204 protein-coding genes and 1 riboswitch (2 of these 205 only partly in view) are annotated in these 229,560 nt (G+C 56.1%); of the genes, 104 read left to right on the forward strand and 100 right to left on the reverse strand.

Translation table 11 applies throughout. The features are described from left to right. The 8 genes from hypA to ACQYWX_RS00535 all read right to left on the reverse strand — a co-directional run. Positions 1–322: the 5' portion of a hydrogenase maturation nickel metallochaperone HypA gene (hypA, locus tag ACQYWX_RS00500; RefSeq protein ID WP_431687517.1), read on the reverse strand. It extends 20 nt beyond the left edge of the window; the window shows 322 of its 342 coding nt (coding positions 1–322); its start codon is at positions 320–322; its stop codon lies off the left edge, out of view. Next, a complete protein-coding gene (locus tag ACQYWX_RS00505; RefSeq protein WP_431687518.1) occupies positions 315–794 on the reverse strand; it encodes a hydrogenase maturation protease in 480 nt (159 codons plus the stop codon). The genes hypA and ACQYWX_RS00505 overlap by 8 nt, the downstream gene beginning before the upstream one ends. An 18-nt stretch (positions 795–812) precedes the next feature. After that, complete coding sequence (locus ACQYWX_RS00510) at positions 813–2,285, reverse strand: Ni/Fe hydrogenase subunit alpha (RefSeq protein ID WP_431687519.1); 1,473 nt, start codon at positions 2,283–2,285, stop codon at positions 813–815. Between the two features lie 11 nt (positions 2,286–2,296). Then, a complete protein-coding gene (locus ACQYWX_RS00515; RefSeq protein WP_216735318.1) occupies positions 2,297–2,860 on the reverse strand; it encodes an NADP oxidoreductase in 564 nt (187 codons plus the stop codon). Beyond that, positions 2,857–3,615 carry a 2Fe-2S iron-sulfur cluster-binding protein gene (locus ACQYWX_RS00520; RefSeq protein ID WP_431687520.1) on the reverse strand — a complete coding sequence of 253 codons (759 nt, stop codon included), beginning with the start codon at positions 3,613–3,615 and terminating at the stop codon, positions 2,857–2,859. The genes ACQYWX_RS00515 and ACQYWX_RS00520 overlap by 4 nt, the downstream gene beginning before the upstream one ends. Beyond that, the gene (locus ACQYWX_RS00525) at positions 3,612–5,447 is read right to left on the reverse strand and encodes an NAD(P)H-dependent oxidoreductase subunit E (protein WP_431687521.1); all 1,836 of its coding nucleotides are present in this window, start codon (positions 5,445–5,447) and stop codon (positions 3,612–3,614) included. Before ACQYWX_RS00525 ends, ACQYWX_RS00520 begins: the two co-directional genes overlap by 4 nt. Positions 5,448–5,594: 147 nt before the next feature. Further along, a complete protein-coding gene (locus tag ACQYWX_RS00530; RefSeq protein WP_431687522.1) occupies positions 5,595–6,272 on the reverse strand; it encodes an SIR2 family NAD-dependent protein deacylase in 678 nt (225 codons plus the stop codon). 138 nt (positions 6,273–6,410) lie between these two features. Continuing rightward, positions 6,411–6,953, reverse strand: a complete 543-nt coding sequence (locus ACQYWX_RS00535) for a glutathione peroxidase (protein ID WP_279500499.1) — start codon at positions 6,951–6,953, stop codon at positions 6,411–6,413. A gap of 209 nt (positions 6,954–7,162) precedes the next feature. On the opposite strand from ACQYWX_RS00535, the gene ACQYWX_RS00540 reads away from it, so the two are divergent. The 4 genes from ACQYWX_RS00540 to ACQYWX_RS00555 all read left to right on the forward strand — a co-directional run bounded on the left by ACQYWX_RS00540 (position 7,163) and on the right by ACQYWX_RS00555 (position 12,034). Next, on the forward strand, positions 7,163–7,933 hold the full coding sequence (locus tag ACQYWX_RS00540; RefSeq protein ID WP_431687523.1) for a glutathione S-transferase N-terminal domain-containing protein: 771 nt from the start codon (positions 7,163–7,165) through the stop codon (positions 7,931–7,933). Between the two features lie 318 nt (positions 7,934–8,251). After that, the gene (locus tag ACQYWX_RS00545; protein WP_216735324.1) at positions 8,252–9,265 is read left to right on the forward strand and encodes a hypothetical protein; all 1,014 of its coding nucleotides are present in this window, start codon (positions 8,252–8,254) and stop codon (positions 9,263–9,265) included. 103 nt (positions 9,266–9,368) lie between these two features. After that, entirely contained in the window at positions 9,369–10,253 is an 885-nt protein-coding gene (locus ACQYWX_RS00550) for a Tll0287-like domain-containing protein (protein WP_216735325.1), read from the forward strand. A 347-nt stretch (positions 10,254–10,600) separates the two neighbouring features. Further along, the gene (locus tag ACQYWX_RS00555; RefSeq protein WP_216735326.1) at positions 10,601–12,034 is read left to right on the forward strand and encodes a serine/threonine-protein kinase; all 1,434 of its coding nucleotides are present in this window, start codon (positions 10,601–10,603) and stop codon (positions 12,032–12,034) included. Positions 12,035–12,087: 53 nt separating this feature from the next. On the opposite strand, the gene ACQYWX_RS00560 is transcribed toward ACQYWX_RS00555, so the two are convergent. Continuing rightward, the gene (locus tag ACQYWX_RS00560) at positions 12,088–13,452 is read right to left on the reverse strand and encodes a substrate-binding domain-containing protein (RefSeq protein WP_431687524.1); all 1,365 of its coding nucleotides are present in this window, start codon (positions 13,450–13,452) and stop codon (positions 12,088–12,090) included. A 286-nt stretch (positions 13,453–13,738) separates the two neighbouring features. Here ACQYWX_RS00560 and ACQYWX_RS00565 point away from each other — a divergent pair, with 286 nt between their 5' ends. The 3 genes from ACQYWX_RS00565 to ACQYWX_RS00575 all read left to right on the forward strand — a co-directional run bounded on the left by ACQYWX_RS00565 (position 13,739) and on the right by ACQYWX_RS00575 (position 19,093). Further along, positions 13,739–14,494 (forward strand): DUF1566 domain-containing protein, encoded by a 756-nt coding sequence (locus tag ACQYWX_RS00565; protein WP_431687525.1) that lies wholly within the window; start codon positions 13,739–13,741, stop codon positions 14,492–14,494. A gap of 93 nt (positions 14,495–14,587) precedes the next feature. Beyond that, positions 14,588–15,592, forward strand: a complete 1,005-nt coding sequence (locus ACQYWX_RS00570) for a serine/threonine protein kinase (RefSeq protein WP_431687526.1) — start codon at positions 14,588–14,590, stop codon at positions 15,590–15,592. A 270-nt stretch (positions 15,593–15,862) separates the two neighbouring features. Continuing rightward, the gene (locus tag ACQYWX_RS00575) at positions 15,863–19,093 is read left to right on the forward strand and encodes a DUF2339 domain-containing protein (protein WP_431687527.1); all 3,231 of its coding nucleotides are present in this window, start codon (positions 15,863–15,865) and stop codon (positions 19,091–19,093) included. A gap of 3 nt (positions 19,094–19,096) precedes the next feature. Here ACQYWX_RS00575 and ACQYWX_RS00580 read toward each other — a convergent pair whose 3' ends face one another. Continuing rightward, on the reverse strand, positions 19,097–19,957 hold the full coding sequence (locus ACQYWX_RS00580) for a dienelactone hydrolase family protein (protein WP_216735331.1): 861 nt from the start codon (positions 19,955–19,957) through the stop codon (positions 19,097–19,099). Positions 19,958–20,138: 181 nt separating this feature from the next. Here ACQYWX_RS00580 and ACQYWX_RS00585 point away from each other — a divergent pair, with 181 nt between their 5' ends. The 4 genes from ACQYWX_RS00585 (at position 20,139) to ACQYWX_RS00600 (ending at position 25,944) form a co-directional block, all read left to right on the forward strand. Beyond that, positions 20,139–22,055, forward strand: coding sequence for a PhoX family protein (locus tag ACQYWX_RS00585; RefSeq protein ID WP_431687528.1), 1,917 nt, complete (start codon positions 20,139–20,141; stop codon positions 22,053–22,055). Between the two features lie 175 nt (positions 22,056–22,230). Continuing rightward, a complete protein-coding gene (locus tag ACQYWX_RS00590; protein WP_431687529.1) occupies positions 22,231–23,190 on the forward strand; it encodes a fatty acid desaturase family protein in 960 nt (319 codons plus the stop codon). 273 nt (positions 23,191–23,463) lie between these two features. Further along, positions 23,464–25,083: an endonuclease gene (locus ACQYWX_RS00595; RefSeq protein WP_431687530.1), complete on the forward strand. Its 1,620-nt coding sequence runs from the start codon at positions 23,464–23,466 to the stop codon at positions 25,081–25,083. Positions 25,084–25,251: 168 nt separating this feature from the next. Continuing rightward, positions 25,252–25,944 (forward strand): DUF2461 domain-containing protein, encoded by a 693-nt coding sequence (locus ACQYWX_RS00600; RefSeq protein WP_216735335.1) that lies wholly within the window; start codon positions 25,252–25,254, stop codon positions 25,942–25,944. Between the two features lie 20 nt (positions 25,945–25,964). Here ACQYWX_RS00600 and ACQYWX_RS00605 read toward each other — a convergent pair whose 3' ends face one another. Both ACQYWX_RS00605 and ACQYWX_RS00610 read right to left on the reverse strand, forming a co-directional pair. Then, positions 25,965–26,756, reverse strand: coding sequence for an SDR family oxidoreductase (locus ACQYWX_RS00605; protein WP_431687531.1), 792 nt, complete (start codon positions 26,754–26,756; stop codon positions 25,965–25,967). Positions 26,757–26,794: 38 nt separating this feature from the next. Next, a complete protein-coding gene (locus ACQYWX_RS00610) occupies positions 26,795–27,418 on the reverse strand; it encodes a LysE family translocator (RefSeq protein ID WP_431687532.1) in 624 nt (207 codons plus the stop codon). A 136-nt stretch (positions 27,419–27,554) separates the two neighbouring features. Between ACQYWX_RS00610 and ACQYWX_RS00615 the strand changes: the two genes are divergently transcribed. Further along, a complete protein-coding gene (locus tag ACQYWX_RS00615; protein ID WP_216735338.1) occupies positions 27,555–28,295 on the forward strand; it encodes a DUF6901 family protein in 741 nt (246 codons plus the stop codon). Here ACQYWX_RS00615 and ACQYWX_RS00620 read toward each other — a convergent pair. Then, positions 28,292–28,852 (reverse strand): RNA 2'-phosphotransferase, encoded by a 561-nt coding sequence (locus ACQYWX_RS00620; protein ID WP_431687533.1) that lies wholly within the window; start codon positions 28,850–28,852, stop codon positions 28,292–28,294. The genes ACQYWX_RS00615 and ACQYWX_RS00620 overlap by 4 nt on opposite strands. 19 nt (positions 28,853–28,871) lie before the next feature. Beyond that, a complete protein-coding gene (locus ACQYWX_RS00625; protein ID WP_216735340.1) occupies positions 28,872–29,600 on the reverse strand; it encodes a pyridoxine 5'-phosphate synthase in 729 nt (242 codons plus the stop codon). 178 nt (positions 29,601–29,778) lie between these two features. Between ACQYWX_RS00625 and ACQYWX_RS00630 the strand changes: the two genes are divergently transcribed. The 3 genes from ACQYWX_RS00630 to ACQYWX_RS00640 all read left to right on the forward strand — a co-directional run bounded on the left by ACQYWX_RS00630 (position 29,779) and on the right by ACQYWX_RS00640 (position 35,254). After that, positions 29,779–31,542 carry a hypothetical protein gene (locus ACQYWX_RS00630; protein ID WP_431687534.1) on the forward strand — a complete coding sequence of 588 codons (1,764 nt, stop codon included), beginning with the start codon at positions 29,779–29,781 and terminating at the stop codon, positions 31,540–31,542. Between the two features lie 18 nt (positions 31,543–31,560). Next, positions 31,561–33,333, forward strand: a complete 1,773-nt coding sequence (locus ACQYWX_RS00635; RefSeq protein WP_216735343.1) for a hypothetical protein — start codon at positions 31,561–31,563, stop codon at positions 33,331–33,333. A gap of 148 nt (positions 33,334–33,481) precedes the next feature. Next, the gene (locus tag ACQYWX_RS00640) at positions 33,482–35,254 is read left to right on the forward strand and encodes a DUF4153 domain-containing protein (protein ID WP_431687535.1); all 1,773 of its coding nucleotides are present in this window, start codon (positions 33,482–33,484) and stop codon (positions 35,252–35,254) included. Between the two features lie 70 nt (positions 35,255–35,324). Here the strand turns inward: ACQYWX_RS00640 and ACQYWX_RS00645 are convergent, their stop codons facing one another. Then, positions 35,325–35,765: a hypothetical protein gene (locus ACQYWX_RS00645; protein WP_431687536.1), complete on the reverse strand. Its 441-nt coding sequence runs from the start codon at positions 35,763–35,765 to the stop codon at positions 35,325–35,327. A gap of 2 nt (positions 35,766–35,767) precedes the next feature. After that, the gene (locus tag ACQYWX_RS00650; RefSeq protein ID WP_431687537.1) at positions 35,768–36,196 is read right to left on the reverse strand and encodes a hypothetical protein; all 429 of its coding nucleotides are present in this window, start codon (positions 36,194–36,196) and stop codon (positions 35,768–35,770) included. Between the two features lie 319 nt (positions 36,197–36,515). Here ACQYWX_RS00650 and ACQYWX_RS00655 point away from each other — a divergent pair, with 319 nt between their 5' ends. The 9 genes from ACQYWX_RS00655 (at position 36,516) to ACQYWX_RS00695 (ending at position 45,914) form a co-directional block, all read left to right on the forward strand. Beyond that, positions 36,516–36,881, forward strand: a complete 366-nt coding sequence (locus ACQYWX_RS00655) for a hypothetical protein (RefSeq protein WP_431687538.1) — start codon at positions 36,516–36,518, stop codon at positions 36,879–36,881. Between the two features lie 12 nt (positions 36,882–36,893). Beyond that, a complete protein-coding gene (locus ACQYWX_RS00660; RefSeq protein ID WP_431687539.1) occupies positions 36,894–38,720 on the forward strand; it encodes a DUF4105 domain-containing protein in 1,827 nt (608 codons plus the stop codon). 82 nt (positions 38,721–38,802) lie between these two features. Continuing rightward, positions 38,803–38,909: riboswitch (TPP riboswitch) on the forward strand. A gap of 109 nt (positions 38,910–39,018) precedes the next feature. Beyond that, positions 39,019–40,935: a phosphomethylpyrimidine synthase ThiC gene (gene thiC, locus ACQYWX_RS00665; protein WP_431687540.1), complete on the forward strand. Its 1,917-nt coding sequence runs from the start codon at positions 39,019–39,021 to the stop codon at positions 40,933–40,935. Further along, positions 40,925–41,989, forward strand: coding sequence for a glycine oxidase ThiO (thiO, locus tag ACQYWX_RS00670; RefSeq protein WP_431687541.1), 1,065 nt, complete (start codon positions 40,925–40,927; stop codon positions 41,987–41,989). The genes thiC and thiO overlap by 11 nt, the downstream gene beginning before the upstream one ends. Then, on the forward strand, positions 41,979–42,188 hold the full coding sequence (gene thiS / locus ACQYWX_RS00675) for a sulfur carrier protein ThiS (protein WP_431687542.1): 210 nt from the start codon (positions 41,979–41,981) through the stop codon (positions 42,186–42,188). Before thiO ends, thiS begins: the two co-directional genes overlap by 11 nt. Before the next feature lie 47 nt (positions 42,189–42,235). Further along, positions 42,236–43,027, forward strand: a complete 792-nt coding sequence (locus tag ACQYWX_RS00680) for a thiazole synthase (protein WP_431687543.1) — start codon at positions 42,236–42,238, stop codon at positions 43,025–43,027. Positions 43,028–43,078: 51 nt separating this feature from the next. Beyond that, positions 43,079–44,542: a thiamine phosphate synthase gene (gene thiE, locus ACQYWX_RS00685; protein WP_431687544.1), complete on the forward strand. Its 1,464-nt coding sequence runs from the start codon at positions 43,079–43,081 to the stop codon at positions 44,540–44,542. A gap of 67 nt (positions 44,543–44,609) precedes the next feature. Continuing rightward, positions 44,610–45,017 carry a DUF1330 domain-containing protein gene (locus ACQYWX_RS00690; RefSeq protein ID WP_216735353.1) on the forward strand — a complete coding sequence of 136 codons (408 nt, stop codon included), beginning with the start codon at positions 44,610–44,612 and terminating at the stop codon, positions 45,015–45,017. 99 nt (positions 45,018–45,116) lie between these two features. Then, positions 45,117–45,914, forward strand: a complete 798-nt coding sequence (locus ACQYWX_RS00695; protein ID WP_431687545.1) for a substrate-binding periplasmic protein — start codon at positions 45,117–45,119, stop codon at positions 45,912–45,914. Between the two features lie 40 nt (positions 45,915–45,954). Here ACQYWX_RS00695 and ACQYWX_RS00700 read toward each other — a convergent pair whose 3' ends face one another. The 4 genes from ACQYWX_RS00700 to ACQYWX_RS00715 form a co-directional block, all read right to left on the reverse strand. Beyond that, positions 45,955–47,760, reverse strand: a complete 1,806-nt coding sequence (locus ACQYWX_RS00700) for an ABC transporter ATP-binding protein (RefSeq protein ID WP_279500446.1) — start codon at positions 47,758–47,760, stop codon at positions 45,955–45,957. 197 nt (positions 47,761–47,957) lie between these two features. Next, positions 47,958–48,632: a hypothetical protein gene (locus ACQYWX_RS00705; protein ID WP_216735356.1), complete on the reverse strand. Its 675-nt coding sequence runs from the start codon at positions 48,630–48,632 to the stop codon at positions 47,958–47,960. Positions 48,633–48,792: 160 nt separating this feature from the next. Further along, on the reverse strand, positions 48,793–50,049 hold the full coding sequence (locus ACQYWX_RS00710) for an endonuclease/exonuclease/phosphatase family protein (RefSeq protein ID WP_431687546.1): 1,257 nt from the start codon (positions 50,047–50,049) through the stop codon (positions 48,793–48,795). A gap of 267 nt (positions 50,050–50,316) precedes the next feature. Further along, the gene (locus tag ACQYWX_RS00715; protein ID WP_216735358.1) at positions 50,317–50,739 is read right to left on the reverse strand and encodes a DUF4399 domain-containing protein; all 423 of its coding nucleotides are present in this window, start codon (positions 50,737–50,739) and stop codon (positions 50,317–50,319) included. A 275-nt stretch (positions 50,740–51,014) separates the two neighbouring features. On the opposite strand from ACQYWX_RS00715, the gene ACQYWX_RS00720 reads away from it, so the two are divergent. Continuing rightward, positions 51,015–51,671 (forward strand): DUF2959 domain-containing protein, encoded by a 657-nt coding sequence (locus tag ACQYWX_RS00720; protein WP_431687547.1) that lies wholly within the window; start codon positions 51,015–51,017, stop codon positions 51,669–51,671. 125 nt (positions 51,672–51,796) lie between these two features. On the opposite strand, the gene ACQYWX_RS00725 is transcribed toward ACQYWX_RS00720, so the two are convergent. After that, positions 51,797–52,129: a hypothetical protein gene (locus tag ACQYWX_RS00725; protein WP_431687548.1), complete on the reverse strand. Its 333-nt coding sequence runs from the start codon at positions 52,127–52,129 to the stop codon at positions 51,797–51,799. Between the two features lie 323 nt (positions 52,130–52,452). Between ACQYWX_RS00725 and ACQYWX_RS00730 the strand changes: the two genes are divergently transcribed. Next, positions 52,453–52,926 carry an acyl-CoA thioesterase gene (locus ACQYWX_RS00730; protein WP_279500436.1) on the forward strand — a complete coding sequence of 158 codons (474 nt, stop codon included), beginning with the start codon at positions 52,453–52,455 and terminating at the stop codon, positions 52,924–52,926. A 19-nt stretch (positions 52,927–52,945) separates the two neighbouring features. Here ACQYWX_RS00730 and ACQYWX_RS00735 read toward each other — a convergent pair whose 3' ends face one another. The 4 genes from ACQYWX_RS00735 to ACQYWX_RS00750 all read right to left on the reverse strand — a co-directional run bounded on the left by ACQYWX_RS00735 (position 52,946) and on the right by ACQYWX_RS00750 (position 56,255). Then, positions 52,946–53,362 carry a CBS domain-containing protein gene (locus tag ACQYWX_RS00735; protein ID WP_127967898.1) on the reverse strand — a complete coding sequence of 139 codons (417 nt, stop codon included), beginning with the start codon at positions 53,360–53,362 and terminating at the stop codon, positions 52,946–52,948. Between the two features lie 25 nt (positions 53,363–53,387). After that, positions 53,388–54,830 carry a dihydrolipoyl dehydrogenase gene (locus ACQYWX_RS00740; RefSeq protein WP_431687549.1) on the reverse strand — a complete coding sequence of 481 codons (1,443 nt, stop codon included), beginning with the start codon at positions 54,828–54,830 and terminating at the stop codon, positions 53,388–53,390. Positions 54,831–54,913: 83 nt separating this feature from the next. Further along, positions 54,914–55,648: a glutathione peroxidase gene (locus ACQYWX_RS00745; protein WP_279500432.1), complete on the reverse strand. Its 735-nt coding sequence runs from the start codon at positions 55,646–55,648 to the stop codon at positions 54,914–54,916. A gap of 334 nt (positions 55,649–55,982) precedes the next feature. Next, positions 55,983–56,255, reverse strand: coding sequence for an RNA recognition motif domain-containing protein (locus ACQYWX_RS00750; protein ID WP_011394151.1), 273 nt, complete (start codon positions 56,253–56,255; stop codon positions 55,983–55,985). Positions 56,256–56,919: 664 nt separating this feature from the next. Between ACQYWX_RS00750 and ACQYWX_RS00755 the strand changes: the two genes are divergently transcribed. Both ACQYWX_RS00755 and recQ read left to right on the forward strand, forming a co-directional pair. Beyond that, positions 56,920–59,064, forward strand: coding sequence for a ricin-type beta-trefoil lectin domain protein (locus tag ACQYWX_RS00755; RefSeq protein WP_431687550.1), 2,145 nt, complete (start codon positions 56,920–56,922; stop codon positions 59,062–59,064). A gap of 166 nt (positions 59,065–59,230) precedes the next feature. Then, positions 59,231–61,042, forward strand: a complete 1,812-nt coding sequence (gene recQ, locus ACQYWX_RS00760; RefSeq protein WP_431687551.1) for a DNA helicase RecQ — start codon at positions 59,231–59,233, stop codon at positions 61,040–61,042. Positions 61,043–61,047: 5 nt separating this feature from the next. Here the strand turns inward: recQ and ACQYWX_RS00765 are convergent, their stop codons facing one another. Genes ACQYWX_RS00765 through osmF form a run of 4 tightly spaced genes read right to left on the reverse strand, consistent with a single transcriptional unit; the run spans position 61,048 to position 64,953 of the window. Beyond that, complete coding sequence (locus tag ACQYWX_RS00765; RefSeq protein ID WP_431687552.1) at positions 61,048–61,782, reverse strand: ABC transporter permease; 735 nt, start codon at positions 61,780–61,782, stop codon at positions 61,048–61,050. Next, the gene (locus ACQYWX_RS00770; RefSeq protein WP_431687553.1) at positions 61,782–62,849 is read right to left on the reverse strand and encodes an ABC transporter ATP-binding protein; all 1,068 of its coding nucleotides are present in this window, start codon (positions 62,847–62,849) and stop codon (positions 61,782–61,784) included. Before ACQYWX_RS00770 ends, ACQYWX_RS00765 begins: the two co-directional genes overlap by 1 nt. Then, a complete protein-coding gene (locus tag ACQYWX_RS00775) occupies positions 62,846–63,979 on the reverse strand; it encodes an ABC transporter permease (protein ID WP_431687554.1) in 1,134 nt (377 codons plus the stop codon). Before ACQYWX_RS00775 ends, ACQYWX_RS00770 begins: the two co-directional genes overlap by 4 nt. Before the next feature lie 50 nt (positions 63,980–64,029). Beyond that, the gene (gene osmF / locus ACQYWX_RS00780) at positions 64,030–64,953 is read right to left on the reverse strand and encodes a glycine betaine ABC transporter substrate-binding protein OsmF (protein ID WP_431687555.1); all 924 of its coding nucleotides are present in this window, start codon (positions 64,951–64,953) and stop codon (positions 64,030–64,032) included. Between the two features lie 486 nt (positions 64,954–65,439). Between osmF and ACQYWX_RS00785 the strand changes: the two genes are divergently transcribed. The 5 genes from ACQYWX_RS00785 to ACQYWX_RS00805 all read left to right on the forward strand — a co-directional run bounded on the left by ACQYWX_RS00785 (position 65,440) and on the right by ACQYWX_RS00805 (position 67,872). Beyond that, positions 65,440–65,676 (forward strand): hypothetical protein, encoded by a 237-nt coding sequence (locus tag ACQYWX_RS00785; protein WP_431687556.1) that lies wholly within the window; start codon positions 65,440–65,442, stop codon positions 65,674–65,676. A 321-nt stretch (positions 65,677–65,997) separates the two neighbouring features. Next, on the forward strand, positions 65,998–66,342 hold the full coding sequence (locus tag ACQYWX_RS00790) for a hypothetical protein (RefSeq protein WP_431687557.1): 345 nt from the start codon (positions 65,998–66,000) through the stop codon (positions 66,340–66,342). A gap of 71 nt (positions 66,343–66,413) precedes the next feature. Continuing rightward, complete coding sequence (locus tag ACQYWX_RS00795) at positions 66,414–67,151, forward strand: PLDc N-terminal domain-containing protein (RefSeq protein WP_431687558.1); 738 nt, start codon at positions 66,414–66,416, stop codon at positions 67,149–67,151. Positions 67,152–67,153: 2 nt separating this feature from the next. Further along, positions 67,154–67,540 (forward strand): 1-deoxy-D-xylulose-5-phosphate synthase, encoded by a 387-nt coding sequence (locus tag ACQYWX_RS00800; protein WP_431687559.1) that lies wholly within the window; start codon positions 67,154–67,156, stop codon positions 67,538–67,540. Next, on the forward strand, positions 67,537–67,872 hold the full coding sequence (locus ACQYWX_RS00805) for a hypothetical protein (RefSeq protein WP_431687560.1): 336 nt from the start codon (positions 67,537–67,539) through the stop codon (positions 67,870–67,872). Before ACQYWX_RS00800 ends, ACQYWX_RS00805 begins: the two co-directional genes overlap by 4 nt. 68 nt (positions 67,873–67,940) lie before the next feature. Here ACQYWX_RS00805 and rtcA read toward each other — a convergent pair whose 3' ends face one another. From rtcA to ACQYWX_RS00830, 5 genes are all read right to left on the reverse strand, one after another. Then, positions 67,941–68,942: an RNA 3'-terminal phosphate cyclase gene (gene rtcA, locus ACQYWX_RS00810; RefSeq protein WP_431687561.1), complete on the reverse strand. Its 1,002-nt coding sequence runs from the start codon at positions 68,940–68,942 to the stop codon at positions 67,941–67,943. 49 nt (positions 68,943–68,991) lie between these two features. Next, positions 68,992–70,230: an RtcB family protein gene (locus tag ACQYWX_RS00815; protein ID WP_431687562.1), complete on the reverse strand. Its 1,239-nt coding sequence runs from the start codon at positions 70,228–70,230 to the stop codon at positions 68,992–68,994. A gap of 202 nt (positions 70,231–70,432) precedes the next feature. After that, a complete protein-coding gene (rtcR, locus tag ACQYWX_RS00820) occupies positions 70,433–72,022 on the reverse strand; it encodes an RNA repair transcriptional activator RtcR (protein ID WP_431687563.1) in 1,590 nt (529 codons plus the stop codon). A 176-nt stretch (positions 72,023–72,198) separates the two neighbouring features. Then, entirely contained in the window at positions 72,199–73,563 is a 1,365-nt protein-coding gene (locus ACQYWX_RS00825; RefSeq protein WP_431687564.1) for an alanine/glycine:cation symporter family protein, read from the reverse strand. Positions 73,564–73,789: 226 nt separating this feature from the next. Further along, positions 73,790–75,040: a D-amino acid dehydrogenase gene (locus tag ACQYWX_RS00830; protein ID WP_431687565.1), complete on the reverse strand. Its 1,251-nt coding sequence runs from the start codon at positions 75,038–75,040 to the stop codon at positions 73,790–73,792. A 582-nt stretch (positions 75,041–75,622) separates the two neighbouring features. Between ACQYWX_RS00830 and ACQYWX_RS00835 the strand changes: the two genes are divergently transcribed. The 4 genes from ACQYWX_RS00835 to ACQYWX_RS00850 all read left to right on the forward strand — a co-directional run bounded on the left by ACQYWX_RS00835 (position 75,623) and on the right by ACQYWX_RS00850 (position 79,125). Continuing rightward, positions 75,623–76,378, forward strand: coding sequence for a nucleotidyltransferase domain-containing protein (locus tag ACQYWX_RS00835; RefSeq protein WP_431687566.1), 756 nt, complete (start codon positions 75,623–75,625; stop codon positions 76,376–76,378). A 146-nt stretch (positions 76,379–76,524) separates the two neighbouring features. After that, positions 76,525–77,448 carry a GGDEF domain-containing protein gene (locus tag ACQYWX_RS00840; protein ID WP_431687567.1) on the forward strand — a complete coding sequence of 308 codons (924 nt, stop codon included), beginning with the start codon at positions 76,525–76,527 and terminating at the stop codon, positions 77,446–77,448. Between the two features lie 133 nt (positions 77,449–77,581). Continuing rightward, complete coding sequence (locus tag ACQYWX_RS00845; protein WP_431687568.1) at positions 77,582–78,220, forward strand: hypothetical protein; 639 nt, start codon at positions 77,582–77,584, stop codon at positions 78,218–78,220. A 107-nt stretch (positions 78,221–78,327) separates the two neighbouring features. After that, entirely contained in the window at positions 78,328–79,125 is a 798-nt protein-coding gene (locus ACQYWX_RS00850; RefSeq protein WP_216735381.1) for a carbon-nitrogen hydrolase family protein, read from the forward strand. A 2-nt stretch (positions 79,126–79,127) separates the two neighbouring features. On the opposite strand, the gene ACQYWX_RS00855 is transcribed toward ACQYWX_RS00850, so the two are convergent. Beyond that, positions 79,128–80,780 (reverse strand): ricin-type beta-trefoil lectin domain protein, encoded by a 1,653-nt coding sequence (locus ACQYWX_RS00855; protein ID WP_431687569.1) that lies wholly within the window; start codon positions 80,778–80,780, stop codon positions 79,128–79,130. A 370-nt stretch (positions 80,781–81,150) separates the two neighbouring features. On the opposite strand from ACQYWX_RS00855, the gene ACQYWX_RS00860 reads away from it, so the two are divergent. Then, a complete protein-coding gene (locus ACQYWX_RS00860; RefSeq protein ID WP_216735383.1) occupies positions 81,151–81,432 on the forward strand; it encodes a hypothetical protein in 282 nt (93 codons plus the stop codon). Positions 81,433–81,547: 115 nt separating this feature from the next. Here ACQYWX_RS00860 and ACQYWX_RS00865 read toward each other — a convergent pair whose 3' ends face one another. The 5 genes from ACQYWX_RS00865 to ACQYWX_RS00885 form a co-directional block, all read right to left on the reverse strand. Next, positions 81,548–82,300 (reverse strand): helix-turn-helix domain-containing protein, encoded by a 753-nt coding sequence (locus tag ACQYWX_RS00865; RefSeq protein WP_431687570.1) that lies wholly within the window; start codon positions 82,298–82,300, stop codon positions 81,548–81,550. Positions 82,301–82,443: 143 nt separating this feature from the next. Beyond that, positions 82,444–83,604, reverse strand: coding sequence for a DUF1513 domain-containing protein (locus tag ACQYWX_RS00870; RefSeq protein WP_431687571.1), 1,161 nt, complete (start codon positions 83,602–83,604; stop codon positions 82,444–82,446). Between the two features lies 1 nt (position 83,605). Beyond that, positions 83,606–84,718 (reverse strand): imelysin family protein, encoded by a 1,113-nt coding sequence (locus tag ACQYWX_RS00875; protein WP_431687572.1) that lies wholly within the window; start codon positions 84,716–84,718, stop codon positions 83,606–83,608. A gap of 12 nt (positions 84,719–84,730) precedes the next feature. Further along, positions 84,731–86,155, reverse strand: a complete 1,425-nt coding sequence (locus ACQYWX_RS00880) for a di-heme oxidoredictase family protein (RefSeq protein WP_431687573.1) — start codon at positions 86,153–86,155, stop codon at positions 84,731–84,733. A gap of 189 nt (positions 86,156–86,344) precedes the next feature. Further along, the gene (locus ACQYWX_RS00885; RefSeq protein ID WP_216735388.1) at positions 86,345–87,724 is read right to left on the reverse strand and encodes an imelysin family protein; all 1,380 of its coding nucleotides are present in this window, start codon (positions 87,722–87,724) and stop codon (positions 86,345–86,347) included. 224 nt (positions 87,725–87,948) lie between these two features. Between ACQYWX_RS00885 and ACQYWX_RS00890 the strand changes: the two genes are divergently transcribed. After that, positions 87,949–88,581, forward strand: a complete 633-nt coding sequence (locus ACQYWX_RS00890) for a flavin reductase family protein (protein ID WP_431687574.1) — start codon at positions 87,949–87,951, stop codon at positions 88,579–88,581. Positions 88,582–88,597: 16 nt separating this feature from the next. On the opposite strand, the gene ACQYWX_RS00895 is transcribed toward ACQYWX_RS00890, so the two are convergent. The 5 genes from ACQYWX_RS00895 to ACQYWX_RS00915 form a co-directional block, all read right to left on the reverse strand. After that, positions 88,598–89,176, reverse strand: a complete 579-nt coding sequence (locus ACQYWX_RS00895) for an AAA family ATPase (RefSeq protein WP_127967926.1) — start codon at positions 89,174–89,176, stop codon at positions 88,598–88,600. Positions 89,177–89,226: 50 nt separating this feature from the next. After that, positions 89,227–89,568, reverse strand: coding sequence for a ParD-like family protein (locus tag ACQYWX_RS00900; RefSeq protein WP_431687575.1), 342 nt, complete (start codon positions 89,566–89,568; stop codon positions 89,227–89,229). 102 nt (positions 89,569–89,670) lie between these two features. Continuing rightward, positions 89,671–90,033: a translation initiation factor Sui1 gene (locus tag ACQYWX_RS00905; RefSeq protein ID WP_216735391.1), complete on the reverse strand. Its 363-nt coding sequence runs from the start codon at positions 90,031–90,033 to the stop codon at positions 89,671–89,673. Between the two features lie 44 nt (positions 90,034–90,077). Then, positions 90,078–91,094: a YheT family hydrolase gene (locus ACQYWX_RS00910; RefSeq protein WP_216735392.1), complete on the reverse strand. Its 1,017-nt coding sequence runs from the start codon at positions 91,092–91,094 to the stop codon at positions 90,078–90,080. A 91-nt stretch (positions 91,095–91,185) separates the two neighbouring features. Then, the gene (locus ACQYWX_RS00915; RefSeq protein WP_127967930.1) at positions 91,186–92,613 is read right to left on the reverse strand and encodes a PLP-dependent aminotransferase family protein; all 1,428 of its coding nucleotides are present in this window, start codon (positions 92,611–92,613) and stop codon (positions 91,186–91,188) included. A gap of 199 nt (positions 92,614–92,812) precedes the next feature. Between ACQYWX_RS00915 and ACQYWX_RS00920 the strand changes: the two genes are divergently transcribed. The 6 genes from ACQYWX_RS00920 (at position 92,813) to ACQYWX_RS00945 (ending at position 96,060) form a co-directional block, all read left to right on the forward strand. Continuing rightward, a complete protein-coding gene (locus ACQYWX_RS00920; RefSeq protein WP_216735393.1) occupies positions 92,813–93,040 on the forward strand; it encodes a DUF1127 domain-containing protein in 228 nt (75 codons plus the stop codon). A 195-nt stretch (positions 93,041–93,235) separates the two neighbouring features. Then, positions 93,236–93,850, forward strand: a complete 615-nt coding sequence (locus tag ACQYWX_RS00925) for a LysE family translocator (RefSeq protein WP_216735394.1) — start codon at positions 93,236–93,238, stop codon at positions 93,848–93,850. 130 nt (positions 93,851–93,980) lie between these two features. Further along, a complete protein-coding gene (locus ACQYWX_RS00930; protein WP_216735395.1) occupies positions 93,981–94,301 on the forward strand; it encodes a hypothetical protein in 321 nt (106 codons plus the stop codon). 39 nt (positions 94,302–94,340) lie between these two features. Next, positions 94,341–95,078 (forward strand): helix-turn-helix transcriptional regulator, encoded by a 738-nt coding sequence (locus ACQYWX_RS00935; RefSeq protein WP_216735396.1) that lies wholly within the window; start codon positions 94,341–94,343, stop codon positions 95,076–95,078. Continuing rightward, a complete protein-coding gene (locus tag ACQYWX_RS00940; RefSeq protein WP_127967935.1) occupies positions 95,071–95,487 on the forward strand; it encodes a hypothetical protein in 417 nt (138 codons plus the stop codon). The genes ACQYWX_RS00935 and ACQYWX_RS00940 overlap by 8 nt, the downstream gene beginning before the upstream one ends. Before the next feature lie 3 nt (positions 95,488–95,490). After that, positions 95,491–96,060 carry a class I SAM-dependent methyltransferase gene (locus tag ACQYWX_RS00945; RefSeq protein ID WP_431687576.1) on the forward strand — a complete coding sequence of 190 codons (570 nt, stop codon included), beginning with the start codon at positions 95,491–95,493 and terminating at the stop codon, positions 96,058–96,060. Here ACQYWX_RS00945 and ACQYWX_RS00950 read toward each other — a convergent pair. The 3 genes from ACQYWX_RS00950 to ACQYWX_RS00960 form a co-directional block, all read right to left on the reverse strand. After that, positions 96,040–97,485, reverse strand: a complete 1,446-nt coding sequence (locus tag ACQYWX_RS00950) for an LruC domain-containing protein (RefSeq protein WP_431687577.1) — start codon at positions 97,483–97,485, stop codon at positions 96,040–96,042. The genes ACQYWX_RS00945 and ACQYWX_RS00950 overlap by 21 nt on opposite strands. Then, complete coding sequence (locus tag ACQYWX_RS00955) at positions 97,482–97,922, reverse strand: hypothetical protein (protein WP_216735399.1); 441 nt, start codon at positions 97,920–97,922, stop codon at positions 97,482–97,484. The genes ACQYWX_RS00950 and ACQYWX_RS00955 overlap by 4 nt, the downstream gene beginning before the upstream one ends. Positions 97,923–98,068: 146 nt before the next feature. Continuing rightward, complete coding sequence (locus tag ACQYWX_RS00960) at positions 98,069–99,490, reverse strand: DUF6880 family protein (RefSeq protein ID WP_216735400.1); 1,422 nt, start codon at positions 99,488–99,490, stop codon at positions 98,069–98,071. A 123-nt stretch (positions 99,491–99,613) separates the two neighbouring features. On the opposite strand from ACQYWX_RS00960, the gene ACQYWX_RS00965 reads away from it, so the two are divergent. Then, positions 99,614–100,189, forward strand: coding sequence for a DUF924 family protein (locus ACQYWX_RS00965; RefSeq protein WP_216735401.1), 576 nt, complete (start codon positions 99,614–99,616; stop codon positions 100,187–100,189). A gap of 18 nt (positions 100,190–100,207) precedes the next feature. On the opposite strand, the gene ACQYWX_RS00970 is transcribed toward ACQYWX_RS00965, so the two are convergent. Then, complete coding sequence (locus tag ACQYWX_RS00970; protein WP_431687578.1) at positions 100,208–101,890, reverse strand: alpha-glucosidase; 1,683 nt, start codon at positions 101,888–101,890, stop codon at positions 100,208–100,210. 328 nt (positions 101,891–102,218) lie between these two features. Here ACQYWX_RS00970 and ACQYWX_RS00975 point away from each other — a divergent pair, with 328 nt between their 5' ends. The 8 genes from ACQYWX_RS00975 (at position 102,219) to hspQ (ending at position 109,894) form a co-directional block, all read left to right on the forward strand. Next, positions 102,219–102,626 (forward strand): glyoxalase superfamily protein, encoded by a 408-nt coding sequence (locus ACQYWX_RS00975; RefSeq protein ID WP_431687579.1) that lies wholly within the window; start codon positions 102,219–102,221, stop codon positions 102,624–102,626. A gap of 116 nt (positions 102,627–102,742) precedes the next feature. Further along, entirely contained in the window at positions 102,743–104,020 is a 1,278-nt protein-coding gene (locus tag ACQYWX_RS00980; RefSeq protein WP_216735404.1) for an ABC transporter substrate-binding protein, read from the forward strand. Between the two features lie 59 nt (positions 104,021–104,079). Next, positions 104,080–104,997: a carbohydrate ABC transporter permease gene (locus ACQYWX_RS00985; protein WP_127974392.1), complete on the forward strand. Its 918-nt coding sequence runs from the start codon at positions 104,080–104,082 to the stop codon at positions 104,995–104,997. A 1-nt stretch (position 104,998) separates the two neighbouring features. After that, positions 104,999–105,844, forward strand: coding sequence for a carbohydrate ABC transporter permease (locus ACQYWX_RS00990; protein ID WP_216735405.1), 846 nt, complete (start codon positions 104,999–105,001; stop codon positions 105,842–105,844). Between the two features lie 54 nt (positions 105,845–105,898). Further along, the gene (locus tag ACQYWX_RS00995) at positions 105,899–107,521 is read left to right on the forward strand and encodes an alpha-glucosidase (protein ID WP_431687580.1); all 1,623 of its coding nucleotides are present in this window, start codon (positions 105,899–105,901) and stop codon (positions 107,519–107,521) included. A 73-nt stretch (positions 107,522–107,594) separates the two neighbouring features. Continuing rightward, entirely contained in the window at positions 107,595–108,623 is a 1,029-nt protein-coding gene (locus tag ACQYWX_RS01000; protein WP_431687581.1) for an ABC transporter ATP-binding protein, read from the forward strand. A gap of 39 nt (positions 108,624–108,662) precedes the next feature. Next, positions 108,663–109,505 (forward strand): helix-turn-helix domain-containing protein, encoded by an 843-nt coding sequence (locus ACQYWX_RS01005; protein WP_431687582.1) that lies wholly within the window; start codon positions 108,663–108,665, stop codon positions 109,503–109,505. Between the two features lie 77 nt (positions 109,506–109,582). Next, positions 109,583–109,894, forward strand: coding sequence for a heat shock protein HspQ (gene hspQ / locus ACQYWX_RS01010; RefSeq protein ID WP_127967948.1), 312 nt, complete (start codon positions 109,583–109,585; stop codon positions 109,892–109,894). Here hspQ and ACQYWX_RS01015 read toward each other — a convergent pair. The 3 genes from ACQYWX_RS01015 to efpL all read right to left on the reverse strand — a co-directional run bounded on the left by ACQYWX_RS01015 (position 109,891) and on the right by efpL (position 113,293). Then, positions 109,891–111,417 (reverse strand): ATP-binding protein, encoded by a 1,527-nt coding sequence (locus ACQYWX_RS01015; RefSeq protein WP_431687583.1) that lies wholly within the window; start codon positions 111,415–111,417, stop codon positions 109,891–109,893. The two genes, hspQ and ACQYWX_RS01015, sit on opposite strands and share 4 nt — an antisense overlap. Before the next feature lie 29 nt (positions 111,418–111,446). Then, positions 111,447–112,610, reverse strand: coding sequence for an ABC transporter substrate-binding protein (locus ACQYWX_RS01020; protein WP_431687584.1), 1,164 nt, complete (start codon positions 112,608–112,610; stop codon positions 111,447–111,449). A gap of 113 nt (positions 112,611–112,723) precedes the next feature. After that, entirely contained in the window at positions 112,724–113,293 is a 570-nt protein-coding gene (gene efpL, locus ACQYWX_RS01025) for an elongation factor P-like protein EfpL (protein ID WP_127967951.1), read from the reverse strand. Positions 113,294–113,430: 137 nt separating this feature from the next. On the opposite strand from efpL, the gene ACQYWX_RS01030 reads away from it, so the two are divergent. The 3 genes from ACQYWX_RS01030 to ACQYWX_RS01040 are packed head-to-tail and all read left to right on the forward strand — an operon-like array spanning position 113,431 to position 115,842. Further along, positions 113,431–115,275 (forward strand): carbamoyltransferase family protein, encoded by a 1,845-nt coding sequence (locus ACQYWX_RS01030; RefSeq protein WP_431687585.1) that lies wholly within the window; start codon positions 113,431–113,433, stop codon positions 115,273–115,275. Continuing rightward, positions 115,268–115,690, forward strand: coding sequence for an SxtJ family membrane protein (locus ACQYWX_RS01035; RefSeq protein ID WP_431687586.1), 423 nt, complete (start codon positions 115,268–115,270; stop codon positions 115,688–115,690). The genes ACQYWX_RS01030 and ACQYWX_RS01035 overlap by 8 nt, the downstream gene beginning before the upstream one ends. Next, the gene (locus ACQYWX_RS01040; RefSeq protein ID WP_216735413.1) at positions 115,690–115,842 is read left to right on the forward strand and encodes a DUF5989 family protein; all 153 of its coding nucleotides are present in this window, start codon (positions 115,690–115,692) and stop codon (positions 115,840–115,842) included. The genes ACQYWX_RS01035 and ACQYWX_RS01040 overlap by 1 nt, the downstream gene beginning before the upstream one ends. Positions 115,843–115,885: 43 nt before the next feature. Here the strand turns inward: ACQYWX_RS01040 and ACQYWX_RS01045 are convergent, their stop codons facing one another. After that, positions 115,886–116,725 carry a pirin family protein gene (locus ACQYWX_RS01045; RefSeq protein WP_216735414.1) on the reverse strand — a complete coding sequence of 280 codons (840 nt, stop codon included), beginning with the start codon at positions 116,723–116,725 and terminating at the stop codon, positions 115,886–115,888. Positions 116,726–116,856: 131 nt separating this feature from the next. On the opposite strand from ACQYWX_RS01045, the gene ACQYWX_RS01050 reads away from it, so the two are divergent. Further along, the gene (locus ACQYWX_RS01050; RefSeq protein WP_216735415.1) at positions 116,857–117,753 is read left to right on the forward strand and encodes a LysR family transcriptional regulator; all 897 of its coding nucleotides are present in this window, start codon (positions 116,857–116,859) and stop codon (positions 117,751–117,753) included. A gap of 59 nt (positions 117,754–117,812) precedes the next feature. Next, complete coding sequence (locus ACQYWX_RS01055; RefSeq protein ID WP_431687587.1) at positions 117,813–119,270, forward strand: aminoacyl-histidine dipeptidase; 1,458 nt, start codon at positions 117,813–117,815, stop codon at positions 119,268–119,270. A 90-nt stretch (positions 119,271–119,360) separates the two neighbouring features. Here the strand turns inward: ACQYWX_RS01055 and ACQYWX_RS01060 are convergent, their stop codons facing one another. Further along, positions 119,361–119,807, reverse strand: coding sequence for a CBS domain-containing protein (locus ACQYWX_RS01060; protein ID WP_011394211.1), 447 nt, complete (start codon positions 119,805–119,807; stop codon positions 119,361–119,363). 254 nt (positions 119,808–120,061) lie between these two features. On the opposite strand from ACQYWX_RS01060, the gene ACQYWX_RS01065 reads away from it, so the two are divergent. Then, positions 120,062–120,598 carry an outer membrane beta-barrel protein gene (locus ACQYWX_RS01065; protein ID WP_431687588.1) on the forward strand — a complete coding sequence of 179 codons (537 nt, stop codon included), beginning with the start codon at positions 120,062–120,064 and terminating at the stop codon, positions 120,596–120,598. An 18-nt stretch (positions 120,599–120,616) separates the two neighbouring features. On the opposite strand, the gene recD is transcribed toward ACQYWX_RS01065, so the two are convergent. From recD to recC, 3 genes are read right to left on the reverse strand one after another with little or no spacing between them, the layout of a single operon-like run. Then, on the reverse strand, positions 120,617–122,554 hold the full coding sequence (gene recD / locus ACQYWX_RS01070; RefSeq protein ID WP_431687589.1) for an exodeoxyribonuclease V subunit alpha: 1,938 nt from the start codon (positions 122,552–122,554) through the stop codon (positions 120,617–120,619). Further along, the gene (gene recB, locus ACQYWX_RS01075) at positions 122,551–126,096 is read right to left on the reverse strand and encodes an exodeoxyribonuclease V subunit beta (RefSeq protein WP_431687590.1); all 3,546 of its coding nucleotides are present in this window, start codon (positions 126,094–126,096) and stop codon (positions 122,551–122,553) included. Before recB ends, recD begins: the two co-directional genes overlap by 4 nt. Then, positions 126,093–129,314, reverse strand: a complete 3,222-nt coding sequence (gene recC / locus ACQYWX_RS01080; protein WP_431687591.1) for an exodeoxyribonuclease V subunit gamma — start codon at positions 129,312–129,314, stop codon at positions 126,093–126,095. The genes recB and recC overlap by 4 nt, the downstream gene beginning before the upstream one ends. Before the next feature lie 470 nt (positions 129,315–129,784). On the opposite strand from recC, the gene ACQYWX_RS01085 reads away from it, so the two are divergent. The 7 genes from ACQYWX_RS01085 to ACQYWX_RS01115 all read left to right on the forward strand — a co-directional run bounded on the left by ACQYWX_RS01085 (position 129,785) and on the right by ACQYWX_RS01115 (position 139,493). Continuing rightward, positions 129,785–132,766 carry a M14 family zinc carboxypeptidase gene (locus tag ACQYWX_RS01085; protein WP_431687592.1) on the forward strand — a complete coding sequence of 994 codons (2,982 nt, stop codon included), beginning with the start codon at positions 129,785–129,787 and terminating at the stop codon, positions 132,764–132,766. 446 nt (positions 132,767–133,212) lie between these two features. Then, positions 133,213–134,076 (forward strand): outer membrane protein OmpK, encoded by an 864-nt coding sequence (locus tag ACQYWX_RS01090; protein WP_431687593.1) that lies wholly within the window; start codon positions 133,213–133,215, stop codon positions 134,074–134,076. A 128-nt stretch (positions 134,077–134,204) separates the two neighbouring features. Further along, a complete protein-coding gene (locus tag ACQYWX_RS01095) occupies positions 134,205–134,693 on the forward strand; it encodes a GNAT family N-acetyltransferase (protein WP_216735423.1) in 489 nt (162 codons plus the stop codon). 108 nt (positions 134,694–134,801) lie between these two features. Then, a complete protein-coding gene (locus ACQYWX_RS01100; RefSeq protein WP_216735424.1) occupies positions 134,802–135,452 on the forward strand; it encodes a GTP-binding protein in 651 nt (216 codons plus the stop codon). Between the two features lie 24 nt (positions 135,453–135,476). Continuing rightward, positions 135,477–136,664, forward strand: a complete 1,188-nt coding sequence (locus tag ACQYWX_RS01105; RefSeq protein WP_431687594.1) for a sensor histidine kinase — start codon at positions 135,477–135,479, stop codon at positions 136,662–136,664. A 7-nt stretch (positions 136,665–136,671) separates the two neighbouring features. Next, positions 136,672–138,909: an ATPase, T2SS/T4P/T4SS family gene (locus ACQYWX_RS01110; protein ID WP_431687595.1), complete on the forward strand. Its 2,238-nt coding sequence runs from the start codon at positions 136,672–136,674 to the stop codon at positions 138,907–138,909. A gap of 122 nt (positions 138,910–139,031) precedes the next feature. Continuing rightward, a complete protein-coding gene (locus ACQYWX_RS01115) occupies positions 139,032–139,493 on the forward strand; it encodes a hypothetical protein (RefSeq protein ID WP_431687596.1) in 462 nt (153 codons plus the stop codon). Positions 139,494–139,650: 157 nt separating this feature from the next. Here the strand turns inward: ACQYWX_RS01115 and ACQYWX_RS01120 are convergent, their stop codons facing one another. From ACQYWX_RS01120 to ACQYWX_RS01140, 5 genes are all read right to left on the reverse strand, one after another. Further along, positions 139,651–140,241: a hypothetical protein gene (locus ACQYWX_RS01120; protein WP_431687597.1), complete on the reverse strand. Its 591-nt coding sequence runs from the start codon at positions 140,239–140,241 to the stop codon at positions 139,651–139,653. A gap of 195 nt (positions 140,242–140,436) precedes the next feature. Next, on the reverse strand, positions 140,437–140,769 hold the full coding sequence (locus ACQYWX_RS01125) for a hypothetical protein (RefSeq protein WP_216735429.1): 333 nt from the start codon (positions 140,767–140,769) through the stop codon (positions 140,437–140,439). A gap of 112 nt (positions 140,770–140,881) precedes the next feature. After that, a complete protein-coding gene (locus ACQYWX_RS01130; RefSeq protein ID WP_431687598.1) occupies positions 140,882–142,018 on the reverse strand; it encodes an ABC transporter permease in 1,137 nt (378 codons plus the stop codon). Continuing rightward, on the reverse strand, positions 142,012–142,941 hold the full coding sequence (locus ACQYWX_RS01135) for an ABC transporter ATP-binding protein (protein WP_431687599.1): 930 nt from the start codon (positions 142,939–142,941) through the stop codon (positions 142,012–142,014). Before ACQYWX_RS01135 ends, ACQYWX_RS01130 begins: the two co-directional genes overlap by 7 nt. Continuing rightward, positions 142,934–143,902, reverse strand: a complete 969-nt coding sequence (locus ACQYWX_RS01140; RefSeq protein WP_431687600.1) for an HlyD family secretion protein — start codon at positions 143,900–143,902, stop codon at positions 142,934–142,936. Before ACQYWX_RS01140 ends, ACQYWX_RS01135 begins: the two co-directional genes overlap by 8 nt. 250 nt (positions 143,903–144,152) lie before the next feature. Here ACQYWX_RS01140 and ACQYWX_RS01145 point away from each other — a divergent pair, with 250 nt between their 5' ends. The 4 genes from ACQYWX_RS01145 (at position 144,153) to ACQYWX_RS01160 (ending at position 148,241) form a co-directional block, all read left to right on the forward strand. Further along, positions 144,153–144,596: a hypothetical protein gene (locus ACQYWX_RS01145; RefSeq protein WP_431687601.1), complete on the forward strand. Its 444-nt coding sequence runs from the start codon at positions 144,153–144,155 to the stop codon at positions 144,594–144,596. Between the two features lie 72 nt (positions 144,597–144,668). Continuing rightward, positions 144,669–145,709, forward strand: a complete 1,041-nt coding sequence (gene selD / locus ACQYWX_RS01150; RefSeq protein WP_431687602.1) for a selenide, water dikinase SelD — start codon at positions 144,669–144,671, stop codon at positions 145,707–145,709. Further along, complete coding sequence (gene mnmH, locus ACQYWX_RS01155) at positions 145,710–146,849, forward strand: tRNA 2-selenouridine(34) synthase MnmH (RefSeq protein WP_431687603.1); 1,140 nt, start codon at positions 145,710–145,712, stop codon at positions 146,847–146,849. Positions 146,850–146,891: 42 nt separating this feature from the next. Further along, positions 146,892–148,241 carry an esterase/lipase family protein gene (locus ACQYWX_RS01160; RefSeq protein WP_431687604.1) on the forward strand — a complete coding sequence of 450 codons (1,350 nt, stop codon included), beginning with the start codon at positions 146,892–146,894 and terminating at the stop codon, positions 148,239–148,241. 1 nt (position 148,242) lies between these two features. Here the strand turns inward: ACQYWX_RS01160 and ACQYWX_RS01165 are convergent, their stop codons facing one another. Continuing rightward, positions 148,243–148,869: a YopT-type cysteine protease domain-containing protein gene (locus ACQYWX_RS01165; protein WP_431687605.1), complete on the reverse strand. Its 627-nt coding sequence runs from the start codon at positions 148,867–148,869 to the stop codon at positions 148,243–148,245. Between the two features lie 208 nt (positions 148,870–149,077). Between ACQYWX_RS01165 and ACQYWX_RS01170 the strand changes: the two genes are divergently transcribed. Next, positions 149,078–149,458 carry a hypothetical protein gene (locus tag ACQYWX_RS01170; RefSeq protein WP_431687606.1) on the forward strand — a complete coding sequence of 127 codons (381 nt, stop codon included), beginning with the start codon at positions 149,078–149,080 and terminating at the stop codon, positions 149,456–149,458. A gap of 37 nt (positions 149,459–149,495) precedes the next feature. Here the strand turns inward: ACQYWX_RS01170 and ACQYWX_RS01175 are convergent, their stop codons facing one another. Beyond that, positions 149,496–150,314 (reverse strand): DUF1186 domain-containing protein, encoded by an 819-nt coding sequence (locus ACQYWX_RS01175; RefSeq protein WP_216735440.1) that lies wholly within the window; start codon positions 150,312–150,314, stop codon positions 149,496–149,498. Between the two features lie 122 nt (positions 150,315–150,436). Then, the gene (locus tag ACQYWX_RS01180; protein WP_431687607.1) at positions 150,437–150,850 is read right to left on the reverse strand and encodes a hypothetical protein; all 414 of its coding nucleotides are present in this window, start codon (positions 150,848–150,850) and stop codon (positions 150,437–150,439) included. A 19-nt stretch (positions 150,851–150,869) separates the two neighbouring features. On the opposite strand from ACQYWX_RS01180, the gene ACQYWX_RS01185 reads away from it, so the two are divergent. After that, the gene (locus ACQYWX_RS01185) at positions 150,870–151,247 is read left to right on the forward strand and encodes a hypothetical protein (RefSeq protein WP_431687608.1); all 378 of its coding nucleotides are present in this window, start codon (positions 150,870–150,872) and stop codon (positions 151,245–151,247) included. Between the two features lie 73 nt (positions 151,248–151,320). Here the strand turns inward: ACQYWX_RS01185 and ACQYWX_RS01190 are convergent, their stop codons facing one another. From ACQYWX_RS01190 to ACQYWX_RS01215, 6 genes are all read right to left on the reverse strand, one after another. Continuing rightward, positions 151,321–151,896 (reverse strand): YceI family protein, encoded by a 576-nt coding sequence (locus tag ACQYWX_RS01190; protein WP_216735443.1) that lies wholly within the window; start codon positions 151,894–151,896, stop codon positions 151,321–151,323. Positions 151,897–152,349: 453 nt separating this feature from the next. Next, positions 152,350–152,871 carry a DUF6843 domain-containing protein gene (locus tag ACQYWX_RS01195; RefSeq protein WP_431687609.1) on the reverse strand — a complete coding sequence of 174 codons (522 nt, stop codon included), beginning with the start codon at positions 152,869–152,871 and terminating at the stop codon, positions 152,350–152,352. Next, complete coding sequence (locus tag ACQYWX_RS01200; RefSeq protein WP_431687610.1) at positions 152,868–153,701, reverse strand: hypothetical protein; 834 nt, start codon at positions 153,699–153,701, stop codon at positions 152,868–152,870. The genes ACQYWX_RS01195 and ACQYWX_RS01200 overlap by 4 nt, the downstream gene beginning before the upstream one ends. Before the next feature lie 233 nt (positions 153,702–153,934). Next, complete coding sequence (pulA, locus tag ACQYWX_RS01205) at positions 153,935–157,513, reverse strand: pullulanase-type alpha-1,6-glucosidase (protein ID WP_431687611.1); 3,579 nt, start codon at positions 157,511–157,513, stop codon at positions 153,935–153,937. 321 nt (positions 157,514–157,834) lie between these two features. After that, a complete protein-coding gene (locus tag ACQYWX_RS01210; protein ID WP_431687612.1) occupies positions 157,835–159,094 on the reverse strand; it encodes an ABC transporter substrate-binding protein in 1,260 nt (419 codons plus the stop codon). A gap of 517 nt (positions 159,095–159,611) precedes the next feature. After that, complete coding sequence (locus tag ACQYWX_RS01215) at positions 159,612–160,199, reverse strand: cysteine hydrolase family protein (protein WP_431687613.1); 588 nt, start codon at positions 160,197–160,199, stop codon at positions 159,612–159,614. Positions 160,200–160,354: 155 nt separating this feature from the next. Here ACQYWX_RS01215 and ACQYWX_RS01220 point away from each other — a divergent pair, with 155 nt between their 5' ends. Both ACQYWX_RS01220 and ACQYWX_RS01225 read left to right on the forward strand, forming a co-directional pair. After that, entirely contained in the window at positions 160,355–161,344 is a 990-nt protein-coding gene (locus ACQYWX_RS01220) for a GlxA family transcriptional regulator (RefSeq protein ID WP_431687614.1), read from the forward strand. Between the two features lie 86 nt (positions 161,345–161,430). Further along, positions 161,431–162,987 (forward strand): methyl-accepting chemotaxis protein, encoded by a 1,557-nt coding sequence (locus ACQYWX_RS01225; protein ID WP_216735449.1) that lies wholly within the window; start codon positions 161,431–161,433, stop codon positions 162,985–162,987. Here ACQYWX_RS01225 and ACQYWX_RS01230 read toward each other — a convergent pair. Next, positions 162,977–164,401, reverse strand: coding sequence for an HDOD domain-containing protein (locus ACQYWX_RS01230; protein ID WP_279500293.1), 1,425 nt, complete (start codon positions 164,399–164,401; stop codon positions 162,977–162,979). The genes ACQYWX_RS01225 and ACQYWX_RS01230 overlap by 11 nt on opposite strands. Positions 164,402–164,517: 116 nt before the next feature. Then, a complete protein-coding gene (locus ACQYWX_RS01235; RefSeq protein ID WP_431687615.1) occupies positions 164,518–165,420 on the reverse strand; it encodes an SDR family oxidoreductase in 903 nt (300 codons plus the stop codon). Positions 165,421–165,551: 131 nt separating this feature from the next. Here ACQYWX_RS01235 and ACQYWX_RS01240 point away from each other — a divergent pair, with 131 nt between their 5' ends. The 8 genes from ACQYWX_RS01240 to ACQYWX_RS01275 all read left to right on the forward strand — a co-directional run bounded on the left by ACQYWX_RS01240 (position 165,552) and on the right by ACQYWX_RS01275 (position 174,506). Continuing rightward, positions 165,552–166,478: a DMT family transporter gene (locus ACQYWX_RS01240; RefSeq protein WP_431687616.1), complete on the forward strand. Its 927-nt coding sequence runs from the start codon at positions 165,552–165,554 to the stop codon at positions 166,476–166,478. Between the two features lie 162 nt (positions 166,479–166,640). Next, complete coding sequence (locus ACQYWX_RS01245) at positions 166,641–167,396, forward strand: RDD family protein (RefSeq protein ID WP_216735453.1); 756 nt, start codon at positions 166,641–166,643, stop codon at positions 167,394–167,396. Continuing rightward, the gene (locus ACQYWX_RS01250) at positions 167,393–168,358 is read left to right on the forward strand and encodes a stage II sporulation protein M (protein WP_216735454.1); all 966 of its coding nucleotides are present in this window, start codon (positions 167,393–167,395) and stop codon (positions 168,356–168,358) included. Before ACQYWX_RS01245 ends, ACQYWX_RS01250 begins: the two co-directional genes overlap by 4 nt. Next, positions 168,345–169,931, forward strand: coding sequence for a DUF4129 domain-containing protein (locus ACQYWX_RS01255; RefSeq protein WP_216735455.1), 1,587 nt, complete (start codon positions 168,345–168,347; stop codon positions 169,929–169,931). The genes ACQYWX_RS01250 and ACQYWX_RS01255 overlap by 14 nt, the downstream gene beginning before the upstream one ends. Then, complete coding sequence (locus ACQYWX_RS01260; RefSeq protein ID WP_279500285.1) at positions 169,918–171,150, forward strand: DUF4350 domain-containing protein; 1,233 nt, start codon at positions 169,918–169,920, stop codon at positions 171,148–171,150. Before ACQYWX_RS01255 ends, ACQYWX_RS01260 begins: the two co-directional genes overlap by 14 nt. Continuing rightward, entirely contained in the window at positions 171,147–172,130 is a 984-nt protein-coding gene (locus ACQYWX_RS01265; RefSeq protein ID WP_216735457.1) for an AAA family ATPase, read from the forward strand. The genes ACQYWX_RS01260 and ACQYWX_RS01265 overlap by 4 nt, the downstream gene beginning before the upstream one ends. Next, the gene (locus ACQYWX_RS01270; protein ID WP_431687617.1) at positions 172,127–173,500 is read left to right on the forward strand and encodes a DUF58 domain-containing protein; all 1,374 of its coding nucleotides are present in this window, start codon (positions 172,127–172,129) and stop codon (positions 173,498–173,500) included. Before ACQYWX_RS01265 ends, ACQYWX_RS01270 begins: the two co-directional genes overlap by 4 nt. A 229-nt stretch (positions 173,501–173,729) precedes the next feature. Continuing rightward, complete coding sequence (locus ACQYWX_RS01275) at positions 173,730–174,506, forward strand: BPSS1780 family membrane protein (protein WP_431687618.1); 777 nt, start codon at positions 173,730–173,732, stop codon at positions 174,504–174,506. A gap of 15 nt (positions 174,507–174,521) precedes the next feature. Here the strand turns inward: ACQYWX_RS01275 and ACQYWX_RS01280 are convergent, their stop codons facing one another. The 4 genes from ACQYWX_RS01280 to ACQYWX_RS01295 all read right to left on the reverse strand — a co-directional run bounded on the left by ACQYWX_RS01280 (position 174,522) and on the right by ACQYWX_RS01295 (position 179,488). Further along, the gene (locus ACQYWX_RS01280; RefSeq protein ID WP_279500279.1) at positions 174,522–175,409 is read right to left on the reverse strand and encodes a hypothetical protein; all 888 of its coding nucleotides are present in this window, start codon (positions 175,407–175,409) and stop codon (positions 174,522–174,524) included. Between the two features lie 87 nt (positions 175,410–175,496). Then, the gene (locus tag ACQYWX_RS01285; protein WP_431687619.1) at positions 175,497–177,239 is read right to left on the reverse strand and encodes a sugar phosphorylase; all 1,743 of its coding nucleotides are present in this window, start codon (positions 177,237–177,239) and stop codon (positions 175,497–175,499) included. 115 nt (positions 177,240–177,354) lie between these two features. Then, the gene (locus ACQYWX_RS01290; protein WP_216735462.1) at positions 177,355–178,581 is read right to left on the reverse strand and encodes a glycosyl transferase; all 1,227 of its coding nucleotides are present in this window, start codon (positions 178,579–178,581) and stop codon (positions 177,355–177,357) included. Between the two features lie 70 nt (positions 178,582–178,651). Continuing rightward, entirely contained in the window at positions 178,652–179,488 is an 837-nt protein-coding gene (locus tag ACQYWX_RS01295; protein ID WP_431687620.1) for an HAD-IIB family hydrolase, read from the reverse strand. A 577-nt stretch (positions 179,489–180,065) separates the two neighbouring features. On the opposite strand from ACQYWX_RS01295, the gene ACQYWX_RS01300 reads away from it, so the two are divergent. Together ACQYWX_RS01300 and ACQYWX_RS01305 are read left to right on the forward strand one after the other, a co-directional pair. Beyond that, the gene (locus ACQYWX_RS01300) at positions 180,066–181,310 is read left to right on the forward strand and encodes an HD-GYP domain-containing protein (protein ID WP_431687621.1); all 1,245 of its coding nucleotides are present in this window, start codon (positions 180,066–180,068) and stop codon (positions 181,308–181,310) included. Between the two features lie 11 nt (positions 181,311–181,321). Continuing rightward, positions 181,322–182,611 (forward strand): putative bifunctional diguanylate cyclase/phosphodiesterase, encoded by a 1,290-nt coding sequence (locus ACQYWX_RS01305; RefSeq protein WP_431687622.1) that lies wholly within the window; start codon positions 181,322–181,324, stop codon positions 182,609–182,611. Positions 182,612–182,640: 29 nt separating this feature from the next. On the opposite strand, the gene gap is transcribed toward ACQYWX_RS01305, so the two are convergent. The 6 genes from gap to ACQYWX_RS01335 all read right to left on the reverse strand — a co-directional run bounded on the left by gap (position 182,641) and on the right by ACQYWX_RS01335 (position 189,019). Continuing rightward, complete coding sequence (gene gap, locus ACQYWX_RS01310; RefSeq protein WP_431687623.1) at positions 182,641–183,639, reverse strand: type I glyceraldehyde-3-phosphate dehydrogenase; 999 nt, start codon at positions 183,637–183,639, stop codon at positions 182,641–182,643. Positions 183,640–183,813: 174 nt separating this feature from the next. Then, positions 183,814–186,039: an NHL repeat-containing protein gene (locus tag ACQYWX_RS01315; RefSeq protein WP_431687624.1), complete on the reverse strand. Its 2,226-nt coding sequence runs from the start codon at positions 186,037–186,039 to the stop codon at positions 183,814–183,816. A 68-nt stretch (positions 186,040–186,107) separates the two neighbouring features. Beyond that, the gene (locus ACQYWX_RS01320; protein WP_431687625.1) at positions 186,108–186,875 is read right to left on the reverse strand and encodes a substrate-binding periplasmic protein; all 768 of its coding nucleotides are present in this window, start codon (positions 186,873–186,875) and stop codon (positions 186,108–186,110) included. Positions 186,876–187,104: 229 nt separating this feature from the next. Continuing rightward, positions 187,105–187,821, reverse strand: coding sequence for an FKBP-type peptidyl-prolyl cis-trans isomerase (locus tag ACQYWX_RS01325; RefSeq protein ID WP_127968006.1), 717 nt, complete (start codon positions 187,819–187,821; stop codon positions 187,105–187,107). 126 nt (positions 187,822–187,947) lie between these two features. Continuing rightward, the gene (locus ACQYWX_RS01330) at positions 187,948–188,451 is read right to left on the reverse strand and encodes a DUF4124 domain-containing protein (protein WP_241566945.1); all 504 of its coding nucleotides are present in this window, start codon (positions 188,449–188,451) and stop codon (positions 187,948–187,950) included. Positions 188,452–188,455: 4 nt separating this feature from the next. Beyond that, complete coding sequence (locus ACQYWX_RS01335; RefSeq protein ID WP_431687626.1) at positions 188,456–189,019, reverse strand: TIGR02444 family protein; 564 nt, start codon at positions 189,017–189,019, stop codon at positions 188,456–188,458. A gap of 48 nt (positions 189,020–189,067) precedes the next feature. Here ACQYWX_RS01335 and ACQYWX_RS01340 point away from each other — a divergent pair, with 48 nt between their 5' ends. Beyond that, on the forward strand, positions 189,068–190,978 hold the full coding sequence (locus ACQYWX_RS01340) for an ATP-binding cassette domain-containing protein (protein WP_431687627.1): 1,911 nt from the start codon (positions 189,068–189,070) through the stop codon (positions 190,976–190,978). 112 nt (positions 190,979–191,090) lie between these two features. After that, on the forward strand, positions 191,091–192,197 hold the full coding sequence (locus ACQYWX_RS01345; RefSeq protein WP_216735471.1) for a branched-chain amino acid ABC transporter substrate-binding protein: 1,107 nt from the start codon (positions 191,091–191,093) through the stop codon (positions 192,195–192,197). A gap of 126 nt (positions 192,198–192,323) precedes the next feature. On the opposite strand, the gene ppx is transcribed toward ACQYWX_RS01345, so the two are convergent. After that, positions 192,324–193,871 (reverse strand): exopolyphosphatase, encoded by a 1,548-nt coding sequence (ppx, locus tag ACQYWX_RS01350; RefSeq protein ID WP_431687628.1) that lies wholly within the window; start codon positions 193,869–193,871, stop codon positions 192,324–192,326. A 281-nt stretch (positions 193,872–194,152) separates the two neighbouring features. On the opposite strand from ppx, the gene trxA reads away from it, so the two are divergent. From trxA to ACQYWX_RS01370, 4 genes are all read left to right on the forward strand, one after another. Then, a complete protein-coding gene (gene trxA, locus ACQYWX_RS01355; RefSeq protein ID WP_011394274.1) occupies positions 194,153–194,479 on the forward strand; it encodes a thioredoxin TrxA in 327 nt (108 codons plus the stop codon). A 202-nt stretch (positions 194,480–194,681) separates the two neighbouring features. Further along, positions 194,682–195,944 (forward strand): transcription termination factor Rho, encoded by a 1,263-nt coding sequence (gene rho / locus ACQYWX_RS01360; RefSeq protein ID WP_011394275.1) that lies wholly within the window; start codon positions 194,682–194,684, stop codon positions 195,942–195,944. Between the two features lie 127 nt (positions 195,945–196,071). Continuing rightward, entirely contained in the window at positions 196,072–197,544 is a 1,473-nt protein-coding gene (ubiD, locus tag ACQYWX_RS01365) for a 4-hydroxy-3-polyprenylbenzoate decarboxylase (protein WP_431687629.1), read from the forward strand. Beyond that, positions 197,513–198,556 carry a CDP-6-deoxy-delta-3,4-glucoseen reductase gene (locus ACQYWX_RS01370; RefSeq protein WP_431687630.1) on the forward strand — a complete coding sequence of 348 codons (1,044 nt, stop codon included), beginning with the start codon at positions 197,513–197,515 and terminating at the stop codon, positions 198,554–198,556. Before ubiD ends, ACQYWX_RS01370 begins: the two co-directional genes overlap by 32 nt. A 20-nt stretch (positions 198,557–198,576) precedes the next feature. Here ACQYWX_RS01370 and ACQYWX_RS01375 read toward each other — a convergent pair whose 3' ends face one another. The 6 genes from ACQYWX_RS01375 to ACQYWX_RS01400 form a co-directional block, all read right to left on the reverse strand. After that, on the reverse strand, positions 198,577–199,827 hold the full coding sequence (locus ACQYWX_RS01375) for a heme biosynthesis HemY N-terminal domain-containing protein (protein ID WP_279500256.1): 1,251 nt from the start codon (positions 199,825–199,827) through the stop codon (positions 198,577–198,579). Continuing rightward, the gene (locus ACQYWX_RS01380; RefSeq protein ID WP_431687631.1) at positions 199,824–201,221 is read right to left on the reverse strand and encodes a uroporphyrinogen-III C-methyltransferase; all 1,398 of its coding nucleotides are present in this window, start codon (positions 201,219–201,221) and stop codon (positions 199,824–199,826) included. Before ACQYWX_RS01380 ends, ACQYWX_RS01375 begins: the two co-directional genes overlap by 4 nt. Positions 201,222–201,295: 74 nt before the next feature. Continuing rightward, entirely contained in the window at positions 201,296–202,078 is a 783-nt protein-coding gene (locus ACQYWX_RS01385; protein ID WP_216735476.1) for a uroporphyrinogen-III synthase, read from the reverse strand. Further along, positions 202,062–202,997, reverse strand: a complete 936-nt coding sequence (gene hemC, locus ACQYWX_RS01390) for a hydroxymethylbilane synthase (protein WP_431687632.1) — start codon at positions 202,995–202,997, stop codon at positions 202,062–202,064. Before hemC ends, ACQYWX_RS01385 begins: the two co-directional genes overlap by 17 nt. Positions 202,998–203,117: 120 nt before the next feature. After that, on the reverse strand, positions 203,118–203,855 hold the full coding sequence (locus tag ACQYWX_RS01395) for a LytR/AlgR family response regulator transcription factor (protein ID WP_431687633.1): 738 nt from the start codon (positions 203,853–203,855) through the stop codon (positions 203,118–203,120). Positions 203,856–203,902: 47 nt separating this feature from the next. After that, entirely contained in the window at positions 203,903–204,955 is a 1,053-nt protein-coding gene (locus tag ACQYWX_RS01400) for a sensor histidine kinase (protein WP_431687634.1), read from the reverse strand. A gap of 172 nt (positions 204,956–205,127) precedes the next feature. On the opposite strand from ACQYWX_RS01400, the gene argH reads away from it, so the two are divergent. From argH to ACQYWX_RS01450, 10 genes are all read left to right on the forward strand, one after another. Next, positions 205,128–206,534 carry an argininosuccinate lyase gene (argH, locus tag ACQYWX_RS01405; RefSeq protein ID WP_431687635.1) on the forward strand — a complete coding sequence of 469 codons (1,407 nt, stop codon included), beginning with the start codon at positions 205,128–205,130 and terminating at the stop codon, positions 206,532–206,534. 122 nt (positions 206,535–206,656) lie between these two features. Beyond that, positions 206,657–209,572, forward strand: coding sequence for a class I adenylate cyclase (locus ACQYWX_RS01410; RefSeq protein WP_431687636.1), 2,916 nt, complete (start codon positions 206,657–206,659; stop codon positions 209,570–209,572). Positions 209,573–209,764: 192 nt separating this feature from the next. Then, on the forward strand, positions 209,765–209,863 hold the full coding sequence (locus ACQYWX_RS01415; protein ID WP_431689490.1) for a lipoprotein: 99 nt from the start codon (positions 209,765–209,767) through the stop codon (positions 209,861–209,863). A gap of 76 nt (positions 209,864–209,939) precedes the next feature. Further along, the gene (gene lysA, locus ACQYWX_RS01420) at positions 209,940–211,211 is read left to right on the forward strand and encodes a diaminopimelate decarboxylase (protein WP_431687637.1); all 1,272 of its coding nucleotides are present in this window, start codon (positions 209,940–209,942) and stop codon (positions 211,209–211,211) included. 12 nt (positions 211,212–211,223) lie between these two features. Further along, entirely contained in the window at positions 211,224–212,054 is an 831-nt protein-coding gene (gene dapF, locus ACQYWX_RS01425) for a diaminopimelate epimerase (protein ID WP_431687638.1), read from the forward strand. 119 nt (positions 212,055–212,173) lie between these two features. Beyond that, positions 212,174–212,905, forward strand: coding sequence for a DUF484 family protein (locus ACQYWX_RS01430; RefSeq protein WP_216735484.1), 732 nt, complete (start codon positions 212,174–212,176; stop codon positions 212,903–212,905). Between the two features lie 36 nt (positions 212,906–212,941). Then, positions 212,942–213,847: a tyrosine recombinase XerC gene (gene xerC, locus ACQYWX_RS01435; protein WP_431687639.1), complete on the forward strand. Its 906-nt coding sequence runs from the start codon at positions 212,942–212,944 to the stop codon at positions 213,845–213,847. A 225-nt stretch (positions 213,848–214,072) separates the two neighbouring features. Beyond that, complete coding sequence (locus ACQYWX_RS01440) at positions 214,073–215,818, forward strand: diguanylate cyclase (RefSeq protein ID WP_431687640.1); 1,746 nt, start codon at positions 214,073–214,075, stop codon at positions 215,816–215,818. Between the two features lie 222 nt (positions 215,819–216,040). Beyond that, a complete protein-coding gene (locus ACQYWX_RS01445) occupies positions 216,041–217,081 on the forward strand; it encodes a response regulator (protein WP_431687641.1) in 1,041 nt (346 codons plus the stop codon). 153 nt (positions 217,082–217,234) lie between these two features. After that, entirely contained in the window at positions 217,235–217,858 is a 624-nt protein-coding gene (locus ACQYWX_RS01450) for a response regulator transcription factor (RefSeq protein WP_011394293.1), read from the forward strand. 292 nt (positions 217,859–218,150) lie between these two features. On the opposite strand, the gene ACQYWX_RS01455 is transcribed toward ACQYWX_RS01450, so the two are convergent. Next, complete coding sequence (locus tag ACQYWX_RS01455) at positions 218,151–220,151, reverse strand: ATP-binding response regulator (protein WP_216735488.1); 2,001 nt, start codon at positions 220,149–220,151, stop codon at positions 218,151–218,153. 331 nt (positions 220,152–220,482) lie between these two features. Continuing rightward, positions 220,483–220,716 carry a DUF2789 domain-containing protein gene (locus ACQYWX_RS01460; protein WP_279500229.1) on the reverse strand — a complete coding sequence of 78 codons (234 nt, stop codon included), beginning with the start codon at positions 220,714–220,716 and terminating at the stop codon, positions 220,483–220,485. 263 nt (positions 220,717–220,979) lie between these two features. Between ACQYWX_RS01460 and ACQYWX_RS01465 the strand changes: the two genes are divergently transcribed. Together ACQYWX_RS01465 and ACQYWX_RS01470 are read left to right on the forward strand one after the other, a co-directional pair. Continuing rightward, the gene (locus ACQYWX_RS01465) at positions 220,980–223,520 is read left to right on the forward strand and encodes an ATP-binding protein (protein ID WP_431687642.1); all 2,541 of its coding nucleotides are present in this window, start codon (positions 220,980–220,982) and stop codon (positions 223,518–223,520) included. Between the two features lie 174 nt (positions 223,521–223,694). Continuing rightward, positions 223,695–224,060 carry a hypothetical protein gene (locus tag ACQYWX_RS01470; RefSeq protein ID WP_216735491.1) on the forward strand — a complete coding sequence of 122 codons (366 nt, stop codon included), beginning with the start codon at positions 223,695–223,697 and terminating at the stop codon, positions 224,058–224,060. Positions 224,061–224,089: 29 nt separating this feature from the next. On the opposite strand, the gene ACQYWX_RS01475 is transcribed toward ACQYWX_RS01470, so the two are convergent. The 5 genes from ACQYWX_RS01475 to ACQYWX_RS01495 form a co-directional block, all read right to left on the reverse strand. Beyond that, positions 224,090–224,329, reverse strand: a complete 240-nt coding sequence (locus ACQYWX_RS01475) for a CPXCG motif-containing cysteine-rich protein (protein ID WP_279500221.1) — start codon at positions 224,327–224,329, stop codon at positions 224,090–224,092. Between the two features lie 32 nt (positions 224,330–224,361). Next, positions 224,362–225,153 carry a hypothetical protein gene (locus tag ACQYWX_RS01480; RefSeq protein ID WP_431687643.1) on the reverse strand — a complete coding sequence of 264 codons (792 nt, stop codon included), beginning with the start codon at positions 225,151–225,153 and terminating at the stop codon, positions 224,362–224,364. Between the two features lie 68 nt (positions 225,154–225,221). Beyond that, the gene (locus ACQYWX_RS01485) at positions 225,222–225,515 is read right to left on the reverse strand and encodes a DUF2470 domain-containing protein (RefSeq protein ID WP_127968028.1); all 294 of its coding nucleotides are present in this window, start codon (positions 225,513–225,515) and stop codon (positions 225,222–225,224) included. Positions 225,516–225,618: 103 nt separating this feature from the next. Then, entirely contained in the window at positions 225,619–226,170 is a 552-nt protein-coding gene (locus ACQYWX_RS01490) for an alpha/beta fold hydrolase (protein ID WP_431687644.1), read from the reverse strand. 52 nt (positions 226,171–226,222) lie between these two features. After that, positions 226,223–226,780 carry a thioredoxin family protein gene (locus ACQYWX_RS01495; protein ID WP_431687645.1) on the reverse strand — a complete coding sequence of 186 codons (558 nt, stop codon included), beginning with the start codon at positions 226,778–226,780 and terminating at the stop codon, positions 226,223–226,225. 99 nt (positions 226,781–226,879) lie between these two features. Between ACQYWX_RS01495 and ACQYWX_RS01500 the strand changes: the two genes are divergently transcribed. After that, positions 226,880–227,473, forward strand: coding sequence for a hypothetical protein (locus tag ACQYWX_RS01500; protein ID WP_431687646.1), 594 nt, complete (start codon positions 226,880–226,882; stop codon positions 227,471–227,473). Between the two features lie 25 nt (positions 227,474–227,498). Here ACQYWX_RS01500 and ACQYWX_RS01505 read toward each other — a convergent pair whose 3' ends face one another. The 3 genes from ACQYWX_RS01505 to ACQYWX_RS01515 form a co-directional block, all read right to left on the reverse strand. Beyond that, the gene (locus ACQYWX_RS01505; RefSeq protein WP_431687647.1) at positions 227,499–227,945 is read right to left on the reverse strand and encodes a hypothetical protein; all 447 of its coding nucleotides are present in this window, start codon (positions 227,943–227,945) and stop codon (positions 227,499–227,501) included. Between the two features lie 11 nt (positions 227,946–227,956). After that, on the reverse strand, positions 227,957–228,622 hold the full coding sequence (locus ACQYWX_RS01510) for a GntR family transcriptional regulator (protein ID WP_431687648.1): 666 nt from the start codon (positions 228,620–228,622) through the stop codon (positions 227,957–227,959). A gap of 477 nt (positions 228,623–229,099) precedes the next feature. Beyond that, a protein-coding gene (locus ACQYWX_RS01515) for a Leu/Phe/Val dehydrogenase (protein WP_431687649.1) crosses the window boundary here: on the reverse strand, positions 229,100–229,560 show its end. 574 nt of this gene lie beyond the right edge of the window; 461 of the gene's 1,035 nt are visible here — the last part of the coding sequence; its start codon lies off the right edge, out of view — the gene reads right to left on this strand; it ends in the stop codon at positions 229,100–229,102.

A 229,560-nucleotide genomic window follows, 5' to 3' on the forward strand; every position in this document is an offset into this window, starting at 1 on the left:
GCACGCGCACTTCCATGCCGGCGGTGACTTGTACGCCAAACTTCCCGCAATGAGCGCAGGGATCGTAGAGTTGGTGGAGTGGGGTGGCCTGATGGCAGTGCGGGCATTGGCCTGCGCCGGGTATGGAGAGGTATTCCAGTGTGGCGTTTTCAACAACCGTGCCTTTGGCGACGGCGCTGAAGCAGAAGTCCATGGCGCTGGTCTCGACGTGCGACAGTTCGCCGATTTCCAGCACGATTTTGACGACCCGTTGAAAGCTTTCCTTTGCCGCGCTGTCCTCAATCAGTTGCACGACGTTCTCCATGATCGACAACTCATGCATAACCGCGATGTTTCTCTCTGCTCTGCAACCAGCTCGCCAGATAGTCGAAAGCCTGATTGAGGTTGTGTTGCGCTTCTGGCGACAGCGCTTCTTCGAAGCGATCGAAAGCATACCCGCGAATGCCCATCAGGAAGGCTTCCGTGTCGGCGCTAAACAAGGTGCGGGACAAGGTCACTACTGCTTGCGGCGACAACACATGGCTGCTCATGGGGCACTCGTCGTCGGCTTCTATTTGCTGAAGAAAAAAAGGTTTGCCGCCGCGCAGGCTGGCGTCGATAAAGACGACCTGCTGATAACGACTTAGTTCCAAAGCGTCTTCCACCGTGAGCTGGTAGTTGGTTTCCACCGTCACGCCAGCAAGATTAAGTTCCGCAATGCGGTCCGCGCAGGCGGGTCCGAGTCCGTCGTCCTGACGGCCAGGATTGCCGTAACCAATCACCAGGGTGGATAAATTGATGTCCTTGGTCATCATTGTTGGGATCCTTTGAACTCAGTCCGGGGGAATGCCCTGTCCCATATGCTGGCTGTTGCTGTGAACGAGCGTTCCGTCAGCATCGAACAGCTCCACGGTCAGGGGCATTTGCCCCAGAGCGTGGGTGGCGCAGGACAGGCAGGGATCATAGGCGCGTACGGCGACTTCCACGTGGTTCAGCATGCCCTCCGTGATGCGCTTCTTACCGCTCAGATATTTTTTCGCTACATCCGTAACGGCCCGGTTCATGCCGTTGTTGTTGTGAGTAGTGGAAACAATCAGGTTGCAGTAAGTGATCTGATCGTTTTTGTCGACTTTGTAGTGGTGGAATAAAGAGCCGCGCGGCGCTTCGATAACGCCGACGCCTTCTTCCCGGCGTTCTCCAGTGACTCGGAGATCGGCGCCTTGCAGGTCCGGGTCCAGCAGCAGCTCGTGAATCTTCTCCACGCAGTGCAGCACTTCGATCATCCGCGCCCAGTGATAGGCCAGACTCATATGGTTGGGCTTATTGTGGGTCAACGCCCTGAATTCTTTATGCTCGGCGTTCGCCAGGGGCGTATCGATAAAGGCGACATTATTCAGGCGGGACAAGGGGCCGACGCGATACCAGCCATCCAGCGCGCCGCGACTTTTTATGAAGGGAAATTTCATGTACGACCAGGGCCGCACTTCCTCCATGATGTAGTCATTAAAGTCCTGATAATCCACGTGATCGAAGATGATATTGCCGGCGGCGTCAGTGGCGCGCAGGCCGCCGTGATATAGGTCCAGCGCGCCGTCTTCGCGCACCAGGGACAAATGACTGGAGTTAGAGTTGGCGAACTGCTCCACCTGAGACAGGTGTTCAAGCGTGTAACCCTTGGCGATGTCCACCGCGCCTTTGGCCCAGACTTTCATCTGCTCAATGTCCTGCAACAACAGATCTCTTTCCTGCAGAGACAGATTTTTATTGATGCCGCCGGGTATTGCGCCGGTGCCGTGAATTTTCTTGCCGGCGGTATGCAGAATCACCTCTTGGCCGTATTTGCGCATCAGCACGCCCTGTTTGGCCAGATCGGGAAACTCTTTGATGACGTTGAAGATATTACGCTTGCCGCGAGGCGCGTCGAAACCAAATAACAGATCCGGCGAACTCAGGTGAAAGAAATGCAGCACGTTGCTTTGCATCACCTGACCGTAGTGCATCAAACGACGCATTTTCTCCGCTGTCGGCGGCAGTACGTCGGCGCCGACGATCACATCCATCGCCTTGGCGGCGGCGATGTGGTGGCTGACCGGGCAGATGCCGCAGAGACGCTGTACAATCACCGGCGCCTCCCATAACAGGCGTCCGCGAATGAAACGCTCAAAACCGCGAAACTCCACAATATGCAGGCGGGCCTCCGCCACATTGTTATCGTCATCCAGGTGAATGGTGACCTTGCCGTGACCTTCCACGCGGGTGACAGGTTCTATTTCCACAATGCGGGTTTTGGGCTTATCAATATTCATCAGCGCCAGTCCTAATCGTATTTGATCATGTGGTATTCCTGTGGCGCCGGCTCGCCTTTGATCAGCGCCGCCAATGTGGCCCAAAGCACTTCTCCAGTCGGCGGGCAGCCGGGAATCTGGTAGTCGATTTTGACCACTTCCGCGCAGGTGTATACCTTGTCCAGCAACAGCGGCAGCGCTGCGTCATTGGGAATCTGATTGTTGGGGTTATATACCTTGGCGCTGCTGGAATAGGCTTCTTCCAGGCACTCCCGTAATGGGTCTTCCGAATGCATAATGGCGTTACGCATCACCGGCAGGCCGCCCATGATGGCGCATTGCCCCACCGCCACCAGTACGTCGCAGTGCTTGCGGAACTCCTGCAGGGTGTGGACGTTTTCTTCATTGCAGCAGCCGCCTTCGATCACGCCGATATCGCAGCGGCGGGAAAAGGTTTTGAAATCGGTCAGCGGGGAACGGTCAAATTCCGCAAGCTCCATCAATTCCAGGATGTGCTCGTCCATGTCCAATAAGGACATATGGCACCCGAAACAGCCCGCCAGAGAAACCGTGGCGATGCGCTTTTTACGTTTCATGACTGTTCCTCGGACGGATCGATCTGATGCACGGCGATACGGTTTTTATGGCGGGCTTCAATTTTCCAACCGATGGGCTGGTTGTCGAACTGGCGTTGGCCTATCGGGGCGAAAAATCCCTCTCTTTTACGGATGATGCAGCCGACCGGACAGACCTCCAGAGACATGGCGTAGTCGTCAATGGAGGCGTTGCTGGCGGCTAGGTTCTCCGCATTGACGCCAATCCGCTTATGAATGCCGCGCCCCACATATTCAAAGATATTCTTGCCGTCCACATCCCGGGAGGCGCGAATACAGCGCCCGCATAAGATGCAGCGGTTGGTGTCCAGGGCGATATCCGGGTGGGAGGCGTCCACCGGGCGCACCGGTTGCAGATAGGGATACAGGCTGTCCTGGGAAATGCCCAGGCGATAAGCCATGGCCTGTAGCTCGCAGCGACCGCTGGCCTCGCAGATCGGACACAGATGATTGCCTTCGTGAAACAGCATGCGCACCAGATCGCGACGATAACCCTGGACTTGCGACGTATCGTTTTCCACCACGACGCCAGGTTCCGCAGGCTGTGTGCAGGCGGCGGCAGTGCGACCGTTGACCTTTACCGTACAGACGCGACAACTGCCTTGCGGAACCAGTCCTTCCACGTCGCACAGACGGGGAATGTAAACGCCGGCGTCGTCGCAGGCGTCCATGATGGTCTGGCCGGGCTTGGCGACGACGGTTTCTCCATCTACGGTGAATTCGAACTCTGTGCTCATTCCTTGTCTCCATAAGCCGGGTCATAGATGAGCGAGCGCCGCTTGGCGATGATTCTGGCCTCGTCCAGCGCCTTTTGAATATTGAAACCCGCCTGCATGCCGTCAGGTCGTTCCTTCACCATGGCGGAGTATACCAGGGGGAAATATTCCATGGTGGAGAGAATGGGGTTAGGGGAGGTGTGCCCGAGTCCACATCTGCTGGTGGCGATGATGGTGTCGCTCAGGTTGCGCAGATAATCGAGATCCTCCGGTTCGCCCTCTCCGTGCATGATTTTTTCCAGACCCTTTTTCAGGAAAACGTTGCCCACGCGACAAGGCGTACAGTAGCCGCAGCTTTCCTCGATGAAAAAGTCCATGTAGTAGGCGGCGGCTTCAAGAATGTTGCGGGAGCTGTTGAAGCAGACAATGGCGCCGGCGGAGGCGAGATCTTCAAAACACAGGCGGCGGTGAAATTCGGTGCGTCCTACTATCTGTCCGCTGGCGCCGCCGACTACGATAGCGGCGGCGTCTTGGGCTCCGGCCTGCTCCAGAATCTCTGCGAGAGTGACGCCAAAGGCGACTTCATAGATGCCGGGACGCGCGCAGTCTCCGCTGACGCTGAGCAATTTGGTTCCGGAACTGCCTGTGGTTCCCATGCCGCGAAACCAGGTTGCGCCCTGCGCCATGATGCGTGGAACGCAGCTCAGGGTTTCCACATTATTGACCACGGTGGGATAGCCCAGATACCCCGATTGCACGGGAAACGGCGGGCGATTTTTGGGTTCGCCGCGCTTGCCTTCGCAGGAGCTGATCAGAGAGCTTTCTTCCCCGCAAATATACGCGCCGGCGCCCATCTGAATCCGAATATCGAAAGTAAAATCCTTTCGTCCGAGAATGCCCGAGCCCAGTAAATTCTGTTCCCGGCGACGTTGCAGTGTTTCTTCCAGGTAGGCGCGCAGATAGCGGTATTCGCCGCGCAGATAGAGAATGCCGTGGCGGGCCCCTACCGCGTAGGCGGCGATCGTCATTCCCGCGAACAGCAAATCAGGTTTTTCGGTCAGCAACACGCGATCCTTGAACGTGCCGGGTTCGCCTTCATCCGCGTTACAGATGACATAACGTTCTTCGGCGGGGGGCGCCGCCGCCAGCCGCCATTTTCTGCCAGTAGGAAACCCGGCGCCGCCGCGTCCGCGCAGTAGCGACTCTTCGACGTGGGCGATCACCTCTTGCGGCGATAACTGCAAAGCGGCGTGCAGACCCTGTTCTGGATCGGCGTCGGTCAAAAGGACCGGCCCGGGCTGGCGAATATTATTGCGCACCATGGCCTGAACCAAAGGGTGGCTGTTAGCGCCATCGCCGGTCTTGCCGATCAGCGTTTGCGGGTCTTTGGTCTTGCGCAGAGTTCGCAGAATACTTTTGACTTTGGCTGGCGTCAGACGGGTGACGACCACATCGTTGATCAATGCCGCAGGGGCCTGATCGCACATGCCGATGCAGGGCGTGAACTCCAGGGAAAATGCGCCATCGGCGCTGGTTTCGCCCGGCTGGATTCCGAGAGCGCCGGAAAACGCCTCGGCCACCGCCTGCGCGCCGGCATGACGGTCAATGATGTCATCGCACAAGCGAATCGTGATATCGCCTTTGCGTTTGTCGGAAAAAAAGGCATAGAAACTGACGACGCCTTCCACTTCAACCCGATAGGTTCCGGTAAGCGAGGCGATCAGCGACATCGCCTCGCCATCGATGCAGCGCAGCTTATCCTGCACCTGCCACAGGATGTCCATCATCCGGCGCGGATCGTTGTCATAGTCGGCGCAGGCTTGCTTGATGAGAGTTGCGTTATCGTTATCCATGCTTCGTCCCGTCGGCGCGTGCGAGATTTCCCGATTGGGTTGATGACGCTGAACGGCGAACGCAGGTCGCAACGCCGCCCAGCGTATTCCATAGTATCGTCAGTCAGGGAAGGTATTTTGACGTGCGTCTGTTTTTCCCTGAAAAATCTATAGCTTAAGAGATGCGATCCATTCAGGCACACCGGCGCAGGCGGTTTTACGGATAATCGTGGCGCCTTTGACTTTCACATCTTCGCCGGGATCGATCACCGTTATTGGACAACTGGGCGGCGCGGCGTACGCCAATCCTGCGGCGGGATAGACCTGCAGAGAGGTGCCCACCACCAATAGAACGTCCGCCGTGGCGACGATATCCGCAGCGGCCTCCAGCATCGGAACCATTTCTCCGAACCAGACCACATGCGGTCGCATTTGTTTGCCTTGAGGACATAGATCGCCCAGCGCAATATCCCGGTCATCCAGATCAACCAGATAACGTTCATCGACACTGCTGCGCGCTTTCATGATTTCACCGTGTAGGTGGACGACGTTGCTGGACCCTGCGCGCTCGTGCAAGTCGTCGATGTTTTGCGTAATGATGGTGACGCGATGTTGCGATTCCAGCGCGGCGAGGGCCATGTGCGCGGCATTGGGCTGGGCTTCCCGGGCCTGTTGGCGACGGGTGTTGTAAAACTCCAGCACCAATTGCGGATCGCGTTCCCAACCGCCGGGGGACGCCAGATCATGTACGCTGTATTGTTTCCATAGTCCGCCCACGTCCCGGAACGTAGGCAGGCCGCTTTCGGCGCTTATGCCAGCGCCGCTGAGCACGACGATATGAGCCACGAACTTTCCTCAGAGTATGATTAGCTGTGCATTCGCCGGCATGTACGCCGGCCCGAACAGGACCGCTGACGTTAAGCGACCCAACAAGGCTAAACATAGCCCGGCGCGGCGCCGGGGTAAAGCTCGGACGAATCGGGCTTAGAGAACGCTCTCCACGGCGGCGATGAAGTCCGGGTCTTCCGGCGTAGTGCGGCTGGGAAATGCGGCGACAACGCGACCTTCTTTGTCTACCACATATTTATGAAAGTTCCATTGCGGAGGCTTCCCGGTCTGCTCCGCCAGATTACGGAACAAGGGATGCGCGTTGGGTCCTTTGACGGGGTGGGCGTCTGTCATGGTGAAGGTAACGCCGTAATTAACGAAACACACTGCCGCAGTTTTTCCTGCATCGCTGTCTTCCTGATTAAAGTCGTCCGAGGGCATGCCGATGACTTCCAGGCCTTGTTCCCGATAGCGCTTATACATCGCCTCCAGCCCTTTGAACTGAGGGGTAAAACCGCAGTAGCTCGCCGTATTAACGATCACCAGCGGCTTGCCGGCGAAGCGTTCGCATAAATTGATGGATTGACTGGAGTGCAGCTTTTTGACGTCGCCGTCCAGCAAGGCGGGACAGGCCGCCAGCGCTGACGCGCTTTGACACAGTAAAAGGCTTAGTAACGCTGTTTTGATGAATCTGGGCATGACCGTTTTCCTTGTTAGTCAGTACTGACTGATTGTGCGGCAGGGCGCTGGCGAAAGTCTATGATGATCGAGTGCGCGTGGAGTAGCCGTCCTCAATAAATACGGAGCCGGTCTTACTATAGATTGCGAGTTGTTTGCTCGCGCCACTTGAACCGGTGAAAAAAGCCGGCCTAGAATAATTGACCTTTGGTCATTATGAGGCGTTAGCCATGTTCAACTCCCACAATTTTGATGTGCTTGGCTCCACGTTGGCGTCCACCCTGCGACGTTGGCGGGGCACGATGGGTAGCCGCAAAACGGCGCAACCCGAGAAAGCGCCAGAACTGTTTGATCGCGAAGGCTGTCCGCATTGCCGTCTGGTGCGGGAAGCGCTGACGGAGTTGAACCTCGACGCCATGATTTATCCGGTTCCGCAAGGCGGCGTGAGGCATCGTCAGCGTTTGCAGGAACTTTCCGGTGGCGACGCGGTCCCATTTCTGTACGATCCAAATACGAATGAAAAAATCGCGGGCGCGCAGGCTATCGTTACTTACCTGTTTCGTCAGTACCGCGCCAAACAGCCGCCTGCGGCGTTGAGGGAATCCTTCATTAATTTGACAGGCTCCAGGCTGGCGACATTGGTGCGTGGAGGGAAAGGCCTGAAGGCGGAGCCCTCCAATGCGCCGAAGAAACCGTTGGCGCTGTACAGTTTTGAATCCAGTCCCTTCTCGCGGCTGGTGCGCGAACGCTTATGCGAATTGGAAATACCCTATCTTCTCGTCAACCTGAGTAAACAACAGTTGGCGGACTTGGGGCCGGCGGTGCAACGGCTGCATTTGGGCGAATACAAACCTTTGCCGGGAAGTAAAAGAGAGGCTTTTCTCAAGGAACATGGACGCGTACAGGCGCCGTTTCTGGTGGACCCGAATCGCGGTGAAGGCGCAGGGCTGTTTGAATCCGCGGAAATTCTCAAGTATCTGAACGCCGCCTACGCTGTCTGAGCCTGCGGATTATGCTGATAATTACTTGAAAGCATTCATATTCCCGCCGCGCTATACTGTCGCTCCTTAACCTATCGCGCGTCCCTGTAACTTGGTGAACGCGCGCCGCGTGTTCTATCAGGGAGAGTCCTTTCTTTGGGAGTGGGTGAAATGAGGAGGGCGTTTCGCAACAAACTCTCATGACTATACAAAATAGGCATTGAAGCCAACGCGGGCAATTGCCATGATTAGCAGCTCGGCCTGCGCCGCTTATCGCGGTCGGATGCGCCAATTATGGAATCTCGAACAACTATCTGGATGAATGTGCTAGGGCTAGAAATGAAAAATAAGTTGTCTGCGAAGGACTTGTGCTTCTCTATACCGCGTAATCTGCTGCTGGTGGGGGCGGTTGCTCTCAGCGGTTGTAACATGTCTTCAATCAAACCCTCGACGGACTCCGGCGCCAAGACGGAAGACAAGCAGTACGCCACTCCCTCTACTACTGAAACGACAAATGCGACCACTTCGCAAGAAGCGGCGACGTCAACCACGCCAGGTATGACGGACGCAACCTCGGAAGCGGGATCTGCGACGATGGAAAGCGCCGATGGCGCTGATCAGACAAACGCTGGCAAGACGACGCAGAAGACCACATCGACTGCAAAACAGAAAGCCAATACGCCCGCCGCTAAAAAGACCGTAAAGGAAAAAACGGCGACCAAGAAAACCGCCAGCTCCTCAAACGGCGCTTCTGCGAAAAAGAAAGAAGCGGAGAAGTCGCAAACCAAGCCGGCGGCGACTAAAGAAAGCGTAAAGAAAGACACTGCGAAAAAAGAGACAGCGGATACCAGCGCAGAGACAAAACCTGTCGTTGAGACCGCTATGCTGTCGCAACCAAAAGAAACATCAGGACTACAGATTACCGGTAGCATGCTGCCCTATGATTTCGGCGGCTGGATGCTGGAGAAGGATTGGGATAGCGCGCACATCGGCGTATGTCGACTGCGTTCGGAGCGTCATCCGATATTCGACGGCTATGAAAATTCCAACGTATGGATTGAGGTGTTGGCCAAGGAGATCAACGTATACACCAGATCGAACCTTGACCTGACCTATCCCGGCGTCGGCCTGCAATTAGCGGAACAAACCGTTCTGGACTTTAATGAAGTGTTTCAGGAGACAAACGCGCGGATAAAAGGAGACCATAGCCGCGCGCTGCAAAACGCCAACAAACTGACGGTTAAATTAGGTTTCTGGCCAAGCTGGCCGCAAACCCAAACCCAGCAGGCGGTGATACCGGCGACGGTGTTGAAGCAGGCGATACCGGTTTTTCTCAACTGCAAAAACCTGTAATCACGCATTAGACACGGAACGAATGGCGGCGGCGTCAAAGGTAATTGTTACGACCGCCCAGCCGAACGAAAAAAGTAAATCATAGCTGAAGGATGTTTCGGGGATGACCTTAAGACTTAAATTTAACCTTGTATTGGGTTTGGCTTCTTGCGCCGGCATCGCTCTGGCGGCCTTTCTGGTTTATGAACTGTTGCAGAAAAACGCGCGGGAAGAGGTGCTCGACAGCGCCCGAATCATGATGCAGAGCGCGTTCGCCGTACGCGGTTACACCGTTGATGAAGTGCGTCCATTGTTGGCGTTGCAGCAGAAGCGCCAGTTTTTACCGCAGACCGTGCCGGCTTATGCGGCGCACCGCTATATTGGCAAGCTGCAGAAGGAATATCCTGAATACAGCTACCGGGAAGCCACGCTGAATCCAACCAATCCAGCGGACCGCGCTTCAGATTGGGAAGCGGACATTATCAACCATTTCCGCAACAACGATGGCGCGCCGGAACTGGTCGGCACCCGGGAAACGCCGACAGGTCCCTCTCTCTATATGAGCCGCCCAATCAAGATCACTGACCCGAAATGTCTGGCCTGTCACAGCACCCCCAGCGCGGCGCCGCAGACCATGATCGACATGTACGGCAGCTCTAACGGTTTCGGTTGGAAGCAGGATGAAGTGGTCGGCGCCCAGATCGTATCGGTGCCTATGTCGCTGCCGCTGCAACGGGCGGATGAAACCTTCAAACTGTTTATCGGCTTGCTGGTAGGCGTTTTCCTGGTGATTGCGGTGCTGCTCAACGTCATGCTGGACTTCGTGGTTATCCGTCCGGTCAAGAAATTGTCCGATAAAGCTAACGAAGTCAGTCTGGGCGCGTTGGAAGCGGAGGAAATGCCGGTGAAAGGCAACGATGAGATTTCCTCTCTGACTCAGTCCTTTAACCGTATGCATCGTAGTTTGGCTAACGCTGTCAGATTGTTGGACGAAACTGGCGAGCCTTGAGTATAAAGTAGCCAGCTCAGGCGAGACGTCGATGCGCCCGTCGACCATGTCGGGTGCGTCTGCATTACAACCTTTTAAGTGGCCGCTATGGCGATGACGTGAAGGTTCGCGCTATATTGGCCGCATTGTAAGTCAAGTCCGGGACCTCTTCTCAAACTTACAAAAATCAACGAATTGGTTTGTATGGTTCAAGTAAGCGTAGAGTAAGCTTACCTATACTGAAGGACTTTTGGGGATACGCCGCACTGCTCTGTGCGCAGGCGGGTTAAATCGGATGTTACACGGAAGACGGCTGTCGGCGCCCGCTTAGCGGCGTGGCGGTTTGCTTTGCTCAGTACGTAAGAACTATGTCGACGAAACCACCATTTGACGTAATCGGAAAATATAGCGTTGAGTCCACCATCGGCCAGGGCGCAATGGGCGTGGTGTACAAAGGCCATGACCCGGACATTGATCGCCCGGTCGCTATCAAGATGCTGCACGCCCACCTGATGGTGGACCAGACTGACGGAGGCCTGCTGGCCCGTTTCCGTCAGGAAGCCCAGGCGGCGGCCCGCTGTCTGCACACTAATATCGTTACCGTCTTTGATTTCGGCGTCTTCAAGAACTCGCCCTATATGGTGATGGAGTTCGTCGACGGCATCGATCTGCGTTCTTTCCTGCGGGAAAACATGCAGCTTTCCGTACGTCAGATTGGCGACTTGGTCATTCAGGTGCTGGAAGCTCTGGATTACGCTCACCTGAAAGGGGTGGTGCACCGCGACGTTAAACCCGCCAATATTCTTTTGCTGGAATCCGGTCATGTGAAAGTGACGGATTTCGGCGTCGCAAAACTGGATACCTCCGAGCTGACCAATGTCGGCGACGTGATCGGCACGCCCAGTTACATGTCCCCGGAAGCGCTGCGCGGCGACCGGGTTGACGGACGTAGCGACCTGTTTTCCGCCGGCATCGTCTTACTGGAATTGATCGCCGGTAAACGTCCGCAAAAGGGCGGTTTGCCCTGGACGGAGAAAGAAATTCTGCAATTCATCGCCGACAGCCCCACACTGCCAGTGCAATTGGATCGCGCCTTCTCTGGTCTATTGGCGAAGGCGTTGACCGCAGAGCCGAAAGACCGTTATGAAACCGGACAGGAATTCGCCATCGCCTTGAAGACGCTGCTGGCGCCTAATCAGGTGTATGTGCCGGATCTCAACGATCTCGCCGCGACGGTGATTCAAAGCAAGGTTACTTTCGCTGGTCGTCAGACAGATCAACCTTCCACCTACAGCTCCGCGTCAAGTTCCCAGATCGCGCTGTCGCCGGAAGTGTCTCTGATATTGAGCCAGACGCTGGCGCCGTTCCTTGGGCCGGTGGCGCACCATATGATTCGCAATGCCGCCGCATCCTCGACGACCCTGCAGGAGATGATCGAGAAACTTTCCCGTCATATTCCCAATGAAGTCGAGCGGCGTAATTTCCTCAATACGTTGAATCGCACGGGGATTCGCTCCATGCCCAGCGAAACCACTGGCAGTGGCGCATCGCGCATCACCACCATTGGTACGCGTTCGTCTATCAGGCCAGGACAGTCTGGCCCGTTGACGTTAAGTGGAGAAACTTTGCAGAAGCTAACCCAGTTATTGGCGCATCATGTCGGCCCACTGGCTTCGCGGCTGGTGCGTAAATCGGTGAAAAGCTCATCGGATATGGAAACGCTGTTCAAGGACTTGGCCAACAGCATTCCAGATGAATCGGAACGCACCCAGTTTATCTCCAAGGCGCGTAAGTCGATCTAAAAAGAATCTAAAAGGGCAGGATCGCCGCTAGGGAACCCAGCGGCGATTGGCTATTACTTCGCGTCTTTGCGCACCCAGACTTCCACTCGTCCGTTACGACTTGCTCCATGCTCGCCGCCGCTGGCGCCGACAGACATGTACTGGCCATAGCCGGTTACCGCCTTGACCTCTGCGCCGCGCTCTTTCAATGCACGGTTGACTGCATTGGCGCGCAGCTCGGACACCATTTGCGAGCGTAGCTCATCTCCGCTTTTGTCTGCGAAACCAATCAGCATGAGATCCGTTGACGAGCGACCGCTTTCGCGTAAGTACTCCAACAAACGCTCCAGATCGCGTTGGGCTTTGTTATCAAGCTTGCTGCGTCCGGCGGCGAAGCGGAAGTTCACCGTCAGGCGATTGTAATTGCGGGTTAGCTGGCGGAAAGATTCCGGGACGCTGTTATCCAGTTTGGGATCGACTTCCACAATATTCTGAGAAACAAAGCCGCTGTCCGCGACAATGTCCTGGCCCATGGCGGAGTGTGTGAAGTGGATAAACCCGTCAATGGCGGCTTTATCCGGGCGCCCGCTGGTGTAGAAGAACAAGCGACGCGCCAGGGGATAGTCTTCCGTCGCCAGACTGAGTTGATCCGGCGCAATGGCGGGGCTGTTCGCCTCGGCGATGGCCAATGCTTTGCTGCTGCGCACAGAAGCGAAGCCGCTGAAACCAATAGCGCCGCGGTCTTTGCTTACATCGTCGGACAACTGATCGTTGGATTCATAACGTTTGGCGGTTTTCACCAGTTTATAGGCATCGCCGAGCACTAAACTGGAGAAGGTATCCCAGGTGCCTGAGCTTTCGTCTCGGGCGTAAACGGTCACCGCCATATCCGGGCCGCCGACCTGCTTCCAGTTGTTGATTTTGCCGGAAAACAGCTCCGCTACCTGAGTGGTGGTTAGGGACTTCACCGGATTGCGCGGATGCACCAGTATGGCCAGACCATCAACGGCGATGACGTGCTCTGAATCCAGCGCCTTCAGGTCAGCGCGTTTCTGATGCTCTTTCGCTTCGGAGTCTCTGACAGGGCGGGATGAGGCCCACACGTCTGCTTCTCCGGATTTTAATGCTTTATAACCGGTGCTGGAGCCATGAGCTGCGACTCTGACGGCGATGGATTTGCCTTGCACGGTTCCGCTTACGACGGCTTCATTTTCTTTGCCGGCGCTTTTCACAGTGACATTCTGCGCCCCGCGCTCCTCTAAGTAGCGTTTTATCAGAGCTGGGGCCAGAGCGGCGCCAATGGTGTTGGAGCCATGAACTTCGAATAAATATCCTTTTGTGGGAACGTCTTCCTGACTGAATGGGGTTAACGCATTGACACGCAGGCTGGCGAAGATTAGCGCCAGGCTTATGAAAGCGGTGAACCGACGTGCGCGCACAATTTTTATATCTCTCATTTGAAAAGAACAGTGTGTCAGGTTGGAAAGGAGCGTTGATGCTATTAAGTATTTATGACAGAAATATGACAGAACTGTAACAAAAGGTTCCGATTAGGAGGCCGCATTGTTTCAGCTTCGTCATGCATGTATGACGAAGTATAGTTCAAATAAATGAATAAAATATGTTGGGTAACAAGCGTACTTTCTCTGAGAGTCCATACTAATTTGGGTATAGGTTATGCTCAGGGACGAATCTCCTGCTTGCTGAATATGAGTTGAGCCTGATATGCGTCGATCTGTTGCTTGGGCCACGTTCCTGGAAGTGGTGTGCGCGATTCTGCTGCTGGCGGCGCTGATCGCCGCGTTGTTGTATATCTTCAACACCCCAGAAGCCTCTCTGCAGGATGAGACGGTGGCGCTTGATCAGAAAAATCCGGAACTACCCAATACTGTAAATGGTTCGGGCGAACAGGAGCAGACTCCTGCTGGCGCGGATGAGGGTCCCCGGTTCGTTAAAATAGACGCTGGCGGCGCAGAGCTTTCGCCAGAGACGGGGGAGTGGTCCTGTGTATTTGATCGCAGTACCGGGCTTTTGTGGGAAGTTAAGCGGACTGACGGTGGTCTGCAGGACGCTGAGCACACCTACTCGTGGGCGCGGGAAGGCGACTTGCCGGACGCGGATGCGGAGCCAGACGCGCCGCCGCCGGGAGGCAGCGTCTATAACCGTGGACTGTGCCTGTATTCTGAATGCGATACCGCCGCCTACGTGAGGGAAGTGCGGGAAATAAGTCTGTGCGGCGCTTCCGACTGGCGTCTGCCTGAGGCGGCGGAGCTACGGACCTTGGAGCACCCCACCCGTTATTATCCGGATATTGATACGGACTTCTTTCCCAACACCATCTCCGGCAATTACTGGACCTCCACGGAAGTGGAAAAGGCGAGGACGCTGGCCTGGTCCGTGGACTTTAATAATGGCTTTCCCTACATCGCGGAAAAGCGCTTGGCGCATCACCTCCGGCTCACCTCCGGACCCGTTCGCTAGAGGCGCTAACGCAATTCCATGTGGGTAAGGTTCACTATCGCTGAACCGGTTCAGATCTGATATGTTGGGCGCACTTGGATACAGGATCTCAACATGACTGCGCCGAACACACATCCTTTCGATGCTTTAACCCCCGAATTTATCATGGACGCCGTCGAGAGCCAGGGCTATTTATGCGACGGACGTATCTTCGCCCTCAATAGCTACGAAAACCGCGTTTATCAGGTAGGCGTAGAAGGCGCCGATCCCCTGATCGCTAAGTTCTACCGGCCGAATCGCTGGAGCCGGGAACAAATCCTCGAAGAACATGAGTTCTGTTATGAACTGGTGGAGGCGGAGCTGCCCGTGGTGGCGCCGCTACGCCTGAGCGATGGCGGAACGCTGCCGCAGGCGGGAGAGTTTCACTTCTCTCTGTTTCCTCGCAAAGGCGGCCATGCGCCGGAACTGGATAATTTCGATAGCCTGCTGACCTTGGGTCGTCTGTTGGCCCGTATTCACGCGGTGGGAGCGGTCAAGCCCTTCCAGCATCGTCCGCGCATCGATACGCAAAGTTTTGGCCGCGACGCGGTGGCGTTGGTGCAGGAACAATTCGTTCCCAGTGAATTACGCGCTTCCTATGATTCATTGACGCGTGATTTATTGCAGGCGCTGGAAGAAATCATTGGTGATGGCGGCGACTATGTTTATATCCGCACTCATGGCGACTGTCACGTAGGCAACATGCTGTGGCGCGATGACGCCGCTCATTTTGTGGATTTCGACGACACCCGCATGGCCCCGGCCATACAGGATCTTTGGATGTTGCTGTCTGGCGATCGCGCCAACCGGACGGCGCAGCTGGTGGAAATCATTGAAGGGTATAACGAATTCTATGATTTCCGTCCTTCTGAACTGAGACTGGTTGAAGCGTTGCGGACGCTGCGCATGTTGAACTACTGCGCCTGGCTGGCCAGCCGTTGGAGCGATCCCGCGTTTCCGCGCAACTTCCCCTGGTTCAATTCCGCGCGTTATTGGGGAGATCATATACTGGAGCTGCGTGAGCAACTTGCGGCGTTAAACGAAGAGCCACTACGACTCCCTTCCTATCAGGTTCGCTAAAGCGCGATCCAGTCAGATTGTATCGCCATGTAGGTATTGAAACCCGATACCTCGCATGGCGGATTCCGACACTTTCCGGTTTCAGCTTCCGCTTTTTTCAACGCTCCTACATGTTGAGAGATGGCTGAAATCAGCTCTACCGTTAATAATTGATGTAAAAGAAAAAACGTTGCTTTGCGCTATTTGCCGGCGTAGATGCGGCGCGCGGATGGTGAGTTCAAATAGGCGATTCAGCTTTGCTCGTAAAACTATTCAAGGTGCGTGGTCAGCATGGACATTCTTATTCTTCTGATAGTCGGCGCGGTGGTCGGTGGAGCCGCTTTGCAATCCTTCGGCGGCGCGTTGATGGGCGCTGCGTTGGGGGCTTTGGCGGCCAGCTTTCATCGCCTGCAGATGAAAGTGCAAAAGCTGGAGAAAAAAGTCAGCGCATTTGAAAAGGCGCGCTCAGAGCCTATCGCCGCACCGCCGCCAACGGTGGATGTCCCTCTTGCCTCAAACATGGAAACAGCGGTCTCATCGCAGCCTGTGGCGACGGCCTCGACCACTGTGACGCAAAACGTGAAGACGTTGGATGAGGTCAAAGAAATAGAGGAAGATGTATCCCTTGATATCAGCGCCCTGCAACTGGATTTAGAACCGTCTCCAGCCCCGGCAGTCGCGATGGAGCAGGCGTTCGTTACCCCATCGCCTGTGACTGAGACTGAATCGCCACTGGAAGAACCTGTCGTTGCGTTAGAGCCGCCCGTTGCGGTTGCTCAACCTGAACGTTTACGCCCCACACCTTCTGAGCCGGCGCCTCCCAATGTGGTCGATAAGCTGGTCGCCTGGGTGACTAACTATTTCACCGGCGGCAATATTGTCGTGCGGGTGGGCGTCATTATTCTGTTTTTCGGCGTAGCGTTTCTACTGAAGTATGCGTCGCAAAAAGTGGTTATTCCTCTGGAACTGCGTTATTTGGGTGTGGCGGCGGGCGCCGCCGCCATGTTCGCCATCGGGTGGCGTTTGCGCCGCAAAAACCAGGGCTATGGCCTTATTATGCAAGGCGGCGCGATTGGCCTTTTGTACATCACTATCTTCGCCGCTTTCCGCCTGCATGGCTTGCTGTCTTCGCTGACCAGTTTTTCCTTGATGGTGGCGGTGATTTGTTGCGGCGTATTGATCGCCGTCTTGCAAAACGCGCCGGCGCTGGCGGCGGTTAGCGTCATTGGCGGTTTCGCCGCGCCTATTCTTGCTTCCACCGGGCAGGGCTCGCATGTGGAGCTGTTTACTTACTATTTGCTTCTCAATCTGGGCGTTACCGCCATCGCCTGGTTTAAGTCCTGGCGCACGTTGAACTGGCTGGGGTTTGTTTTCACCTTCGGCATTGGCATGGTGTGGGGCGCGCAGTATTACACCCCTATGTTCTTCCATTCCACCGAGCCTTTCCTGATTGCTTTTGCGGTGATGTATAGCTTGATCGCCCTGCTGTTCGCCTCGCGTCAGCCCCCCAATTTGAAGGGGCTGGTGGATGGAACCCTGGTGTTCGGTACGCCTACGGTATTTATCGCCCTGCAATCGTTGATGGTTAAAGACACGCAATACGCCATGGCCTGGAGCAGCGCAGGCGTGGGTATTTTTTATCTGGCCTTGAGTTTGCTGGTGCGCGCGCGTCCTCAGATGCGCTTGTTGTATGAATGCTACCTGGCGTTGACGATTGCGTTTCTCACTCTGGCGATTCCACTCGCCTTTGACGGGCGCGTTACGTCTGCGCTGTGGGCGGTAGAGGGTGTGGCCCTGTTTTGGGTGGGGGCGCGCCAGCAGCGGCTGTTGCCGCGCTTTTCCGGACTGGGATTGATGCTGTTTGGCGGCGCGATGTATCTCACTGAGCCGCCATCCCAGGAACCACAATGGTTTGTGTTGAACGCTGACTTTATTGGAACTCTGCTGGTGACCATCGCAGGCGGTCTCGCCGCCCGCATCGCGACGCGTTATCAGGATCGCCTGTTGCGTCAGGAAGTGCAGTGGGCGCCGATTATTCTGTCTCTGTGGGCTTATGCATGGTGGATGGCGGGCGGTTTATTTGAGATACATCGCCACATCGCCGATACGCACCTGCCGATAGCCGGCAGTCTGTTCACGGTGTTGACGGCGATGGCCTGCCAGTTTTTTGCGGGAAGATGGCGTTCGCCGCATTTGCCCTGGTTGGCGATGGCGAGTTTTGTCATTGGCGTGGTTTACCTCTTTACCCACTATCAAGTAGACGCACGCGCTATCGCGTGGCTGAACGCGGACTTCCTGGCGCCCATGGCGTTGGTGGCGTATGCGTTATGGGCGGGGATATTCGCCTGGCGCGGCGAGCAGAGCCGGTATTTTGCGCCGGCGGAAATGGTCAATGCGCTGGTGTTGGGCGTGGCGGTGGCGTTAGGGTCGCTGGCGGGCGGAACCGAGGCCATTGAGCAATATCCGTCAGCGCTGGAGCCTGCGGCGTTTCTGCTGTTCTATACGCTTTTCATCGGCGTTTTTGCGCTTTCTTTCATGCGTTTTAAATGGGCGATGGCGGCGTATCCGGCGTTACTGCTGGCGCCGGCGATACTGTATGTTTTGTTTGTCTACGTGGTGGAATACCAGGCGCTGTACGCCAATGTCGGTTGGCTGGCGTTCCCAGTGGCCTGGGCGGCGCATTTCGGATATCTGCGTTTGATGCAGGATCGTGTCCACGCGCCAATTGGCCTTTTTCACTGCGTGATGCTATTCGCTCTGGTGTTTGCGGTCACCTGGCAGATTCATTTTGAAATCACTGGCGCATTTGACCCTGAAACCATGGCCGGGCAGGCGGTGTGGGGATTGATTCCGGCCCTTGCGCTGTTGCTTTTGCGGCGCGCATTGACCGCTATCTGGCCCTTCGCGCGCTATCCGCGTGAGCTGTTGCAATGGCTGCCACGCGCCTTGCTGGCGAGTGTTGGTTTGTGGCTGCTGTGGAACAATATGGTTGCGCCGGCGAACAAGGGCCTGGCGTTGTTGAATCCGCTTGATCTGGTCAACCTGCTGGCGTTGTGGGTGCTCTGGTCGGAAGTGCGCCGCTATGGCGCGCTGAATGCGTTGCAACAGAGAGTGGCTGCTTATGGCGTGGTGGCGGCGTTTTGCTTCCTGTGGCTCAATGCGGCCCTGTTCCGCGCTTTCCATTTCAGTCTGGCGATACCTTACCGCTTCGATGATATGGTGTCGTCCATTGTGGTGCAGAGCGGCATGAGTCTGCTGTGGAGCATTGCGGGCATGCTGTGCATGCTGGTCGGCGCGCGCAGGGCGCATCGCTCGGTGTGGATGGTCGGCGGCGGCTTGATGGTGGCGGTAGTCGCCAAACTGTTCCTGTTTGATCTTTCCGGCACGGGCACCGTGGCCCGTATCGTCGCCTTTATCAGCGTTGGCGTAGTGTTGTTGCTGGTGGGCTATTTCGCTCCGGTTCCGCCTCGGGAAGGCGCTGAGAAAGCGCCTGCGTCGGAAGCGGAAAGTGGCGTGGAGTAAGCGTCAGGCTAATGCCTGTTTAAGGAAAGCGATGGTGCGCTCCCAGGCTAACTGAGCGGCTTTTGCGTCATAGCGGGCGGCGTTGGCGTCATTATGAAAGGCATGATTGACGCCCTCGTACATGTGCAGCTCATAGCGCGCGCCAGCGGCGTCCAGGGCTTCACGATAGTCGGGAATGCCCTGGTTAATACGGTCATCCAGACCCGCATAATGCAGTTGCAGCGGGATTTTGATCCTGGCGGCGTCAGCGGCGCTCACCTGCCTGCCGTAAAAGGCGACGGCGGCGCCGAGATCCTGAGAGTGAGCCGCCAACTGGTTGGCCAAAGCGCCGCCCCAGCAGAAACCGATGCAGCCGACCTTACCGTTACAATCCTTGTGCTTTTTGACGTAAGCCACTGCCGCCTCGAAATCCATACGGGTTTTTTCTCCATCCAGCTGCGCGATCATACCTCGGGCCTTTTCCTGATCGTCCGGCGTGCCGCCCAACGGGGTTAAGGCGTCTGGGGCCAGGGCGACGAAACCCGCCAGAGCCGCGCGTCTGGCCACATCTTCGATATGCGGATGCAGGCCTTTATTCTCATGGATGATGACTACGCCGGGCAGCGGTCCGGATGAGGTGTTGGGCTTGGCGAGATAAGCGCGGATTGCGCTGGCGCCGCCTGGGTATTCGACATATTCGCTGCTGATGCGCGCGTCGTCTTTGGCGATAGTTTCCGCTCGCGCGTAGTTGTTTTCCAGCAGGGGCAGAAGCGCCATGGCCGCAGTGGTTCCGCCAGCCAGTCTGGTCAGACGGTCAATGAAGGTTCTGCGGCTCATGGTGGAGTGCGTGTATTCGTCGTAAAGCTGGATGAACTTTTGTTCCATGGAAAGCTCCTTTTCTTGTTGATCAGCTGTTGATCCGCGACTTGTCGCCGCGCAGGCGCATGCGTGTTTTTGGGTACTGCTTTCCTAACGAAAATCTTTAGCCGGAACAGGCGTGGTTCACGAAACTGTCATTTACTTGCAGTAAAAGTGCTGTCGGATCAACGCTGTTAAGGTATAAAAAATGACTGTACAACATCCTCAATATGGTTGGGAAATAAAAGACTCTGATGACATTCCCTCCAGTCCTGAGCAGGGTCGGAGCTTCTTTGACATCCTGCAGGCTCGGACTTCCCGTCGCAGCGTACTGCGCGGTTTCGCTGCAGGCGCGGCGGCTTCAGGCGTTTCTCTGACTGGTTGCAGCGCAATCATGGCCGGCTCGGATAAGGGTGAGCTGACTTTCACAGAGCTGCCTCACGGACAGGACGAAACATTCCATGTGGCGCCCGGTTATGAACACGATGTCCTGATCAGCTGGGGCGATAAAGTGTTAGCGGATGCGCCGGCGTTTGATCCCCGTAACCAGAGCGCGCAAGCGCAATCCAAGCAGTTTGGTTACAACAACGACTTCGTTGGTTTCCTGTCATTGCCGTTGGGTTCCGACAATTCGGATCACGGCCTGCTGGCTGTGAACCACGAATACACTATCTCTGAGCTAATGTTCCCCGGCTCGCCGAAGACCGACCAGATGAGCAAGGCGCAGGCGGATATCGATATGATGGCGCATGGCCTCAGCATCATTGAGATCAAGAAAACTGACGGCAAGTGGGCGGTGGTTCAAGGCTCAAAATACAACCGTCGCATTACTCCGGTAACGGAAATGCGTATGACAGGTCCCGCCGCCGGCAGCGACCGTTTGCGCACCGCGATTTCCCAGGATGGCGTGAGAACCCTGGGCACCTACGGCAACTGCGCTGGGGGCGTGACGCCATGGGGTACGGTATTGACCGCCGAAGAAAACGTGCAGAACTATTTCAAAGGCGATCCGACCAAAACCAAAGAAGCAGAGAACTATAAGCGATTCGGTCTGTCCGGCGAACATGAGTACGCCTGGGCTAACTTTTATGATCGCTGGAATCTGGCCAAAAGCCCCAACGAGCCGCTGCATGTGGGCTGGGTGGTGGAGATCGATCCGTTCGATCCTGACTCCAAGCCGCAAAAGCGCACCGCTTTGGGCCGTTGCAAACATGAAGGCTGCAATGTCTTTGTGAACAAGGACAATCGAGTGGTGGCCTACACTGGCGACGATCAGCGCTTTGAATATGTCTACAAATTTGTGAGCAAGAACAAATACGACCCCAGCAACCGCGCCGCCAATATGCGCCTGCTGGAGGAAGGAACGCTGTACGTGGCGGAGTTCACCGACGGCGGTCTGGTGACCTGGCGTCCGCTGGTGTTCGGCCAGGGCCCGCTGACGGCGGCCAACGGTTTCCGTAATCAGGGCGACGTGTTGATCGATATGCGTAAGGCGGCGGATTTACTCGGCGCGACGCGCATGGACCGCCCCGAAGATGTGGAAGTGAATCCGCAGACGGGTTCGGTGTTCGTCATGCTGACCAACAATAGCAAGCGTAAGGAAGGCGACACCAACGCCGCTAATCCTCGCGCCAAGAACCAGTCCGGCCATATCATCGAAATGACGCCGCCGGACGGCGACCATACTGCTGATCGCTTTATGTGGGATATGTTCATTGTCGCGGGAAATCCGCAGACGGAAGGCGCTAAATATCACCCGGATATTTCCGCCAATGGTTGGTTCGCCGATCCGGACAACTGCGCTTTCGACAATCACGGCAACCTTTGGATCGCCACTGACGGCGCCTACAAAGACGGCGTCGCTGACGGCGTATGGGCCTGTGCGGTGTCCGGCGAAGCGCGCGCGCTGACCAAACACTTCCTGCGTACGCCCTTACAGGCGGAGCTGTGCGGGCCCTTCTTCACCCCGGACAATCAGTCTTTCTTCTGTTCGGTGCAACACCCCGGGGAAGAAGGTACTTACGATCAGCCTACCACCCGTTGGCCTGACTTCCGCAACGATCTTCCGCCGCGTCCTTCCGTGGTGGCGATCAATAAGTCCGGCGGCGGCCGCATCGGTAGCTGACGCATCGATCGCATCATCTGAAAGTAACGAAAAAGCCGGCGCTGGAAACAGCGCCGGTTTTTTTATGGATGAGTATTTATTGAGCGTTTTCGCCAATGGTTTGGAAGATTACGCCATTCTCCGACGCCGGTAATCTTAATAGTATGAATCTGCGTTCACACTTTAGACGACAGCTATGAAACTCGACAGCTATCTCACCAAACAAGAACAACAAGAATTAAGACAGGGCTCCAATTTTCGGGGCATGATGGGCTTCGTGACTACTTGGGGGCTGATCGTTGGTGTGAGCGCGCTTTTTGCCCTCTATCCTAATGTTTTCACTCTGATTCTGGCGCTTGTCGTGCTCGCCAACCGGCAATTGGCGCTGGGCATTCTGCTGCATGATTGTTCGCACCGATCCTGGTTTCGCAGTCAGTGGCTGAATGATCAGTTGGGGCATTGGCTGGCTGGCGCGCCGGTGCTGGTGCCGCTACCTTTTTATCGCAAGTATCACTTTATCCATCACGTTAAGACTGGCACAGATGAAGATCCGGACGTAGGCAATATCCGCAGCTATCCGGTCACAAAAACCAGTATGCGACGTAAGATTTTTCGTGACTTCACTGGGCAATCCGGGCTGAAGAATGCATTGGCGCTATTGCTGTATGTGAATACCGGCAGACCCGGCAATGCGGTATCCATGGGCGTGCAGACACGTCAGGCGGATAAGGCGGAGGTGCGTCGCACCACGCTGCGTAATTTCAGTCATCTGCTATTGGTGCATGGCGGCTTCTTGGGCTTGTGTGTGGCGTTGGGCCATTGGGAGGTCTATCTGCTGTGGTGGGTCGCCTATATATTCACGTACCCCTTTATCATTCGCGTGCGTCAGGTCGCCGAACATGGCGCCATGCCGGCGTTGTCCTCCGATGACGTGCGAGACACCACGCGCACCACGCTGGCGCGTTGGTGGGAGCGTCTCTTGTTTGCGCCGCATTATGTGAATTATCACTGCGAGCATCACGCGTTGCCCACTGTCCCTGGTTATAACCTGCCTCGCATGCATCAGATGCTGCGTGAGCGTGGTTTCTATCAGGATAAGCCCGAAGCATTGGTCGTCGGTTATCCTGAGATCATCCGTAAAGCGGCTTCCGCCTAACTCTCTATTTCCTTCATATCTGTCTTTTCTCTTTTTGTTTTTCCTGACTTTGCGCACCCCCTGCGCGCTTTTTGCGTGCGCGTAAGCCGTCCGTAACTCTCTGTCTTAGCAGTCTTAGTCCATATAACGTCTACCATTTCACCTGTACGGCCTATTCTTTGCTGCCCAGAAACCGGCTATCAATATCGTCACAAAAATAACCATAAGCTGTCATAGCGGCCACGTAGGGTATTCCAGTTGTACGCCCGGCATTACTAACCTGGAGCCAGTTAAATGAATAAGAACGTATGGATGATCCTGCTGGGGGCGATGGGGCAAATGATTTGCCCGTCTTCTCATGGGGAATTGTTGATCAGTGAAGTGTTGTACGACGCGCCTGATAATGATGCGTCGCAAGAGTGGGTGGAGATATTCAATCCGTCCTGCCAGAACGTCAATCTGGCGGACTACAGTTTGCAGGACAACGGCGGCGCTTATCCGTTGAGTGGCGTGATTGGCGCTGGCGCCTACGTCAGCGTGGCGAAGAACGCAGCTGGATTCCAGGGCCTGTTCGGGATGAATCCGACGCTTTCCGGGATGTCTCTGAGCCTGGGCAATTCCGGGGACTTTGTCAAACTGATGAAGGGTACCCAGGAAGTGGACATGGTGGCCTGGGAAGGGGCGGTGTCCCAGTGGTATTTGAATGCGCAGAATGTGTCTCTGATGCGCTTCGCCAGCGATGACACGGACACCCAGCAGGACTGGGTCGCCGCCGCCACAGCGGGCGCCCCGGGCGTGGGCGATCTTGACGCCGGGTGCGATGGGTCTGATCAAGGCCCTGGTGATGACTCTTCCTCGACGGCAACGCTCGTCAATGGCGTGGCCAAAACAGGACTGGCGGGCGCGGCGGGCTCGAAGACGTTCTATGTCGGCAGCGTTCCCGCCGGCGCCGTCAGCCTCAAATTCGAACAGTCCGGCGGTAAAGGCGATGCGGATTTGTTCGTGCGTTTCGGCGCGGCGCCGACCTCCTCCGTTTATGACTGTCGCCCCTATGCGGGCGGCAACAACGAAACCTGTGAATTTAAAGGTCCCGCCGCGGGGGATTATCACGTGATGGTGAGCGGTTACAGTGATTACAGCGGGCTCAGCCTGCGTATGAGCTACAGCGCCGACAGCGGTGGCGATGATGGAAATGACGATGTCGACGGTTATTACTCTTCCGCCATGGGTAAAACTGGAGCGGCGCTGAAATCCGCGCTTAATGGGATTTTGCGTAACCATACAGCGATGAGTTACTCCCAGGTTTGGGACGCTCTTAAGTACACCGATGAAGACCCTGACGACAGCAGCCATGTCATGCTGCTCTATTCCGGTCGCTCCATCGACAAGGACGACAATGCCGGCCAGTCCAATTCCGGCGACGCCTGGAACCGGGAGCACGTATGGCCGAAGAGTCATGGTTTCAGCAGCAGTAGCCAATACGCGCATACGGACATCCATCACCTGCGTCCGGCGGATGTTTCCATAAACAGCGCACGCGGCAACAAAGATTTTGACCTGGGAGGCAGCGCGATTGGCGAAGCTCCAGAGAACAAGACCGATGCAGACAGTTTTGAGCCCAGAGATGCAGTAAAAGGCGATGTGGCGCGCATGATTTTCTACATGGACGTGCGTTATGAAGGCGGCGATGACAGCGGTACGCCGAATCTGCAGCTCGTCAATTATTCTGGTACGGGGACCAACGATCCCAAACTGGGCAAGCTGTGCCAGCTGTTGCAATGGCACAACCAGGACCCGGTGGACGCCTGGGAGAAACGTCGCAACCAGCGTATTTATGAACGCCAGGGCAACCGCAACCCGTTCATTGATAACCCGGGATGGGCGCAGGAAATCTACGCGGCTTCTTGCCAGTAACGCTTATCAAAAGTGTAAAGGCGCGCCGCGGTCGTGGGGATCGCGGCGATTTATCCACTCGCTATATTCGTCATAGTCGAAGCGGGAACTTTCCTGCTATAAACGTGGGTTTATGCTTTTGTACTTCGAATTCAGGCGAGCACTCGCAAAGAAGGAGGCGGCGTTACTATGGCGGAATTTTCTGGATTTTCACCAGACTTTTTTAAATTTTTTCAGCAGTTGCAGGCAAATAACAACAAGGAATGGTTTGAAGAGAACAAAGCGCGCTTCAAACAGGAGGTGCAGCAGCCCCTAGTGCGCTTTATTGAGGCCATGGCGCCGGAGTTGATGAAAGTCTCTCCCTATTTTGTAGCGGACCCGCGATTGAACGGCGGCTCGATCTTTCGTATCTACCGGGACACCCGTTTCTCCAAAGACAAGACGCCTTACAAAACCCACGCCGCCGCGCAATTCCGGCATCAACAATACAAGAACGTGCATACCCCCGGCTTTTATGTGCATCTGGCGACAGACGAAATTTTCTTCGGTGGCGGTATCTGGATGCCAGAGTCGCAAGAGCTGTTGAAGATTCGCGAGCGTATTCGCGATAAGCCGAGCGCCTGGGAAAAGGTGTTGGCGGATAAGAAACTGAAGAAAGTGCATGGCGGCGTAACCGGAGATGGGCTCACGCGGCCGCCGAAAGGCTTTGACGCCGACGCTCCCCATATTGAGGACATCAAGCGCAAGAGCTTTTTCGCCATGACGCAATGCCCTGTGGATGCAGCCATGGAGAAAGACTTCCATAAACAGGTCGCCGCCGGTTTTGCGGCGGCGGGACCTTTGGTGGAGTTTTTGTGCGGCGCGATGAACGTGCAGTTCTAGCCGCCGCTTCATGAGAGACGCTAGAACAGCGTCTTCATGGTTCCACCGTCCACGACCAATGACGCCCCGGTGATGTAGCTGGCGGCGTCGGACAGCAGAAATACCGCTGCATTGGCGAACTCCTCCGGGCTGCCGTAACGGCCCAAGGGGATGCTGGAGGCGGAGGCATCGCGCTGTTGTTCCACTGATACGCCTTTTTTCGCCGCGGCGGTGGCGTCCAGGGATTGCACCCGAGGCGTATCGATGCGACCGGGAATCAGATTATTGACGCGAATGCCTTCGCTCGCGAGGCTACGGGATAAACTCTTCATCAGGCTGGTCACCCCGGAGCGCATGACGTTGGACAACAACAGCATGTCGATGGGCTCTTTCACTGAAGATGAGGTGATGCTGAGAATGCTGCCTTTGCCCTGTCCGCGCATGGCGGGCAGAACCGCGCGCACCATACGCACGCTGCTCATCAGGGTCAGTTCAAAAGCGTCGCTCCAGGCGGCGTCGTCAAAATCGTCGAATTGCCCCGCCGGTGGACCGCCAGCGTTTACCACCAATCCCTGTGGGACTCCCAGTTCATCGGCGGTGCGTTGCGCCCAGGCGCTGATGGCGGAGGCATCTTTGGCGTCCACGGACATCGCCAGCACCTTGGCGCCGGTGGCGGCGCGGATTTTTTCCGCCGCCGCGTCTATGCCTTCCTGCGATCGGCTCATAATGGATAAGCGGGCGCCCTGACGCGCGCATTCCATGGCGATCGCGAAGCCCAGGCCGGAGCTGGCGGCGGCCACCATGACGGTCTTATCCTGCAAACCAAATTCCATCGTCGGTTACCTCTTTTATTGATAAGGATTGGCTGGCTTTAGCGGCTGGAGCCAGCCATCACCAGGCCGAAACTGATGAATACGCCACCGGTGATTTTGTTGAAGCGATTCATGATTTTTTCTTTGCGCAAATAGGCGCGGAGCCGGGTGGATAAGGCGGCGTAAAAAGACAGGAAACCGAATGAACACACGGCGAAAGTCAGCGCCAGGGGCGGGAACTGTTGAATAAAGGGCTTGGATACATCAATGAACTGGGGAAACAGCGCGGTGAAAAATGCGATGGCTTTGGGATTGCTGATGCCTGTCAAAAAGCCTTCCCGATACAGCTCCCAGCGGCTGTATGTCAGGGTTGCGACTTCGCCGTCCGCGTCGATGGGCAAAGCGCCTGTGCTGCGCCAGGCTTTTACGCCAAGGTAGATCAAATAAAGTCCGCCGAGAACCTTGATGATAGTGAACAAGGTGGCGGAAGCCAGTATCGCAGACCCCAGCCCCAGGGCGGAGACTGCCGCCAGAACCAAGACGGCGGTGACGTTGCCGGCGATGCTGACGCTGGCGCCTTTAAGGCCGTATTTGGCGCCGTTTTTCACCGCCAGAAATACCGCCGGCCCAGGGCTGGCGATAGCGGTGGCGACAATGGCCAGGAATATCAGGTATTCCGTCATGCTTTATTCTCCTTGTTATCTATAGCGCGCCAGCGTTTATCTGTGGTTGCTTCGTTTTTTCCGTCCTGTTGTCGCGCTCACCCCAGGCAGGGCAACTATACTGAGAGGGTCTGACGGCAATTAAAGGCGGCCGGAAATGGAACCCATCAAAATCGGATATCGGTTCAAGCTCGATAAGTCGCGCAGCGAAAATTTTGAAATCACGCTCGATGAGAACAATGTAGAAGTTCTTGATCGAAATATAAAAGACTTTCCAGAGTGGACTCAACTGGATTGTCATAAATGCCCCCATTGTCCACTCGACTCCATGTACCATCCTCACTGCCCGGCGGCTTTAAGCCTAGTGGAGGTGGTGCAGCGCTGCCAGGATATTATGTCTTACGAGCAGGTGGATCTTGAGGTGGCGATAGGGGACAAGAAAATCAGCCAGCATACCTCGGCGCAGAAAGGCTTGAGCGCTCTGATTGGCCTGCTGATGTCCACCAGCGGCTGTCCGCATCTGGACTTCTTCCGACCCATGGCGCGCCTGCATCTGCCGATGGCGACGGAGCAGGACACCGTGTTTCGCGCCGCGGGCATGTATCTGCTGGCGCAGTATTTCCGGTCTGCGGAAGGTCGGGATGTGGATTTGACTCTGCGCGGACTGAAGACAATTTACCGCAATCTGCACCAATTGAATCTATGCATATCCAAACGCCTGCGTGCTGCGTCGGAAGCGGATTCTTCCGTGAACGCCGTAATTCTGCTGGATCTGTTCAGCACCGTGATTCCCATCATCATCGAAGATAATCTGGAAGACATCCGCGAGTGGTTCGACCCCTATATGTCGGAGCTGTTCGACAGAGTGTTGGAGCAGGCGGGTAAAGAGCCGGATTAGCCTTGCGGTGAAGCGTTGAGCAGGCTCAGAAACTGTGGCGGCACTGCGTCGGTGAGCCAGACTTGGTTGGCGGAGAGGTAGAACCCATGCCCCGCCTGAGACAACGCTCTGGCGTCGATGCGAAAAATCACGGGTTTGCCGTGTCGGCTTCCCACTTTATGTGCTGTCTCTACGTCTGCGCTCAAATGCACATGACGACGCTGGCCGGGCTGTAATCCCGTCGCCAGGATAGCGTCCGCGAATCGTGTGGCGGAGCCGTGATACAACACATCCGGCGGCGCCACGGGCGTCAACTGCAAATCCACATCGATGGAATGCCCCTGACTGGCGCGAATGCGTCGTTTGTCCTCGGACAGGGCGAAGCGCTGTTTGTCATTGGTGGCGACGATTTCCAGCACGTCCTGAAAACTGATATGCACGCCCTGACGGGCGGCGCCCGCCAGTAAAACCGCTATATCCGCCCAGCCATTGGCGTCCAGAGGAAGCTGAATCAGTTCCGGCTGATGCCGCAACACCAAACTGAGGAATTTGCTTTTCGACTTCAACGCTTTATCCATGGAAGCCAGACCTGTTGGGTTAGGAAAGAATGTCGACGTATTTCTGAATAACCTGATCAAAGCCCATTTCCAGCGCTTCCACCGTTAACGCATGGCCGATAGACACTTCCGCAATCGTGCCTTGCGCCACCAGCGGCGCCAGATTTTCCAGATTAAGGTCATGTCCGGCGTTCACCGTCAGCCCCAGTGACACGGCGTACTGAGCGCAGGCCAGATACTTGGCGGCGACGGCTTCGAATTGCGGCGCGCCATAGGCGTGGGCGTATTCTTCGGTGTATAGCTCAATGCGCTTGGCGCCGGTGGCGTGGGCCAGTTTGATCTGCTCTTCGTCAGGGTCCATGAAGAGGCTGACGCGTACGCCGGCCGCCTGCACTCTGTTGACGATATCCGTGACAAACGCATTGTCCTGGCGCAAATCCCAGCCGTGATCGGAAGTGATTTGATCAGGCTTGTCCGGGACTAAGGTAAATTGGTGCGGCTTGTAGCGCAGCACATACTCAATCAGCTCTTCTTCCGGGTAACCTTCGATGTTCAGTTCGGCTTCTCCGAACTCCTTCACCAGCTCGCTCAGTTCAGCGATATCGCTGTAGCGGGCGTGACGTTGATCCGGTCGTGGATGAATGGTGACCCCACCGGCGCCCGCCTGCAACGCGCGGCGTCCGAACGCCTTCACGCTGGGATAATCGCGCCCTCTGGAATTGCGGATCAGGGCGATCTTGTTGAGGTTTACGCTCAGAACGGTCTTCATATCTGCTGGGTCCTTATAAAACTGTCACGCGATGTTGCTGGATCATAGCACCCCGCCGCGGACAAACCCACTGCGACGCCCTTTACGCCCCGCCACCAAGGGTTTCCCCCAGAAGTTTGTAAGTACTTATTATGCTTCAATAAAGCACCCAATAACCGCTACTGAGGACGCCCATCCCATGAAACCTCGACTCCTCCCGCGATGGATATTACGCATCGCCAGACGCAGCGCCGTAATGCTCGCATTCCTGCTCTCCTTTTCCGCTCTGGCGGCGCCGGATGGATGGAACGTGCTAGTGGAAAACGGCGAAGAGCTGTTCATTCCTGGCGATCTGAAAGCGGACGAAGAATACCGCCTGTTTATTTCAGTGGCGGAAGACGTGCCGCAAAGTAAATATCGGGGTTGGTTCGAACGTGTGCTGAAAGAAGACGGCGGCAAGCTGGGTGAGGTTATCGACACATTGGCGGTCAAAGAAAGCAAAGGCGGCGTACTTAGCTCTACCGTGATGATGCAGACTGAGGGTAAGGCGCGATTCGTCCACTATATGGCGTTTTACGGTAAGGGGAAGGCGGTATACATGCGCATTTTCGCTTCAGACGGCGCTAAATTAGTTACCCGCTACAGCGCAGGCATGCAGCAGGTAATGAAGGAAAATCTGCCGCTACGGCTCAAGGGCGTCGCCAGTCAGTCAGGCGCTGCGACTCCGGCTCAGCCTGTGACCACGCAGAAGTCTGCCCAGAGCCTTCCTGCATCAACTAAAAGTAGGGATGTAACCCCAAAAACGAATATTCAAAAAATCGATAACGGCGCGTTGCCTCGCTACTCTTTGCCCAATACCTACGAGGCGCTGATGTGTGATTACACAACGGGCATCTCCAACTCCAACTACAAAGTGGATAACTTTGTTTATCTGTTATTTAAGGATGGTAGCGCTTACAAGCGTTTGACGGTTCCACCGGAAGATTTCGGCGTCGCCAAAGCGCGCAAAGAAGATCCGAAAAACTGGGGCGTATGGAAGAAGAGCGGCGATGGTTACAAGGTTAAGGTCGGCGGCGACTGGCGCGAGCTTAAGCGCAGCGCCCTTCTGGAGCCGGCGCGGATTGGGGAACGACTGAACCGTTACATCTACATCATGAATGCGCATGGTATGGCGGGTATCTCAGCCACCAGCAGCGTGTACACCAACAGTTGGACCTTTCACGGCTCAGGGCGCTTCACCAAAGGTTCATCCAGCCTGCATGGCTCGGGGGGAGCGGCGTCAGCCTTGACCGGCACGAGTGTATACGCCTCCAGCAAAAGCGACGAGCATGGCGATAGCTCTGTGGCCGGCGGGATCGCGCCGGGGATGGTGACTTCTACAACCAGAGGCAACAAAGACGGCGCTAAAAACCGGGGCGCCTATCAACTGAACGGCTACGCCATGAATCTGAGTTTCGATAACGGCGAAAAACAACGCATGCTGTTTGGATTTTGCCACGGCGACCGTACCGATCCGTTCCTGGGGGGGACGATGTATTGGATGAAGGAGTCTGAAGCCGAGCGTGATTTGCCAGTCGACTGGAAAATGGTGATCACTGAAAATGAGGACCAGTTTTATGTCCCCGGCGATCTCAAGGAAGGAGAAGTTTTCCGTCTGGTGATCTCTCCGAAAGTGGAATTAAACGGGCGCTCGATGGAGGACTGGTTCAAAGAGACCGTGACGGAAAACCTGTCGTATCTCGGTGATCCGCTACTCATGGCAGATTGGTCGGGTCGGCAGGGGCTTTATCAGTATTACAATGCGTTCAAGGAAAATGGTCGAGACCTTTATGTGGTGTACTACGGCACGAAGACAAGGGGCCGGTTCGGGCGTTTCGTTCGCCTTGTAATGTCGGATTCCGCTATGGCGCAACGTTATGCCAAGGAACTGCAGCCAGCTCTCAAGGAAGCTTTTCGCCAATAGTCGCCAGAGGTTAGAAAATTGCAATCATCATGCTTCGTCGAAACTGTACGTAGGTTGCTGGTGTTTGTCTTTGCGCTGTCGTTCATGCCTCTCGCATCTATCGGCCATGCCGCTCCAGACGGTTGGTCTGTCCTGGTCGAAGACGGGGAAGAGATATTTATACCCGGTGATTTAACTGCTGAGGAAGACTACCGGATGTTTGTCGCCCTGGCGGAAACGCTCCCACAAAGCGAATATCCGCAGTGGTTCAAAAAGCGCATCGATCTGGACGCCAGCAAGTGGGGCGAAGTATTGGCGGCGCCGGAACCCAGGCGGAATAATGGCGGCGTATTGACGGCGACCTATGCGCTGCAAAGGCAGGATGGCGTACTCCGTTATGCGCATTACATGGGGTTCTTTGGACAAGGCAAAGCAGTGTATCTGCGCATCTTATCTTCAGACGTGACGACGCTGGTGTCCCGTTACGCCAGTGGTATGCAGCAGGTAATCAAAGAGACGCTGCCGCAGCGCCTGAAGGGCGTTGCGATCTCGCAGGCGGCGCCTAACGCGCCGGTTGAAACAACAACATCTGGTGTAACCCCCATGGCTCCTCCAGCCAAACCCGCTACCCAAGCCGCCCCACCGGAAATAAAACGCATCGATAACGCCGCCGCGCCAGAGTATTCGCTGCCTGACAAATATGAGGCGTTGGTATGCGACTTCACTGAAAACAGAATTGATGACACCTACGACGACTACGTGATTCTGTTACTCAAAGATGGCACTGCCTATAAAGGGCTGACCGTGCCGCCGGAAGATCTGGACGTCGCCAAGTCTCGCGAGGAATACTCCAATAGCTGGGGGATTTGGAAGGATGACGGCGGAGAGAGCTATAAAGTGAAAATTCCCGCCAGCAAGAAGGAGTGGAGTTCATTATCTAAGGGGCGACATTTGGCGCCGGCGCGAATGGGCGAACGTCTGAATCGCTATATTTCGAAAACCACGATGGTGAATATGGGCATGATTGGGGGAGGTAGCTCCTATACCAACAGTTGGACTTTTCTCGGCGCCGGCGGCTTCTCGAAAGGTTACTCCAGTCTGTTCTCAAGCGGGATGATGTCTTCCATGACGACAGGAACCAGTGTTTACGCCGCATCATACAGTGACGACACCGGAGATAGTTCAATTGTCAGTGGCAACTCTCCTGGCGTTGGCGTCACATCTCAGAAAAAACGCAATGATGGTTCCAATAACCGTGGTCGATACAGCTTGAATGGGTACGCCATGGAACTGACCTACGATAATGGCGAAACGAACAGAAGCCTTTTCGGCTTTTGTTATGACGACCGCACGCAGCCTTTCTTGGGGGGAACGCTGTTTCCAATGCGTAAATCAGGCCCGGCGGAGAAGTTACCCTATGAATGGCGTATGCAGATCAGTCTCAACGAAGAGCGTTACTATGTTCCGAAGGAACTAAAAGAGGGTGAAATCTTCAGAGTGGTCTTCTCGCCCATGGTGGAGCTAGAAGGCGCCGCGATAGAAGATTGGTTCAAAGAGGCGGTCAGTCAGAATTTCACCTATTTGGGCAAGCCTGTTATGGAAGGAGAGTGGGGTAACGATAGAGACACGGTCTATTCCTACTACAATGCATACAATGACGAGGATGACGCGCCTTTGGTCGTGTTTTATTACGGTGCGAAAGTGGAAGAAAAATATGGGCGTTTCATGCGGATTATCACATCAGATTTGAAGCTTAATAAGCGCTTTAAGGAAGAAATGAAGCCCGCTTTGCTACGCGCCTTTATGCCTTAAACTTTAACAGGGCGTCGTATTCCGATTCGTCTCCCCGAGGATGAAGTAGCGGCGCCATAATTCGCCATAATCCCACCTCTCGAAAGTCAGTATTGCTGTGTATGCTGGCGCTTTATCCTGATTCAGATTTTATTTGGCCGTGGACATTATGACCCCTCAAGAAACTCGTTTTCCCTTTTACTCCACTTTGTTCGCTGGTATAGCGACGGGCGTGGCCGCCTGGCTGGGCGCCGAGCATTGGCCGGACGGTCTTATGGCCCAGAAGGCCGTGGCTGTCGCGATAACCTTCGTTTTTGTCTTCGCCGGCGCATTTTTGTTTACCGCCAGAACACGCAGGAGCGCCCCGAATTGGGCGCTGGCGGCGGGCATTGCTGTCGCTATCGGGTTGTCCGCAATCTGGTTAATCGCCAACACCTTCAAACCAGAGGGCGGTAGCTACGAGGGCTCCTCAGGTTTGGTGACCTCATGGTGGGTGACAATCGTGCCGCTGCTATTTGCGCTGCTGCCCTTTGTTCAATGTGATTTTCAGAAGAATCAGAGCTTTATGAGCGATATTCTCAGTGTGGAGCTGTATCGCAAGTATTGGGAAAACCTGTTTATTCTGGCGTTTGCTGGGCTATTGGTGGGCATCTACTGGTTGGTTGCAATGCTGGGCGCTTCTTTGTTCGATATCCTGGGAATTAAGGGGCCGGGCCGCTTTGTTGAGTCTCCTCCAGTGGGATGGACCGCCTCGGCGATCATTTTCGCCTTGGGCATCAGTCTGGGGTGTCGCTACCCAAATTTATTGAGCATGCTGAGCGGGCTGATCGCCACCGTATGTCGCGCGATTCTGCCGCCAGTGGCGGCGTTCATGATCGCCTTCGCTGTCACCCTGCCGATTGTGGGTCTGGAGTTGATCTGGAGTACTGGCCGTTCCACACCCATGCTGCTGGCGATGATTCTGGTGGCGGTGGTGTCATTGAATGGAGCGGCGCTCTGCGGCGGTGATCGTAATCCGTATCCACAATGGCTACGGGCGGGGATTTATGTATTGGTGGGCTTGTTGCCTATATTCGCGCTGTTGGCCGGGTACTCGCTCTATCAGCGTATCGAACAATATGGTCTGACTCCAGACCGTTACTATTCCGCGTTGTTTGTGGTGTTCGCTTTGGCCCTGACGCTAAGTTATAGCGTTATCTTTTTGGCGAAACGCACCTCCTGGCGGGCGATGCTGAATTCGGTGAATACCCCGATCATTCTCTCCGCAGTGTGGGTGGCGCTGCTTACGCTGACGCCCTGGCTGAATCCTCAGGAAGTGAGCGCCAGCAATCAGTTCGCCAGACTGAAAGCCGGTGAAATCTCTGTGGAAGACATCGATCTTGGATTGTTTCGCTATCATCTGGGCCGATCAGGTGAAGAGAAGCTGGCGCAAATCAGGGCGTTGACGGAAAAGGAAGGGGCGTTGTCAGAGGCGGAAGCGACAGTCTTGGCGCAACGGTTGGACGTGCTTGAGAGCGCCCAGTATTACTATGACTGGGAGCAAAAACAGCGCCTGGCGGAACTTTACTCGAAGCAGGCTGGTGTGGAATGGCTTAACGAAGGCGTAGCCGATAAGGCGGCGTTTGAGCGTAGCATAGAGCCGGAGTTGTGCCGGGAACAATTGTGTTTCGCCTTAACTGTGGACCTGGACGACGATGGTGAAGAGGAAGTCTTGATTGCCGATAGTCCCGAGTATATTTACGATCTTAAAGTTTATGATTTGGATGAAGCGGGCGCATGGAATAAAGTGGGTCGGTTGATCATGCCCAGCTCCTCGTATTATTACAACGAAGATTTACTTGGCGTACTCAAGAGAGGCCAGTACCGCCTTGAGTTGCCGCGTTATAAGTCAATTCATTTTGGCGGTACGGTGATGTCCTTTTCGCCAATGCGCTCTGAATAGAATACGGAGCTGCGACTGGCCTCTCCGTTTTAAAAACGAGGGAGGCCGGTAGTCAGGCGTTAAAAATAGGCTAATTCTTCACATTAACGCGGGTTTCCTCAGGGCATTTGGCGGTGGTGCCGAATGCCTGCTCCGGCTCCAGAAACACCACATTCACGTCATCAATCAGCCACTCGGCGCCTTCCTGCACATAAGCCAGATAAAACGTTAACGGCTCTCCGCCGATGCCGTAGCCATTGACCGTCAGGCAGCCGCTATCCTCTCCAACCGCGGCGGAATGGGAGTGCTCCCGCAGCATGTAGGCTTTGAATCCTAACTGTGCGAACGCCGCCTGATCGCCCGCCACTTGGTCCACGACCCGCCGGGAAAAGTACAGCGGATAGTCTGCGCTCAGCGCGTTGGCGTCGACGGCCTCCGCGTACAGGCGATAATTCGGATACAAGGGATCGAGCTCACCAACGGATGCGCATCCTGTTGCCAGCAGACATAGAATCAGTCCCCAGATTTTCATGCTCAGTTCCCCATGATGTTCCGTAGTTGTTCGTCGTAGGCGTGATTACGTTGCTGCATGGCTTTGGCGGCGCGGCACAGCAGACCGGAGCAGGAAGTAATTAACGCCTCAAGATCAAAACTGCCGCCTACGGTGATACTAATAAGTCCTATAGAGAACGTGGCGTTGTACTTGATCAGATTCCCTTCGCCATTGGCGAACGCAATGCTCACCCATTTCATCTTGGCGCCAATCGCCTTTAACGCCGGCTCGCCGCTGAAGGTCAGCACTCCCGCCGAACCGGACAGCGTCGCCTTGCCATCCTGATCCACCGCTAACTTAAACGGCCCCTGACTACGCACGATCTTCGCTGTCAGTCCCTTGTCTGTCGAATAAGCCGTTTCAATCAACTTGGCGACAGAAATCTTCAACTCAGCCCGCGTCGGATTCATCTCATGTTTCCTCAAAAGCTAGTTAAATTCAATTTTTATTGGCAATAAATATTGCTTTTAAGAAAATAAATCAGGAGAAAGCACAAGAGAATCGGTGTTTTGGTTTAAGGAAAAGCGACTAACCGGAAATGCCGAAAAGCGGGCTTGGTAAGCCTGATTGGCCGATAAAATGCATCTTTAAATCAATGAATTAACTAAACATATACAAAGCTGATGCTTAAAGGTGAGAACTTAACCTATTCCCAAAAAAGCAAGTTATGTATACTGCCCGCCCCTTTTAAATGGGGTTAGGAAAAAGAAAAGTTTTAGAGGAATTAAAATGTTAGTTAAGGCAGTAAAGGCAATCGCTCTTACCTCAATGGTTTTCTCAGCAGGTTGCGCATCTATCCTGAACGAAGACACTCAGAAAGTTAATGTATTGTCCACGAGCGGAGAGAAGTTCTCCGGTACTATCGACGGCGTTCCTTTTGAAGGTCCTGGCGTTGTTGAAGTAAAGCGTGCGAACAGAGACAAAGTCATCGTTGTGGACTCATCTGAGTGCGCCAAAGAAACCGTGATGACTAAAAGTGTAGATCCGATATTTTTCGTGAATGTTCTGTCTGGCGGTGCTTTTGGTTCCACCACTGACTACTCAACTGAGAAAATGTGGAAATACCAAGATTCAATCACTGTTAGCTGTAAATAATTATTTTTCGCGATGAAAAATACTTTTAAGGGAGGCTTAATCGCTTCCCTTTTTTTAGCATCATCTGTATTCGCCGCGTCTGTTAAAGAGGTGGTTGACCTCGCCTTAGAAAAAGAGCTTTATCAGGACCCTGCCTGGAAGTCGCTGATTCACTTTCAAGATGGCAATACGAAAGTTAATGATAATTCTTTTATACTGTCCGGATCAGACTTTAATCCTAAGAACGAGCTTGTACTTACCATAAACTATTTATTGAATAGTTCAGGAGATAGTCAGGCAATATGCCGCTTTCCTGCTCGCTACTATTGGCTTGGCGAGAAACTGTCGATAGATACTGCTAATTTAGAAAATTGTTCTGGCCTGAAAGAATATATTAGTCGCGCTCCAATTGATGATATAGATCTTGTCTATTCATCTGAAAATCTGTCGCAGCCATCAAGTATGATGGGACATATATTGCTAAAGATTTCCGGAAAGAATGATGAAGGGCGCATAGTCGAGCATGGCGTTTCCTTTTTTACTGAAGTGAAAGGCGTTAACGTTCCTAAAATAATGTTTGATAGCCTGGTGGTGGGTAAACCTGGTTATTTTGCGCTAACGCCATACTCTGACAAGCTGGATCAGTATCTAAGGCGTGAACAGAGAAATGTCTGGGAATATCGCCTGGATTCAACTGAGTTCCAAAGGAAATTAATTCAGTACCACATATGGGAATTAAAGCAGACAAAACTGGATTACTTTTTTCACGACTATAACTGCGCAACGCTAACCAGTTTTATGGTTTCTTTTATTGATCCCAGCGTATTGAACATGGATGGTCTATGGATGACGCCGCTTGATGTAGTGAAGCAGGCGCATCAGGCGGGAATTATTGACCACGTTTCAGTATTGCCGTCAAACCGATGGAAAATTCGCATGCTGGAGGAGAGTCTTCCTCGTAGCGTGGCCGATAGCGTCAAGAAGTCAGTTGAGCATAATGAAATTAATGACCTTCCTGATTCGGATAACCCAGAGCAAGATTTTCTTATGCTTCAGCTTGCTGGTTATTACACTGATTACCTGCATGAAACAGACCTAATTGATGCGCGCTCTTGGCGTAATCTAACGGATAAAGTGGAGCAGAGAAAAGCGAGGCAAGAGGAAGTCTACGAAATAGATATTTCGGAATATAAGAACCCTGTAAAAACGCCAAAGGACAGCCAGTTGTATAGCGGTTTAGCGTTAATCGGTGATGAGGCATTCATTAGAGTAGGCTTTTTGCCTGCATCTCATGGCATCGAAGACGATAATCGGCAGTTTTTCAGTGAAAATGAACTGAAGCTCGGGGATCTTTCTTTCCTGGTCTCGCCTGAAGATGGGAAAGTTAAACTGGATAGGTTTCAGTTATATTCAGTCTCATCTCTGATCCCTTGGGATAGCTTCACGGGAGGCCTGTCTGGCCGCCTGGAAGTTGGGCTGGAGCAGCATTATGACGAACATATACGTCGACATAGCGCAGCCAATATCAGCGGAGGTCTCGGAATGACCTTTGCCTTAGACAGAGATATGAGCGTTTACTTCCTTGCGATGGGCGGGTACGGGTTTGGAGATGGAACTTCTTATTTGTACCTCAATCCAGAAGCAGGAATGATCATCAATGAAGTATACGACATGAAATCCATCATCTCTTATCAGACAGTATGGAATCAGCTTGACTCAGGCGAGGCCTACCACTCTTTCAATCTGAAGCAGTCAAAGTTCATTGGCGATGACTATGCAATCTTTCTTGACTATGAGCGGCGTTGGAGCAGTTCTTATTCCAGTGATGGCGTAGAAGCCGTATTTAAATATTATTTTTAGTCGATGGAACGACTTCTCTCCCTAACGCGTGTTGGGTCACGTCCACTTGCCATCCACCCGCCACCAAGCCTAAACTAATCGGCACATCTTGTCGGGGTGCCTGGAGTAACAGGCTGAGACCACAACACAGTGGGGCCCGTAGAACCTGATCTGGTTAGTACCAGCGTAGGAAACAAGTAGTTCATCAAAAGTTCTTAGCGGCGCTCCATCATTGTGACGCGGGCCCGATTGCAGACCAAGACGTTGATGCCCTCTCTCCTCCCTGGTGCTACCCCATACAACCAACTAGGAGAGTACTGTGGGCGGCACAATCGATATCAATAAAATCAGCAAACTCAGTGAGTCGGCGCAGGTGGATGCGCTGTCCACGCAACCGTTTCCCGCTTCCCAAAAAATCTATGCTGAAGGCAGTCGTCCCGACATCCGGGTGGCGATGCGCGAAATCACGCTGACGCCGACGCCCTTGCAGGATGGCGCTACGGAACAGAACCCACCGCTGCGGGTATATGATACTTCCGGTCCCTACACGGACCCCGCTGTCGAGATCGACGTGCGACGCGGTTTGCCACGTATGCGCGAAGCCTGGATCAATGAGCGCGGCGACACGGAACATCTTCACGGCTCGTCTTCGTTTTACGCCAAAAGCCGGGAACAAAATCTGTCCCTAGACAATCTGCGTTTCGAACACCGTCACGCTCCCCGTAAGGCGCGCGCCGGGGGCAACGTCAGCCAGCTGCATTACGCCCGTAAAGGCATTATTACGCCGGAGATGGAATACATCGCCATCCGTGAAAATCTGGCTCTGGAGCAGGCGGAAATTGAGAACGCCATGGGCAGCCAGCATCCCGGCATGAACTTTGGCGCCAACACGCCCCGTTACATCACCCCGGAGTTCGTGCGTCAGGAAGTGGCGGCGGGACGGGCGGTGATTCCCTGTAACATCAATCACCCTGAAGCGGAGCCGATGATCATCGGCCGCAATTTTCATGTGAAAGTGAACGCCAATATCGGCAATTCTGCTGTGACCTCGTCTATCGAAGAAGAGGTGGAGAAGCTGGTGTGGGCGACCCGTTGGGGCGCGGATACGGTGATGGATTTATCCACGGGTAAAAATATTCACGAAACCCGTGAGTGGATCATCCGCAACAGCCCGGTTCCTATCGGCACAGTGCCGATTTATCAGGCGCTGGAGAAAGTCGACGGCGTCGCTGAAGACCTCAATTGGGAAGTGTTCCGCGACACCCTGATTGAGCAGGCGGAGCAGGGGGTGGATTACTTCACCATTCACGCCGGCGTGCTGTTGCGTTATGTGCCCATGACCGCCAAGCGTCTGACCGGCATCGTCTCGCGCGGCGGCTCCATCATGGCGAAGTGGTGTCTGGCGCATCACAAGGAAAATTTCCTCTATACCCACTTTGAAGAAATCTGCGAGATCATGAAAGCCTATGACGTCAGCTTTTCGCTGGGAGACGGACTGCGTCCCGGCTGCATCGCCGACGCCAATGACGAGGCGCAATTCAGTGAGCTGCGCACATTGGGCGAACTCACTGAGATCGCCTGGAAGCATGATGTGCAGACCATCATTGAGGGCCCTGGCCATGTGCCCATGCACATGATCAAGGAAAACATGGAAGAGCAGCTCAAGCACTGCAAAGAAGCGCCCTTCTACACGCTGGGGCCGCTGATCACGGATATTTCTCCAGGCTACGACCATTTCAGCTCTGGCATCGGCGCCGCCATGATCGGCTGGTACGGTTGCGCCATGTTGTGTTACGTGACTCCCAAAGAGCATCTGGGGCTGCCCAACAAGGACGACGTCAAACAAGGGCTGATCGCCTACAAGATCGCCGCCCATGCGGCGGATCTGGCGAAAGGCCACCCGGGGTCGCAGCTGCGGGATAACGCCATGTCCAAGGCGCGTTTCGAATTTCGCTGGGAAGATCAGTTCAATATCGCCCTGGACCCGGACACCGCCCGTGCGTATCACGACGAAACCCTACCCAAAGAAGGTCATAAACTGGCGCACTTCTGCTCCATGTGCGGACCCAAATTCTGCTCCATGAAAATCACTCAGGATGTACGCGATTATTCCGCCAAACTGGAGGCGGAGAAGGCGCAGGCTGAGGGCGCGTCGCAGCAGGAAGCGGAGCAGGGCATGCAGGAGATGTCGCAGAAGTACAAAGACGCGGGGCGGCGTCTGTATCATGAAATCTAAGCTGCGTATCGGCATCGCCGGCGGCGGTCTGCTCGGGCGCTTGTGCGCCTGGCGGCTGGCGCTGCTGTACCATGAGGTCACTCTGTTTGACGCTGGAGACTTCGAGCGGCCCGGCGGCGCCTGCTGGACCGCGGCAGGCATGATTTCGCCTCTGAGCGAGCTGGTGTCCGCAGAGCCAGAGGTGTACCACATGGGCATGCGCAGCCTGGATATCTGGCCCCGATGGATCGCCGAGCTGGAGCGTCAAACCGGCATGTCGGCCAGCTATCGTCAGGCGGGCTCGGTGGTGGTGGCGCACCCGCTGGATAAGGCGGAGCTGGCGCAGTTTCAGCGTGACCTCAACGCCAAACTTCCCGCCGACGAAGCCTTGCAATGGCTGGATCGAGAGGGCGTCGCCAGGTTGGAGCCGGGGCTGGCGGATCATTTTGAGCAGGGCCTTTACCTGCCTTCGGAAGCCGACGTAAACAGTCGCCTGTTGCTCAACGCGCTGCTCGCCGCGCTGCGACAAGGCGGCGTTCGCCTGGTTTCCGACACGCTGGTGGAGTGCTCCGCACACCGTATGCATTGGAGCAGCGGCAGCGAGCGTTTTGACTGGGTCATCGACGTACGCGGCCTGGGCGCCAGTCGCAATATGACGGGACTGCGCGGCGTGCGCGGAGAGGTCATGATCATTGAAACTTCCGAAGTCAGCCTGAACCGTCCTGTTCGTCTGATGCATCCCCGCTATAAGTTATATGCGGTTCCGCGCTTGAATGGCCAGATCATTATCGGCGCCACGGAAATTGAAAGCGCGGATATGTCGCCGATCAGTTTGCAATCCACGCTGGAGCTGAGCAGCGCTCTGTATGCGTTGAATCCGGCATTCGCGGAGGCGAGGGTGGTGGAGACCAGCGTCAACTGTCGTCCGGCGTTGCCGGATAACCTGCCCAGGGTGACGCGAGAGCCGGGGCTGATCTGCGCCAATGGTTTGTATCGCCATGGCTATCTGTTGGGGCCGGTGGTGGTCGGGCAGGTGCTGGACCAATTTCACAGCGAGAAACAATATGCCGCCTGAAATCGAAATTACGTTGAATGGCGAACCTACCCAGGTGCGCGACGACGCCCTATCTGAAGTGCTACAGACATGCGGCTATGCGGGCGTAGGTTTCGCCGTCGCCATCAATGGCGAGTTCGTGCCGCGCTCCGCTTACGCGCAAACCAAAGTGAGCGCAGGAGATCTGGTGGATGTGGTGGCCCCGGTGGCGGGTGGCTGACGCGCCTTGAAACAAGTACAGGTGGCCATCGCCACCGGAGGTAAATCGTGGATAAGCTGTCTCTGTATGGAGAAACTTTTGCGAGTCGTCTGCTGATCGGTTCGGCGTTGTACCCGTCGCCGGCCATCATGCTGGAGGCGGTGCGCGCCAGCGGCGCCGAGATCATTACATTGTCCCTGCGGCGACAGAATCCGGCGCACCAGGACGGCAAAGTCATTTGGGACTACATCCGCTCCAGCGGCTGTAAACTGCTGCCCAATACCGCAGGCTGTAAGTCGGCGAAAGAGGCGGTGACGCTGGCGGAAATGTCCCGGGAAATCTTTCAGACGGACTGGCTGAAACTGGAGGTTATTGGCGACGATTACAGCCTGCAACCGGACCCTTATGGACTGGTGGACGCCGCGAAAGAATTGAGCAAACGGGGCTTCAAAGTGCTGCCCTACTGCACGGAAGATCTGGTGTTGTGTCGCCGCTTGCTGGATGCAGGCTGTGAGGCGCTGATGCCCTGGGGCGCGCCGATAGGCACCGGTCAGGGATTGCTGAACAAATACAACCTGCGCATGTTGCGGGAACGTTTGCCGGATACCCCGATGATTATCGACGCGGGTCTGGGTGCGCCCTCCCATGCGGCGGAAGCGATGGAGATGGGCTTTGACGCTGTGCTGTTGAACACGGCGGTCGCTAAGGCCCATGACCCAGTCGCTATGGGCGGCGCATTCAAAATGGCGGTGGAAGCCGGTCGCGCCGGCTACAACGCCGGCCTGATGCTGGCGCGGCAGACCGCCAGCCCCAGCACGCCCACCATCGGCATGCCTTTTTGGCAGCGGCAGTCGCAATGAGCCTTGCCTTACGCCACGTTTGCTTGATCGCTTTGAGAGATAACCGCCACCATGACTGACCCGAAGCCGAAAGTATGGATCATCGCCGCCTCAGACAGCGCGGGCGCCTCCGGAGTGCAGGCGGATCTCGCCACCTTGCACGGGCTGGATGTCCATGGCGGCGCTGCAATCACTGCCGTTACCGCACAAAATTCGCAGGAGGTTGTCAGCATCAATCCCGTTTCCGCATCAGCGTTACGAGACCAGTTGCAGACCCTGCGTGCGGACGGCGATGCAGCGGCGATTAAGATGGGTCTGCTGGCCGATGCGGAACAGGTAGAGGTACTACGGGAGTTTTTGCGCGACTTCCCCGGGTTGGTGGTGCTTGATCCGGTGTTGGGCAGCACGACTGGCGCTCATTTCGGCCTTGCGGTGGCGGCCTTGAAAACGCTGCTTCCTCATGTCGATGTGGTGACGCCGAATATTCCAGAAGCGGAGCAGTTAGTGGACATGCGCATCAGCGGGCCGCCGGATATGCTGTCCGCCGCTGGTCGGCTGCGTGAGCTTGGCGCCAAAGGCGTCTGGCTCAAAGGTGGTCATTCGGCGCAAGACGGACCCTGTCTGGATTTGGTGTGGGTGTCGGAGCAACCCTGCTGGTTTGCGCAACCGCGCCTGTCTGTACGTCATAGCCGCGGCACGGGCTGCACGCTCGCCAGCGCATTGGCGGCTTTTGTCGCTCGGGGAGAAGCGCTGACGGATGCGGCGGCGTTGGCCAGCGCTTATGTGAGACAGGGGTTGCGTCAGGGTTACGCCATTGGCCCTGGACCCGGCCCCATTGCGCGCCTGGGCTGGCCGACACAGATGACGGATTTTCCCAGAATTGTCGATCGCCTGGACTGGCTGGATTATTCCGCTTTTCCCGATTGCGGCGAATCGCCTTTGGGATTGTATCCGGTGGTGGACTCGGTGGAGTGGCTGCGTAAGTTATTGCCGCTAGGGATTGATACCTGTCAGTTGCGCATTAAGAGCGATGACCTGAGGTTGTTGGATACGGCTATCAAAGATGCGGCGGAACTAGGTCGGCAATACGGCTGTCGCCTGTTTATCAACGACCACTGGCGTTTTGCGATCAAACATGGCGCTTATGGCGTGCACTTGGGCCAGGAGGATATTGCTGACGCTGATCTGGACGCTATCCGCGATGCCGGTTTGCGCCTGGGCGTGAGTACGCATGGCGACTTTGAGTGGGCCCGCGCGGCGTCGATAAAGCCCAGCTACATCGCCATAGGAGCGATTTTTCCGACGCAAACCAAGGAAGTGCGCATTGTCGGTCTGGAGAAGCTGTCCCGCTGGGTTAGGTTACTCAACCATAACTATCCACTTACCGCCATCGGCGGCATAAATCTTGGTAATATCGAAGCGGTCCTGAGCACCGGCGTCAGCTCTGTAGCGGTAGTGTCCGCGATTACCCAGGCGCAGGATTTTCGTGAAGCCGTGGCGAACCTGAACCGCAAACTTTTGAAAGGAGCGGAATAACGCGGCATTATGCTGACCCAGTGCGACACAGGTCGATGGAAGCCTATGATTTAATGGAGAAAAAACGATGGCCTCGATTAATCCTGACTGGGAAGAACTTGCCGAATTGATAGCCCGGATGCCAGCAGATCAGCCCGTTGTAATGCTGAACCTGCTGAAGTTTCATGAGGTCGCCGCCTATGCGGACGCCTCCGTCCATTGCAGTGGTAGAGAAGCCTACGCCACCTACTCACAAACCGCGCTGCAGAAAGTGCGCGAAGTCGGCGGCGAGTTGCTGTGGATGGGACGGGCCCAGGCGTCTGTGATCGCGCCAGCGGGAGAGACATGGGATGAGGTTCTGTTGGTGCGTTATCCCTCCATCCAGGCATTTCGCCGCATGTTGTCCATGCCTGACTATCAAGCCTGCGTCATTCACCGCACCGCCGCTTTGGCTGACTCCCGTCTGATCGCCACCACGGAGCATGATCCACAATGAAATTGCGGAGGTCGTCGGGAGATAAATTGAACAATTTGTGTTCAGGGTCAATACTAAAAACGCCTGAAATGGAAAATCACAGTATTCGGGATCAATGCAATGACCCTTTCTAGCGGCGAATACAGTCGGAGAACTGGCGTTCTGGGCATACTGTTATGCTTGGCGCTCACCAGTGCGGCGCTCGCTGATTGTGATCGTCCACTATCCGTTGGCTGGGAGTCCTGGCGTCCGTACATGTACAAGAACGAGGAAGGGCGCCTGAGCGGTCTGGACATTGAGCTGATTCAGGCGGTGGCGGATCGAATGGGGTGTCAGCTGGAGTTTTCCGAAATCCCGTTCAAGCGGCATCTCCTGCAATTACGTCAGGGTAAAATTGATCTCGCCACCTCGGTGCAAAAGACGGCGGCGCGAGAAGAATATGCATGGTTCTCACAGACCTATCGCACCTCCGCCTCCAATCTGATTATCCGCCGCGAAGACGCCGACCGTTACCACTTCAAATCCTTCAAGGAAATGACCCAGAGCCGTTTCAGGCTGGGCGTGACGCGGGGTTATTTCTACGGCGATGACGTCAACAAGTACATCGAGAAAGAAGATGGACAGCTACATGTCGAAGACGTGGTGTCTGACGAACTGAACTTGATGAAGCTGCTGGCCAGGCGGGTGGACGGCATCTTCGCCGACCCCATCGTGATCTACAGTCTGGCCAGAGATATCGGCAGGAAAGACGAGATTGCGGTGCACCCTCTGGGCCTGGTTTCCGACACGTTTTACATCATGGGGAGTAAGGCTTCGGTATCGCCGAAAACTATGGAAAACCTGAATCAGGCATTGCAGAGCTTGCAACAGAGCGGCGAATTCGACGCTATCGTTAATCGCTATCTGGAGGGAAGCTAAGGCGTCTCAGCATGGACGCCTTAACTTTCTTACGACTTCCTCAGGAGAACACCGTCTCCACTTCCGCTTCGCCGCCGGTCTGCACCTGCCATTGCGACCAGTACATACCCTTGCGCTCCAGCAACTGGCGATGGCCGCCTTGCTCCACCACCTTGCCGTGATCGACCACTACGATATTATCCGCGTGGACAATCGTTGAAAGACGGTGAGCGATCATCACTACCGTGCGGCCATGGGCGATGTGTTTCAGCGAGCGCTGAATCGCCGCTTCGGTCTCGTTATCAACGGCGCTGGTGGCCTCATCAAGCACCAGAATCGGTGGATCTTTCAACAGCGCGCGCGCCAAAGACAAGCGCTGGCGTTGGCCGCCGGATAGTTTGACGCCGCGTTCGCCGACAGCCGTATCCAGACCTTCAGGCAGACGCGCGATGAACTCCCAGGCTTCCGCCGTTTTGGCTGCGGAGATGATCTCCTCTTCGCTGGCGGTGGGACGGCCATAGGCGATGTTGTCGCGAATGCTGCCTTCGAACAGGAACACATCCTGACTGACCAGACCAATGGCGCCGCGAAGCTCCTTGAGAGGCAGCTGTTCGATAGGCACGCCGTCCACCAGAATCGAGCCCTGCTTAGGTCTGTAAAAGCGCAGCAGCAACTTGATCAGCGTCGACTTGCCAGACCCGGTGGCGCCGACCAACGCCAGGGTGGCGCCGGCTTTGACCTGCAAGTTGACGTTTTCCACGCCGCCCGCGCCAGCGGAGTATTCGAAGCTGACATTCTGGAAGTCCACTTCGCCGCGCACAGGCTGCGGCAAGGAGCGCGAACCTTCATCGCGTACGTCGATGGGGGTTTCTATCACGCCCAGGATGCGTCGGGTGCTGGCCATGGCGCGCTCAAACAGATCCACGGTTTGCGCCAGATTGGTCAACGGCCACAGCAGACGCTGGGTCAGGAACACCAGCACGCCATAAGCGCCGGCGTTGAGTTCGCCGGACAAGGCCTGCATACCGCCCACGGTGAAGGTGGCGAGAAAGCCCGCCAGAATCGCCATCCGAATAACCGGAATGAAAGCGGAGCTGACTGCGATCGCTTTGCGGTTGGCCTGAACATAGGCGTCGCTGGCTTCGCGCAGGCGTTCGGATTCCTGCGCTTCCGCGGTAAAACTCTTGATCGTGGCGATGCCGCCAATGTTATTAGCCAGACGGGACGCCAGCCCGCCCACTTTCTCACGCACGTCTGCGTACAGAGGATTGGCCCGCTTCAGGAAGAAGAATGCGCCCCAGATAATGATAGGAATCGGGGTAAAGGCCAGCATGGCGATAAAGGGAGATATCGCCAGGAAGACGCCGCCGACGGCCACTACCGTGACGAAAACCTGAATCAGGTTATTGGCGCCGCCATCGAGGAAGCGCTCCAACTGGTTGACGTCGTCATTGATGATGGAGACGAGCTGTCCGGAGCTGCGCGACTCGAAGAACGCCATATCCAGACGCTGGACATGGTCATAGGCGTCCTGTCTGAGATCCGCCTGCAATACCTGACCCAGGTTACGCCACATGATCAAGTGGAGGTATTCGAAAATGGACTCGCCGGCCCAAATGAAAAACGTCAAAACCCCTAACGCAAGGATTTGCTGCTGTGGGGTGTTGAATCCCATCGCGGCGACGAAACTCTGCTCTTTGTTCACCACGACGTCGATGGCGATACCGATGAGGATTTCTGGAGCGATGTCGAAGAGCTTGTTGATGATTGAACACGAACCGGCGGCGATGATGCGTCGCCGGTAGCCACGAGCGTAGCGCAGCAGGCTCAGCAGCGCCTGAAAGCTGGACTGGGATTGCGAGGCCATAGGATTCCTTGTGTACAGACTGGAAGGGACGCGCCGCGCGCGGCGCGACAGACTCATCAGCCTATCCTGTGCCGGCGTAAATGCAAGTGGTAATTATTCTAATGAAGACAAGAAGATGGCGCTTAACGCCGGAGGGCATATTCAGGACGAAAAAAAACCGGAGACCATGCTCCGGTTTTCGTACGCCGCGGTAGGGATCAGGCTTTGTTGGTCGCGCTTTTGCGGTTCAGTAAGAAGGCGCAGAAAGCGATCGCCAGCAGCGCTGGTACGCCGGGTTCGCTGACCGGTACGGACTCGGTTTCCAGCTTCAGTTTGATGTTGCCGCCGTTATAGCCCTTGTTGGAGTAGCCGAACAGAAAGTCGATGCCGTCATTGGCGGTGATCAGGCTGCCGCCCAGAGCGAACAGGTCGTTGGCTGCGTTCAATGCAGTCAGCGCAGCGCCGTTCAGTACGATGTCGATGTAGCTGTAGTTGCTGCTCCAGGATACGCGGGTAGCGCCGAACAACTCACCGGAACCCAGGTCATTGTATGCGTTAACGCCGCCAAAGCCGGACAGCAAGGTGCTGATATCGGTGTTCACGTCAAACAGGGCGAACCACTCGGAATAATCGTTGGATTCGTAACCGTTGCATGGGTTGAAAATGCTCAAAGTGGCGGACACGATGGAGCCTTCCACTTCGCTCATGTCAAAGGCGAAGAAGTTGTTGTGCTTCTTGTCCGTGTAATAGTTAGTGTTGCTCGGCGAATGATAACCGTTGGACTTATACCAGCCGGAGTCATAAGCGTTTAAAACAACAGGCGTCGCCTGAGCGGCGCTGCTCAGGAAAGCGGTCAGCAGAAGCGAACAGATTGCGGCGTACAACTTTGACATGCGTTACCTTTACAAAAGCAGTTAGAAAGTCACGTTATAAAACTGGCGGCAATTGTACGCGTTAGTTATTTAAATGTAGGTTAAACAATGTCAAACGCAGTTACTGAGTGTAACTGCGTTTTTAAGAAGAAAATCAGAGAGAAATCAGGAGAGGGCGTGCTCAGCGCAGACGGATATCCACCCAGACCAGGCGGTGATCGGAGCTGACGGCGCCGCCTTCGCCAACCAGGCGATACAGCTCATCGTCAGCGCTGGGCCAGAATACGCCGGAGTTGACGATCGTCAGGTCGGTGGAGGGCAATACATAGTCCGTACGCAGGTTGCCCGGGTTGGCGTCGGTAAAGTCTCCGGTGTCCTGCGCGCGGTTGCCGATCTGCAGGGCGTTGGCCTCTCCCTGCCTGAACGCGGCGTCCGCTGAGCCTGCGCTTAGAGGCGTATGTTTAACATTCACCCGTGGGTGCTCCAGCAATTGCGCCATGGGATTCTGGGTGGCGTCGCCGTCAAACGGGTCTGCGTTTTGGTCGCCCATGATCACAAAGCTTTCCCTATCGCTCAGCCCGCCGCGTCGACCTTCGTCATCCACAATGTAACGGCTGATGCGACGGCCGGAAATGTAGTCCGCCCAAAAACGGATTTCATCATGATTGCGGGTTCCGTTGCGGTCTTCCGGACCATCGAAAACAGGAGGCGTGGGGTGGCTGACCAGCGCGTGAATACGACGTCCGCGAATATTGATCGGCGCGTCCCAATGACTTTTGGAAGACAAGCGCACCACTTCCAGCTCCTCGAGACTGAACCAGTCCGCAGGCGCGTCTGTGTCGGGATTGTCCGGCAGCAAGGCGTTGGGCATGTCCCGCCAGAGAAAATGCTGAAACGTGCGTGCCCGTTGCTCCTGAATGGGGTATTTGGATAACAGCAACATCCCGTACTGGCCTTCGAAGACGCCAAAGCCGAAAGCGTCGTTGGCCAGCTCGAATCCGGACTCGCCGACGACGCCGTCGTTATTGAGGTCAAAACCGGAAGCCACGCCGGTGTTGGATGGCGCAGAGTAAACGTAAGGGTAGATCGCCGGCGCAGCGCCATTCTGGCTGATCGACAGGTAATTCTGCTGGAACAGACGAGCGGCTTCTCCCGCGGCGTCGTAGTCAAATTCATTGATCAGCAGCACGTCCGGCTGGGTGCGCTGAATAATCTCCGCCACCGCCTGTATCTGGGCGTTGTCGCCGCTGTTCAGATCTGCGATGAGTTCTCCCGGCGCGGAACGGTTCAACGAAGCATTGAACGTGGCGAATCTCACCGTTTCCGTGGCGTGACGGTCACGCCAATGAGATTCAGCGGAAGCCAGGAAGGGATGAGCCGCCAGTGCGCCGCCCAATAAAAAGCGGGCTGCTGTCCCAAGCAGTTTGGACGCATTCATGATAATCCTCTATATGCAGCAATATTTGACATGTACGAAATGCGAACGGCGCGTCGCACTCTGGTCTTGCCAGATGAGAGCGGGGTTGGAATCGAGCCGTTGCGGGAAGACAACCAATGTCAAAGAGCCGCCGGGCCTGCTTACAGCTCGAATGGCAGGCCGGCGTTCGTTTCTAAGGGGCGTCGTCTCCAGTTATAGAGACGCATTATTAAGAAAAGATGATAGCCGCAGGGCTATCGCTTCGTTTTCTAAATAACGGTTACGCCCTTACTTTACGGTGATGGTGACTTTGTCAGACACCACAGGATGCGCGTGGGGCTGGTGCAAATGATCGCCCAGGATCAATTGCAGGGTGTGCTGTCCAGGCGGCAGCTCCAGTGTGGTTTCAGTCTGGCCGCCGCCAAAGTGTTTGACGTCCGCGCCCAGGGGCATATTCATGTCCGGCATCTTTTCGCCGTCGATGAGCAGGTGATGATGTCCGGTATTTTCGCGCTCAACGCCAGCCGGAGCCACGCCCATGCCTTCCAGACCGAAGCGCACCACGAATTTGCTGGATACGGTTTCGCCGTCGGTTGGCGAGATGATATAGGCTTTGGCGTTTTCAGGGTTGGCGGTTTTGGGAAGGCCTGCGGCCATTGCAACGCTGCTGAGGCCAAGCAAGGATACGGAAAGTAAATGACGAATTTTCACGGATTATCTCCATTATGTATGGTTGAGGTTGTTGCAGAAACTGTCGCCGGCCTGGTTATGGTTATAAATGCGTGGCCGATCTTCTTTGTGTCGCGCGTTAACGCGCGGGCTTTACTCCGAAGCGACATAATATCGTTTTCCCCGTCAGGGTGGGTATAAATAGTTTAGGCGCGCAGAGCGCGGGCTTCCGCGGTCGGCGGCTGATTTGCAGCTCTAGTAGTCAGCGCCTACAATCCCCGGGCGCACTGTTATGAAATCAGGATAAGGAACTTGCCATGTCTTCTCTGTTACTCCGTCTACCACTGCTGATCTGTCTATTGCTGGGACTGTCCGCGTGTCAGAGCGCCTATTACAGCGCCATGGAAAAAGTGGGCGTGCATAAGCGCGACATTATGGTGGATCGCGTCGGCGCGGCCCGTGACGCTCAGGAGGAGGCCAAAGAGGAGTTCAAGTCGGCGCTGGACCGTTTCCAAAGCATGTTCGGCAAAAAAGATTCCACGTTGCAGAAGCAATATGATCAGCTCAGCGCGGCGTTTGAAGACAGCGAAGACGCGGCGGAAGAGGTGAGCAAACGCATTGATGCCGTGGAGGACGTATCCGAAGCCTTATTCGAGGAATGGGAAGAGGAGCTGGAGCTTTACACCAGTCCCAAGCTGAAACAGGACAGCGCCGCCAAACTGGCCGCCACCAAGAAGAAATATCAGCGCCTCATCACCGCCATGCGGGCGGCGGAAAACCGCATGCAGCCGGTGCTTAACGCACTGCGTGATCAGGTGTTGTATCTCAAGCACAATCTTAACGCGTCTGCGATCGATGGCTTGAAAGGGGAGCTGCGCTCAGTGGAGAGCAATGTGTCCAGACTGGTTGCGGATATGGAGAAATCCATCGCCGAAGCGGAGTCCTTTATTGCGACCTTGGGCGACAAGGGCTGATATTGGTATCAGGTGGTTGGGAGCGACGAGGAGTGGGAACGGATGGGATTACGCACTGCCGGGCCAGCTGCAAGCTTGCGCTGAAGGGACAATTCCTATTGTCACCCGGCGGACGGAGATAAGGCTCACGCGGTGGCGCGCCCCGGCAAGACTTTCAAATGAGCTTCCTGACTGGCCTCTATGCGGCCGCGAATGGATTCACCGTGAAAATTCGCAGGCAGGTGCGCGGCGGGGTGATTGTCGCGGCCTTCCAGCTCTACTCGGCTGACAGAGGTACCCGTCATTTTCAACAAAGTGTGCGCCATATCCTTGGTCGTGCTGACATCGGAGAGTTTGGCGAATTCGATGACGTTCTGCAGAACATCGGGATCAGTGAGACGTAAGGTTCCCAGGTTCTCTTCTTTGAAACGGCGACGCAGGGTCTTCAGAATATTAAACATTTCGTTGGTGTATAACATTGCCCGCTCCTTGTATCGGGCGGCTCAGCGCCCGCAGTTGAGTTCTTTACTGTCCCGGACTCCCTTAGCCGCCGGGAGCGTTCCTGCAAATAAACTCGGGTTGATGTCATCCCAGGATTGCAAAAGATCCTGAGTCACTATGCAGTGTAGACAGCGGCAAGTCCCTATTTCCGTTGTGTTTTTGCTTCAAAAATCTGAAAAACGTAATCTTGTTGGATGAGTTCACATAAATCCGGTTTGCGTTAATCTAAAAGGGCTGCTACCGGTTCCCCATAGCCGGCGGCGACAGCCTGTAAACCAACAAGAAACGGAAAAAACGTGAAATGACCTATGTCGATGCAATCAGTTGGGACATGCTTAACCCCTTCATCATGCCCATCAAAGTCCTTGAGCCGCACACAGACCGGCTGGGACACACCAACAACACGACTTACCTCAATTGGATGGAGGAAGTCAGCTGGCGCCATATCGACCCGCTCGGAATGAGTTGGGCGGCCCATGAGAAACTGGGTAAAGCCATGGCGATCACCCGTACGGAAGTGGATTACCTTGCCGCTTCCCATGCCGACGATGAGTTGTATATCGGCACCTGGATTACGGCGTGCGACGGACGCATACAGTCCAGCCGTCACTTTCAGATATTTCGCCCTGCGGACGGCAAAACCATTGTCCGCGCCAACAGCTATTACGCCTGCATAGATATGAAGAGCGGCAAGCCGACGCGAATGCCGAAAGAATTCGTCGATGCGCACCGCAAAGCCATGGAAGCCCATGGCCTTGCGCCAGCGTCGGGTTGAGCGATGACGCAGGGATGCGTCAGGAGTGTTGACTGCACTGTAACTGCTTTTGCTTGAGCGCCATCAGTACGTGAGTGCGGCTGATGACCCCGACCAGCTTGCCATCGTCCACCACCGGATAGACTTTGGGACGATGGTCGTCCATGTAGTTAGCCAGGTCGACGATGCTCGCCTCGGGGTCCACCGTCACGGTGGCCTTGTGCATGACCTCGCCCACAGTGGCGGGGGCGTCGCAATGGTAGCTGCTTAGCAGTAGTTTCTTGATACAGTCCTTCTCGGATATGAAGCCGATCACATGTTTGTGTTCATTCACCACCGGCGCGCCGGATATCCCTTTTTTCAGAAGGATGTCCACCGCCTCGATAATGGAGGCGTCGGCGGCGACGAACGCGGGCTGCGTGTCCATAAAGTCGCTGATTTTGATATCTGCGTTCATAGCTTTCCTCCTGTTAGTGATTTGCTTAGGCGCCGGGTCCGCAATCAAGACAACGCTCGATGACGTCAGGCCCCAAATGGAGTTTGCTGTTCAGATCGCGTAGCGCCGTGCGCACGCCTTCTTCTATCACCGGGTGGTAAAAGGGCATCTCCAGAATCTGACTGACCGTCAGGCGCTGCTGTACGCACCAGCTCAGCAGGTGGGCGATATGCTCCGCTGCGGGGCCAAACATTTCCGCCCCCAGAAACAGGCCCGTGCCTTGTTCGCCGTACACTTTCAGCAGGCCGAGGTTTTTACCCATCACCCGACTGCGTCCTTGATCTTCGAAAGACACTACACCTTCAGCATAGCAACTGCGGCAGCGTTCTTTCACCTGATTGATATTCAGCCCCAAAGACGCGATCTGTGGATCGCTGAACACTACGCCAATGGGCGTACGTCGCTTGCCAGCGCGAATATCAGGGTAGCGACCGGCGTTGTCTCCGGCGATGCGGCCTTCATCAGCGGCCTCATGCAATAGAGGCAGATCATTGTTGGCGTCGCCGGCGATGAAGATGGCGCTGTCGCCGCATTGCATGGTGTAACGATCAAACACCGGCATGCCTCTGGCGTCCATTTGCAACTCCGCCTTTTCAATGTCCAGATTGTCGACGTTGGGACGGCGTCCGGTCGCGGCGAGCACATATTCGAACGTTTCCGTGATCTCTCCCTGTTCCTTATCCAGGAAGGTGATCGCCACGCCCTGGTCGGTGCGCTTCACGCTGCTGACTTTGGCGTCGGGGTCCAGAGGAAACTCATGGTTAAAGACTTTCTCCGCGTAGTCGCGAATCTCCGGGTCCTGAATCGGTCCAATGGCCCCGCCGACGCCAAACATGCGCACTCGTACACCAAGGCGACTTAAAGCCTGACCCAATTCGAGGCCAATGACGCCGGGGCCGAACACCGCGACGCTGGAGGGCAGATCGCGCCATTCAAACAGATCGTCATTGATAATCAGACGGTCGCCTGCGTTTTTCAAAAAGGGCGGCACATTGGGGCGTGACCCAGTGGCGATGACGATGCGCTGCGCTTCAACGATAAGGTCGTCATCCACCTGTAATCGATGTGGTGAAATAAATTTCGCTTTGCCGCGAACCTTATGTTCGGCGGGAAATCCTTCCACGGAATCGACGACGAATCCTGCGAAGCGATCTCGCTCATTGCGCACTCGCTCCATGACCTTGCGGCCGTCGATATGAGGGTTGTTGGAAGCAACGCCGAACAGATCAGAATGGCGATGGTGATGGGCGGCTTCCGCAGCGGCGATTAACAGCTTGCTGGGCATGCATCCGACGCGGGCGCAAGTGGTGCCGTAGGGTCCGCTTTCAATCAATAGCACATTTTGCGTGTACTCGCGCGCGGCGCGGTATGCGCCCAAGCCTGCAGTGCCGGCTCCAATAATTGCTACGTCCACTTTGCGTGTTTGCACTGGGTTATCTCCCCTGCTTGCTGTATTCCTAGTCAGTCGGTCCGGTCGTGGTTATACGCCGGACCGACGCTGGCTTGCGTGCGTTACACGCCGAAGTGGGCTTCCAGATCATCAGCGCCGCCGATGCGCTGTCCGTCAATGTAAATCTGCGGCGTGGTGCCTTGGCCCGTCACAGCTTGCAGGGTGCTGTAGCTAAGACCGTTGGCGCCCAGAACGATGTTCTCAAAGCTGATGCCGCGATCGTTCAACAGCTGGTGTGCGCGGGCGCAGTGTGGGCACCCTGGCTTGCTGAATACGGTGACTCGGCTGGGCAGCACCGCTTCTTTATTAATGTAGTTGAGCATGGTGTCGCCGTCGCTCACCTTGAAAGGGTCGCCTGGCAGTTCAGGCTCGATGAACATTTTCTCAATCACGCCGTCCCGCACCAGCATGCTGTAACGCCAGGAGCGTTTGCCAAAGCCCAGCTCGCTTTTTTCCACCAACATGCCCATGCCTTCGGAAAACTCACCGTTGCCGTCCGCGAGAAAGTAAATATTTTCTGCTTTCTGGTCCGCCTTCCAGGAGTTCATGACGAAAGTATCGTTAACGGACAAACAGATAATCGCGTCAATGCCGTTTTGTTTGAACACGGGCGCCAGCTCGTTGTAGCGCGGCAAATGCGTGCTTGAGCAAGTGGGGGTGAAGGCTCCTGGCAGTGCGAATACGATGACGTTTTTACCTTTGAACAGATCGTCGGTGGTCACCTGAACCCATTTTTCTCCTTCACGCAGATTGAAAGTAACGCTGGGTACGGTTTGTCCTTCTCTACTCTGTAACATTCATTGGTCCTCTATATTTCGTTTTTCATTCACTTGAGCTGGTAGCTAAGTGCTTAATCTTTAAGACGAGGAGCAGTGTCGCAGAGATGGGCGATTGAATAAATTTATAAAAAAATATCAATTCAATTGTTAATTGCTATCGAAAGGGGCGCATTGATAGATAGGCGCTAACGAGCTTTAAGGGAGAGCAGAGTTGAGAGGGTTAAGCTAAGCGACGAGGAGATTAGAAAGAGAGAAAAGTGGGAGAGGGGAATTCAAAAGCCTAAAAACAAAACGGGCGCCGAAGCGCCCGCCTTGTCAGTCTGCCGAAACTGCGCAGACCGCAGTAAACTGCTTAGTAACGTGGTCTGCGAGCTGGACGCTCTTCACGTGGCTTAGCTTGGTTTACTTTGATATTGCGGCCTTTCAACGCTGTGTCGTTCAGACCCTTGATAGCGGCGTCCGCTTCAGAGTTGTTCGACATCTCGACAAACGCGAAACCTTTGGACTGGCCGGTATTACGGTCAATGATCAGGTTAGCGCTGGTAACTTCTCCAAAAGAGGAAAAAGCTTCTCTCAATTCTTCTTCAGTGACGCCGTAGGCCAGATTTCCAACGTAAATATTCATATCGATCTCGTGTGATTTATGCGTTTTCCACAAATAAAGTGACACCGCAAGCAAACGCACAAATTCGCGGAGTCGCCATTAGCTGATTAAGCCAACAGAAAGCAGTCTAGCAGTAATCTTTAAGGTTGTATGCATTTTATTCAGGTTTTTATTAAAAAAGTTTGATGTGTCCATTAATTATATGATTTTAAACAAAAAAACTAAAAATTAGAGCCCGATTTTCAGCCCTAAAAACAGCCTTTTAAACAAAAAAAGGGCCGCTTGGAGCGACCCGGAAAATAACTCCAACTGGAGTTTTAGCATTCGTTGCTTCCGCAAAACGCAAGCGGCGGATTAATTAGCGTCGCTTGCAGGAAATTCAAGGGCGGCCATTGTCGCAACATATAAATAGCATCTTTTTTATCCAGATCAATTTTTCAGCGATTCAGTCTGAAAATGGTCCGTTATGGATAACTCGTCACGACAGGCCAGCCGGGGAGCATTAAGACGGAGTTATGTTAAGGAATGATGACGCGGGGGGCAGCGTTGACCCCCGGAAACAGGCCGTATTTGTTAGCCCGAGGCTTAAGAGACTAGGCCCTATTGTCGTTTCGCGAGGTTGTTTCTTCACCTAAAATTAAGGTTTTTTCATACTTGCCAAATACTTAATTCCGGGATGACCGCGATGACCACGCTCAGAAGGACGCTTACGCTAACTCTGCTTACAACCCTGCTCGCCGCCTGTAGCGACGGACCTAAGGTGTCGCAGGACGCCAAGGTGATCGAAGACGCTGGCGCGTTGCGACCAGAAACGGTGGGCTCCTCTGAGATGGTGTTTGAGTCGGAGAAGGCTGTTGCGGACGTGAAGCCCGGTTCGGTGATTGTGTCCGGCGCTTCGGACAATGCGCCCTACGGTTTCTTAAAGCGGGTCAAGAGTAAGTCTGAAGTGGATGGCTCCACGGTCTTGTCGGTGGAAGACGCGCAGCTGACTGATGTCGTGGAAGAGGCTGACGTTTCACTGAGCGGCGCCTTGAATCCCAGCGCGTCCCCAAGGCCGCGTTTGGCCGCCAAGGGACTGGATTTATCCGCGCGGGGCATCACCGTATATGCTCCTGGAGAATCGGCGGACCTGCCTGACGCCTGTGCGGACAAAGATTTCCGAGTCGCTTTCGAGGCCACTGAGGCGGCGCCTTATGTCACCGTCACCGGGTGTGTGGGTTTCAGTAGCAACTTCATTTTTGATCTGGAAATTGAGCACTTCCAGGCGACGCGTGCGGAGTTCGTCGTAGACAGCAAAATCGGTAGCGCTTTGGCGTTGAAATCTGATGTCGAGCTGGCCAGCATTAATCAGAAGACTGAATTGGCGCGTTTTGATGTGGACCCGATCAATTTCCAGATTGGGCCAATACCGGTGGTGATCGTACCGGAAATCGTGCTGGTCATGGGTGTGGACGGCAAAGTCGACGTCAACGTGGACATCAGCGCCAGCCACGAGTTAAGCGCTCAGGTGGGCTTATTGTACGCGGATAATCGTTGGTCCACCGTCAACGAAAGCCAACAGAAATTCGATATGCCTTTGCCTCAGGGCGATGGCTCCGCCAATGCGCGCGTGTACGCCGGTCCAGAAATGGAGTTCATGTTCTACGGCGTCGCTGGTCCTGGCGCGAATATTTATGTCTTTTCCCGCATGAATGCCGATGTGGACGCCGTCAATCCCGCCAAATCCAACTATGAGTTGTGGGCGGGCGCTCAGGCCGGGGCTTCCTTCCGGGTGGAAGTGTTCGATAAGACGTTGTTCAAGATTCACGAATCCAACCTGATTGGCTATGAAGGCTTGATTGCTTCCTCGGAGTATGACGGTTTGGCGCCGCCGGGCGCAGGCCGAGTTATTGGCGTCATTGGCGACGCCATGCAAGGCAAGCTGGTCAGCGGAGACGACATCCTGCGCGATAACCTGTCTGGAGAGCTGGTGGACTTGCTGAAAGGTCTCGCTGCTAACGAAGATGATTCCGATGGCGGCTACACGGTAGCGGAAGCCAACGCACGCCCCCGCTGGCGCGAATTGAAAATCGCCGGCCGTTGTTTGCAACCTGATTATGTCGGTCATCTCGCGATGATTCGTCCGGTTGCCTGCAATGGCGGCGATAAGCAGAAATGGTGGTGGGACACTAATGGCGCAGTGCATCCCAAAGCCAACGCCAAGTTATGTATGGATGGCCTTGGCGTCACGCCAGGCGTCAATCTGGCGCTTTGGGGATGTCATGGAGGCGACAACCAGGAGTGGATTTTTGAAGATGGCCGTATGCGCAACAAGCGCAGTGACTCCCTGTTTGTCACCTATGAGAAAGATATCTTCAATTGGCTTGATTACGCCCAGTTGAAAAGCCTGAAAGAAAACACGGAGAAACAGTTCGCTCAGTGGGGGCAGGAAGAACGCGTCAACGGCGTCGCCGCTTCCCATTTCCGTCCGTTAAAAAGTGCGCGTAGCGGACTGTGTCTGGGTGTGCAAGCAGGGAGTGCATCTCCTGAGTTGCAGGCATGTGGAGACGCCTCGCAACAGCTCTGGTTCTACGATAGTGTGGCTCGAACGTTGTACAACGCGGCGGGAGACTGTCTAAGCCACCATAGCGAGAACTACAACGGCGCGACCTTATTCGTGGAGACTTGTTCTACGTCCGCGAATCAGACATTTGATTTCGCTGACGGCGCTATCAAAACGACGTCGGACGCGGCGATTGTCGTCGACGCATATGGCTCGGAGGATGGCGCTATGGTTGGTCAGTGGATGTTTCACGGCGGCGCCAATCAGCTTTGGCTGTGGGGCGAGTGAGTCTTTGTCGACTCACCTTTCCAAACTTTTGTCTTTTATCGTTCCGTCTTTATGACCACGCTCAATGGATGAGTTTCGGAGACAATTCGTCGCGTAGACCCTGACGGTCATCCGCCAGGGTTATCTCTACTGTGAGCCCTGGCTGCAACCTGTATAATGCGCGGCTATGAATCGCATATCATCTTCTCTTCAATCGCCACTGCAGGCTTTGCAGACCTTATTCGGGTACGAGGCATTTCGCGGCCCGCAGGAAGCCGTCATCGGGGAACTGATGGCTGGCCGGGACGCCCTGGTTTTGATGCCTACCGGCGGCGGTAAATCACTTTGCTATCAAATTCCCGCTATCTTGCGTAATGGCGTAGGAGTGGTGATTTCTCCTTTGATCGCATTGATGCAGGACCAGGTGGACGCTCTGCGACAGGTCGGCGTTAACGCGGGTTTTCTGAATTCCAGCCTCAGTCTGGCGGAGTTGCGGGATATGGAACGCGCGCTGCTGGACCAGGAGCTGGATATGCTCTATATCGCGCCAGAGCGTTTGACTCAGGAGCGTACGCTGGAACTGCTGCAACGCACGCCTATCTCCCTGTTCGCCATTGATGAAGCCCACTGTGTGTCGCAATGGGGCCACGATTTCCGCGCTGACTATCTACAGCTTAACTTGTTGCAGGAGCGATTCCCTCACGTGCCCAGGGTGGCGCTGACCGCCACCGCCGACGAGCGCACCAGAAAGGAAATCGCCGAGCGCCTGGGGCTGACGGAGGCGCAGCATTTCATCAGCGGTTTCGATCGTCCCAATATCCAATATCGCATTACCCAGAAACAAAATGCGCGGCAGCAGTTATTGCGCTTTTTACGTGCTGAACACGCCAGCGACGCAGGCATTGTTTACTGTTTATCCCGCAATAAAGTTGAGCAAGTGGCGGAATGGTTGTGCAAGGAAGGCTTCAATGCGTTGCCGTATCACGCTGGATTGCCGGCGGATGTGCGACAGGAGCATCAGCAGCGTTTTTTAAGGGAAGACGGCGTTATCGTGGTGGCCACCATCGCTTTCGGGATGGGGATTGATAAGCCGGATGTACGTTTTGTTGCTCACCTGGATCTTCCCAAAAGCATTGAATCCTATTATCAGGAAACCGGCCGCGCGGGCCGTGACGGACTGCCTTCCACCGCCTGGATGGCATACGGGCTGCAGGATGTGATCAAACTGCGGCAGATGATGGAAGGCTCTCCCGGCGCAGAGCAATTCAAACGGGCGGAGAGACAGAAACTCGACGCCATGCTGGGACTGTGTGAAATCGTCAGCTGTCGCCGTCGCGCGCTGTTGCGCTATTTTGGTGAGACGGCGCCTGAGCAATGCGGTAACTGCGACGCCTGTTTGAATCCGGCGGAAACCTGGGATGCGACGGTAGCGGCGCAGAAGGCTTTGTCCTGTATTTATCGCACGGGACAGCGCTTTGGCGTCAATCATCTTATTGATGTCGTGCGAGGCGAACTGACCGACAAGGTGAAGCAGTTTGGTCATGAGCGCCTGCCCACTTTTGGCGTCGGCGAGGATATGGATGCGGCGCAATGGCGTTCGGTATTGCGCCAGCTAACCGCGCGGGGACTGTTGAATGTGGATCTGGATGGCTTCGGGGCTTTGAAGTTGACGGAATCCTGCCGACCCATTTTGCGCGGCGAACAGGAAGTGCGGTTGCGGCGCGACGTAAAAGAAGTGGTGTCGAAAGCGCCGCGACGCAGTGGCGAATCCCTGCGTGAAGAAGATCAGCCATTATGGGATGCGTTGCGTATCCGCCGTAAGGAGTTGGCGGAGGAACAGGGCGTGGCGCCTTACATGATTTTCCATGACGCCACACTGATGGAAATCTTGCGTCATCGTCCTCAGAACGAGATGGAGTTCTTGGCTCTCAACGGCGTCGGCAAGAGCAAGCTGGAGCGCTACGGCGAGGACTTCATGGAAATTGTCCGCAACGCCTGAGCCTGTCAGGCGGATGCATTTTCTATGCGTTCGAAAATAGCGTCCGCCGCCACAGCAAGCAAAGCCACCAGGATGGCTCCCTGTAGCACATAGGCGGTATTGCCGTTGATCAAGCCCGCCACGATAGGGTCGCCGAGGGTCTTGGCTCCGATGGTGGAGCCGATGGCGGCGGTGGCGATGTTAATGGTCACAGAAGTGCGTACGCCCGCCATGATCACTTTGAAGGCGAGAGGCAGCTCCACCTTCCATAACACCTGCGACGGCGACATTCCCATACCGCGCGCCGCCTCCAGCACTGCGCCGGAGACGCCTTCCAAACCAGCAATTGTGTTACGCACCACGGGCAGCAAACCGTAAAGCGTTAGTGCGACTACGGTGGGCGCGCCGCCAAAGCCAGTCATGGGAACCGCCAGCGCGAGCACGGCGACGGGAGGAAACGTTTGACCAATGGAAGCGACGTTATTCACCAGAGGAAGGAAATCCCGTCCGGATTCCCGGGTCACCAATATGCCGGAAACCACGCCAACCGCCGTGGCGATAAACCCGGACAGCAGCACCAGACCCGCGTGGCTCAGTAACAGGCGCCAAAAGCTGTCGCGGTCATAAACTACCTGTGAGGCGTCAGGCTGCAGCCAGCGAAAGAGCGTTTCCATATGGGGAAACAAGCTGGCGCATAGAATTAACAGCAGCGCGGGCGTCAATGCCCTCCAGGGCGCGCGACGAATAGAGGCTCGCCACATCAGGCGCAGCCTCCTACCAAATCCGCCATGCGCACTTCCGCCAGCAAGGTTCCATCAGAAGATAAAACTGGCAACGCAGCGACCTTGCGCCACAGCATTTTGGAGATCGCCAGCTTGACGCTGTCTTCCGCCTGCAGGCCCATGTCCGGCGTGACGTCTATTTCCCGCCAATGATAGCTGGCGTCGCCATCCACAGTTGCCTGCAGTAATCGCACCGGCGCATTCGCGCCATCAACCGCCCACAGTCTTCCCGAGCCCCTGCATGGAGGCGCGGCGCCCTGTACTCGCGGTGGATTGGGGCGCATGATGTCGCGCACCTGCTTGCATGACGCCGCTTTGAGACCCCGGTCCTGGCTGCCGATAATATTCTCGACAAAGTGATTCGCTGGGCGGTGCAGAATGTTTTCCGGCGTGTCGTATTGGATGATCTGACCGGCGTCCATCACCACCATGCGAGTGGCGAGCTTCAATGCTTCTTCAATGTCGTGAGTAACGAATACGATGGTTTTCTTGATCTGCGACTGAATCCGCAGCATCTCTTCCTGCAGGCTTTCCCGGGTGATGGGATCGAGAGCCCCAAAGGGTTCGTCCATGAGCAAAATATCCGGGTCCGCCGCCAGCGCACGCGCCACACCAACGCGTTGGGCCTGTCCACCAGATAATTCATGGGGCATTTTGTCAGCGAAAATGGCGGGATCGAGCGCGAACAGTTCCAGTAATTCATTGACCCGATTGTGTATGCGTTGCGCATCCCACTTGAGCAGGCGAGGAACCACCGCGATATTTTTCGCCACGCTCCAGTGAGGAAACAAACCGATGTTTTGAATGGCGTAGCCAATACGCCGACGCAGCGCGTTGATCTCAAAGCTGGCGATTTCCTGATTATTGATCAGAATGCGCCCTTCATTGTGCTCCACTAGTCGGTTGATCATTTTTAACGTGGTGGATTTGCCGCAGCCGGAGGTGCCTACCAGCACGCAAAAGTCGCCGCTGGCGATGTCCAAAGAGAGGTTGCGTACGGCGTATTGCTCGCCGTATTTCATGGAAACGTTGTCCAGACGGATCATGGGGCGCCTCGGGTTGTGGCGGTCAAGAATGCGAACAGGGCGTCTGCGGCGAGGGCGAACAGGATTGTGGGAATGGCGCCCAAAAGCACTAAATCCATCGCCGCCTGACCCAGGCCCTGAAAGATGAAGGTTCCCATACCTCCGGCGCCGATTAGCGCGGCGACGGCGGTTAGGCCGATGGTTTGCACGGTCATGATGCGCAGTCCTTCCAGAATCACGGGAGCCGCCAATGGCAGGCGCACCTGCAGGAATACCTGGCTTTCACTCATTCCCATGCCGCGAGCGGCCTCCAGAACCGGTTCAGGGGTTCCGGTGAGAGCGACGTAAGCGTTACGGGTCATGGGCAGTAAACTGTAGCCAATCAGGGCGATCAACGCGGGGGTGAAGCCGATCCCCTGAACGCCGATAGCGCGCAGCCACCCAAACTCGTTGGCGAGGTAACTCAGAGGTGCGATCAGTAGGCCAAAAAGCGCCAGGCTGGGAATCGTCTGCACCACGCTAAGCACCCCAAACAGCCCCCGTCGGGCCTTTTCCGAGCGCGTCGCCCAGATAGCGAGCGCCATGCCCATCACCGCGCTGGGCAGCATTGACCAGAAAACGAGGTTGAAATGCGCGCCCATCTCCGTCACAAACTGGCGTTGCCTGACATGAAACTCTTGCGCCAGGGATAACTTCTCCAGTACGCCATAGGAGTAGGCGATTGCGATGCCCGCGACGACGACGGTGACGCTGGCGAGTTTCAGCCAGATTCCGGCCTGTAGCTTGTGGCAGGCTTCAATCATGATCAGCGCCATGAAGAAGCCCGCCAGCCAAAAGCCGCTACCCAGCGCCGCACGGCCATGTTGCAGCCCTTCGATTGCGCGCTCTAGTCCAAATACGCCCGCCAGCACAGGCAAGAAGGCGACCAGGGTGGTCGCCGTCAGCAATATGGCAAGATAGGCATGGCGGTTCGGGCGCCAGGATAACAAAGCGATAGCGAGCGCGCCGGCGAAAACCGGCAGGGTCCATCGAAGGGAAAGAGCGTCCAGTAAGGCAACGCCCTCCCCAGGCAGTATGCGGTTCGGTTGAAAGGAAGCAAAATCTAGAAACAGCAGCGCCGCGACGGCCAGGACGGACATTGAAAGCGTCACGCGATTTGCGCCTTGCAGCGCGCTGCGGTCTCCCGCCGGCAATATATGGGTTAGAGCAGTCCGGCGGATTTTAAGAACTCCCGGGCCACTTCTTTGGGGTCGAGACCATTAACGGCGACATCTGCGTTGAGACGTTGCAGCGTGGTCAAGTCGAGCTTTTCGAATATAGCGTCGATCATCGGACCTATGTCTGGATTCGCTTTCAGTATCTCGCCGCGCACTACCGCTGCCGGCTCATAGACCGGCTGCACGTTGCGCGGGTCCTGCAGCACCACCATATCCAGTGCGCTCAGGCCGCCGTCAGTGCCGTACGCCATCGCCGCATTGACGCCGTTGGTGCGTAAGGCGGCGGCGCGAATGGTTGCAGCGGTGTTGCCGCCGGATAATACCAGCAGCTGATCGGCGGTCAGTTCAAACCCATAGGCTTTCTGAAAGGCGGGCAGGGCGAAATCCGACTCCACAAACTCGGCGCTGGCGGCGAGCTTTATTTCTCCGCCATCTTTCAGAAAGCGGGAAAGGTCATCCAGGGTCGTCAGTTTTTGCTCTCGCGCCAAATCGCCGCGTACGCTAATCGCCCAGGTGTTGTTTGCGTCAGCGGGATGCAGCCAGACTAGATTATTGGCGGCGAGATCTTTTTCTTTTGCTGTGGCGTAGGCTTTGGTTGGGTCCTTCCAGACAGGGCTGTCCGCCATGTCGAAGAAAAACGCCGCATTGCCCGTGTATTCCGGGTAAACGTCTATCTGGCCGTTGATCAGCGCGGTGCGGACGATTTTGGTGGCGCCAAGTTGGATGCGATCTTCTACTTCATAGCCGGCTTTTTCCAGCCGAAGCAAAATCATGTTGCCGAGCACGGAGCCTTCCGTGTCGATTTTAGAAGCGACGACAATCTTGTCTTTGGCCGCGACGTGAGTGGCGATGGACAGGCCCAGTACGAGGGCGGCGGCAAGTCGTCCAAGTCTGCTCTTGCGGTTCACGATATGTCTCCTGTCGGTCAGGTCGGTAATTCAATCAGGGAAGCGGCATGAGGATCTTATTCGTTTGATGCGTCCACTTTTTCCTGCCGGGAGGCAGCAGTGTCCCCCATGGCGCGTCTTGATTCAACCTTGGCCCGGCAATGCGGAGTGGGATTGGTAGTTTGTGAGATCCAGTATGCGAAAACCGAGACTACACATATAAGTGGTTGACATGGCGCAACTAAATGGAGTCTGATAGCCGCTCAGTACACGCAAGAAATGCAAGGGAGGAGCCACATGATGACTCAATCAACTCATCAAAAAAGAGCCAAGGATCTGCGATCTACTCAAGGTTGCTCTGTCTCCTTAGCTTTCCGTGTGCTGACGAACCACTAAATACTATCTATCAGCCGCGGAACTCATCGCGGCTGGTTGGATATGCGCCTGAAGTACCCATAGATACCCTTCCTTCCCGATGTGTTCCCGGCGATAACCGAGGAATACACGATGAAAAAGTTTTTCGTTCGCATTAACACTGCAGCACGTCGTATTTTTGTTGGAACTCCACGTATCGAAGGCCTGTATGGTATGAGCGACCACTTGCTGAGAGATATCGGAATGGAGCGAATCAGCGGAAAAGGCCTGCAGCTAATGGTGAACCCAGAGTCCACTATCGAACGTAAGCGTCCTGCCCGTGAAAGGGCGGAAACGCCTCTTCCGATACCTGAATTGACGAAGATATAGACCACCGCGCCGCAGCCGATCTGGTTGCGGCGCTAATCTATATGTCCTCGACTTCACTTTAGTACTTATTAATACTTAGATCCTGTCTTTCGCTTTTCCTCTTCGTTCGCAACGCCTTTCTAAGCATGCCCATGCTTTTTCACTTTTAATGAACGACGTCACAGACCGCTCACCGTAATTTTGAAGTAATTACGAACTCTTTTATTAAATATCGGTTAGAATGCGCGGAATTTTTTCGCCCCTCATATTCAGGGAGAGCGCCGGTCAATCGCATTGCTTGCTAACGGCGTTTATAGGATTTAGATATCAAAGCGTTGGCTTATGCAAAAACTCACCTCATTTTTGTTCGTCTTTTTGGCCGCTGCCGGCATTCTCATACAGGCGTTCGTCTCCTGGTATTGGATGAATACGGAAGCGCCGCAGCAATTTTTGGACTTTTTCACATCCCTTTACGGTTACGCGCCAGCTTGGTCGGAATGGGCGTTCGGTCTTAAGCAGAACTCCTGGTGGCCTCCATTGGTTTGCGCAGCGTTGTTGATCCTGGCTATCACTAACCGGCGGGCGCAAAGTCTGCTGGGTATGGCGGCTGGAGTTTCCCTGTTGTTTGCAGGCGGTCTGGTGTACGCCATGTATCCCCTGCATTTGATGATGCAAGCGCCGGTCTAAGCTCTCGTTTATTCGGGGCCGCAAAACTGAGCACTTCTATTTACCTGATGTTATAGAGTAAGAAGTTAGAAATGCCTATTTTCGCAATTTCCATTATTTTTCAAGTTGCTCTGGTCATGCACATAGTGAAGACGGGGCGTAGTACAACCTGGATCTGGATTGTGGTCATGTTGCCCTTCGCAGGTTCTGTCGCTTATTTTCTGGTGGAAATGCTGCCGGAGCTGGCGGGAAGCCGGACCGGCAGAAACGCGCAGCGCAAAATGCAGTCTATCGTTAATCCCGACAAGGCGGTCAAGCAGGCGGCCTTCAACTACTCCGTCACAGACAGCGTGGAAACCTCCATGCGGTTGGCGGAAGAATGGTTGGAGAAAGGGATGTTCGGGGAAGCCAAGGCGATGTATGAAAAGTCCCTGAAGGGAATTCACCAGACTGACCCTCACATCATGTACGGTCTCGCGAAAGCGGAATTTGGCCTGAACAACTATGGCGCAGTCCGTTCTGTGATGGACGACCTGATCCGCCACAATCCTGATTTCAAAAACGCGGAAGCGCATCTTCTATACGCCCGGGCGTTAATGGAACTCAACGAAACTGCTGCAGCGAAGCACGAGTTTGAAGCGCTGGAAGCCTACTTTCCTGGCCCTGAAGCCAGTTATTGGTTTGGGATGTACCTGAAAGCCCAGGGCAGGGAAAGAGAGTCACAGGAGCAGTTCAAGAAAATTCTGGAAAAAGCGAAGATCTCCGGCAGACATTACCACTCATACCACAAAAAGTGGCTCAAGCTGGCCAAGCAGGAATTTACGGGTTGATCATGAGATCTGAGTTGGACAGGCGAATCGAATACCAAAAGCTGAGATTGGATCAGAACAACACGCCGCCGCAAGAAATGAGAGAGGCGCGATCCAGAATCATGTATATCGAAGACAAATCTCTTGGTCTTGAAGGCTCGGCCCGCATTGGACGTGTTTATTTTTCCAAGAGTGGTAAGACGCTCTACTATCGTGGAAAAACGTTTCAAAGCCTTAAAGGACGGGGCTACAAATCAAATTTTTATGATATTGAAAGCGGTGACGAATATTGGATTTCTGGTCCAAGAAAGGACCGTAATGACCGTTTGTATGGCGGCAATGACGGAGTAGTGGTGGATGAGGACATTGCGCAGGAATACTTTGCGTACGTGAGTGGCGCTCTTAATTGATTGAGTTTTCAGAACATAATCGGAACGCACAAGTTCTGGCGCTGCATTATGCGCGCAGTCTGGGAGATGATTATGTGGTGGCGGTCATGTTTTCGCAGGCGGAGATCGCCACGTCTGAGGAGGCCTTACGAGTGGCGGCCTGCTTTTGGGAAATGACCGATCTGGCGGTTGCAGACGATAATGCGGAGCGCACAGTCGACGGCGTCGACGATCTGCAGTTCTGGATGTATAAGCTGTTTAATCAGGTTTATGGCTATCTAACCAAAGCGGGCTTTATTGATGAATGGAAACAGGCTTCCCGAGAGCAATATCAAGAAGGGTCTTATCAATAGTAAGCAGCAATCAAAATAAGGAGAGGCGGGACTCCTCTCCTTTAGTGTTTCCATGAATAGTTGCTTCATCACATCAGCCACATGATAGCGCCGTCACATTCTATTTTGCGTGACGTGAACAGTTCGATGACTTCCGCATTGGTCTGGGCGTGCAGAGACCATTCTGAAATGGAGAACCTGCCGCCTCCCGCCACCAGCATGGGCAGCATCATCTGATCCGTCAGATGCTCATCCAATACCGCGTTGCTGTCCAGGTAGGTTTTCACCTTCTGGCTGAGCAACTTGGACACCAGCTCCGCCCGTCTTCGCACCTGACCCAGTTCGGAAAGACAGATACGATGGCCGTCGAATTGCAGGTCCACCGCCAGCAGATTGCCGGCGCAGCCTGCTTCCGGCTTGCGTTGCCGTGACTCATGCACCGGGTGTTCGCGCAAAGATAAGTACGCCTGTACTTCCCGCTCGCCCACTTTGCCGGGAATGTTATAGCAGTAGGCGGTCAGGCGGCTGTGGTTCAGCTCGCCGCGCTCTAGCCGCTCAATCGGCTGCAAAGCTTCCGGCTGTATGCGAATGCGCCATTTACCGCCGCCAGCGGGCATAAAGCCCCAACGCTCTGTTTCCACTTCGATTTTAGCTCCCATATCCCGCAGCAGCGGCAGGAAGGAGCGTTCAATTTCCGTAAGAGGCGGTGCGAACGGGTTATGGGTGCCGCCGCCGAATTCCACGGTAGAGGCTCCTTCCGCCTGTAACAGAGGCAGTAATACGGTTTGGAACACCAGCGCCGTGCTGCCTGCGCTACCCACATCGAATTTGTAATCGCCGCCCTTTATCGAGCCGGGTTTGAACGTCAGCCGGGAGGAGCCCAGTTCCGCCCCGTCTACTTTGGCGCCGCATATCGCCTGGGCGGCCTTAACGCAGGTCAGATGCTGACGCATCAGGCCTGGTTTGGGGCGCTTGCCGCGAATATGGTTAATTTCTATTTCTTTGCCGTACAGCATGGCCAGGGTCAGGGAGGATCTCAGAATCTGTCCTCCGCCTTCGCCCATGCGTCCGTCTATTACTATTTTATCCATCTTAAATACCGTACAACTTATTGCGTCAGCGGCATGACGCCGCCTCTCTTCAACCTTTTACGCAAACCACCTGTCTCAGCGTATGCACGACTTCAACCAGGTCGGACTGCGCCGCCATCACGGCGTCGATGTCTTTGTAAGCGGAAGGCGTTTCGTCCACTACCGCCGCGTCTTTTCGGCATTCCACATGCGCTGTGGCGCGAGCGTGCTCTTCTACGGATACGCGCTTTTTCGCCTCGGTGCGGGACATCACTCTTCCTGCGCCGTGGCTACAGCTACAGAAGCTTTCCGCGTTGCCTTTTCCGCGCACGATGTAGGAGCGGGCTCCCATGCTGCCTGGGATAATACCCAGCTGGCCTTCCTGTGCGCTTACTGCGCCTTTTCGGGTCAACCACACGTTTTTCCCGTAGTGGTTTTCCTTCTGCACATAGTTATGGTGACAGTTCACCGCTTCCAGCTCGGCGATTACCGGCTTGTTCAACGTAACCGCCAAGGCGTTCAGCGCCCGTTGCATCATCGCCTGACGGTTGATGCGCGCGAAATCCTGCGCCCAGCCAACAGCTTGCACATAGTCGTTGAAGTAATCGGTTCCCTCCGCCAGATAGGCCAGATCTTTATCCGGCAGGTTTACGAAGAAGCGCTCCATTTCTTTCTTCGCCAGCTTGATGAAATGCTCGCCGATACGATTCCCAACGCCGCGGGAACCGGAGTGCAGCATAATCCATACGTCGTTGTTCTCATCCAGACACACCTCGATGAAGTGGTTACCGGTTCCCAGGGTTCCCAGGTGGTTCACGTTGTTGGTGTTTTTCAAAACCGGGTGCTTTTCGCACAGGATTTTAAAACGATCCGCCAACTCATGAGTCCAACGAGCGCCTACATCCTCTGGAATATCATGCCAGGAACCCCGGTCGCGTCGTCCTGGCTGACGGCCATGGGGTATCGCCGCTTCTATCGCGCTACGCAGCGCTCCCAGAGAGTCCGGCAACTGGGTTGCATGCACGTCGGTCTTCACCGCCATCATTCCACAACCGATATCCACTCCCACCGCAGCGGGAATAATGGCGCCGGAAGTGGGAATAACAGAGCCGATGGTCGCGCCTTTACCTAAGTGCACGTCCGGCATCGCAGCCACCCACTTATGAATAAACGGCAGGGACGCAATGTTTCTTAATTGCTTGCGCGCTTCCGGTTCGAATGGAACGCCGTTGGTCCAGCTTTTGATCGGAACGCCTTTTTCTACGTTAGTTACTTCGTAGGGCATTTGGGGTTTTGTGCTTTGCATCATTCTCAAACCTTTTTGGTGGGACTCGCTTGTCCCGGAGCAACTGTATTTGGATGAATCGCCTTGCAGCAGGTTCATCTTGATACCATTACTATTACAAAAGCTGGGCCAACTTTTCTCATATACTTAACTATATGAAAAATAAGAATATATAGAATATTGTCGAAATATGTCGTTGAATAAATATATCTATTTAGATAGAGATTTATGTTTTTAGATTATCGAATTCCAGATCGAACTTACTCAGATACTGCCGTAGACGATGAGAGTCGTTACTGGAGCTTTTACGCAATCTTGAACGGTTGAAGAGCTGGCGCCCCGCCTCCGACAAGGAGCGGCTATCACGGCAGAGCGCAATCACACTGCGTAACTGATATTGGTCGAAGGCGTCAATTTCCGCCACCTGTTCAGGGGACAGGTAGTCTTCCAATGGCGGCAGAGACTCCTGAGCGCTGCTGCGTCGCCAGAATCGCCGTAGACGGTCGCACTCTTCATCCACCAGCGTTTCGTTGATGCGGCCGCCTTCAGAGAGTGTGGCCATGCGCTGTACACAGGCGTTCAGGTCGCGGAAATTACCTTGCCATAAGGAATCCGGTTGTTGCGCGAAATGCAGAAATCTGGCCCGGGCGGCTTTATTGAAGCTGACCTTATGACCTAACTGCTGCTCGGCTTTTTGTAGCTCATACTCCAGGTTAGGCTCTATGTCTTCGCGGCGGTCTTTTAATCCGGGGAGTTCATAACTCCACAGATTGATGCGGGCCAGCAGGTCCTCCCGAAAGCTGCCATTGTCAACCTGCTTCTGCAGGTCGCGATTGGTGCCGGCAATAAGCTGGAAGTCGCTGTGCGCAGGATTGTCGGAACCGACGGGGTAGAAGCGCTTCTCTTCAATGGCGTGTAACAACATCGCCTGTTCATCCAGGCCCAGTTCGCCGATTTCATCCAGGAACAGCAATCCCTGATCGGCTTTGGCGAGCAGGCCCTTGCGAGCGGTCTGCGCACCGGTGAAAGCGCCCTTGTTGTGGCCGAACAGCGCCGACATAGCGCTGTCGCCACGTAGCGTGGCGCAGTTGACTGATACAAATTCACCTCTGACGGAGCCGCGGATTTTCTTCAGCTCAAAAATCTTGCCGGCGAGCTGGGATTTGCCTGCCCCAGTGGGGCCGGTGATCAGAATCGGCGCCTGGGAGCGAATCGCCACCCGTTCGATTTGCTGGATCATGGCGTTGAAGCGGGCGTTGCGGGTCGCTATGCCTGATTTGAGAAACTCTGTCCCTTCCAACTGCTGGCGCCTGAAGCGTGAGCTGATGGCGTCGTATTTGGAGAGGTCGAGATCAATCAGATGATATTTTCCAGCGGCGACGCGCTCGCCCCGGTCTGGAGAGGTCTGCAAAATCTGCGCGGGAATGTAATTCGCTTCACATAGCAGGAACCAGCAAATCTGCGCAACATGAGTGCCGGTGGTGATATGCAGTAGATAACGCTCTTCATCTGGCTTGAAAGGATAGTTTTCGGCGAAATCCAGCAGCGTGCTGTAAACCTGTTCGAAGTCCCAGGGATCGCTGAAACTGACCTGGCGCAGGCTCACTTCTGTATCCGGCGATACAGTCTCGATATCCGCGCCCACGTTATTGGCCAGGCGTGAGTCTCTGGCGTCATGCAGCAGCTCTATGCGATCAATCAGCAGGTCCTGTTGCATGAATATGCCGACGGTCGGTCTCCAGGTTTCCCAGCGCGCAGGCCCCTTGCCGCGTTTATCCATGGTGGTGCCCAGCAGACCGATGACTACGTTTTTCATATGATCTTTTTCGATAAATGGTTACAGACAGCGATCATATTCTCCGAAGGCCGAGAGGAAGGCAACTTGATAGCTGGAGTGTATGTTTGTAGGGATTAAGGTGGAGAGGGGCGGGAAGTCTATGGGTGAGTATAAAAAAGGCCGCGCAAAGGCGGCCACAGGGGTTTATGAGATCGTTAAGTTCTAACCGCCGCCATTTTGACGGTGGCGAAATGCTCATTGGTCAACTTGACCAGAATGGGCGACAACAGCAATAGCGACAGCAGGTTGGGGATGGCCATGAAAGCGTTGAAGACATCGCCGACCAACCAGACGAATTCCAGCTGCGCCAGCGCGCCGATCATGACGCACAGGGTGCTTAGCAGACGGTAAGGAATAATCGCGGCGGAGCCCATCAAGTACTCCCAGCATTTCTCGCCGTAATAAGCCCAACCGAGGATGGTGGTGAAGGCGAAAACGATCAACTGGATCGCCAGCAGATATTCGCCGAACCCCGGCATCGCCGCCGCAAACGCGCTGGCGGTGAGCGCTGCGCCGGACATGCCGCTTTCCCAGACGCCGCTGGTGATCAACGCCAGGCCGGTCAGGGTGCAGACAATAATGGTATCGATGAAAGTACCCATCATGCCGATAAGACCAGAGGTCACCGGGTCAGAGGTTTTCCCCGCCGCCTGCGCGATACCTGCGGTGCCAAGGCCGGCTTCGTTGGAGAAAATGCCTCGGGCGACGCCGTAGCGAATCGCCATCATCACTGCAGCGCCGGCGAATCCGCCTGTAGCGGCGGTGGGAGAGAAAGCGTGGGTGAAGATCAGGTCGAAAGCGTGAGGGATACGATCAGAGAACGTGAACAGGATATAAAAGGCGCAAAGAATATAGGAGATGCACATGGTGGGCACCAGCGCTTGCGCCACAGCGCCGATGCGTTTGATGCCGCCGAGCAATACGAAGCCAATCAGCACCGTCATGACGACGCCGGAGGCGGCGGCGGGGATGCCGAAGGAGGTGTTCATTACCTCTGCGATGCTGTTGGATTGCACCATGTTGCCGGCGCCGAATCCCGCCAGACCGCCGAACAAGGCGAAAGCGCCGCCCAGCCAGGCCCATTTGGGGCCCAGGCCGTTTTTGATGGCGTACATGGGGCCGCCAACATATTCACCGTTCTCGTCTTTTTCACGAAAGCGCACCGCCAGTACGACTTCCGCATATTTGGTCGCCATGCCCACCAGAGCGGTGGCCCACATCCAGAACAGCGCGCCTGGCCCGCCGAGCGCCAGCGCCGTGGCGACGCCGGCAATGTTTCCGGTGCCCACTGTCGCAGCCAGGGCGGTCATCAGTGCGGCGAAAGGACTGATTTCCCCAGGGTCCCGAGTATCCGGCTTACGACCTCTCCATACCAGTTGCAGGCCCAGCTTGAGCGTAAATAAGGGCATGAACTTTAAACGGCATTGTAAAAACAGCCCTACGCCCAGAATAAGAATGAGCATGGGGGGGCCCCATACGAAGTCATTCAGGTCGGATACCAGCTTATGAATAGTTTCCAAGGGATTTTCTCCTCTCTTTATTTATCAGGCGGCGCTGTGGAGGGCGCTGCGCTGCTTCCCATACGGTTTTTGAAAGACGCGGCATCGCGTCGGGTCACAGCTCCCGACGTGCGCCAGACACAGGATATGGATCAAGCGTGCGTCCAATGGTTCGCCGTCCTCATTGAGAACGGCGGCGAAGCGGAGCTCCATCCGCCAGCGACGGTCCCTCAAATAGCAGTGGTTGTCAGTAGCGGTCTATTCCCAGTCCCTCAGTGTCAATCTCGGGTTGGCGTCCAGATACAATATCCGCCATGACGCGCCCCGTTCCCGCCGCCATGGTCCAGCCCAGGGTGCCGTGGCCGCTGGCGACATAAAGTTTGTTGATGGGCGTCGCCCCAACGATAGGAGTTCCGTCTGGAGTCATGGGGCGCAGTCCGGTCCAGAATTCGGCTTCGCCATTGGCGTAGCCGGTTCCGAACAGGTCGTTCGCCACAAACTCCAATGTGTTCTTTCTGGCTTGATGCAGGCGCAGGTCATAGCCCGCCAGCTCCGCCGTTCCTCCGACCCGTATACGGTCGCCCAGGCGGGTGACGGCTACTTTGTAGGTTTCGTCCAACAGCGTCGACTCGGGCGCCCGTTCTGGGTTTTTCACCGGCAGAGTAATCGAATAGCCTTTCACCGGAATGATGGGGGCTCTGAGTCCCAGGGGCTTCAGCAACAGGGGAGTGTAGCTGCCGAGCGCGACGATATAAGCGTCCGCCTGCAACGGGCCCTGATCCGTTTGCACGGATACGATTGCATCGCCGTTTTTTTCCAGCCCACGGATGACCACGCCTTGTTTAAATACGACGCCTTTTTCTTCCGCCAATGCGGCTAAAGCTTGCGTGAATTTGAAGCAGTCCCCAGTCTCGTCGCCGGGCAGACGCAGTCCGCCGCTGATCTTGTCTCTGACAGAGGCGAGTCCTGGTTCGTACTTGATGCAGCCGTCGCGGTCCAGCAACTCATAAGGAACGCCAAAGGATTCTAGAATTTGGGTGTCCGCCAAAGCGGCGTCGACCTGCTGTTGCTTGCGGAATAATTGAATGGTGCCGCGGCTGCGTTCGTCGTAACTGACGCCAGTGTCGGCGCGCAGCTGTTTGAGTACGTCGCGGCTGTATTCGGCCAGTCGCAACATGCGTGATTTATTCTGGTAGTAGCGGTGAGAGTTTGCGTTAGCCAGGAATTGCGCTGTCCAGCGCCAAAGGTCGGGGTTCAGACTGGGGCGAACTACCAGTGGACGATGCTTCATACACAGCCACTTGATCGCCTTTAACGCAATCCCTGGCGCCGCCCAGGGCGCAGAGCAGCCGGGGGAAATCTCGCCAGCGTTGCCGTAACTGGTTTCCAATGCAGGACCGGTTTGACGGTCGACAACAGTTACTTCATGACCCAGCTGAGCCAGATGATATGCGGTGGAAACGCCGATGACGCCGCTGCCCAGGATAATTACACGCATTTATTGTCCTTGTTGTCTCGCTTTGACTTCGCTGCGCGGCTCGCTGGACGCGCAGGCTGCGCCATTAAATAACAACCGTATATAAATCTGCATAAGTAATTCCCATAGTTGTGCATGGAGAATTTGGCGTTTAGGTTGCCGAATTGTGCAATAAATAACCTGATCAAAAAAGATAATTAGCTATTCAATTTGATAACATATTCTCACTTTGGGATTGATCTCTTACATGCTTCGCGTGCAATAAAATTCAGATAAATGCTTTTAAAACATAAACATAAAAAAATATTCGCCGCTCTAAAAATATTGGCGCGATCTTTGTTCTGTGAAGGGTGAGAAGAAAGGGCGCGAAGGCGAAAAGGCGAGCCGCCGGCAAACGATTAAGGCAGCCGGTGAAGGGTAATACCGAGACCATTTGGCGTATTGACGAAATTTGAGGATGCAGGTCCGGGCTCGTTGTGGGGTTCGCGACTGGCGCGCGTTGTAGGTCAATACCGCTTCGGAGTAATGCCTGAAGTTTTGGTTATTGTGGGTTCGAGTCCCACCGCGTCCACCATATTAGAAGTAACAATAGGAGTGGCGACAATGGAAAAGCGGATACAGGAAACCCTGGAGCGGATCGAGTGGGAGCACGATGTGAAGGTGCTTTACGCGTGTGAATCAGGCAGCCAGGCCTGGGGATTCGCTTCCCGGGATAGTGATTATGACGTTAGATTTATCTATCAGCGCTCACTGTCCCACTATTTATCGTTAGGCAAGCGGCGGGATGTGATTGAGCTCCCGATAGATGATGAACTAGATGTCAGCGGCTGGGATATCAGCAAGGCTTTGACGCTGTTACGCAGCGGTTCGGCGACGCTGCAGGAATGGCTTAACTCGCCAATTGTATATAGTCGGGACGTAGTGTTCCTTGCGCAAATGAAGTATCTGGCGTCGCTGTCCGCGCGTCCAGCATCCTTGTTTTATCACTACTTCTCCATGGCGCGTAATGAGCGCGAGAGGCTGGCGGCGGGCGAGGTCAACGCCAAGCGCTATGCCTATATGCTGCGCACGTTGCTGGCGGCGATGTGGGTGGCGGAACATCGGACGCCTCCACCAGTGCGCTTCTATGAATTGAAGGCGCGCATGCTGGGCGGCGGTCCGATAGTGACGGAAGTTGATGCATTGCTGGAGCGCAAGGCGATGGGGAATGAAAAGGAAGTTATCAGACCTGCCTTAGCGATAGACTGCTTTGCGGATGCTCAGTTTGAGGCGTTGGAGACAGTGCGTTTTGAACCTGTGGACAAGCTCGATCTTGAAACCATGGATCGATTTTTCATGCAGATGCTAAACGCCGCTTAGCCTCTACAATTAGGGCCGGAGTTTTCCGGCCTTTCCCTCCACACACTGTTCTGTGACTGCGAAGCATTGGCGCAGCGCGCATTTCGGCTATACTTTCATCAGAATTCTCTTTAAATCTGAGCCATTTAGCAGTTGAGAAACGGTGGGTGCAAACAGATAGCAATAACAAGAGGCAACTCAACAAGCTCGCTGTGGGAGGCGTCGTCCTGGCGTTGACGATTCTGACCATACTGGCGTATTGGTATCATCGGCGCTCAGCGGAAGTCGAATGGCTGGGGCTTAATCCCGATCCAGATGCGCAGACGCTGGTGTCTCCTTCGCAACCTCAGGGACTGCCGCCGGATATCTTCACTACCGAGCCGCAACACCGCACATTTGATGGCGATGTCGTCTACGTTACGCCTTTGCCGGGCGGCCAACTCTGGCTGGCTCGCCGCAATCCCGTGTCCACGTTCGTCTTGACGGCGATTCTGCGCACTATCCCGGTATTGCTGTTACTGGCTAGTCTTGTCGTGCTCGGATATTACATCTGGAAAACCCGTATTTTCGCGGAACGGGTGAAAGAGCTGATTATGTATGACCCCGTCACCAAAGTATTGAACTGGCGATTTGCGGAAGAGCGCTGCACGCAGATGGTGAAGCATTGTCGTCGCTACAAGGAGGAGTTCAGTTTTCTTGTGCTGGATGGCGACCACTTTATCTGGATCAACGACAACTTCGGGCCGGAAGCGGGGGATGAAGCGTTGATATTCCTGGCGGAAACCATCAAGAACGTAATTCGTGAGGTGGATATTCTGGGACGCTACGGCGGCGAAAAGTTTGTGATTGGGTTGCCTTCTACCGACCTCAATGGCGCGGTGGTGGTCGCGGAGCGCATCCGGCAACTGTTTGAGCAATGCAAACCCACCAGCTACGACGTGCGCTACAGCGTCAGCATCGGCTGCGCCCAACTCATTCGCAATGAAGACCTGCATGACACTATCAAACGGGCCACCCACGCCCTGTATCGGGCCATAAAAGGCGGGCGCAATCGCGTCGCCGCCTCCAAGAACCATGAAGCCGCCGCCTGACGGGGGGCTTGTTTTAAACTCTCCTTTCGCATTTGCGCGTCGTCGCGAACTATACTTGGATTAACTGCTGGTTGAACGGATAAGACGACCTTTATCCAACTTGCCTTTCACTTGCGGCCATGGAGGACGTCACATGAACGCCGGGACTACGCTGTACAGACGCGTCTTTCTCAAGCTTGTGCTGGGAGCGTCGTTGTGGCCCTTGCATGGAGCGCGCGCGGATGATCTTGATAGCGATTCTTGCAGCGTCACGCAGGCGGCGCCGGAAGGCCCCTTTTATGTGCGCAACGCGAGAGAAACCGCCTATATTAACTACCGCAATCTTCCTGGTCGCTTGATGAGAGTAGAGGGAGAAGTGCTAGGAGGCCCACTGGGCGATCTTCCTTTGCCGGAGGCGCGCGTCGAGATCTGGCACGCTGACGGCGATGGTCGTTATCACCCTGCGGGCGACGGCGACGTCAGTGAGTATTCTCTGGATGCAGTGAACCTGCGTGGCGTGGGTTATACCGACGCCATGGGCCGCTATACGTTCCACAGTATTGTCCCGGGAACCTATGGGGGGCGTCGCAGGCATATCCATTGGAAGTTCAGCGCGCCGGGATATCGCACCCTGACGACGCAAAGCTATTGGCGTGAGGATCAGGGCGGCGCTCAGGCGTTAACGGATGTGGTTGATCGTAACCCGGACCGCTGTCGATGGTTGGACTTCTCGATTGATCGGAAAGGCATTCAGGTCGGCGTCTTTAATGTGGTTTTAAAGCCGTTGCAGTAACCTTCGCAGTTGATTTACACCGCCAAGCTGTACACAGCTCGTGACGTGCGTGGATGCGCGTTGACGGGTTTATAAAAAAGGACGTACGCATACAAAAGGATTGATATATGAAAATTGCATTGGCATCTCCGCCGATCCCGAAGTCTGTCGATAATGCGCTGCAGTGGGTGGACCGTCTGGTCACGGAGGCGACCCTGTCGAAGGTGGACCTGATATGTTTTCCAGAAGCTTATGTGCCGGGAATTCGAGGCATGGACTTCAAAGTTGAAAACTGCTCGCCAAGGAAAATGCAGTCAGCGCTGGACCGAATTTGCGATCTGGCGCGTAAAACCTCCACAAACATCATACTTCCCATGGAGTGGCCAACTCCAGAAGGGCGTCGCAATGTCGCCTTTGTCGTGGATCGCCGCGGCGTGCTGTTGGGACGGCAGACGAAGAATCATCTGGAGCAGGGGGAAGAGGCCTATTTCATCCCGGGGTCCCGGCGCCAGCTGTTTGACGCGGATGGCGTAAAGTTCGGCATTGTGATCAGCCATGAAGGGTGGCGTTGTCCTGAAACGGTGCGATGGGCGGCCAGTCGCGGCGCCAAGATCGTCTTTCATCCCCATTTTACGGGCAGTCATTTCAAAGGAGTGAAGCTGACGCAATGGGGAAAGCTGGAAAACCCGTTCTACGAGCGGGCCATGCAATGTCGCGCTATCGAAAACACGGTTTTTTTCGCCAGCGTCAACTACGCCATGGACTTTCAGGGCTCCGCCACCACATTGATCGCGCCTGATGGCGCTTGTGTGGCCTATCAACCTTATGCGGAAGTGGGTGCGTTGGTGATTAATATCGACGTCAGGGACGCCACCGGGATCAACGCCCGGCGCTACGCCCCTGAACGGGATCTGGAGGAGGCCTGAGGTCAGTCCCAGCTCCAGCGCTGTGACTTGCCGCCGTGATACTCCCACAAATGCGCGCGCTGGCCATCGCCCCAGAACGGGTCTTTGATGTCCAGCGCCATGTTTGTGGCGTTGGAGATGCGGAAGCTGTTGCTGGGCCCTCGCAGCCAAACCTGATTGGACCCGCCGTGGCAACTCCACAGCACGATGCGGGTTCCTTTCTCAGTACCGGCGCCGGACACGTCGATGCACTTGTCCGGCGCCGATTTGGCGTGGATCATGCCGTATTGATCCCGCCACCATAGCTGACTATCGACGCCGTGACAGGACCATTGATGGATCTCCACGCCGTTATGGGTTTCGCGGCCTTCGAGGTCCAGGCATTTGCCTTTGTCATTGCGCAGCTTGCGCCACACTACGGCGCCATCGTCTCCCGGCAGGGTGACCGCAGGCTGATCGCCCGGCGACCAGATCCCTTCTTGCGCCAAGTCAGAATAATTCAGCCACACATTGGCGTAGCCCATTGCCGCCTTGGCGTTCTGCAGCATTTGGTTCTGGTAGCCGTTTTTCGGTGTGGCGAAGCGATAATCGCCGCCGAACTCCTGTTGGCAGAAGAACTCGCCCTGTTCCCAGATTGCATTGCTCTGCGTAACCGCCCAGGCGTCGCTGATTTTGCTGTAACAGGCGAAAGGACGCACGTTGCTGCAGGCGGCGTCATTGAAGCGGCCGTTGCCCCATTGCTCGGCGCAATGCTCGTTGTTATTGGCGTTGTTGGGCTCATTCTGGTCCCAACTCCATACTGCGGCGGTCATGCGTTCGTCAAAGGCTTTCAGCTGATCAAGACCGACGATGCCCAGGCTGCAGCGCGCGGCCTGCGCCATTAATTCCGGAGTGATCGGCTGTGGCGGGTCGCCGAATACATCGGATAGGCGGGTGCTGTCCTCAAAGATGCGAACCAGATTATTCTGCACGAAATTCACATCGTATTTGTCCGTGCGGCATTCCGGGTAGGGATGGAAATGGTCATTATCGGTGGGAAAGCCATAGTTGTAGACCGTCTGCGCCCAGGCGTCCGAGCCGCAATTACCGCCGATCAGCAGCACTTGCCCGCCGCTGTTGAGAATGTCCGCTTTGCTGATGTTCATGGGCAGCGTGGCGCAATTGCCCGGCTTGTATATCAAGTCTCCCATCTGCCGGTTCAGCGCCGCCACGGCGTCATCGTAGCGGCCGTCCACATGTTCTTCGAGATAGATGATCAATACTTCACCGCGATTACCGTCCTGTCGCAACCAGGTAGCGACCTCTTTCAGGCCGTCCTCAAAACGGCGGTCAAAAGCGGAGCAGCCAGTGTGTTCATTGGTTCCGTGACATAGCTTCAGGTCGCCGTAGGTGTAATGAATGTCCAGCTCCAGAGCGCGGATGCCCATATCCAGCTGATCCACCAGACTGTAAATGTGGTTGGGGTCCCAGTAGCTGCCCAGGTTGGCGTAGGCGGAGGAGTTATAACTGTTATGTGTATAAGGAAAGTTAGTGCGGCCCAGTGGTTCTCCCAGGTCCAGGGTGCGTTGGTGCGTTAGGGCGCGGTAAGTCCAGCTGTTGCGGAAGTCTTCAATCTCGTTCGCGCAGACCGAAGACGCGACCGCCGCTATCACTGCGGCGTATGCGAGTTTTTTCATGAGAGGTATCCCTATCTTATCGTTATTTTGCCAGGGGCTTTTTATATCCAGCTCAGGTTACAACTCAGGTACAGGCTTTAACTGTGCGGATACAAAGATAAGGTTACAAAGTGTTCTATTTTCTTCCAATGCAATGGGCTTGAAATGCTTGGCGGGTCACAAATTGAGCGGTATTTGGTCTGTATGACTATGCATCCGCTATGCCACACATTGTTACAAATACGTACGCAGGCCGCCGCTTTTTTGTGAACAAAAATTAACCAGTTTGCGGGCGCCAACTAGCGGAATTTATGGTCCAAACTGAAAAAGAGACCGTAATTTTTGGCGCAGCAGGAACAACAATACTCCCAAAAAACTGAGGAGGTGACGTATGAGTACTAAACAATCAGTAGGCTTTATCGCTGGTTTAGCGCTAGCGGTGTCCAGCTCTTTTGTTCTGGCCAGTGATGGAAGCATCGCTAACACCAGAGCGGAAAATCTTGAAGTTCAAAATATGGACGAGATGATCGCGGAGTATTATATCGAAAAAGGTGAAGCAACCGCCGCGGGTCCTCAATCTCAAGACATGCGTAGCATGCGCTATGAAAACAGAAGGAGCAGCGAATATCCTAATGCCCACCAACGCAAATGGGAACAAGTCGGAAACGACTGAAAATAGCCTTTGTTCCCTATGATCTCCTTCTCAGGTGGACAAAGGATTCGAGTATGTGCTCGTGAGAGACAGGGACTGGCGGCAAGGAGTCGTTGGTCCCTTCTTCATTATTGAATCAGAACTTCTTCGTAGAGGGTTCGCGGCGCAACTTGGTGAAAGATTGCGGTTCCCAGGGTCGTATCGCCATGACGAAGGCGGTGCCAAATTTATCGTTCAGCGGGATGGCTTCATCCTCCGCCACCAAGGCGTGAAACTCCGCCGCCAGACGTTGCATGCGACGCTGAATTTCCGCGTTCGAACGTCGTGACAGCATTCCACTCAGGAAAAGACGGCTTTCTCCATTCTTGTTGAAGCGCGATTGCAGAAATTCGTTTTGCACTTGTTGCTCAAAGAATTGCTGGATGGGGCCATGAGGGCGCCAGGAGAAATGTCGGGAGATTTTCAATTTCACCCGGTTGCCCGGCAATAATTCAATCAGCTTCATACGGTCCAGCTTGGCCAGTAGACGCACGCCTTCCAGTTCTTCGATCTGATAGGTGCTGATGATTTCCTTGAAGGTCCATTTATTCAGCAGTAGTTGCGCGGTGAGCAACAGATTGATATCGCCGGCCAGGTCCTTTTCCTGCTCCTCCGTCAGTTCCGTAATTTCTCCAGAACTGTTTTCCATACTGCGCACCAGATCGGATATTTCGATACCGAGGAACTCGCAAACCCGGTCCAGCCGCTGCAGCGAAAAGCTGCGTTCGGAGAATAAGCGCTTGACGCTGGCCTCCGATAACTCCAACGCGGCGGCGACGTCAGCGTAGGTTTTCCCTTGGGCTTTGAGGGTGCGTTTGAGAGTGTCGATCAAAGCGATGGTCTGCGGCATAACAATCCTTCCGGGGGGACAGCGGACCCAAATAATAGCCCTGTCACAGGGTGACGTCGAGAGAGGAGGAAGATTGGGCCCTGCCTGAACGCGCCAGGGTCGTGCTGACCCTGGCGGAATAAAAGCGCTGACGGCTTGCGGGGCTAGCCCGCCAGCGTCATGTGGTTATCCCAGCGGGTGCCGGCGACAGACCAATGCTGTTCAACTTTCATCGTTGTCGGGTCGACGCGGATGACTTCCCCTTCGCCGCTGCTGGCCAGGAATTCTTTGCCGTCAGGCGTCAACGAGAGTCCGCAGACATCCGGCAGGTTGATCTTCCCAACGCATTTATGTGCGTCCAGGCTCCATAAGGTGATGGAGTCCCCTCTGGGAGAGGTGATGCCCACCACGCGCAGCTGTGAATTGATCACCACGCTGCCGGTGTAATTCTTCAGGCTGCGCCACAGACTGTATTCAGCCGACGCGGCCTGAATTGGCGAACCGGACTTGTGCATGTAGACCAGCGGTGGCGTATCCGTGGGAGGGCCTTCGTACTGGCAGCCGAAGCAGACTGTGCCGTCGTCGGCCACGTCCAAATGGCGAATGCTGAGCTTTTTATTTTCCAGCTCCCAGCGTTCCAATAACGCTCCGCTGGCGATGTCGATATAAGCCAGTGAAGGCTCCATGGCGTCAGGATTCATTTTTTCCCGTGGATTATCCGGGTGTGTCAGGATGCCGCCATTGGCCACTACCAGGGCTTTGCCGTCTGCGGATAAACGCAGCTCGTGCGGTCCGACGCCGCCGCTGGACCACTCACCCAACTGACGGTAGCCGTCCTGGGCGTCGCGAACGCCAATGACGCCGCGGCCGCTGGCGTAATCGTTTTCCGTGGTGTAGAGATAGCGACCATCGCGGGAGTAGCAGGCGTGACCGAAGAAATGTCTGCCTTCCGCGCTGGAGAACTCTTCATAGCTGGGTTCGCCATTCGCCTGACGGCGGACTACCGCCGCAAAGCGGGCGGGACGACGGCCGACCAGGACGAACTCCTCGCCGGAGGGATGGCGCGCCACGCCGTGCCCGCGTCCGGGTAGGGCGTGCTCCATCAGAACGTCGCCTTGCAGACTCCACAATATCAGATGGGAGTCGCCGCCAGCGCCATTCACGGATGAAAACAGCGCGCCTGCAGCGGCGCTGCCGCTGGTCGACTGTTTGGCGGCGAAGGCCCAGCCAGGGACAGCCATAGCCAGTCCGCCGAGCGCCAGTCCGCGAGCCAGTTGCCGACGGGTTAAGGTAAGTTGGGAGTGGTGATTGGGTTTGGTGCGCATATCAGTCCCCATCCTCGCTGTTGAAATCCCGGGTGACGCCGATAGCAGGAAACAGTTCTTTTTCCACGGTCGCCTGCAATTGGCGGAGGGCTTCATGCAGCTTTTTAACCTTGGCGGTTTTTTCCGCGTCATTCACGGCGTCTTCCAGAGCGAAGTCGATCTGCGCCAGTTGCGCATCAACCTCATCCAGCAGTCCGGTGACTTTTTTATGCATGGCGGCGTTATCGCGGGAGAGCAGGAAGTCGTCAAAGCCATAACTGTCGCCGCCCATATAAAAGCGTCTCAGCGCACTGAGATTGTGGCGGATATTGGCGATGGAGTTGCGACTGTGGAAGGACTCCAGCGCTTTCAATTTGGCGGCGCGACCTTCCAGACCCAGCGGCGCCGCCACTTTGTTGGCGGTGATTTGCTGGATGCCGGTCATGAGCCCGTTCAGATACTCATCAACGCCTTCCTGAGGCACGCTGAGATCGCCATCGGCTTCAAAGGGATTTTCGAAATTATCGCCGAAGCCGTCTGTCCATTCCTTTTCCAGCTCCGTCGCCAGCGTAACGCTGTGGTCGGCGATCGCAGTCAGGGCCTGACAGCGGCGCGCGCCGTGATCGGCGGACTGCAGTTTATTCAGGGCGTCTTTGCCGAACAGCAGGTATTCAACTGCAGGCAATCCCTGGATAGCGATACTGCCGTTGTTGATGGCGTCCTGCAGCGGGTCTGGTCCAGACGCCAGCCCTTCTACAGCGCGCTCCAGCAACTTTTCCCGGATAGGCCAGCTTTGCATACGCAGGCGGCGGTCCTGCTCCTGGAGTGGACCGAACTGAATGAGCGATACGCTCATCCAGGTTTGCATAACATCGCGCCATGCCTGTTGCGCTTGCTCAAGAGACTGCGTGTTCGTCGCTTCGCACAGAGCGGACGCTTTGGTTTTGAGCGTCTGGACTCTGGCGCTGAGCTCTTGGTGGGCGGGAACGATCATATTGTTTCTGGCCTGCTTTAGAATCTGCAGGTATTCCTTCTCAAAGCTTTCTCCCGCCGCCATTGAGGACAGCGACAGCGCGGACGCCGTCAGGACGCCAGCGCGGAACAGTCTGAATAGACTTGTCGATTTAGAATTCAAAAGCGGACTCCTCTACAGAGATTCCAAAAACTTCACCAGCGCATCACGATCATCCGCTTTAAACGCCAGCACTTTATCCCGTGATTGCTGCGCCTCGCCGCCGTGCCAAAGCACGGCTTCCAGCAAGCTGCGCGCGCGTCCGTCATGCAGATATGTCGCCTGTGGATTGACGACCTGGCTCAACCCTATGCCCCAAAGCGGCGGCGTGCGCCATTCCGTTGCGGTGGCGTCATGCTCCACCACTTCGTCCGCAGGCGCGGGAGAACCGTTCAGTTTCAGATCCGCCAGATCCGGGCCCATATCGTGGAGCAGCATGTCCGTGTAAGGGAAAATAGTCTGCTCGGATTGTTCGATATGATCTTTGCCCAGCTTCGCAGTGACGAAAGACTCGTTGTGACAGGCGTTGCAGCCGGCCTCTCGAAACAGACGGTGGCCTGTTTGTACGACGCTGTCCTCAATGTTACGACGTGCGGGAACCGCCAGATTGCGGCCGTAAAAGGCGACGAAATCGAGGATGTCGTCGCGAATTTCAATGCCGTTTTCATCCGCGCCATTGGGTGCCTTTTTGCACGCGCTTTGGGCGTCTGTGCAATGGTCTGTGGTAAACAGGGAGGACGTGAGGCCCATGTCGCCATTGAAGGCGCCGGCCGTCTGCTGTTTGACGGTGGGTTGTCCGGCTTTCCAGCCGAAGCGGCCAAGCGTTTGCGCTTTTTGCTCTACGTCCCAAACCTGATTGGTGCGCCCGGATACGCCGTCATGGTTGCTGTCCTGCGGGTCCGCCAGAGCTTCGATATCCGCCTGGGGAATAGCTTCCAGCAGGCCCAGACCGATTACCGGCGGCGCCACTCGTAATGACAATGTCAGGTCGTCCGCAGGATCGCCATAGGCCCAGTTGCGCAGACGCCACTGCGGCCGTCGCAGACTGACCTTGAAGCCGTCGGCGAAGCTGACGGTCTCTTCGTTGTAGCTGACCTCAATATGGGCTTCCGGCGACACTCCGGGAATGGCTCGGTCCTGCAACTGACCGCCGTAAACCGGATCGCCCAGATTGGCCACGTCGGGTTTGTCCAATAACGCCTGCTCTTCAGCGTTACGCGCCGGTCGGCTCAAACGGATCAACAGGCTATCTGCGTCATCCGCAGCGTTGGCGGGAGCATGGCCGCGACCGTCATTGAAGTGACAGCTTTGGCAGGCGCTGACGTTAAACAGCGGTCCCAGACCGTCGCGCAGATCGGTAGTCGCCGGCGCGATGACCCAGGGGTCTTCAAAAAAGTCGTTGCCAATCAGGAAGTCGCCTTTGCGGCGGGAGCTCATGTTGGCGGAGTTCAAACTGAATGCGCCGGCGTGCGTCGCCGGAACGGTCGTGTCTCCGCCGGACTGCTTCTGGGTGGCGAGATCGTATTCCACCGCAGCGGCGCAGGAGGACGCGGTGATCAAAAAAGCGCCCTGTATAAACGCAAAAAAAGCGCCTTGGCGCTTCCCGGGGAGTTTAGATAATGGGTGTGGGTAAAAGGGTGTTGGTCCCGATTTTTTCATTATTTCATCACAGCTAATTATTCAGAGATTACGGCGGTCGGCCAGGGATTTTACCCGATTTTCGCCCGACCGCCGTGATTTATATCAGGATCAGGATTCGCAGTCGCCCACGTTTTCAGTCGGACAGGTGCCGGCGTCGAATTCCTGCAGGCTCAGAGCCAGCACTTTGGACACGCCTTCGCTCAAAGGTTCTTCCAGGCTAACCAGCGCCGCAGCGGCGTCCAGCACCAGTTTTTTGTCTTCTGCGCTGCCGCCGACCAACTGGTCGAACTTCTTCCCGCCGGACTTCGCTTCCGCTTTGTCGACGATAGCGCGCATGCGGCTCTCGATCAGATTCATGTGCTCATCCATCTGCTGTTTGAGCACAGGGTTTTGATGCGCCACCAGATCCGCCAGACTGGGTCCGCTGACCACGCTGCCGTCAAGGCGGGTATAGCTGCCGCGGTAAGCGTCCACGACGCCCATCGCGTTGTTGTAGATAGCGATGTGAGTCAGATCGCTAAAGCAGTCGTGTTCGTCTTCAGTGCTGCCGAACAGGATGGCGACTTTCATACGCTCGCTGGCCAGTTCTCCGATAGCCAGATCGCCCATGGAGTCCAGAATGCGCTGCAGGCCGTCGCCGCGGGTCAGGAAGTCGTTACGCAGGGTGCCTTTTTGCGCGCCGGCGGCAGGCGTCCACTCCGCCTCCATGGCCTGTAAATCGTTAACCAGCAGGTCTGCTGCGGCTTTCAGGTACTGCGCGCGACGCTGGCAGATCTTGTAGTCGGATTTTTTGTCGCCGCTGGTGCAGGCGCCCTGGCTCGACTTGGTGAAGTAATCGCTGACGGGACGTGCGCCGGCGCCAGGTCCAGTACCGTTAAGATCCTGGCCCCACAGCAGGAATTCAATTGCATGCACGCCGCTGGTGACGTTGGCTTCCGCGCCGCCAATTTCATTCATGCCCGCGATTAGTTCCGGAGTGATGGTCGAGATGTCAACGCTCTGGCCGCCTACGGTGAAGACGCCAGTGCTGTTGATGATGTTCTTGGGTGAGTTGTATTCGCCTTCATAGGAGCCGGAAACGTAGTCGATCAGGGCTTCGTCCAGCGGCCATGCGTTAACCTGACCTTCCCATGCGTCGATGCTGGCGAGGCCGCCATCTGCGTCCAGGCCTTCCGTCACATGGCCGTTCTCTACGTCAAAACGCAGAACTTCACTTTGCTGATAAGGAACCCGCGCCTGTGCGTAGGCGGCTTTGGCTGCATCCAGATTGGCCTGGGTGGGGTTGGCCAGGAATACGTCGATGGACTTGTTTAACTGCGTCGCCGCCAGCAGAGAATCTTCATACATGGCGTGAGCCATGTTAGCGAAGTGATCGACAACTTGTTTCGGTTCAACAACTTGGCTGGTGCTGGAAGTCTGCTGCCCGGCGCAGGCGGACATAAACAGCGGAACAGCGAGAGCTGCGGCGAGTTTGCAAGGGCGCATCATGGGATCGGTTCCTATTAGTGAATAATACTAAGAATGTAAATGATAATAGTTACTATTATTTCATTATTCAATAACACCGAAAGATAGCGGCGTTAGATGTCCTGATGTCTATGGGAGCAGGTAAGCCAGAGGGGCCCCTGTAGCAGTAGGCTGAAGTGAACCTGAAACGGAAAATGCGCGTATAGTGACTGGTTCGCTGTCATTACTTGCAGAATGGGAGTCGTATGCTGATCAACCGTGAAGATATCGAAGCGATGCCGCACTTGTATCGGGTGGCCTTTATCAACTCCCTGTCCGGGTTCAAGAGCGCCAATCTTGTAGGCAGTGTGGATCGGGAGGGGCGCACCAACCTCTCTATCGTCAGTTCCTGTACGCATATCGGGGCGCATCCGCCATTGGTGGCCATGATCATTCGACCCCATTCGGTTGAACGGCATACGCTGGAAAATATCCTTGCAACAGGGCATTACACGCTGAATCAGGTGCATGAGGGTATTTACAGGCCCTCTCACCAGACTTCCGCCCGCTACCCCAAAGAGGTTTCGGAATTCACCGCCGTCGGACTGACTGAGGAATGGCGGGATGACTTTGTCGCGCCCTATGTGAAAGAAAGCAAAATTTCGTTGGGGATGGCGTTGCGGGAACACCACCATCTCAGCATTAATGGAACCGAACTGGTGATTGGCGAAATTCTGCAGGTGCAGTTGCCGTCAGAGTGTCTGATGCAGGATGGTTTTGTGGATATAGAAAAAGCCGAAACTGTGGCGTTGTCGGGTCTCGACAGCTATCACCGCAGCCAGCGTCTGGCCCGGTTGAGTTACGCCAAGCCGGACGCGCCTTTGCAAGACATAGAGTAACGCCGGAGCGCTGACGCTAGTCCGCAATCATGCGCAGCGCCCAGTCTGGCGTGGTCTCTCCCCACTGTACTGGACGGCCATGCTCCAGTTTGACGATAAACTGATAGGGCGCTTCCGCGCTGGTGTTATCGAAGAAATATGCGAAGTCGACGAAATTGATGGCGGCGCTGACGTTTTCCCGTAGCCTCGGCAGCCGGCGGCGTAAACGCTCTTCCGGCACGTCGTGGCCGCCAGCGCGCACGCGCTGGGAGACTCTGTTAACGTGCAGATCTTCCAGCTGCAGATGAATGTAAACCAGCGTGATTTCATAGCCATGGCGCTTGGCAGACAGCAACAGATCCACTTTGGAAGGGTGGGAAAATACGGTTTCCATGCAGAAGGAGCGTCGCTCGCGCAGGAGCTGTTCGCGTAGCGCTTGCGCTTCTTGCGCGGCCCTTAAGGTGACTTCGTCATCAATGGTCTGGGCGTAACCTTTGGCGATCTCGTCGGCGTTGACGAAAGGGATGTCCAGGTGTGCGAGTTTGTGCTTGTAAAAAGTGCTTTTGCCTGCGCCGTTGCCGCCGACGAGGACCCATAAAACCGGTTTACGTCTCACTCTCCGTCCTTATTGTTGTGTTTCCGTATGATGAATGACTTTCGGGTCAGTCAGGGCTCATAACGCTTGATTGATTCGCCGTCCTCGCTGCCGTAATAACTGTCATCGCGGTTTTTCAGTTCGTCCGTCACCGAGCTGAAGTCGTCGTCGATAAACTGGTCGAACAGCGTGCGGGACGCCATCAGTCGCTCGTCGTTGTTCAGGTTGTCTACCGGCATCTCGCCGGACAGGAAGCTTCGGATGCGCTCGTAAGATAAAACGCCGGAACGCTCCACCATCTGGCCAATTTTGGCCCAATGTTCAATCTGGCCCTGGACGGAGCGGTGCGCGCCTTTGGCTTCACGCCTGGCGCTGTCAATGAGAAGGTCGTCGATTCGGACGGACTGGGGCATGGCGGGCTCCAACAACTTGAGTGTCGATAATGAACAAATTATAGACGTAATCGCAAAATGCGATCAAGCTGTGATTAGCGCGTCGCCATACTTTGACGCCCATCAGCCTCCTGCTTTTTTGGCGGTAAACCCTTTCTTTTTCAGCTCTTCCACGATCAGGTCGCGATGATCGCCTTGAATTTCAATTACTCCGTCTTTGACCGTGCCGCCAACGCCGCATTTCTGTTTCAGATGCTTGGCGAGATTCTTTAATTCTTCGCCCGCCAGCAGCACGCCTTTCACAACGGTGACGCCTTTGCCTTTTCTACCTGCGGTTTCGCGGCTGACCCGCACCACGCCATCACCCTGGGGGACGGCGGTTTGACCGCAAACGCAGGCGTCCACGGGTTTGCCGCAATCCGGACACATCCGGCCAAACTCTGTGGAGTAAACCAGTCCGGAGTTTTTTGCGCTTTTCTTCGACATAGGTAATTCGTGCCTGTTCAAAATCATATATTCAGCGAGAGGGATCAGCGTTGCGCATCTTCCCTCAGGAAGTCGGCGATATAACGGTCCGCCCAGCTTTCCATTTTGAAATTTTCGATAAATCCGCAGTGGCCGCCGTAGGGAGACCGCACTATTTTCAGTAGCGGGTTGCCGTTGAGGTGGTCCAGGTCCCGCGCGGGGATCACTGGATCGTCTTCGGCCAGCACCAGACGGGTTTCCACCTGAATCTCGCGCATACGCTCGCCGGTGACGGCGTAGCCTTTGAAGTATACTTCGGAGTTGGCGTAGGGCGTATGGGCGCCGACAAAGTAGTCGCTCATTTCCGTCAGACTTTTACGATCATAGAAGGCGTCGTAGTCGATCAACCCGGGATGGTTGTCCGCTTTTTTGCGCAACGAACGTAACCATTTCTTGCGGAAATAACTGCGATAGATCGGCAGACCATGCTCCAGAGCCCATAAGGTGTGCATCGGCTCCAGAACGGGGGAGATCGCCGCCACTTTGCTCAGTTTAAGCCCAAACTCCTGAACTTTCGTCGCCACTCTTAGAGCGAAATTGCCCCCCAGAGAAAAACCGGCCAGATACCACTGTTCCGGCTCCAATTGCGTCTGCATTTTATTGAGAGCTTCACAGACTTCGTCCAGGCGGTTGGCGTGGAACAGCTCTTCAGTCAAATGATGGGTGGGACCGTGATCGCGCAGATGCAGACGGAAGATATCGTAACCGGCGTTATACAGGTGCGCTGCGAGGGAGAGTATATACAGCGAATCGGCGCAGCCTTCCCAGCCATGAATCAAGACGGCCAGCTTGCGCGGCTTGTCTTCCCGACAACTGAGCAGGCCATGAATTTTGCCTCCTTCAGCGCAGTCAAAGATGTAAGGCTGGGCGCGATCCAATACCTCCTGAGCGCGTTTCGCCATCATGGGACGTCGCAGTTTCACCGACGCGAACAGCGACTGAACGTGCCGGTTGCGCAGGCCGAACTGGGGTTTCCATTCGGCGGTTTCTTCACTATGGCGGTCGTCTGTGGCGTCGTTCATGGCGGCGATACCCTGCTGCAGAGTGGTCTTGAGAGCGTCCAGTATAAATCCTGTGAACGCTCCCGTCTCTGAGACTTGCGCAGGGGTAGGTTCAGGACGACTGTAGTTCTTCTTTCACCCACTGGCCGATCTTACGCACCGCCAGCTCCCGCTCCGGCGACCAGCCCTGGGCGTAATTCAGGCGGAAGCAGTGGCGGTACTGGCCCGAAATAGAGAACAGTTCGCCGGGCGCCAGCATGACGCCTTCCGCATGGGCGCGGTGATACAGTTGCGTGGTGTCGATCTTGCGCGGCAGTTCGAACCAGGCCACCAGTCCGCCCTGGGGACGGGAGATGCGGGTGCCCTCGGGAAAGTGTTCGTTGACCAGGTCCAACAGCCGCGCGAAGCGTTGCCGATAGCACTCCCGCGCCTGTCTCAGGTGGCGGTCATACATGCCTTGGGAGAGCACCTCCGCCATCACCATCTGCGGCAAGGTCGGCAGTGCGATGCTGTTGATGAATTTGCGATGACTGACCGCTTCGAAATAGCGGCCCGGCATCACCCAGCCGAGACGCAACTGCGGGTCGATGGTCTTCGATAGCGAAGAACACAGCAGCACCCGCCCGTCCGGGTCAAAGGCTTTGACCGCCTTGGGCCGGTGATCGCCAAAATAGAGGTCGCCATAGACATCGTCCTCGATCAGCGGAATATCGTAACGGCCTAGAATTTTCACCAGCTCCGCTTTGCGCTCATCGGGCATCAGCGAACCAATGGGGTTGGAGAAGGTGGCGACGGTCAGCACGACTTTGATCGGCCATTTCTCCAGCGCCAGTTGCAGCGCCTCCAGGCTCAGGCCGGTTTGCGGGTGAGCGGGAATCTCCAGCGCCTTGAGGCCGAAGGTCTCGATCATCTGCAGCAGACCGTAATAGCAGGGGGATTCCACCGCCACGATATCGCCGGGTTGGGTCAGCACGCGCAGGCATAACGCCATGGCGTTCTGGCAGCCGGCGCTGGTGATGATGCATTCCGGGGAGATAAAAACTCCTGCGTCCACGGCGCGGCGGGCGATCTGATGACGAAACTCACGCACGCCTTCCGGCGAGTCGTAGCCAATGCCCAGAAACGTCTTGCTGCGCGCCATCTGCGCGAAGGTGCGCTGTACTTGCTTGAGAATAGGGAAGTCCAGGGCGGGAATCGCCGCGCTCATGCTCACCCCTTTGCGGGCGGCGGCGTCGCGCTGTACTTCCATGACCAACTGTGAGGTATTCGCCGGGCGGGGTTTGGGCGTGTGGCGAGTCTGGGTCGGGGTGGCGAGCCGGTCCTCCTTGCGTTTGCGCACGTAGTAGCCGGACTTGGGACGCGCCTCTATCCAGCCGCGATCCTCCAGAACGCCGTACGCGGTGTTGACGGTGGAGATGCTGACTTGTTGTTTCTTCGCCATTTGACGTACGGAAGGGAGTTTGTCGCCGACGCGGAACACGCCTTCGCGAATCTGATCCGCCAACTGGTCGGCCAGACGCGCATAAAGATTCATTTCCATAAGCAGTACAGATTTAGCCGGTTAACACCATAACAGAAGGGTAATTAGGAAATCTGTTATGGTCAACATGTTTGGTTTTTGAATCTGTAACGGCTCAAAAAAGGGCGATAAAGTATGCATCCTAGATTGGTGGCGAAAATTAAGGCGCGACCAGGAGTACAGATTTGTCCGGATCGCGTCCGAGCAGAGGAGATGAAGCATGGCCGTAGCACATTTTGGAAAATTCGGTCGGAATGCGACGCCTTCCGACAGTCATGGCGCACATGACGCCGCAAGACACGGTTTGAGAGATTTGATTGGCAAATGGCGCCGCAATATAGATACCCGGCACCAACTGTCATTGATGTCAGACAGTATGCTGGATGACATCGGTCTGACCCGCGAAGCGGCGGAAGCAGAAGCCAGGAAGCCCTTCTGGCGCGACTAAGGTCGCACTGAGGCGAGATCGTTAAGCATTTTTGTCTTCCCATACGAGTTTACCCTCGTATTTTTCGCCTCCGGACGCCACGTCCGGAGGCTTTTTTAACCCTTACAGTTTGCAAATCCCTACGCGCTTCGGGTTTCTATTAACTCGCGCATCCCGGTAGTTGCAGTTATTCCGCTTCGGCGGGGAGTCGTCATCATGGAATTATTTTTCGCCGTACTGTTGTTTGCTGTTTCCACCACTGTCACCCCCGGACCGAATAACATCATGGTGATGGCCTCCGGCGTCAACTTCGGCGTGCGCCGCACCCTGCCGCACTTTCTCGGTATTTGTCTGGGCTTTCCCTCCATGGTCGCCGCAGTGGGGCTGGGTCTGGGAACCGTATTCGCCCAGGCGCCGGCCCTGCATATCATCGTTAAAGCAGTAGGCGTGACTTATATGTTGTATCTGGCCTGGAAAATCGCCACGACGGATACGTCCATCCGCGCGGATAAAGACGTCAAGCCCATGACGTTCTGGCAGGCGGCGGTGTTTCAATGGGTGAATCCCAAAGCCTGGATCATGGCGATTGGCGCGGTGGCGGCTTTTACTACGGTCAGTGGCGATATGAGCGCGCAGGTGGCGGTGATCGCCTTGGCGTTTCTCTCCGTCAGCTTTCCCTGTGTCGGAGTGTGGATGTTGTGCGGCGCCATTCTGCAAAAAGTGCTGACTCAACCCAAACAACAGCGCGTGTTTAACCTGACTATGTCGTTTCTCCTGGTAGCCTCCATTATGCCGATGATCGCCGCCAACCTCAGCGACGTTCCGGTTTGACTCAGCGCGGCCACTGCGTCGCGCAACGTTTTTATCCTCAACCCCCATTTCTCCTGACAGTATGCTGTCAGGAGCTCTTTTTTATGCTGTCTCCGTGTTCTTAACATCACTTCCATCAAGGAGACTAAGCATGAGCCAGATCGTAGAACTTGTAACGTTTAAACTACTGCCTGACGCGGACAAAGGCGCATTCGCCGCAGCCAGCGAGGGCGTCAACGCTTTCGTCAGAGACCGTGACGGCTTCCTGTATCGCAGCCTGTGCGAGAACCCTCAGGAAAACAGCTGGACTGACATTGTGTACTGGCAGGACATGGATGCGGCTAAACAGGCAGGGGAAATGTTCATGACCTCCGAGCTGACCCGCGGCTTTATGAGCTATATTGATCCGACTTCCGTTACAATGCGGCATCTGCAGGTGGCGAACGATTCCGGTTGTTCAGCGACCGCCTGAGAACCGAAATCTCCCATGTCGTGAGGAATCCTTTCCCGGATGCGCAGAGCTGATCGTCTTTTCCAAATCGTGACCATTCTGCGCAGCCGGCGTGGGGCCACCACCGCCAGGATTATCGCGGAGCAGTTAGAAGTGTCGGAGCGCACTGTCTATCGCGATATCCAGGCGCTGATGGTGTCCGGCGTGCCCATCGAGAGCGAAGCCGGCGTGGGATATCGGTTGATGAGGGGCTTCACCTTGCCGCCGCTCAACTTTCAAGAAGATGAACTGGAAGCGCTGTTGCTGGGCATGCGTATGGTGCAGGCCTGGAGCGACCGCGCCATGGGCCGCGCCGCCACTCACGCCTTGCAGAAGATTCTGGCGGAGCTTCCCTCGCACCTGAAACGCATGGGCGAGCAGACCCAGATATATTCTCCGCAATTTTTTGTCGACGCCAAAACCGCCCAGTTTGGCGAGGAGCTGCGCGCTGCAATCAGACAAAAAACCTTGATCTGGGTGCGCTACAAACGGGTCGATGGGGTTGAAAGCGAACGCTGGCTGGAGCCGTTAGGCATGTTTTTCTGGGGACGCACCTGGACCCTGGTCGCCTGGTGTCGTCTCAGGAAGGAATATCGCGAGTTTCGGCTGGACCGTCTGCTGGAGCTCAGGGCCGCGCAAGAGACTTTCGAGACCCAAAAAGACAAATGTTTAGATCACTACCTGGATCGTGTAACCTCGCTGTATAACGAATACTTTCAGGAACATTCCAGAACAGACCAGCCCAATCCCAATGAGTGACGCCCCTTCCTCAGGCGTAATCGGCGATTTTCCCGGCAAACGCTGGTTGAAGATAGCGCTGCGTACGCTGCATATTCTCAGCGTCGCCGGCGTGTGCGGCGGCATCTGGTTCGGCCACGGGCAGGAAGAATGGCGCGGCTTCTGGATGTTCGCCCTGGCCAGCGGCCTAGCGATGCTGCTCCTCGATTTGCTCTCCAACTGGTTATGGCTGGTGCAGGTTCGCGGCGCGGTGATTCTCTCCAAGTTCGTTCTGTTCTCTATGCTGGGCGTGTATCCCTCTGCAGATCGCTGGCTGCTGACCGCGATCATCGTGGCTTCCGTGGTAATTTCCCATGCCCCGGGTTCAATTAGATACTATTCTTTATTACATCGGCGCGTGATGCGTTCACTCTCGGATATGAAAGGATGACAGATGTATTGTCATGATGAAGAACCGTCGCCTTTACTGGTCAGTTGGCAAGATGCGTTTCGTGATGCGCCGGTAGCGCCGGTGCTTGATCTTGCCTGTGGACATGGCCGTAATGGGTTGTGGCTGGCGCGCCGGGGGCGGGACGTGGTCTTCGCCGACCGGGACGCCGAAGCCCTTGACGGCATCGCCGAGGTGTTGTCGCAGGAAGGGCTGCCGGGACGTATCTGGTGCATCGACCTGGAGACGCGCCTGCCGGACCTGGACGACGATAGTTTTTCCGCGATTCTGGTGTTCCGCTACCTGCATCGTCCGCTATTTCCCCTGTTGAGACGCGCCCTGGCCCCTGGCGGCTATCTCTTCTATGAAACTTTCACATGGGAGCAGCCGCAGTACGGCCGTCCCTCTAATCCTGACTTTCTATTGCAGCCCGGCGAATTGCGACGGGAGTTCGGCGCCTGGGATGAAGTGCATTATTTCGAGGGGGTAGACCCTGAGAAACCCCGGGCGATTTCTCAATGGGTCGGGCAAAAGCCCCGCCTCGCCATAGCGGAACTACCGCCATTGCCAGCTTGAGCGCGGAATCGTCATTACCTGAGCGGAATTCTTGTTGGCGTGCCAATTCAGAGCGGCGGCGCCATCGGACTCGATATAGTCAATCAGATCCGTATAGGCCAGTCCCATGTCGGTGCGCTCCGTTGGGGGCGACCAAGTGTCCGGTAGGATCAGGCCGAAGGGGTAGCCCTGATCGTTCACGAAATCCATGCCGGCGTAGACGGTCTGGAAGTTAGGGCGCACATAAAGATAGGGGCGGAATGCGTCAGGAGAGAATGCCTCCATGGGCGTATCCAGTGCAATCGTAAAGGTGAAGCCTGGCCCTTGAATGACGGGGTGCGCCGGTTCGGTGTTGATAAATTGCGCGCCAGCGACCGGGCTCCATAAACTTTTTATTGCCGTGAACAACGGCAAGTCAGTCTGGCCGGACACCGTCGTTGCAAGGCTCTCTTCCTCTATGGCTAAGCCGGTCTCAGGAGATAGCACCTGTGTCGTGGCGCCGCCGCTGATAGCCCCTAAATTGAAAGACAGCCCCCAATCCAGGTCATACTCCGCGCCTTTGGCGATCAGAAAACCTTCGCCAAATATCTGCACCGCTTTACCGTATTTGTTGAAACCGGCATTGACGCGATAAGCGACCACCAAATCATTGAAGTCATAGTCGCCCCGTTCCGGATAACAATCCTCAAAGGCAACGATGTAGTACTGGTTGGCGCTGGGAAAGTACTGCGCGCTCGCCATCGTCAGGTCAGAATCGCCGGGCCTGATCACCAATGGCGCCTCCAGCCACCCGGCCTGCAATTGATCCAAAAACGCAGCGTCTTCGGCGGAGATGATGGCGATGTCTTCATAGCCATTGGAGTAGTCGTAGAATGCCTCCGGGTCGCCCAGTTGCACTTGCGTATCCATGAATTGGATATTGAGTGTGATCGTGGCTGCTCCGGTCAGATCAATATCGACCGGGACATAGACGGTGGCGTCGAAGTCCGAACCATAGATATCGCTGTCCGAATTGGGGGTAATGCGGCTGGAGCCGGTGTCGCCAATCAGGGTGTAGCGCAACTGGCGCTGTTGCTCGCCTTTGGGCGCCAGCATGCTTTGGCTTTGGCTCCAGAAGTCAGTGAAGACATAGGTGACGCCTGCAGACTCCACGATCAACTCCAGATTTTCGATGGCGACGCCCTGTGAGGACGCTTTTTCCGTGCCGTTAGCGGCTTCATTGACATCGATGGCGAAGACCAGGCGGCCGCCATTGTCCAGGCGGAACGCCTCCAGCTCGGCGCCTGTCAGATCTGGCTGGCTGCCGGCGATGTCCATGACATTAATATTGCCTATTCCTCGTGACTCAATCACATCATTCAGGCGTTTGGAGACGGTGGCTGCTGAGACCGACGCGTGGATCGCCAACAGCGACAGGCATAAAACAAGGCGGTTGTAACCTCTCATAGCGTAATATCTCCTGTCACAGTGGCAACGGCTCCGCTGACGCCAAAGAGGTCGTAATGAAGCTGACTTTGGCCTTGTAGCAGACTGACTTCCAAGCGGTATTCGTAGAGCAGCCCGTTCTGGACCGGGATAATTTCTCCCAGAAAAAGCGGCGCGTTGGGATTATCGTAGAGTTTCAGAAACAGGCGGGACTCGACGAGCAGCGAGTCGGGAATGGTGACGACCGCCAGTTTGTTAACGTAGGCGTCCAGTGAAGTCCCGCTGTCGTTGATAATGGCTGAGAGGGTAGAGGTTGCGCTGGAATCTGTCGTCTGCGGGGCAGGGGCGCTGTCGGTCGTAGACGAACCGCTGGCGCCGCCGCCACCGCCGCATCCCTGCATAAACAAGGATGAGATCGTCAGCGTTAAAGTAAGCGCTGTAAGTCGGGCATGAGTCATAAAGGGTTGCTCCATTAAAGCTTTACCAATAATGGGCAAGACTCAGGCCACTAATAAGCCTCTTCTAAAACAGATACTTATGATGTCGCGCCAGACGCGTCGCGCATTGCGCTAAGCACTTTGAAAAGCATATGTGCAAGCTGCAATCAGACGCTGCGCAACAATACGGAGCCGTCCACCCGGCTCCAGAATCCGGCTTTATCCGGGTGCGCGCGACGCAGCTCCGCCAGAAACGCGCCGTGGTCAGGCGCAGTTTTATAGTCAGGCGCCGCGACGTCCAGCTCCGCCAGCTCTTTCATGTAATCGGCGGCGTAAGCGTAAGCCTTGGCGTAACTGCGATTGAGAATATCCTCCAGCAGGGCGCGATAACAAAGAATGGCCCCTAAACCAATGCGATGCTCTTTGAATCGCTCCGCCAACGCCAGCAGGTCGCCATGATAGTACTGCTGTAGCGCTGCGCCTTGTTGCTGCAACAACGCCAGCGCCCTTTGCGGCTGTTGCAGCTCCAGCAGCAAGCTGGCCGCCAAGGCGCCGTCGCCGGCTTGCTCCGCGCTTTGGATGGCGTCGTCGATGATGTCTTCGCGCTCCTCGCGCGGAGCCAGTTGCAGCAGCGCCTGCAGGTGCTCCGGCGTGGGCTCCAGATTGAACAGGCGTTGCAAAGCCTCGCGTTTGCTGGCGCGATCGCCGAGCTGTTCATAAGCCAGCAGGCGCATTTTCAGCAGATCTGGATTCTCTGCTTCGGGCGCATCCAGACAGGCCAACGCTTTGTCCGGCTCGGACGCTTTCAGATAATTTTCCGCCAGTTCGATCTTCAAAAAATCGCTCAGTTCGGGATAGGCCAGCTTTACCGCCTGGGCGTACAGATCCGGGTCGTTCATCGCCTGGGCTGTTCCCTGTAATCCGGCCAAGGCTTCGCGAAAGTAATCGTCCTGGGGCGCCAGTCCTTTTTTCACCGCCTGACGTAGCTGACGTTCATAACGCCAGGCCAACTGACTCAATTCGCTGTCCGTAAAACAGGCTTTATCTGAGGCCAATAAGCCAAGCAGGAGATTACAGGCGTCCTTATTGCGCCATTCGGCGAAACGGCTTAACCAATAGCCTTCGGGAAAGCGCTGACGCCGCCGCGCTGACGCAATGGCTCTGGCCATCATGGCGACCGCCTCTCGATAAACATCGCTGATGGCTCCGGCGGAGTCGTCGCTGCGCACGAAGACTTTTTCGTGAGTGGTGATGAACTCCGCCAATATGTCGCAGGCCTGTAACGGATATTCCTCCATCAGGCTCGCATCGATATCCTGCAACAATTGCTGTAACTGCGCCGCATAACCAAAGGTTTCGCCATAGCGGATAAACTGCCGACTTTGCCCAATCGCCTGGATACGCTCGCTCAGGTTGGCGGACAAGGCGGCGGGAGAACGCCGGAGCAGGAACAAATCAATAAAGGCGTCCACCTCTTCATGTCTGCCGTGCAACTCCAGCAATAATTGAGTCAGCTCGCTTTTGCTCAGCTTTTTGAGGCGGCGCTGAAGATCGCGGGAGTTATTAAGATCCTGGGAGTCGGAAGACATGAGACACCTTTGCTTGCAGGACCCCTGACGAGTTACGTCACAGGCGTCCGATTAGTGGCGATGACGGTCAGCGTGTAAACTGCCTTATGTTATTAATTTTAGACAAAGTGCAGAGGGATGGACATGACGAAAGAGTCAGGTTTGCAAAATGCGCCGTCGCTGACCGCCGATGAGGTGCTGCGATTCTGGTTTGAAGAATTGAGCCCCGCGGACTGGTTTCGCAAAAGCGACGCGCTGGATCGACGCATCGCCGAACGCTTCAGCGCTTTACTTACCGCAGCGAGATCAGGTGAGCTGGCGCACTGGCGCGACGAGCCTCGCGGTCGTCTGGCGGAGGTGATCGTACTGGACCAGTTTTCCCGCAATATCTATCGCGATCAGGCTGAATCCTTCGCGGCGGACAATATGGCGCTGGCGTTGGCTCAGGAAGCCGTGCGGGCGGGAGCGGACGGGGAACTGCGGCAAGAAGAGAAGAGTTTTCTGTACATGCCCTACATGCATAGCGAGTCCGCTGTGGTCCATGAACAGGCTGTGCGCTTGTTCAGTCAGCCCGGACTGGAGAACAACCTGGATTTTGAGTACAAGCACTTGGCGATTATCAAACGTTTTGGGCGTTATCCCCATCGCAACGGGATTTTGGGGCGTGAATCCACGCCGGAAGAGCTGGCGTTTTTAAAGGAGCCTGGGTCAGGCTTCTAAGCCGCCTGCGCCGTTTGCTCAGGGCAAACGGCCAAAGAACGCTTCGTAGGGCGGTAGATAAATCCGATTGTCCCGTAGCTCGCCGGCGAAGCCATGACCGTTTAGAACTTCTGGAGGTTGCGGCAGGTTAAGCTCAATCTCCGCCGGTTCATAGGATACATTGAAGGCGGCCAGCAACCGCCCTCCTTTATGTTTGCGCAGCAACAGCAATACCGACGCGTCTGCGTGAATGATCGACATGGAGCCCAAAAGAATCTCCGGCTGCTCTTCTCGCCACTGAATGAATCGCTGAACCCGACGCAAGACGGATTCAGGGTCTTTTTGCTGCAGATTAATGGCGTGGGACAAGTGCCGCGGATCGATGGGCAGCCAGGGCTTATGGGTGGAGAAACCCGCGTGGGGCAGGTTGTCGTCCCAGGGCAACGGCGTACGACAACCGTCGCGTCCCATGTACTGCGGCCAGGACAGCTTGCCGTAAGGGTCGCACAGGTTATCGAAAGGAATGTAGGCTTCCTCCAGACCCAGTTCATCCCCTTGAAACAGGACCGGCGTTCCCCTCAGGGACAGATGCAGAGCCAGCACAATGGCGGCCAGACGGGGCGCGTCATGGTCGCCTTCCCAGCGTGACACCAGCCGGGCGACGTCATGGTTGTTCAGCATCCAATAGGGCCAGACCTGATCGCAGTTCTCCTCGAAGGTTCGCACGACGTCCACCAGACCGGGCAGGTTGCAGACGCTGGGCAGAGCCTCGTAAATATTCGCCATCTGCAAGCCTTCCTGCGAGCCGCTGTAAATGTTCAGCATTTCAAAGGTGGCGCTGCTGGTGACGCTGCCCAGCAAAGCGGCTTCATAACGATCACACAGGCGGCGGATGCGGGCCAGCGTCGGCAGGGTTTCGGGGCGGTTCTGGTTATAGATCTGCAATTGATATTCGAACGGGTTGATCAGCGCTTCTTCAGGAATCGCCGCCATATTGCGCCGCGCCGGGTTATTGCGCAGCTTTTTATCATGGGTATACAGGTTCGGGCAGTCCAGACGGAAACCGGCGACGCCGCGCTCCAGCCAGAATTGCAGAATATTGAGCACTTCGGCGATGACTTCGCTGTTATGGAAGTTGAGGTCCGCCTGCCGGCTGGTGGCGTTATGCAGGTAGTACTGTCCGCGCGTGGAGCTCCATGACCAGGCGGGGTGACCAAAGGTCGTCTGCCAGTTGTTGGGAACCGTACCGTCCGCCTGGGCGTCCGCCCATACATACCAGTCCGCTTTCGGATTATTGCGATCCTGTTTGCTTTCCAGGAACCAGGGATGCTGCACGGAAGTATGGCTGATGACGATGTCGAGCAACACGCGCAGACCGCGTTTATTCGCTTCGCGGATCAGCGCATCGAAATCGTCTAGATCGCCGAAAGCGGGATCAAGGCTGTAGTAGTCGCTGACATCAAAGCCGAAGTCGCTCATGGGCGAGGTAAACACTGGCGTCAGCGCGATGGCGGCGACGCCCAGTTCGACGAAATAGTCCAGTTTTGCGGTCAGGCCTTTGATATCGCCGACGCCATCATTATTGGCGTCGAAAAAGCTGCGCACATTGACCTGATAAATAACGCCGTATTTCCACCAGTCATCCTGTGTGTCTGCAGGTCGTTGCGTCTGTGGCCGCTGATTGTTCCGCTTTCCCTGGAGTTGCGGATCGGATGATTTCATAAAGCGCTCGCGTTGCCGGATTCCTGGCGCCGAATCTTGCTGTTCGGATTATATGTCTGACGCCCGTAGCGCCCAGTGTACGTGCGCGACAGAGGCTTGTCCACGTAACCCGGAGTCGTGGAAATTTGGGCTATGTAAAAGTCGGCGCTTGTGTTGCAGAAAACTTTTTGTTAACTTCGATCCTCACAGGTGTTGATATACGCCTGCCGCCCACACAGGCAAAGTCGAGTACGACATTATCTACAAATCTATGAGTGTTATAGGTTTAGTGACTCATGAGACAAGATGTGAGTGGGCCGCGTCATTGCCGTTGTAGCGAGACATTGCTATGAATCATGCGACCTGCAGACACGTATCAGAAACCACGCTGAAGAATTTCAAGCGTGACGCCAAGAAAATCAAACGCAGCCAAGGAATCTCCCACGCCCAGGCGTTGGATCTTGTTGCTGTGGAACATGGATTCCGTTCCTGGTTTGATGTTCTAAACCGCGCCAAAGATCTCTCCTCAGCGCGTCAGCAGCCGCAGAAACTTCAAACAACGAATCGCGCCAGCGTAGTCGTAAATCCTTTCGGAAAGCACATTTCCCTGTTCGCAGAATCTTTCGCTCATGCGGTGCCATACAGTTGGCGCATCGCACGACGCAGTATTGGCTCCGGCGTCGCCGGCCATGAGGGGCGTCGCGAGGGTTCAATCCATTCCGTAGTCGTATCTCCCAGCGCCTGGTCTTTGATCTGACGAGGGTTTGATGCCGGCGGCGTCCTCACGGTCGCTCCGCATACGGTGTATCTTTATTTTCATTCTCGCAATCCACGTAATGTGCTCCATATAACAATAACTCGGAGGAATCCATGATGAAAAAAACCATAATTAACGCTATTGGTACGGGTGTATTTCTGTCCGCCGCTTTCAGCCTGCAAGCGCATGCGGAAACGCTGACCATTTCCTGCGGCGCTGTCGGCGCGGAACTGGAATTGTGTAAAGAGGGCGTCAAGGCCTGGGCGGAGAAAACCGGCAATGAGGTGAAAGTGGTGTCCACTCCCAACTCCTCATCCGAACGTCTGGCGCTGTACCAGCAATTGCTGGCCGCGGGCAGTCAGGATATCGACATTTTCCAGATCGACGTGGTGTGGCCGGGTATGCTGGGCCAATACTTCGTCGACCTCAAACCTTTCAGCAATGGCGCTGAGAAAGATCACTTCGAATCCATCGTCAACAACAACACTGTCGACGGCAAACTGGTGGCCATGCCCTGGTTCACGGACGCCGGCGTGCTGTATTACCGCAAAGACCTGCTGGAAAAATACAACCAGCAGCCCCCGGAAACCTGGGCGCAACTGGAAGCCTCCGCGAAAATGGTGCAGGACGGCGAGCGCAAGGCCGGCAATGACAAAATGTGGGGCTTCGTCTGGCAGGGGCGGGCTTATGAAGGGCTGACCTGTAATGCGACGGAGTGGGTGGCCAGCTTCAACGGCGGCACAGTGGTGGACGAGAAAGGCAAGATCACCATCAACAACCCGCAGGCCGCCAAGGCCCTGAACACCGCCGCCGGCTGGATTGGAACCATCAGTCCGCAGGGTGTGACCAACTACGCGGAAGAAGAATCCCGTGGCGTGTTTCAGTCCGGCAACGCCGTGTTTATGCGTAACTGGCCTTACGCCTGGTCGCTGGCGCAGGCGGAAGACAGCGCCATCAAAGGCAAAGTGGGCGTAGTGGCTCTGCCGAAAGGCGGTGAAGATGGTCGCCACAGCGCTACGTTGGGCGGCTGGCAACTGGCGGTGTCCAAGTACGCCAAAAACCCGAAATTGTCCGCGGATCTGGTCATGTATCTGACCAGCTATGAAGAGCAGAAGCGCCGCGCTATCAAAGCGTCCTATAACCCCACCATCAACGCCCTGTACAAAGACAAGGACGTGCTGGCGGCGACGCCTTTCTTCGGCAGTCTGTATGAAACTTTCGTCAGCGGCGTGCCGCGTCCCTCCAGTGTGACCAAGAGTAAGTACAACCAGGTCAGCACCGCTTTCTTCAACGCCGTGCACAGCGTTGTATCCGGCAAGGAAAAAGCCGAAGCCAGTCTGGCTCAGTTGGAAGGCCAACTGCGTCGATTCGCCCGTAACGGAAAATGGAAATGAAACTCTCTCAATCCGGCGCTGCATCTGCAGCGCCTCCCCGGCCTGAGGTAAGCGACAAGATGTCCCAGTCGTCCCGACAACGCCAGCGCGCCCGCAGCGCCTGGCTGTTCCTGGCCCCGATGATCTGTACGCTGCTGTTGGTCGCCGGTTGGCCGCTATTACGCACGATCTGGTTCAGTTTTACTGACGCCAGTCTGACAGATCTCAACGCAGCCGAGTTCATCGGCTGGGGGAACTATTTATACAAGGAAGATGGCGAGTGGTACGGCCTCCTGGCCGACGCCGTATGGTGGAAGTCAGTATGGAACACCTTGACGTTCACACTGATTTCCGTGTCGGTGGAACTGGTGCTGGGCATGATCGTGGCGCTGGCCCTGAACGTGAACTTTGCCGGTCGCGGTCTGGTGCGCGCAGCGGTGCTGATTCCCTGGGCGATTCCCACCATTGTCTCGGCCAAGATGTGGAGCTGGATGCTGCACGACCAGTTTGGGATTCTCAACGACATGCTGATGGGAATCGGTCTGATCTCAGCGCCGCTGGCCTGGACCGCGGATGCGGACCTGTCGATGGTGGCGGTGATCATGGTCGATGTCTGGAAGACCACGCCTTTCATGGCGCTATTGATGCTCGCCGCGCTGCAGATGCTGCCCAAGGATTGTTATGAAGCGGCGAAAGTGGATGGCATTCACCCGGTAAGGGTTTTCTTCAGAGTGACGCTGCCGCTGATTATGCCGGCCGTCCTGGTGGCGGTGGTGTTCAGGGCTTTGGACGCGCTGCGGATCTTCGATTTGATTTATGTGCTGACTTCCAACAGTGAAGACACCATGTCCATGTCCGTTTTCGCCCGCCAGCAACTGGTGGACTTCCAGGATGTGGGATACGGCTCCGCCGCCTCGACGGCGTTGTTCCTGGTGATAGCATTGCTGACGTTGGCCTATCTGTATCTGGGGCGCAAGTACATGCGTGTGGGGGACTGACATGAGCCAGACTGTCGATGCAAAACAGTTGCTGCGTAAAACCGCTTTTTACCTGCTGGTGGCGGTGATCGTGGTGTTTTCCGTGTTCCCCTTTTATTACGCAATTCTGACGTCATTCAAATCCGGCAGCGAATTGTTTGTGGTGGACTACTGGCCGACCTCGGTGCAATGGGGGAACTATATCTCCGTATTCAAAGGCACGGCTTTTGGGGAAAACATCCTCAACTCGGTGATGGTGTCCAGCGCGGTGGTGCTGGTGTCGCTGATGCTGGGTCTGACCGCCGCTTTCGCCCTGGCGCGGATCGATTTCCGCGGTCGCGGGCTGATGCTGATTGCGATTCTGTCGGTATCCATGTTCCCTCAAGTGGCGGTGCTGTCCGGCCTGTTCGAAGTAATTCGCGGCCTGGGTCTGTACAACAACCTGCTGGGCCTGGTGCTGGCGTACCTCATTTTCACGCTGCCGTTCACGGTGTGGGTGCTCACCACTTTCATGAAGCAGATGCCGAAGGAAGTGGAAGAAGCGGCGATTCTGGATGGCGCTTCCAACCTGACCATTATTTTCCGGGTATTCCTGCCGATGATGTGGCCCGCGCTGGTCACTACCGGACTGCTGGCGTTCATCGCCGCCTGGAACGAGTTTCTGTTCGCCCTGACGTTCACGCTCACCGACGCGCAGCGCACTGTGCCGGTGGCCGTCGCGCTGATCAGCGGCAGCAGCCAGCATGAGCTGCCCTGGGGCGTGATCATGGCCGCATCGGTCATCGTGACCGTGCCGCTTGTGGCGCTGGTATTGGTGTTTCAACGTCGCATTGTGTCCGGCCTCACCGCTGGCGCAGTCAAAGGTTAAACGGGCGCCGCGTGGCGACGCCTGCAGTTATAGATTGTTTTAGGAGTTTCTCTCATGTCGAAGGTTGAGCGGGATTGGTGGCGCGGCTGCACCATTTATCAGATTTATCCGCGTAGCTATCTGGATTCCAACCAGGACGGTATCGGCGATTTGCCGGGCATCGTCAGCAAACTGGATTACATCGCCGGTCTGGGGGTGGACGCGATCTGGTTGTCCCCATTCTTTACGTCGCCGATGAAAGACTTTGGCTATGACGTATCCGACTACCGCAGCGTCGACCCTATTTTCGGGGACCTGGACGACTTCAAGCGTTTGGTGGAAAAGTCTCATGCCCTGGGCATGAAGGTCATGATCGACCTGGTGATGAGCCACACCTCGGATCAGCACCTCTGGTTCCAGGAAAGTTCACAGGATCGCACCAATCCCAAAGCGGACTGGTACGTCTGGGCCGACCCCAAGCCGGACGGCACGCCGCCGAATAACTGGCTGGCCATGTTCGGCGGCTCCGCCTGGGCATGGTGCGCCAAGCGCCGTCAGTACTATATGCACAACTTCCTGAGCAGCCAGCCGGACCTCAACTACCACAATGCGGAAGTACAGGATCAGATGCTGGAGGAAGTCCGTTTCTGGCTGGATCTGGGCGTAGACGGCTTCCGACTGGACACCGTCAACTACTACTTCCACGACAAGCAGCTGCGCGACAACCCGCCACTGCCGAAAGACGCCAAGAAGACTCTTGGCGCGCCGGAACAGAACCCGTATTCGTTGCAGCTGCATGTCTACGACATCAGCCGCCCGGACAACATTGGCTTCCTCAAGCGTCTGCGTGAGTTGCTGGATCAGTACGAAGGCATCACTACGGTCGGCGAGATCGGCGCCGATGAGCCGCTGAAAATCATGGCGGACTACACCGCCGGCAGCGACAAGTTGCACATGGCGTACACCTTCGATCTGCTGAATGTGTTCCATGAGCCCACCTATATTCGTGAAGTGGTGGAGCGTCTGGAGAATCAGATTGGCGACGGCTGGGCCTGTTGGGCGTTGTCCAACCACGACGTAGTGCGTTGCGCCACGCGCTGGGCCAACGGCCGCGATCGCGCGCCTTTCGCCAAGCTGTTGCTGGGTCTGCTGCTGTCTCTGCGCGGTAGCGCCTGCATCTATCAAGGCGAAGAGTTGGGACTGCCGGAGGCGGATGTTCCCTATGAGCGCCTGCAGGACCCCTACGCCCTGCCGTTCTGGCCGGAATACAAAGGCCGCGACGGCTGCCGTACGCCGATGGTCTGGGAAAGCGACAAGCCCTACGGCGGTTTCTCCTCCATCGACCCATGGCTGCCGGTGTCCGAGGAGCATCTGGGGCTGGCGCCGGATGTACAGGAGAAAGATCCGGATTCCGTGCTCAACTTCTATCGCGGCTTTATTCACTGGCGCAAGCAGCAGTCCGCACTGAAGGCTGGCGCGATTCGCATGCTGGACGCGCCGGAAGGCGGCTTGCTGTTTGAACGCAGCGATGAAGAGCAGCGTATCGTCGTCGCCCTGAACATGACCGCGAAAACCATTCGCATTCCCTGTCGCATGGCCAATGTGGCGGCGATGAGCGGACACGGATACAGCGGCGTGCTGGAAGGCGAAGATATCGTATTGCCGCCGTATCAGGCGTTTTTCGGCGAGCTGAGATAGCTGAGACAAATAGCTGAAATACAAGGCGCGTGGACGCGCCTTTCGGCACAACAAATACAAGAGACGAGATGTTATGGCTGAGCTTAGATTACGCAACGTCAATAAAGTTTTTCAGCAGACCCATGTGCTGCACGACGTCAACTTGCAAATCGCAGACGGCGAATTTGTCGTGTTTGTCGGCCCCTCCGGCTGCGGCAAGTCCACATTGCTGCGCACCATCGCGGGTCTGGAGGACATCACCTCCGGCGAGCTTTATATCGGCGGCGCACTGGTCAATGATGTAGCGCCGGCCAAGCGCGGCGTGGGCATGGTGTTCCAGTCCTATGCGCTATACCCGCACATGACGGTGTATGAAAACATGGCGTTCGGATTGAAGCTCGACGGCGCGGGACCGGATGAAATTCGCAGCAAAGTGGAAGCGGTGGCGCAAACCCTGCAGTTGGGCGCGTTGCTCAAGCGTAAGCCGGCGGCGTTATCCGGCGGTCAGCGTCAGCGGGTGGCCATTGGACGCGCAATCGTGCGTGAGCCCAAGGTGTTTCTGTTCGACGAGCCGCTGTCTAACCTGGACGCGTCCCTGCGCGTGCAGACCCGTCTGGAAATCGCCAAGCTGCATGAACGTCTCGGCTCCACCATGATTTACGTCACCCACGATCAGGTTGAGGCCATGACCCTGGCGGACAAGATCGTAGTGATGAATCAGGGGCGCATAGAGCAGGTAGGCACGCCACTGGAGCTGTACAACCAGCCTGCGTCTGAGTTTGTGGCCACTTTTATCGGCTCGCCTCGCATGAATATGCTCAAGGGCAAGGCGGCGGAAGATCTCGGCGCCGCCACCCTGGGCATTCGTCCAGAACATCTGCAGGTGCGCATTCAGGGCGAAGCCGGCGACTGGAAAGGCGTGTTGCGCATGGCGGAGCATCTGGGCAGCGACACCTACGTTTATGTCGACGTCGCAGGCGTTGGTGAAATGACGGCACGCATCGTGGGGGAAATGGAGCTGGAGCCGGGGTGTGAGCTGTACTTGCATGCGCCCTCGCAACATCTTCATCTGTTCGATGCTCAAGGTAAGCCGCTGGACGCTTCGTTGCGCCGCTCAGCCTGACGTTAAGTCAGAGATTAAAACAACAACAAACGTCATCTCATGAAAACAGCAAATGCATCGGCGGCGGCCGCTCCCAGGGGCGGCTCTCCGCACCATTATTTCGGCGCGCTGGCGGACTCTCCCAGTCTGACGGACGCCGCTCATTTTGAAGTCGCCATTTGTTGCGCTGGCGGCGCAGTGCTGTGGGACGCCCGCCGGCGCCTGGTGCTGCAACCATTCAGTCTGGTGTGTTTTTCTTCGCTGCACGGCGCCAAGCAACTGCACAGCGATGCGGAAGCCTGGGGATTACGTTTGTGGTTGCCCTTGTCCTTTCTGGCGGAGCTCTGCATCCCGCACCGGGTGAAACAGAAGCTGCTGCACGGCGAGATCTGCGTGGCGGACGCCGCCAAGGCGCTGGAATCGGAAACCGTTGCGCGTTGGGCGGAAGAGCTGGCCTGTCAGGATGACTATTTGAAAGATCTGGTCTGGGACGAAATAGCCTTGTTGCTGCGGCGTCTGTTCAAAGACGCCTTGGGGCCGGACGCCTGCGTCGCCAGGCCTGCGGCTGAACCCACGGGTTCCTGTCGTCATGTGCACAAGATGGTGGATTACATGAACGAGCGCTATTGCGAGTCCATCTCCGTTGCGGATGTCGCCGCGCATGTGCGACTACATAAAAACTTCGCCATGGGATTGTTCAAGCAGGTGCTGGACATGACCATTCTGGAATACCTGACCCAGCTGCGAGTGAATCACGCCGCCCGCTTGTTGACCACGACATCCCTGCGCGCCAGCCAGATCGCATTTGAAAGCGGATTTTCCTCCATCACCCGTTTTTACGAAGTATTTGCCCGCAGCTTTAGCCAGTCCCCCTGCGATTACCGTAAGTCGCGGCGGGTGTAGTAAGCGACTCTCCCGCGACTCGACACTGCGTCAGCGCGTCCCGCCAAGCCCGGCTATAATTAGGGACAGGAGGGGATATGGCGCAAGCACACTTTTTTGTCGGCCAGTTGGTTGAACATAATTTATTTGGTTATCGCGGCGTGGTGATCGGCGTCGATCCGACGTTTAACCATACCGACGCCTGGTATGAGAGCGTCGCCAAGTCGCGTCCGCCGAAAGATCAGCCCTGGTATCATGTGCTGGTGCATGAGAGCGACCATATGACCTACGTGGCGGAACGCAATCTACGAGTCAGTCTGGATACGACCCAGATCGACCATCCGCTTTTGGGCGCTTATTTTGACCGTTACGACGGCGCGCGCTATTTCCCGCGACACTCCATGCATTAATCCTCCGCGTCCGGCGCAGGCATGTAGGGCAGCTCCAGATAGAAGGTGGCGCCGGTCGGCAGAGTGGAGTTGCTGGAAATTTCCTTGGCGATGGATTCGAAGTAAATCTGCCCGCCCTGCAACTCCACCAACCCTTTCGCCAACGTCAGGCTGAAGCCGGAGCCCAGGGAGTCGCTACTGGCCTCGTCACTGCGCGCCAGTCCTTCGAACAGATAGGGGCGGATTTTCTTGGGAATGCCGGGACCGTTGTCGCTGACCGACAAGCTGATCAAAGCGCCCTCCCGGCGTAGATGAACGCTGATCTCGCCGCCTTTACCGGAATGCCTGACGGCGTTGCTGAGCAGAATATCGATAATCTGCTGCAGGCGCTTTTCGTCACCGCGCACCCAGGCTTCCGCCACCCCGCTTTCGAAGTGCAGATTTTTGCTGGTTTGATAGGCCTTGTTACGCCAGATTTCCGTTTGCGTCCGCGTCAGCTTGAGCAGATTGACCGGGCTTAAATTCAGCGAGAGAGAGTGGTTCTGAATTTGGTAGATATCGAACAGCACCTCAATCAATTTTTGCATGCGTTCGCAGTTACGCTCGGCAACATGCAGCATGTGCAAGGTCTTCTCCTGTATCTCTCCCGTCAGACCGTTTTTGCACAGCATGACCGCACCCTGAATCGCGGTCATGGGGGAGCGAATTTCCTGCGACACCATGGCGAGCAGGCGGGCGCGCACCGTATTGTCATGAGCGCTGTCTTCCCGCACCTGTTTTAACTGACGGGTCTTCTCCGCCACATTGAAGGTGAGGGAGTTTTGCAGGTCGTATAGAAGTCGACTGTTATCCGAGAATTTCACCAGCGCCCGCGCCACATTGCCGATTTCATCGTTGCGTTGAGTGTGGGGAATGCGCTGCTCCAGATCGCCGTCCGCCAGCCGGGTGATGGCGGCGGTCAGCTCCTCCAGCGGTTGCGTCATCCAGCGGCAGGCGAGGTAAATGGCGACCAGGCAGATAATCAGCGTGGCGCTGAGGGTGACGGAACGCTCCGTCAGCTTGACCAGCATGGAGCTTTCCACCTGGCTGATATCGATCACAATATTGAGCGTGCCGATCTCCTTTTCTCCAGCTTGATCCCAAAGCAGCGGCCGGGTGATGCGCATCTGCGCTGCGCCGTCCGACAGCTTGCCGGCGGAGGCGATGACCTCGCCATCTGGATAGCGAATTGCGACCTGCATGATTTCCGGCATGGAGAACAGGTTGTTGACGGCGTTGTTGATAATGTCGAAATCAAAGTTCCAGACGGCGGCGGCCAGCACCGACCGTTGCGCGTCCGCCAGCAGATAGGCTTCCTTCTCCAGGTTGGCGAGTTGCGCCCGGTAGTCGTACCAGGCGGTCACCGCCGCCTCCAGCGCGAACATGGAAACGATGATGATGGAGGTCAGCGTCATCAACCGGCGACGCAGGTAGGCGCTGTGTGGATGACGTTTTGGTTTCCGATCCTTGGAGGGCTCTTCGTTGATGGACTGATCTGGAAGCATTATGTCGTCACGTCTCGCCAAAAATGAGTTCACTGCTGCTGAAGCAGCCGCTCTAATGAAAAGTCATACTGCTTGAGTTGAGGATTCAACGTTTTTGAAAAGCGAGTGAAGTCAATTTCACTCCAATTGACGCCGACAATGAACTTTAAATATCTGTCGACGTTTTCCGGCGTGAGCAGCCCCATGTTGGAGTGAATGGACACACCGACGTCATCCGCGAAATCCCGGCCATGGTGGTAGTCGTACATCAGTACGAGGCTCCAGGCGCCCTGCATGAAATGGCCGCCGAAAGAGCCCGTCAGCTTGCCCTCCCGAATATACTCCAACGCGGAAGGGCTCCAGTCGATGCCGGCGATAAGCAGGTTTTCCCCGGGTTTATAGCCGAGGCTCTGCGCGCCTCGCAGAGAGCCGACGGCGATGGAGTCGTTGGCGGCCCAGATCACGCGGGTGCGGGGGTAGCGTTTCAACAGGCCGACCGCCTGCTTATACGCCAGCTCCTCGTCCCAGCGGGCGGACACCAACTGTTGCAGCTCCACTTCCGGGCGTTCCGAGAGGGAGCGATGCAACCCCATTTCCCGTTCGATGGCGGCGTTGTCCGTGGGCGTGCCGCCTATCGCGAGAATGGGCAGCACCTGACCGCCGCGCAGCAGCTCACGAGAGGCGGCGGAGGCGAACAGCATATTGGCGAGGGCGTAGCCGGCGTTTTCATCGTTGGGCAGCATTTGCCCGACCCATTGTTTGAAGCGCTCCCGCGGGTGTCCGTATCGTCGTTCCTGCTCCACATTGAGACCGGAGTTAAAGATGAAGGAGCGCACCTTGGCCTCCTCCGCCAGCGCCAGCAACTCCGGGGCGTTGCCTTTGAAATTCTTGTACATGATGAAGTCTGGCGGGTCGCTGGAGAGAATATGCTTGATCTGCTGGCGCATGAGCAGTCGGTCGTGATTGGCGCTGAATACATCCAGACGGATATTGAGATCTTCCGCGGCGGCGCGGGCGAAGCGAATCACCTCGGACCAAAAGGTGTCGTCACTGCTTTGCGGATTGAAAAACACCACATGCATCGCCGGCGTCATGGACGGGGCGGGGGCGGCATACGCCAGCGGGGACGCCAACAGCCAAAAAAGCAGCCAAAGCGCGCCTTTGCAGGACAACTTATAGAGCATCGTTTCCGGCCGGACCAAGTTAGAATTCATTCACTCAGTGTAGCCGCAAATCCAGGGATGCGCTTTTAGCGCGGAGAGGGGCGTCAGGGGAGAACGCAGCGACGACGGCGCGTCGCTGCAACGGCGATCAAAGGCGGCGCAACTTAGTCCGCGCGACCCATGAAACGCTTCTCTGCGGTATGAATTTTGACGCGCTCGCCCTGCTCCAGATATTCGGGAACCTGAATCGTCAGACCAGTGACGAATTTGGCGGGTTTGGTGCGGGCGCTGGCGGAAGCCGCTTTCATGGCGGGAGTGGTTTCGATGACTTCCATTTCCACTGTTTGCGGCAGCTCCAGTGAGATAACCTGACCATCCACCATCAGCACTTGCAGTCCCTGGGTTTCTTCGGTCAGGAACAGCAACTGGTCTTCGATGTCATTCTTTTTCAGCATGTATTGAGAGAAGTCTTCGTTGTCCATGAAGACGTAATCGTCGGCGTCGATATAAGAAAAAGCGACCTGACGACGCTCCAGCTGAGTGGTGCTCAGCATGTCGTCGCCTTTGAAACTTTCTTCATATTTGAGACCGGTGCGCACATTGCTGAAGCGCATTTTGTACAGGGTGGCGGCGCCTCTGGCGCTGGGGCTGTGCACTTCGATGTCTTTAACAATCAGCAATTGCCCGTTTAAATCAACGACTTCGCCTTTCTTAATCTCACTGGCCCGCGGCATATGGGTGTCTCCGGAAAAAATGGTTGCGCGCATTTTATGGCATCAGTAGTCTTAAGAAAACTATAGCGATAGCAAAGACGGCCCCTTCCCGGCAGGTCATACCTCATACTACGCATAACGGATTGGCTTCCCTTTCAATGACCACGATTTTAGGCATTTCCGCTTATTACCATGACGCTGCGGCGACGCTGGTAAAGGACGGCGTGATTCTGGCCGCCGCCCAGGAAGAGCGATTTACCCGCAAGAAACACGATGCGGATTTCCCCCGCCACGCCATTGAATACGTTCTCGACGCCGGCGGCGTCGCCCTGGACGAAGTGGATAGGGTGGTTTTCTACGATAAGCCGCTATTGAAGTTTGAGCGGCTGCTGGAGACCTATCTGGCGTTCGCGCCGCGAGGTTTCCGTTCTTTCGCCACGGCGATGCCGGTGTGGCTCAAGGATAAGCTATTCCTCAAAAGTGAGTTGAAGAAGGCGTTGAGAGGCCTGTTGCGGGACCCCAAGGCCGCGCTGCCGCAGCTGTTGTTCGCGGAACATCACCAGTCTCATGCGGCCTCCGCCTTCTACCCCAGCCCGTTCGCCAACGCGGCAGTTCTGTGTCTGGATGGGGTGGGGGAATGGGCGACCAGTTCCGTGTGGGTGGGCGAGGGCGCTGCTTTGCGCCCGTTGTGGGAAATCGAGTTTCCCCATTCTCTGGGTCTGCTGTACTCCGCTTTTACCTACTTTTGCGGCTTCAAGGTCAATGCCGGCGAATACAAGTTGATGGGGCTGGCGCCCTACGGGGAGCCGAAATACGTCGACTTGATCATGCAGCATCTCATCGATGTCAAAGCCGACGGCACTTTCCGCTTGCACTTGCGTTACTTCGATTTCATGACCGGTCTGCGTATGACCAACCAGCGCTTCGCAGAACTGTTCGGTCTGCCCCGGCGGGAGCCGGAAGCGCCGTTGACGCAGGCGTATATGGATCTGGCGCGCTCGGTGCAAGCGGTGACTGAGGAGATTGTGTTGCGCCTCGGGCGGACGATCGCCGAGGAGACGGGACAACGTCATTTATGCCTGGCCGGTGGGGTGGCGCTGAATTGCGTCGCCAATGGCCGCCTGCTGCGAGAAGGCCCGTTTGACGATATCTGGATTCAACCGGCCTCCGGCGATGCGGGCGGTTCTCTCGGCGCCGCCTTGCTGGCCTGGCATCATTATCAAGGCGAACCCAGAACGCGTCCCCTGGCGTCAGGAGAACTGGACGCCATGCAGGGCGCTTATCTGGGACCGCAATACAGTGACGAAGAAATTCAGCGCTATTTGACGGAAGCCGGTGCGACCTTTGCGGTGCTGGAAGATGAAGCGTTGTACGCGAACATCGCCAGTGATCTGGCCGACGGTCAGGTGGTGGGCTGGTTTCAGGGACGCATGGAGTTTGGACCCCGCGCTCTGGGGGCGAGGTCTATTCTGGGCAATCCGATGGACCCGGCCATGCAGACCAAGATGAATCTCAAAATCAAATTCCGCGAATCCTTCCGCCCCTTCGCTCCTGCGGTGGCGGCGGAGCATTGCCGTGATTATTTCGATTTGGACAAACCCAGCCCCTACATGCTGCTGGTGGCGGATGTTCAGCAACCGTGGCGCAAATCCGCCGAACCGGGCCTTGAGGGGCTGGAGCGTCTGCGGCAGATTCGCTCGGATTTGCCCGCCATCACTCATGTCGACTATTCGGCGCGGGTGCAGACGGTGCATCAGGAAACTAATCCGGAATTTCATCGTCTAATAAAAGAGTTCGCCAAGATTAGCGGCCATCCGGTGTTGATCAACACGTCCTTTAACGTTCGTGGCGAGCCGCCGGTTTGTTCGCCGGACGATGCGTTTCGGTGTTTTATGGCGACGGAGATGGATGTATTGGTCTTGGGGCGCTGCGTACTGCGCAAGGCCATGCAGCCGGAGGCGTTAGTGAATAAAGATTGGTCTCGGGAGTTTGAACTTGACTAACTCAGTGCGACAGGACTTTGCCTCCGCTCCGGAAGGGGAACTGAGAAAGTTCGGCCTGGTTATGGCCGCCTTTCTTATTCTGGTGTTTGGATTGTTTTTGCCTTGGGTGTTTGCGTTGAGCCTGCCCCGATGGCCTTATCCGGTTGCGGCGGTGTTCGCCGCCCTGGCGATCGTGAAACCGGGGCTGTTGCGTCAGGTATATGTCCTGTGGATGCATTTCGCCTTAAGGCTGGGCAAGATAAACAGCGCTATCATTCTCGGCGCCGTATTCGTTGTTCTGGTGGCGCCGCTGGGTTGGGCGCTGCGGCTTGCGCACAAGCTGCAACTGCAAAAGCGCATCGATCCGCAGGCGACTTCTTATCGAACTGTACGCGACGAACCTATTACCCCTGAGTCCATGGAGCGACCATTCTGATGTGGGAATTTTTAAAAGACCTTTGGGCGTTTATGCGACAAAGGAAAAAAGTGTGGCTGTTTCCACTGGTATTAACCCTGGTGACGCTGGGCGGCCTGATTGTGATCACCCAGGGATCGGCGGTGGCGCCCTTCATCTATACGTTGTTTTAACGGCGGCGCCCACATGAAAACGGCCTCTTTGGAGGCCGTTTTGCTATGCCGTCAGCTTCCCTTCCTGATAATCCTTCACCGCAGTGAGAATTTCGTCGTGGGTATTCATGACGAAAGGACCGTAATGCGCCACCGGCTCATGTAAGGCTTCTCCCGCAAGTAACAGGAAGTCCGCGCCGCCTTTATCCGCGCTCAGTTGCAGGCGTTCGCCTGGGCCAAGAATGCCGAGCTGGCCCGCCTGCAACACTGAGCCCATGTGCACGCGGCCGTTATAGACGTAGATCGCCGCCTGTCGGTCTTGCTCCAGCGGCAGATCCAGCTTGCCGTTGGGCAGCAGGGATATATCGAGCAGGCCGGCGGATTGCGCCAGTCGATTCAAGGGTGAAGTGCTGAAATTATCCTGAATGCGCCAGGAGCCGGCGATGACCCGAATCTCGCCGCAACTCAGAATAATAGAGGGCAGTTCTTCCGGCTGCGCGTCGCGCCACTCCGGCTGCTTCATTTTCTGCGTACGGGGAAGGTTGATCCAGATTTGAAAGCCGTGCATGCGTGCGGCTTCCGGTATTGGCATTTCCGAATGGATGACGCCTTTGCCGGCGGACATCCACTGCGCGCCGCCGCTTTTGATAGCTCCTTGGTTGCCCATATGGTCGCGGTGTTCGAAGCCGCCTTCTTTCATATAGGTCAGAGTTTCCAGGCCGCGATGGGGATGTTCGGGAAAGCCGGCGATAAAATCGTCCCGTTCGTCGGAACGGATTTCATCAATCATTAAGAAAGGTTCCAGATCGGTAGCGGAAAATCCTGCGATCCGGGAAATCCTGACTCCCGCGCCGTCGGTCGCCGGGCTGGCGTTAATGATGCGCTTGAGTTCTCGTACAGCCATGGTGGTGTCCTCCCACTCCATTGCATGATTTGCATATCCTGCAAGCAGTCTTCTCATTCTTGCATTATGCATCGTAAAATTCGAAAATAAATTGCAATTATTCGTGTCTAAATTTCGATAAATTAGAATTCATGCCTAAATCAACGTTGGAACAATGGCGTATGCTGCACGCCGTGGTCGCCCACGGCGGCTTCGCCCAAGCGGCGGAGATGGTGCACAAAAGCCAGTCCACGGTGCATCATGCCGTACATAAGCTTGAGGAAATGCTGGGCGTACAGATTCTGCAGGTGCAGGGGCGCAAAGCGACGCTGACCGAGGCGGGAAAACTGCTGTTGAGGCGTTCGGAAAACCTGCTGCAACAGGCGGAGCAGCTGGAATCCGTGGCCTCCGGTCTGGCCCAGGGCATTGAAGCGCACATCCAGATCGCGGTGGAGATTATCTATCCCCAGGAAGCCCTGTATTGCGCGCTGGCGGAGTTTTCCGAGCAGTATCCCAATACTCGCATCGAAATTATCGAAACCGTGTTGTCCGGCGCTGAAGACCTGCTCAAGCAGGGGGTATGCGACTTGGTTATAACTCCATTCGTACCGCAGGGATTCATCGGCGATCTGATTACCAATATTCCGTTTACGCCGGTGGCGAATCCAGAGCATCCTTTGCATCAGCTCAATCGCACCCTGAATAAAGATGACCTGGCCCGACATCGGCAAATCGTCATTCGCGACTCCGGCGCCGTGCGCCGTAATTCCGGTTGGCTGGGCGCAGAGCAACGCTGGACGGTGACACACATGAGCACCTCGGTGAACATGGTGAAGCGCGGACTGGGTTTCACCTGGCTGCCGGTTTCCTGGGTGGATGCGGATATTCAAAGCGGCGCCCTGAAGGCGCTGCCGCTGCAGGAAGGCGGCGATAGAGAAGTCCCGCTGTATCTGGTCTACGGCGATATGGACAGACAAGGTCCCGCCACGCTTTATCTGGGAAATCAGCTATTGCGACGGGGACGTGAATGGACCAGATTTCCTGAATAGGCCTCTTGGCGCAGCGCCTTGAGGAACTCCAGAACAATCAACAACAATTTGGCGACATTATGAGTTTAAGCGATCTGAACCCGCAGCCCTTGTGGCGTTTTTTCCAGCTATTGTGCGACACCCCGCGGCCTTCCAAACAAGAGCAGTTGCTCAAGTCCCGCATCAGAGAAGCCCTGGCTGAATATGAGCTGGAAATCATCGAGGATCAGGTCGGTAATCTGATAATCCGCAAACCCGCGACGCCCGGCTACGAAGACGCGCCCGGCGTAGTGATGCAGAGCCACCTGGATATGGTGCCGCAGAAGAACGAAGGTTCTACCCACGATTTCAGCAAAGACCCGATTCAACCCTATATCGACGGCGACTGGGTGCGCGCCCGCGGTACTACATTGGGCGCGGATAACGGCATTGGCGTGGCGGCTATTCTGTCCGTACTGACGTCCAAAGACATGATCCATGGACCGCTGGAAGGCTTGCTGACGGTGGACGAAGAGGCCGGGATGACCGGCGCCAAAGGATTACAGGGCGGCGTACTGCAGGGCTCTTTGCTGCTGAACCTGGATACGGAAGAAGAAAACGAACTGTATATCGGGTGCGCCGGCGGTGTGGATATCGGCGGACGCTTCATCTATCAGGCGGAGCCCCGGGACGACCGCCGTCAGTATTGGCGCATTGCCCTAAAAGGGCTGCGCGGCGGTCACTCCGGGCTGGATATCCATTCTGGACGCGGCAACGCGTTGAAGCTGGTGAATCGCGCTTTGGATCAATTACGCAAACAGTTTCCCGCCTTGCGCGTGGCGTCTCTGACCGGCGGCACCCTGCGTAACGCCATTCCGCGCGAAGCCTTCGCCGTGGTTGCAGCGCCGGCGGAGCAGGGCGAAGCGATCGCCCGCCGCATCAGCGAGCTGCAGCAATTGTTCATGCAGGAGCTGAAATCGGCCGAGCCGCATTTGCATCTGACCATCAGTGAAACGGATGCCGCCGATTTGTTGCCGGAGGATATGGTGGACCGCTTACAGCGCGTGATTTTCGCCTGCCATCACGGCGTATTCCGCATGAGCGCGGATTTCCCCGGCGTGACGGAAACCTCCAATAATCTGGCGCGGGTGGTGATGGATAACGGCCATATCGAAGTGCACTGCCTGGCGCGCAGTCTGGTGGACTCTTTGCGGGATGACGCGGCGCAATCTCTGGCGAGCGTTTTTGAACTGGCGGGGGCGGAAACTTCGGTGGGTAACTCTTATCCTGGATGGGCGCCGGACAAGAACTCTCGACTGCTGGATAGCCTGACCCGTCTGCACGAGGACGTCGTGGGCGTTGTTCCCAAGATCCAGGTGATTCATGCAGGTCTGGAGTGCGGTATTCTGGGCGCTAACTATCCCCACTGGGACATGATTTCTTTCGGGCCGACCATTCGCGGCGCGCACTCGCCGGATGAAGCGGTGCATGCGCCAAGCGTAGCGAACTTCTGGAAATTTCTGGAAGCGGCGCTGGCGCATCTGGCCAAACCCGCCTGACGCAGGCAATGACATAGCGGGCGCCGATACTGGCGCCCGACGACAGGCTGCGTTACCTCATTGGTTTCGCACGCCTGCCGCGCCTCTCCCTCAGCTGGGTTCTTCTTCTGGCTCCACTTCCACCAGATCCAGCAGATTAATCGCGATCTTGATAAAGTCGCCTCCCGTCAGAATACCCACGACATGACCATTTTCCACCACGGGCAGACAGCCGTATTTCTTGGTTTGCAGAAATTCCGCCGCTTTACGGATCGGCGTGTCCAGGCTGGCGGTGGCGACTTTGGTCCGCATCACCTGGGTGACGGGAATTTCGGACTCATGGGCCTCCATCAACTCCGGGGGCATGTCATACACGGAGGAGTCCATGGCGGCGAAGACGTCGCGCTGGGTGACGAGCCCTTCCAGTTTGTTTTTGGCGTTGACGACCGGGATGTGGCGGATGCCCTGTTCCTGCATCATTTTGCGCGCATCGGCCAGGCTGTTCTCAGTGCTCAACGTATGCACGGGGTGGCTCATTACATCTTTCATCAGGATCATGCTTACCTCCAATTGCGTAAGCTTTAAGGTAATGGAACCGGCGTCGGTATGGCTTGATGCGAGTCAAACCCGCCGCTACCCAGGGCTTGGCGATATTTCAACGTTGTTCCAGGAAGTATAGCCAGCCTCGGCGTATGGAGCTTTGCGGCGCTGACGCTGTTACACAGACAACCCCTAGTGTATGCTTCGGCGCGCTGTCGGGACAGCCCAATAATTGCCTAAAAGTTTACCCAAGCTGTGAGATGGGAGTTGTAATGAATAGACTGAGTTTAGGATTCACTCTGGCTTTATCGATGGCCGGAAATGTATCGGCGGAAATCTATGGGGAAGCAGGTCTAGATTATGTGCATGCGTCCTCAGATAAGCTGATCGATAATATTATGCTAAGCGGGGTCGTAGGTCTGCGCATCAATGATTATTTGGGACTGGAAACACGCTTGGGGTTCGACGCATTTTCACTCATTTTCGACGACGATCCCGTAGATGGCTCCGGCGATTTTGTAAACGGATTTGTAGCAGGGTTTGGTCGTTTCACTTTTCCCGTCAGCCACTATGTTAAGCCCTATGCTCTGCTTGGGTGGGAGGGCATGAACGTTAGCACTAAAAGATGCTTCGTTCCTGGATTTAGCGGATGCTCGACAAATTATGAAACTCACAGTGGTTTTGCCTACGGCGGAGGAGTCGACTTCCGCATTGCGAAAGGGGTTTACCTAAAGACGGAAGTAACTCACTTTGGACATGAAGATGTGCGTTTTAATACCTTCAGTGTTGGCATGACAGGCTTGTTTTAAGCACCTTTAAATTAATACTCACCACAAATCCAGTTGCACGCCATCGCCGGAGGCTGCGTCCGGTGGATTATCCGCGCTGGGTTCGTTCGGCGCCGAATCGCCCCAGATTCTGCGGGCGAGTCCGGACATCCTCTGAGTGGGGCGCTTGATGGACTTGATCAACAGATGACGCGCCCCCCATACGCTGATCCTTTTCCTGGCGCGAGTGACGCCCGTGTATAGCAACTCCCGCGTCAGCACCGGTTGATCGGTTTCAGGCAGCGCCACCACGCAATGGTCGAATTCAGATCCCTGACTTTTGTGTATCGTCATGGCGTAGACCGTTTCATGCGCGGGCAGGCGGTATAAAGGTATGCTGCGCAGGGGGCCGTCAGCGTCCGGGAACCAGGCGCGCAGCTGCCCCGACGCCGGATCACGCCAGATCAGGCCCACATCGCCGTTAAACAAGCCCAGACTATAATCGTTGCGGGTCACCATGATGGGGCGGCCGTGGTAGTGCAGTTGGTAACGCGGCGCCAAGCCTTTGCGCTGCAGCGCGGACTCCACCCACTGATTGATTTCCTGCACGCCGCCATGGCCTTCCTTCACGGCGCAGAGAATGCGGAAGCGATTCATGGCGTCCAGGGCGGTTTCCACCGAATCGGCTTTGAAGCAAGTTTCGTAGGCGTTGGCGGCGGTTTGCTGGATGATTGCCTGCAGTTGCGACGGCGGCAGGTTTTCCCAGTCCGCGTCTTCGAATTCCGGCTGTTTGAATACCTGCAGAGCCGCTTCCGGCTCGCCGGCGTTGATCGCCTGCGCCAGTCGGCCGATGCCGCTGCGGGCGTGAAAACGATGACTCACTTCCAGACGGATGACGCAGTCGGCCACTGGCGCGGCTTCCTTGTCAGCGGGGTAAGGCGGCGTCAGGCCAAGCTGGCTCAGGTAATCCGCCATATCCGGGCTGACGCCGGCGGCGCTTCGTTGCGAGCAGATGTCGCCAATGACGCTGCCGGCTTCCACGGAGGCGAGCTGTTCGCTGTCGCCCAGCAACATCAGGCGGGCATGGGGAGGCAGCGCCTCCACGGTGCGCAGCATCATCGCCAGATCCACCATCGACACTTCATCTATCAATAGTAAATCCACAGGCAGCGGGTGGCCGGCGTGATGCACGAAGCCTTTGCCGTCGCCCCGTACTTTGAGCAAGCGATGCAAGGTGTAGGCGGTATCTGGAATACGCTCGGGATGAGGCAGGCGTTCCGCCAACTGCAATTTGGCGTTGCGGATAGACTCCATCAGGCGTGCGGCGGCTTTGCCCGTCGGCGCCGCCAGGGCGATGCGCAGAGGCGGGTCGGCGAGTTCTCCCAACATGCCCAGCAGTTTGGCCACGGTGGTGGTTTTGCCGGTGCCGGGACCGCCGACAATGGCGGTGAAGCCCTGACGACAGGCCACGGCAGCGGCGATAGCCTGGCGATCCTCTGCGTCAACGGAAGGAAAAAAGCGCAGTAACGCCTGGCGTACTTTTTCTGGTGGAAAAGAGGCGTGATTCAGGATGCGTTGTTGCAGCCGTTCCGCGAGCTGGCGTTCATATTCGAAGTAGCGGGCCAGATAGAAGCAGTTACGGTCGTCAAGCACACACGGGCTGACCGGGCCCGCCTCGCCGACCTCTGCGTCCGCCTGGGTCAGGCCGCTGGCGAGCAGCGCTTCGCGCCATAATGTGAGGGATGGAGCGATAAAGGCGCGTATGTCCTCTTCCGCGGAGTCCGGCCATAACGAGCGGCCGGCGTATTGCGACAGGTCCAGACAGGTGTGGCCATTGGCCAGGGCGTTGGAGGTCAGCGCTACGGTCAGCGCCAGCAGCTCCCGTTGTTCTTCTGTCGCCGACATCGCCATGTCCGCGAACTGATGGCCAAGATAATAGTCCAGTGGCCGCAGCAGGTTACTTTGGCGGGCGGCGTCAATCAGATGGGCGATGCTCATGTCGGTTCCCCCTGCAGAATCTCAGCAAACGCCGTCACCGCCGCCTGGGAGGGACGATCGAAAAATACGCCTAATTCTGGTTGGTTCTGACTGTGCATGCCCCGCAAAAACAAGTAATACACGCCGCCAAAATGGGTGTCGTAATCGTAGTCAGGCAAGCTGCGTTGCAGGTAGCGATGCAGCGCCAGCGTATAGATCAGGTACTGCAGATCATAGCGGTGCGCGAGTATTTCGTTGTGTAGATTTTCCTGGGCGTAGCTCTCGCGCTTTTCTCCCAGCCAGCTGCCTTTGTAATCGACGATATAGAAGCGTCCTTCATGCTGGAAAGTGAGGTCGATAAAGCCGTGCATCAGGCCTTCGTTCGAGGCGACGTTCAGGTTAACCGGCGTTTCTGAAGCGGAGTAATCCGCGAGGAAGCGCGCAAGCCGCGTTTGCTGAATCAGCGTCACGGGGAACAAGAACTCCATTTCCACCTGCATATTGGCCTTGTCCAGTTGCGACAGCGCAAAGGGCTCTGCGCCGGTTATGTTGAGCGGGGTGTTCACCACCTGCCATAACTGTTCCGCCACGCAGGCCACCCACTCTTCGCCAAAGCCGTGTTGTTGCAGGCTGTGGCTGGTGAGTTCATGCAACACCTCGGCGTTTTCCGCCTGAAACGGCATATTCTCCAGAATATGGTGGAAACACTGACCCGCCCAGGCGCCTTTGGGAAATTGAAAAATATCGCTGACGTCAGGCTGCAGGCGAGGTTGTACTTCCTGTACTGGAGCAGCTTCGTCCAGGGGTTCTTCATGATGACGACCGCCGCCACCGGCGGCCAACTGCGAATAACTTGAGAGGCGCCAGTTTTGTTCTATCGTGCGCTGGGCGGAGCGCGCCCGCCACTGACCGGCGCCTTCGCCGGGGTGATGGCGCTGATGCACTGGCTCAGGAGCGGGGCTCCAGCAGAAGTCCGTCTGCGCGGCAAGGCGAGTCAGAGGCTCGGCAAGTTGTGTATCGTCCAGGTTTTTCAGGGACGTCAGCCAGTCGGTCAGATTGTCCGTCGCGCCGCCATAAAGCAGCCACGCCATAGCGGCGTACTGGAACTCATTCACGGCGCCCCAGGCCCAGACGCACAGGTGTTTGGCCCGGGTCAGCGCCACATAAAGCAGACGCAGATCTTCCGCCAAACGTTCCCGCTCCGCCTGCTCCTGTAAGCGGTCGCCGCCGCTGAGATCGAGCACCAGTCGGTGCTCCCGCTCGGGGTCATGACACATCAGATAATCGTCTTTGCCGCTGCGGCCGAATCCCAGGAAAGGCAGAAACACTAATGGGTATTCGAGGCCTTTGGAACTGTGGATGGTGACGATTTTCACCAGCGCCTCATCGCTTTCCAGACGTAATTGATGGTCATCGCCGCGCCCGTCCGCCTGCTCCAATTGCCCTTGATACCAGGCCAGCAGGCGCTCGGGCGTGGGGTAGTCGCGTCCGGCCTGTTGCAACAGCTCCGCCAGCTGCAACAGGTTGGTGAGGCGGCGCTCGCCCTCCGGCAGGCCCAGTAGTCTGGCGGCGACGCTAAAGGTTTGCAGCCATTTCTGAAACATGGGCATGAAGCCGGCGTCCTGCCACTCCTCTCGCAACTGGTGCAATGAGGTCAGCATGTTTTCCCAACGCTGCTCGTCCCGGGCCAGCGTCTCCAGCTCCGCCGCCGTCCATCCCCAGCTCAGGGTCACCAGCGCCGCGCGCAGACGGCGTTCGTCATTAGGCTCCAGTAAGGCGCGCAACAGGCGCAGCAGATCGGTGGCCTCTTCGCTTTGATAGACGCTTTCCCGAGTCAGAAACACGCTGCTGACGCCGACGGCGGACAGCTTTTCCGACATGATGCGAGCCTGATTGTTATCCCGCACCAGTACCGCGATATCGCCGGCGCTGAGCGGGCGCTCGCCCAGACGGGCGCGTCCGCATTCTCCCAGGTTGAGCCAGTTGGCGATTTCACTGGCGGTAATTTGCGCCAGCTGAGGGCGCGCCTGATCTTTACTGATGGCTTTGCCGCCGTCTTCCCGGCCGAGCAGCCAGGCCTGCAATGGCGTCACAGGGACGCCGTCCAGGGTCAGGACGGAGGCGTCAGCGGCGCCGGCGGCCTGCACGGGAATGAATTCGATATCGCCGGCGAACAGAAACGGATTGGCGCACTGTTCGAATAATCCATTGACCGCCGCCACCAGCTCTTTACGGGAGCGCCAGTTGGTGTCCATGGTGTAGCGGTTATCCTGAGGCGTGCGCTGTTTGGCTTGCAGGTAGGCGTAAATATCCGCGCCCCGGAAGCTGTAAATCGCCTGCTTGGGGTCGCCGATCATAAACAGGGTGGCGTTATTGTCGGCGGCGTCATATAAGGAGGAAAAGATTCGATACTGGGAGGGGTCGGTATCCTGGAATTCGTCAATCATGGCGACCGGGTAGCGGCGTTGCAGCGCCAGGCGTAACTGGGGGCCAGTGGCGGCTTCGAGGGCGTCTTTGAGACTGCCGATCAGGTCATCGAAGCCCAGTATTTCCGCCTGGGTTTTCAGGCGTCGCAAGACGTCTCTGAAGTTGGTCAGCGTCGCGCCCACCAGCCAGGCGTCCAACTGCGCCTGTTGGCTCAGAAACTGGTCCAGGGCGGTGAAGAAGGCATGTTGTGGCGCGCCAAGACCTTTGTCCGCCGCTTTTTTCAGCACGGATGCGTCAAGGAGGCTCTGGCTGAACAGAGCTGCGGCGGGCGGCAGCGTCATTTGTTCTTCCGTGCGACTCCAGATAGTGAGGCTGAGAGCCGCATCGTTCAGTTTGTCTTCCCGGTAAGTTTTCTCCGCGCGCCCCAGAATTTTGTTCTCCGCCGCTTCCCGTACAGCAGTGATGAGTTCGTCGCCTTGCTGGCGCCATTGGGCTTTGAGTTCGACGGCCAGATTGCTGAGGGTTTCTGGCTCCACATCCGGGTGGATCAATTCCAGATCGCTTTGCGCCAGATAACTGCGCAGTCCATTCAGCATCTCCGCCGGCTCGCCCCACTTGGCTTGCGCCAGCTCCGCCAGCAATCGGTCGGGATAGAACAGCTTGCGCCAGGTGTCCTCCGCCGCTTGTTGCAACAACGGGCCCAGGTCTTCCTGTAGACGCAGATCAAACAGGAGTCCGCTTTCGAATGCGTTGTCCTGCAGGGCGCGCTGGCAGAAACCGTGAATGGTGAAAATGGACGCCTCGTCCATGTTTAACAGCGCCTGTTGCAACAGGGCGAGAGCGTCCTCGTTGCGTTCCGGATCGCGCCAGGGCGCCAGCCATTCTGGCGTTTCCGCTTCCGGCGGCGCCTGCAAGGTCTGCATGACCTCGCGGATACGCTGACGAATCCGCGTGCGCAGCTCTTCCGTGGCGGCGCGAGTAAAGGTAACCACCAGAATCTGCCTGACGTCGAGCTGGCGTTCCAGCAGCAGACGCAGATACAAGGTGGTGATGGTGTAGGTTTTCCCGGTGCCGGCGCTGGCTTCGATGAGCTGCACGCCCTGCAGGGGAATGGCGATCGGGTCCAGCGGCCTCATGCGGGCGCCTCCCAATGCTCCAGCGCGGGCTCCCAGATGCTTTCCGCCAGCGCCACGAAGCGCTCGTTCAAGGTTTCCGCTTCAAAGCGCCACACCAGAAAATGGTGCGCGTCCGCCAGTTCGCCCGGTTGCCATTCGTTGCCCAGCCAGCATTGCTGCGCGGCGTTGATGGGCTCGCTGCGACTGCGAGGATTATTCTTGGTTTCCACATACTTTAAAGAGGTCTTCGGGAAGAAGCGCACCGGTTCATTCTCACTCTGCGACAGCAGATCCATAAGCTCCGCCAGTAACTTTCTGGCCTGATCTTGCGCGACCTGACGGTAATGGCCAACCCCTTGGCGGCACACCAGAAAACTGGGTCGGGCCAGAGGGTCGGCAGTAACGCTGCATAGCGCCAGATGCTCCAGCCATAACAACAGCATGCGGGAAGCGTTGCAGCCGGCGGTAGTCAGATGCAGCAGGCCGCGCGGGCCAATACCGGCCACTGCGCCGCGCAACGGCAGTCCTGATTTTTCCGGGGTAATTTCAATACGGTCCTTGCCATACAGTTCACGGGCCTGCTCGCGCAGCGCTTCCAATTGTTGCCGCGTCTGCTTGCGGCTGATGGCGCCGACAGCGCCGCCGGGCAGCAGCCCCTTGGCCTCCAGATAGCTTTCCGCCTCCTCGTCCGTCGCCGCGTTCATCAGTTCCTGCAGCCAAAGCTCTTTCACCTGGAAGCCGTGCAGACCGCCCAGGTCGAAAGGCTCCCGGTCCTGAGTCAGATCACTGGCGTCCAGCAATATATTGAGCCGCTGCTGCACGAAGTAGCGGGTGGGATTGCGTAGAAAGCGTCGCAGACTGTCCAGCTCCACCGGGTGGTCGGCGGAAAACGGCTCCCGCTCCCGGGACGGCAGCGCTTCCGGGCAGAACGCCTGATACTCCTGCTTGCTGTGGCGACCGTGCAGGGCGGGCAGCCATTCTGACTGATAGCTGAAGTGGCCGCCGTCGGCGGTAAAGTAATGCGGGCTGAAGGGCTGCAGCGGGTGTTCGGTGAGAATGCGCTTCATGGCCGCCTCGCCGCCTTGTTCCTGAATCGTATCCAGCAGCTCGCTGAGAATGACCGAGGGCGCGCACTCGCTGTTGTCGCGGATGCTGCGCCCGACATAACTCAGATAAAACACGTCGCGGGCCGCCAGTAGGGCTTCCAGAAACAGGAAGCGGTCTTCTTCGCGGCGGGCGCGGTCGCCTTTGCGAGGATACGCGGCGATCAGATCGAAGCCCGGCTGCGTCTGGCGGCGCGGGAACTGATCGTGGTTCAACCCCAGGACGGCGACCACCCGAAAGGGAATACTGCGCATAGGCACCATGGCGCAGAAGGTCACTGCGCCGGTGAGGAAACTCTGACGCCGTAACGGGCTGTCCAGACGCCGACGCAGATCCTGTTTCACCACCGCCAGCGGCAAGGGTTGATCGAAGCCAGCGGTCTGGGTTTCCTGCAGCCACTCCTGCACCGCCTCGCGGGCGACTTGCAGCGCCTGCTCTTCATCCCGATCAGGGTCGAACAGATCGTTCATCCAACTGTGCAGGAGGTCCGCCCATTGCTGCGGCGTCTGGCCACGGGAGATCTGTGCGCGCCAGCGCGCCAGTGTATCGATTAATTGCGATAGCGCGCCCAGGCTGTCCGCATCGCCGCCCTGGATATGAGGATAGGGGGCGACGTCCTGGTACATCTGCATCGCGTCGGGCAGGGCGAAGCCCAGCAGCAGGCGTTTGATGCCGGCTTTCCAACTGAACTGATCGGCGCAGTCGACGCCGTAGGCCTGCTGCGATTCGCCGTCCAGTCCCCAGCGAATGGACGCCTCATGCAGCCATTGGCGCAGGCGCGATAATAATTCTTCATCCAGCCCGAAGCGGCGTCCCACGGCGGGAATTTCCAGCAGGCCGAGCACTTCCGAGGCGGTGAAACGGCCCGGCAATAGGTCGAACAATTGCAGTACCGACTGCACCAGATTGAAGTCACTGTAGCGGCTCAGGTCGGCGAGCGACCAGGGAATGCGGCGCGGACCTTCCTGCGCGCCGAATACGGCTTCAACCAGAGGCGCGTACTGGCCGATATCAGGCGTCATCACCACGATATCCCGGGGAGACAGGCTGTGATCGGTTTGCAGCAGATCCATCAGTTGATCGTACAGTACTTCCACTTCGCGTAAGGCGCTGTGGCATAGATGCACTTGCAGAGAGCGGTCGTCAGCGGCGCTTTCTGGCCATGGCTCCTGACGCAGGTCGAAAACGTCCGCCTGCAGGCGTTGCAGCAAGGTTTGCGGCGGCGCGGGGGGGACGTAGCAGTCGGCTTCCGTGACGGACACGTCCTGCAGCACATCCAGATAATCCCGCAGCGGTTTGCCCCAGGAGGCCAGCAGTCGATGGCCTTCGTCGTACAGCCCGGAGACTTCCGCGCCATCGCGGGTGCGAATGCGGCTGATGTCTTTGCGGGAAGCGATGTCGCCCCAGTAATGCTCCGTAGGGTTCCATTGATACATATGCACTTCTATATGGCGTGCGGTGTTCTGCAGCACGTCCAGATACGCCGGGGCCATATAGGGAACGCCAAAGACAAACAGGCGCGGCGGCAGCTTATCCACATGCTGCGGCAGCTGTTCCGCCAGCTCCTGCAATACGCGGGCGCGGTGGGGCGCCTCGCTGTCACGGGTCAGGCCGCGCCACAGCTCAATCTGCCAGGCGTGTTCGCTGGCGCTGGCTTCAGTGGGCAGGCCTTGCTCCCATTCGGATAACCAGTCCGGGCGATACATCAGATAGTGGTCAAAGACATCGGCGATGCGTTGGCTCAGCTGATAATTACGCAGCAGATCCGGCGACTTGCGATCCGGGCCGGTATGAAGATAACGATGCAGGGCGTCGAATTCGCCGCTGTCTGGAAGCGTGGGCGCGAGCTGCATCAAGCGCCAGGTCAGAATGGATTTGTCGAAGGGATGCAGCTCTGGCAAGTCGTCCCGGCACAGTCGCGCCAGCCGCCAGATCAATTGCGCCGGCAGTTGAAACTCCAGGTTGGCGGCGACGCCGTTGAGTTCCGCCAGTTGCTGGCTCAGCCAACGGCTCATGCCCTGGCTCTGCACGATCAATATGTCGCTTTGCAACGGGTTCGCCTTGGGACGCGCCAAGGCGTCGGCGAGCAGTGCGAGCAGCTGTTCCTGACGGTTGCTGTAGTAGATTTTCAGCATGAAGGAGGCGTAAACGGTGACAGTGAAATTGTGTGTGAGCTATTTATCATTTTCGCTAGGAGTATAAGGAAATCCAAGGATGGCTGCATGGATAAATCATTTTCCTGGTCAATCGGTCAAACCCGCGGCGTACGCCGTCTCAGCGTCGTCGTTAGATGCTTGTCCTTATATTTAATTTTGTTATAAGGATATAGTGGAAAACCGCTATATCAAGCTGAGTTCCTATCACATATAGAGGTAAGTGCAGTCCGTTAGCGCCTGCTGTTAGGTTTTCCCAAAAAACGCCGCTCCCGCCGGTTACCCCATATCACTGGAATAGCGACGTTGACTCAGCCGGAAACCTCTCCGCAAAAGGCCTGTAACGGCACATGGATCGAGTGCTTAGGGCTCCCCCTCACCCCCTTGGCCGTAGTCTAGCAGTAGTCCGAACTAACTTTCCGTTAACGATAACCATGAATAAGGAAAACATCATGAAATTAGTTAGATGGCTAGCCTTGATTTGCACGATACTGCCGGGGGTCGCGCTGGCCGGGCAACTTAGCATGGCGCGAATCACTCTCAACAGCGGCGATGAATTGAAATCGGCCAAGAAGCTTGGCCTCGACATCGTCCACTATCACAAACTGAAAAATCTGACCGCGGGCGTAAAAGGGGAATCTTTTACGGTGGAAGCGGTGCTGTCTCCCGTTGATAAGGAAAAGCTGAATAAAGCCGGTATCAAGTGGGAGCCTATGCAGATGCCTTCGCAGTTCCGCTCGGCTTTCTCCGCCAGCGGCGAAACCGCTTATCACAGCTTTGACGAACCTGAACTGGGTATCGAAGACCGCCTTTACGCTCTGGCGGAAAAATACCCCGCGCTGGTGACGCTGTATAAGATCGGCGAATCCCATCAGGGACGCCCTTTGATCGTCGCCAAACTGTCCCGTAAAACCTGGTGGGACCGCTGGTTCGATCGCGGCGGCGACCTGAAGGACGGCTATGGGGTCAGTCATCAGCCTCCCGGTCGTAAAAAGCCTGAGGTATTCTACGTGGCCACGCATCACGCCCGCGAATGGGTGGCGACGCAAATGGCCATGCGTTACATGGACTACCTCACCGAGAACTACGGCAAGATTGAGCGCATCACCAAGCTGCTGAATCATAACGAGCTGTGGATCATGCCGGTGGCTAACCCGGACGGCTACGAGTACACCTTCACCAACGAGCGTCTGTGGCGGAAAAACCTGCGCGATAACGATGGCGACGGCCAGATCACGCTGCAGGACGGCGTCGACCTGAACCGTAACTTCGGCGAGCATTGGGGCCTGGACGACGAAGGCTCCAGTCCGGTGATGTCCGATCAGACCTATCGCGGACCTTCAGCGGGAAGCGAGCCGGAAACCGTGGCGCTGACTAGCTTTATCCAAGCCCATGACTTCCGTTTTACGCTGTCTTATCACACCTACAGCAACCTGATTCTGTATCCTTTCGGATGGCAGGTGCAGACCCCCAGCTTCGATAATCCGATCTTCGTGGCGCAGGCGGGGACTGACGACAATCCTGCTATCTACGACAGCATTATCGAAGCGGGATATGATCCCGGCGTGAGCGCCGACCTGTACACCACCAATGGTGATTTCACCGATTGGTCCTACGGCGCGTTGGGCATTCCTTCCTACACGGTGGAGCTGACTTCCGGCCAGGATAAAGACGGCAACGCTTACGGCTTTGAATTCCCGGACGATGAAAAAATGCTGCAGGCGGTTTTCAACGACAACCTGGAGTTCGCACTGACCATCGCGGAAAGCGCGAGAAGACCGGATGATCCTGTTTCCGCCGTAGGCATCGAAACAGAAGACGTCTATCACGAGCCGCTGACCACTTCCTGGGGCGCAACTCAGTCTGTGGACATGCTGGCCAAGCGTCGTATCGGCGACCGCAGCTTCCTGGTGTACCAAGTGGACGGCGGTTCGCCCAAGCTGACTCGCTTCCGCAGAAAGTTTGGCGACCGTTACAACACGGAGCAGGGAACTTACTTCAATCGCTACGAGGCGAAGATTCGCGGTCAAGCCGCCGGCAGCACCGTCACCTATTGGATCAAAACCGTCAAAGGCGAGGAGTTCGGTCCCTACAGCTACACCGTAGAAAAAGCCAGCGGCGCCAAAGTGCTGGTGGTTGCGGCGGAAGATTACACTGGCGAATACCCTGTGTATGAGAACAACACCGCTCCTAACTACCTTTCTTTCTACACTGACGCCCTGGACGGCGCCGGTTACTCCTACGACGTGTGGGACGTTGACGCCAGAGGCGCCGTGCCGCCCGCTCGTGAAGTCATGAGCCACTACGACGCAGTGATCTGGTATACCGGCGACGACTTTGTGTCGACCGTTCTGGAAGGCTTCCAGGCGCATGAACAGATGAAGCTGCAGGCGCGTGAATACATCAACTACTGGGACGGCAAAGTCATGGCCACCGGCCAGGGCCTGTCAGAAGCGTCTACTGTCTACGCACAGTTCAACGATGACTTCTTCCAGTACTACATGGGCGCCTTCCTGCACCTGGAGACATCCGGTCTGGGCAAAGAGGGCAATGCGCTGGACGTAGTCGGGCAGGATGACGATCCCATCATGGCGGGTCTGCGTTTCTCCCTGAACGGCGGCGACAGCGCCAACAACCAACACACTCCTGACAGCTTCCTGGTCACCAGCAGCTTTGTGGACGAGTATCACCAGACTCTGGCGGCGACCTATGATCGCCCTGGCGGCGGCTTCAACCCCACTTCCGGCACGCACTATGTGTACAGCCAGCAAGCGGATCAGAGCTTCAAACGTCTGGGTGGAACCATCGAAGTACCAGCGGATGCGCCGTACATCACCTTCAACATGGCGCATGAAACTGAAGCGGATTGGGACTTCGTGTTTGTGGAAATCGCCGAGCAGGGCAGCGATAACTGGACCACTCTGCCGGAAGCCAATGGTTTGACCAGTCAGGATACCGGCGAAAGCTGTAAATCCGGCTGGGTTGACCTGCATCCGACATTGGCCCATTACATGGACGCCAGCTGTAATCCTACTGGAACCACTGGTCAGTGGAACGCCATGAGCGGCAGCAGCGCCGGTTTCCGCACCATGTTGTTTGACCTGTCCGCCTACGCTGGCAAAACCGTTGAAATCTACATTTCCTATGCCTCCGACTGGGGTACTCAGGGACTGGGCGTTTTCGTCGACGATGTGAAAGTCGGGGAAAATGACGCAGAAGATTTCGAAGACGGCTTCGGTCTGTGGCAGCCAGGCGCTCCCGATGGCGCGTTCAACATCAATAATTGGGATAACATCGAAGGCGCAGGCTTCGTTGACGGTCCCGTCATCCGTGACGAAGACACCATTTATATGGGCTTCGGTCTGGAAGGCGTCGATGGTTATGAAAACCGCGTTAAGCTGATTGAGCGTTCAATGAGTTACTTTGGTCTGTAATTTCAGACCTTTCCACTCCTAGAGAGGGCGCCCGCATTCGCCGGCGCCCTTTTTTTCTCCTCACTTTCTTGCAGACTTCGACTTTCGTCTATATCCTTCGCCGCCTTTTACGCGCTGCGCCGATTTGGGGCCAAGTTAGTTTTCGCGCCCTGTTTTCAGGCATGAATGTGATATTTGGCTGCGCGTAAATCATTCAAATTGTGCATTTAAATTGCAAATTGTTGACTAAAAGGTCAATATTTGCCGGTCATCATTGTCGTTGGCGCGCATATTGCTCTTCTGCTCCCTGTCAATAAATACACACAGCGCGGGGAGACGACTGCATATGTGGGGCGATGGGTCGGAAAAGTCCGGCTGCGTCGCAGGGGGGCGGTGGCTTTCCCCGCGCGGTGATGTATTTGCAGGAAAACAATCAAAACAAAGCAAACACAGAAGTAGGAGTATTCATGACTCTCAAGAAACAGTCGGCCCTGGCCGCAGCAAGCGGCGCGTTGGTCGCCGGTCTGCTTTTTTCTTCAGCTGCGAGTGCTGTAGAAGTTCCGGAAGATATTCACGCCGCGGACTATCATTGGATGAACTGGCATCTGTATCGAGGGATTGATCAACGTGGCGGACCTTACAAGTTCGACGACACCTATTTCGAAATCGAGTTCGGAGGCCGTTCCGGCGCCCTGGACTTTTTCGGCTACGTGGATTTTCTGGATATTTTAGGCGACTCAGGCAATTCCGATAAAAATCGCGGCGATAACTTCTTCGCGGATATCGAGCCCCGTCTTTCTATCGACTACCTGACCGGAACGGATCTGTCTGTCGGTCCGATTAAAGAATGGTATCTCGCTTTTGACCTGCTGATGGCTGACACAGGCCCAATCGGAGGTCTGCAGGTATTGTGGTCGGGTATTGGCACAGATACGGAGCTACCTTGGTTGGGTAAAACCGGTATCGCATTCTACGCCCGTTTTATTGGTGAGAACTACGGCGCTAAGAATGAAGGCCATTGGGATGGTTATGTCGCCCACATCAACTGGTTCAAACCTTTCTATCATAACGGCGATGACTTTGTCGCTTTCCAGGGCTACGCAGATTATGAGTTCGCCTCGGATCTGGGTGACGATGACCCGGCCCGGTCCTCCGACTCATTCCAGTCCTACCTGGGCATCTGGTACCATTCCAAGCAATGGGCGGTAGGGTATGGCGCGAAGGTATACCGCAATATGACTCAGTTTGAAGACGGTGCGCCGGGATTTGCTGGCCCGAAACAGGACACTACCGGCGTTGGCCATTACTTCAACCTGACCTACAAAATCTAGCCGCCGTCTACGCGCCGAATGACGCGGCGCTGGATTTCGGAGACGAATCCGAACGAACTGAAGACGCAGCGACGTCTTGGGATTCGTCTCCTTTTTCAGGCAGGGAAATGACTTCAGGAAAGGGAACAATGCAGACAGTCTCCACTTACTATTTGGAAATGACCTCTCCTTCCGATCTACAGGCGAAAAGCCCAGTGGGAGAGTTGCAGATCATGGAATGCGCAATCCGGCAGTTTGAATACAGCCGCTTTCTCTACACGTTGGTAGGCGGCGCTTGGGGATGGACGGACAAGTTGTCCTGGAGCGACGATCAGTGGCGGGATTATGCGGAGAACGAGAACCTGCGCACCTGGGTCGCTTACGTCAAAGGCTCGCCAGCGGGTTACTTTGAACTGCAGAAACAGCCTGAACGACAAGTGGAAATTTCCTACTTCGGACTGGCCCCTAAATTCATTGGCCAAGGGCTCGGCGGCTATCTGCTCACCCAATGCATTCGCGAAGCGTGGAGCTGGGGAGCGGAGCGGGTGTGGGTGCACACCTGTACGCTGGATCACCCTGGCGCGCTGGCCAACTATCAGGCCCGCGGCATGCGTCTGTACCTGACGGAGACGGACTGACGCGTCTGTTTGGCTCGCCGCCATTAAATGCGGCGCCTCCGAGGAAGTCTTCTATACTGAGGGGATAGGACTATCCCAGCCGGAGAAGTCTTGCCGGGAAGGAGCATTATGGCGGAGCTGGATGAACAGACGAATCGACTGACCTTAAAGCTGGTCTATTATGGCCCGGCGCTGAGTGGGAAAACCACGAATCTGGGCGCGCTGCACGAATTGTCTTCGCCGGAACTGAAAGGCGAGATGATGGTGCTGGAGACGCAAAAAGACCGCACGCTTTTTTTTGATCTGTTCCCGCTGGGTTTTGAAGCGCCCAGCGGTCTGTTGATTCAACTCAAACTCTATACCGTTCCGGGGCAGGTGCAGCATGACAGCACCCGCAAAGCGGTTTTATCCCGCGCCGATGGCGTCGCCTTTATCGCCGATTCCCAGCATAACCAAAGCCATACCAACCTTGAGGCGTTTGAGAATCTCGCCGCCAACGCCGGCCGCGTGGGCATAGACTTCGAACGCCTGCCGCTGGTGGTGCAATTCAATAAGCGCGATTTGAAAAATATCCTGAGCGAGCAAGAGATTCGCGAACGCTGGGAGCCCAGCCCCTGGTGGCCGGTGGTGTTCGCCAGCGCTTTGCAGAATCAGGGCGTGCTGGAGACGCTGGAACTGTTGCTGCAACGGGTATATCCAGAGCTGGATGAAGAATACAAGCTTAGCTCCGCGCATCAGTTGAGCCGGGAGGCGTTTGTCGCTGGCTTGTTGGGGAAATAACGGAAGCAGGGGGGCTGCATCGTCGTGAAGGACATTGATCCGGAATTCACGCTTGCCGATTTACTGACGCCGAAAGACATTGAGTCGCTGCAAAATCGATTGCCGCCGCTGTTGGAGACGTCCGCCAGCATCGTCCCTGTACAGGATAAGCCGGAGGCTGACGCCTGGCCTATCCGCTATCAGATTCGCACGGTCGCCTATTTAGTCGCATCCGCTCCCAAAGAAAAAGCCGAAGCCGCCTGCAAGCTGGTGGAGGCCATACTGCATCAGGCCGCCCGCTACCGGCTGGCGGCTTCTCTGCATCATCATGTTGTGGAGCAGGATTATGAGGAGCTGCAGCTAAAGCATCAGGCTCTGCAGGAATCGGAAGCCCGATATCGGGAACTGGCGGAGCAGCTTGAACGCAGGGTGGAGGAGCAGGTGGCGCAGATCGAGCTGCGTCGCAAGCAGGTCTATGAAGCGGAAAAACTGAGCGCATTGGGGCAGCTCGGCGCCGGCGTCGCCCATGAGATTAATAATCCCCTCGGATTTATCCAGTCCAATCTGAACTCAGGTAAAGGCTACCTGCAGGATATCAGCGATGCGCTGACGGAAATGTCGCGCGGCCACGATGTGAAGGCGATTTTCAGTCGCTATGAATTGGACTTTGTTATCAAGGATCTGCATATCCTGATGGGCGACACTCTGGATGGCGTGGCGCGGGTCGCCAAAATCGTCAAGGATCTGAAAGGCTTCGCTGGAACGGATGGCGGCTCCAGGCAGAAAGTGGCCATGGAGGAGCTGATGGAGAGCGTCTGCAACCTCGCCAAACCATTGATGGGCGGCCACATCCGTCTGCGCAAGGAGTATGAGCCGACGCCGCCGGTGTGGTTGGATTATTCGGCGTTCTGTCAGGCGGTGTACGCGATCATGCTGAATGCGGTGCAGGCCATTGGCGAACGCGGTGAGGTGCTGGTGCAGTGCGGTCCCGGCGCAAGCGGGGTGCGCATTGTGATTGAAGACACCGGCTGCGGTATGGACGCGGAGACTCAGAATCGTATTTTCGAACCGTTTTTCACCACCAAACCGGTGGGCTCCGGCACCGGACTGGGCATGACCTTATGCCGGGACATTATCCGCGCTCATGGCGGCGAGATTCAGGTCGCCAGCGAACCGGGCAAGGGCAGCCGCTTTTGCATTGAGCTGCCCGTGACGGAGGAGGCTCCCGGATAATTCATTTATGTCGAAATTCGCTTCTCTATTCGTCAATAACTCTGCTTCCGATCAGGATGAGGATAAAGGCAAGCCCAAAGTGTCCTACAGCGTTTTGCTGGTGGATGATGAGCCTGCTGTACTGAATGCGTTAAGTCGGGTTTTTCGTAAGGAGAGCTACGACATTCTCACCGCCAAAAATGCGATGGAAGCCCTGGAGATCATCAGCCAGCGTCGTATTCATTTATTGATTTCCGACTATATGATGCCGGGGATGACGGGAGCGGATCTTCTGCGCAAGGTGAAGGAGCAGTCTCCAGACACCATCCGCATCATGCTGACCGGGCAGGCGGACACTACTGCGGTGATGGCCGCCATCAACGAGGGCGCGGTCTATCGCTTTATTCTCAAGCCCTGGAATGACGACGACTTACGCGTCACCGTCGCCCTGGCGCTTGAACAGTATGATCTCATTCAAAAGAACAAAGAGCTTGAGAAGACCAACGCCAAACAGCAAAAAGATCTGCAGGCGTTCAGCAAGCTGGCGCAGCAAAATCGCAGCCAGCTGGCGATCATGCTGCATAAACATAATCTGCTGAACAAGCAGCAGGTGCAGGAGGTGTTCAAGCTGCAGCAAAGCCGTAAGGAGACGGTGATCAAACTGCTGCTGGAAAAGCAATGGATTGAGGAACGCAAGCTGGTGCAGCTCCTGAAGAAGGAAATGTTCTTTGAAGAGGTGTCGCTGGCGGAGTTTCAGATTGAGCCGGCGACTTTGTCGCTGATCCCCACGTCGCTATGTCAGAAGCAACTTATCATCCCTCTCCGGGTCAGCGGCAAGCGCCTGTTATTGGCCATGGCGGACCCCCTCAACGTGGAGCTGATCGATGAACTGGGCTTTACCACGGGCATGCAGATTGACCCTGTCGTCGCCACGGTCAGCGCAATGGAAATGAAACTCTCCGAGTTGTTTGCGGAAGAGGAAACCTCCATCAAAGAGCTGGAAAGCGTGGTGATGGGGGTTGATCCTTTCGAAGGCATCGAAGTAGTCATCGAAGACGATGATGACGACTCACTGGAAGACCTGCTCAGTCAGACCGAACAGCCGCCGGCAGTGCGCCTGGTTAATGCGATTATCATTGAGGCGTTGCGTCTGGGCGCCAGCGATATCCATATCCATCCCCGCACCAATCAGGTCATTGTGCGTTATCGCATAGACGGCGTGCTGGAGGACAAGATCCGTATTCCGCACAACATGCATATGTCCCTTGTCTCCCGCATCAAGGTGATGTCCGAGTTGGATATCACTGAACGCCGCCGTCCCCAGGATGGACGCATCACGGTGAAAACGCCGATGCGGGTGGTGGATTTGCGCATTTCCACCCTGCCCACGTTGAACGGGGAAAAAGTGGTGATGCGGGTGCTGGAGCGTAATTCCTCCGTGAAAAACCTGACCCACCTGGGACTGTCGGAACTCAACGCCAAACGCATGGAAGCCGCCATCAACAAACCCCAGGGCATGATTCTCGCCACGGGGCCTACCGGCAGCGGCAAAAGCACGTCGCTCTATGCGCTGCTGCAGCATAACGCCACGACGGAGAAGAATTACGTCACCATTGAAGACCCGGTGGAGTTTTATCTGGATATGGCCGGGCAAGTGTCGGTGCGGGAGAAAATCGGCTTGAGTTTCGCCTCTATTTTGCGCGCCATTTTACGTCAGGACCCGGATATCATTCTGCTGGGAGAGATTCGCGACTTCGAGACGGCGGAAGTCGCGCTGCATGCGGCGCTGACCGGACACCTGGTGTTTTCCACCCTGCACACCAATTCCTCTATCGGCACTATCGCCCGCTTGCTGGACCTGGGCATCAAACCTTTCGTCGCAGCGCAGGCGCTGGAATGCATCATCGCGCAGCGGTTAGTGCGGCGCATCTGTGACCACTGCCGGGAAGAAGTCACCCCCAATGAGGAGGAGATTTACCTGCTGGGGCCGCTCTTCGACGATCCGCAACTGAAAACCTTTCACGGCCGCGGTTGTCACAAGTGCAACCACGGCTATAAAGGCCGCATTGGCCTGTACGAAGTCCTCACCATGACAGAAGAACTGCGCCACCACATCGCCGGCGGCGCCTCCAGTAAAGAACTCCACGACATCGCCGTCGCCAACGGTCTCGTCACCCTCGTCGACGACGCCAAATCCCGCGTCCACAACGGCCTCACCACCACCTACGAAGTCCTGCGAGTGCTGGGAACACAGATAGAGGTGTAGCCACAACACTCTCGGTCCTGAGAGTTATCTGTATAGCGCAAGATTGCTTTTTGACGATGCTTTAAAGGGTATACTTCGCCTTCAAAATCAATGTGGTTGATGGGTGTATGGAAGGAGTTGCAGTGACTGTCTCTGATGTATCTTGCTTCTTAATAGGCTTTGCAATAGTTGGACTGATTAGCTTCTCGATAGTTTTTATTTTGAACAAGGTATTTTATGTAGATTATAAGAAGCTATCGGGCATGTTAGGGATAGCCTGGGTTCTTCTGTACTTTTTATGTGTATTTGTTCCGTTTTTTATCTCAGGCGTAAAGCCCGGGTTTGAAACTGCGTACTCCCCTGATCAGCTTGATAGGGTAGCGGGCCAATATAGCTTAATCACTGCCATAGTGGGGTACGCGCTTAGCCATGATATGTTTGTGTATGCCTTAATGGCGGTAACTGTGATGTTGTTGTTAAAAGGCGAATTTTTTAAAAATGAGAATGTTGAATATGTGGCTAAGTCACTGATATTTATTTTCTATTCTGTGATCGTATTTGAAAGTCAGAAATATCTGCATGTTCTGAATTTTGCTCTGGAGTAGATGTATTGTCAGTCCGATGGCGCTTGCTTTCACCACCTCTGATTTTTGAAGGGAAAGTTGGGAAATAGTAAGCATAAGATCCTTTACTCTTGTCATATTGAATCCCGCCCTCCTTGGCGAGACTCATCGCTTTTAGTCCCGTAATTTTCCCTGTACCTCAACAAAGATCCGCATCCTCCACTCTTAGAATCGCCAGGCCGGGGCTGCCGGCGGTGCTGGTTCGGCTGAGGATGGCTTCGATGTAGTAAGCGTTTTGCGTGAAGTCGAAGCTGGTGGTCCAACAGCCGTCGCTGACGCTGTGAGTCTGGTAGGCCGCGTTGGCGGGACGGGTGTTGCTGTCCAGCGTCAACAGCGTAGTGGTGACGCCGGTGTTGTAGTTGTACTGGCGGAGAGACAGCACGACTCTGGCGTCGCTTCCGTTATCTCGGAAGCGGGCGCTGAGGCGCTTGTTGACGCCGCCATTATCGAGATCGGCGATGGCGGTGACGTTATACCGTAAAGTAACGCTGCTGGATGCCGGCGCAGCGCCATTGATCTGGGCGACGCCGCTGGAGAAGTTAACCTCCGCTGCATCCGCCTCGTCGAAAACGCCGGTGGAGCCTACCGCCGTCCACGGCGAAGCCGCCCAGGCCGCGCCCACAAAACCGGTTGCGAGCGTGAAAGCGCTGGCTTGCAACAAAGTCGTCAGTTTTTGTGATGGGCGTAGCCACTGAATTAAATGGCTGAGAGATCCGCTGACTCGTTCCATATTTGCTGTCTCCGTTTTTTAGGGGCGGCGTGTCCGGCCGCCGGGCGGGCTCCGGCGCGTGGCGCCGGAACACAGCAAGCTTAGACCTGAGAGGGAGACTGTGCGTGGGAATATGTCGCAGCAGGGGCGTTAAAAAGTACCTCGACAAGTGCGTTACACCTTGGCGTAACGCGCTGACGGATTAACTTTGCGGGTTTATTGTTGCAAGGCCAGAATCATTCCGCCGCCGACCGCCAGGCTGATAAGCATGCCCAGGGCGGGAGCGTAAAACTGCGGCTTTTTATAGTGCTTGTACAGGTTGATAAGAATCAGCGCGACGAAGGCGATCAAGGCCAGTGACAGGGCGGGAATCGCCAACGGCTTGAACATGACGGAGGCGGTGCCGGCGATCACCAGTCCTGCGAGGAAAACCAGCCCCATTTTGGCGTCATGAAAAAAGATCTGCATGAACATGAAACTCGCGCTGGCGAAGAAGATCACGAACAGGACGGTGAATAGATTGAGGTTGGTTAAAACTACTTCGGACATGTGCATTCCACGCGCTGGTTGAGCTGAAGGTCTGGTGCGAGCCCGACGATCATAATCCACCCTGACGAAAATGCAATTCCGGGTAAGGGGTATGTGGAAGCATCCGCCATCTCTAATCCAGAGTGCGCCGGTACCGGCGTAAGCCAATCGCCATCATCACCGCGGTGAAGGCCAGTAATGGCCATAAGTGCTCCCAGGCGAATGTCCATTCGTTGCCCTTTAACAATAAGCCGCGAATAAAACGCAGGAAATGCGTCAGCGGCAGCGCTTCGCCAATAACTTGGGCCCATTGCGGCATGCCGCGAAACGGAAACATAAAGCCGGACAGCAGGATGGACGGCATGAAAAAGAAGAACGACATCTGCATGGCCTGAGCCTGATTACGCGCAACGCTGGAAATGGTGATGCCGACGGTGAGGTTGGCGAGGATGAACAGCAACACGCCGAGCATCAGCAGCAACGCCGAGCCCAGCATTGGCACATGAAACACCCACAGGGCGGCGGCGAGAATAACGAGCACCTGAATGTAGCCGATCAGGATATAGGGCGTGATCTTACCGACCATGACCTCCAGCGGCTGCACCGGCATGGCCAGCAGATTTTCCATGGTGCCGCGTTCGTGCTCGCGGGTGATGGCCAGGGAGGTCATCATGATCATCGTCATGGTCAGAATCACCCCCATCAGGCCGGGCACGATGTTGTACTGGGTGACGCCCTCAGGGTTATAGCGGCGATGGATATCGATGGAAAACGGCGCGCCTGCGCCCTGCAAGGAGGCCAGCGGACCATTGAGGTCGTGAGCCAGGGCGGTGTTGGGAATCTGCTTGATCGCCGCCAGGGCGTTGGAGGTAGCGGCGGGGTCGGTGGCGTCTGCTTCCAGCAGCAGGCTTGGGCGTTCTCCGCGCAACAGGCGACGGGTAAAGTCGGCGGGAATGTTGATTACGAACTGGGCGGCGCCGCGGGCCAGTATCTCGTTGGCGGTTTGTTCGGAGTCGGTAATCTCGGTGACATTGAAGTAGCGGGTGTTGACGATGGCCTGGATGATGCTGCGGGTATAGGCGCTGGACTCCGCACTGCGCACCGCCATGGGCAACTCTTTGGGGTCTGAGTTGATGGCGAAACCGAACAGGGCGAGCTGAATCAGGGGAATGCCAATGATCATGGCGAAAGTCAGCCGGTCGCGGCGCAACTGAATAAACTCCTTGGCGACTACCGCCCACAAACGGATGGGAGAAAGGAGCGTCACCATCTTTTTTCCTCCGAGCTGCGCATCAGCTGAATAAACACATCTTCCAGCCGTGGCTGGGTGCGCTCAGGATTGACGCCTTCCCGCTCCGCGAACGCGCTCAGGTCCTGCTCCAGTTGCTGGGCGTCCGTGCCGGACACAAACAAACGGGTTCCAAACGGCGCTACCTGTTCCACCGCGTCGATACGCTTGAGCTTTTCCGCCACCTGATGAATGTCGGCGCTTTCAATGCGCCAAGTGGCCAGTCCGGAATCGGCGATCAGAGACCGGGGCGACCCTTCGCCCACCAGGTGGCCGTAAGCAATATAAGCGAGGCGGTTGCAGCGCTCGGCTTCGTCCATGTAGTGCGTGGACACCAGCACAGTGACGCCTTCATCCGCCAGGCGATGGATCTCCTCCCAGAAATCCCGCCGCGCTTCCGGATCAACCCCGGACGTAGGCTCGTCCAGCAGCAACAGCTTGGGCTTGTGCAGCATACAGGCGGTCAGCGCCAGCCGTTGTTTCCAGCCGCCGGACAGTTCCCCCGCCAGTTGCGTCTGGCGGCTTTTCATCCCCAGATTATCCAGCGCTTCGTCCACCGCTTTGCGGCGCTCCTGCAAATGGTACATGCGGGCGACGAACTCCAGATTCTCCCGCACGCTGAGGTCTTCATAAAAGCTGAAGCGCTGGGTCATGTAGCCGACCTGGCGCTTGATATGACGGGCTTCCTTGATAATGTCGTATCCGAGACAGCGGCCTTCTCCCTCATCCGGCGTGAGCAATCCGCACAGCAGGCGAATGGTGGTGGTTTTGCCGCTGCCGTTGGGGCCCAGAAAGCCGAAAATATCGCCCTTGTATACACTGAGGCTGACCTTATCCACCGCCACCTTACCGCCGAAGGACTTCGACATGTCCTTGACCTTGATAATCTCCTCGCGGTTATTCATGCGCATTCAGCCCGGGCGGCGCTACGTCCACGGGTTGCCCCGGATGCAGTTGCGGCGATCTGTCTGCGGCGGGCCAGGCTTTCACCAGATACACAAACTTGTCCCGACTCTCTTTGCTGTAGATATAGGGCGGCGTGAATTCCGCGTTGGGGCTGATATAGCGCACGGTTGCCATAAACGGCGCGCCGCAGCCATCACAATGGACGCTGACCTGATCACCGGTTTTTATTGCATGCAACGCCGTTTCCGGTACGAAAAAGCGCACGTTGATCCGCTCCGGCGGCAATAGTTCCACCACAGGCTGTCCGGCGGGCACAAATTCACCCGGGCGATATAGCACCTGCCGCACCAGCGCCTGCGTTGGCGCCGCCTGTTGTTTTTGCTGCAGACTCCAGCGCGCTTCCCGCAGGCTGGCCTGCGCCGCCGCCACTTGCGCCTTGGCCGCCTCCAACTGGTCGGAACGGGCGGCGAGACGGGCGGAATTCAGTTGCGCTTCAATTTCCTGAATCTGGCGGAGATTACGTGTGTGGGCGGTCTCCGCTTCGTCCAGGCTGGAGCGGCTGGCCAGTTTGTTGGCGTAAAGATCACGTGTGCGCAGCAGCTGTTTGGAGGAGAGTTCGGCGGCGGCCTGGGCTTGTTCGTATTGGGCTTCGATCACCGCCAGTTCCTGCGGCCGTTTGCCCTTCTCCAAGTCCGCCAGTTCAGCGCGGGCGCGCTGTAATTGCGCTTCGGCCTGTTGCTCCGCTGCGCGTTGGGGCTCATCGTCAATGCTGAACAGGTGGGCGTCGGCGCTGACTTGATCGCCTTCCTCCACTGCAATCTCCGTGAGCGCGCCAGCGGAGGGCGCTGCGATAAATATTGAATCGCCTTCGACATACCCCTGCCAGTGTTCGCTCGCGGCGGAGTCGCAGCCTGTCAGCGCCAGCAGGGCCGCCAGCACGACAAAATGTCTGTAATCCATTGTTCAGCTCCTTGAACCGGAATAGGCGCCGCCTTGAGGGAGAACCGTGACGGCGATCGACTGTGATCAGCATCGCTCGTTGTAACTGTTTGATCAATACAGACTTTTGACTAACCTGGAAAAATTTGACGTAAATACGTCCCGGCTGTATCAGAACTTACTCTGCCGATGCGCGACTGTGATAGCCTAGTCGCCGGGCAGGCGCACCCATGCGCCTTTTACCCTTCAGCCTTCAAGGAGTGATTTTTTCGTGTACGAAATTCTCGACGCTATCGCCGACAGTTATAACCCGTTGCTTGGTCTGGTGACGCTGATGCTGTTGGGTTACACCCTGTGGCGTCGTCGCTGGGCGGCGGCAGGCCGATTGTCGCTGACGCTGTTTGGCGGCCTGGCTATCGCCTACACGGTGCGGTGGGTTGATCACACCCTGGATATATGGCCCGCGCTGGGCATGGATTACAGCACTCACTCCGCTGTGGCGATCGTCATCACCCTCAGCCTGATCGCCGCCGCGCCGCGTTTGCGTATTCCCGCCATGAGCGGGTTGCTGGGATACGCATTGCTGATGCTGTATCAGGAGTACCATAGCGTCGCCGATATCCTTTCCACCGCTCTGGTCATTGCGCCCATGTGGTGGTGTGTGTTTCTGCTTTCCCGCGCGGTGTCCAGGGAAGTCGCGACGCAGTCGGCATAGCGGCGCTCAGCGCTGTGACAAGGCGTCAGCGAAGACCTATCATACGTCCTTCCATCGTCAACGGAGGGGCGTATGCAAGACGCATCGATCAAGCTCACGGAATTCAGTCACGGCGCTGGCTGCGGCTGTAAGATTTCTCCTGCAATTCTCGACCGTATTCTTCTTTCCCAATTGCCGCCCATCAACGATCCCCGGCTGCTGGTGGGCAATGCGTCGAAAGACGACGCCGCCGCCTATGATCTGGGCGACGGGCGCATCATTCTCAGCACCACGGATTTTTTCATGCCCATCGTCGACGATCCGTTCGACTTTGGACGCATCGCCGCCGCCAACGCCATCAGCGATATCTACGCCATGGGCGGCGAGCCTTTGATGGCGGTGGCCATCCTCGGTTGGCCGGTGAATACCCTGCCAGCGGAGATCGCCCAGCGCGTGGTGGAAGGCGGACGCCACACCTGCCATGAAGCGGGAATCATGCTGGCGGGCGGACACAGTATCGACGCGCCGGAGCCCATTTTCGGGCTGGCGGTCACCGGCTCCACGACACCTGCACATCTCAAACGCAACGACGCCGCTGTCCCCGGCAGTCTGCTCTATCTCACCAAGCCACTGGGCGTCGGCGTGCTGACCACCGCGCAAAAGCAAAAGAAACTTCAGCCGCAACACGCCCACTTGGCCCTTGAGCAAATGTGCGCGTTGAACCGGGTCGGCGCGGAGGCGGCGCGCTTGACGGAAGTCTGCGCGATGACTGACGTGACAGGGTTCGGGCTGATGGGGCACCTGTTGGAGATGTGCGAAGGCTCTGGACTGAAAGCGCAATTGAATTACGCCGCCATTCCCCGCCTGTCGCCAGTGTTGGACTACATCCAGCAAGGCTGCGTGCCTGGCGGCGCGCGGCGTAATTTCGACAGTTACGGCGCGCGTCTGGGAGAGATGACGGGGGAACAGCGCTTGTTGCTCTGCGATCCCCAGACCAGCGGAGGACTGCTGATCGCTGTCGCCCCTGAAGGCAGAGACGCGCTGGAGCGCATATTGAAGGACGCCGGTATAGCGCCTGCGCTGATAGGAACTTTGCAGGCCTATCGCGACGGGCCGCGCATCGAGGTGGCGTGAATGACCGAATCAGGTGACAGACAGGATACAGACGACTACCTCAATGTGTTCCTGTCCGGCGCGCCGCTGCTCGACACGCGCGCTCCGGTGGAGTTTCACAAAGGCGCTTTTCCCGACGCCGTTAATCTGCCGTTGATGACCGATGACGAACGGGCGCAGGTGGGAAGCTGTTATAAGCGTCACGGCCAGCAGGCGGCGATAACGTTGGGACACCGGCTGGTGCATGGTGAGGTGAAAGAGGCGCGGGTGCAGGGCTGGCGGGAGTTTGCGCAGCGACATCCGCAGGGATATCTGTATTGTTTCCGCGGTGGTCTGCGTTCCAGTATTTGTCAGCAGTGGCTGGCGGAAAGCGGCGTGGCGTACCCTCGTATTCTGGGTGGATACAAGGCTATGCGGCGCTTTCTGATTGAGTCACTGGAAAGGATTTGTCAGGAAGCCCGTTTCGTTCTGCTGGCGGGACATACCGGCGGCGGCAAGACTGACTTGCTTATGCGCCTTCCGGGAGCGGTGGATCTGGAGCGTCTGGCCCATCATCGCGGTAGCGCCTTTGGCCGTCGTGCTGAAGGGCAGCCTTCGCAAATCGACTTTGAAAACGCCCTGGCGGTGGCGGTATTGCGCCAGCGTCACGGCTTTGCGGAGGCTCCGCTCTTGCTGGAGGACGAAAGTCATCTGATTGGTCGCTGCGCATTGCCTCAGTGTCTAAGGCGGGCCATGGCGCAAGCGCCGCTGGTGGTGGTTGAAGTCGCGCTGGAACAACGAGTGGAGCACAGTTTTCGTAACTATATTCTGCATAAATTGCACGAGTGGCGGCGCAGCCAGGGCGAGGAGGAAGGCTTTGAGCGTTTCGCCGACGATCTGCGTCAATCGATGTTCAACATCCGCACGCGCTTGGGCGGGTTGCGCTATCAACAACTGGGCGAGATGCTGGAGGCGGCGCTGGCGCGGCATCGGCGGGGAGATCCCGTTTTGCACCGGGATTGGATCAGATGTTTATTGGAAGACTATTATGATCCTATGTACGCCTATCAATTGAACAAGCGTGCGGAGCGTATTTGTTTTCGTGGGGATGCGGCGGCGGTGTGCGATTATTTAGCGCACGCGTCGCCAACGATGACGACTTCGAGGGACGAGCGACTTTGACCGGCGCATAGCGGTCGCAATGCCGAAGGGCGGGAGAGAGCGATGGCGGACAGGGAAACAAAACCTCTGGATTGGCGACGTTGGGGTGGCCTCGGGCAGGCGGCCCTGAACGGCGTCTTCGGCGATTATCTGGCGCGACGGGGCAACCCGCTGGCGATTGAGATGGATTTCTATCATCAGCGACGGCCATTGCCGTTGGATGAGACGCTGGCGTTGCGCTCCGGGCTGGTGCTGTCCAACAAAATCGTCGTCTTGCTGCACGGGCTCACCAACCTGGAAAGCATCTGGGATATCAAACCCCGGCAGGCCGAGGCGGCTATGGCGCCCAAGCCGGATAATTATGGCTTGAGGCTGCAACGTGACTTCGGATACACCCCCCTGTTTTTGCGCTACAACAGCGGGCTGCCGGTGCAGGAGAACGGACTGCGCTTTTCCCAGTTGATGACGCGTTTGTTCGCCGCCTATCCGCTGGAAATTGACGAAATCATTCTGATCGGTTTCAGCATGGGCGGACTGGTGATGCGCAGTGCGCAGAAATCGGCGGATCTGTCCGACGCTCCCTGGTTGCCGAAACTCAAGCGCTGTTTCTACATTGGATCTCCGCATGAGGGATCGCCTTTTGAACAAATGGGCCATCGCATCAGTGCATTGGTGCGTGAGTTTCCCCGGGATTACATCAGTCAGTGGGCGGACTGGATCGACGGCCGCAGCGAGGGCGTCCGCGACCTGCGTGAGGGGCTGGACCCGGCGCCGTCGGCGACGCCGGGACGCGGCTTTTATCCCGGCGCCAGACACTGCTTTATCAGTGGTTCGGTGTCCCCGAAAAACGGCAGTCTCATTAACAAACTGGTCGGCGACAGTCTGGTCACCCAGACCAGCGCCCATCCCCGCGCAGCGCCGGCGGACAGCCGCTTCGCTCATTTCGAGGGCGTGCCGCATATTCCCCTGGCGCACTGCAATCGCGTATACCGCCAGATTCAGCAATGGTGTGAAGAAGACGCGTCTCAAGGAAGCGCGCAGCCGTTGCGACAAACCATTTCACTGACGCCGGTTGCGGCGCCTGAGGCGGCGGTGTGGCGAGACGGGCAGCTGGCGGCGGGTGTGGTGGATTTACTGGCGGATGGCTATCTGCAAACGGTGGGCGCGGTGGAATCCATGCACCGGGCCATCGCTCGCGATCCTCATGAGGTGCTGGCCAGAATACCCATTGTGCGGCCCGTGGCGAGAGTGGTGGATGAGACCCACAAAGGCGTCGCCGGCGTTGTATACGGTTCGCTGAAATTAGGTGGGAAGCTGGTGCAGGGGGGAACCCGGTTTGTCGCCGGGCGCTGGGGCGGCAAGAGGCCGGATGGACGCCGCCAGGAAGACGACGATCCGACCGTCGACGAGTAAATCAAATCGGCGCCACGCACTTCACCATATGCGAGGTGACGGTTCCGCCGTAGTACGTTCTGAATTTACGGAACCACTTATGGAACTCCGCTTCCGGCACGTGAAACTCACCGTAGTTGGGATCGAACACGACGATGGTGGCGTCATTGGGAACGAGCTGTCCCTGGCGACCGGAAACGGAGCGGAAGAAGCCAATCGTGTGCGCGCCGTCGGCGCCGACCACTTTCATCGGAAACCAGAAAGAATAGATGTAACCGGCGTATTGCGGCGTCATCAGCGCGCTTTCCAGCCAGCGCTGGCTGAAGTGAGAGTAGTCTTTTAGAAGCGCGACTTCTTTCAGGCCGCGTATCTGTATCATCAGTTTGTCCGCCATCTTGTAGGAATTGCCGCCTTCTCCCCAGCGATCCCCAAAGGCTTTCTGCAGCACCGGGTTGCCAGCGCCGGAACGCACTCCTAACTTCGCCATCCGCTGTTTGGCGCGCCTGATGTCGCCGTTGTCCTGAAACATCAGGCTCAGCCAGTTGATGGTGAAGTTATGGCAGGCGCCCTCCGAAGCGGCCTGAGATCGTCCCGTCAGTCCCGACATGACCACTGTCTGGTCAAACTCCGCTATCCTTCTGATAATCATGACTACCTCTACTACTCAAAAAAAGACGATGCGCGTGGAGTCAGCCTGGAGGCGTCACTCAGCGCGCAAAACTTCGACTTGGGGTTCCTGAGGAAGTTCCTAAGCGAATGAAAAATAAGCGTTAAATAAATTTAATAGTGATCAATTAACTTGGGTGTCTATGGGTGATAAAAGTATTTTTTTAAAAACCGCAGCGGAAATAAGCGCTATGAACGCCTGTGATCTGGCGTCCGTCTCCAACAATAAAGCGGTGCTACAGGAGAAGCTGGCGTTGATGAAGTCTGTGATGAGCGAGGAAGGCGTCAGGTTTTGGGATGATTTTCTCTATGAATGCGAGGAGGCGACGGAGGATCTGGAGCTGGAGGAATACTTTGAGGGCTGGGATCGTCAGCGGTTATCCAGGTATATCGCGGCCGCGATTCATGAAAGCGGCGTCTTTAACCTGCTTGGCTTTCCTCATAGCCAGACCGCGTCCTTGTTAAATCTGCAAGACATGGCGGAAACGGAAATAGCGGAAATTTATGAGCACATCGAGAAAGTGCAGTGGCGCATCATGGAGCTGTGCCTGGCGGAGCGTATGACGGCCTGACATCTATGATCAGTCAGGCCGATAGCAAGAGAATTGCTTAACTCACCCCACAACACTTTTTGTATTTATGGCCGCTGCCGCACACGCAGGGATCGTTGCGGCCGATTTTGCGATTGATGGGAAGCGGCGGTGGTTCGGGCTCTTCCTGTTGGCGTTGCGCGCCATATTCTTCCAGGTCCAGCAGTTCCTCGATGCTGAGTCGGGGCGTGGATCGCTCTTTGCGGAAGCCCAGGCTGATTTCCGCGTCCTCCAGATCGCCGCCGCAGATCAGGTCCACGCAGTTGTGCGCATATAACCGGCGGATGCCGTCGATGGCTTGAGTGGCGTTCAGCTCCAGCAGGCGCGCTACCAATATGCCGTTGAGGACTTTGGCGGCTCGGTTCGGAAACTCCATGTATTCGCGGAAAATCTCCACCACCTGATCTTTGTGCGCCGGTTGCGCGACGGCGATAGCCGCCAGCGCCTTGATCGCCAGTGCGGGAATCAACTCGTCTTCGGCGGGCTCCTGCAGCTTCCTCGCCAGCGGCGCGATGGCCACGGGACCGATCATGGCGAAGGCGCGATGAATTTCCGACAGGGCCCAGTCCTGAATGTAGAGAAAGTCGAAACTGTGCAGCAAAGGCATAACGGCGCGTTCCGCCTGTAACTGCCCCAGCGTACGACAGGCGTGCAACGGAGCCCATGACAGGCTGCTGTTTTCGTCTTCGAGATTAAGGCTCTCATCCGTCAAAACCTGGATAAGTTCGGGGATGTCATCCTGGTTAAAACCGTACTGCGCCACGTAGTCCGGCCAGTCGAAATCTTTGGGGGGGCCGATATTCAGCAAGGCTTTGATTTTAGGATTATTCGTGATCATAAAATGCGTTGGTTCCAACTTATCCTTCGGTCGGGAATAAAAGGGCGTTGCGCGCAATTGAGTCGCGCCCCGAAAAAGTGCTTAAATGCGCGGCGGAAGGATATCAGGTGAGATCGCGACGCTTAAGTGGAAATTGCAAACTTCAACAACGCGGATGCGGAAGCATGCTCTAATCGATCAGAAAACCGGCGCAGCAGGCTGTTTTGGGCGGCGACGCTGAGTTCCGCACTGGCGCATTTGGGGTTTTTGTTATTACCTTCGCTGGAAAAATCACCGGCTCCGCGAGCGCAAACCTCCACAATCAGCGTCCAGCTGAATTTTTCCACAAGTCGTCCGCAGGCCCCTGTAGAGCCCTTGGCTGAGCCGGAGACTCCCGCGAACGATACGCCGCTGGCGGAATCCGAGCCCGCGCCGCCAGCGACCGCGCCTCCGCCAACCCCTAAACCGCCGCCAACGAAGCCCGCAGAGCCCAGGCAGAGCGTCGCTAAAGCGCCAACGCCCCCCACTGAACCTGAGACGCCGCCGACACCGGACACACAGCAAAAGAAGCCTGCCGTGACGACCCTGAGAGTGCAGGACGCTCCAGTCGTAGAACCACCAAAGAAAAGGCTGCTGGATAGCGCCCTGGGATACGCCCGCGACAATGCGACGGCTGATGACGATGAGGCGACGCCAAAACGTTTTGACCGCCGTCTGGATCAGGCGCTCACGGACGCCAAAATCTATAACCAGGAGGGGGAATACCCGCCTGACGCCGTGGAGAGTTTTGAGGACAGCGCCGGGCGCCGTTTCGTTAAAGTGCAGGGAGGCGGTTGCTTTGAACTGGTGCACGAGGAAATGAATCGGCGCAAAGGCGACGTCTGGTACTTTTCCGACGGTTGCGGAGGCTCCGATGACGATAAAATCAAAATCGACTTTAAGAATCTGAATTAGGAAGGGGTGTTACGGCGTCGCCGAATAAACGCAGAAAGCGTGATCCCCCGCCTGGGCGGGGGATGCGGCCGCCTTATTTAGCGTCAAACGTCAAATTGAAGGTGACGGGAACGGAAATGCTGATGGAAGGCAGTTTGGCGAGATCCTTCAGCTTCATGACGCCGTCTTTCAGAGCGAAATCCGCGGCGTTGATAACCAGCGGCTGCAGCGTGGAAACCACGACCTGCTTGTCGGAGACGCGATTGATCACGACTTCCGCTTTCACTTCTTTCTTCACATCGTGCAGTTCCAGAGAACCGTCAATGCTGGTGATGATGGACGCGCCGGGAGTGACTTTTTTCAGCAGCTCAGGATCGAGTTTTACGCTGTAGGTCGCTTTCGGGAACTGTCCGGTCTGGAAAAGCTCTTTCTTCATCCGTTCATTACGGATGTCGATGCTGGTGGCCACGCTGTTCAGGTCGATTTCCAGTACGGCGTCGCCCGCGTCGCTGATGCTGCCGCTCAACTGACCGAAGTGGTGCACTTCCGCCACGTCGGTGGCCTTGATGGAGACAAAGCTTAACTTAGATTCTTCGTTGTTCAGCTGCCAGCTTGCGAATACAGAGCTGCTGATGCAACACAAACCCGCCAATAACCATTTTGCTTTCACGTTTTCACCTCGCTGTGAATGTATAAATTAATCCCTGGTTTCGGAACGTAACTGGGGATGGGTACTGCAAAAGGCGGTTACTGTACCAGAAAATGACCTGGATTAAATAAAGTAAAAATATAAAGCTTTTGTTAAATTTTACTAATATTCAATGGGTTGCAAGACAGCTTGTTACTTTTTCAGGGCGGATTAGGCAAGATGAAACGACCTGCTGAAGGGGCCAATTAGAGGCGCTGCGCTTTCTTAAGTCGGTCGGGAAAAAGAAGTAGCTCGAAAAAATGTAGGTTGGAAAAGCGAAGCGCCTTCCAACGCTGCTGACCAGCCAGTGATTCGCTCTCAAGTCAGTATTAAGTTGGCGGTTGTGAAAAACGGGGCGTTGGATGGCGCGTTGCTTATCCAACCTACGTTTCTCTAAGACCCTGGTTTCCCAGATCGCATTGAAAGAAGAAAATACTATGGGCACTGGAATGGGTGTGTATCCAAATACTCTTCTAATCCAAACTGATTTTTTCCCTCCAGCACGTCTGCTTTTAACCCGACATAGTAAGACTGGTATGTCACGCTGCAGGGAATGCTTGCGTCTGAAATAACCCCAACGCCGCCGCCAAAAATTGTAAGCTCAGGGTCGTTTCTGTTTTCTGGCGTATCATCCAGGCTCGTTGTCCATCTGCCTTTAATTTCTACGCGCTGGCCGTCTTCCCCGACGTAGTAATATTTTACGTCTTCTGCGGCTATCCAACCTTCGTTCAGCTTCCCTTGGGTTAGCAAAACGCCTGATGGGGGAATTTCATAAATCCGACTACCCTTCACATGCCTGACAGGCTCTCCAGCAGGCGTGTTAAACAGGATATAAAACTTACCTACAAAATTATCTGGCAATAGATAGATTTCTGGTTCTGGCGAAACCGCTTTTTCTCCGCAGGCGGCAATAGGCGACATAATAATCAGCAAGAGACCAATATGTAACTTTTTCATTTAGAAAAACACTCTGTAATCTTTTTATAATCCTCTAGGCCCATACAATGGTTTCTATTTGGATTAGAAACTAAAAAGCGATGGTTCCACTTAGTAATATTCTCGTACACCAGCTTGTCAGAGTTATTACGACGTCGCAGTAGTTCGTCTCCTACTGTTCCGACAAAATTTCCTTGAGAATCTAAGGGTAAACGAATAGCGCACGCTATCATGGGGTAGTCTAAATTCAAAGCCAAGCTAACTGGAGCCGCGCCTTTACGCACATGTACGCCCAGAAATACCGCCTTACCTAGCTTATCGACGACAAAGGCTTCGCAATTCGGAAATCCGTCACCAGTTACATAAAGGACAATATCTATATGATTATTTGTGCGGTCGACATCAACAGCCAGTTTATAGCGTACATCTAAGGTCGGGACGTAGGTGACGCCTATGCTCTCCTTAAGCTCAGGAGAGGCGGGCATTGCGTGGTTTTCTCCTCCATAATGCCCTTCAATTTGTATGCTGCATATATTTTGCTGGGTTCTTATTGGTCGGATATGTTGAATAACTCCTTTGGGCGCCAGACGTCCCAAATATTCTCTATAATCCTTGCTCCATGGAGCCTTGGAGCGGTCAGATTTAGTCTCCGGGTACTTTATTTCCCCTGTTTCAGTATTTAATTTAAATTTTTGCCAGATCCGCGAAGTGACTAGCTCTGTACCGCTAGGGTTTAAGGAAAACCCTCTTTTGTCACCTTCAAACATCAGGCCACTCCAACCAAAATCTTTTTCGGGGTGGAATGAGCGTATGTTGAATTCATAAGTAGATAGTTTAGTGAGGGGCTGCATATCAATCCTTAGATTCAATAGGGTTCGCTAGTTACTTATTTGCAGTGGTCTTGATTACCTAGGCACTGTAATTGTGAGAGTATTCAGAAGAGGGGGGCTGCTTTCAATTGGCTAAAAGACATAGTGCTGAAAGACTGAGAAAAGAAGTGGTTGGCCAGCGCGGAAAACAAACCGACGCTTGAGCCATTGCTGGCGCCAAGCGTCGGATGGAATGAATGGCTTGTCTGAAGAGGTTACTTCATTTCAGCCACAGTGGCAGTGGTCAGGGTCAGTGTGGTCGCATCTTTATCGGAAGCGTTAAAGCGGAAGGTGACTTGGCTTTCTTCCGTCAGGGTCAGGCTGAGGTTATCGCCGCCGGCGGTAAGTGCGGCGGTTTCCCCCGGCGTCAGCGTCAGGCCACCGCCGAAGTTGATGGCGGCCCAGTCCGCATCGGCGATTTTCAGGCCGTAGCTCCCCGCAGCCAGGGTCAAAGTAGCGACATAGTCGCCATTGCTGCTGAAGGTCAGGGGCGTTTCAGTTCCCCAGCCGTTCATATCGCCACGCAGATACAGGGTGGTCGGGCCATACGGTGGAATCGCAGAGGGATCTTTGTTGTCGTAATTCACCGGCAGGCCGGTTCCTTGCGACGCGCCCTGGGGTTTGACGAAGACCGCGCTGGTGAGGGCGGGGACGGTGAAGCTATCGCCGCTGCTTGTTGCGCTCGCCGCCACAGGATCGGCGCCGGACGCCTGCGCGTCGATCAGTTGGAAACCGCTGGCGCCGGGAACGGCGATGGTCTGCTGCGCGCCGCTGGCGTTGATGATGACCACGATGGCGTCATGGTTGGGGTCCAGGTCGGTCAGGCCGGCTCCATCGTCGATGGACATGGCGATCAGACCGGGAATCTGGCTTGCACCCACATTATGGAAGTCTACTCGCGCTTTGATATCGGCGGCGTTCTCCAGACGGAACAGTTTGCTGCCGCTACGGACGCGCAGGAAGTCGCGGAATACGGCGGCGGCGTCAGTGATCTGCGCGGTGGACGCCTGCGCATTGACGTTGGCGATCACATTCTGGATCAGCGGCCAGTTGGCGCCGTCTTTGTCTTCTCTGGGCAGACCGACGTTCCAGTTATTGTCGGTGTAGCTGAAGTCCACTTTATTGAACCAGTCGCCGGAGTCGTAACTGTCGCGCTGCATGGATTTGGAGCGCAGGATGTCCGATCCCATGTGCAGGAACGGCACGCCCTGACTGAGCAATGGAATGCTGAGCGCGAGCATCTGCATACGTGCGCGATCCTGGGCGTTGACGTCCGAAGCGGCCTTGTATTGGTTGTTATCCCACAGGGTCTGGTTGTCATGCTTGGAGACATAGTTGATGGTGTCGGCGGGATCTTTCGCATAGGCGGTGGGCTGCCCGTTGTAATCCAGGTTGGAGCCGACATTGGTGGCGCCGGACGCGTCTACCAGTACGAAGTCGGTGAGGTTTCCGGCCATGCCGACGCGGATATTATCGCTCAGGTGCAGCAAGGAAGATTTTTCCGCCTCGGAACCACTGTTGAGCTCGTTGGGCAGGTTATACAGTCCGTTAGCGAAGCCCTGGTTGGCGCGCAGGCTGTCGGCGGAATCGAAGGGGCCGCCGCCGCGAACCGCATCCCGCAGGCGGTCGGTGAAGGTGCCGATCTGGCTGCCGCCGAGATTGAGCTGCGTGGCCTGGACGAAGCGGGCGTCGTTCTGCACTTCGCCGAAATTCCAGCCTTCGCCATAGAAGTAGACGTTGCTGCGCACGGCGCGCACTTTGGCGAGCGCTGACTCGATGCCGGCCTTGGGATGGTGACCCATCAGGTCGAAGCGGAAAGAGTCAATGTGATAGTCACGAGCCCACACCACCAGCGAGTCTTCCATCAGTTTTTGGAACATGGCGGCTTCGGTGGCGGTATTGGAACAGCAGGTGGAGTTCTCCACCGCGCCGGATTCAGGATTCAGACGCTGGTAATAGCCGGGAACGATTTTATCCAGCACTGATTTTTCCGCCGCGCCGGCGGCGTTGGTGTGGTTGTACACCACATCCATCACCACATTCAGTCCCATGTCATGCAGCGCTTTCACCATGCGACGGAACTCCAGAATGCGCGACGTTCCTTCCGGATCATTGGCGTAGCCGCCTTCCGGCGCGGTGTAATGGTATGGATCGTAGCCCCAGTTGAAACTGTCCAGCGCCCGCAGATCGTTCATCAAGGCCTGGGCGCAACCGGTGGCGGGATCACAGGCTTCCAGTACGCTGCGCAGGGTAGCGGAGTCCGCTACGGTCCCGTCGCCGCACAGAGTGGCCGCACTGTTGAGGGCGCAGAACTCCGCTTTGGTGCTGTCCAGATCGGCGCGGGAGCCGCTGCGCTCATCAACGGTGGCGATGTCGAAGACCGGCAACAGGTGGACATGGGTCAAGCCGGCGTCTTTCAGCGCCTGCAAGTGCGTCATGCTTTCACGGCCAGGCTCGGTGTAGGCCAGGAACTTGCCATTGTAGGCGGCTGTGCCGTTCTTATCCGCACCGCTGAAATCGCGTACATGGGTTTCGTAAATGATGATGTCCTCCGGCGCTGACACGGCGTAAGCGGAGGTGTCGGCGTCTGCGCTCCAGTCGCCCGGTTGCAGGGCGACGTCGCTCAAATCCGCCACCTGACTGTATTCGCTGTTGGTGGAGAGACTGAGGGAGTAGGGGTCGGTAACATCGAAGGTTTCCACGGCGCCGGTCTGGTAGTGGTAGACCTTCACTTCATAGCGGTAGTAGCGGCCGTTGTCGTTCTGATCGCTGGCGAAGGTCCAGACGCCGCTGCTTGGGTCTGCGGCCATGGCGTCGGCGGAAAGCAGGTTCTTATCCGCGTCGTAGCGTTTTACTTTGACGCTTTGCGCGGTGGGCGCCCAGAGTTTATAGGTGGTGTTTCCGGCGGTGACCGCGCCCAGTTGCGCATCCGCTGCGGCGTCCGCATACAGCGCGTCCAACGCGCCGCGGGTCTGCACTTGTGTGGCGCCGCGTAATTCGCCGCCGGCGCTGAATTGCGCCACGATCAGTTGTTCTTTCAGCAACGCTTTGGCGTCGGCGGAGTCGGGCAAAGCCCAGGCGCTGTAGGAGGCCAGATGCGGAAAGCGAGCTTTGACCTGATCGCTCAGGCTGGCGGAGGTCAGTTCTATCGCATCGCCGCCGCTCAGCTCGCCAGTGGTGGCGTTCACGGTAATCGCGGCGCTGGCGGAGTGATACAGACGCACGCTGCCGGAGCCGTTATAGGCGATGAGGTTGGCGTCCAGCCAATGGGCTTTCGCGCCTTCCAATGCGACGGGAGGGCTCTCCAGCGGGTCAGGGTAGAGCACGGCCACGCCGCTGAAAGAAAAGGCGTCATCGCCCAGCGTCGCTTTAGTGTAGGTGTGGTCCTGGCCGCCAAGATCCTTGTCGTCGCCGTTGTGCATGATCAGATTGAACGAGGACCAGGCGGCGCTGTCGAAATCCACCACGTAGTAGGCGCCGTATTTAGTGCTCACGCCCGTGGCGGGCAAGGGCTTGGCCCAGCTGGTTTCGCCGCCGCTGATATAGTCGCCGGGGCTAAAAGCGGCGCCGGAGGCGTTCCACAGGTGCAATCCCCAGCCTTCGTAGTTGTTGTCTTCGCGTTTGTAGTAAATAACGGCCTGGGAGGCGGTGGGAGTGTAGAGGCCATCGTCGCCGTTCGAGGAGCCGTCGCCCTTGTCGCCGCCCCCGTTGGAGCAACCGAACAGGGCCAGAAGTGTTAACGCCAGCAAAGCGCTGACGCCTTGCCTGCAGTTCCATGTAAAACAACGTTTCATAGAGGTACGCCTTTCCGATTATATTTGTTGTTGCTTTGAGTGCGTGTGGTGGAGCTATGCTATAGGCAATACGCGACACCCACCAAGCCGCCGTCCAAGCCGTGCTGGCGTCATATTGTATTTGTTAATCAATGGGTTACGTAGTTTCTACGGAAGGCGTTTAAATCCAGACAGTAAAATTCCCCCCTAAAATCCCCCCTGGAGGAGATGGCGCAGTCTTATCCTCCTTGCTGGCGGCGCAGGTCGGCGTAAAAAAGATGAAAATACGCCCCCGGGGTCATCCCCCGGAGGTGTTGGCGGGCAGTGTCGCCGCGGAGGGCGTCAGTTGATGGCGTAGGAGCCGTAGCGCATGCGCTTCGCCAGAGTGACAGTGGCTTTTTCCGGGCTCATGCCGGGATCGTGCAGAAATTCATGCAACACGGCGTAGAACTCTTCCTGCACCCGCGCGGTAGTGGCCATGCCGTGGGCGATGCTGGGCAGTAGGCCGCCGCTTTTCTCCGCCGCCAGAAAATCCGCGCGGCTCAGGCGGGCGCAGTCGTCGAACTGATCCAGGCTGACGTCCATGCGCGCAGGGATGGAGCCTTTTTTCAGATTGAAAACATTCTGGAAGGTCTCGCTCATGATCGCGTCCGCCAGGTCCTGCTGGGCGGCTTGAGCGTCTGCGGATTTGAGCTGGAACATCACCAGCGTGTCGATGTTGTAGAGAAACTGGCTGGACGTGCCCGGCATGGGCGCGCAGACGAAATCTTTACCGGCTTTCTGGCCCGCTTTTTCAAACTCGCCTTTGGCCCAGTCGCCCATGAACTGGAACGCGGCTTGACCATTGATGACCGCCTGGGTGGCGACGTTCCAATCCTGGCTCTTCAAGTCGGTCTTGAAATAAGGCTGCAGGCGACGAAACTGCGCCAGCACTTTAGTCATGGTGTCGCTTTTGATAACGCCATAGTCGTTTTCTACAAAGGCCAGACGGTAGAACTCTTCGCCGCCCACCGCCAGCGCGACGGACTCAAACACGGTGGCGTCCTGCCAGGATTGATCGCCATGGGCGATGACCGGGTAGCCTTTGGCCTGAATTTTTTTCGCCGCAGCTTCGAATTCTTCCCAGGTGGTGGGAACGGCGACGCCGACATCATCGAGAATGCGCTTGTTGATCCACATCCAGTTGACCCGGTGCACGTTCACTGGCGTGGAGACGTAATGGCCGCGAAACTTCGCGACGTCTGCAATCACAGGGGGAAGCTTTTCATCCCAGTGCTGCTTTTGCGCCAATTCATCCAGATTCTGCAGAAAACCCAATCTGGCCCAGCGTTCGATATCTGGGCCCTTGACCATGGCGGAAGCGGGCGGTTCGCCCTGGATCACGCGTTTTTTCAGTTCGGCGTTAGCGCTCTCGCCGCCGCCGCCCGGCACCACGAAGTCGCGCCAAGTATGTCCGCGTTTTTTCACCAGATCCTTCAGCACGTCGATGGCGGCGGCTTCCCCCCCGGAGGTCCAGTAGTGCAGCACCTCGACTTCGCCGGCCGTTGCGGCCTGGCTTTGCCAGCATAGCGCCAATGAGAGAAGGATCGTTTTCTTATTCATGGGTTTTATCCTCGTGCGAACTTAAACTGCAGTTCAATAGAGCCACGCTGCTGATTTCCGAAACGACGCCCAACGCCGCAGCCTTTCGGCCCGGCCTCTTAATCGTTTAACGTGCAACGCCCGCACTGCGGCGAGCCCTGGCGCTTTTCCCCGCCTGCCTCCCTGCATCCCGGACAAACTGCAAGTGCAATTCGGGCCGGCGTCCGTACCCGCCGCCGACGCTCCAACAGGAAAAGAGTCGGTCCGGCCAGGTTTGCGCGCTTTGTGCGGCTACCTCCCCACGCTAAAGGGGAAACGGGGAAAAGACTTACGGCTTTTGGGGAATTTCATTCGGGAAAGTAATCTGCAGGCAGTCCATGAACTGTCCATACTGTAAAACGCCGGTCATGTGCGGCGACTCTCTCCATCAGGCGGCAAAGGTAATGAAAAGCGGCGGCAATGCAATCGGAAAATGCGGCCGGGCCGCCTGAATGTGACAGACAGCCCGGTTTTCTGTTTTTTCTTACAGGGTAGGGAGTTAGATCAGGTTGTGTTGTTGCAGAAAGCTATCCGCTGTCGTGACCTCGGCGAAGAAACCGATAACGCTGGCGAGCATGGCCTTTTGCACATGCTCCGCCGGAACGCTTTCTCCGTCGAGAATAAGGTCGCGGGTGGCGGTGGCGTCGCCGATCAGGGTGACGCCGTAGCCATGCTCCGCTGCGGCGCGCACCGTGGTGTTGACGCACATGTGAGTCATCATGCCGACGATCACCAGATGCTTGACGCCCTGCTTCTCCAAGAGTTGATCCAGTTCAGTGCGAAGGAAGCTGCTGGGGTAGTTTTTCACGACGACGGTTTCATCCGCTTCTGGCGTGACGGAGGCGTGAATCTTTTGTCCTTCGGTGCCGGGAAGAAAAAAGCCGCGGTCGCCAACCATTTCATGCTGGACGTGGATCACCGGCAAGCCGGCGCGGCGGAATCCGCGCAACACGCTGGCGGCTTTCGCTGCGGCCTGTTCGGATTGATGCAGCTCCATGGCGCCGCCAGGGAAGTAGTCGTTCTGGATGTCGATCAAAAGCAATGCCGTATTGGGTAGGCTAGTCGCGGGCAGGTTGGTCGCAGTCATATTCGTCTCCTTTCATCTTCATTTAGGGTTCAGGTAGCCTGCGCCGCCGCATTGCTGATGGGGATTCGGCTGGCTGATCAGGTTGAGGACTATCTTAGGGACTGGGCGCGAGGTATGCTGATGTCGTAAACGACAAATGCGGGGTGGATTACGACATGGTGCAAACCCAATCAGGCATCAAACGTTACGAGGTGGGCGTGCTGCTTTATCCCACTTCCATGCAGTCGGCGGTGTTTGGACTGAAAGACTTGTTATCCGTGGCGGAAGAATATCGACGTCAGGCGGCGTCGCCGCATTGGCCCGAGTTGCAGATCAGTTTCTGGCGCACGGGAGAAGACGCCAGCCAGCCGGGGTTGGCCTCCCGTCCTTTACATGAGGCGCTGCAGACGGCGCCGGATGTGTTGATCGTACCGCCCTGTTTTGACGCCCTGGCGGTGGACTGGCGCCAACCGGCGCTGACAACCGGATTGCAGGCGTTGCATGAGCAGGGAACCATCATGACCTCCGCCTGCGCAGGCAGCTTCGCGCTGGCGGGGGCCGGTTTACTGGATGGCCGCAAAGCCACCACCCACTGGCGGCTGGCGAAGGATTTTCAGGCCATGTTTCCGTTGGTGGAGCTGGTGGAGGATGAGCTGCTGGTGGATCAGGGCGACATCGTCACCGCGGGCGGCGTCAGCGCCTGGATGGATTTGGGCCTGCGCATGATTCAACGGGTGACGTCCGCCTCTCTGACCATGAATCTGGGCAAGTTCTTCCTGGTGGATACCGGCCCTCGCCGCCAGCAGTATTATCAATTGTTCGCCCCGGACTTCTCTCACGGCGATGGCGCGGTGCGCAAATTACAGTTGTGGCTGCAGGAGCATATGGCGGAGGAGGTCGCCCTCGAAGACATGGCCGCCGTGGCCCGCGTCGGCGAGCGCACTCTGCAGCGCCGTTTTCGCAAAGCCCTGGGGATGTCGCCGCTGCAGTACGTGCAGCAACTTCGCATCCAGCGCGCCAGAGAACTGCTGGAGACCAGCGTAACCCCCGTGGAGCGCATCATCTGGGATGTCGGCTATGAAGACCCCAGCTCCTTTCGCAAGCTTTTCAAACTCGCCACCGGCCTGACCATGACGGAATACCGCGCGCGCTTCCAACCTGCCTGATTAAAGTCAGTTGCTATAGTTGTATTTTGAAAAACAGTTTTGCCTTGCAAAACGTTTGAGAAATACAAGCAACCGAAGGTGCGACTATGCGAAAGAACCTTCCTGTCACAATGAAAGAAATCAAATTCACGCCGGAGCAAAAGCTGGTGTCCGCCACGGATCTGAAAGGCGTCATCACCCATTGCAACGATGTGTTTGTGACGATCAGCGGATACACCAGAGAAGAGTTGATCGGCAAGCCCCATAACCTGATCCGTCACCCGGATATGCCGCCTGCGGCGTTCAAGGTCATGTGGGAGTGTCTGCAAGCGGGAAAGCCCTGGATGGGGCTGGTGAAAAACCGGGCCAAGAGCGGTGATTATTACTGGGTGAACGCCTACGTCACCCCGGTGACCGAGAATAACCGGGTGGTCGGCTATGAGTCGGTGCGCACCTGTCCCGCCCGCAAGGATGTTGAACGTGCGGAAGCCTTGTATCGCAAGATCAATCAAGGAGGCAAAGCGCGGGGGTGGCGTCCGCCGCCGTTGGAGTACGTGGCGCCTGTGGCCGCGACCCTGGCGTATCTGATCGCCTGGATAATGGGCGCCGTGTCCGGCTGGGCGGGACCGGCGTTGCTGGCGGTGATGTTGCTCTGCGCCGGCATGGCCGCCTACCGACGCAAACATCTGGTCGCTACGCTGCAAAAACTGCTGGAGCGCTCATTCAGTCATCCCCTGGCGGTGCTTTCCTATACCGACGGCGACCCGGAAGAGGGCGCGCTGGCGGTGGCCATCATGAGTTTGAAAGCGCGTCTGGACGCGGTATTGACCCGTATCGAGGCGGAGTCCGCCCGGATGTTCGAACGCTCGGGAGAGGGGCTGCATAGGGCGGAAATGGCCAGAGAGCGTCTGCGCGACCAACAACGGGAAACCCAGGAAGTGGCGGCGGCCATGCAGCAAATGACCAGTGCGATCAGCTCCGTTTCAGAGCATGTGCAGGAAACCGCGGACAAAGCGGAAGAGTCTTCCGAGCTGGCCAAAAATGGCCGTGAAGTGGCGGTGGGAACGCGTCGGGCGATCGAAGAATTACACGGCGTCGTGGAGGAAATCGGCGGTTCGGTGCTGGAGCTGGCGTCGCAGTCGAAACAGATCGCCCAGGTGGCGCAGATGATCAATCAGGTGGCGGAGCAGACCAATCTCCTGGCCTTGAATGCGGCCATTGAAGCGGCGCGGGCGGGAGAGCAGGGACGCGGATTTTCTGTGGTGGCCGACGAAGTGCGGCATCTGGCCCAGCGTACGCAGGAATCGACCAAAGAAATCCATCAGATTATTGAAACGCTCACGGCATTGGCGCAGCGTTCCGTCGCGGTGGCGGAGAGGGGCAAGGCCAGCGCGGGCTCAGGTCTGGAGAAGATGATCGAAGCGGAAACCATGTTGAGCGGCATCGCCGACGCCGTCAGCGCTATCGCCGGCATGGCGATCCAAATGGCGGCGACGGCGGAGCAGCAGGCGCAGGCGGCGGAGGAGGTTAACCGCCAAGTGGTGAACATCTCCGACTTGGCGGAGGCGAGCTCCACCGCTGCGGGAGAATCCACCGCCAGCATTGAGCAACTGCGGGGCGTGGCCGCTAATTTGTATGAACTGGTGACCCGTTTTAAGAACTAGGGTTTTGCGTCTGCTCGGTTAACTGCAACAAGCCAAGCTGGGCCTGCTGGGTGAAGTGGCAGAAGGAAAAAAACTGCTCCGGGGACGGACGCGTGCGACAGTCTGCGTTATCGGCGTAAATCAGTCCGACAATGCGCGGACCTACGCGCAGCGGGGTGAACATGCTCGGCGTGCGACCGATCAGGCGGTCGAAATCCGGTCCCCGCAGAATCCGCCAGGCGGGATCGTCCGCATTGGTGAAACAGCCGCTTTGCAGCGCTTTCGCCATGGCGGCGAGCAGGCTGTCGGACTCCAGATTGACGCAGAAGTTTTCTTTCCAGTGATCGGTATGTGGTCCCAGCACCTTCTTCGGAACCAGTTGTTTCTGGCTGCGATCAGTCATCAGCAGCGCCACGCGGGTCAGGCCGACGGCGCGATGCAGGCCTTCCACCACCGTCATCAGTATCAAGTTGATGTCGGGCTTTTCCGTCAGCATCACCGACAGGTCGCGCAGAATCTGCAACTGCAACGTTGGGTCCGCAGGTTGCGGCGGCGTCTGCTCGCCGGCGTAGCGGGCGTTATGACCGGGGATATGATTGACGATCTGTTTCATGCCGATGGCTGCGGCGATTTTGGCCGCCTCCTGAGCATTGGTTTTCAGGCGCTGCTCCAGGTTGTCCGGCTGCTCGTTCAGTTGCGAGGCGACATGGTTGATGGACTGCCGCAATGTGGGGGAATTCCAGCCCTGTTCGGCCTCTTCCACCAGTCCAACGATACTGCGGATCAGCGTCACCATCTGGTTGTCCGCTTTGTTGCCACTGACCACCGCCTGCAGCAGCGGTCCCAGTTTCCAGCAGTCCACCAGACCGCGGGTGATAGCGGGGAAGGTGGCGCCGAGAACCTGTTTCTGGGCGGTGACCGGCTCTTCCCGCACCAGCAGTTCGTCAAGGGCGTCCGCCTGCGGCGTGCGGCAGGACCAGAACGCCAGTTCGCCGATATTGCTGAGCAACGCGGCGATAAAAATCTCTTCACTGCGCGAGGGCGTAAATTTGCCCAGCAGACGCTTGGCCTGCACTGCCGCATGCAGCGCGCGGGCCAGACTTTTCTGCAAATGGATGCGCGGCGATTTGCTTAACAGCGCGTCAATCACCAGGGATGACACGGCGATTGAGCGAACGGTTTCGAATCCCAGCAGCATAATGGAGCGACTGATGGTGCTGACCGGCTGACAGGATGGATTATAAAAGGCGGTGTTGGACTGACGAATGACTTGCGAAGTCAGGTCGGCGTCTTTCAAAACGACGTCCGCCAGCTGCTGTACGGAACAGTCGCCGGTAGCGGTGAGCTCGTTGATTTCCCGCATGGTTTCAGAAAGTACGGGCAATTCGACTCGGCTCAGAAAGTCGACCCAGGCTTGGCAATTCTTGGCGATCATTAAAGGTCCCCCCTGTCGCTCAGTATGACCGGCGCAACAGGGGAATTCCGTAACGGTTTTGCAACCGGACTTGTACGGAAGGTGAGAACTCTGTGCAGATTTGCGTTTAAAAGTGACTAAATGTTGCGCAATTCCGCCAGCATTTCATCCATGAACGGGGTCTTATAGCCAAGTCCCCTGGCGCGGCGGCTGTCCAGACTGACGTCGCGGGGGCGCTTGGCCGGCATGATGACATCCCTTTGTTTTTGTTCCTGAACCAGGTCTTCATCAAGTTCGAACGTGCGCGCCAGCGCCTTGAGAAAGTGATGACGGGAGACAGTTTCAATACCGCCCAGATGCAGAGTCAGGCCCTGTTGCATCTGGAAAAAGCGCACGATGCCCTGGGCGGCGGTGGCGTAATCCACGGCGGAGCGATATTCGTCGACAAAGCCGGTGAGTGCGTCGCCCTGACGCAGGCGCTCCAGCCATTGCGTCACGCCGCTAGGCTTGAGCAGACCCAGCCCGAACATCCAGGGCAGGCGCACAATGGTGGCGAGGGGATGGCGTTCGCGGATCGACTCTTCCGCCAACACCTTGTGCTCGCCATAGCGATTGATGGGGCTCACCGGATCGCTTTCCCGGTATACGCCCTGGCGGCCATCGAACACCAGATCGGTGGAGGTGAACAGCAGCGGTATATTTCTCTCCGCGCATAAGGCGGCGAGCAGACGCGTCGCTTCCACGTTCACCTGCAGAGAGCGTTCCGGTTGCTGCTGGCAGGTATTGGGATCGGACAAGGCGGCGGCGTGGATCACGGCGTCCGGCGTCAGATTGCGGAACATGGCCTGCGTCAGCTCTGCGTCACACAGATCCTGGCGCACTCGAAACGGCGCCAAGTCCTCCGGCAATGTCAAATGATGGCTCTGCGCGAGCACTTCGTAATCCTGATTCAGCGCCCGGCAGATATGCGCGCCTAAAAAGCCGCTGGCGCCGGTGACCAGCACTCTGGGTTTTTTGGCTTCGTTGGAAAAAAGTTGCATGGAAGTCCCTTGTTTTTTGGCCTGAGCCTGTTAACGGCAAGTCTGCCATTTAAGGCGGTTGTGATACAATCGGCGGTTTGTTTGCGGCCTTTGGACTTTTATATTTTCCCTGGGGATTATGGAGGTAGTTGATGAGAGTCGGCGCGTATCGTTCGGAAGCGATGTTGATTGTCGCGGCGGCGATTTGGGGATTCGCCTTTGTCGCCCAGGTGGCGGGCATGGAGCACGTAGGCCCCTTTACTTTCAACGCCGCCCGCTTTGTGCTCGGCGGTCTGTCACTGATTCCTCTGCTCATTATATTGCCGCGTTTGCAGCGGGTGGCTCCGGCCAAACCCAAGGCCAAAGGTCTGTTGCTGGGAAGCTGTCTGGCGGGCTTCTTTCTGTTCGCCGGCGCCTCGCTGCAACAGGTGGGGCTGCAGTACACCACCGCCGGTAAGGCGGGTTTCATAACCGGGTTGTATATCATTCTGGTGCCACTGATCGCGTTATGCTGGGGACAGCGCGCCGAGGCCAAAATATGGTTTGGCGCCGTGCTGTGCGTCATTGGCCTGTTCTACCTCAGCGTGCGCGAAGACTTTACCGTCTCCTATGGCGACTCCCTGCAACTGATCGGCGCCGGTTTCTGGGCGGGACATGTATTGATGATCGGATGGCTGTCTCCCCGTTTTAACCCTTTGCATATTTCCATCGTGCAGTTTCTGGTCTGCGGCCTGGTGAGCTGGGCCGTGGCGTTCGCCATTGAAACGCCCACCTGGAGCGGGCTGTGGGGCGCGTCCTGGTCAATCGCCTATGCGGGCTTCATGTCCGTGGGAATCGCCTATACTTTGCAAGTGATCGGCCAGCAGCATGCGCCGGCGACGCGGGTCGCCATCATCATCAGTCTGGAGACGGTTTTCGCGGTGCTGGGAGGGTGGCTGATGCTGCAGGAAGTCCTGGACGAAAAAGCCATTTACGGATGTGGTCTTATGCTGGCCGGCATGATAGTTTCGCAGCTGAATTTCAACCGTGGCCGCAACCGTGAGAGAGAGTTGCTGGATTCAGGCGCGGCAGGCTCCTGAGCAGGCCATTCGCACCGAGCACAACGCCTGGAAACGCCTGTTGGACTGCGCGAGACGCCCTTTGGGCTGTGCGAAACGCCCATTGGGCTATGCAAGTCCGCCAACTACTGTAAAATACGGGGCCCTTTTTGATGTACTCCTTAGTAAGGTGATTAAGCCGGGATGCTGGATACTTCCATCGCAATAGAAACGCCGGAAGGCGTGGATTTCGATCTCACTCCCGCCGGGCCGCTTTCCCGCGCGCTGGCGTACATGGCCGACTTCCTCATTCGGCTGGGTGTTGTCCTGGCCTGTATGATTGTCCTGTCTATTTTTGGAGAAGCCGGCGTCGGCATCTCGCTGATTATTTACTTCGTGCTGGAGTGGTTTTACCCGGTGTTGTTTGAGGTCTACCGGGCCGCGACGCCGGGCAAAAAGTGGATGAACCTTATCGTCGTACACGATGACGGCGCGCCCATTACCTTTTCTTCTTCCTTGTTGCGCAATCTCCTGCGCACGGCGGACATTCTGCCTGTGTTTTACGCGTTGGGGCTGGTGTCCATGATGTGCAACAAGCAATTCAAGCGTCTGGGCGACATCGCCGCCGGCACGGTGGTGGTCAGGGCGCGTCGCCCGGAGACCCTGACGGCGCTGGCGGAGCCGGGCGTGCGGGCGCCGAGCGTTCCCCTCAAACCGGAAGAGCAGAAGGCCATCGTGCAGTTTGCGCAACGGGCGGGCGTGCTGTCCCAGGCGCGTCGCCAAGAGCTGGCCAACATTCTGGAGCCGTTGCATCACGAAAAAGACGAGGCGGCGGTCGTTAATCTCAATCAGATGGCGAACTATCTGCTGGGTAAAACGCCGGGACCCGAGCCTGTGCGGGAGCCTTTCGCACCGGAGCCGTCATCATCCATCGCGCAACCACCTGAGGAGCGGCAGTGAAGCAGGACGTATTTGAGCGCCAACAGCAGCATTTTTGGAGCGAGTACGCAGTATTACTGCAAAGGCTGGAGACAGGCGATACAACAGGCTATCGCAATTTCGCCAGTTCCTACCGGCGACTGTGTCAGCACTTGTCCGTCGCGCGTCATCGCAGCTATTCGCCGCACCTGATTTCCTATTTGAATGATCTGATGCTGCGCGGACATCAGATGTTGTACCGTCGCCCCAGTCATTTCTGGCTGAGCTTTCTTGGGTTTATCCGCTATGACTTTCCCCAGGCGGTGCGCGCCAATCAGCAATATGTCTGGTTGGCCAGCGCTCTGTTGTACCTGCCGTTCATCGTGCTGATCATCGCCATCAAACTGCAGCCGGATCTAGTGAATCTGGTGCTGGACCCGCATGATGTCGCTTCCTACGAAGCGATGTACGATCCCACCTCAGAACGCTTGGGGCGGCCGCGAGAAGCGTCTACCGACGTGCAGATGTTCGGTTTTTACATCTATAACAACATCGGTATCGCATTCCGCACCTTCGCCACCGGCATTCTGTATACCCTGGGCAGCCTGTTCTTTTTGATTTACAACGGCATCCATATGGGCGCCGTCGCCGGACACTTGACGGAGATTGGTTACACCGAGCCGTTCTGGACCTTCGTTATCGCCCATGGCGCCTTTGAGCTCACGGCGATAGTGTTTTCCGGGGCGGCGGGCATTAAGCTGGGCTTTTCTCTGTTATCTCCCGGCAATCTCTCCCGCCTGGAGTCACTGAAGCGGTCGGCCAAAGCGTGCACGCCCATTCTGTTTGGCATGGTGGGCATGCTATTGATCGCCGCTTTTATTGAAGCGTTCTGGTCGTCGGATCACACCATGCCAGTGGCGGTGAAATATAGCGTAGGCGCTGTGATGTGGGCGTTGGTGACCTGTTATTTTGTGTTCAGCGGGAGGGTGCGTGAACCCCGCTAATATCAATTTCCGTTTACGCCCCAGGGACCACTACGAAGCGGTGGACCTGGGGTGTCAGTTTGTACGTCGCTGGTGGAAGCAGCTCTACGCAGTATGGCTGTTGACGATGACGCCGGTGGTGGCGTTGTGCTGGTTACTGATTGACGACATTAACTACGTCAGTATCGCCGTGTGGTGGGTGAAGCCGCTGTTTGAGCGTGGGCAGCTTTATTTCTTGAGCCGCGCGGTGTTCGGCGCGCCCCCGACGATAAAGGAAACCCTGCGGCAAACGTCGAAGCTGATGTTTCTGCAATGTTTCGCCACGCTGACCTGGCGGCGCTTCAGTCCGACCCGCTCGTTCGATTTGCCTGTGATTCAGTTGGAAGGCCTGAAAGGCAAAAACCGACAGCAGCGTATGACGGTGCTGCATCGCGATAATGCGGCGTCGGTCAGCTTCTGGGTCACTATTGTCGGCGTGCATCTGGAGAACTTTTTGATGCTCGCCGCGGTGGGGCTGGTCGTTATGTTCATTCCACAAGGCGTGCAACTGGAGTGGGAGACCGTTTTAGAAGCTGCGCCGCTGTACACGGCCTGTTACTTCATCGGCATGACCTTAGTCGGCCCTATATACGCCGCCAGTGGTTTCTCTTTGTACCTGAATCGCCGCATTACCCTGGAAGGCTGGGATCTTGAGCTGATTTTCCGTCAGCTGGGACAGCGACTGGATGATGGTAAGGGATCGGTTCAGCCCGGCGAAGGCGGGGCTGCGCGTCGGGTGACGCAGGCAATGTGTCTGGTCCTGGCGTTGGGCGCCCTGGCGCTTCCTCCCTCTGGTTCCGTTCGCGCAGAGACGGCGACGGAACAGGCTGAAACGGCGGACAGCCAAAGCTGGGACGAGGAAAGATCAGCGCTGACCCCGGACAAGGCGAAAGAAGATATCGAGAAGATTCTGAAAGGACCGGACTTCCGTAATATCGTCAAGAAAGAGGCGCCCAAGTTCTGGAAAGAGTGGGAAGACCGCCAGGAAGAAAAGCGCGAAAAGCAGTTGGACGACTTCAAAGGTTCCAACTTTTCCTTTGGCGAATCCTTCGCCCAGATCTTCAAATTGCTGATCTGGGCGACGCTGATCGGCCTGATTTTATATCTGCTGTATCGCTATCGGGACTCCATCCTGGCGTTGTCATGGATGCCCCGCATCGAGCGTAAGGAGAAGAGCAAGCCGACCCACGTGTTTGATCTTGATATCCGTGAAGAGTCCCTGCCGCCGCAATTAGCCGACGAGGCCTGGGCGCTGTGGGAGCAAGGGCGACATCGGGATGCCCTGGGTCTGTTATACCGCGGCGGCCTGTCTCGTTTGGTGCATCGCCATGGTCTGCGTTTGAATCGCGGCGCCACCGAAGGAGATTGCGTGGCGATGGTGAAGCGGCGTCAAGGCGGCGCGCTCAGCGACTATTTCGCGGTTTTGACCCGGGTCTGGCAGCATCTGGCCTACGCTCACGAACTGCCCACTGCCGAGCATTTTCAGGAGCTATGCCGGGGCTGGACCAACGTGTTTGATGTAGAGCGGGAAGGAGGCGACCATGCAGCGCAGTAATTCCTTCGCCGCTATCGGTATCGCCGTCGCTGTATTGGTGCTGGTGGCATTGGGCGTCTATTGGTATCAGGGACTGGAGTGGATCGAGTACGAGCGCGACCTGGGGCCGAATGAGAAAGCCCGCCGGGAGCCTTTCCTGGCGGCGCAGATATTCATTGAAAAACGCGGCTATAAGCTGGAGAGCAATCCCAGCTTCCGCGACTTCGATAACCCGGATTTTGCGCTGAAAACGTCTACAGACGACGCCATTGTGCTGGTGGACGCTTACGGCTCGCTGTCACAAAAACGGGCGCAAACGCTGTTGGAGTGGGTGGAGCGCGGCGGTCACCTGATGGTGACGGCGAAGAACCCCTACCTCAAGGGCATGGAAAAAATCCAGGACCCGATTTTCGAAGAGTTCGGTGTGGAAGTGGAGCGCAATGGTCAGGGCGACTTCGACGAGGAGCTGTGGGGCGCCATTAGCACTATTGGCGGGTATGTCGGCATCACGCAAGCAGATCTATGCCCCATGCTGTATCCCCAGGCGGAATTCTCGTTCGAGGGTGATGAAAACACCATTGGCGTGCATTTCCTGTCCAACGATACGCTTTATGGTCAGGACGATTATCTTTACGCCTCCGTCGGCCCGGATGGCGCCTCGCGCATGCTGCAGTACGAATATGGCGACGGCATGGTGACCTACATGGTCAGCCTGGATATGTGGAAGAACTTCGCTATCGGCTGCCAGGACCACGCCTACATGCTGTGGCAAATGGCTCCGGGAGACAGCGGGGTTATGCATTTCTATTACAACCGGGACTTCCCCAGTCTGGGGTCCGTGCTCTGGCGTCACTTCTATGCGGCGATTGCGGTAGGAGCGCTGACGCTGTTTTTGTGGCTGTGGTATCGGGGCATGCGCTTCGGTCCGTTGCGGGATGAAGAGCCGGGAACCCAGCGCCAGATTCTTGAGCATATCGCCGCCAGCGCCCGTTTCCTGTGGCGTATGGATAAAGGGCAGGCTCTGGTGGAAAGCGTCAGAGCGGAAACCTGGCAGGCGATTTCCAAGCGGCTGCAGCATATTACGCGGCTGGAGCAATCGGTTCAGATCGCCCAGCTGGCCAAGCATTTTCAAATGAATGAACAAGCGGTGGAAGCGGCCCTGTTCGGCCCGATACCCAATGATCCGGTAAGTTTTGTCAATATTATTCGAGCGTTGAAGCGAATAAAGGATAAGTTATGAGTGAAGCCCACATCGAAGAATCCCAACTGCAATCCATCAGCCAGCAACTGCAGACTCTGAAGTCTGAGCTGGAAAAGGCGATAGTGGGGCAGTCCGACATTATCGAACATACCCTGATCGCCCTGGTGGCCGGCGGACACGTGCTGATCGAAGGCGTTCCCGGTCTGGGCAAGACGCTGCTGGTGCGGGCGCTGGCGAAAACCTTCCAGGGCAAATTCGGACGCATTCAGTTCACTCCCGACCTGATGCCCAGCGACGTGACCGGCCACTCCATGTACCACATGGAAACGCAAAGCTTCAAAATCCGCAAAGGGCCGGCGTTCACCAACCTGCTGCTGGCCGACGAGATCAACCGCGCTCCCGCCAAAACCCAGGCGGCGCTGCTGGAAGTGATGCAGGAATATCAGGTCACTATCGATGGCACGTCTTTCCCGGTGCCCACGCCGTTTATGGTGCTGGCGACCCAGAACCCGATTGAGCAGGAAGGCACTTATCCGCTGCCGGAAGCGGAGCTGGACCGTTTCATCATGAAGCTGTTGATCGAGTTCCCCAGCGCGGAAAATGAAGCCTCTATCGTACGTCAGGTCAATGACAGCCGCGGCGCCAAAGTGGATTATCTGGCCCGGGTCAGCGCTCTGACCACGCCGGAAGAAGTCGGCGCCTGGCAGGCGGCGGCCTGGCAAATTCTGGCGGATGACGCAGTGGTGGATTACGCCGTGCGCATTACCCGCGCCACTCGTGAATGGCCGGGCGTCGCCCGCGGAGCGGGTCCGCGCGGCAGCATCAATCTGATCCGCGCAGCGAAAGCGAGGGCGTTGATGGAAGGGCGTCCCTATATCCTGCCCGATGACGTTAAATTACTGGCCCCAGCGGTGCTGCGTCATCGTTTGCTGCTATCCGCAGACATGGAGATCGAAGGCGTCAGCGTCGATAAACTCCTCGCCGGTATGCTGGAAGAGATTGAGGCCCCTCGTAAATGAAACGCAGAGGGGTGCAACCCAGTCCGCAGTTACTTTACTGCGGGCTCGCCGTTACGCTTGCTCTGCTGTGCTGGCAGGGCTATGAGCTGTGGACAGGCGACGGCGATTGGCTGCCGGCGCCAGGGAGCGAGGTCGGCGAGGGCTTTTTCAATGTGCTGATGGGGCTGGCGACGGTGGCGGTCCTGCTGCTGGCGGCGGATCTATTCGTGTCCTGGCGTCTGCCGTCGGCGCAGATTCACCGGGAAGTGCGCCACAATCTGGCGCTGGATCAGTGGATTCCCGTCAAGTTCACTATAACTCATGACTTTCCTTACGCGGCCACGCTGGAAGTGCACGACCATATTCCGGTGGATTGTGAGTTCGAAGGACTGCCCTTGGTTGTGCCAATGGAGCCGGGTCACCGCACAACCGTGGAGTATCGACTGCGGCCCCGTCGCCGCGGCCCCCTGGAATTAACCCGGGCGGAAGTCCGCGTACGCTCGGTGGCGGGATTCTGGCTGTTGCGCCAGACTCATGTCGTGGAAACCTCCGCCAAGGTGTTTCCAGACTTCGCCTCCATTGAAGGTTATCAATTGCTGGCCACGGACAATCACACCAGCCAGATGGGCATCCGCCGCAAGCCGCGTCGCGGCGAAGGCATGGATTTCCATCAGTTGCGGGAATACCGGCAGGGAGATTCGCAGCGGCAGATCGACTGGAAAGCCACTTCCCGTCGCCAGAAATTGATTTCCCGGGAGTATCAGGACGAGCGCGATCAGCAGGTCATACTGCTGCTGGATGGCGGTCGCCGTATGCTGACGCAGGATGGCGTGAGTACGCACTTCGACCACTGTCTGAACTGTTTGCTGATGTTGTCTTATGTCGCCTTACGTCAAGGCGACGCGGTGGGCATGATGAGTTTCGGCGCTTCCGTAAAGCATGCGTCGCCAATCAAAGGCGCCACCAATATCAATCGTCTGATCAACCACTTCTACGACTTTTACCCGGATAAGTCCGCGCCGGATTATCTGGAGGCGGCCCGCGAGTTAATGCAGCGATATCGCAAGCGTTCTCTGGTGGTGCTCACCACCAACCTGAGGGAAGAGGACAGCGACGACATCATCAACGCCTGTCGCCTGCTGCAAAAGCGTCATTTGGTGCTAGTGGCGAATCTGCGTGAGGAAACCCTGGATCGGACGCTTGCGGAGGACGTGCGCAATTTCGATCAGGCGGTGGTTTACGCCGGGGTGGTGGATTATCTGCGCCAGCGGGACAAGCTACAGGAAAAACTGCGCGCACAAGGTCTGTTTTTCGTAGATTGCGCCCCCAGCAAGCTCACCGCCCAGGTTATCAACAGCTACTTTTCCATCAAGCGGGCGGGCTACCTCTAGCCCCCTTGACGCGCTTCGGGGTGGGCTCTGCTATGCTTTCATCTGTCCAAGCATTTATTCGCGTAGTAATAATATTCGTATGTTAATGGCGTGTTAATAAAGAGGCGCAAGGATGCGCCTGCGCGGCGGCCAGCCGCGGGAGGCTGGGCCTGACATATGCAGACCCTGTCGTTGCAGACAAATAGAAGGAAGCTATTTGCCTGCCTGATTAATAATAGGAGCCTGTTCCGTGTCCGACCCCAATCCTTACCAATCGCCGTCCTCAGAAGTGATGGATGAATCCAATTCGCCCGGCGTACTGGGTCCGCCGCAAAGCATGCCCGCTGGCTGTGGCTGGAGCTGGATTGCGGAAGGCTTTGCAATATTTCGCGCCGGTCCAGGGCCTTGGATGGGCATGATGATCGTGTACGTTCTGATCATGTTTGTGGTGGGGATTTTGCCTTTGATCTCCATTGTTCTGGTGAATATTCTGGCGCCTTTGCTGATGGCGGGTTTTATGATCGCCAGTCGCAGAGGCGCGACCTCGGGACGCATTGAGTTTGCCGATATGTTCGCCGCCGTGCAGGAAAAGTCGACGCCGTTGATTCTGTTCGGCCTCATCGTTTTGGGATTCTCCGCATTGATTATGATCATCTGCGGCGTATTGTTTTTTTCCTCGGTGGCGGACTCCATGGACGCGGCGCAGTTCGGCGGCGCGCCTGACGCCAAGTTCCTGCTGGCGGTTCTGATCTATCTGGGATTATTAATACCGCTGATGATGGGCGCCTGGTTCGCGCCGGCGCTGATCGTATTTCACGATCTGGGCCCCTGGGATGCGTTCACTATGAGTTTCAAAGGCTGTCTGGTAAATATCATTCCGTTTCTGCTTTATGGAATCATTTCTCTCATACTCATGATTCCGGCAATGATTCCTCTTCTTCTGGGAATGCTGGTGCTGGGACCGACGCTGATTGGCTCGATCTACGCCGCCTACAAGGATATTTTTCTGGTCACCGAGCAACAGTGAGCGGGACTTGGATTCCTAGGGTCTGATGCTGCGCAATAGCGTCAGCAGGTCGGGCGCCAGTTGCGCGTAGCTGGCCAACAGGCCGGCGGCGTCCAGGGCGTCGGCTTTGCTGGCCAGGGCATTCTCCTGCACCTGATCCACCAGTCGATGCAGATAGCGTTCTCCGCGCAGACGGTTCACTGCGATTTCCGATATCGGCGCCAACAGAGGCGCGATAGCGATGGCGGCGACTACGCCAGCGGCGGCTCCACTCCAGGTCACCCAGGCGGGCGCGCCGGCCCATTGCACCCAGAGCGCCCCCCACCAGGATTGCTGCGCCAGATACAGGCTGCTCGCCATGGCGCTGCCGGTGGCGACGGCGCTGCCGAAGGTGGCTTGTCCGCCGAGACTCTTGCCCAGTGCGCCGATCAACAGAAATACCAGAAGATCGCGTCCGCCTTCCCGGGGGCCGCTCAGGGACTGCATACGCTGACTCAAAAACGACTGAATCTCCTGCTGATGGCCCTGCATATGCGGCTGACGCATCAGCTCGCCGCATTCCTGCAGTTCTGGAATATGGCGCTCCATCAGACGTTGAATCTGGTTTTGCAAAGCGGGCAGCTGCAACAGTTCTTCTGTGATGATGCGCAACATCGCCTGTTCCTTGCCTGATAACTCCGTCTGTACCGCTGTTTTTTTGCGGCGTATCAGCTTGCCGGCGACGCGGACCAGCCCTCGCGGCAGGCTCATCAGGTCCGCCGGGATATCGCGGCGATGTGTCCAGTGGCGCCGCAGAATGGCTTTGGTGGAAGACATATGCTCCGCGTACACCTGGGGAACGCGGGCATGGGCTTCAGTGAAGTGACGCAGGAGCGTTTGTTCAATATCCTGCTCAAGCTGATCTGTGGCGGAAGCGTCTGACACGGTGAGGGCGCTGCTCAAAGTAATGGGTTAATGCGCTCACGATTTTACCCTATCGCGCCGCAAACCGGCATACCGCTTTGTTTTCCCCTACAGCCTCACGTTGGTCAGCCAGATGTACTGGTAGGGACGCAGGATAATCTGGCCCACCCGATCCTCGAACGCCTGCTCGGAAATCAAATCGAACCACTGATCGGTGGAGATCAGATTCAGCTCCGCCAGATTAATGGTCTGCGGCTGATCCGAAACATTATGAATGGCGAAGATGCTTTGCATGCGGTCCTGACTTTGACGCCAGAATGAGAATAGCGCATCTCCAGTGTGCAGAGTGTATTGCGTGGCGTTGGGATGGAAGGCTTTTTGGCGCTTGCGGGTGGCGATCAGCTTCTGCATGGCGGCGAATACTTTCGGATGATGTCCATCCCCTTGCAGCGCCTGCTCCAGATCCTGCTGACGCCAGATGTGACGATTGATGGAGCGGAACTGACCGGTGTGCTCCACCCGCTCATGATCATTTTCCGTTCCGAGCAGGCTGTGAATATAAAACGCGGGGACGCCCTCCAGCGCCAGCATGATGGCGTGGGCGCAGAGGTAACGGGCGAAGCCCAAATGGTCGGGGCCATGCTGCACGGTGCCGCTGAGCGCGTTCCATAGACTGATGTTGATCTCATAGAACTTGGGCTGGCCATCGGGACCGGTGCGGGCGCTGGCCTTGCCGCCGAACTTCTGCATGGTGGACACCAGCGCATCCAGCTCCCACTCGCTCAGCAAACCCTCTGTCGGGCGCAACCCCACGCCGTCATGGGAGGCGATGAAGTTCAGATAAGTGGTTCCCTGTTGCGCCGGCGGCATGCTCATCAGCCACTTCTTCAGGTACTCGCAACTGCCGGTGACCAGACTGTTGATTAGTAATGGCGGCAAGGAGAAGTTGTAGATCAGATGGGCTTCGTTGGCGTTGCCGAAATAGGTCAGGTTTTCGTGGTTGGGAATATTGGTCTCGGTAATGATGACCGCGTCATGAGCGCGATGCTCGATCAGCAGGCGCAACAGCCGGATCATCTCATGCGTCTCCGGCAGGTTGATGCAGGAGGTTCCGGGGACTTTCCAGAGAAACGCCACCGCATCCAGCCGGAACCAGCGCACGCCTTTGTCCAGATACAGGCGCAGTATGCGCAAAAACTCCAGTAACACCTGTGGACTGCGGAAGTTCAGGTCGATCTGGTCATGGCTGAAGGTGCACCAGACATGACGGACGCCGTCAGCCGTGGCGACTTCCCGCAGCAGCGGTGAGGTGCGCGGCCGCACCACCTGAGTTAAATCCGTGTCGGGGGCTGCCTCTACAAAGTAATCGGCGCCGGGCGTCTGTCCCGCTTTGTAGTTCTCGAACCAGAGCGAACGGCTGGAGCAATGGTTGATGACCAGATCTCCCATCACCTTGAACTCACGGGTGAAGGCGGCGATATCCTCCCAATCGCCGAGGGCGGGATTCACGGTGGTGTAATCCATCACGCTGAATCCGTCGTCGGAGCTATAAGGAAAAAACGGCAGAATATGCACGATGCTGATGCAATGCCGCAGCTGGCGGCGTAGAAACTCATGCAGGGTCTGTAGAGGCGGCTGGTTATCGTCGCGCAGCGTATCGCCGTAAGTGATCAGTACGGCGTCTTCCTGAGACCAGGGGTTGCGGTGAGGCTGAGGAGGCGGCGCGTTGGGCTCCAGTCCGAATGTGTCCAGACACTCTTTGACGAAATTAAGCGCGTTGACGTCCGGATACAGCGTTTTGATGTGCTCCATCAGGCGCTGCTCCAATTGAGTGAGCGAAGCGTGCTCCATAATTTTGCAGTTCTCCTGGTCGGAAAAGAGGGTTATCCCAAGGCGTCACCTACAGCATAGTCTGTGACTGGATGGTTCGGGCGTCTCCCTGGCGACGCCGAAACCCCAGTGGACTTTACTGGACGGCGAACTCCCGCATGTCGGCGTCAACGGCGTCATAAAGGCGCGTCAGCACGCTGGGAAAGGCGCTGATGACCCGGTTCCATGACGGGATGAACGGCGCTTCCATCGGATGCTCCAGAAAGTACTCGCCCGCCTTCATGATATTCTTGGCGAACAGCTCTACGGCTTGTTCTTCATGGTGCACGTCGAGGGCCAGACCATTGATTTCGGCGTCGTTGCGATAGGTCTCGACAAAATCCAGCGCAATGCGGAAATAGCAGGCCTTGATGGTGCGGAAGGTTTCCTGATTGAAGACGATGCCCTGGGTGGCCAGCTTGCGGAACAGGGCTTTGGTGATGTCGATGGACATTTTCGACAGCCCGGTGTCGTCGTTGTCTGCGGACAGGTCCTGGTGCTTGTGGTCATAAACGTCGGCGATGTCCACCTGACACAAACGGTTGGTGGAGTAGTTGCGCTTCATCTCGCTGAGGACGCCGATCTCCAGGCCCCAGTCGCTGGGGATGCGAATGTCGTTGATCACGTCTTTACGGAATGAGAATTCGCCGGCCAGGGGATAGCGGTAGCTGTCCAGATAGTCGAGGAAATCCAGGTGGCCGAGTACTTTCTTTAGCGCCCGCAATAGCGGCGTCACCAGCAGACGGCTCACACGGCCGTTAATTTTGCCGTTGGCCACGCGGGCGTAATAGCCTTTGCAGAATTCATAGTTGAAGTTGGGGTTTGCCACGGGATAAATCAGACGCGCCAGTAACTCGCGGTCATAGGTGACGATATCGCAGTCATGCAGGGCGACGGATTCGCAGGCCCCGGAGGCCAGCACATAGCCGAGGCAGAACCAGACGTTGCGCCCCTTGCCCGGTTCCCGCGGCGACAGCGATTCCTGCTTCAGTTCCGCGTCGATGGCGCGCAGTCGCGGGCCGTCGTTCCACAGCACCCGATGGCGCTGCGGCAATGCGGAGAAGAATTGCAAAGCTTCCCGGTACTGCCCTTCATCCGCCCGGTCCAGACCAATGATAATTTCCTCCAGATAAGGCACTTTGCATAAGTGTTCCAGGATACGCGGCATGGCTTCGCCCTGCAGCTCTGAATACAGGCAGGGAAGCACCAGCGCCAGGGGTCTGTGTTGAGAAAATGCGACCAGTTCCCGTTCGATATCCTCCAGTGGACGACGGGACAGGTTATGCAGGGTGGTTACTATGCCGTTTTGATAAAAATCGCCCATGCTTGATCCTCTTTATTGTCTGCGTGCGTCCCCTGAATGAAGCCAGAACGCCGCAGCATTCCGGCGCAGGTTACGAACGCATGGATGGCGCGTTCAGCGACTGTTGCGACGCAAGCACCTGTTCTACGGCTTCGGCCCAGCCTTCGGGACCGAACTTCTTGGTCAGGATGCGCTCCTTGCGCTCCAGGGAGGGCGGCAGGTGCGAGGGAGAACGCACTACCACCGCAATATCCGCGGCGTTGAGCATGGCGATGTCATTATGGCTGTCGCCCAGGGCCATGCTGACCGGCGTTTCGCCGCAACGTTCGGCGTAAAGCTCTGTCAGCCACTGCATGGCGGTGGCTTTATTGAACTGCCCCATCACATGCAGGAAGCGGCCGCCGCGTAAAATTTGCAAACCAGTGTCATTGAGTTCAGCGGTAAACTGTTTCAACGCCGTCGGACTGTCCTCCCAGACCAGCGGCTCCGTGAACTCGCGTTGCTTGGCGAGGGCCGCATCGGCTTTGGATAAACCAGTGAGCGACGCCAGCGTTTCGGCGTCCATTTCGTAAAAGCTCTTGAATCCGTAGGAGCCTTTAAACTCCTGCAGAACATCCAGAATATGCTGACGGCTGGGACCGAAGCTCTTGGCGTAAAACTCTTCGCTGACATGCGCGCCGCAGAAGGGCTCCTGGAACTGGGACTTGGGCAGATACACTGCGGCGCCGTTCTCAACGATGAACGGGTCCTGATGATGCAGCCTTTGGCGCAATGTGCGCAGTTCGGCGTAAGTTTTACTGGTGTTCCAGACACAGGGAATGCGCCATTGCTTTAACTTGGCCAACGTGGGTAATGCTGAATCCGCAGCGTAGGTGTGGTGATCGAGCAAGGTGCCGTCCAGGTCGGTGTAGATAATTAGCTGGCTCATATCGTTCCCACTGGGACTATCGTCCGGTTGATGTCGTTGTGACGGTGTTTCTGCAAATCCGATACCAGCTTCCCGGCAGCATGTATGTTTCTCGCTTTCGTTCCTTGTTCGATCTGGTCTGGTATGGCATGACGGTGCGGAGAATCCCGGTTAGTGCGTTGGATGCGCCCTAAAAGCGGGCGCCAAAGGGGCGAAAGCGCCAGGGCGCCTTATTTTGGTGCGCATAACGCAAGAATACCTGTTCTATATTTTCTTTTACGCTTCCGGGTGGACCGGCGCAACAGGATGGCGGGGGCTGGCGTGAGTCAGCCGCTGAGAGGAATACACACAATCAGCTACAAATTTCTGCATGTCATCCATATATAAATTAAGCTATAAGAAACGGATTAACGAATCAGCCATATGGAAAAGGCGCCTGCGGCGCGCGCGACGAAAAGCTTACATAAATCGTTAACGGTAAACGCATAGCTGAAACTCACGAAACATCCCGCCGGCAAGCGCCCAAGGCGCACGAACCGAAACAGCGTCGATGGAAACGACGAAAATCTCCATCTGCGCTTAACTGAATCGGGTACGCATGAAACACGAAATTAAGACGATCGAACTTCCCTGCGGCAAGCTTGAGGTGGGTATGTTCGTCAGCCAGCTGGATCGTCCCTGGCTGGATACGCCGTTTCCGTTACAAGGCTTTTTGCTGCGCACCCGGCGTGATATCGAATTACTGCAACAGTTTTGCGATTACGTTTATATCGATACGGTTAAAGGGCGCAAACCCAAGGGCGGCGTCTCGCCTTTGTCTGTAAACATCAAGGACTCTCTGCAGCGTCGTCGCAAATTGTTGCCTGGCGTCAAGCTGCACAATTATGTGGATGTCGCGCCGCTGGAAGAAGAGATGCCGGTGGCCAAAGCGCTCTACAAAGATTTCAGCGCCAACGTCGCCTATCTGATGGATGAAATGAGTCGCGGCGCTTCCTTCCAGCTCAAGAAATTTCAGGCCCTGGTGGCGCCTATGGTGGAGAGCGTTATCCGCAATCCGGACGCCTGCGCCTTGATGGCCCGCATGAAGAATCAGGACTCATACGCCTACAAACACTCCATGAGCGTTTCCGTCTGGTGCGTCATCATGGGGCGCCAGTTGGGCCTGTCACAGAAAGACCTGGAGGAACTGGCGGTTGGCGGGCTGTTATTGGATGTGGGTAAGCTGCAACTGCCAGCGGAGCTGTTGATGCAGGCGCGCCGACTTGAAGATCATGAGTTCGAACTGATGAAAAGCCATGTGGCGCGCGGCTTGGAGACCGTGAAGAATATCGAGGGCGTCAGCCGCACGATACTGGCCATGGTGGAGAACCACCATGAGCGCCACAATGGTTCCGGTTATCCTCGGAGCATGGCGGCGAACGCGATTCCTATCTACGCCCGCATCGCGTCTCTGGCGGATTGCTATGACGCCATCACCAGTCAACGTCCTTATGCTCATCCTCTGCCGCCCTCGGAAGCGGTGCGCAAGTTGTATGAATGGCGCAACGTGGAATTTCAGGCGGAACTTGTAGAAGAGTTTATCCAGGCGGTGGGCATCTATCCTGCCGGCACCCTGGTCGAATTGACCGACGGACAAGTGGGCATCGTCATCGGAGAATATCGCTCCAGACGTCTGCGTCCCCGTTTGTTGATGTTGCTGGATGGCGAGAAAAACCTCTACGACGTCCCCAAAGAGCTCGATTTGCTGGATTGTCTGGAAACCAGCGCAGGGCGGCCGCTGCATATCGAACGCAGCCTGGAGCCGGGCTCTTATGACATTGATCCTGAAACGCTCTATATCTAGATGGAGTCATCATGAGCGACGCCCTCAACACGACGACGCCGCAGCGCAGTGAGTTTCTGCAGGAACTGCGGCGCGCTGCGACAGTGTTGCCGGAGGGGCGCGCGCTGGGCGTTATTGTTTTCGACCTACGGCGTTTGCTGAGGACCAACGAAGTCTATGGCGACGCGGTCGGCGATCACCTGTTTCAGGCCGTCGGCGAGCGCCTGCATAAACTCAGGGAAGGAAAAGGTCCCGTCTTTTGCGTGGGCGATGGACGCTTCGCTATCACGGTGCAGGCGGTCAGCGCGGCGATATTGCAGTTGGCGGCGCAGCAAATGCTAAAGATGCTGGAACAGCCCTTGGATATCGATAGTCATCGTCTCAGCGTACATCTCACCTGTGGCGGCGCCAGTTATCCCGCTCATACCTCCAAGCCTGAGACCTTGCTGAATTGCGCGGAGCAGGCACTGTCCGGGGCCAAGTATCTGCGCGTGCGCTATATGGACTACAGCGACATGCCGGAAAGCCATCGTCTGGGAGACTGGAATATTGAAAAGGAAGTCATTCAGGCGATTGAGCAGAACTCACTGGAGCTGTACTTCCAGCCCAAAATTCATATTCCTTCACAGACCGTCGCCGGCGCTGAAGCGTTATTGCGGTGGCGCAGTCCGACCCGAGGATATGTGTCGCCGGAATTGTTTATCCCCTATATCGAAAACGCCGGTCTTTCCTATGAGCTGCAGAAGTGGGTGCTCAACACCGCCTTGCGCCTGGGACGCGACTGGCTGGACCGCTATCCTGACTTTGCCCTGGCGGTGAATATCTCGCCGGAGTTTGTCTCCAATCCTGAACTGAGCAATCTGGTGCTCGGAGCGCTCGGCATATGGGACGCTGAGCCGGAAAATCTGGTGCTGGAGCTGACGGAAACGGTGCTGTTATGGGAGCGCAACCGCAGCATCGATAATCTGGAGTCGCTGAGAGTGACGGGCGTGTCCGTCGCGATTGACGATTTCGGCACCGGTTACTCATCGCTGGAATATTTCAAAGATCTGCCCGCCAACCAATTAAAGATCGATAAGGCGTTCGTCTTTCGTATGCTGGACCATCCTGCGGACGGCGACATGGTGGGTCTGATGATCCGGCTGGCGCACATCTTCGGCATGCAGGTGGTGGCGGAGGGCGTGGAGGACGCCGCCTCGTTGCATCGTCTGGCCGCGATGGGCTGTGAGCAGGCGCAGGGCTATTATTTTTGCAAACCCATTCCCCGCGACGCCTTCACCGAATGGATGCATGCCTTTGATCCGGCGCAGTATTTCCGCTAAGACGCTTAGCGCTTGCGCGTTCGTCCGTTTCAGGCGCTCATCATTGTCAGCGCAGTGTCCAGCATACGATGAGAAAAACCCCATTCGTTGTCATACCAGGCCAGCACCTTGACCATGCCTTCATGGGACTGGGTATGGTTGGCGTCGAAGATGGCGGAGGCGGTGGAATGAGTGAAGTCGATGGAGACCAGCGGCAGGTCGTTGTACTCCAGGATCGGCGTCTCCCGGCTGGCCGCCAGCATCATGGCGTTGATCTCCTCGGCGCTGACATGTCGCGCCACCTTTAAAGACAAGTCCAGCAGGGACACATTGGCGGTGGGCACCCGCACCGCCATGCCGGTCAAACGCCCCTCCAGCCCCGGCAGCACCTTGCCAATGGCGCGCGCGGCTCCGGTGCGGGTGGGGATCATGGACAGCCCGGCGGCTCTGGCGCGGAACAGGTCTTTCTTATGCGCTAGGTCCAGCAGATGCTGGTCGTTGGTGTAGCTGTGAATCGTTGTAAGCACGCCTTGTTCGATGCCCAGGTTTTCATGCAGCACCATCGCCACCGGCGCCAGGCAGTTGGTGGTGCAGGAGGCGTTGGAGACGATGGCGTGGCGGGCTTCAAGCACATGTTCGTTGACGCCGTACACCACTGTGGCGTCGGCGTCTTCGGAAGGGGCCGAGATCAGCACTTTCGAGGCGCCGGCCATGATATGGGCCTCGGCCTTTTCCCGTTTGGTGAATTTGCCGGTGCATTCCAGCACCAGATCCACATTGGCCACCGCCCAGGGTAATTCCAGAGGGTCGCCGTGTTGCAGCATGGCGATGTCGTCGCCGGCGACGCGCAACAGTTCGCCACTGAGCCGCACTTCCTGATTGAATTTGCCATGAATGGAGTCGTAGCGCAGCAGGTGGGCGCAGGTCTCCCGGTCCGCCAGATCGTTGATCGCCACCACCTGGATCATGTCCCGATATCCGGACTCATAGATAGCGCGTAGTACATTGCGTCCAATGCGACCGAAACCGTTGATGCCGACCCGTATCATATGTAACCCCTTCGCATGGCCTTTTTGCGGCGGCCGCCCCTGGCATTGTCCGTTAACAGCGTGACTAGGTTAAGTCTTTGATCTGTTTACGAAATGACGCCAAGGGCAGACTACCAAGTTTATTTGCATAAACTTAAGTATAGAGCCTGCGCGAAAGTTCGTTATTTCAGGCCATTAAAGGAACATGGTTGGCGGCGGATGCTTCGCGCGCAGGCGCGCGTGGGCCTCCTGCAGACGGTCCAGGTGCGTCTCCCTCAGCTCCGGCTGCTGTTGCTCATCAGACTGACTGGCCAGCACCAACAAATGCTCTTTGATTTCCTCCGCGGTCGCCTTGGTTTCCGGGTGCATGGCATGCAGATGCGGCGCTGGCGCACGGCGCAGTCGCACCTGGCGCTCACCATTGAGGGCGGGCGCGGGTTTGCGGTCGTCCAGTTCATACAGGTGCACCACATTCAACGCGCAATCGGGTACGGCGATGAAATTGCCGGCGCCATGGAGAAGAAAAGGCATCCATAACTGTCCAGTGCCGGGTTCGGCCCCTAGGCCCGCATAGCTGCAGATAAACTGGCCGTCCGGGGTAAACACCTTGAGGGCGCGGTTGACCAGATCGTTTACCACCAGATGGCCATTGACGTAATGCACGCCCGTAGGCAACAGAAAGTGATCGCCGGTCTCGCCGTATCCGGCCTGACCAAAAGCGCCAACGTAGGTTCCGTCCGCCTCGAAAATCTGAATGCGGTTGTTGAATTGGTCGCTGACGTAGACGCGTCCTTGTTCATCCAGGGTCACGTCGCTGGGGGAATGAAATTCTCCTGGTCCGGCGCCAAGGCGGCCGAAAGTGCGCACATGACCGACAATGCCGTGACTGTCGATGCGCCATTGCGAAATCCGATGATTGCCGGAATCCGCAATATAAATGTCTCCCTGCGGCGATACCGCCATGCCCATTGGCTTTGACAGTTCCCAGGGATCGTCGCCGGGTCCGCCGAAGAAGGTATAAAGCGTCAGGTCGTTGATGAATGGGTTGTATTGCAGGACGGAGATAAAGCCGCTCAAGTAGTTGCCGAGCAGCAGCAGGGGAGCGTCTGCGTCGATTTGCCCGGGCAGGGGTTGTGGCGGCTGGTAAATATCTACGCCCAGCATGCCGGCGAACATGGCGTAACTGATCTGCTCGGGGATTTCCACTTGTTCATTGAGGTCCGAATGCAGCACCGTGCGCGGCACGGCGTTCATCATCCAAACGCCCACATCCGGGTCTTCCCGCACATTGAGAGCGGAACGCCACCACATCTGACAGGCGTCCCAGTAATGGAACCACCATTGCGCTGACATCTGCGCCGGCCAGAACGGAGAAGAGGCGTCAATTTGTGGCGAGGTTATCCGGGGTTTGTCCACCATCGCCACGGAGGTCACATAGTAAAACTGGCCCGGATTACTGCGCGGGTTGCCGGCCTGGGCGATGAAGGTGGGGGTATCCAGACCGGGAATCAGATCCTTGGGATCAAGCAGGTAGACTGTCGCCAGAATGGGATCGGACACCAGCAGCCGATTGGTTTTGCCCGGGACGGCGGTGACCTGGATAGGGGCGAAGAAGCCGTGCATGGAGTCCAGCGGCTGCCCTTCGCGATCAAAGACGCCAATCTGATATTCGCCGCTGCCGGGAATATACAGGCGGCCATGGGCCACCGACACATCCCGGGCAACGCCAAGACCGGTCAGTTCGCTGCGCCCGCTGGTGGCGAATGGAACGCCTTTGCCCTGCAGATCGCAACGGAGCACGTTGGCGTGGCCGGTGTTGGCGATGTACAGGCGACCCTCGTCATCAGAGCTGAGGCCTTGCGGCCACAGCAGCGTGAACTGTTCTCCGCCGCAGTCGATATGCTGGATGTCGTGGCTGAATTCGCCACTTTCAGTGAAAATGGCGATGCGGCTGTCGCCCTCGCTGTTGGCGTAAAACTCATCCGCTACACAGAGATGGCCATCTATAAAAGTCAGTCCATTCGGCCCCACCAAGGGCTCTTTCTGCTTATCCCCAAATACATTGACCACTTCCAGCTGCAGATCCTTGCGATAGGCGATGACCTGGATGCGACGATTGGCCAGATCCGACACATACATGAGCGCCTTTGTAGGATGCGGGCACAGACGGAAGGGCATGTTGAAACGGCCGGGTTCCTTGCCTGGACCTCCGAATACCGCCAACACCTCGCTGAGGTAAGGATTCATGATCACCAGACGATTGTTGCCGGTGTCTGCGATCCAGACGCGTCGGTGACGATCCACCGCCAGACCGACTGGCGAGTTGAAGGTGAACTCAGGATGGGTGGCGAGAGCAAAAGGCGTGGCGGCGGTTGCGGCGGTTTCAGTATGACCAAGCGAAGAGCGATAACTCAGCAGCATGACGGGCTCCCTTTCTGACTGAGCGATACAGTCGGTTTCCGCCCTGGCGGCCTGATCTGTAAATCACATCACGGCGGCAGAAACCATTTTCCCTCTGCGACCAGCTCATGCAGCGCGTCTTCCAGATCTTTGAGCAACATGGCGGCGTGATCGCGCTTCTTGCTCACGACGAAACGCGCGTCCAGGGAGGACAAACGCTTGCGATGCAGGTCCTGGACCGGCTGTTTCTTCAGCTCCAGCCGCATAGGTCCATCATAGTTTAGTAGATAATCGCAACGTTTCACTTTGAGCATGCCAATGGCCTGGGCATGGTTGAAAGCAGAGCAGTCACGGATGCGGTTGACCGGATCGCGGAGAAAACTGATGGCGCCGCCGTAACTGAATCCGTGCAGCAGGACCACGCTTTCTCCCACCAGATCTTCAACGCGGTTAATGATCTTCTTGTCGCCTTGCCAATAGGCGTTGAGTTCGATCCGGGCGACGATAGAGTCGCCGACCAGAGTGGCGCCAGTAAATTCCGGCAAGGTGGCGAGCCCGATCCAGAGATCGATCTTGCCGTCCGCCAGCTCAATCGCCATGCGTCGGGTGGGGCGGGAGACGGCGCGCCAGGAATACTTTTTTTTCTCCAACAGCATGCGCGCGAGATCAATCAGATAGCCTTCCGGCTTTCCCTCGTCATTGGTGAAGAAAACAGGTGGGAATTCGATGTAACCGACGACGACTTCTTTGTCTTCCGCGAGCAGATCGTGAATGTCGACATCAGCGAGAGCGGGCGACGAGATCCACGCCAAGGCTCCCGAAAGCAACAACGTAAACAGACGGTGAAAGGTGTTCAAGATGACTCACATTGAATGCATAAGCGTTCAGCCGACGCTCGGCGTTTAATCCGTCAAAACACAGGAGAGAATCCTGCAGCGAAAGTCCTGTTCGCAGTCGTCAATGCGATAGTGTCAGCCGAACGGAATGCGAGTTCCGGCGGCTGATGCGGGCGTATGACCCTTCTGACGGTCTGCCTGAACAATGCTATAAAGCATAGCATTGTTGCGGGCAAACAATAGCGGCGGATTAGCCGTCGGATTTTTCAGCTTTGACTGACAGCAGCTCAACTTCGAACAACAAGGTTTCGTTCGGGCCGATGCGACCGTTGCCGCCAGGGCCGTAAGCCAGTTTGGCGGGGATGAAAAGCTGCCACTTGGCGCCGGGCTTCATCAGCTGCAGCGCTTCAGTCCAGCCGGGAATAACGCCGTTAACCGGGAAGGACACAGGCTCGCCGCGTTGTACGGAGCTGTCGAATACTTCGCCGTTGATCAGGCTGCCGGTGTAATGCACTTCAACGGTGTCTTGCGCTTTGGGGCTGTCGCCTTCGCCAGCTTTCAGCACTTTGTACTGCAGGCCGCTGTCAGTGGTGACAATGCCTTCTTTCTTAGCGTTATCGGCCAGGAAGGTGTCGCCTTTCTTAGCGTTTTCCTCAGCCATTTTCTCGAACTGCTCCATTTGCTTCTTCTGCATGGCCTGCTGATATTGCTGAACCTGCGCAGAGATCTCTTCGTCGGTCATCATGGAAGGCTTGCCGGCGTATGCGTCGGCGACGCCTTTGGTGAAGCTCTCGATATCCAGCTCAGGCATGGAGTCCGCCAGACGACGACCGAACATTTGACCGAAGCTGTAGCCGGTTTTTTGCGCGTCGTTAGTGAGCTTTTCCGTTTCCGCGTGGACTGCGACAGGCAACGATAACGCCACAGCGCATAGCAGACCGCTCATGCTGGCTAACGCTTTTTTCATAATTATTCCTCAAAAAAATTAGATGGATTGGCAGTATAAAGCGCTTTAAGGTACAGCTTTTTGGCGCCCTGCGCTAGGGGATGTCAACGCCGGGATCTGGCAGTATCCCGGGCCTGGTTCACAGTTCTAACCGCCGTTGACTTGTTGCAACTGCTTGTTGCGTTCATTCATGAGGTCGCGCACCGCCTTGGCTTCATCCATGATGTTCAGCGCGCGTTCGAAACTGAGGGTGTCTTTGTTTTCCGCCTCCTCCAGAGTCTTGCGCGTCTCGGGAGGCAAGCCGTCGCGAGGAGATCCGGTGGCGACCTGGCGCTCTTCCTTCTTCTCTGTGGGGACCGACTGAATAATATTGGTTTTATTGCTGACGCTGATCACGTCCACATTGACGCCTTCGGGGGGCGGGGCGTCGCTGTACTGCAGCACGCCGTCAGCGTCGCGCCATTTATAGACCTGGCGCACTACTTCCTGCTCCGGCAGCTTTTTGTCCATGGTCATCAGCGTTGGCGTCTCGGTTCCTTCCGGTAAGGGCAGCCGCCACATGGGCGAACCTGTCTTATCTTTAATAAAAAAGGGCAGGGCGAGGGCGACCCCAAGCGAGGCCAATGTCAGAAATCGAAAAATCCACTTCAAAGGTTTACATCTCCATGACCAGATTGGCGGCCACCAAGTTCAATTGCGCCTGATTCACTCCCTGCGCGTCATTGAGACGGGAGAAGTAATCAAGCAGATTGCGACGGCAAAGAGCAACCGTCTTTACCGCTTCCTGCGGCGCTGATAAATCCTCTTTCCCCGTACCTGATAGTAAAGCATAAATAAGCGATATTTCGTAGCGCTCAGCCGCCAGTTCCAACTGAAGAATGCGCTGTCTGAGCGCGTTTTGGCGGCAGTCTTGTTTATTCAGCGCGTTACGTGCGGTTCGCAGCGGCAGAACAATTTTTGCGCGCCAGGAATCGATGGCGCTGAAATCGCTGGCGGGGTTAAAGCGACGCTGACGCAGGGCGAGCCAGCCGCAGGCGAACAGCAGGTTCACATCGGCGTCAAACTGGTTTTGCCATTGCAGACAGATTGCCTGAGTTTGCGGGTGTGCATAGCGCGCCAGAGCATAGTCCCAAAGCGGATTGTCCAACAGGGGCGGGCCGCCCTGGGCGGGGTTTTGGGAGGCCTCGGGCTGTGGCCTGTCAGAGGCGCTTTCGCTCATAGAAAACTCTTTAATGAATCGATGGCAAGCGTGCTAAAATCCGCCGCCATGTTAAGTCTAAATCAGTTATCGATCCAACGTTCCGGCCAGTATCTGCTGGAAAACGCTACTGTCACCGTTACGGCGCGCAGCCGCGTCGCTATTGTCGGCCCTAACGGTTGCGGTAAATCCACTTTGTTCAGCCTTATTCTGGGGGAGATCGGCTCCGATTCGGGAGACATTTCCTTTCCTGGCGGAACCCGTATCTCCCACATGGCTCAGGAGACGCCCGCGCTGGATTGCTCCGCGCTGGACTTTGTTCTCGACGGCGATAAGCGACTGCGTCAATTGCAGGCCGAACTGGCGCTGGCGGAGCAGGCGGACGACGGCGTCGCCACTGCGCGCTTGCACCATGAGCTTGACCTGATCGACGGTTACAGCGCCGAAGTGCGCGCGCGCCGCCTGCTGGAAGGCCTGGGCTTTCCGACGCACTGGCACTCGCGTACGGTTGGAGAGTTTTCCGGAGGCTGGCGCATTCGACTGAACCTGGCGCAGGCGCTGATGTGTCCGTCTGAATTATTATTGCTGGACGAACCTACCAACCACTTGGATTTGGACGCTCTGGTCTGGCTGGAGAATTGGTTGCTGCGTTACCAGGGCACGTTGTTGTTTATCTCCCACGACCGTGACTTCATTGATCACCTGGCGACCCATGTGCTGCATTATGATCAGCGCTCATTGGTGCTTTACGCCGGTGGCTATAGCCAGTTTGAAGAAGCGCGCGCGATGCGATTGGCGCAACAGCAAGCGTTGTATGTGAAGCAGCAGACCCGTATCGCTGAGATCCAGTCTTTTGTGCGGCGCTTTGGCGCTAAAGCCACCAAGGCGAAGCAAGCCCAAAGTCGCTTGAAAGAACTGGAGCGTATGGAGCTGATTGCTGCGGCGCACGTGGATTCGCCGTTCAGCTTTTCTCTACCGTGCAGCGATAAGATTTCCAGTCCGTTGCTGGTAGTGGATGACGGGGGCTTGGGATATGGCGCTGAGCCCGTATTGCAGCATGTAAATCTGACGCTGTTGCCCGGCGCTCGATTAGGCGTCCTTGGCGCTAACGGCGAAGGTAAATCGACCCTGATCAAAACGCTGGCGGGACAGTTGCCGTTGATTTCCGGCCGCAGAACAGGCGGTGAACATTTAAGGATTGGTTACTTCGCGCAGCATCAATTGGAAGCGTTGGACCCAGGCGCAACGCCGATGCAGCATCTGCAAAAAGTCAGGCCGCAGGCGTCGGAGCAGGAAATTCGTAATTTTCTGGGCGGATTCGGTTTCCCCGGCGAGCAAGCGGCGGGCGACATCAAGAATTTTTCCGGCGGTGAACGGGCGCGTCTGGCGCTGGCGTTAATCGCCTGGAACAAACCCAACCTGCTATTGCTCGACGAACCCACCAACCACCTTGATCTGGATATGCGCCACGCTCTGAACATGGCGCTGCAGGAATACCCTGGCGCGGTCATCGTCGTTTCGCACGATCGTCATCTGTTGCGGGCAATGGCGGACCAGTTCGTCTGGGTGCATGGCGGCCGTATGGAGCCCTATAACGGCTCCCTGGAAGACTACGAAAAAGAATTGTTGAGCCGGTTGCGCGCGAATCAGCCGGAAGCGGCGAAAAGCGATGACTCCGCCGACGCCGAAATGCAGGAAAGCGCGGAAGACCGTAAGCGTCGAAAGCGTGACGAAGCGGAAAAAAGACAGCGTTTAAGCCCGTTGCGGAAAAAAATAGCTACACTGGAAGCTGAGATAGAAAAGTTGCAGGGCAAACTGCAGGAAATTGAAGCGCAATTAGGAGAAGGAGATCTTTACGAGGATCAAAACAAGGAACAACTGAAAGCGCATCTGGAATCCCAGCGGGTGAACCGCCAACGTCTGACTGAGGCGGAAGAAATCTGGCTGGAGCTTAATGAGGAGTTGGAAGGACTGCTCTGATCGGCCTATCTCTCTATGCGTATATATGCCTATAGACCGCTTCGCCGCTACGGAGTTTAGTTAGAGTCCTTGCAACCACGATAATCACAATATATTCGCAAGGAGTATTCCCATGAAACTGTGGAAACGCACCCTGACCGGGCTGGCAGTCGGCCTGTGTCTCTCCTCCGCTCTTCAAGCCGCTGAAACCATTAAAATCGCCATCGCAGGACCCCAATCCGGGTCAGTCGCCCAGTACGGCGAGATGCAGTTTAACGGCGTGCACGCAGCCATTGACCTGATCAACAAAGCAGGAGGCGTCAAGGGCAAAATGCTGGAAGCAGTTGAATATGACGACGCTTGCGAGCCCAAGCAGGCTGTGGCGGTCGCCAACAAAGTCGTCAACGATGGCGTGCAGTATGTGGTCGGACATTTGTGTTCCGGTTCCACCCAGCCCGCCACCGACGTCTACGAAGACGAAGGCATTCTGGCGGTGACCTGCTCCACCAACCCTTCTATCACCGAGCGCGGCTTCCGCTACATTTTCCGCACCATCGGCCTGGACTCTGCGCAAGGGCCCACCGCTGGAAAATATATCGCGGAACACCTCAAGCCCAAGCGCGTTGCGGTAATTCACGACAAACAACAGTACGGCGAGGGCATCGCCAGCTCTGTAAAAAGCACCCTGGAAAGCATGGGCGTCAATGTTGTCGCGTTTGAAGGCGTCACCGCTGGCGATAAAGACTTCTCCTCCCTGATTGCGAAGCTGAAAAAAGAGAACGTGGATCTGGTCTACTACGGTGGTTATCACCCAGAGCTGGGTCTGATTCTGAGACAAAGCAACGACGCGGGCTTCAAGCCTCAATTCATGGGACCGGAAGCGGTTGGCAACAAAGAGATTTCCTCTATTGCAGGTCCTGCATCTGAAGGTCTGATCGTAACTTTACCCGCCAGATACGACCTGAACGCGAATAACGCAGACGTCGTAGCGCTGATGAAGTCAAAAGGACAGGATCCTACTGGACCTTTCGTGTGGACCAGCGTTGCAGCCGTGCAGTCACTGGTTGAAGCGATGAACAAAGTAGGCGATGGCGATACTGAGAAAGTCGCGGATTACCTGCGCGAAAACACCATCAATACGTCGATGGGTCCTCTGACCTGGGATGACAAAGGTGATCTTGAAGGCTTCGAGTTCGGCTTGTTTACCTGGCATCAGGACGGCACTTCTACACCGCTGTAATGTATTAAACAAAAGGGGCGCCATCTTGCGCCCCTTTTCCCACTCTCGATTTCTTACTTTTCTAACCCATCAGCAAGTGTTTTCTTTATAAACACTGAGTACTTTGCTGACTGAACAGCCTCAGGCTCAGCTTTCCTCTTCCTTAAACTCCATATCAATACCGAACTTGGTGAGCAGGCCTTTCTCCGCTTCCAGATCAGCGCTGGTCAGCGGGCGGGATTGCAGCCAGTCTTTCGGAAAAATCAGCGTTAACGATCTTTTGTTCGCTTTCACTTTGACGGAGTCCAGCACTTCGCAGTTACGTGAGTGTTGCAGGACCACCGCAAGTCGCAACGCCACGGCTAATTGCTTCAATGGATCAGCATCTTCCAGCGCGTATTCGTCGAAAACGGTATCCAGAATTTTCCGGCGGTGAACGCGAATCAGCATCGCCAGCGATTGCTGGGTCTGTCGGGAAAATCCCGCCAAGTCGGAATAGCGAATCAGGTAAGCGCCGTGTTTGTGGAATTGAGTATGGGAGATAGCCAGACCGACTTCATGCAGACGCGACGCCCAACGTAGTAGTTCAGTCAGCTCTTCGTTTGGCAGTTTCCACTGCTCCGCGAGCTGCTTCCATAGCGCTACGGCGGTTCCCTCGACGGCGGCGGCATGCTCGCGGTCGATATGATAACGCTCCTGCAGGCTGTTGATGGTGCGCTCGCGCACGTCCTCATGATGGATGCGGCCGATCATGTCGTACAGCAAACCTTCACGCAGGGCTCCGTCGCAGAACTCCATTTCTTCGATTTGCAGCACATCGAACGCCGCCATCAATATCGCCAGTCCCGCTGGGAAAATCGACAGCCGGTCTTTGCGTACGCCAAGCTTGGTAAGCTGGCTGATTTTACCCAGACGTACGACTTCGTCTTTGAGTTTAACCAGTCCATCTGGAGTGATTTTGTGCATTCCCCACTGGTTGTGGGTGAGCACCTGCTCAATAGCCTTGATGGAGCCTGAGGAGCCGACGCAATGGTGCCAGCCGACATTGCGGTAGCGATTGCGTATGTTGAGCAACTCTCGGGAGGCCTCTACAAAGGCGCGGGCGAATTGCAGTTGAGTGATCTTACCGTCGCCGAAAAAGCGATCCCGGTAGGACACGCACCCCATGTGCAAACTTTCCAGCTCTTTGGTTTCAAAGCGCTGGCCGATGATGAATTCGGTGCTGCCGCCGCCGATATCAATGACCAGCCGGTTGTCGGCGTCGTCGGAAAGTGAGTGGGCGACGCCAAGGTAAATGAGTCGCGCTTCTTCCCGTCCGCTTATCACTGAAATGGGGTGGCCGATAAGTTTTTCCGCCCTGCGTATAAAGGCGCGGGCGTTTTTCGCTACCCGTAATGCATTAGTGCCTACAATCTGCACTGCGCCGCGGGGCATGCCGCTGATGCGCTGCGCGAAACGCTCCAGGCAGGCTAACGCCCGATGCTGGGAGGCTTCGTCGAGGAAGTTGCGTGCGTCCAGACCTGCTGCGAGCTGGACTTTTTCGCCTAGTTTCTCCAGCGGCCGGATTTCATTGTGAACCAGCTGGGCGACGACCATATGGAAACTGTTCGAGCCCATATCGATGGCGGCGATCAGCTCCGGAGAAGTAGGCGCCGGAGAGACGGCGTCCGCCGGGGTGGTGGATGATATTGTCATGAACTCTCTTGAAATCCTTGCGCTAAACCTTATATTTAGGAAATCTCGTTTTAGATTGTCAACTTGCTTGCTGAATTAGTCGACCTAAGCGGTCAATTTTCAGTTGTACTGATTGCTCCAATATTAAGGTCAGCCGACCGAAATAAGCCGGCGGAGAATGGAACCACTTCTTTCACAGGACGTCAAAGTCATTTTCCTAACCGGATTTTAAGGTTATTTTTACCAGGCCCACCTTATATAGTAGTCGGTAAAAGCATTCACCTCTTAGCCAGGATTAAATAATGAGCAGCCGAATTGTTAACGTAACTGATGACTCTTTTGAAAGTGAAGTCTTGAAGGCCGATGGCCCCGTGCTGGTGGATTACTGGGCTGAGTGGTGCGGTCCCTGTAAGATGATTGCGCCAGTATTGGAAGAGATCGCGGAAGAATATGGCGATCGTCTGAAAATCTGCAAACTGAATATCGACGAAAATGAAAAGACTCCGCCCAAGTTCAGCATCCGTGGTATTCCAACGCTGATGTTGTTCAAAAATGGCGCTGTAGATGCGACCAAAGTAGGCGCGTTATCCAAGTCCCAGCTGACGGCTTTCCTGGACAGCAACCTTTAATATACGCCCTCTCTGAGCGGGGGGCTGACCCCTGCTCAAAATGCGCGTAATTTTCTGGACGAAGGCTATAATTCAACCTATACTGATTTTGCTTTCAACTTTTTGGCGATAGTCCTCCTTTCGCTGGATTAATAAGTAAAACGATAAACTCTTCCATCTATAACCTAACCCTCTCCAATCAGGTCAACTGTTTTTCGATCCTATGAATCTTACTGAATTAAAAAAGAAACCCGTTCCTGAGCTATTGACCATCGCCGAAGAAATGGGCCTGGAAAATATGGCTCGCTCCCGCAAGCAGGATGTGATTTTCAGTATTTTGAAAAAGCACGCCAAAAGCGGAGAAGACATCTACGGCGATGGCGTTCTGGAAATCCTGCAGGATGGCTTCGGCTTCTTGCGTTCCGCGGACAGTTCCTACCTGGCCGGCCCTGACGACATCTACGTCTCACCCAGTCAAATCCGCCGTTTCAACCTCAGAACGGGCGATACAATCGCCGGTAAGATTCGACCGCCGAAAGACGGCGAGCGTTATTTCGCGCTGTTGAAAGTCAATGAAATCAACTTCGACAAACCTGAAAACGCCCGCAACAAAATCCTGTTTGAAAACCTGACGCCTCTGTTCCCGCAGGAAAGACTGCGTCTGGAAGCCGGCAACGGCAGTACGGAAGATTTATCAGCGCGTATTCTGGATTTGGTCGCGCCTATCGGTAAAGGGCAGCGCGGTTTGATCGTATCGCCGCCTAAAGCCGGTAAGACCCTCCTCATGCAGAATATCGCCCAGTCCATCACCCGCAACAATCCCGAAACCCACTTAATGGTTCTGCTGATCGACGAACGCCCTGAAGAGGTGACCGAGATGCAGCGCACCGTACGTGGTGAAGTGGTTGCGAGCACCTTCGACGAGCCGCCGGCCCGTCACGTTCAGGTTGCTGAGATGGTTATCGAAAAAGCCAAGCGTCTGGTTGAGCACAAAAAAGACGTAGTGATCCTGTTGGACTCCATCACTCGTCTGGCGCGCGCTTACAACACCATTATCCCGTCCTCCGGCAAAGTACTGACCGGTGGTGTGGACGCCCATGCGCTGGAACGTCCCAAGCGCTTTTTCGGCGCCGCGCGGAATGTCGAGGAAGGCGGCAGCCTTACCATCGTCGCTACGGCGCTGATCGACACCGGCTCCAAAATGGACGAAGTGATTTACGAAGAGTTCAAGGGCACCGGTAACCTGGAAGTGCATTTGGACCGTAGAATTTCTGAAAAACGCGTCTTCCCTGCAATTAACATCCGTCGCTCCGGCACTCGCCGTGAAGAGCTGCTGATGTCTGAGGAAGAGCTGCAAAGAGTGTGGATTCTGCGCAAGCTGCTGCACTCTATGGAAGACGATATCGCCGCGGTGGAGTTCCTGCTTGATAAGCTGAAGGACACCAAAACCAACGACGAATTCTTCCAGGCCATGAAAAAGCGCTAAGCGCATGGCTGACCTGAGATGAGTTTAAGCCCCTGTCGCCCACCGGCGCAGGGGTTTTCTTTTATCCGCTGCGCCTATATTGTGCGCCTATGAATCCATCGATCCCAGCCTGTCTATATCGAATCTTATGAGTCTGCAATACCGAGATCTGCGAGACTTCATCCGTATATTGGAACAACGCGGCGAGCTGAAACGCATCACTGCGGAAGTCGACCCCCATTTGGAAATGACCGAAATCTGCGACCGTACGCTGCGGCGTGAAGGTCCGGCTTTGTTGTTTGAAAATCCCCGCGGCTACTCAATTCCTGTTCTTGGAAACCTGTTTGGTACGGCTGAGCGCGTGGCGTTGGGCATGGGCGCGGAAAGCGTCGAGAGTTTGCGGGAAATTGGCAAACTATTGGCCTTTCTGAAAGAGCCGGAGCCGCCCAAGGGACTGCGTGATGCCTGGAGCAAGCTGCCAATATTCAAGCAAGTAATGAATATGGGGCCGAAAGAAGTCAGCTCCGCCCCTTGTCAGGAAGTGATTATTGAAGGCGATGACGTCGACCTCTATCAATATCCGATTCAAACCTGCTGGCCGGGAGACGCCGGCCCGCTGGTGACCTGGCCATTGGTGATTACGCGCGGTCCTAACAAGACGCGCCAGAACCTGGGGATCTATCGCCAGCAACTGATTGGCCGCAACAAACTGATCATGCGCTGGCTGTCGCACCGTGGCGGCGCTCTCGACTACCGCGAGTGGCGGGAAGCGCATCCCATGGAGCCGTTCCCGGTCGCAGTGGCTTTGGGCGCCGATCCGGCGACAATTCTGGGCGCAGTGACGCCGGTGCCGGATACATTATCAGAGTATGCTTTCGCGGGCTTACTGCGAGGCAACAAGACAGAGGTGGTGCGTTGTATCGATAGTGATCTGCAGGCGCCAGCCAGCGCGGAGATCGTGCTGGAGGGAGTCATTCACCCGGGAGAAATGGCCCCGGAAGGTCCCTTTGGCGACCACACAGGTTACTACAACGAAGTAGATCGTTTCCCAGTGTTCACCGTTGAGCGCATTACGCAGCGGAAGAAGCCGATTTATCACAGTACCTATACTGGACGACCTCCAGATGAGCCTGCGGTGTTGGGCGTCGCTCTGAACGAGGTGTTTGTGCCAATCTTGCAGAAGCAGTTTCCGGAAATCGTCGATTTCTATCTGCCGCCGGAGGGCTGCTCTTATCGCATGGCGGTAGTGACCATGAAGAAGCAGTATCCCGGTCACGCCAAACGGGTGATGATGGGCGTCTGGTCGTTTCTGCGTCAATTCATGTACACCAAGTTTGTGATCGTCACGGACGATGACGTCAACGCCCGTGACTGGAAGGACGTCATCTGGGCCATTACGACGCGCATGGACCCTGCGCGGGACACCGTCATGGTGGAGAATACGCCTATCGATTACCTGGACTTTGCTTCGCCAGTATCAGGGTTGGGTTCCAAAATGGGCCTGGACGCCACTAACAAGTGGCCCGGCGAGACGCAGCGGGAATGGGGCCGCACTATCCAGATGGACGCGGACGTTAAAGCGCGCGTCGATGACCTCTGGTCGCAGCTGGGTATTGACTAAGGATCTGCTGATGCGTCATCGCCTGCGCTTTCAACCTTCCAACCATGAGTTTGATGCGGGTGAAGGCGAGACGATATTGGCGGCGGCGTTGCGACAGGGATACAAGATTCCTCATGCGTGTGATAATGGCGTTTGTCATATCTGCGCGGCCAGACTTCTAAAAGGAGAGGTTGCGGGCGGCGCTGGAGAATCAGGGCGTCGGCGCTTGGGTGCAGATGAAGTTCTATTATGCAAAGCGACGCCTGCGGGCGATTGTGAGTTTGAATTAAGACGGATTTGGGGACCAAACGAATTGGAAACAAAAACATTGGCGTTTCAAATTAAGGCGGTCACTGCGCTGTCCGACGATGTGTATCAAGTGCAATTGCTGGCCCCTGCCGGCGCATTGCCGGAATTCTTCGCCGGTCAATACCTGGAGCTGTTGGTTCCAGACGTCGAGGCGGCTTTCTTTTCCATTGCGAATACGCCAGGAACCAGGGAAGTTGAACTGCATATCCAGGTTCACCAGGAGAGCCGCAGCGCTCTGTCGATCTATCAATACCTGACCTCTGAGTCCGTGGTGCGCGCTCGTTTGCCGTTGGGGAAGTGTTTTATCTCCGGCGTTCCCGATATGGATGTCACTCTGATCGCCGCAGGTACCGGGTTTGCGCAAATCAAGTCCATCGTTGAGTATCTGCTGGCGCAAGGGTTTGACCGTAAGCTGTCTATATATTGGGGCGTAAGGCAGTCGCAGGAGATGTATGCCCGCGATCTGCCCGAAGACTGGGCCGAACGCTATGAGAATATCTCTTTCACGCCAGTGATGGCGGATAACCGCGATAACGAATGGCAGGGCCATCATGCGGAACTGGTGCGTGCGGTGCTGGCCGAACGGCGGAATTGGGATAACAGCCTGGTTTATGTGAGCGGCTCGCCGACGATGGTGTATACCGCGATGGATGCGCTGGCTCCATTGGGGCTACCCAATGAGCAGTTCTTTTCGGATGTGCTGGAGTATGCGCCCAGGGGCTGACGCCCCTGGATGAGTGTGGATCAGGCGCTGCGTCGTTGCGACTTCGGCGACGGCAGATCAGGCAGTTTGGCGCTGTCCTGTAGCGCCTGAATAAAGTATTCATTACTGGCTTGAGGCTGGTCCATGGCCGCCAGCAAGCGCGCCAGTTCATAGTAAGTTTCCCGGCGACGTTTCAGTTTCAGGCTCGCTTCAAAATACTCTTTGGCTTTGCTCCAGCGTTCATTTCTCAAGCTTAGACGTCCCAGCGCGAGCAACAGGCTGGCGTCATTGGGGCGCTCTTTCAGCCAGTGTTCCGCAGCCAGTAATTGCTCCGCTACATTGCCGCCGGCGATCTGTCCATACAGATCAATCAGGATGTCGCTCCAGTGCTGTTTCAACGCCTTGCGCAGAAGCGTTTCCGCCTGTCCGCCAGCGCCAAGCCGCATCAGTTGTGACGCATAGGCGTAGATGACGTGGGGATTCTTGCGCAGGTTAGCGGGCATGCGATCCCAGATGGCGTTCAATGGCTCGCTGTTGAACTCGCCTTTGCGGGTCCGCAACGCTTCGTCACAGGCTTGTCGCAGTAGATTGAGCCAAGTTTCCAACTCCAGCTTTTCCACCTCGTCGTCTTTCAGCACCTTGTATTTGCGCAGCTCCGGCAAGATCTCACTCATCTTCTGCCAGTCATTCAGGCGGGTGTAAACCTGCTGCAATAACTTCAGCACGAAAGGATGGTGGGGCGTTTTCTTTCGCAGGTTCAACAAGGTGGACAGGCACTGTTCCAACTGCCCGCGGGCCAGCTGCAATTGCGCTTGAGTCACGCCGATGGCGACGTCGCCGCCAGGCGTGTTGTCGAACGCTTTCTTTAGAAATAAGTCGCTTTCTTTTTCATTGCCCAGTTCATTGGCGGCCTGTGCGGAGGCGAGGTAGTTGATCAGAGGCGTGTCGGATTGCTCCGCACTGCCGGACAAAAATTTCTGCGCCTGCTTCCAGTTGCCCTCTGCATAGTGCAGCAATCCGCGAATGGTATTCTGCTGCGCCCGGCTGTATTTACGCTTCTTGCGCCATTGCCGCCAGCCGGCTCTGACTGCAAGAGTGGTCGACAGGGTTCTGAACAAATAGTGCAGGGCGAAGTAAAACCCGATCAATAGGGCGAAAGCGATCCAGACGTTGGTCTCCACCAGCCAGTTCAGCCAGGAGACGCGCACATAACCTGCGTCCAATTGCACTAAAAAGCCCAGCGCCACGCCGATGGCGAGGGATATCAGCAGCACCAGCGCATAGAAATTCATGAGGCCAGCTCCTTGTGGTCCAGAGTGAGCGCGCCGGTGGCGGGTTTACCGCCACGCTTGTACAAGGACTCCATCAGGTTTTTCAGCATACGCAAGGACGTGGAGATATCCGGTAACTCTGGGTCGATGGGCTCTTTCTTCAGCTGTTGCAGGTTTTCCAGCAGGGCCTTGGCGGAGGCGTTGTTGATGACGAAATAATCCGCCACCCACTTCTCTGCTTTTTCCAGACTGTGCACGTAAACGTCCTGGTTTTTCTCCAGCAGCGAGAGTTCCGCCTGCTCCAGCATCATGCGGAGATTCTGGCGCAGATAGTAAATTTGCTCTGGCGCCAGCAGCGGCTCAACGGGAGCATCCAGGCGACGAATAGAGAAGTACTTCTCGAGTTTGCCCATGGAAGCCAGCGCGCTGTCGTACCAATGGCTTTCGCCGCTTGGCGTTGGCGTTTCCTCAGGAACCGGGTTGTCGCTGAGCATGACGGTATCTTTCAGGAACAGGCGCTGATCCAGGTTTTCCACCTGATTGATCAGGGCTTCCAGACGCAGGTAGATACCTTGACGATCAATGTCCGCAATGGCCTGCAGGCTGACGATTTCTTCCGCCAAAGCCTTGCGCACGGGATAGGCGGCGACTTCTTTTGTCTCCGCCAGCACTTGGTCTGCAGCCTGTAAAATAGCGAGGGAGCCGACGTAGTCTTTCTCCATGTGCAGACGTTGGTTAGCGAGACGCAGCAGATATTCGGCTTCGGCGAACAGCCAGTCGATGCGGCCGGTTTCGCCTTTGCTCAGCAGATTTCTCGCGGTCTGGTCCATCATCTGCTGCAACTGGGTCTGACTCTCACGCTGTTTGGCGACGGCGGCGTCCAGTTTGTCCAGGCGGTCCTGATAACGCCGCCCCACTTCGTCCGCAAGCTGTTTTCCTGCTTGGCTCTGGTCCATAGCGCGGTCGAGCTTGGCTTGCCAGGTCTGCATATAGGTCCAAAACCAACCGGCGCCAACGCCCATAACCACTAGGAGGACAAGAATCGCCAGCCATAAAGGCCAGGTCTTAGGCTCTTTCGCCGCTACAGGTGGTGATGCGGGCGGCGGGGGAGATAATGGCGGCGGCGTTGGTTTGGACACAGGCTCTTTGACCGTGTCTTCCGCCTTGATGGATGGCTGTTCTGGTTCTGGTGCGGTGGATTCGGTTGTAGGCGCTTCCACGCTGTCTTTTTCTGCGCTGGCTTCCGGCCGAGACAAAGTAAATGACGCGGACAAGCCTGCGTCGGTCTCTGTGACGCTTTCCTTGGCGCTGGCGGGTTCCATTCCGGGTTCAGGAGAAGTCGAGGGCTCCTGTTCCAGAGCGGACTTTTCCTGCTCCGGCTGTTCTGATTTGTTTGGTTTTGCTTCTTCCGTCACACTCGTTCCTACCCAGTAATCTAAGTAATCAACGCGCCTGCAGGCAACGGCGACCCTCCTTCAATAGAGAAGGGTTAACATGCCGTTTTGAGGAGGGCCAGTAAGGCCTCGTCGGATAACTCCGGCGCGATTTTGTAATTCAGACGGTTCTCCTGCGCCAGGGTGGCGACTCTGGCGCTGGGGATGACGAACAACGTGTCGCCCCAGGCGTAACCGATATTCTGGCCCAGTTGGCAAAGGTGCAGAAGAGTCTCGCCGGACAACGTGACGATGACCTCCGGGCGCCATTGCTTGAGGGCTTCGTTTAAATCATTCGGATCATATTCCAGCGCTTTACGCTCATATAATTCCAAGGTGGCGACATGCGCGCCACGCTCCTGCATGGTTTCTGCTAACAACTCGCGTCCGCCGCAGCCCTTCACAATCAACACTCGCATGGGGGGCTCGTCTTCGTTGCGCGCCTGCAAACCGGGATGTTCCAGTAGTTGCTCGGAAGCGCAGCCTTGCTCAGGCGTGTTGACCGTCAGTCCATAGCTGCGTAGCGGCGCGGCGCTGCTCTCGCCGATGGCGAACCAGCGCACGCCCTGTGGCGCTTGCGGCCAGTAAGCGTCTATCAATTCCAGCAGTAGACGCGACGCATGTTTACTCACGCAGATCACATGAGTATAGCGATCCAGATCGAGGATGCAGTCTTTTATGGCTTGTGTTTCGGGCAGCGGCTCAATGGCGATGGCCGGCAACACCCGAACTTCCGCGCTGCTTTGCTCCAACAGCGCGCGTAAGGAATCGTTTTCTCCCTGAGGGCGGGTCAACAGCACTCTGAGGCCGCTCAGCTCCTGACTAAGAGTGGTTTCCATACACGGCTTCCAGAATTTTTCCTGCTCCTTGTTGCAATAGACGCTCGGCCAGCTCCGTGCCGAGGGTTTCCGCTGCGGCGACAGGCCCTTTCACTTCGTCACGGAGCACTTGCACTCCGTCCGGGCTGCCTACTAAGCCGCGTAATCTCATTTGGTCGCCGGTAATTTCAGCATAGCCGGCGATGGGAACCTGACACCCTCCTTGCAGGCGGTGATTCATGGCTCTTTCCGCCGACACCCGCGCGCTGGTTTCCGCATCCTGCAATGGTGCGATAAGCGCCATGGCTTCAGGATCGTCGAGACGGCATTCAATGCCAAGCGCGCCCTGTCCGACAGCGGGCAAACTGACTTCCGGCGTCAGCTCTTCACGGATGCGATCGGCGAAGCCCAATCGCTTCAGTCCGGACGCGGCAAGAATAATGGCGTCAAAGTCGCCGGCGTCGAGCTTGGCCAGACGGGTATTGACGTTACCGCGCAGGGAAACGATTTTCAGATCCGGTCGCCGCTCGGAAAGCTGGCACTGTCGGCGCAGGCTGGAGGTGCCCACGACGGCGCCCTCAGGCAATTCATCCAGGCTGGCGTAGTGATTACTGACAAACGCGTCGGTCGGAGTCTCGCGCTCCAGGATCGCCCCCAGGCCCAGACCGGGAGGGAACTCCATGGGAACGTCTTTCATGGAGTGGACGGCGATATCGGCGCGACCCTCCAGCATGGCTGTCTCCAGCTCCTTGACGAAGAGCCCTTTACCGCCGACCTTGGCGAGCGGCGTATCCAGAATAATGTCGCCTTTGGTGGTTAGTCCGAGCAATTCGACGGTCAATCCGGGGTGTAACGCCTCAAGGCGTTGTTTGACGTGCTCCGCCTGCCATAGCGCGAGCGCGCTTTGACGTGTGGCGATCACAAGGTGCTGTTTCGGCATAGTTTAAAATTGCGCTAATTGTGTCGTATCCGGCGAAAAAGTCAGTTGAAATTACACGTAAATCCAACCGCAGGCGCTAGCATACTCATTTTCCCGCCGCTTGTCTTTGCTGGAGGTCGATCAGGTCGGCTGCGCCAGGAATTGTTTGACCTCGGTCACTAGGCGTCGGCTGACGGGAAGCGCTTCTCTCACGCCCCGCAGGCGCACTTCGTAATGGCCGTCGTGGCGGCGTTGCAGTATTTCTATGTAGTGGCGGTTGATCAGTGTATTGCGGTGGATGCGCAGAAAATGGGGATTCAGGGCTTGCTCCAGCTCTTTCAGCGGCTGGTCGCTGAGCGTTTCCCCTTGTGTATGAAACACCGTCACATACTTGTGTTCTGCTTGCAGATAAAGGATGTCGCTGATTTTAATGCGCTCTATGCCGCGACTGCTGCGGCACACCACCGCTGGCTCCTCGTCCTGCCCGTTAATCTCTTGCTTCAGGCTTTGCAACTGAGCGCGATTCACTTGCGTGGCGTTTTGCAGGGCGCGCATCAGGTCCTCGCGGCGGATAGGTTTGAGCAGATAGTCCTGCGCGCGCACCCGGAACGCCTGGATGGCGTATTCGTCATAGGCGGTGGTGAAGATGACGGCGGGTGGTTGAGGGTGTTGCGCCAGCTCCGCCGCCACTTCCAGGCCGTCTTTTCCGGGCATGCGAATATCAAGCAGGACAATATCCGGGGTGTGGAGGCGGATGCGCTCCAAGGCTTCATCCCCCTCGGCGGCTTCCGCGCAGACCTCATAATGAGTGTCCAGCAGTAATCGCTTCAGGCGCTCTCTGGCCAGGGGCTCGTCGTCGACGATGATCACTTTCGTCATATCGCATTCATGAGTTCAAGGAGTTGCATGTTATAGCCTATAGCCGCTCAGCTTCTTTTATGTAAAGGCGCGCGCATAGTGGCGGTAAAGCGGCCGTCCATCTGACTGGTTTTCAGCACCGCCTGATCGCCGAAAAACGCCTGCAGACGGCTGCGTATATTTTGCATGGCGATGCGGTTGCCTTTGTGTCCCTGGCTTGGATCGCCGTTATGCACAGGGTTGCTGATCAAGACATACAGCCAGGACCCCTGCTCGTAAGCGGTGATGGTGATGAGTCCGCCTTCCGCCGAGGGCTGTACGCCATGATAAACCGCATTTTCCACTAACGGCTGAATGCTCAATGGCGGCACTCGGGCGGCGTCGGATAAATTGCGCATATCCCATTTAACTGTCAGTCGCTCGCCGAGACGGAGTTGTTCAATGCGCAGATAGCGTTCGCAAAGAGCCAGCTCTTCTTTCAACGGCGCCAGGGACGAGGACTCTTTCAGCGCCGCCCGAAACAGCTCAGCCAAATCCAGCACCGCCTCTTCCGCCTCATGGGGATTGATCGGTATCAGCCCGGCAATGGAGTTCATACTGTTGAACAGGAAGTGCGGGCGTATCCGCGCCTGCAACGCCTGCACCCGGGACTCCAGCTCTGATTTCTGCTGCAGGTGCCAGAGGTGCTGGAGATAGAAATAACGCAGGATAATCCCGGTTAGGATCGCGCTGATCGCCACCGCCTGCACCACAAACCAGAAGCCTGATCCAGGCTCTTCCAATGCGCCTTTGCGGAACAGGGCGTTAGCGAGCATGGCGTAGATGAGCGTAATGGACGGGGCGATCAGGTAAGCGACCAGAGCCTGCCGCGACATGCTCCAGCCTGCGCCGAGTATGCGCAGACGACACAGAATCAGCGCGCTGGTCAGCACCACCCACAACATGAATAACGAGGTGAGCGCGAAATAGTCCCAGTCGAAATGACCGGGACCGGCGTAGATCAGCGTAAACAACAGCGCGCAAAGTCCCGTGGCGATCACCATCAAGAGGACCGCTTGAACATTGCAAAGCTCTGGTAGAAACACCCCTGGCGGGTGCGAAGACTTGGGGGACTGCTCCATTTTTGTGCCGTCAAAGCTGGTTGGCGAATACAAACGCCCCGACCCGTCGCCTTGCATGTCTACAGAGCGCGGGAAACTGTTATAATCGCGGGCCTTTACCTATCATGCCACAGGTTGGGCATGGGTTCCGTGCGCTTCGATTCATTTCCAAGTATGAGGCAACTTGACCATCATGACAAAGCAGGACACTACCGATAAGCTCTGGGGCGGCCGCTTCACAGAAGCCACCGACGCCTTCGTAGAACGTTTCACGGCCTCCGTGGATTTCGACAGGCGCATGTATCATCACGACATCCGCGGCTCTATCGCTCACGCCACCATGCTGGCCAAAGTCGGGGTGCTGACTGAAGAAGAACGCGACCAGATCATCAATGGGTTACGTGAAATTGAAGCGGAAATCGAAGCCGGCGCATTTGAATGGTCGGTCAAACTGGAAGACGTGCACATGAACATCGAAGCGCGCCTGACCCAGAAAATCGGCATTACTGGTAAAAAACTGCATACCGGTCGCTCACGTAATGATCAGGTGGCGACGGATATTCGTCTGTATCTGCGCGATGAAGTTGATGTCATCGCCGCTGACCTTCTGCGTTTGATCGCCGCCCTGGCGGATCTGGCGGAGCGTGAGGCGGACGCCATCATGCCCGGGTTCACTCATTTGCAGACTGCACAGCCGGTAACCTTTGGACATCACATGCTGGCCTGGGCGGAGATGCTGAAGCGCGATTTCAGCCGTTTGCTGGACTGCCGGGAGCGTTTCAACGTCTCGCCGTTGGGCGCGGCTGCGCTGGCGGGCACTACTTATCCTATCGATCGTCAGTACACCAGTGAGCTGCTGGGCTTCAACGGACCGGCGGAGAACTCTCTGGATGCGGTCAGTGACCGGGATTTCGCCATCGAGTTCTGCAGTTTCGCCAGCTTGCTGATGATGCACCTATCTCGTTTCTCTGAAGAGCTGGTGCTGTGGACTTCCGCTCAATTCAACTTCATCAACCTGCCTGATCGCTTCTGCACAGGCTCTTCCATCATGCCGCAGAAGAAAAATCCGGACGTGCCTGAACTGATTCGCGGCAAGAGCGGTCGCGTGAGCGGGCACCTCATCAGCCTGTTGATGTTGATGAAAAGCCAGCCGCTGGCTTACAACAAAGACAATCAGGAAGACAAAGAGCCGCTGTTCGACGCCATCGATACGGTCAAGGGCTGCCTGAAAGCCTATGGCGATATGATGCCGGCGGTGTCGGTCAATCGTGACTCCATGGCGGAATCGGCGCGTCGCGGTTTTTCCACTGCAACGGATCTGGCGGATTATCTTGTGCGCAAAGGTTTGCCCTTCCGCGATGCTCATGAAGTCGTCGGCAAGGCGGTGGCGCTGGGCGTTTCCAGCGGCAGAGACCTGAGCGAAATGAGTCTGGAGGAGCTGCGCCAGTTCAGCACCGATATTGATGCGGATGTGTTCGAGGTACTGACGTTAGAAGGTTCCGTCAACGCCCGGAATCACATTGGCGGTACGGCGCCGGAACAGGTGCGCGCCGCTGTGACCCGTACGCGGGAATGGCTCAAACGCAACACTGAGATGTAAATCTGCCGCGTTTGATCGCGGTTTCGCCCGGGTGGTTTAACTGACCCGGGCCTTTACATTCCTTTGCCTAATAAATACCGACCGTCGCAAACGCAACGCGCCGCCCCCGCTATACTCTATGCATGAGTTACCGGCGCAGCCTAAATCCCGATTACACCGAAGGCGTGGACCGCAAAGTCCTGAAAACGCTATGTCAGCGTTTCATCACTTTGGTGGAACATCGTTTACAACGCACCCGTCTGGCGCTGACGCCAAGACAGCAGGTTGTGTTGGAGCTATTGCCGTTGCTTTTTCATGTCAATCACCCCTTGCTGCCGGGCTACGTTTCCCGCACCACCCCCCATCGACTGGTTAACTATGAACCAGATAAGAACATTGTCGCCCAGGCGCAGCGTCTCAGTCGGTCCTTCAATTATCGTGAGCCGGCGCGCCATCATGGAGATATCACCAGCCTCTATCTAATGGGCAGCACCGGTTCGATCGCCCATTCCGGGGGCAGCGATTTTGATGTCTGGCTTTGTCATCGCTCTGATTTGGACGCCACGGCTCTTATGGAGCTGCAACGCAAAGCGGATTTGGTGTGCCAATGGGCGATGGAGATGGGCTCGGAGATGCACATTTTTCTGATGGACGCGGAGGCGTTTCGCAGCGGCCGTCATGAGGCCACCGCCGACTCTGAAGATTGCGGCACTGCCCAGCATTATTTGTTATTGGATGAATTTTACCGCACCGGCATCTGGCTGGGCGGCGCTTATCCTTTATGGTGGCTGATTCCACCAGATCAGGAGGCGAACTACGCTGAGTTGGCGGAGCTGCTGCTGGAGAAGCGTTTCATCAAGCCCAAGGATTACATCGACTTTGGCGGCTGCGCCCGGATTCCACCCAACGAGTTTGTCGGCGCCGGCATGTGGCAGCTTTATAAAGGCATCGACTCTCCGTATAAGTCGGTGCTCAAACTGATGCTGGTGGAATCTTACGCCAAAGATGAGGACACTCTGCCTAACCTCAGCTTGGCGTACAAACAGGCCATCTTCGCGGATACGCTTGACCCCGATGAGCTGGACCCCTACGTCATGGTATATCGGCGCCTGGAGCAATCGTTGCAATCCCAGCGTGAGCAAGGACGTCTGGATCTGGTGCGGCGCAGCTTTTATTTGAAGATCGGCGAGCGCCTGTCGGTTTTCGTTCCAGAAAGAGAAAAGTCATGGCGTCGCAAAGTCATGGAAAAGCTGACTCATGAATGGGAGTGGTCAGAGCGGGAATTGCGTTATCTGGACGGCCGCAGCGCATGGAAAGTGGATCAGGTGATTCAGGAAAAGCGCGCAGTAGTCAATGAACTCACCGGCTGTTATCGATTCTTGTCCTCCTATGCGCGGGAGAAGGGTTTGGCGGCGGCGATCAGCGCACGCGATATTAACTTGCTTGGCCGTAAACTCTATGCGGCTTTCCAGCGTAAGGCCGGCAAAGTCGAGATGATCAATCCGGGTATCGCTCCAAATCTGTCAGAAGACAATCTGGCGTTTCATCATCTCAGCAGCCAGGCCATTGGCGCAGCAGGCAATGGTTGGCTGTTGTATCGCAATCTGTCCAACCCCATGGACGCGGCATTCAATCCTGCCGTCAAACGTTCAAACAGCCTCATTGAGTTGCTGGTCTGGGCGTATTGCAATGGCCTGCTGGACCGCAGCACCAGCGTTAGTCTGGCCTCAGGAGAGAGCCACGCCAGCCAGTATGAGTTGCAGCAGATCATCTCCAGTTTGCGCTCACTGATCAGCCTGCCGCTACCGGAGGTGACGCAACAGGACTATCGCGCCAAAGCCAAACTGCGCGCAACGCTGGTGTATGTAAATGTCGGCGTCGATCCTATGGCGGATCTGAGTCGCCGCGGTCTGCACAAGCTCAGCAACCGCAACGATGCGCTGGGCTACGCCTCCGAGCGAGCCAACCTGGTGGTGACGCTGGATCAGGTCATCATCAATAGCTGGAACGAGGTGATGGTGCAGCGTTATGAGTCCGGCGACACCTTGGTGCAGTGCCTGAAAAACTACCTTGCCGCGCTGGCGGAGAGCGAACAGTTTGGCGCAGGGCTGCCGCAGCTGTCTGTGCTCTGTTATTGCCCAACCCGGGCGGGGGCGATCGCGCAGCGGGTCAGCCAGCTGTTTCAGCAAGTGGTGGCCTGTTATTTCAGCGCCAAGGAGCGTGCGCGCAGTCGCTATATTCTGCAGATGGAAGACCGTTACTTCGTGCTGCAATTTGTCGACGACCAGCCCCGGTTCACTGCATTGGACGACTACGTCGGGCTGTGTGAGTTTCTGGCGCAGCCGCAAAAGCATTACAGCTCGATTGTCGTGGATGACTATGCATTGAGCGAAGATGTGCTGCGCGCCGTATTCGCCCGTATGCGCCCGCATGCCGTGCAGGTGTTTTACCTGAGTCAGGGGCGTATTACCGATATTTATGTGATTGACGAGAAAGGCTCGCTGTTGGTGTATCGGGAGACGGGTTCCGACATCAATGTGCTGTTGGGGTCGTTGAAGCAATTTTTGCTGGGAGTGCAGGAACGCAAGCAGATGCATGACTCCCTGGCGGATGACGGCGCTGGATTCCTTGAAGTGGAGTTTTATCAGTTACAGCCGGGGAAACCGGAGTACCGGACTGAAAAACGGGATATCAGTCTGCATAAAGGCTTTGGCGATTATGTGGAGATACAGGCGATCGGGGCCTACGAGAACGGCCGCGAGCTGGATTTCAATCTCTACTGTGAGCACAAGGAATTCACGGTGCTGGAACATGGCGGCCGGGTAGCGGCGGCGCTGGCGCATTATTTAAGCAGCCGCTTCCGTAACAGCGCTGCATTACCCGGCTATATCATCGACCTCAGTTTGCCCCACGATCTGGAGCGCGAGGAATACCAGAGTCATCTACAGACCACTCAGTATCTGCAATATAAAGTGGTGCTTGAGCGCGAGATCCGCACGGCCCGCACTGACGGCGGCGCGATGGCGGCGCCGAACATGAATCCCGCCGCAGCCAGATAAGCGGCGCCAACGGGATTTACCACCGTATCGTTTACTTTCCTCACAACGCCGTCGCCCGGCGGCGGTTCTATTGTGTTCAGGACTGTTTCTATTGTGTTACTGCGCCGTTATACTGGCGAAATTTGATTAATTCCGGGATGGGTTATGCGCGCAATCGGCGTGATCTTGTTGGTATACGCTTCTACTTGGTTAATGTCCTGCGGTCAGAAAGGTCCTTTGCAACTACCTGATCAGCAGACATGGCGGAGCGGGGACGTCCGCATTGAGTTGAAAGCGCCGTCGGGGTTTTGACCTCGGCCAGGATCAGGTCCGGCCACTGAGTCGTCAGGGGCCAGAGCGACACCCGTTCCGCAGCTTGAGTTGACCTATGGACCACTTTGAATATCGCAATCATCAGCTCTTCGCTGAGGACCTTTCCGTTCAGGAAATCGCCGAACATTACGGCACGCCTTGCTATATCTACTCCCGGGCCACGCTGGAAAGGCATCTGAAAGCCTATCAGACTGCGATGGACGGCTATCCCCATATGATTTGCTACGCCGTCAAAGCGAACTCCAATCTCGCAGTATTGAATGTACTGGCGCGATTGGGCGCGGGTTTCGACATCGTTTCCATAGGCGAAATGGAGCGGGTGCTGGCGGCGGGCGGCAAGCCAGAGCGAATTGTCTTCTCCGGCGTCGGTAAGCTGGAGCATGAAATGCGCCGCGCGCTGGAAGTCGGCGTGCATTGCTTCAATGTGGAGTCCGCGCCTGAGCTGGAAAGATTGCAACAGGTCGCTGCGGATATGGGCAAAAAAGCGCCAATCTCCATTCGCGTCAATCCAGATGTGGACCCGCAAACGCATCCTTACATCTCCACTGGACTTAAAGAAAACAAGTTTGGCGTCAGCATTGATGAAGCGCTGGAGCTTTATCGCTCAGCGGCTGTGTCGCCGCACCTGGACGTCATTGGTATTGACTGCCATATCGGTTCGCAACTTACTCAGATCAGTCCGTTCCTGGATGCGCTGGAGCGCGTGTTGAATATCATTGAGACATTGCGCAACGAAGGCATTCGCCTCAAGCATCTGGATTTGGGCGGCGGCCTGGGCGTCACCTACAACCAGGAAACGCCTCCGCATCCCAACGAGTACGCCCGCGCCGTCATGGAGCGCCTGAAAGGCAGCGGCCTGACGCTGGTGCTGGAGCCGGGGCGTTCTATCGCCGCTAACGCTGGCCTGATGGTCACCCGCGTAGAGTACCTGAAGCATAACGGCCACAAAGATTTCGCTATCGTTGATGCGGCGATGAACGATCTGATTCGCCCGTCTCTGTACGGGGCCTGGCAGAATATCGTGCCGGTGCGGCAGCACAGCGAAGGCAAAGAAGCGCGTTATGATATTGTCGGCCCGGTATGCGAAACCGGGGACTTTATTGGCAAAGAGCGTCTCTTAAACCTGAAACCAGGAGACCTGTTGGCGGTGCGTTCCGCAGGGGCTTATGGTTTCGTGATGAGTTCCAACTACAACTCTCGCGGTCGCGCTGCAGAGGTGATGGTGGATGGCGACAAGCATTACCTCGTGCGTCGTCGCGAAACTATCGAGGAGTTGTTCGCGGGAGAGTGCGCGCTGCCGGAGAGCGCTTCGGTAAAACCTGCATAAAAGTGAGCTGAAATGTTAATAAAGTTCACCAAAATGCATGGTTTGGGCAACGACTTTATGGTTGTCGATCTGATTTCCCAGCATGCGCACTTCCGTCCGGAGCAAGTGCGTAGACTGGCCGATCGCAACTTTGGCATAGGCTTCGACCAGTTGCTGATCGTTGAGCCGCCGGGACGTCCCGATGTGGATTTCAGATACCGTATTTTCAATGCCGATGGTTCTGAAGTGGAGCAATGCGGCAATGGCGCTCGTTGTTTTGCGCGCTTTGTTAAAGAAAACCGCCTGACCAACAAGAAAAGCATCCGTGTGGAGACCAAAAAGGGAGTCATCGAGCTGGTCGTTAACAAGGATGGCTTGGTGACTGTGGATATGGGCGCGCCCAGACTGACTCCGGAGGATATTCCTTTTATCGCCGATTCACAGGAGTCGATTTACCCGATCGAAGTCAACGGCGTGATGTATGAGATCAGTGCGGTATCCATGGGCAATCCACACGGCGTACTGGTGGTGGATGATGTAAATAAAGCCCCGGTGCACAAATTGGGCAAAGCGTTGGAAAATCATCCGCGCTTTCCAGAACGCGCCAATATCGGATTTTTACAGGTGGTTCACCGCCGTTTTGCTAAGCTTAGAGTGTTTGAGAGAGGCGCGGGAGAAACCTTGGCCTGCGGGACTGGCGCCTGCGCGGCGGTGGTGGCGGGCAGGCTGCGCGGCCTGTTGGATCGCAAGGTGGAGATCAAGCTGCCAGGCGGCAACCTCAAGATAAGCTGGGAAGGCGAGGGCCATCCGGTCATGATGACCGGGCCGGCAGTGCGCGTTTTTGATGGTCAGGTAAGGATATAGCTCGGCAGGGACACTGACAGGAATAAAATAGACGGACTATTAATACAAACGTCAGGCATACAACCGGAACTCGCTAGCCCTGATGGGCGCTAAACAGAGTTCCGGCAGTGGAGTGGTGAATGAATAATCAGGCAAAGCGCAGTGACGAAAATCCGGCGCTGACAGCAGAAGCTGTGGTGGCTTACCTGCGTGAGCACCCCAACTTTTTTGTTGAGCATGAAGATCTGCTCAATGAAATAAGGCTGCCGCACCGGTCCGGCGCGGCGATTTCCCTGGTTGAGCGACAAATCAGCCTGTTTCGGGAACAACGCGATCATTACGAGCGGCAGCTGTACGACTTGATTGATACGGCGCGTCAGAACGACCGTTTCTTTGAAAAGAGCAAACGTTTGCTGATGAACTTGCTGGAGGCGCGTTCTCTAGACGAAGTGGTGATTGTGCTGGAAGACAGCTTCACCGGCGACTTCCAGGTGGATTTCTGTAGCTTGGTGCTGTTCGCCGAGCATAAAGACTTCCCGATCAGCAATGTTTCCACTGCTTCGCTGACGGAATGCTCCGATGCGCTGGGCGAAGAGCTGCTAAACAGCGTCAAGGCGGTTTGCGGCAATATGGAGCCCAAGCAGCTGCAGGTTTTATTTCCTCACAATCATGCTGAGATTGCGTCCTGCGCGGTTATTCCCCTTAGGTACGGCGATTTGCTGGGAATGCTGAGTATCGGCAGTCGCAATGAGCGTTATTTCAATACCAGTATGGGGTCGTTGTTCCTGTCATATATCAGTGAGTCTCTTAGCCGGATGCTACCGCCTTTATTGGCGAAAGAGGGGCGGGGAGACGAGCATTTCCCGGATTAGTCACTGGTTGCGAGTCTTGCGGTCGGAGAGCCCTCAATGAGCTTGTCCACACAAGTAGAGGCGTTTATTGCCTATCTGCATAGCGAACGCCGCTATTCCGTGCATACCGTCAGCAACTACAATCGAGATCTACGACGCGTCGTCGCGTATTGTGAAGCCAGTGGCGTTACTACATGGAAAGACCTGCATACGCCACAGCTACGTCAGGCTCTCAGCGAGTTTCACAGACGAGGACTCGGTAGCCGCTCCCTGCATCGTTTGCTGTCTACCGTCAGACGTTTTTACGAATACCTCTTGCGAGAGCGTGTCGTATACGAAAACCCCGCCAATGGCGTACGCGCTCCGAAAATGACCAAACGCTTACCGGCGACTATGGACGTCGACCAGGCCAAGCAGCTGTTGGATTCGCCAGTAGAAGACGAAGAACTGGAAATACGCGATCAGGCGATCGCCGAATTATTCTATACATCCGGCATGCGCTTGAGCGAGTTGGCGGGGCTGGACTTGACGCATTTAGACTTGAGCGAGGGCTTGGCCAGAGTGCTGGGTAAAGGCGGTAAAGAGCGTCTGGTGCCCGTTGGCGGTCAGGCCCGCAAGGCGCTGCAGGATTGGCTGCAGGCGCGTGCGTCGCTGGCGGGAGCGGGAGAGCCGGCGGTCTTTGTCAGTCTGCGAGGAACCCGTTTGTCCCGCCGCAGCATACAAGTCCGGCTGCGCCAATGGGCGCAAAAGAAAGGCTTCAGCGGTCGCTTGTATCCTCACTTATTTCGCCACTCTTGCGCCAGTCACCTGTTGGAATCCAGTGGCGACCTGCGAGCCGTACAGGAATTGCTTGGGCACGCCGATATCTCTACTACGCAGATCTATACCCATCTGAACTTCCAGCATCTGGCGGAGGTCTACGACAAAGCCCACCCTCGCGCCCGCAAGCGTAAGTCCGATTAGTCTTTACGCCGAGACCGTTCTCCCTAAAAAAACGGCCCTAACGTCCGCATTTGCGACCGCCTCTTGGTTAGCGTTCAATGTTTTAGAAACCGCCTATACTCATAGTGAACCGGGTAAGCATTGATGACTGTCTGCCCGACGCTGGCTTTACTTTACGTTCAGTGTCCAGGTGTCCGAGGATTACTGAATGCACTGCTAACATCATGAAAAATAAATCCTTTCTTCATGGCTTCTGAAAACGATCGTTGGAAAAAAAAGTATTTCGATAAGCTGGATGAGTTCGAGCAGTTGGAGTCCGGGCTTAAAGAACGCATTCATGTACTGGAGCGTATTGTTGTCCGCGTCAGCTTGGCGGCGGAAGGCGTGGACAAAGATCTTGACCGGGAACTGGAAGCGCTGCGCAACATTCTGAGAAGAGAAAACGGAAGCTCGCGTGAGCTGAATCAACAGCTGGAAACCATAGAGAAACGCGTGTTGGCGCTGGATCAGCACAAGCAGGCGATCTCCAGTGGCGTGTTGGAGGCCTTGGGGGAATTAATAGAGCAGCTGTTGCAGCAGAATGTTTCGCGTGAGGCGCGCAAGCAGCTAAAGAGATATGGCAAACAACTCAGGGATCGAGTGGAGGATCTGCGACATTATCCGCAGTTATTGAAGGAGTTTTCGCAGCTGCAAGCGGCGGCGCTGCAGGAGCTGTTTACCGACTCAGATGGACGTAAGGACAAGAAAGAAGGCTTTTTAAGCCGGCTATTCGCTAATCGTGAAGGCGGCGGAGAGAGCGTTGCACAAGAAGAGCTGGAAGACGAAACTGCAGTTCCGCCGCAGCAACCGCCCCCTCAGGATCCAGAAGAGAGTCGCTATGCACTGGAAGTAGGGCAGGACGCAGCGGCGACCACTTTAGGCGGGGAAAACTTCGAACCTGGCTTTTCCGCAATCGCCGATCATGTGTGCACGTCTTTGAATCATCTCATTGATCAGTTGGTGTTGCCGCCAAACATGCTGGGAGATTCAGAGAAACTAAAGAACAAAATCAGCGCGGGCCTGAACTGGTATGAGCTGGCCCCAACACTGGACGATGTGGCTGCGCTGGCGATTGCGGCGGTCGGTCGGGGACAACGGGAGTTTGAGAGTTTCCTGAAGGCACTGGATGAACGCTTGGCGAGCATTCAGAATTTTCTGCAGGGAAGCCAGGCTAATGTCCAGGAGTCGCGAGATAACAATGCGGAGCTGGAAAAAAGCGTGCGGGAGCAAGTGACTTCCATGCAGGAAAACGTGAGGGGAGCGACAGACATAGACTCGTTGAAATGCTCTGTGCAGCACAACCTGGATACGCTGATTTCTTCCATCGATCGTTTCATGCACAAAGAGGCTGATCGAGAGGCGCGTCTCAGCGAAGAAGTTGAACTGCTGCACCATCGTCTGCGGGAATTGGAGAGCGAGTCCGGCGAAGTACGCGAACGTTTGGAGATAGAGCGCGCCAGGGCGCTTACAGACGCCCTCACAGCGCTTCCGAACAGAGAAGCCTATGAGAATCGCGTGCGCGATGAATTTGAGCGCTGGCGGCGTTATGGTAATCCTCTGACGCTAGTGGTGGCGGACATCGACCGTTTCAAAGAGGTGAATGACAAGTTCGGACATCTTGCGGGAGATAAAGTCATTCAACTGATAGGCAAGGAGATCTCACGGCGAATACGCAAAACGGATTTTATCGCCCGCTATGGCGGTGAGGAGTTTGTCGTCCTGTTGCCAGAGACGCCAGCCAGTATAGCTGCGGAAGTGATGGATAAGACCCGTGAGATGATCTCCCGGCTACCCTTTCATTTTCGTAATGAAAAAGTTCGCATTACCATGTCCTTTGGCGTCTGCGAGTTTCACGGCGACGCAACGGTGCAGGGGGTGTTTGAGAAAGCGGATCAGGCGCTTTACAAAGCTAAGCGTGGCGGCCGTAATCAGGTGCAAATTGCGGGGGTATGAAGCGTAAGCATTTTGCCTTTTGCAATAGCCGGTTAGTTATAGGCGTTAGTTTTTAGTATGCACTCCGTCACGGTTCTGCTAATGGGATAGTCCTTTCGGGTTAGGTTAAACGGGATGAATCATCCTTCGGGCTTATTGTTTGGGTCGTAAACTTATGTAACATTTTGTGATTAGCTAAGTGGATAGTTAGCATTAATCTAATGTTGCTTATAGGGTTTCCCCATGTCACGCGAGTCCTCCAAACATCAAGACGCAGGTCTGTTTAAAAGACTCTTGTCAAAGCTTGGATTAGCGAATGGTCGTTCTGGCGGCCGGGATGGAGCCCAAATCAATTATGAACTCAATTGGGAAATGAGCGCCATGGAGGCGTTGCGGGTGAGTACGCTCGGCTACGCCTCACCAGCAGCCACAAGTAAACTGGTGTCTTCGCAAAGCGAGACGCTGAAACCGACCGCTCATTCCGATATGCCGACGTCGCAACCGGCAATGTCGCCAGCCAAACAAGCCGTGAGGCCAGATGCGCAGTCTGTTATGGTGGTGGATGCTTCCGACAACCTGCATGCGACGCTCGACAAATTATTTGAACACATGGGCGTGCGGTTAGTTTCCGCACGCAGCGGCGCTGAAGCGCAGCGCCTTATAAATACGATCAAGCCCGCTTTGATTTTGGTGGACGCCGCCCTCCCGGATATGGAATGGGCGCGTTTGGCGACTTGGATTCGCCGTAACGAACAGCTTACTGAATCCCCCATCGTGTTGATGGCGGAGGACGATAGGGAGTTAGAGCATGTGTCTCATCCCTGGCTGGAGATCAACGACTTTCTGCTCAAGCCGTTCAACTTATATGGCTTGCAGGATATGTTAAGTAAATACTGTCGGCTTTCGGCGAATGTCGCTAAACCGGCGGTGCGTGGCGTACTGGGGTTGGTGGTCGATGACGATGAGCAGCGTTTGGTGTTACGACGCTTTCTTAGTCGCAAAGGCTATCATGTACCGGTAAGTTGCTCGCCGGACGCCAGGGAGTGCTGTCTGTTATTAAATGGCTCCAAGGAAGTAACCAGTTGGCTCGTACAGATACAGGACGAGGATAAATGTATCGAGGTCGTTAGCGAATTCGACTCGCTCTATGATGCGCCAGTGCTAGTGGGACTGGAAATGGCGCTCGACAGTTCTCAGACCGGCAAGGAGCGTGGGAACTGGGAGTCGAGACTGCTGGACAAGTTGTCCAGAGTGGCGGCCAAGGATGAACTGGATGCCGCTTAAGACATCGAACAGGTCAAAAAAACGATAGATTAATTATTAGTCACAAACAGGAGTTTGCTATAGTTTAGGTATGTGTCCGATACGCATAGGCAATACTCGCATAAGCAAGCATACTGCTGTTTGTCTGAACCCTTAATTCAACGCCAAGTAACCATGAACAACAGATTCGTAATTACTGACGACCACGGCATTTTTCGCAGTGGTTTAAAACTGATCATTAGTGGTCTGTATCCTGATGCAGAAATCCTGGAAGCCGCCTCGGGATCGGAAGTGTTTCGGTTGCTGAACGCCAACACTGACGTGGATTTGGTGTTGCTGGATCTCAGCATGCCGGATAGCCAGGGGCTTGAGTTGTTACGCAAACTCAAGCAAGAGTTTGTCATGACCCCCTTCGCTGTTATTTCCGCCAGTGAGGAAGCGGCTTTGATTCAGGGCGCGATTCAATTAGGCGCGCTGGGTTATGTCCCCAAATCCTCATCGAATGCGGTTATCGCCAGCGCAATTCAGCTGATGCTTTCCGGCGGCGTGTATATTCCGCACGAGTTGCTACGCACCGGACACGACGAAGGCATGCCTACAGGCGACATCTGTTTGACTCCGCGTCAGCATGAAGTTTTGGGCCTGTTGGCGGAAGGGATGTCCAATAAGCAGATCGGCACTAAGCTAAGCATCGCGCCAGGCACTATCAAGGCGCACATTGCTGCTATTTTCAGAGAACTGAATGCCGCCAACCGCACCCAGGCGGTTCATCGCGCCAGAGAATTGAAGTTACTCTAATAACTTCTCTGCGCCATACGCTTCCCGTAGCCTTTGCGTCCTCGCAGAGCTGCGGGTAGCTCCTGTTTATACTCTACTCCCCCCAATCCATAATCGTCTTCCACAGCCACAGCCACAGCCACAGCCACAGCCACAGCCACAGCCACAGCCACAGCCACAGCCACAGCCACAGCCACAGCCACAGCCACAGCTATGATTCAGCTCAGCGGGCTTACTCGTTAGAAAGGTAAACTTATTGTGGAGGATGGTTGGTTCTCAGGAAGCTCAAAAGAGCTTCCTGATCCAGACGTTATTACGAGGTCTGAGGCGCACCCATTTTCAACACGGACATGCAAACCGAGCGTAATTGCGCAGGTTTGATTGGTTTGTGCAGTAGTGGGTAGGGGGAATCGTAAGCCAGTTTCACCCTGTCCGGCGCGGTATCCCCTGTTATCAGAAGGGAAGGAATATTAGAGCGGAAGTGCTGATGCATGCGTTGAATCGCGTCAAGACCGGTGACGCCAGCCTGTAGACGCAGATCGCTGATAATCAGATCCGGCTTTTGCTTATAGGACTTACAAAGATCCAGCGCTTCTTCGATGGACTTCGCGAGTATGGGCTGCAGTTGCCATGATTCCAGCAGCGCTTTCATTCCCAGCAGGATAGAGGCGTCGTCATCAATCACCAGCACTCTTTCATAGCGCAGTGGCGCAACAGTCGCCTTGGGTGGCGCGGGGCGTTGTGATTTGTTCAGTCCAAGCGGCGCGATGATCTCAAAGCGGGTGCCTTGCTCCAGCTGCGAAGAGAAGCGAATTGGATGATTCAGCAACTGACAGGTGCGTTTGACGATGGATAAGCCAAGTCCCAAGCCTTTACTGCGATCCCGCTCTGGATTGCTCAACTGCACGAACTCTTTAAACACGGAACCTTGATCGTCCGGCGGAATGCCGGGACCGCTATCCCAGACCAGCAGACGGGCTCGTTTGCCTTCACGCTTGCAACCAATGAAGATAAATCCGCTTTCTGTGTATTTAATGGCGTTGGAAACCAGATTCACCAACACCTGCTCAAGCAAATGCGGGTCGGAATAGATGAATGAGCGGCTGGGAACAATCCGCAAGTCCAAACCTTTGTCCATCGCCTGCTGGCGGAAGACCACTTCCAGGCGATCATAAATACGCTGTAGCGGGAAGTGTTCCTTCTTCGGCTTGAGTACGCCGGCTTCCAGCTTGGAGATATCCAGAAGTGAGTTGAACAGCTCTTTCATGGTTTCCAGGGAGCGCGCCAGATTGCGATGTATATCTTGCGCCTGTCTGGTGGTCAGTTGCGGCTGCAGGGCTTCGATAAACAAGCTCATGGCGTGCAGCGGCTGACGCAAGTCGTGGCTGGCTGCCGCCAAAAAGCGGGTTTTATCCTGGTTGGCTTTCTCCGCCTCCCAACGCGCCTGCTTGGCCGCCAGAGCGGAAGCTTTGGCGTCGAACTGTTGTTGCACGAACTTTTTGTTCAATTCCACCAGCTCGGATGTGCGTTCATGCACCAGCTTTTCCAGATGACGGCGGTGAGTTTTTATTTCGTCTTCGATTTCTTTACGGCGTCGCAGCTGTGAATCAATGCCCAGCAACATCTGGTTAATATGCGAGGCCAGTACGTCCAGCTCGTCCTGAATGCGCAGGGCTCCACGTAAGGGGAGCAAATGTCTGGCGGGGCGATTGTAGTTAATCTGCGCCAAGCGCTGCAGGATGCCATGTAGAGGGCGTTCAATGGCCTGGCTCAGTTGAATGCTGTGGAACAAGTAAAGGATGATGAGACAGGCCAGTCCGGTGCTCCAAAGAGGCAGCGTTTGCTGAGCGAGTTCTTCCATCAATACAGCGGACTGCAGCTCTACCCAAAGCTCGCCTTTTGTTGCGTTTTGAGGCGTTGTCGTGGCGGTCGGCAATTCAAAGAGTTGAGAGCCGATTACGGGTAAGAAGCCGAATATGGCGTGCCAGGGCCTGCCTTCCTTTCGCTCGATTTCGTAGCGCAGCAATACTGCGCCCTGCTTTTCCCGCAGAATGGCTTCACGCAACGGCAGCAGCTTATTGAGAGTCTGTAGAGTGGCGATGGCTTGCGACTCGTTTTTAGCCGCTAGCGCCGTGGCTAGATCGTCCTGGATGATAGAGACGCTGTTGTTCATGGCGCTACGCCACTTCTGTTCCAGCGTCAGCCAGCTCAACGCCAGCATGACACAGGCCAGTAACATGCCGAACAACAGGTAGGCCAACAGGGTTCTGCGCCTTAGCCGATGCGAAATGTATTGCTGATTATTGAGATTCATCCTGACGCCGCGCTGAGCTGTGAATTGGGAGTGGCATTGTGTAATCCGGTCAACTTCTTATAGCGCAAAATAATTATGGAGGCTCAGCCCCGAAACGCTCGCCGTGACAGTCGATCAGGGCGTTGAAGATGTGTGCGGGAAAACCGCGGCCGATTACAAACAAAGCCGGCGAATTGCGCATGATACTACGTCTGTCGGCAAGAATTAATCTCCCAACCCGTTTGGACTAGGCCCGTCTGGCGCGGCCTAGGCGGCTGTTTTGAAAATAAAACGTCCTACCAAACTGGCGCTATGTAAAGTGATAAAAAGTTCTTTCCTGGCAAGCGTCTACCTAGTGGCGAAGCAGGGCGTCGAGCTCGTCGATAGCCTCGCACCAGTCAGAGTCTTCCTCCCAGGCTTGCATGATGAACTCACGTTGCGCTTCATTCCAGAATGGCGCTTCGGCCAGGGAAACTGCGCTGTTTAGTGGGCTGTGACTGCTAATCCATTGTTTTACATGGGTTGGGTCGTTTTCCAAGCCTAGTTGGGCGAAGAGCGTATTCATATTATGTGTCGATGTATCCATCAGACGTCTCCACTTAAAGTTTGTGTCGAGCTTGTGATCAGCATCTCAATCCGTCCGCCGCAGCACTCAAAGTATAGGCGAAGTTCAAGCACAGCGGCCAATTGCGGGCGGCTGTCAATAATGCTCAATCGTGCCATAATGTTACCCGCTCCGGCCGCAGGGCTTCGCCGTCATTTTCTGAGCCGGGCGCCAGATCACAAGGGGACAGGGCGGGTGACGATCCGTTTTAATTCAAATCTATTGTTCTGCACGAGCTTGTCGGCATGAGGGCGAAGCGATGCGTCGTTCGTCAACAGCTTTGGTCGACGCGTTTAGGCGTGGCGCTTTTGCTTCTGCTATGGGGATGTCTGGCGCCGGTGAGCGCAGATGAAGGCGCTGCGGATATTCTGACCCCGTTCGAGCGTTCCTGGCTGCTGGCGCACCCCAATATCCGCATTGCGGGCGATCCCCACTGGCCTCCTTTTGAAATGATTGATGAGGAAGGTAACTACCAGGGCATCGTAGCGGATTATATTCAACTGCTTGAGCAGCGACTGAACTATCGTTTTGAGCGCACCCGTCGCGAGAACTGGACCGCGACCCTCGGCGCCATGCAGACCCGGGAGCTGGATGTTATCGCCGCCGTCGCGGTGACGCCTCGCCGTGAGGGACGCATGCTGTTCTCCGAGCATTACCTTTCATATCCGATTGTGATGGCGGTCCGTGATGAAATGCGCTTCATCGGTTCTCTGGAAGAACTGGATCGGGAGCGCGTCGCTGTCGTTAAAGACTACGCCAGCCAAGACTTTCTGCTGATCAACCATCCCAATCTGAATCTGGTGTTTGTGGACACGCTGGAAGAGGGGCTGCTGGGCGTCTCCAATGGAGATATAGATGTTCTGATCAGCAATATCCCCAGCATCAGTTATCTGGTCAACCATCTTGGCGTCAGCAATATCAAGCTGACGGGCATTACCCCGTACACCTATGACATCGCAATTGGCGTGCGGTCGGACTGGCCGATTCTGACGCGGATTCTGGACAAGGGGCTGAACACTATCACCACCGAAGAGCAGGAGGCGATCTACAAAAAATGGATCACCTTCAGCTATGAGGAAAAAATCGATTATGCGTTGGTCTGGCGCATCACTACCGTAGCAGTCGTGGTGATCATTATCTTCCTGTATTGGAACCGTAAACTATCTAGGGAAGTAGCCGAGCGGATTCGTTCTGAAGAAGCGCTGCGCAAGAGCGAAGAGCGTCTGCGGGCGGCGATGAAACACGCTGAGCATCTGGCGAAAGCGGCGGATTCCGCCAACAAGGCGAAAAGCGAGTTCCTCGCCAATATGTCCCACGAGATTCGTACGCCGATGAATGCGGTTATCGGGTATACCGAGCTGCTGGAAGGGCTGATCCACGACGCCAAGCAGAAATCCTATCTGGACGCCATCAAGAAGGGCAGCCGCGCTCTGCTGACCATCATCAACGATATTCTTGACCTGTCCAAGGTGGAGTCCGGCAAGTTGCGCATCGAATACGCACCTCTGGACCCGCACCGTTTATTGCAGGATGTGGCGCAGATATTTTCCGCTCGAATCTCGCAGAAAAAGCTGGATCTACGCATTGTGTTGGATGATCAGTTGCCGCACTCGCTGGTGCTGGATGAAGTGCGTCTGCGGCAGGTGATATTCAATCTGGTGGGCAACGCGATCAAGTTCACCCATGAGGGTTATATTTCCCTGAGCGCTAAGGCGTCCTCCATTCCCGGCGATGATGATCACATTGAGCTGGAGATTGCAGTCGAGGACAGCGGCATTGGCATTGCCCAGGATCAGCAGGCGCGGATATTCAATGCTTTCGAGCAGCATGAAGGGCAGAGTAACCGTCAATATGGCGGCACAGGACTTGGCTTGGCCATCAGCAAAAAGCTGGTGGAGATGATGAACGGAGAAATTGGCCTTAAAAGTGAGCTGGGCAAAGGCTCCCGTTTCGAAATTCGCCTGCATCACGTTTCTGTCAGCCAGCGTAAAGAAGAGAACAAATACGAGTTGCGCTCCGCCAAGGCTCCGCGCTTCCGTCCGGCGAAAATTCTATTGGTGGACGATGTGGAGACGAACCGCAAGTTGATCAAGGAATTCTTCAGCGGGACGGAGCTGCTTATTACGGAAGCCTGTGACGGACGCGAGGCGCTGACGCTGGCGCGTCAGGAGAAGCCGGATCTGATTCTCATGGACCTGCGTATGCCGCGCATGGACGGTTATGAGGCGACTCGCCTGCTTAAGCAGCATCCGCTCACCGCCAAGATTCCCGTCATCGCCTTGACTGGCTCCACACTGGCGGATGAGTTTGTGCGTATCGATCAGCTTGGTTTCGCGGACGCCTTACGCAAACCGATTGAACGCGCGCTACTGTTTAACGTGTTGACCCAATATCTGGCGGTAGTAAAAGCCAAGAAAGCGAAGGTGGAAAGTCCGCCAGTGCGTGAGCGAGCGAAACCAGAAGCCAAAGTGAAACAAGCGACTGAAGCGCAAGTAAACGCCATGGCGCAGCAGAAATTGGCGTCGGAGTTGAAGCAGGAGTTGTGGACCGATTGGGAAGACTTGAAAGACAGTGGCGATCTGCAGCGCGTGCAGGAGTTCGCCAGTCGTCTCAGCGCCATGGCTGAGACTTATGCCCATGAAGGATTGGAAGAGTACGCCCGTTCGCTGTCGACCCTGGCGTCTCAGTTCGATCTGCAGGGATTGCAGGCGCAGTTGGCGGCTTATCCTCAGGAGGTGGAGAAGCTGATGTCGGAAGCGGAAGATGGAGTCAAAAATACCGCATAACCTGTAGTAAGCACCCTAACTGACGGGAGATTGACGTAGTTTTTCTTCTCTTGCAGTCAAGTTTGCGTCGACTTTGTAAACCAATGAAAAACACGTTGGTTCGAGGCGATGCGATGAACAAGTTTGGCTAATAATTATGCAGTGTTCATTTGAACGCTTCAGGGGAGAAGGTCAATGGTACGTCAATGGTTCTTTGTTTTGATGATTTCCATCGGTTGCGCCCCAGCCGTTTTCGCAGAGTCGCCTACCCGACAGCTGCACCTGGCTCTTGCTGACATGGAGAGAATCAGCTCGGATATGTACTTCATTGGTTATCAGAGTGTGGAGCTCAGTCAGCCCGATCAATACGGTGTGAAGAAATACATGGTGTTGGATTTTCGGTTCGCTGAGCAATTGGCGCACAAAGACACCAATGCCCAGGTACGGCGAATTTGCCGGCGGGTGCTTGATAATCCCGTACTGCTGAAGGACCTGTCCTCGATGGGATACGAAATGGTGTCGGTGGCCTTCGACGAAGCCGACCAGTTCGATTGTCTCTGATATTACGTCAGCCGGCGCGGAAGCGTCGGCTACGCCTCATCCTCGCTTCTGACGCACAAATCCAGCACTTCTCCTTCATAGCTGCAGGTTACGTGCATGGACATGGAGCGGCAGCAGATACGGCAATCTTCGTAATAATCCTGAATCTCGGTGGAGCAGTCGACAGCGACAGTTTGGGTTTCTCCGCAATAAGGACAGGAAACCTCACAGTAACGCAACATTTCTACTTTCTCGGGCAAATACAGATAGGTATTTAAGTGATAGATCAAAAATTGCGCTTAGGCAAGCGCATTTGGCTTTATCACGCATTCTGCAGCGTCCGCTGGCGCATGAGCCCCAGCAGCATCAGGTAAAGCGTGGCGGCGGCGAAGCCGGCGAGCGTGCCCGTCAGGACTCCCAGGTTGTCGTAGGTCAAAGCTACCGTCAGGGTGTATGCAAGCAGAGAACCGAGTCCAATGGGGTAGAACTTGATGAGCGTGCGAGCTGGCTCTGGTCCATAGCTCAGGTGAACGATGAGCAGAAGAGGAAGAAAGGTCACCGGGAACGCCGCAAACAGTCCCGCCAATAAGGTATCGCCCAGATAGGCTAAGGCGGTAATCGCCAGCACCAGGACTGAGGACAGAAAGCCGCGCAGAAATAGCACCGGATAGGTCAGACGCACGGAGGCGGCGATATTCACTGAAGGGATATTTCTATAGGCGACGGCGATCAATGTGACGCCCACGCCGGCTACCGCCAGATTACCCCACAACCCCCCACTGATCAGACTGAGTGCGCCATTCGCCACAATAAACGCCAGAATGCCCGCCAGCGGCGCAAAAACTGCGGAATAGGGGAGTTTGAGGCAGAACAAATAGGCGGTAGTCATCGCCAGCGCCGCCAGGAAACCAAGTAAAGCATGAGAGGCGCTGGCGGCGGCGAACCCTGGCCCCTGTTCTATCCCAATAAACGCCAATGCGATGGCGGTGCCCAGAGGAAAACCGGACAGCAGTCCGGCGGTGCGAGTGCTTACTCTCTCGGCGACCCAGGCCAAGCCCATTACCGTCGCCACCGTGGTGACAACTTTGGCTGCCTGCAATATCAGGATGTCCACAAGAGGGCTCTGATGACAGCAGATGCAAAAGCCGTTTTGAGATGGCGCGTTTCTATGGAGTCCGGCCTCTAGTAACTCTTCTCACTGGCGAGTCCGGCTTTGGCCTGTTTAGCCATTTCCACCAGAACTTGTCGCGCCTCATCCGTTGAATGAATCGAGCGAATCAAGGGGACGGACAGTTTGCAGGAGAGGCTGTGAGCGATCACCTGCAGATAAAGCTCGTGGCTGGTGATCTCCGTCAGCTCTGCGGACACCACGTCATGGACGCCGCCATAGTAGCGAACGTAATTACAGAGGGTCTCTGCATGGTCGTCGTTCATGTGTTGAATAATGCCGGCTACGTCTTGGGTGGAAAGGGTCATAGCTTCAAGTTCCGATGGTTATTAATATGGCAATGATATTGGCATGTTAATAATCAGGCGCTGTCGTTTCAGACAAATAGAAGGAAGCTATTTGTCTGCCTGATTAATCGTATGCTTTGGCGGCGCTATAACAGGTCGCTTGCAGCCTATTTCCGACGTCACGCAGCCGCGCCGTCAGGAAATCCTCGAACCAGCCGCCGATTTGCGGCAGGCTGATCAGTAAACGATGGTTGTCATCGACAAAATGCAGAGTGCAACGATGCTGGCTTCCCCATTTGAGCACATTTTGCGGCTCAATCAGATGGTCCCGCCAGCCATGCACAACTTCCGTATGCGGCGCAGACGGCTCCAGCCAGGGTTCTGCATAACCGGGCAGGCCGATCGCCGGGGCCAATAAAAACAGGCCTTCGACGGGATAGTCCCGGGAAACTTTCAGCGAGACATAAGCGCCCATACTGGAGCCGACCAGAATCAAACGCTCATCGCCGGGCAGTTGTTTCAGCAAATGCTCCGCTCGCTCATCAGGGTCAGACATGCCGCGATAATCCACGCTGGTGATGGAGAAGCCCATGCGTCCCGCGATATCCGACAAATACTGAATCTTTCCGCCCCAGGGACCGCTATCCCGGCCGTGGGAAAAAATGACCCGCCACATTGTTTATCCTGTCGCTTCTTCCAAATTTGTCGAGAGTAAGGCGTTACAACCGTTAAGCGTCGCGCCACTTTATATTGCAGCCCATACTCGGGCGTTGATCAGAGGCAATTTCGCCGCCGTTTAATAGCGCGTCCACCGCCTGACGTAAATCTTTTCCAGTAATGGGCTTGTCGGAGCCGGGACGGCTGTCGTCGAATTGCCCCCGATAAACCAGGCGACGTTGGGCGTCGAACAGAAAAAAATCTGGCGTGCAGGCGGCGTGATAGGCTTTGGCGACTTCCTGCGTCTCGTCGTATACGTAGGGGAACACATATTTGTAGCGCGCCACTTCCAGCGCCATGTTTTCCGGGGAGTCCGCCGGGTAGGCGCTGGCGTCGTTGGCGTTGATGGCGATAACGCCAAGGCCCTTGGTGGCGTAGTCGCGGGCGAAATCCGCCAACGCTGTTTTCAGATGGATGACATAGGGACAGTGATTACAGATGAACATCACCAGTAGCGCAGGATCGTCGCTGAAATCCGCCAGCGACCAGTGGCGTCCCTGAGTATCGCTAAGATTAAAGTTCGGCGCGCGGGAGCCCAGTGCGAGCATGGTGGAAGAGGTCAGGGCCATTGTAGTCTCCTTCTTTGTTTTCCTGGGGGAATTTAGCGTATTGACTGGCAAGGCTGACGGGTAGAGTTTACCATTAAAAAGAAACTGAAGGAGATATGAGTGGCGCAATACGAATTGGTGTTTACTGGCGGCTTGGTGGACGGTTTTCCCCTGGACCAGGTCAAGGAAAATGTCGCTAAGTTATTTAAGGCGTCGCCTGCGCAGGTGGACCAGATGTTCTCCGGTAAGGCTGTGGTGCTGCGCAATCGCCTGGATGACGTCACCGCCCAGAAATACAAAGCCGTACTGCATAAGAACGGCGCCGTTTGTTTGATTCGTGAAATGGGCGCGCCGGAGGCCTCAGAGCCTGCGCCAGCGCCAACTGCGCCTCCATCCGCGCCAGCACAGCCCGTTGTTCGCGAACCCGCACCGCAGGCGGCTGCGCCCGTCAAGCCGGTTAAATCTTCTGCGCCAACAGGCGGTTTGCCTGTCGCTGGCGAGAAGGTGGATGAGATTCTGTCAGATGTGGATTGGGATATCGCCCCGGTCGGGACCGCGATGGCCGAGCATCATGAGACTCCGCCTCTCCTTGAGCCGGATTTGTCGCACCTGCAACTGGCCCCAACCGGCAGCGATCTTGGACAGAAGAAAAAAGATCCGCCGCCGCCAGCTCCCGACACCAGTCACCTCAAGCTGGAAGAACCCCGCAAATAGGATTCCGGCCCTTTAAACGCCCGGCTTAATGCAAAGGCCCCATCAGCTCGTAGAATTCTTCAGGGCAGGGGCCGCTGTATTTTTTATAGCGAATCGCTCGAAATTCCTCTCCTAGCTGCGGTCTCGGCGTTCCCGACGGCGTCGGATAGATAAACTCCAGATCTCCGGGATAAAAGCTCATCAGCCACTGGCGGGGATAAACCTCCAATACTTCCGCGACGCCTTTTAGCGGACGGAAGACGCAGGTTTCTTTCTGCTTTGGTTTGCTCCGACGAGCCGGCGGTTTGGGCTCTGGCGCTTCCGGTTCGGGAGCTGGCTGCGCCTCTTCGACAGCCGGCATTTCCGGCTGTGGTTCGGGGGCGTCGGGTTGCGTGGTTTTTCCGGCGCAGCCAGCCAGTAGCGCCAATCCGAGCATCAGCGGCAACGCTTTTCCATATCTGGAAGAATAAGGCCGCGTTAAACGACCGATCATCTGTTCTGTTCTCACCGCCGCGTCTGCGCTCTCACACACTCAATAACTTGCTGACGCTGACTTTCCGCATAGGAGGCCAGGATGGATTGCAGGCTGTGCTCGTCACGTTGATGGATGGCGTCCAATGAGCTGCGCATGTAAGACAGATTGTCTTCTATGATTTTTGGGCCCTGACGCAAGGCCATAAAGCTGCAGCGCTTGGCGGACGGCCAAAGATCGTTGACCATGTTGATAATGAAATAGTTATCCGCGTAGACCAAAGAGGCTTGAGTATATTCCACGCCGATTTTATGGAAATTCAGCAGGTCGCCTTTTTCGAAGCAGGTTTTCATTTGCGTATAAAGCGATTCCAACCGTTCCATATCATGAGGACGCCAGCTACGCACCAATTTGACGCCGGTGTGACCCAATATCAGCAGCAGGGTTTCATACAGGCTATCGACAAAGTGCTCGTTCAACTCCGTGACGAAAGCGCCTTTGCGGGGCACATTGGTCACAAGGAAGCGCTTTTCCAGCAGCAAAAGCGCTTCCCGGATGGAGCCGTGGCTGACTTCCAGCTCTTTGGACATGGCGTTCTCGAAGATTCTTTGGCCGGACTGCAACTGGCCGAGCACGATGAGATCTTCCAAATGCTGGGCGACCTGCTCGGTCAGCGTCTCCTTGGGTTTGAACGTCATTTTTACCCCGATGCGGGCGAAAGAAAGATGGGATAGGGTTACAGGGCGCTAATGGTTGCATAGAAATTGCTTGAAGAAAACCGCAGAAGCCGCAACCTGCGGGCGGTTTACGGTTTTAACGGATAACAAAGTGTTCTCAATAAATAACTTAAAGTTATATGGAACGGCGCCGATAACTCTGAAGCAGACTGTGCGTTTCTATAAAGCCTCAGGCAAAAAAAGCGGAGCCGCATCCGGCTCCGCAAGCGCAGCAGATAAAGAACGTTCCCATACACGTCGACTACACACGAACGAGAGCAATCGCCAGTGTCTGACGCTCAATCGGGGGCGTCCTTATAAACCAGTGTAGACCGTTCCCGGTCATTTACCATCTGGGAAATTCCCCGTTCGCCCCGTCATTCGCGGGCGGACGGGGAATTGACTCCGTATTTTTCCCGTTTTATGCGAATTTGTGTTTTAGCGCAGCTCTATTTCATATTAAGCAGCTTCGGAAAGTCCTTGATAAAGCCGCATTTCCGCCAATTGGTCAGCTATTTCACTGGTTGGCGCGCGCTGTTGTTCTGATTGAGTAAAGATTTCTGTCAAGGTGTTGGCGATTCGCGCTGTTTTGTCGTCAATGAGTAACTGTTTATTGCCGCTGTGGTGCAGCGACGCATAAATCAGGCCTCCGGCGTTGATGACGTAATCCGGCGCGTACAGAACGCCGCGCTGGTGGAGAGCGTCGCCGTGGCGGGTTTCGCCGAGCTGGTTATTCGCTGAACCGGCGACAATAGCGCAATGAAGCTGCTCCAGCGTTTTATCATTGATGACGCCGCCAAGGCCACAGGGGGCAAAGACGTCGCAAGGCGTGCGATAGATATCCGCAGGACTTGTCGCTTCCGCATTGAACTCTTCCTTTACGCGTTGAATGCGGGCGGAGTCGATATCCGTGACGACCA

It is taken from the genome of Hahella sp. NBU794 (assembly GCF_050749805.1).
In the GTDB taxonomy this organism is placed as follows: Bacteria; Pseudomonadota; Gammaproteobacteria; order Pseudomonadales; family Oleiphilaceae; genus Hahella.

Excerpts from the sequence above, each read along its gene's own strand:
- ACQYWX_RS00505 (WP_431687518.1), bottom strand. The coding sequence starts at position 794 with ATGATGACCAAGGACATCAATTTATCCACCCTGGTGATTGGTTACGGC.
- ACQYWX_RS00510 (WP_431687519.1), bottom strand. The coding sequence starts at position 2,285 with ATGAATATTGATAAGCCCAAAACCCGCATTGTGGAAATAGAACCTGTC.
- ACQYWX_RS00515 (WP_216735318.1), bottom strand. The coding sequence starts at position 2,860 with ATGAAACGTAAAAAGCGCATCGCCACGGTTTCTCTGGCGGGCTGTTTC.
- ACQYWX_RS00520 (WP_431687520.1), bottom strand. The coding sequence starts at position 3,615 with ATGAGCACAGAGTTCGAATTCACCGTAGATGGAGAAACCGTCGTCGCC.
- ACQYWX_RS00525 (WP_431687521.1), bottom strand. The coding sequence starts at position 5,447 with ATGGATAACGATAACGCAACTCTCATCAAGCAAGCCTGCGCCGACTAT.
- ACQYWX_RS00535 (WP_279500499.1), bottom strand. The coding sequence starts at position 6,953 with ATGCCCAGATTCATCAAAACAGCGTTACTAAGCCTTTTACTGTGTCAA.
- ACQYWX_RS00540 (WP_431687523.1), top strand. The coding sequence starts at position 7,163 with ATGTTCAACTCCCACAATTTTGATGTGCTTGGCTCCACGTTGGCGTCC.
- ACQYWX_RS00545 (WP_216735324.1), top strand. The coding sequence starts at position 8,252 with ATGAAAAATAAGTTGTCTGCGAAGGACTTGTGCTTCTCTATACCGCGT.
- ACQYWX_RS00550 (WP_216735325.1), top strand. The coding sequence starts at position 9,369 with ATGACCTTAAGACTTAAATTTAACCTTGTATTGGGTTTGGCTTCTTGC.
- ACQYWX_RS00555 (WP_216735326.1), top strand. The coding sequence starts at position 10,601 with ATGTCGACGAAACCACCATTTGACGTAATCGGAAAATATAGCGTTGAG.
- ACQYWX_RS00565 (WP_431687525.1), top strand. The coding sequence starts at position 13,739 with ATGCGTCGATCTGTTGCTTGGGCCACGTTCCTGGAAGTGGTGTGCGCG.
- ACQYWX_RS00570 (WP_431687526.1), top strand. The coding sequence starts at position 14,588 with ATGACTGCGCCGAACACACATCCTTTCGATGCTTTAACCCCCGAATTT.
- ACQYWX_RS00575 (WP_431687527.1), top strand. The coding sequence starts at position 15,863 with ATGGACATTCTTATTCTTCTGATAGTCGGCGCGGTGGTCGGTGGAGCC.
- ACQYWX_RS00580 (WP_216735331.1), bottom strand. The coding sequence starts at position 19,957 with ATGGAACAAAAGTTCATCCAGCTTTACGACGAATACACGCACTCCACC.
- ACQYWX_RS00585 (WP_431687528.1), top strand. The coding sequence starts at position 20,139 with ATGACTGTACAACATCCTCAATATGGTTGGGAAATAAAAGACTCTGAT.
- ACQYWX_RS00590 (WP_431687529.1), top strand. The coding sequence starts at position 22,231 with ATGAAACTCGACAGCTATCTCACCAAACAAGAACAACAAGAATTAAGA.
- ACQYWX_RS00595 (WP_431687530.1), top strand. The coding sequence starts at position 23,464 with ATGAATAAGAACGTATGGATGATCCTGCTGGGGGCGATGGGGCAAATG.
- ACQYWX_RS00600 (WP_216735335.1), top strand. The coding sequence starts at position 25,252 with ATGGCGGAATTTTCTGGATTTTCACCAGACTTTTTTAAATTTTTTCAG.
- ACQYWX_RS00605 (WP_431687531.1), bottom strand. The coding sequence starts at position 26,756 with ATGGAATTTGGTTTGCAGGATAAGACCGTCATGGTGGCCGCCGCCAGC.
- ACQYWX_RS00610 (WP_431687532.1), bottom strand. The coding sequence starts at position 27,418 with ATGACGGAATACCTGATATTCCTGGCCATTGTCGCCACCGCTATCGCC.
- ACQYWX_RS00615 (WP_216735338.1), top strand. The coding sequence starts at position 27,555 with ATGGAACCCATCAAAATCGGATATCGGTTCAAGCTCGATAAGTCGCGC.
- ACQYWX_RS00620 (WP_431687533.1), bottom strand. The coding sequence starts at position 28,852 with ATGGATAAAGCGTTGAAGTCGAAAAGCAAATTCCTCAGTTTGGTGTTG.
- ACQYWX_RS00625 (WP_216735340.1), bottom strand. The coding sequence starts at position 29,600 with ATGAAGACCGTTCTGAGCGTAAACCTCAACAAGATCGCCCTGATCCGC.
- ACQYWX_RS00630 (WP_431687534.1), top strand. The coding sequence starts at position 29,779 with ATGAAACCTCGACTCCTCCCGCGATGGATATTACGCATCGCCAGACGC.
- ACQYWX_RS00640 (WP_431687535.1), top strand. The coding sequence starts at position 33,482 with ATGACCCCTCAAGAAACTCGTTTTCCCTTTTACTCCACTTTGTTCGCT.
- ACQYWX_RS00645 (WP_431687536.1), bottom strand. The coding sequence starts at position 35,765 with ATGAAAATCTGGGGACTGATTCTATGTCTGCTGGCAACAGGATGCGCA.
- ACQYWX_RS00650 (WP_431687537.1), bottom strand. The coding sequence starts at position 36,196 with ATGAATCCGACGCGGGCTGAGTTGAAGATTTCTGTCGCCAAGTTGATT.
- ACQYWX_RS00655 (WP_431687538.1), top strand. The coding sequence starts at position 36,516 with ATGTTAGTTAAGGCAGTAAAGGCAATCGCTCTTACCTCAATGGTTTTC.
- ACQYWX_RS00660 (WP_431687539.1), top strand. The coding sequence starts at position 36,894 with ATGAAAAATACTTTTAAGGGAGGCTTAATCGCTTCCCTTTTTTTAGCA.
- thiO (WP_431687541.1), top strand. The coding sequence starts at position 40,925 with ATGAAATCTAAGCTGCGTATCGGCATCGCCGGCGGCGGTCTGCTCGGG.
- thiS (WP_431687542.1), top strand. The coding sequence starts at position 41,979 with ATGCCGCCTGAAATCGAAATTACGTTGAATGGCGAACCTACCCAGGTG.
- thiE (WP_431687544.1), top strand. The coding sequence starts at position 43,079 with ATGACTGACCCGAAGCCGAAAGTATGGATCATCGCCGCCTCAGACAGC.
- ACQYWX_RS00690 (WP_216735353.1), top strand. The coding sequence starts at position 44,610 with ATGGCCTCGATTAATCCTGACTGGGAAGAACTTGCCGAATTGATAGCC.
- ACQYWX_RS00695 (WP_431687545.1), top strand. The coding sequence starts at position 45,117 with ATGACCCTTTCTAGCGGCGAATACAGTCGGAGAACTGGCGTTCTGGGC.
- ACQYWX_RS00700 (WP_279500446.1), bottom strand. The coding sequence starts at position 47,760 with ATGGCCTCGCAATCCCAGTCCAGCTTTCAGGCGCTGCTGAGCCTGCTG.
- ACQYWX_RS00705 (WP_216735356.1), bottom strand. The coding sequence starts at position 48,632 with ATGTCAAAGTTGTACGCCGCAATCTGTTCGCTTCTGCTGACCGCTTTC.
- ACQYWX_RS00710 (WP_431687546.1), bottom strand. The coding sequence starts at position 50,049 with ATGAATGCGTCCAAACTGCTTGGGACAGCAGCCCGCTTTTTATTGGGC.
- ACQYWX_RS00720 (WP_431687547.1), top strand. The coding sequence starts at position 51,015 with ATGTCTTCTCTGTTACTCCGTCTACCACTGCTGATCTGTCTATTGCTG.
- ACQYWX_RS00725 (WP_431687548.1), bottom strand. The coding sequence starts at position 52,129 with ATGTTATACACCAACGAAATGTTTAATATTCTGAAGACCCTGCGTCGC.
- ACQYWX_RS00730 (WP_279500436.1), top strand. The coding sequence starts at position 52,453 with ATGACCTATGTCGATGCAATCAGTTGGGACATGCTTAACCCCTTCATC.
- ACQYWX_RS00735 (WP_127967898.1), bottom strand. The coding sequence starts at position 53,362 with ATGAACGCAGATATCAAAATCAGCGACTTTATGGACACGCAGCCCGCG.
- ACQYWX_RS00745 (WP_279500432.1), bottom strand. The coding sequence starts at position 55,648 with ATGTTACAGAGTAGAGAAGGACAAACCGTACCCAGCGTTACTTTCAAT.
- ACQYWX_RS00750 (WP_011394151.1), bottom strand. The coding sequence starts at position 56,255 with ATGAATATTTACGTTGGAAATCTGGCCTACGGCGTCACTGAAGAAGAA.
- ACQYWX_RS00755 (WP_431687550.1), top strand. The coding sequence starts at position 56,920 with ATGACCACGCTCAGAAGGACGCTTACGCTAACTCTGCTTACAACCCTG.
- recQ (WP_431687551.1), top strand. The coding sequence starts at position 59,231 with ATGAATCGCATATCATCTTCTCTTCAATCGCCACTGCAGGCTTTGCAG.
- ACQYWX_RS00765 (WP_431687552.1), bottom strand. The coding sequence starts at position 61,782 with ATGTGGCGAGCCTCTATTCGTCGCGCGCCCTGGAGGGCATTGACGCCC.
- ACQYWX_RS00770 (WP_431687553.1), bottom strand. The coding sequence starts at position 62,849 with ATGATCCGTCTGGACAACGTTTCCATGAAATACGGCGAGCAATACGCC.
- ACQYWX_RS00785 (WP_431687556.1), top strand. The coding sequence starts at position 65,440 with ATGAAAAAGTTTTTCGTTCGCATTAACACTGCAGCACGTCGTATTTTT.
- ACQYWX_RS00790 (WP_431687557.1), top strand. The coding sequence starts at position 65,998 with ATGCAAAAACTCACCTCATTTTTGTTCGTCTTTTTGGCCGCTGCCGGC.
- ACQYWX_RS00795 (WP_431687558.1), top strand. The coding sequence starts at position 66,414 with ATGCCTATTTTCGCAATTTCCATTATTTTTCAAGTTGCTCTGGTCATG.
- ACQYWX_RS00800 (WP_431687559.1), top strand. The coding sequence starts at position 67,154 with ATGAGATCTGAGTTGGACAGGCGAATCGAATACCAAAAGCTGAGATTG.
- rtcA (WP_431687561.1), bottom strand. The coding sequence starts at position 68,942 with ATGGATAAAATAGTAATAGACGGACGCATGGGCGAAGGCGGAGGACAG.
- ACQYWX_RS00815 (WP_431687562.1), bottom strand. The coding sequence starts at position 70,230 with ATGATGCAAAGCACAAAACCCCAAATGCCCTACGAAGTAACTAACGTA.
- rtcR (WP_431687563.1), bottom strand. The coding sequence starts at position 72,022 with ATGAAAAACGTAGTCATCGGTCTGCTGGGCACCACCATGGATAAACGC.
- ACQYWX_RS00830 (WP_431687565.1), bottom strand. The coding sequence starts at position 75,040 with ATGCGTGTAATTATCCTGGGCAGCGGCGTCATCGGCGTTTCCACCGCA.
- ACQYWX_RS00835 (WP_431687566.1), top strand. The coding sequence starts at position 75,623 with ATGGAAAAGCGGATACAGGAAACCCTGGAGCGGATCGAGTGGGAGCAC.
- ACQYWX_RS00845 (WP_431687568.1), top strand. The coding sequence starts at position 77,582 with ATGAACGCCGGGACTACGCTGTACAGACGCGTCTTTCTCAAGCTTGTG.
- ACQYWX_RS00850 (WP_216735381.1), top strand. The coding sequence starts at position 78,328 with ATGAAAATTGCATTGGCATCTCCGCCGATCCCGAAGTCTGTCGATAAT.
- ACQYWX_RS00855 (WP_431687569.1), bottom strand. The coding sequence starts at position 80,780 with ATGAAAAAACTCGCATACGCCGCAGTGATAGCGGCGGTCGCGTCTTCG.
- ACQYWX_RS00860 (WP_216735383.1), top strand. The coding sequence starts at position 81,151 with ATGAGTACTAAACAATCAGTAGGCTTTATCGCTGGTTTAGCGCTAGCG.
- ACQYWX_RS00865 (WP_431687570.1), bottom strand. The coding sequence starts at position 82,300 with ATGCCGCAGACCATCGCTTTGATCGACACTCTCAAACGCACCCTCAAA.
- ACQYWX_RS00870 (WP_431687571.1), bottom strand. The coding sequence starts at position 83,604 with ATGCGCACCAAACCCAATCACCACTCCCAACTTACCTTAACCCGTCGG.
- ACQYWX_RS00885 (WP_216735388.1), bottom strand. The coding sequence starts at position 87,724 with ATGATGCGCCCTTGCAAACTCGCCGCAGCTCTCGCTGTTCCGCTGTTT.
- ACQYWX_RS00890 (WP_431687574.1), top strand. The coding sequence starts at position 87,949 with ATGCTGATCAACCGTGAAGATATCGAAGCGATGCCGCACTTGTATCGG.
- ACQYWX_RS00900 (WP_431687575.1), bottom strand. The coding sequence starts at position 89,568 with ATGCCCCAGTCCGTCCGAATCGACGACCTTCTCATTGACAGCGCCAGG.
- ACQYWX_RS00905 (WP_216735391.1), bottom strand. The coding sequence starts at position 90,033 with ATGTCGAAGAAAAGCGCAAAAAACTCCGGACTGGTTTACTCCACAGAG.
- ACQYWX_RS00910 (WP_216735392.1), bottom strand. The coding sequence starts at position 91,094 with ATGAACGACGCCACAGACGACCGCCATAGTGAAGAAACCGCCGAATGG.
- ACQYWX_RS00915 (WP_127967930.1), bottom strand. The coding sequence starts at position 92,613 with ATGGAAATGAATCTTTATGCGCGTCTGGCCGACCAGTTGGCGGATCAG.
- ACQYWX_RS00920 (WP_216735393.1), top strand. The coding sequence starts at position 92,813 with ATGGCCGTAGCACATTTTGGAAAATTCGGTCGGAATGCGACGCCTTCC.
- ACQYWX_RS00925 (WP_216735394.1), top strand. The coding sequence starts at position 93,236 with ATGGAATTATTTTTCGCCGTACTGTTGTTTGCTGTTTCCACCACTGTC.
- ACQYWX_RS00930 (WP_216735395.1), top strand. The coding sequence starts at position 93,981 with ATGAGCCAGATCGTAGAACTTGTAACGTTTAAACTACTGCCTGACGCG.
- ACQYWX_RS00935 (WP_216735396.1), top strand. The coding sequence starts at position 94,341 with ATGCGCAGAGCTGATCGTCTTTTCCAAATCGTGACCATTCTGCGCAGC.
- ACQYWX_RS00940 (WP_127967935.1), top strand. The coding sequence starts at position 95,071 with ATGAGTGACGCCCCTTCCTCAGGCGTAATCGGCGATTTTCCCGGCAAA.
- ACQYWX_RS00945 (WP_431687576.1), top strand. The coding sequence starts at position 95,491 with ATGTATTGTCATGATGAAGAACCGTCGCCTTTACTGGTCAGTTGGCAA.
- ACQYWX_RS00950 (WP_431687577.1), bottom strand. The coding sequence starts at position 97,485 with ATGAGAGGTTACAACCGCCTTGTTTTATGCCTGTCGCTGTTGGCGATC.
- ACQYWX_RS00955 (WP_216735399.1), bottom strand. The coding sequence starts at position 97,922 with ATGACTCATGCCCGACTTACAGCGCTTACTTTAACGCTGACGATCTCA.
- ACQYWX_RS00960 (WP_216735400.1), bottom strand. The coding sequence starts at position 99,490 with ATGTCTTCCGACTCCCAGGATCTTAATAACTCCCGCGATCTTCAGCGC.
- ACQYWX_RS00965 (WP_216735401.1), top strand. The coding sequence starts at position 99,614 with ATGACGAAAGAGTCAGGTTTGCAAAATGCGCCGTCGCTGACCGCCGAT.
- ACQYWX_RS00970 (WP_431687578.1), bottom strand. The coding sequence starts at position 101,890 with ATGAAATCATCCGATCCGCAACTCCAGGGAAAGCGGAACAATCAGCGG.
- ACQYWX_RS00975 (WP_431687579.1), top strand. The coding sequence starts at position 102,219 with ATGAATCATGCGACCTGCAGACACGTATCAGAAACCACGCTGAAGAAT.
- ACQYWX_RS00980 (WP_216735404.1), top strand. The coding sequence starts at position 102,743 with ATGAAAAAAACCATAATTAACGCTATTGGTACGGGTGTATTTCTGTCC.
- ACQYWX_RS00985 (WP_127974392.1), top strand. The coding sequence starts at position 104,080 with ATGTCCCAGTCGTCCCGACAACGCCAGCGCGCCCGCAGCGCCTGGCTG.
- ACQYWX_RS00990 (WP_216735405.1), top strand. The coding sequence starts at position 104,999 with ATGAGCCAGACTGTCGATGCAAAACAGTTGCTGCGTAAAACCGCTTTT.
- ACQYWX_RS00995 (WP_431687580.1), top strand. The coding sequence starts at position 105,899 with ATGTCGAAGGTTGAGCGGGATTGGTGGCGCGGCTGCACCATTTATCAG.
- ACQYWX_RS01000 (WP_431687581.1), top strand. The coding sequence starts at position 107,595 with ATGGCTGAGCTTAGATTACGCAACGTCAATAAAGTTTTTCAGCAGACC.
- ACQYWX_RS01005 (WP_431687582.1), top strand. The coding sequence starts at position 108,663 with ATGAAAACAGCAAATGCATCGGCGGCGGCCGCTCCCAGGGGCGGCTCT.
- hspQ (WP_127967948.1), top strand. The coding sequence starts at position 109,583 with ATGGCGCAAGCACACTTTTTTGTCGGCCAGTTGGTTGAACATAATTTA.
- ACQYWX_RS01015 (WP_431687583.1), bottom strand. The coding sequence starts at position 111,417 with ATGCTTCCAGATCAGTCCATCAACGAAGAGCCCTCCAAGGATCGGAAA.
- ACQYWX_RS01020 (WP_431687584.1), bottom strand. The coding sequence starts at position 112,610 with ATGAATTCTAACTTGGTCCGGCCGGAAACGATGCTCTATAAGTTGTCC.
- efpL (WP_127967951.1), bottom strand. The coding sequence starts at position 113,293 with ATGCCGCGGGCCAGTGAGATTAAGAAAGGCGAAGTCGTTGATTTAAAC.
- ACQYWX_RS01030 (WP_431687585.1), top strand. The coding sequence starts at position 113,431 with ATGACCACGATTTTAGGCATTTCCGCTTATTACCATGACGCTGCGGCG.
- ACQYWX_RS01040 (WP_216735413.1), top strand. The coding sequence starts at position 115,690 with ATGTGGGAATTTTTAAAAGACCTTTGGGCGTTTATGCGACAAAGGAAA.
- ACQYWX_RS01045 (WP_216735414.1), bottom strand. The coding sequence starts at position 116,725 with ATGGCTGTACGAGAACTCAAGCGCATCATTAACGCCAGCCCGGCGACC.
- ACQYWX_RS01050 (WP_216735415.1), top strand. The coding sequence starts at position 116,857 with ATGCCTAAATCAACGTTGGAACAATGGCGTATGCTGCACGCCGTGGTC.
- ACQYWX_RS01055 (WP_431687587.1), top strand. The coding sequence starts at position 117,813 with ATGAGTTTAAGCGATCTGAACCCGCAGCCCTTGTGGCGTTTTTTCCAG.
- ACQYWX_RS01060 (WP_011394211.1), bottom strand. The coding sequence starts at position 119,807 with ATGATCCTGATGAAAGATGTAATGAGCCACCCCGTGCATACGTTGAGC.
- ACQYWX_RS01065 (WP_431687588.1), top strand. The coding sequence starts at position 120,062 with ATGAATAGACTGAGTTTAGGATTCACTCTGGCTTTATCGATGGCCGGA.
- recD (WP_431687589.1), bottom strand. The coding sequence starts at position 122,554 with ATGAGCATCGCCCATCTGATTGACGCCGCCCGCCAAAGTAACCTGCTG.
- recB (WP_431687590.1), bottom strand. The coding sequence starts at position 126,096 with ATGAGGCCGCTGGACCCGATCGCCATTCCCCTGCAGGGCGTGCAGCTC.
- recC (WP_431687591.1), bottom strand. The coding sequence starts at position 129,314 with ATGCTGAAAATCTACTACAGCAACCGTCAGGAACAGCTGCTCGCACTG.
- ACQYWX_RS01085 (WP_431687592.1), top strand. The coding sequence starts at position 129,785 with ATGAAATTAGTTAGATGGCTAGCCTTGATTTGCACGATACTGCCGGGG.
- ACQYWX_RS01090 (WP_431687593.1), top strand. The coding sequence starts at position 133,213 with ATGACTCTCAAGAAACAGTCGGCCCTGGCCGCAGCAAGCGGCGCGTTG.
- ACQYWX_RS01095 (WP_216735423.1), top strand. The coding sequence starts at position 134,205 with ATGCAGACAGTCTCCACTTACTATTTGGAAATGACCTCTCCTTCCGAT.
- ACQYWX_RS01100 (WP_216735424.1), top strand. The coding sequence starts at position 134,802 with ATGGCGGAGCTGGATGAACAGACGAATCGACTGACCTTAAAGCTGGTC.
- ACQYWX_RS01110 (WP_431687595.1), top strand. The coding sequence starts at position 136,672 with ATGTCGAAATTCGCTTCTCTATTCGTCAATAACTCTGCTTCCGATCAG.
- ACQYWX_RS01120 (WP_431687597.1), bottom strand. The coding sequence starts at position 140,241 with ATGGAACGAGTCAGCGGATCTCTCAGCCATTTAATTCAGTGGCTACGC.
- ACQYWX_RS01125 (WP_216735429.1), bottom strand. The coding sequence starts at position 140,769 with ATGTCCGAAGTAGTTTTAACCAACCTCAATCTATTCACCGTCCTGTTC.
- ACQYWX_RS01130 (WP_431687598.1), bottom strand. The coding sequence starts at position 142,018 with ATGGTGACGCTCCTTTCTCCCATCCGTTTGTGGGCGGTAGTCGCCAAG.
- ACQYWX_RS01135 (WP_431687599.1), bottom strand. The coding sequence starts at position 142,941 with ATGAATAACCGCGAGGAGATTATCAAGGTCAAGGACATGTCGAAGTCC.
- ACQYWX_RS01140 (WP_431687600.1), bottom strand. The coding sequence starts at position 143,902 with ATGGATTACAGACATTTTGTCGTGCTGGCGGCCCTGCTGGCGCTGACA.
- selD (WP_431687602.1), top strand. The coding sequence starts at position 144,669 with ATGCAAGACGCATCGATCAAGCTCACGGAATTCAGTCACGGCGCTGGC.
- mnmH (WP_431687603.1), top strand. The coding sequence starts at position 145,710 with ATGACCGAATCAGGTGACAGACAGGATACAGACGACTACCTCAATGTG.
- ACQYWX_RS01160 (WP_431687604.1), top strand. The coding sequence starts at position 146,892 with ATGGCGGACAGGGAAACAAAACCTCTGGATTGGCGACGTTGGGGTGGC.
- ACQYWX_RS01165 (WP_431687605.1), bottom strand. The coding sequence starts at position 148,869 with ATGATTATCAGAAGGATAGCGGAGTTTGACCAGACAGTGGTCATGTCG.
- ACQYWX_RS01170 (WP_431687606.1), top strand. The coding sequence starts at position 149,078 with ATGAACGCCTGTGATCTGGCGTCCGTCTCCAACAATAAAGCGGTGCTA.
- ACQYWX_RS01175 (WP_216735440.1), bottom strand. The coding sequence starts at position 150,314 with ATGATCACGAATAATCCTAAAATCAAAGCCTTGCTGAATATCGGCCCC.
- ACQYWX_RS01195 (WP_431687609.1), bottom strand. The coding sequence starts at position 152,871 with ATGAAAAAGTTACATATTGGTCTCTTGCTGATTATTATGTCGCCTATT.
- ACQYWX_RS01200 (WP_431687610.1), bottom strand. The coding sequence starts at position 153,701 with ATGCAGCCCCTCACTAAACTATCTACTTATGAATTCAACATACGCTCA.
- pulA (WP_431687611.1), bottom strand. The coding sequence starts at position 157,513 with ATGAAACGTTGTTTTACATGGAACTGCAGGCAAGGCGTCAGCGCTTTG.
- ACQYWX_RS01210 (WP_431687612.1), bottom strand. The coding sequence starts at position 159,094 with ATGAATAAGAAAACGATCCTTCTCTCATTGGCGCTATGCTGGCAAAGC.
- ACQYWX_RS01215 (WP_431687613.1), bottom strand. The coding sequence starts at position 160,199 with ATGACTGCGACCAACCTGCCCGCGACTAGCCTACCCAATACGGCATTG.
- ACQYWX_RS01220 (WP_431687614.1), top strand. The coding sequence starts at position 160,355 with ATGGTGCAAACCCAATCAGGCATCAAACGTTACGAGGTGGGCGTGCTG.
- ACQYWX_RS01225 (WP_216735449.1), top strand. The coding sequence starts at position 161,431 with ATGCGAAAGAACCTTCCTGTCACAATGAAAGAAATCAAATTCACGCCG.
- ACQYWX_RS01230 (WP_279500293.1), bottom strand. The coding sequence starts at position 164,401 with ATGATCGCCAAGAATTGCCAAGCCTGGGTCGACTTTCTGAGCCGAGTC.
- ACQYWX_RS01235 (WP_431687615.1), bottom strand. The coding sequence starts at position 165,420 with ATGCAACTTTTTTCCAACGAAGCCAAAAAACCCAGAGTGCTGGTCACC.
- ACQYWX_RS01240 (WP_431687616.1), top strand. The coding sequence starts at position 165,552 with ATGAGAGTCGGCGCGTATCGTTCGGAAGCGATGTTGATTGTCGCGGCG.
- ACQYWX_RS01245 (WP_216735453.1), top strand. The coding sequence starts at position 166,641 with ATGCTGGATACTTCCATCGCAATAGAAACGCCGGAAGGCGTGGATTTC.
- ACQYWX_RS01260 (WP_279500285.1), top strand. The coding sequence starts at position 169,918 with ATGCAGCGCAGTAATTCCTTCGCCGCTATCGGTATCGCCGTCGCTGTA.
- ACQYWX_RS01265 (WP_216735457.1), top strand. The coding sequence starts at position 171,147 with ATGAGTGAAGCCCACATCGAAGAATCCCAACTGCAATCCATCAGCCAG.
- ACQYWX_RS01270 (WP_431687617.1), top strand. The coding sequence starts at position 172,127 with ATGAAACGCAGAGGGGTGCAACCCAGTCCGCAGTTACTTTACTGCGGG.
- ACQYWX_RS01285 (WP_431687619.1), bottom strand. The coding sequence starts at position 177,239 with ATGGAGCACGCTTCGCTCACTCAATTGGAGCAGCGCCTGATGGAGCAC.
- ACQYWX_RS01290 (WP_216735462.1), bottom strand. The coding sequence starts at position 178,581 with ATGGGCGATTTTTATCAAAACGGCATAGTAACCACCCTGCATAACCTG.
- ACQYWX_RS01295 (WP_431687620.1), bottom strand. The coding sequence starts at position 179,488 with ATGAGCCAGCTAATTATCTACACCGACCTGGACGGCACCTTGCTCGAT.
- ACQYWX_RS01300 (WP_431687621.1), top strand. The coding sequence starts at position 180,066 with ATGAAACACGAAATTAAGACGATCGAACTTCCCTGCGGCAAGCTTGAG.
- ACQYWX_RS01305 (WP_431687622.1), top strand. The coding sequence starts at position 181,322 with ATGAGCGACGCCCTCAACACGACGACGCCGCAGCGCAGTGAGTTTCTG.
- gap (WP_431687623.1), bottom strand. The coding sequence starts at position 183,639 with ATGATACGGGTCGGCATCAACGGTTTCGGTCGCATTGGACGCAATGTA.
- ACQYWX_RS01315 (WP_431687624.1), bottom strand. The coding sequence starts at position 186,039 with ATGCTGCTGAGTTATCGCTCTTCGCTTGGTCATACTGAAACCGCCGCA.
- ACQYWX_RS01325 (WP_127968006.1), bottom strand. The coding sequence starts at position 187,821 with ATGAAAAAAGCGTTAGCCAGCATGAGCGGTCTGCTATGCGCTGTGGCG.
- ACQYWX_RS01335 (WP_431687626.1), bottom strand. The coding sequence starts at position 189,019 with ATGAGCGAAAGCGCCTCTGACAGGCCACAGCCCGAGGCCTCCCAAAAC.
- ACQYWX_RS01340 (WP_431687627.1), top strand. The coding sequence starts at position 189,068 with ATGTTAAGTCTAAATCAGTTATCGATCCAACGTTCCGGCCAGTATCTG.
- ACQYWX_RS01345 (WP_216735471.1), top strand. The coding sequence starts at position 191,091 with ATGAAACTGTGGAAACGCACCCTGACCGGGCTGGCAGTCGGCCTGTGT.
- ppx (WP_431687628.1), bottom strand. The coding sequence starts at position 193,871 with ATGACAATATCATCCACCACCCCGGCGGACGCCGTCTCTCCGGCGCCT.
- trxA (WP_011394274.1), top strand. The coding sequence starts at position 194,153 with ATGAGCAGCCGAATTGTTAACGTAACTGATGACTCTTTTGAAAGTGAA.
- rho (WP_011394275.1), top strand. The coding sequence starts at position 194,682 with ATGAATCTTACTGAATTAAAAAAGAAACCCGTTCCTGAGCTATTGACC.
- ubiD (WP_431687629.1), top strand. The coding sequence starts at position 196,072 with ATGAGTCTGCAATACCGAGATCTGCGAGACTTCATCCGTATATTGGAA.
- ACQYWX_RS01370 (WP_431687630.1), top strand. The coding sequence starts at position 197,513 with ATGACCTCTGGTCGCAGCTGGGTATTGACTAAGGATCTGCTGATGCGT.
- ACQYWX_RS01375 (WP_279500256.1), bottom strand. The coding sequence starts at position 199,827 with ATGAATTTCTATGCGCTGGTGCTGCTGATATCCCTCGCCATCGGCGTG.
- ACQYWX_RS01385 (WP_216735476.1), bottom strand. The coding sequence starts at position 202,078 with ATGGAAACCACTCTTAGTCAGGAGCTGAGCGGCCTCAGAGTGCTGTTG.
- hemC (WP_431687632.1), bottom strand. The coding sequence starts at position 202,997 with ATGCCGAAACAGCACCTTGTGATCGCCACACGTCAAAGCGCGCTCGCG.
- ACQYWX_RS01395 (WP_431687633.1), bottom strand. The coding sequence starts at position 203,855 with ATGACGAAAGTGATCATCGTCGACGACGAGCCCCTGGCCAGAGAGCGC.
- ACQYWX_RS01400 (WP_431687634.1), bottom strand. The coding sequence starts at position 204,955 with ATGGAGCAGTCCCCCAAGTCTTCGCACCCGCCAGGGGTGTTTCTACCA.
- argH (WP_431687635.1), top strand. The coding sequence starts at position 205,128 with ATGACAAAGCAGGACACTACCGATAAGCTCTGGGGCGGCCGCTTCACA.
- ACQYWX_RS01410 (WP_431687636.1), top strand. The coding sequence starts at position 206,657 with ATGAGTTACCGGCGCAGCCTAAATCCCGATTACACCGAAGGCGTGGAC.
- ACQYWX_RS01415 (WP_431689490.1), top strand. The coding sequence starts at position 209,765 with ATGTCCTGCGGTCAGAAAGGTCCTTTGCAACTACCTGATCAGCAGACA.
- lysA (WP_431687637.1), top strand. The coding sequence starts at position 209,940 with ATGGACCACTTTGAATATCGCAATCATCAGCTCTTCGCTGAGGACCTT.
- dapF (WP_431687638.1), top strand. The coding sequence starts at position 211,224 with ATGTTAATAAAGTTCACCAAAATGCATGGTTTGGGCAACGACTTTATG.
- ACQYWX_RS01430 (WP_216735484.1), top strand. The coding sequence starts at position 212,174 with ATGAATAATCAGGCAAAGCGCAGTGACGAAAATCCGGCGCTGACAGCA.
- xerC (WP_431687639.1), top strand. The coding sequence starts at position 212,942 with ATGAGCTTGTCCACACAAGTAGAGGCGTTTATTGCCTATCTGCATAGC.
- ACQYWX_RS01440 (WP_431687640.1), top strand. The coding sequence starts at position 214,073 with ATGGCTTCTGAAAACGATCGTTGGAAAAAAAAGTATTTCGATAAGCTG.
- ACQYWX_RS01445 (WP_431687641.1), top strand. The coding sequence starts at position 216,041 with ATGTCACGCGAGTCCTCCAAACATCAAGACGCAGGTCTGTTTAAAAGA.
- ACQYWX_RS01450 (WP_011394293.1), top strand. The coding sequence starts at position 217,235 with ATGAACAACAGATTCGTAATTACTGACGACCACGGCATTTTTCGCAGT.
- ACQYWX_RS01455 (WP_216735488.1), bottom strand. The coding sequence starts at position 220,151 with ATGAATCTCAATAATCAGCAATACATTTCGCATCGGCTAAGGCGCAGA.
- ACQYWX_RS01460 (WP_279500229.1), bottom strand. The coding sequence starts at position 220,716 with ATGGATACATCGACACATAATATGAATACGCTCTTCGCCCAACTAGGC.
- ACQYWX_RS01465 (WP_431687642.1), top strand. The coding sequence starts at position 220,980 with ATGAGGGCGAAGCGATGCGTCGTTCGTCAACAGCTTTGGTCGACGCGT.
- ACQYWX_RS01470 (WP_216735491.1), top strand. The coding sequence starts at position 223,695 with ATGGTACGTCAATGGTTCTTTGTTTTGATGATTTCCATCGGTTGCGCC.
- ACQYWX_RS01485 (WP_127968028.1), bottom strand. The coding sequence starts at position 225,515 with ATGACCCTTTCCACCCAAGACGTAGCCGGCATTATTCAACACATGAAC.
- ACQYWX_RS01490 (WP_431687644.1), bottom strand. The coding sequence starts at position 226,170 with ATGTGGCGGGTCATTTTTTCCCACGGCCGGGATAGCGGTCCCTGGGGC.
- ACQYWX_RS01495 (WP_431687645.1), bottom strand. The coding sequence starts at position 226,780 with ATGGCCCTGACCTCTTCCACCATGCTCGCACTGGGCTCCCGCGCGCCG.
- ACQYWX_RS01505 (WP_431687647.1), bottom strand. The coding sequence starts at position 227,945 with ATGATCGGTCGTTTAACGCGGCCTTATTCTTCCAGATATGGAAAAGCG.
- ACQYWX_RS01510 (WP_431687648.1), bottom strand. The coding sequence starts at position 228,622 with ATGACGTTCAAACCCAAGGAGACGCTGACCGAGCAGGTCGCCCAGCAT.